The 223,828-nt window shown below is 66.7% G+C and carries 224 protein-coding genes, 11 tRNA genes, 1 other RNA gene, 1 pseudogene and 1 riboswitch (2 of these 238 cut by a window edge); of the genes and pseudogenes, 97 read left to right on the top strand and 140 right to left on the bottom strand.

Features of this window, described 5'->3' with window-relative positions; genetic code table 11:
* The 8 genes from mltG to AB8808_RS07570 all read right to left on the bottom strand — a co-directional run.
* Positions 1-327, bottom strand: the beginning of a protein-coding gene (gene mltG / locus AB8808_RS07605; protein ID WP_369928147.1) for an endolytic transglycosylase MltG. It extends 699 nt beyond the left edge of the window; 327 of the gene's 1,026 nt are visible here — the first part of the coding sequence; the start codon lies at positions 325-327; its stop codon lies off the left edge, out of view.
* Positions 327-1,616, bottom strand: a complete 1,290-nt coding sequence (gene fabF / locus AB8808_RS07600; protein ID WP_369928144.1) for a beta-ketoacyl-ACP synthase II — start codon at positions 1,614-1,616, stop codon at positions 327-329. Before fabF ends, mltG begins: the two co-directional genes overlap by 1 nt.
* A gap of 160 nt (positions 1,617-1,776) precedes the next feature.
* A complete protein-coding gene (gene acpP / locus AB8808_RS07595; protein ID WP_369928142.1) occupies positions 1,777-2,022 on the bottom strand; it encodes an acyl carrier protein in 246 nt (81 codons plus the stop codon).
* Between the two features lie 169 nt (positions 2,023-2,191).
* Positions 2,192-2,935, bottom strand: a complete 744-nt coding sequence (gene fabG / locus AB8808_RS07590; RefSeq protein WP_369928140.1) for a 3-oxoacyl-ACP reductase FabG — start codon at positions 2,933-2,935, stop codon at positions 2,192-2,194.
* A gap of 42 nt (positions 2,936-2,977) precedes the next feature.
* The gene (gene fabD / locus AB8808_RS07585; protein ID WP_369928138.1) at positions 2,978-3,928 is read right to left on the bottom strand and encodes an ACP S-malonyltransferase; all 951 of its coding nucleotides are present in this window, start codon (positions 3,926-3,928) and stop codon (positions 2,978-2,980) included.
* Between the two features lie 91 nt (positions 3,929-4,019).
* On the bottom strand, positions 4,020-4,988 hold the full coding sequence (locus tag AB8808_RS07580) for a beta-ketoacyl-ACP synthase III (protein WP_369931345.1): 969 nt from the start codon (positions 4,986-4,988) through the stop codon (positions 4,020-4,022).
* 91 nt (positions 4,989-5,079) lie between these two features.
* Entirely contained in the window at positions 5,080-5,274 is a 195-nt protein-coding gene (gene rpmF / locus AB8808_RS07575) for a 50S ribosomal protein L32 (RefSeq protein WP_036112167.1), read from the bottom strand.
* Between the two features lie 18 nt (positions 5,275-5,292).
* Entirely contained in the window at positions 5,293-5,730 is a 438-nt protein-coding gene (locus AB8808_RS07570; RefSeq protein WP_345782875.1) for a YceD family protein, read from the bottom strand.
* 351 nt (positions 5,731-6,081) lie between these two features.
* On the opposite strand from AB8808_RS07570, the gene AB8808_RS07565 reads away from it, so the two are divergent.
* Complete coding sequence (locus tag AB8808_RS07565; RefSeq protein WP_506193246.1) at positions 6,082-6,411, top strand: hypothetical protein; 330 nt, start codon at positions 6,082-6,084, stop codon at positions 6,409-6,411.
* A 1-nt stretch (position 6,412) separates the two neighbouring features.
* Positions 6,413-6,994: a Maf family protein gene (locus AB8808_RS07560; RefSeq protein ID WP_369928132.1), complete on the top strand. Its 582-nt coding sequence runs from the start codon at positions 6,413-6,415 to the stop codon at positions 6,992-6,994.
* A gap of 17 nt (positions 6,995-7,011) precedes the next feature.
* On the opposite strand, the gene AB8808_RS07555 is transcribed toward AB8808_RS07560, so the two are convergent.
* Positions 7,012-8,619, bottom strand: a complete 1,608-nt coding sequence (locus tag AB8808_RS07555; protein WP_369928130.1) for an ArnT family glycosyltransferase — start codon at positions 8,617-8,619, stop codon at positions 7,012-7,014.
* A gap of 5 nt (positions 8,620-8,624) precedes the next feature.
* Between AB8808_RS07555 and AB8808_RS07550 the strand changes: the two genes are divergently transcribed.
* The 7 genes from AB8808_RS07550 to AB8808_RS07520 all read left to right on the top strand — a co-directional run bounded on the left by AB8808_RS07550 (position 8,625) and on the right by AB8808_RS07520 (position 14,699).
* Positions 8,625-9,566: an AAA family ATPase gene (locus AB8808_RS07550; protein ID WP_036142486.1), complete on the top strand. Its 942-nt coding sequence runs from the start codon at positions 8,625-8,627 to the stop codon at positions 9,564-9,566.
* The gene (locus tag AB8808_RS07545) at positions 9,566-10,522 is read left to right on the top strand and encodes a DUF58 domain-containing protein (RefSeq protein ID WP_369928127.1); all 957 of its coding nucleotides are present in this window, start codon (positions 9,566-9,568) and stop codon (positions 10,520-10,522) included. Before AB8808_RS07550 ends, AB8808_RS07545 begins: the two co-directional genes overlap by 1 nt.
* Positions 10,519-12,510 carry a transglutaminase TgpA family protein gene (locus AB8808_RS07540; protein ID WP_369928124.1) on the top strand — a complete coding sequence of 664 codons (1,992 nt, stop codon included), beginning with the start codon at positions 10,519-10,521 and terminating at the stop codon, positions 12,508-12,510. Before AB8808_RS07545 ends, AB8808_RS07540 begins: the two co-directional genes overlap by 4 nt.
* A 42-nt stretch (positions 12,511-12,552) precedes the next feature.
* Positions 12,553-13,143, top strand: coding sequence for a Slp family lipoprotein (locus tag AB8808_RS07535; protein ID WP_369928122.1), 591 nt, complete (start codon positions 12,553-12,555; stop codon positions 13,141-13,143).
* Between the two features lie 182 nt (positions 13,144-13,325).
* Positions 13,326-13,754, top strand: a complete 429-nt coding sequence (locus tag AB8808_RS07530) for a GFA family protein (protein ID WP_369928120.1) — start codon at positions 13,326-13,328, stop codon at positions 13,752-13,754.
* Between the two features lie 146 nt (positions 13,755-13,900).
* On the top strand, positions 13,901-14,299 hold the full coding sequence (locus AB8808_RS07525) for a DUF2335 domain-containing protein (RefSeq protein WP_369928117.1): 399 nt from the start codon (positions 13,901-13,903) through the stop codon (positions 14,297-14,299).
* A 55-nt stretch (positions 14,300-14,354) separates the two neighbouring features.
* Positions 14,355-14,699 (top strand): histidine triad nucleotide-binding protein, encoded by a 345-nt coding sequence (locus tag AB8808_RS07520; RefSeq protein ID WP_369928115.1) that lies wholly within the window; start codon positions 14,355-14,357, stop codon positions 14,697-14,699.
* A 1-nt stretch (position 14,700) separates the two neighbouring features.
* Here AB8808_RS07520 and recR read toward each other — a convergent pair whose 3' ends face one another.
* From recR to AB8808_RS07485, 7 genes are all read right to left on the bottom strand, one after another.
* On the bottom strand, positions 14,701-15,303 hold the full coding sequence (gene recR, locus AB8808_RS07515) for a recombination mediator RecR (RefSeq protein WP_036142506.1): 603 nt from the start codon (positions 15,301-15,303) through the stop codon (positions 14,701-14,703).
* Between the two features lie 13 nt (positions 15,304-15,316).
* Positions 15,317-15,640, bottom strand: coding sequence for a YbaB/EbfC family nucleoid-associated protein (locus AB8808_RS07510; protein WP_036142510.1), 324 nt, complete (start codon positions 15,638-15,640; stop codon positions 15,317-15,319).
* Positions 15,637-17,430, bottom strand: coding sequence for a DNA polymerase III subunit gamma/tau (gene dnaX, locus AB8808_RS07505; RefSeq protein WP_369928111.1), 1,794 nt, complete (start codon positions 17,428-17,430; stop codon positions 15,637-15,639). Before dnaX ends, AB8808_RS07510 begins: the two co-directional genes overlap by 4 nt.
* Before the next feature lie 76 nt (positions 17,431-17,506).
* Positions 17,507-17,603, bottom strand: an RNA gene (ffs, locus tag AB8808_RS07500) — signal recognition particle sRNA small type.
* A 22-nt stretch (positions 17,604-17,625) separates the two neighbouring features.
* Positions 17,626-17,716, bottom strand: a tRNA-Ser gene (locus AB8808_RS07495).
* Between the two features lie 80 nt (positions 17,717-17,796).
* Positions 17,797-18,555 carry an MBL fold metallo-hydrolase gene (locus AB8808_RS07490; protein ID WP_369928108.1) on the bottom strand — a complete coding sequence of 253 codons (759 nt, stop codon included), beginning with the start codon at positions 18,553-18,555 and terminating at the stop codon, positions 17,797-17,799.
* Positions 18,552-19,280, bottom strand: a complete 729-nt coding sequence (locus tag AB8808_RS07485) for a 3-deoxy-D-manno-octulosonic acid kinase (protein ID WP_369928106.1) — start codon at positions 19,278-19,280, stop codon at positions 18,552-18,554. Before AB8808_RS07485 ends, AB8808_RS07490 begins: the two co-directional genes overlap by 4 nt.
* A gap of 44 nt (positions 19,281-19,324) precedes the next feature.
* On the opposite strand from AB8808_RS07485, the gene AB8808_RS07480 reads away from it, so the two are divergent.
* Positions 19,325-20,401 (top strand): glycosyltransferase family 9 protein, encoded by a 1,077-nt coding sequence (locus AB8808_RS07480; RefSeq protein ID WP_369928104.1) that lies wholly within the window; start codon positions 19,325-19,327, stop codon positions 20,399-20,401.
* Here AB8808_RS07480 and AB8808_RS07475 read toward each other — a convergent pair.
* Together AB8808_RS07475 and AB8808_RS07470 are read right to left on the bottom strand one after the other, a co-directional pair.
* Positions 20,398-20,808: a DUF6165 family protein gene (locus AB8808_RS07475; RefSeq protein ID WP_369928102.1), complete on the bottom strand. Its 411-nt coding sequence runs from the start codon at positions 20,806-20,808 to the stop codon at positions 20,398-20,400. The two genes, AB8808_RS07480 and AB8808_RS07475, sit on opposite strands and share 4 nt — an antisense overlap.
* Positions 20,809-20,849: 41 nt before the next feature.
* Positions 20,850-21,749 (bottom strand): LysR family transcriptional regulator, encoded by a 900-nt coding sequence (locus tag AB8808_RS07470; protein ID WP_369928100.1) that lies wholly within the window; start codon positions 21,747-21,749, stop codon positions 20,850-20,852.
* A gap of 89 nt (positions 21,750-21,838) precedes the next feature.
* Here AB8808_RS07470 and AB8808_RS07465 point away from each other — a divergent pair, with 89 nt between their 5' ends.
* On the top strand, positions 21,839-22,807 hold the full coding sequence (locus tag AB8808_RS07465; protein WP_369928098.1) for an NAD-dependent epimerase/dehydratase family protein: 969 nt from the start codon (positions 21,839-21,841) through the stop codon (positions 22,805-22,807).
* On the opposite strand, the gene AB8808_RS07460 is transcribed toward AB8808_RS07465, so the two are convergent.
* Both AB8808_RS07460 and AB8808_RS07455 read right to left on the bottom strand, forming a co-directional pair.
* Positions 22,797-24,080: an Nramp family divalent metal transporter gene (locus tag AB8808_RS07460; RefSeq protein ID WP_369928096.1), complete on the bottom strand. Its 1,284-nt coding sequence runs from the start codon at positions 24,078-24,080 to the stop codon at positions 22,797-22,799. The genes AB8808_RS07465 and AB8808_RS07460 overlap by 11 nt on opposite strands.
* 31 nt (positions 24,081-24,111) lie before the next feature.
* Positions 24,112-25,143 (bottom strand): YihY/virulence factor BrkB family protein, encoded by a 1,032-nt coding sequence (locus tag AB8808_RS07455; protein WP_369928094.1) that lies wholly within the window; start codon positions 25,141-25,143, stop codon positions 24,112-24,114.
* Between the two features lie 94 nt (positions 25,144-25,237).
* Between AB8808_RS07455 and AB8808_RS07450 the strand changes: the two genes are divergently transcribed.
* Positions 25,238-25,891, top strand: a complete 654-nt coding sequence (locus AB8808_RS07450; protein WP_369928091.1) for a response regulator — start codon at positions 25,238-25,240, stop codon at positions 25,889-25,891.
* On the opposite strand, the gene AB8808_RS07445 is transcribed toward AB8808_RS07450, so the two are convergent.
* A complete protein-coding gene (locus AB8808_RS07445; protein WP_369931344.1) occupies positions 25,888-28,530 on the bottom strand; it encodes a hybrid sensor histidine kinase/response regulator in 2,643 nt (880 codons plus the stop codon). The genes AB8808_RS07450 and AB8808_RS07445 overlap by 4 nt on opposite strands.
* A gap of 107 nt (positions 28,531-28,637) precedes the next feature.
* On the opposite strand from AB8808_RS07445, the gene AB8808_RS07440 reads away from it, so the two are divergent.
* The 5 genes from AB8808_RS07440 (at position 28,638) to AB8808_RS07420 (ending at position 33,945) form a co-directional block, all read left to right on the top strand.
* Positions 28,638-29,957 (top strand): dicarboxylate/amino acid:cation symporter, encoded by a 1,320-nt coding sequence (locus AB8808_RS07440; RefSeq protein WP_369928089.1) that lies wholly within the window; start codon positions 28,638-28,640, stop codon positions 29,955-29,957.
* Positions 29,958-30,157: 200 nt separating this feature from the next.
* A complete protein-coding gene (locus AB8808_RS07435) occupies positions 30,158-30,400 on the top strand; it encodes a hypothetical protein (RefSeq protein WP_369928087.1) in 243 nt (80 codons plus the stop codon).
* Positions 30,401-30,517: 117 nt separating this feature from the next.
* The gene (locus AB8808_RS07430) at positions 30,518-32,068 is read left to right on the top strand and encodes a PAS domain-containing hybrid sensor histidine kinase/response regulator family protein (protein WP_369928085.1); all 1,551 of its coding nucleotides are present in this window, start codon (positions 30,518-30,520) and stop codon (positions 32,066-32,068) included.
* Between the two features lie 38 nt (positions 32,069-32,106).
* A complete protein-coding gene (locus AB8808_RS07425) occupies positions 32,107-32,493 on the top strand; it encodes a nuclear transport factor 2 family protein (RefSeq protein ID WP_369928083.1) in 387 nt (128 codons plus the stop codon).
* A 420-nt stretch (positions 32,494-32,913) separates the two neighbouring features.
* The gene (locus AB8808_RS07420) at positions 32,914-33,945 is read left to right on the top strand and encodes an alpha/beta fold hydrolase (RefSeq protein ID WP_369928080.1); all 1,032 of its coding nucleotides are present in this window, start codon (positions 32,914-32,916) and stop codon (positions 33,943-33,945) included.
* Between the two features lie 273 nt (positions 33,946-34,218).
* Here AB8808_RS07420 and AB8808_RS07415 read toward each other — a convergent pair whose 3' ends face one another.
* Positions 34,219-34,452, bottom strand: a complete 234-nt coding sequence (locus AB8808_RS07415) for a hypothetical protein (protein ID WP_369928078.1) — start codon at positions 34,450-34,452, stop codon at positions 34,219-34,221.
* Between the two features lie 59 nt (positions 34,453-34,511).
* Positions 34,512-35,012 (bottom strand): YciE/YciF ferroxidase family protein, encoded by a 501-nt coding sequence (locus AB8808_RS07410; RefSeq protein ID WP_369928076.1) that lies wholly within the window; start codon positions 35,010-35,012, stop codon positions 34,512-34,514.
* A gap of 146 nt (positions 35,013-35,158) precedes the next feature.
* Between AB8808_RS07410 and AB8808_RS07405 the strand changes: the two genes are divergently transcribed.
* Positions 35,159-35,446, top strand: coding sequence for a hypothetical protein (locus tag AB8808_RS07405; protein ID WP_369928074.1), 288 nt, complete (start codon positions 35,159-35,161; stop codon positions 35,444-35,446).
* 26 nt (positions 35,447-35,472) lie between these two features.
* On the opposite strand, the gene AB8808_RS07400 is transcribed toward AB8808_RS07405, so the two are convergent.
* The 4 genes from AB8808_RS07400 to AB8808_RS07385 form a co-directional block, all read right to left on the bottom strand.
* Positions 35,473-36,873, bottom strand: coding sequence for a PepSY-associated TM helix domain-containing protein (locus AB8808_RS07400; RefSeq protein WP_369928072.1), 1,401 nt, complete (start codon positions 36,871-36,873; stop codon positions 35,473-35,475).
* Positions 36,874-36,893: 20 nt separating this feature from the next.
* Complete coding sequence (locus tag AB8808_RS07395) at positions 36,894-37,784, bottom strand: hypothetical protein (RefSeq protein ID WP_369928070.1); 891 nt, start codon at positions 37,782-37,784, stop codon at positions 36,894-36,896.
* Between the two features lie 122 nt (positions 37,785-37,906).
* On the bottom strand, positions 37,907-38,278 hold the full coding sequence (locus tag AB8808_RS07390) for a DUF2946 domain-containing protein (protein ID WP_369928068.1): 372 nt from the start codon (positions 38,276-38,278) through the stop codon (positions 37,907-37,909).
* A 114-nt stretch (positions 38,279-38,392) separates the two neighbouring features.
* Positions 38,393-39,709 (bottom strand): voltage-gated chloride channel family protein, encoded by a 1,317-nt coding sequence (locus tag AB8808_RS07385; RefSeq protein WP_369928066.1) that lies wholly within the window; start codon positions 39,707-39,709, stop codon positions 38,393-38,395.
* A gap of 71 nt (positions 39,710-39,780) precedes the next feature.
* A riboswitch (Fluoride riboswitch) is annotated at positions 39,781-39,846 on the bottom strand.
* 133 nt (positions 39,847-39,979) lie between these two features.
* Here AB8808_RS07385 and AB8808_RS07380 point away from each other — a divergent pair.
* Positions 39,980-40,819: an AraC family transcriptional regulator gene (locus AB8808_RS07380; RefSeq protein WP_369928063.1), complete on the top strand. Its 840-nt coding sequence runs from the start codon at positions 39,980-39,982 to the stop codon at positions 40,817-40,819.
* Entirely contained in the window at positions 40,813-41,886 is a 1,074-nt protein-coding gene (locus tag AB8808_RS07375) for an alpha/beta hydrolase family protein (RefSeq protein WP_369928061.1), read from the top strand. The genes AB8808_RS07380 and AB8808_RS07375 overlap by 7 nt, the downstream gene beginning before the upstream one ends.
* A gap of 33 nt (positions 41,887-41,919) precedes the next feature.
* On the opposite strand, the gene AB8808_RS07370 is transcribed toward AB8808_RS07375, so the two are convergent.
* Positions 41,920-42,927: a hypothetical protein gene (locus tag AB8808_RS07370; protein ID WP_369928059.1), complete on the bottom strand. Its 1,008-nt coding sequence runs from the start codon at positions 42,925-42,927 to the stop codon at positions 41,920-41,922.
* Positions 42,928-43,003: 76 nt separating this feature from the next.
* On the opposite strand from AB8808_RS07370, the gene AB8808_RS07365 reads away from it, so the two are divergent.
* Complete coding sequence (locus AB8808_RS07365) at positions 43,004-44,959, top strand: WD40 repeat domain-containing protein (RefSeq protein ID WP_369928057.1); 1,956 nt, start codon at positions 43,004-43,006, stop codon at positions 44,957-44,959.
* 53 nt (positions 44,960-45,012) lie between these two features.
* Here the strand turns inward: AB8808_RS07365 and AB8808_RS07360 are convergent, their stop codons facing one another.
* The gene (locus tag AB8808_RS07360) at positions 45,013-45,651 is read right to left on the bottom strand and encodes a hypothetical protein (protein WP_369928055.1); all 639 of its coding nucleotides are present in this window, start codon (positions 45,649-45,651) and stop codon (positions 45,013-45,015) included.
* A gap of 258 nt (positions 45,652-45,909) precedes the next feature.
* Positions 45,910-46,458: a hypothetical protein gene (locus AB8808_RS07355; RefSeq protein ID WP_369928053.1), complete on the bottom strand. Its 549-nt coding sequence runs from the start codon at positions 46,456-46,458 to the stop codon at positions 45,910-45,912.
* 325 nt (positions 46,459-46,783) lie between these two features.
* Between AB8808_RS07355 and AB8808_RS07350 the strand changes: the two genes are divergently transcribed.
* Positions 46,784-48,169: an MFS transporter gene (locus tag AB8808_RS07350; protein WP_369928051.1), complete on the top strand. Its 1,386-nt coding sequence runs from the start codon at positions 46,784-46,786 to the stop codon at positions 48,167-48,169.
* 91 nt (positions 48,170-48,260) lie between these two features.
* On the opposite strand, the gene AB8808_RS07345 is transcribed toward AB8808_RS07350, so the two are convergent.
* A tRNA-Ser gene (locus AB8808_RS07345) sits at positions 48,261-48,350 on the bottom strand.
* Between the two features lie 144 nt (positions 48,351-48,494).
* Here AB8808_RS07345 and AB8808_RS07340 point away from each other — a divergent pair.
* Complete coding sequence (locus tag AB8808_RS07340) at positions 48,495-49,199, top strand: PP2C family protein-serine/threonine phosphatase (RefSeq protein WP_285400981.1); 705 nt, start codon at positions 48,495-48,497, stop codon at positions 49,197-49,199.
* 24 nt (positions 49,200-49,223) lie between these two features.
* Here AB8808_RS07340 and dnaQ read toward each other — a convergent pair whose 3' ends face one another.
* Genes dnaQ through AB8808_RS07325 form a run of 3 tightly spaced genes read right to left on the bottom strand, consistent with a single transcriptional unit; the run spans position 49,224 to position 51,114 of the window.
* Complete coding sequence (gene dnaQ, locus AB8808_RS07335; protein WP_354516446.1) at positions 49,224-49,949, bottom strand: DNA polymerase III subunit epsilon; 726 nt, start codon at positions 49,947-49,949, stop codon at positions 49,224-49,226.
* On the bottom strand, positions 49,946-50,416 hold the full coding sequence (gene rnhA / locus AB8808_RS07330; RefSeq protein ID WP_285400985.1) for a ribonuclease HI: 471 nt from the start codon (positions 50,414-50,416) through the stop codon (positions 49,946-49,948). Before rnhA ends, dnaQ begins: the two co-directional genes overlap by 4 nt.
* Before the next feature lie 5 nt (positions 50,417-50,421).
* Positions 50,422-51,114 (bottom strand): methyltransferase domain-containing protein, encoded by a 693-nt coding sequence (locus tag AB8808_RS07325; RefSeq protein WP_369928047.1) that lies wholly within the window; start codon positions 51,112-51,114, stop codon positions 50,422-50,424.
* Positions 51,115-51,276: 162 nt separating this feature from the next.
* On the opposite strand from AB8808_RS07325, the gene gloB reads away from it, so the two are divergent.
* The gene (gene gloB / locus AB8808_RS07320; RefSeq protein ID WP_369928045.1) at positions 51,277-52,044 is read left to right on the top strand and encodes a hydroxyacylglutathione hydrolase; all 768 of its coding nucleotides are present in this window, start codon (positions 51,277-51,279) and stop codon (positions 52,042-52,044) included.
* Positions 52,041-53,279 (top strand): transglycosylase SLT domain-containing protein, encoded by a 1,239-nt coding sequence (locus AB8808_RS07315; protein ID WP_369928042.1) that lies wholly within the window; start codon positions 52,041-52,043, stop codon positions 53,277-53,279. The genes gloB and AB8808_RS07315 overlap by 4 nt, the downstream gene beginning before the upstream one ends.
* A gap of 48 nt (positions 53,280-53,327) precedes the next feature.
* Here AB8808_RS07315 and fabV read toward each other — a convergent pair whose 3' ends face one another.
* The 10 genes from fabV to soxR form a co-directional block, all read right to left on the bottom strand.
* A complete protein-coding gene (gene fabV / locus AB8808_RS07310; protein ID WP_369928040.1) occupies positions 53,328-54,533 on the bottom strand; it encodes an enoyl-ACP reductase FabV in 1,206 nt (401 codons plus the stop codon).
* Positions 54,534-54,585: 52 nt separating this feature from the next.
* Positions 54,586-56,496, bottom strand: a complete 1,911-nt coding sequence (locus AB8808_RS07305) for a SurA N-terminal domain-containing protein (protein ID WP_369928038.1) — start codon at positions 56,494-56,496, stop codon at positions 54,586-54,588.
* Between the two features lie 86 nt (positions 56,497-56,582).
* Positions 56,583-56,659 (bottom strand) — tRNA-Asp (locus AB8808_RS07300).
* 9 nt (positions 56,660-56,668) lie between these two features.
* A tRNA-Val gene (locus AB8808_RS07295) sits at positions 56,669-56,743 on the bottom strand.
* A gap of 16 nt (positions 56,744-56,759) precedes the next feature.
* Positions 56,760-57,032 carry a non-specific DNA-binding protein Hbs gene (gene hbs / locus AB8808_RS07290; RefSeq protein WP_036112061.1) on the bottom strand — a complete coding sequence of 91 codons (273 nt, stop codon included), beginning with the start codon at positions 57,030-57,032 and terminating at the stop codon, positions 56,760-56,762.
* Between the two features lie 331 nt (positions 57,033-57,363).
* Positions 57,364-59,871: an endopeptidase La gene (gene lon, locus AB8808_RS07285; protein WP_369928035.1), complete on the bottom strand. Its 2,508-nt coding sequence runs from the start codon at positions 59,869-59,871 to the stop codon at positions 57,364-57,366.
* A 171-nt stretch (positions 59,872-60,042) separates the two neighbouring features.
* Positions 60,043-61,338 carry an ATP-dependent Clp protease ATP-binding subunit ClpX gene (gene clpX / locus AB8808_RS07280; RefSeq protein ID WP_369928033.1) on the bottom strand — a complete coding sequence of 432 codons (1,296 nt, stop codon included), beginning with the start codon at positions 61,336-61,338 and terminating at the stop codon, positions 60,043-60,045.
* A gap of 105 nt (positions 61,339-61,443) precedes the next feature.
* The gene (clpP, locus tag AB8808_RS07275) at positions 61,444-62,070 is read right to left on the bottom strand and encodes an ATP-dependent Clp endopeptidase proteolytic subunit ClpP (protein WP_369931343.1); all 627 of its coding nucleotides are present in this window, start codon (positions 62,068-62,070) and stop codon (positions 61,444-61,446) included.
* Between the two features lie 54 nt (positions 62,071-62,124).
* Positions 62,125-63,417 (bottom strand): trigger factor, encoded by a 1,293-nt coding sequence (gene tig / locus AB8808_RS07270; RefSeq protein WP_369928030.1) that lies wholly within the window; start codon positions 63,415-63,417, stop codon positions 62,125-62,127.
* Between the two features lie 180 nt (positions 63,418-63,597).
* The gene (soxR, locus tag AB8808_RS07265) at positions 63,598-64,032 is read right to left on the bottom strand and encodes a redox-sensitive transcriptional activator SoxR (protein WP_369928028.1); all 435 of its coding nucleotides are present in this window, start codon (positions 64,030-64,032) and stop codon (positions 63,598-63,600) included.
* A 92-nt stretch (positions 64,033-64,124) separates the two neighbouring features.
* Here soxR and AB8808_RS07260 point away from each other — a divergent pair, with 92 nt between their 5' ends.
* From AB8808_RS07260 to AB8808_RS07245, 4 genes are all read left to right on the top strand, one after another.
* Positions 64,125-65,510, top strand: coding sequence for an MFS transporter (locus tag AB8808_RS07260; RefSeq protein WP_369928026.1), 1,386 nt, complete (start codon positions 64,125-64,127; stop codon positions 65,508-65,510).
* Between the two features lie 115 nt (positions 65,511-65,625).
* Positions 65,626-65,787 (top strand): hypothetical protein, encoded by a 162-nt coding sequence (locus AB8808_RS07255; RefSeq protein ID WP_369928024.1) that lies wholly within the window; start codon positions 65,626-65,628, stop codon positions 65,785-65,787.
* 118 nt (positions 65,788-65,905) lie between these two features.
* Positions 65,906-66,232, top strand: a complete 327-nt coding sequence (locus tag AB8808_RS07250; RefSeq protein ID WP_369928022.1) for a lipid-A-disaccharide synthase N-terminal domain-containing protein — start codon at positions 65,906-65,908, stop codon at positions 66,230-66,232.
* Between the two features lie 469 nt (positions 66,233-66,701).
* A complete protein-coding gene (locus tag AB8808_RS07245) occupies positions 66,702-67,370 on the top strand; it encodes a hypothetical protein (RefSeq protein ID WP_369928020.1) in 669 nt (222 codons plus the stop codon).
* Between the two features lie 15 nt (positions 67,371-67,385).
* Here the strand turns inward: AB8808_RS07245 and AB8808_RS07240 are convergent.
* From AB8808_RS07240 to rlmE, 10 genes are all read right to left on the bottom strand, one after another.
* A tRNA-Leu gene (locus AB8808_RS07240) sits at positions 67,386-67,470 on the bottom strand.
* A 97-nt stretch (positions 67,471-67,567) separates the two neighbouring features.
* Positions 67,568-68,419 carry an alpha/beta hydrolase gene (locus AB8808_RS07235; protein WP_369931342.1) on the bottom strand — a complete coding sequence of 284 codons (852 nt, stop codon included), beginning with the start codon at positions 68,417-68,419 and terminating at the stop codon, positions 67,568-67,570.
* Positions 68,420-68,655: 236 nt separating this feature from the next.
* Positions 68,656-70,305, bottom strand: a complete 1,650-nt coding sequence (locus AB8808_RS07230; RefSeq protein WP_369928018.1) for a phosphoethanolamine transferase — start codon at positions 70,303-70,305, stop codon at positions 68,656-68,658.
* Between the two features lie 94 nt (positions 70,306-70,399).
* A tRNA-Lys gene (locus AB8808_RS07225) sits at positions 70,400-70,475 on the bottom strand.
* A 28-nt stretch (positions 70,476-70,503) separates the two neighbouring features.
* Positions 70,504-70,580 (bottom strand) — tRNA-His (locus AB8808_RS07220).
* A 14-nt stretch (positions 70,581-70,594) separates the two neighbouring features.
* Positions 70,595-70,671, bottom strand: a tRNA-Arg gene (locus AB8808_RS07215).
* A gap of 23 nt (positions 70,672-70,694) precedes the next feature.
* A tRNA-Pro gene (locus tag AB8808_RS07210) sits at positions 70,695-70,771 on the bottom strand.
* 142 nt (positions 70,772-70,913) lie between these two features.
* Positions 70,914-70,990, bottom strand: a tRNA-Arg gene (locus AB8808_RS07205).
* A gap of 232 nt (positions 70,991-71,222) precedes the next feature.
* On the bottom strand, positions 71,223-73,157 hold the full coding sequence (ftsH, locus tag AB8808_RS07200) for an ATP-dependent zinc metalloprotease FtsH (protein WP_369928016.1): 1,935 nt from the start codon (positions 73,155-73,157) through the stop codon (positions 71,223-71,225).
* Positions 73,154-73,804: a 23S rRNA (uridine(2552)-2'-O)-methyltransferase RlmE gene (gene rlmE / locus AB8808_RS07195; protein WP_369928014.1), complete on the bottom strand. Its 651-nt coding sequence runs from the start codon at positions 73,802-73,804 to the stop codon at positions 73,154-73,156. Before rlmE ends, ftsH begins: the two co-directional genes overlap by 4 nt.
* 85 nt (positions 73,805-73,889) lie before the next feature.
* Between rlmE and AB8808_RS07190 the strand changes: the two genes are divergently transcribed.
* Genes AB8808_RS07190 through panE form a run of 3 tightly spaced genes read left to right on the top strand, consistent with a single transcriptional unit; the run spans position 73,890 to position 75,516 of the window.
* Positions 73,890-74,186, top strand: a complete 297-nt coding sequence (locus tag AB8808_RS07190) for a YhbY family RNA-binding protein (protein ID WP_036112039.1) — start codon at positions 73,890-73,892, stop codon at positions 74,184-74,186.
* 5 nt (positions 74,187-74,191) lie between these two features.
* Positions 74,192-74,569, top strand: a complete 378-nt coding sequence (locus AB8808_RS07185; protein ID WP_369928011.1) for an Mth938-like domain-containing protein — start codon at positions 74,192-74,194, stop codon at positions 74,567-74,569.
* 5 nt (positions 74,570-74,574) lie between these two features.
* The gene (gene panE / locus AB8808_RS07180) at positions 74,575-75,516 is read left to right on the top strand and encodes a 2-dehydropantoate 2-reductase (protein ID WP_369928009.1); all 942 of its coding nucleotides are present in this window, start codon (positions 74,575-74,577) and stop codon (positions 75,514-75,516) included.
* Positions 75,517-75,621: 105 nt separating this feature from the next.
* Here the strand turns inward: panE and AB8808_RS07175 are convergent, their stop codons facing one another.
* The 4 genes from AB8808_RS07175 to surE are packed head-to-tail and all read right to left on the bottom strand — an operon-like array spanning position 75,622 to position 78,800.
* The gene (locus AB8808_RS07175) at positions 75,622-76,671 is read right to left on the bottom strand and encodes a peptidoglycan DD-metalloendopeptidase family protein (RefSeq protein WP_369928007.1); all 1,050 of its coding nucleotides are present in this window, start codon (positions 76,669-76,671) and stop codon (positions 75,622-75,624) included.
* A gap of 23 nt (positions 76,672-76,694) precedes the next feature.
* On the bottom strand, positions 76,695-77,303 hold the full coding sequence (locus AB8808_RS07170; RefSeq protein WP_369928005.1) for a YqaA family protein: 609 nt from the start codon (positions 77,301-77,303) through the stop codon (positions 76,695-76,697).
* A gap of 29 nt (positions 77,304-77,332) precedes the next feature.
* A complete protein-coding gene (locus AB8808_RS07165; RefSeq protein WP_369928003.1) occupies positions 77,333-77,968 on the bottom strand; it encodes a protein-L-isoaspartate(D-aspartate) O-methyltransferase in 636 nt (211 codons plus the stop codon).
* 49 nt (positions 77,969-78,017) lie between these two features.
* Positions 78,018-78,800, bottom strand: a complete 783-nt coding sequence (gene surE / locus AB8808_RS07160; protein WP_369928001.1) for a 5'/3'-nucleotidase SurE — start codon at positions 78,798-78,800, stop codon at positions 78,018-78,020.
* 117 nt (positions 78,801-78,917) lie between these two features.
* On the opposite strand from surE, the gene AB8808_RS07155 reads away from it, so the two are divergent.
* The gene (locus tag AB8808_RS07155; protein WP_369927999.1) at positions 78,918-79,460 is read left to right on the top strand and encodes a Smr/MutS family protein; all 543 of its coding nucleotides are present in this window, start codon (positions 78,918-78,920) and stop codon (positions 79,458-79,460) included.
* A gap of 3 nt (positions 79,461-79,463) precedes the next feature.
* Here AB8808_RS07155 and truD read toward each other — a convergent pair whose 3' ends face one another.
* The 8 genes from truD to pyrG form a co-directional block, all read right to left on the bottom strand.
* On the bottom strand, positions 79,464-80,495 hold the full coding sequence (gene truD / locus AB8808_RS07150; protein ID WP_369927997.1) for a tRNA pseudouridine(13) synthase TruD: 1,032 nt from the start codon (positions 80,493-80,495) through the stop codon (positions 79,464-79,466).
* A gap of 9 nt (positions 80,496-80,504) precedes the next feature.
* A complete protein-coding gene (gene mgtE, locus AB8808_RS07145) occupies positions 80,505-81,932 on the bottom strand; it encodes a magnesium transporter (RefSeq protein WP_354516481.1) in 1,428 nt (475 codons plus the stop codon).
* The gene (ispF, locus tag AB8808_RS07140; protein WP_369931341.1) at positions 81,929-82,402 is read right to left on the bottom strand and encodes a 2-C-methyl-D-erythritol 2,4-cyclodiphosphate synthase; all 474 of its coding nucleotides are present in this window, start codon (positions 82,400-82,402) and stop codon (positions 81,929-81,931) included. The genes mgtE and ispF overlap by 4 nt, the downstream gene beginning before the upstream one ends.
* Entirely contained in the window at positions 82,402-83,091 is a 690-nt protein-coding gene (gene ispD / locus AB8808_RS07135; RefSeq protein WP_369927994.1) for a 2-C-methyl-D-erythritol 4-phosphate cytidylyltransferase, read from the bottom strand. The genes ispF and ispD overlap by 1 nt, the downstream gene beginning before the upstream one ends.
* Complete coding sequence (gene ftsB / locus AB8808_RS07130) at positions 83,091-83,423, bottom strand: cell division protein FtsB (protein WP_036144740.1); 333 nt, start codon at positions 83,421-83,423, stop codon at positions 83,091-83,093. The genes ispD and ftsB overlap by 1 nt, the downstream gene beginning before the upstream one ends.
* A 22-nt stretch (positions 83,424-83,445) precedes the next feature.
* A complete protein-coding gene (gene eno, locus AB8808_RS07125; protein WP_369927992.1) occupies positions 83,446-84,744 on the bottom strand; it encodes a phosphopyruvate hydratase in 1,299 nt (432 codons plus the stop codon).
* 116 nt (positions 84,745-84,860) lie between these two features.
* Complete coding sequence (gene kdsA / locus AB8808_RS07120; RefSeq protein WP_285401160.1) at positions 84,861-85,691, bottom strand: 3-deoxy-8-phosphooctulonate synthase; 831 nt, start codon at positions 85,689-85,691, stop codon at positions 84,861-84,863.
* The gene (gene pyrG / locus AB8808_RS07115; protein WP_369927989.1) at positions 85,688-87,367 is read right to left on the bottom strand and encodes a CTP synthase; all 1,680 of its coding nucleotides are present in this window, start codon (positions 87,365-87,367) and stop codon (positions 85,688-85,690) included. The genes kdsA and pyrG overlap by 4 nt, the downstream gene beginning before the upstream one ends.
* 104 nt (positions 87,368-87,471) lie before the next feature.
* On the opposite strand from pyrG, the gene AB8808_RS07110 reads away from it, so the two are divergent.
* Together AB8808_RS07110 and parE are read left to right on the top strand one after the other, a co-directional pair.
* Positions 87,472-89,271 carry a M24 family metallopeptidase gene (locus tag AB8808_RS07110; RefSeq protein WP_369927987.1) on the top strand — a complete coding sequence of 600 codons (1,800 nt, stop codon included), beginning with the start codon at positions 87,472-87,474 and terminating at the stop codon, positions 89,269-89,271.
* Positions 89,272-89,441: 170 nt separating this feature from the next.
* Positions 89,442-91,331 carry a DNA topoisomerase IV subunit B gene (gene parE, locus AB8808_RS07105; protein WP_369927984.1) on the top strand — a complete coding sequence of 630 codons (1,890 nt, stop codon included), beginning with the start codon at positions 89,442-89,444 and terminating at the stop codon, positions 91,329-91,331.
* Positions 91,332-91,420: 89 nt separating this feature from the next.
* On the opposite strand, the gene pgi is transcribed toward parE, so the two are convergent.
* The 6 genes from pgi to pcnB form a co-directional block, all read right to left on the bottom strand.
* The gene (gene pgi, locus AB8808_RS07100) at positions 91,421-93,055 is read right to left on the bottom strand and encodes a glucose-6-phosphate isomerase (protein ID WP_369927982.1); all 1,635 of its coding nucleotides are present in this window, start codon (positions 93,053-93,055) and stop codon (positions 91,421-91,423) included.
* 118 nt (positions 93,056-93,173) lie between these two features.
* On the bottom strand, positions 93,174-93,554 hold the full coding sequence (gene panD / locus AB8808_RS07095) for an aspartate 1-decarboxylase (protein WP_036142722.1): 381 nt from the start codon (positions 93,552-93,554) through the stop codon (positions 93,174-93,176).
* A gap of 138 nt (positions 93,555-93,692) precedes the next feature.
* Positions 93,693-94,538 (bottom strand): pantoate--beta-alanine ligase, encoded by an 846-nt coding sequence (gene panC / locus AB8808_RS07090; protein ID WP_036142725.1) that lies wholly within the window; start codon positions 94,536-94,538, stop codon positions 93,693-93,695.
* Positions 94,539-94,547: 9 nt separating this feature from the next.
* Positions 94,548-95,312, bottom strand: a complete 765-nt coding sequence (gene panB / locus AB8808_RS07085) for a 3-methyl-2-oxobutanoate hydroxymethyltransferase (RefSeq protein WP_506193268.1) — start codon at positions 95,310-95,312, stop codon at positions 94,548-94,550.
* A gap of 118 nt (positions 95,313-95,430) precedes the next feature.
* Positions 95,431-95,928 carry a 2-amino-4-hydroxy-6-hydroxymethyldihydropteridine diphosphokinase gene (gene folK, locus AB8808_RS07080; RefSeq protein ID WP_369927975.1) on the bottom strand — a complete coding sequence of 166 codons (498 nt, stop codon included), beginning with the start codon at positions 95,926-95,928 and terminating at the stop codon, positions 95,431-95,433.
* On the bottom strand, positions 95,925-97,259 hold the full coding sequence (pcnB, locus tag AB8808_RS07075; RefSeq protein ID WP_369927973.1) for a polynucleotide adenylyltransferase PcnB: 1,335 nt from the start codon (positions 97,257-97,259) through the stop codon (positions 95,925-95,927). The genes folK and pcnB overlap by 4 nt, the downstream gene beginning before the upstream one ends.
* A gap of 210 nt (positions 97,260-97,469) precedes the next feature.
* Here pcnB and AB8808_RS07070 point away from each other — a divergent pair.
* A tRNA-Glu gene (locus AB8808_RS07070) sits at positions 97,470-97,545 on the top strand.
* 31 nt (positions 97,546-97,576) lie between these two features.
* Positions 97,577-97,900 (top strand): ferredoxin FdxA, encoded by a 324-nt coding sequence (gene fdxA / locus AB8808_RS07065; protein WP_036144742.1) that lies wholly within the window; start codon positions 97,577-97,579, stop codon positions 97,898-97,900.
* Between the two features lie 107 nt (positions 97,901-98,007).
* On the opposite strand, the gene AB8808_RS07060 is transcribed toward fdxA, so the two are convergent.
* Both AB8808_RS07060 and dapA read right to left on the bottom strand, forming a co-directional pair.
* A complete protein-coding gene (locus AB8808_RS07060) occupies positions 98,008-98,592 on the bottom strand; it encodes a hypothetical protein (protein WP_369927971.1) in 585 nt (194 codons plus the stop codon).
* 28 nt (positions 98,593-98,620) lie between these two features.
* Positions 98,621-99,514 (bottom strand): 4-hydroxy-tetrahydrodipicolinate synthase, encoded by an 894-nt coding sequence (dapA, locus tag AB8808_RS07055; protein WP_036142738.1) that lies wholly within the window; start codon positions 99,512-99,514, stop codon positions 98,621-98,623.
* Positions 99,515-99,651: 137 nt separating this feature from the next.
* Here dapA and AB8808_RS07050 point away from each other — a divergent pair, with 137 nt between their 5' ends.
* The 6 genes from AB8808_RS07050 to AB8808_RS07025 all read left to right on the top strand — a co-directional run bounded on the left by AB8808_RS07050 (position 99,652) and on the right by AB8808_RS07025 (position 105,217).
* Positions 99,652-100,254, top strand: a complete 603-nt coding sequence (locus tag AB8808_RS07050; protein WP_036142741.1) for a glycine cleavage system transcriptional repressor — start codon at positions 99,652-99,654, stop codon at positions 100,252-100,254.
* A gap of 22 nt (positions 100,255-100,276) precedes the next feature.
* Positions 100,277-100,738, top strand: a complete 462-nt coding sequence (locus AB8808_RS07045) for a peroxiredoxin (RefSeq protein WP_036142744.1) — start codon at positions 100,277-100,279, stop codon at positions 100,736-100,738.
* An 82-nt stretch (positions 100,739-100,820) separates the two neighbouring features.
* On the top strand, positions 100,821-102,209 hold the full coding sequence (locus AB8808_RS07040) for a PhoH family protein (RefSeq protein ID WP_036142747.1): 1,389 nt from the start codon (positions 100,821-100,823) through the stop codon (positions 102,207-102,209).
* 160 nt (positions 102,210-102,369) lie between these two features.
* Complete coding sequence (gene thiD / locus AB8808_RS07035; protein WP_369927966.1) at positions 102,370-103,155, top strand: bifunctional hydroxymethylpyrimidine kinase/phosphomethylpyrimidine kinase; 786 nt, start codon at positions 102,370-102,372, stop codon at positions 103,153-103,155.
* A gap of 76 nt (positions 103,156-103,231) precedes the next feature.
* Positions 103,232-104,182, top strand: coding sequence for an aspartyl/asparaginyl beta-hydroxylase domain-containing protein (locus tag AB8808_RS07030; RefSeq protein ID WP_369927963.1), 951 nt, complete (start codon positions 103,232-103,234; stop codon positions 104,180-104,182).
* A gap of 483 nt (positions 104,183-104,665) precedes the next feature.
* Positions 104,666-105,217, top strand: coding sequence for a hypothetical protein (locus tag AB8808_RS07025; protein WP_369927961.1), 552 nt, complete (start codon positions 104,666-104,668; stop codon positions 105,215-105,217).
* Positions 105,218-105,323: 106 nt separating this feature from the next.
* Here the strand turns inward: AB8808_RS07025 and AB8808_RS07020 are convergent.
* The 4 genes from AB8808_RS07020 to grxC all read right to left on the bottom strand — a co-directional run bounded on the left by AB8808_RS07020 (position 105,324) and on the right by grxC (position 108,687).
* Positions 105,324-106,462 (bottom strand): IS3 family transposase gene (locus AB8808_RS07020; RefSeq protein WP_369927958.1). Its coding sequence is split into 2 segments (ribosomal slippage): positions 105,324-106,216 and positions 106,216-106,462, totalling 1,140 coding nucleotides; the frame shifts between segments, so codons are not numbered across the junction.
* Positions 106,463-106,876: 414 nt separating this feature from the next.
* The gene (locus AB8808_RS07015) at positions 106,877-107,899 is read right to left on the bottom strand and encodes an isocitrate dehydrogenase (protein ID WP_369927956.1); all 1,023 of its coding nucleotides are present in this window, start codon (positions 107,897-107,899) and stop codon (positions 106,877-106,879) included.
* Positions 107,900-108,028: 129 nt separating this feature from the next.
* A complete protein-coding gene (locus AB8808_RS07010; protein ID WP_369927954.1) occupies positions 108,029-108,418 on the bottom strand; it encodes a carboxymuconolactone decarboxylase family protein in 390 nt (129 codons plus the stop codon).
* A complete protein-coding gene (grxC, locus tag AB8808_RS07005) occupies positions 108,418-108,687 on the bottom strand; it encodes a glutaredoxin 3 (protein WP_369927952.1) in 270 nt (89 codons plus the stop codon). Before grxC ends, AB8808_RS07010 begins: the two co-directional genes overlap by 1 nt.
* 103 nt (positions 108,688-108,790) lie before the next feature.
* On the opposite strand from grxC, the gene AB8808_RS07000 reads away from it, so the two are divergent.
* From AB8808_RS07000 to AB8808_RS06960, 9 genes are all read left to right on the top strand, one after another.
* Positions 108,791-110,443, top strand: coding sequence for a M48 family metalloprotease (locus AB8808_RS07000; RefSeq protein ID WP_369927950.1), 1,653 nt, complete (start codon positions 108,791-108,793; stop codon positions 110,441-110,443).
* A 68-nt stretch (positions 110,444-110,511) separates the two neighbouring features.
* Entirely contained in the window at positions 110,512-111,201 is a 690-nt protein-coding gene (gene phoB / locus AB8808_RS06995; protein ID WP_036142766.1) for a phosphate regulon transcriptional regulator PhoB, read from the top strand.
* Between the two features lie 60 nt (positions 111,202-111,261).
* On the top strand, positions 111,262-112,539 hold the full coding sequence (phoR, locus tag AB8808_RS06990) for a phosphate regulon sensor histidine kinase PhoR (RefSeq protein ID WP_369927947.1): 1,278 nt from the start codon (positions 111,262-111,264) through the stop codon (positions 112,537-112,539).
* A 78-nt stretch (positions 112,540-112,617) separates the two neighbouring features.
* Positions 112,618-114,714: a polyphosphate kinase 1 gene (gene ppk1 / locus AB8808_RS06985; RefSeq protein WP_369927945.1), complete on the top strand. Its 2,097-nt coding sequence runs from the start codon at positions 112,618-112,620 to the stop codon at positions 114,712-114,714.
* Entirely contained in the window at positions 114,711-115,856 is a 1,146-nt protein-coding gene (locus AB8808_RS06980) for an MGDG synthase family glycosyltransferase (protein WP_369927943.1), read from the top strand. The genes ppk1 and AB8808_RS06980 overlap by 4 nt, the downstream gene beginning before the upstream one ends.
* Positions 115,853-116,359 carry a hypothetical protein gene (locus AB8808_RS06975; RefSeq protein WP_369927941.1) on the top strand — a complete coding sequence of 169 codons (507 nt, stop codon included), beginning with the start codon at positions 115,853-115,855 and terminating at the stop codon, positions 116,357-116,359. The genes AB8808_RS06980 and AB8808_RS06975 overlap by 4 nt, the downstream gene beginning before the upstream one ends.
* Positions 116,360-116,404: 45 nt before the next feature.
* The gene (locus tag AB8808_RS06970; protein ID WP_369927939.1) at positions 116,405-117,925 is read left to right on the top strand and encodes a Ppx/GppA phosphatase family protein; all 1,521 of its coding nucleotides are present in this window, start codon (positions 116,405-116,407) and stop codon (positions 117,923-117,925) included.
* Between the two features lie 83 nt (positions 117,926-118,008).
* Positions 118,009-118,749, top strand: a complete 741-nt coding sequence (locus tag AB8808_RS06965) for a peptidylprolyl isomerase (protein ID WP_369927937.1) — start codon at positions 118,009-118,011, stop codon at positions 118,747-118,749.
* The gene (locus AB8808_RS06960; protein ID WP_369927935.1) at positions 118,746-119,480 is read left to right on the top strand and encodes a UDP-2,3-diacylglucosamine diphosphatase; all 735 of its coding nucleotides are present in this window, start codon (positions 118,746-118,748) and stop codon (positions 119,478-119,480) included. The genes AB8808_RS06965 and AB8808_RS06960 overlap by 4 nt, the downstream gene beginning before the upstream one ends.
* Before the next feature lie 158 nt (positions 119,481-119,638).
* Here the strand turns inward: AB8808_RS06960 and AB8808_RS06955 are convergent, their stop codons facing one another.
* From AB8808_RS06955 to folC, 5 genes are all read right to left on the bottom strand, one after another.
* Positions 119,639-120,463 (bottom strand): ferritin-like domain-containing protein, encoded by an 825-nt coding sequence (locus AB8808_RS06955; RefSeq protein ID WP_369927933.1) that lies wholly within the window; start codon positions 120,461-120,463, stop codon positions 119,639-119,641.
* Between the two features lie 35 nt (positions 120,464-120,498).
* Positions 120,499-121,977 carry an amidophosphoribosyltransferase gene (gene purF, locus AB8808_RS06950; RefSeq protein WP_369927931.1) on the bottom strand — a complete coding sequence of 493 codons (1,479 nt, stop codon included), beginning with the start codon at positions 121,975-121,977 and terminating at the stop codon, positions 120,499-120,501.
* Positions 121,978-121,988: 11 nt separating this feature from the next.
* Positions 121,989-122,600 (bottom strand): CvpA family protein, encoded by a 612-nt coding sequence (locus AB8808_RS06945; protein WP_506193245.1) that lies wholly within the window; start codon positions 122,598-122,600, stop codon positions 121,989-121,991.
* A 57-nt stretch (positions 122,601-122,657) separates the two neighbouring features.
* Positions 122,658-123,737 carry an SPOR domain-containing protein gene (locus tag AB8808_RS06940; protein WP_369927929.1) on the bottom strand — a complete coding sequence of 360 codons (1,080 nt, stop codon included), beginning with the start codon at positions 123,735-123,737 and terminating at the stop codon, positions 122,658-122,660.
* A gap of 87 nt (positions 123,738-123,824) precedes the next feature.
* On the bottom strand, positions 123,825-125,102 hold the full coding sequence (gene folC, locus AB8808_RS06935) for a bifunctional tetrahydrofolate synthase/dihydrofolate synthase (protein ID WP_369927927.1): 1,278 nt from the start codon (positions 125,100-125,102) through the stop codon (positions 123,825-123,827).
* Positions 125,103-125,215: 113 nt separating this feature from the next.
* On the opposite strand from folC, the gene AB8808_RS06930 reads away from it, so the two are divergent.
* Complete coding sequence (locus AB8808_RS06930) at positions 125,216-126,274, top strand: sterol desaturase family protein (protein WP_369931339.1); 1,059 nt, start codon at positions 125,216-125,218, stop codon at positions 126,272-126,274.
* A gap of 74 nt (positions 126,275-126,348) precedes the next feature.
* Here the strand turns inward: AB8808_RS06930 and AB8808_RS06925 are convergent, their stop codons facing one another.
* From AB8808_RS06925 to miaA, 6 genes are all read right to left on the bottom strand, one after another.
* Entirely contained in the window at positions 126,349-127,656 is a 1,308-nt protein-coding gene (locus AB8808_RS06925; protein WP_369927925.1) for an adenylosuccinate synthase, read from the bottom strand.
* Positions 127,657-127,707: 51 nt separating this feature from the next.
* Positions 127,708-128,577 carry a protease modulator HflC gene (hflC, locus tag AB8808_RS06920; protein WP_369927923.1) on the bottom strand — a complete coding sequence of 290 codons (870 nt, stop codon included), beginning with the start codon at positions 128,575-128,577 and terminating at the stop codon, positions 127,708-127,710.
* A complete protein-coding gene (gene hflK / locus AB8808_RS06915; RefSeq protein ID WP_369927921.1) occupies positions 128,574-129,713 on the bottom strand; it encodes a protease modulator HflK in 1,140 nt (379 codons plus the stop codon). The genes hflC and hflK overlap by 4 nt, the downstream gene beginning before the upstream one ends.
* 111 nt (positions 129,714-129,824) lie before the next feature.
* Complete coding sequence (hflX, locus tag AB8808_RS06910; protein ID WP_036142801.1) at positions 129,825-131,132, bottom strand: ribosome rescue GTPase HflX; 1,308 nt, start codon at positions 131,130-131,132, stop codon at positions 129,825-129,827.
* 95 nt (positions 131,133-131,227) lie between these two features.
* A complete protein-coding gene (gene hfq / locus AB8808_RS06905) occupies positions 131,228-131,485 on the bottom strand; it encodes an RNA chaperone Hfq (RefSeq protein ID WP_369927918.1) in 258 nt (85 codons plus the stop codon).
* 117 nt (positions 131,486-131,602) lie between these two features.
* The gene (gene miaA / locus AB8808_RS06900; protein WP_369927916.1) at positions 131,603-132,556 is read right to left on the bottom strand and encodes a tRNA (adenosine(37)-N6)-dimethylallyltransferase MiaA; all 954 of its coding nucleotides are present in this window, start codon (positions 132,554-132,556) and stop codon (positions 131,603-131,605) included.
* Positions 132,557-132,834: 278 nt separating this feature from the next.
* Between miaA and AB8808_RS06895 the strand changes: the two genes are divergently transcribed.
* On the top strand, positions 132,835-133,107 hold the full coding sequence (locus AB8808_RS06895) for a hypothetical protein (RefSeq protein ID WP_369927914.1): 273 nt from the start codon (positions 132,835-132,837) through the stop codon (positions 133,105-133,107).
* 112 nt (positions 133,108-133,219) lie between these two features.
* Here the strand turns inward: AB8808_RS06895 and AB8808_RS06890 are convergent, their stop codons facing one another.
* Together AB8808_RS06890 and AB8808_RS06885 are read right to left on the bottom strand one after the other, a co-directional pair.
* Positions 133,220-134,221 carry a hypothetical protein gene (locus tag AB8808_RS06890; RefSeq protein ID WP_369927912.1) on the bottom strand — a complete coding sequence of 334 codons (1,002 nt, stop codon included), beginning with the start codon at positions 134,219-134,221 and terminating at the stop codon, positions 133,220-133,222.
* A gap of 76 nt (positions 134,222-134,297) precedes the next feature.
* A complete protein-coding gene (locus AB8808_RS06885) occupies positions 134,298-134,693 on the bottom strand; it encodes a VOC family protein (protein ID WP_036142812.1) in 396 nt (131 codons plus the stop codon).
* 132 nt (positions 134,694-134,825) lie between these two features.
* Here AB8808_RS06885 and AB8808_RS06880 point away from each other — a divergent pair, with 132 nt between their 5' ends.
* Positions 134,826-135,029 carry a hypothetical protein gene (locus AB8808_RS06880; RefSeq protein WP_369927909.1) on the top strand — a complete coding sequence of 68 codons (204 nt, stop codon included), beginning with the start codon at positions 134,826-134,828 and terminating at the stop codon, positions 135,027-135,029.
* 339 nt (positions 135,030-135,368) lie between these two features.
* Here AB8808_RS06880 and AB8808_RS06875 read toward each other — a convergent pair whose 3' ends face one another.
* Positions 135,369-137,531, bottom strand: a complete 2,163-nt coding sequence (locus AB8808_RS06875) for a S46 family peptidase (RefSeq protein ID WP_369927907.1) — start codon at positions 137,529-137,531, stop codon at positions 135,369-135,371.
* 70 nt (positions 137,532-137,601) lie between these two features.
* Positions 137,602-139,773: a S46 family peptidase gene (locus AB8808_RS06870; RefSeq protein ID WP_369931338.1), complete on the bottom strand. Its 2,172-nt coding sequence runs from the start codon at positions 139,771-139,773 to the stop codon at positions 137,602-137,604.
* A gap of 174 nt (positions 139,774-139,947) precedes the next feature.
* Here AB8808_RS06870 and tdh point away from each other — a divergent pair, with 174 nt between their 5' ends.
* Both tdh and kbl read left to right on the top strand, forming a co-directional pair.
* The gene (gene tdh, locus AB8808_RS06865; protein ID WP_369931337.1) at positions 139,948-140,970 is read left to right on the top strand and encodes an L-threonine 3-dehydrogenase; all 1,023 of its coding nucleotides are present in this window, start codon (positions 139,948-139,950) and stop codon (positions 140,968-140,970) included.
* Complete coding sequence (gene kbl, locus AB8808_RS06860) at positions 140,967-142,166, top strand: glycine C-acetyltransferase (RefSeq protein WP_369931336.1); 1,200 nt, start codon at positions 140,967-140,969, stop codon at positions 142,164-142,166. The genes tdh and kbl overlap by 4 nt, the downstream gene beginning before the upstream one ends.
* 7 nt (positions 142,167-142,173) lie before the next feature.
* Here kbl and AB8808_RS06855 read toward each other — a convergent pair whose 3' ends face one another.
* Positions 142,174-142,941, bottom strand: a complete 768-nt coding sequence (locus tag AB8808_RS06855; protein ID WP_369927905.1) for a pseudouridine synthase — start codon at positions 142,939-142,941, stop codon at positions 142,174-142,176.
* 164 nt (positions 142,942-143,105) lie between these two features.
* Here AB8808_RS06855 and AB8808_RS06850 point away from each other — a divergent pair, with 164 nt between their 5' ends.
* The gene (locus AB8808_RS06850; protein ID WP_369927903.1) at positions 143,106-143,615 is read left to right on the top strand and encodes a hypothetical protein; all 510 of its coding nucleotides are present in this window, start codon (positions 143,106-143,108) and stop codon (positions 143,613-143,615) included.
* A gap of 268 nt (positions 143,616-143,883) precedes the next feature.
* Here AB8808_RS06850 and AB8808_RS06845 read toward each other — a convergent pair whose 3' ends face one another.
* From AB8808_RS06845 to AB8808_RS06835, 3 genes are all read right to left on the bottom strand, one after another.
* Positions 143,884-144,549 carry a C40 family peptidase gene (locus tag AB8808_RS06845; RefSeq protein ID WP_369927901.1) on the bottom strand — a complete coding sequence of 222 codons (666 nt, stop codon included), beginning with the start codon at positions 144,547-144,549 and terminating at the stop codon, positions 143,884-143,886.
* A 321-nt stretch (positions 144,550-144,870) separates the two neighbouring features.
* Complete coding sequence (locus AB8808_RS06840) at positions 144,871-145,575, bottom strand: YggS family pyridoxal phosphate-dependent enzyme (protein WP_369927899.1); 705 nt, start codon at positions 145,573-145,575, stop codon at positions 144,871-144,873.
* Positions 145,572-147,014, bottom strand: coding sequence for a M20 family metallopeptidase (locus tag AB8808_RS06835; RefSeq protein ID WP_369927897.1), 1,443 nt, complete (start codon positions 147,012-147,014; stop codon positions 145,572-145,574). The genes AB8808_RS06840 and AB8808_RS06835 overlap by 4 nt, the downstream gene beginning before the upstream one ends.
* A 193-nt stretch (positions 147,015-147,207) precedes the next feature.
* Here AB8808_RS06835 and AB8808_RS06830 point away from each other — a divergent pair, with 193 nt between their 5' ends.
* The 3 genes from AB8808_RS06830 (at position 147,208) to AB8808_RS06820 (ending at position 148,651) form a co-directional block, all read left to right on the top strand.
* Positions 147,208-147,534, top strand: coding sequence for a ComEA family DNA-binding protein (locus tag AB8808_RS06830; protein WP_369927894.1), 327 nt, complete (start codon positions 147,208-147,210; stop codon positions 147,532-147,534).
* Between the two features lie 95 nt (positions 147,535-147,629).
* A complete protein-coding gene (locus AB8808_RS06825; RefSeq protein ID WP_369927892.1) occupies positions 147,630-148,091 on the top strand; it encodes an SET domain-containing protein-lysine N-methyltransferase in 462 nt (153 codons plus the stop codon).
* A 17-nt stretch (positions 148,092-148,108) separates the two neighbouring features.
* Positions 148,109-148,651, top strand: coding sequence for a GNAT family N-acetyltransferase (locus tag AB8808_RS06820; RefSeq protein ID WP_369927890.1), 543 nt, complete (start codon positions 148,109-148,111; stop codon positions 148,649-148,651).
* Here the strand turns inward: AB8808_RS06820 and AB8808_RS06815 are convergent.
* The 4 genes from AB8808_RS06815 to AB8808_RS06800 form a co-directional block, all read right to left on the bottom strand.
* Positions 148,648-149,553, bottom strand: a complete 906-nt coding sequence (locus AB8808_RS06815) for a hypothetical protein (RefSeq protein ID WP_369927888.1) — start codon at positions 149,551-149,553, stop codon at positions 148,648-148,650. The genes AB8808_RS06820 and AB8808_RS06815 overlap by 4 nt on opposite strands.
* Positions 149,550-151,796 (bottom strand): M1 family metallopeptidase, encoded by a 2,247-nt coding sequence (locus AB8808_RS06810; protein WP_369927886.1) that lies wholly within the window; start codon positions 151,794-151,796, stop codon positions 149,550-149,552. Before AB8808_RS06810 ends, AB8808_RS06815 begins: the two co-directional genes overlap by 4 nt.
* Positions 151,797-151,884: 88 nt before the next feature.
* Positions 151,885-152,742, bottom strand: coding sequence for a 2OG-Fe(II) oxygenase (locus AB8808_RS06805; protein ID WP_369927883.1), 858 nt, complete (start codon positions 152,740-152,742; stop codon positions 151,885-151,887).
* Between the two features lie 88 nt (positions 152,743-152,830).
* A complete protein-coding gene (locus AB8808_RS06800; RefSeq protein WP_369927881.1) occupies positions 152,831-153,112 on the bottom strand; it encodes a GIY-YIG nuclease family protein in 282 nt (93 codons plus the stop codon).
* A 15-nt stretch (positions 153,113-153,127) separates the two neighbouring features.
* Here AB8808_RS06800 and AB8808_RS06795 point away from each other — a divergent pair, with 15 nt between their 5' ends.
* Entirely contained in the window at positions 153,128-154,201 is a 1,074-nt protein-coding gene (locus AB8808_RS06795; RefSeq protein ID WP_369927879.1) for an aminotransferase-like domain-containing protein, read from the top strand.
* 72 nt (positions 154,202-154,273) lie between these two features.
* Here AB8808_RS06795 and AB8808_RS06790 read toward each other — a convergent pair whose 3' ends face one another.
* Entirely contained in the window at positions 154,274-155,053 is a 780-nt protein-coding gene (locus AB8808_RS06790) for a tRNA threonylcarbamoyladenosine dehydratase (RefSeq protein ID WP_369927877.1), read from the bottom strand.
* Between the two features lie 95 nt (positions 155,054-155,148).
* Between AB8808_RS06790 and AB8808_RS06785 the strand changes: the two genes are divergently transcribed.
* From AB8808_RS06785 to cqsA, 4 genes are all read left to right on the top strand, one after another.
* Positions 155,149-155,538, top strand: a complete 390-nt coding sequence (locus AB8808_RS06785; RefSeq protein WP_369927875.1) for a cytochrome C — start codon at positions 155,149-155,151, stop codon at positions 155,536-155,538.
* Between the two features lie 2 nt (positions 155,539-155,540).
* Positions 155,541-156,938 carry a sensor histidine kinase gene (locus tag AB8808_RS06780; RefSeq protein WP_369927872.1) on the top strand — a complete coding sequence of 466 codons (1,398 nt, stop codon included), beginning with the start codon at positions 155,541-155,543 and terminating at the stop codon, positions 156,936-156,938.
* Positions 156,935-157,975: a response regulator gene (locus AB8808_RS06775; RefSeq protein WP_369927870.1), complete on the top strand. Its 1,041-nt coding sequence runs from the start codon at positions 156,935-156,937 to the stop codon at positions 157,973-157,975. The genes AB8808_RS06780 and AB8808_RS06775 overlap by 4 nt, the downstream gene beginning before the upstream one ends.
* Before the next feature lie 163 nt (positions 157,976-158,138).
* The gene (gene cqsA / locus AB8808_RS06770; RefSeq protein ID WP_369927868.1) at positions 158,139-159,404 is read left to right on the top strand and encodes an alpha-hydroxyketone-type quorum-sensing autoinducer synthase; all 1,266 of its coding nucleotides are present in this window, start codon (positions 158,139-158,141) and stop codon (positions 159,402-159,404) included.
* A gap of 8 nt (positions 159,405-159,412) precedes the next feature.
* Here cqsA and AB8808_RS06765 read toward each other — a convergent pair whose 3' ends face one another.
* The 5 genes from AB8808_RS06765 to AB8808_RS06745 all read right to left on the bottom strand — a co-directional run bounded on the left by AB8808_RS06765 (position 159,413) and on the right by AB8808_RS06745 (position 163,670).
* Positions 159,413-160,267 carry an alpha/beta hydrolase family protein gene (locus tag AB8808_RS06765; RefSeq protein WP_369927865.1) on the bottom strand — a complete coding sequence of 285 codons (855 nt, stop codon included), beginning with the start codon at positions 160,265-160,267 and terminating at the stop codon, positions 159,413-159,415.
* Between the two features lie 79 nt (positions 160,268-160,346).
* A complete protein-coding gene (gene cspE / locus AB8808_RS06760) occupies positions 160,347-160,550 on the bottom strand; it encodes a transcription antiterminator/RNA stability regulator CspE (RefSeq protein WP_369927863.1) in 204 nt (67 codons plus the stop codon).
* 729 nt (positions 160,551-161,279) lie between these two features.
* Positions 161,280-162,224 carry an IS110 family RNA-guided transposase gene (locus AB8808_RS06755; protein WP_369925716.1) on the bottom strand — a complete coding sequence of 315 codons (945 nt, stop codon included), beginning with the start codon at positions 162,222-162,224 and terminating at the stop codon, positions 161,280-161,282.
* Between the two features lie 687 nt (positions 162,225-162,911).
* Positions 162,912-163,121, bottom strand: a complete 210-nt coding sequence (locus AB8808_RS06750; RefSeq protein ID WP_036111834.1) for a cold-shock protein — start codon at positions 163,119-163,121, stop codon at positions 162,912-162,914.
* Positions 163,122-163,517: 396 nt separating this feature from the next.
* Positions 163,518-163,670, bottom strand: coding sequence for a hypothetical protein (locus AB8808_RS06745; RefSeq protein WP_369927860.1), 153 nt, complete (start codon positions 163,668-163,670; stop codon positions 163,518-163,520).
* Between AB8808_RS06745 and AB8808_RS06740 the strand changes: the two genes are divergently transcribed.
* The 3 genes from AB8808_RS06740 (at position 163,660) to AB8808_RS06730 (ending at position 165,901) form a co-directional block, all read left to right on the top strand.
* Positions 163,660-163,941: a hypothetical protein gene (locus AB8808_RS06740; protein WP_369927858.1), complete on the top strand. Its 282-nt coding sequence runs from the start codon at positions 163,660-163,662 to the stop codon at positions 163,939-163,941. The two genes, AB8808_RS06745 and AB8808_RS06740, sit on opposite strands and share 11 nt — an antisense overlap.
* Positions 163,942-164,116: 175 nt before the next feature.
* The gene (locus AB8808_RS06735) at positions 164,117-164,689 is read left to right on the top strand and encodes an EF-hand domain-containing protein (RefSeq protein ID WP_369927856.1); all 573 of its coding nucleotides are present in this window, start codon (positions 164,117-164,119) and stop codon (positions 164,687-164,689) included.
* 141 nt (positions 164,690-164,830) lie between these two features.
* Positions 164,831-165,901, top strand: a complete 1,071-nt coding sequence (locus AB8808_RS06730; protein ID WP_369927854.1) for a phospholipase A — start codon at positions 164,831-164,833, stop codon at positions 165,899-165,901.
* 229 nt (positions 165,902-166,130) lie between these two features.
* Here AB8808_RS06730 and AB8808_RS06725 read toward each other — a convergent pair whose 3' ends face one another.
* Complete coding sequence (locus AB8808_RS06725) at positions 166,131-166,613, bottom strand: FKBP-type peptidyl-prolyl cis-trans isomerase (protein WP_369931335.1); 483 nt, start codon at positions 166,611-166,613, stop codon at positions 166,131-166,133.
* Positions 166,614-166,801: 188 nt separating this feature from the next.
* On the opposite strand from AB8808_RS06725, the gene AB8808_RS06720 reads away from it, so the two are divergent.
* From AB8808_RS06720 to AB8808_RS06665, 12 genes and pseudogenes are all read left to right on the top strand, one after another.
* Positions 166,802-168,796, top strand: a complete 1,995-nt coding sequence (locus tag AB8808_RS06720; RefSeq protein ID WP_369927852.1) for an acetyl/propionyl/methylcrotonyl-CoA carboxylase subunit alpha — start codon at positions 166,802-166,804, stop codon at positions 168,794-168,796.
* A 13-nt stretch (positions 168,797-168,809) separates the two neighbouring features.
* Positions 168,810-169,709 carry a hydroxymethylglutaryl-CoA lyase gene (locus tag AB8808_RS06715; RefSeq protein WP_369927850.1) on the top strand — a complete coding sequence of 300 codons (900 nt, stop codon included), beginning with the start codon at positions 168,810-168,812 and terminating at the stop codon, positions 169,707-169,709.
* A gap of 63 nt (positions 169,710-169,772) precedes the next feature.
* Positions 169,773-170,258: pseudogene (locus tag AB8808_RS06710) on the top strand (GNAT family N-acetyltransferase); the annotation flags it as partial.
* A gap of 183 nt (positions 170,259-170,441) precedes the next feature.
* Positions 170,442-170,744 carry a GNAT family N-acetyltransferase gene (locus tag AB8808_RS06705; RefSeq protein ID WP_240003987.1) on the top strand — a complete coding sequence of 101 codons (303 nt, stop codon included), beginning with the start codon at positions 170,442-170,444 and terminating at the stop codon, positions 170,742-170,744.
* A complete protein-coding gene (locus AB8808_RS06700) occupies positions 170,741-171,310 on the top strand; it encodes a GNAT family N-acetyltransferase (RefSeq protein ID WP_369927848.1) in 570 nt (189 codons plus the stop codon). The genes AB8808_RS06705 and AB8808_RS06700 overlap by 4 nt, the downstream gene beginning before the upstream one ends.
* A 96-nt stretch (positions 171,311-171,406) precedes the next feature.
* Positions 171,407-172,174 (top strand): SDR family oxidoreductase, encoded by a 768-nt coding sequence (locus tag AB8808_RS06695; protein ID WP_369927846.1) that lies wholly within the window; start codon positions 171,407-171,409, stop codon positions 172,172-172,174.
* Between the two features lie 37 nt (positions 172,175-172,211).
* A complete protein-coding gene (gene efpL / locus AB8808_RS06690) occupies positions 172,212-172,775 on the top strand; it encodes an elongation factor P-like protein EfpL (RefSeq protein ID WP_369927844.1) in 564 nt (187 codons plus the stop codon).
* 22 nt (positions 172,776-172,797) lie between these two features.
* Complete coding sequence (locus AB8808_RS06685; RefSeq protein WP_369927842.1) at positions 172,798-174,867, top strand: FUSC family protein; 2,070 nt, start codon at positions 172,798-172,800, stop codon at positions 174,865-174,867.
* 62 nt (positions 174,868-174,929) lie between these two features.
* Positions 174,930-175,955, top strand: coding sequence for an amidohydrolase family protein (locus tag AB8808_RS06680; RefSeq protein WP_369927839.1), 1,026 nt, complete (start codon positions 174,930-174,932; stop codon positions 175,953-175,955).
* Positions 175,956-176,024: 69 nt separating this feature from the next.
* Complete coding sequence (locus AB8808_RS06675; protein WP_369927837.1) at positions 176,025-176,522, top strand: hypothetical protein; 498 nt, start codon at positions 176,025-176,027, stop codon at positions 176,520-176,522.
* Positions 176,523-176,541: 19 nt separating this feature from the next.
* Entirely contained in the window at positions 176,542-177,825 is a 1,284-nt protein-coding gene (kynU, locus tag AB8808_RS06670) for a kynureninase (RefSeq protein WP_369927835.1), read from the top strand.
* A complete protein-coding gene (locus AB8808_RS06665; protein ID WP_369927833.1) occupies positions 177,822-178,523 on the top strand; it encodes a hypothetical protein in 702 nt (233 codons plus the stop codon). Before kynU ends, AB8808_RS06665 begins: the two co-directional genes overlap by 4 nt.
* A gap of 16 nt (positions 178,524-178,539) precedes the next feature.
* On the opposite strand, the gene AB8808_RS06660 is transcribed toward AB8808_RS06665, so the two are convergent.
* Positions 178,540-179,808 carry a glutamate-5-semialdehyde dehydrogenase gene (locus AB8808_RS06660; RefSeq protein ID WP_369927831.1) on the bottom strand — a complete coding sequence of 423 codons (1,269 nt, stop codon included), beginning with the start codon at positions 179,806-179,808 and terminating at the stop codon, positions 178,540-178,542.
* 11 nt (positions 179,809-179,819) lie between these two features.
* Positions 179,820-180,941: a glutamate 5-kinase gene (gene proB / locus AB8808_RS06655; protein WP_369927829.1), complete on the bottom strand. Its 1,122-nt coding sequence runs from the start codon at positions 180,939-180,941 to the stop codon at positions 179,820-179,822.
* Between the two features lie 41 nt (positions 180,942-180,982).
* Between proB and AB8808_RS06650 the strand changes: the two genes are divergently transcribed.
* The gene (locus tag AB8808_RS06650) at positions 180,983-181,135 is read left to right on the top strand and encodes a hypothetical protein (RefSeq protein ID WP_369927826.1); all 153 of its coding nucleotides are present in this window, start codon (positions 180,983-180,985) and stop codon (positions 181,133-181,135) included.
* A 67-nt stretch (positions 181,136-181,202) separates the two neighbouring features.
* On the opposite strand, the gene AB8808_RS06645 is transcribed toward AB8808_RS06650, so the two are convergent.
* Genes AB8808_RS06645 through AB8808_RS06620 form a run of 6 tightly spaced genes read right to left on the bottom strand, consistent with a single transcriptional unit; the run spans position 181,203 to position 188,186 of the window.
* Positions 181,203-182,519 carry an argininosuccinate lyase gene (locus tag AB8808_RS06645; protein ID WP_369927824.1) on the bottom strand — a complete coding sequence of 439 codons (1,317 nt, stop codon included), beginning with the start codon at positions 182,517-182,519 and terminating at the stop codon, positions 181,203-181,205.
* Positions 182,520-182,529: 10 nt separating this feature from the next.
* Positions 182,530-183,477 carry an N-acetyl-gamma-glutamyl-phosphate reductase gene (argC, locus tag AB8808_RS06640; protein ID WP_369927822.1) on the bottom strand — a complete coding sequence of 316 codons (948 nt, stop codon included), beginning with the start codon at positions 183,475-183,477 and terminating at the stop codon, positions 182,530-182,532.
* Positions 183,478-183,483: 6 nt separating this feature from the next.
* Positions 183,484-184,830 carry an acetylglutamate kinase gene (locus AB8808_RS06635; RefSeq protein WP_369927820.1) on the bottom strand — a complete coding sequence of 449 codons (1,347 nt, stop codon included), beginning with the start codon at positions 184,828-184,830 and terminating at the stop codon, positions 183,484-183,486.
* The gene (locus tag AB8808_RS06630) at positions 184,790-185,887 is read right to left on the bottom strand and encodes an acetylornithine deacetylase (RefSeq protein WP_369927818.1); all 1,098 of its coding nucleotides are present in this window, start codon (positions 185,885-185,887) and stop codon (positions 184,790-184,792) included. The genes AB8808_RS06635 and AB8808_RS06630 overlap by 41 nt, the downstream gene beginning before the upstream one ends.
* 9 nt (positions 185,888-185,896) lie before the next feature.
* Positions 185,897-187,102, bottom strand: a complete 1,206-nt coding sequence (locus tag AB8808_RS06625; protein ID WP_369927815.1) for an argininosuccinate synthase — start codon at positions 187,100-187,102, stop codon at positions 185,897-185,899.
* Between the two features lie 49 nt (positions 187,103-187,151).
* Positions 187,152-188,186 carry an N-acetylornithine carbamoyltransferase gene (locus AB8808_RS06620; RefSeq protein ID WP_369927813.1) on the bottom strand — a complete coding sequence of 345 codons (1,035 nt, stop codon included), beginning with the start codon at positions 188,184-188,186 and terminating at the stop codon, positions 187,152-187,154.
* Between the two features lie 36 nt (positions 188,187-188,222).
* Between AB8808_RS06620 and AB8808_RS06615 the strand changes: the two genes are divergently transcribed.
* Positions 188,223-188,396 (top strand): hypothetical protein, encoded by a 174-nt coding sequence (locus tag AB8808_RS06615; RefSeq protein WP_369927811.1) that lies wholly within the window; start codon positions 188,223-188,225, stop codon positions 188,394-188,396.
* A 1,135-nt stretch (positions 188,397-189,531) separates the two neighbouring features.
* On the opposite strand, the gene AB8808_RS06610 is transcribed toward AB8808_RS06615, so the two are convergent.
* Positions 189,532-190,089 carry a glycine zipper 2TM domain-containing protein gene (locus tag AB8808_RS06610; RefSeq protein ID WP_369927809.1) on the bottom strand — a complete coding sequence of 186 codons (558 nt, stop codon included), beginning with the start codon at positions 190,087-190,089 and terminating at the stop codon, positions 189,532-189,534.
* A gap of 205 nt (positions 190,090-190,294) precedes the next feature.
* On the opposite strand from AB8808_RS06610, the gene cysS reads away from it, so the two are divergent.
* Positions 190,295-191,674 (top strand): cysteine--tRNA ligase, encoded by a 1,380-nt coding sequence (cysS, locus tag AB8808_RS06605; protein WP_369927807.1) that lies wholly within the window; start codon positions 190,295-190,297, stop codon positions 191,672-191,674.
* Positions 191,671-192,105, top strand: a complete 435-nt coding sequence (locus AB8808_RS06600; protein WP_369927805.1) for a SufE family protein — start codon at positions 191,671-191,673, stop codon at positions 192,103-192,105. Before cysS ends, AB8808_RS06600 begins: the two co-directional genes overlap by 4 nt.
* A 12-nt stretch (positions 192,106-192,117) precedes the next feature.
* Here AB8808_RS06600 and AB8808_RS06595 read toward each other — a convergent pair whose 3' ends face one another.
* Entirely contained in the window at positions 192,118-193,290 is a 1,173-nt protein-coding gene (locus AB8808_RS06595; RefSeq protein ID WP_369927803.1) for an MFS transporter, read from the bottom strand.
* On the opposite strand from AB8808_RS06595, the gene AB8808_RS06590 reads away from it, so the two are divergent.
* Entirely contained in the window at positions 193,274-193,468 is a 195-nt protein-coding gene (locus AB8808_RS06590) for a hypothetical protein (protein WP_369927801.1), read from the top strand. The genes AB8808_RS06595 and AB8808_RS06590 overlap by 17 nt on opposite strands.
* 17 nt (positions 193,469-193,485) lie before the next feature.
* Complete coding sequence (locus tag AB8808_RS06585; protein ID WP_369927799.1) at positions 193,486-194,445, top strand: LysR substrate-binding domain-containing protein; 960 nt, start codon at positions 193,486-193,488, stop codon at positions 194,443-194,445.
* A 58-nt stretch (positions 194,446-194,503) separates the two neighbouring features.
* Here the strand turns inward: AB8808_RS06585 and dksA are convergent, their stop codons facing one another.
* Positions 194,504-195,568 carry an RNA polymerase-binding protein DksA gene (gene dksA / locus AB8808_RS06580; protein WP_369927797.1) on the bottom strand — a complete coding sequence of 355 codons (1,065 nt, stop codon included), beginning with the start codon at positions 195,566-195,568 and terminating at the stop codon, positions 194,504-194,506.
* 115 nt (positions 195,569-195,683) lie between these two features.
* Here dksA and yidD point away from each other — a divergent pair, with 115 nt between their 5' ends.
* Genes yidD through AB8808_RS06565 form a run of 3 tightly spaced genes read left to right on the top strand, consistent with a single transcriptional unit; the run spans position 195,684 to position 198,065 of the window.
* Positions 195,684-195,944, top strand: a complete 261-nt coding sequence (gene yidD, locus AB8808_RS06575; protein ID WP_369927795.1) for a membrane protein insertion efficiency factor YidD — start codon at positions 195,684-195,686, stop codon at positions 195,942-195,944.
* On the top strand, positions 195,937-197,277 hold the full coding sequence (locus AB8808_RS06570; protein ID WP_369927792.1) for a dihydroorotase: 1,341 nt from the start codon (positions 195,937-195,939) through the stop codon (positions 197,275-197,277). Before yidD ends, AB8808_RS06570 begins: the two co-directional genes overlap by 8 nt.
* Positions 197,274-198,065 carry a M23 family metallopeptidase gene (locus tag AB8808_RS06565; RefSeq protein ID WP_369927790.1) on the top strand — a complete coding sequence of 264 codons (792 nt, stop codon included), beginning with the start codon at positions 197,274-197,276 and terminating at the stop codon, positions 198,063-198,065. The genes AB8808_RS06570 and AB8808_RS06565 overlap by 4 nt, the downstream gene beginning before the upstream one ends.
* 24 nt (positions 198,066-198,089) lie before the next feature.
* Here AB8808_RS06565 and folE2 read toward each other — a convergent pair whose 3' ends face one another.
* From folE2 to efp, 6 genes are all read right to left on the bottom strand, one after another.
* On the bottom strand, positions 198,090-199,013 hold the full coding sequence (folE2, locus tag AB8808_RS06560) for a GTP cyclohydrolase FolE2 (protein WP_369927788.1): 924 nt from the start codon (positions 199,011-199,013) through the stop codon (positions 198,090-198,092).
* 95 nt (positions 199,014-199,108) lie between these two features.
* The gene (locus AB8808_RS06555; RefSeq protein ID WP_369927786.1) at positions 199,109-199,945 is read right to left on the bottom strand and encodes a squalene/phytoene synthase family protein; all 837 of its coding nucleotides are present in this window, start codon (positions 199,943-199,945) and stop codon (positions 199,109-199,111) included.
* On the bottom strand, positions 199,942-200,622 hold the full coding sequence (locus AB8808_RS06550) for an HAD family hydrolase (protein WP_369927783.1): 681 nt from the start codon (positions 200,620-200,622) through the stop codon (positions 199,942-199,944). The genes AB8808_RS06555 and AB8808_RS06550 overlap by 4 nt, the downstream gene beginning before the upstream one ends.
* Positions 200,619-201,332, bottom strand: a complete 714-nt coding sequence (gene ubiG, locus AB8808_RS06545; RefSeq protein WP_369927781.1) for a bifunctional 2-polyprenyl-6-hydroxyphenol methylase/3-demethylubiquinol 3-O-methyltransferase UbiG — start codon at positions 201,330-201,332, stop codon at positions 200,619-200,621. The genes AB8808_RS06550 and ubiG overlap by 4 nt, the downstream gene beginning before the upstream one ends.
* A 67-nt stretch (positions 201,333-201,399) precedes the next feature.
* Positions 201,400-202,746, bottom strand: a complete 1,347-nt coding sequence (locus AB8808_RS06540; protein ID WP_369927779.1) for a TRZ/ATZ family hydrolase — start codon at positions 202,744-202,746, stop codon at positions 201,400-201,402.
* Positions 202,747-202,842: 96 nt separating this feature from the next.
* A complete protein-coding gene (efp, locus tag AB8808_RS06535; RefSeq protein WP_369927777.1) occupies positions 202,843-203,421 on the bottom strand; it encodes an elongation factor P in 579 nt (192 codons plus the stop codon).
* Positions 203,422-203,508: 87 nt separating this feature from the next.
* Between efp and epmB the strand changes: the two genes are divergently transcribed.
* Together epmB and AB8808_RS06525 are read left to right on the top strand one after the other, a co-directional pair.
* Positions 203,509-204,534 (top strand): EF-P beta-lysylation protein EpmB, encoded by a 1,026-nt coding sequence (gene epmB / locus AB8808_RS06530; protein ID WP_369927775.1) that lies wholly within the window; start codon positions 203,509-203,511, stop codon positions 204,532-204,534.
* Between the two features lie 98 nt (positions 204,535-204,632).
* Entirely contained in the window at positions 204,633-206,696 is a 2,064-nt protein-coding gene (locus tag AB8808_RS06525) for an EAL domain-containing response regulator (protein WP_369927773.1), read from the top strand.
* A gap of 239 nt (positions 206,697-206,935) precedes the next feature.
* Here the strand turns inward: AB8808_RS06525 and rplS are convergent, their stop codons facing one another.
* From rplS to ffh, 5 genes are all read right to left on the bottom strand, one after another.
* Positions 206,936-207,349 carry a 50S ribosomal protein L19 gene (gene rplS / locus AB8808_RS06520; protein ID WP_036142965.1) on the bottom strand — a complete coding sequence of 138 codons (414 nt, stop codon included), beginning with the start codon at positions 207,347-207,349 and terminating at the stop codon, positions 206,936-206,938.
* Between the two features lie 10 nt (positions 207,350-207,359).
* A complete protein-coding gene (gene trmD / locus AB8808_RS06515; RefSeq protein WP_369927771.1) occupies positions 207,360-208,142 on the bottom strand; it encodes a tRNA (guanosine(37)-N1)-methyltransferase TrmD in 783 nt (260 codons plus the stop codon).
* 16 nt (positions 208,143-208,158) lie between these two features.
* Positions 208,159-208,668 carry a ribosome maturation factor RimM gene (gene rimM, locus AB8808_RS06510; RefSeq protein WP_369931334.1) on the bottom strand — a complete coding sequence of 170 codons (510 nt, stop codon included), beginning with the start codon at positions 208,666-208,668 and terminating at the stop codon, positions 208,159-208,161.
* A gap of 5 nt (positions 208,669-208,673) precedes the next feature.
* A complete protein-coding gene (gene rpsP / locus AB8808_RS06505) occupies positions 208,674-208,925 on the bottom strand; it encodes a 30S ribosomal protein S16 (RefSeq protein ID WP_029213716.1) in 252 nt (83 codons plus the stop codon).
* A gap of 108 nt (positions 208,926-209,033) precedes the next feature.
* The gene (gene ffh / locus AB8808_RS06500; RefSeq protein ID WP_369927768.1) at positions 209,034-210,425 is read right to left on the bottom strand and encodes a signal recognition particle protein; all 1,392 of its coding nucleotides are present in this window, start codon (positions 210,423-210,425) and stop codon (positions 209,034-209,036) included.
* Between the two features lie 129 nt (positions 210,426-210,554).
* On the opposite strand from ffh, the gene AB8808_RS06495 reads away from it, so the two are divergent.
* Positions 210,555-211,352 carry a cytochrome C assembly family protein gene (locus AB8808_RS06495; protein ID WP_369927765.1) on the top strand — a complete coding sequence of 266 codons (798 nt, stop codon included), beginning with the start codon at positions 210,555-210,557 and terminating at the stop codon, positions 211,350-211,352.
* Between the two features lie 165 nt (positions 211,353-211,517).
* Here AB8808_RS06495 and radA read toward each other — a convergent pair whose 3' ends face one another.
* The 10 genes from radA to AB8808_RS06445 all read right to left on the bottom strand — a co-directional run bounded on the left by radA (position 211,518) and on the right by AB8808_RS06445 (position 221,054).
* Positions 211,518-212,909 carry a DNA repair protein RadA gene (radA, locus tag AB8808_RS06490; RefSeq protein WP_369927763.1) on the bottom strand — a complete coding sequence of 464 codons (1,392 nt, stop codon included), beginning with the start codon at positions 212,907-212,909 and terminating at the stop codon, positions 211,518-211,520.
* A gap of 82 nt (positions 212,910-212,991) precedes the next feature.
* Positions 212,992-214,080 (bottom strand): alanine racemase, encoded by a 1,089-nt coding sequence (alr, locus tag AB8808_RS06485; protein ID WP_369927761.1) that lies wholly within the window; start codon positions 214,078-214,080, stop codon positions 212,992-212,994.
* A gap of 109 nt (positions 214,081-214,189) precedes the next feature.
* On the bottom strand, positions 214,190-215,068 hold the full coding sequence (locus tag AB8808_RS06480; RefSeq protein WP_369927758.1) for a CsgG/HfaB family protein: 879 nt from the start codon (positions 215,066-215,068) through the stop codon (positions 214,190-214,192).
* 391 nt (positions 215,069-215,459) lie between these two features.
* Positions 215,460-216,266 (bottom strand): SGNH/GDSL hydrolase family protein, encoded by an 807-nt coding sequence (locus AB8808_RS06475; RefSeq protein ID WP_369927756.1) that lies wholly within the window; start codon positions 216,264-216,266, stop codon positions 215,460-215,462.
* Entirely contained in the window at positions 216,247-217,668 is a 1,422-nt protein-coding gene (locus AB8808_RS06470) for a replicative DNA helicase (protein ID WP_369927754.1), read from the bottom strand. Before AB8808_RS06470 ends, AB8808_RS06475 begins: the two co-directional genes overlap by 20 nt.
* Before the next feature lie 119 nt (positions 217,669-217,787).
* Positions 217,788-219,008 carry an alginate export family protein gene (locus tag AB8808_RS06465; protein ID WP_369927752.1) on the bottom strand — a complete coding sequence of 407 codons (1,221 nt, stop codon included), beginning with the start codon at positions 219,006-219,008 and terminating at the stop codon, positions 217,788-217,790.
* Between the two features lie 277 nt (positions 219,009-219,285).
* A complete protein-coding gene (gene rplI / locus AB8808_RS06460; RefSeq protein ID WP_369927750.1) occupies positions 219,286-219,732 on the bottom strand; it encodes a 50S ribosomal protein L9 in 447 nt (148 codons plus the stop codon).
* 115 nt (positions 219,733-219,847) lie between these two features.
* On the bottom strand, positions 219,848-220,078 hold the full coding sequence (gene rpsR / locus AB8808_RS06455; RefSeq protein ID WP_029214018.1) for a 30S ribosomal protein S18: 231 nt from the start codon (positions 220,076-220,078) through the stop codon (positions 219,848-219,850).
* A 15-nt stretch (positions 220,079-220,093) separates the two neighbouring features.
* Positions 220,094-220,516, bottom strand: a complete 423-nt coding sequence (gene rpsF, locus AB8808_RS06450; RefSeq protein WP_036142999.1) for a 30S ribosomal protein S6 — start codon at positions 220,514-220,516, stop codon at positions 220,094-220,096.
* A gap of 211 nt (positions 220,517-220,727) precedes the next feature.
* On the bottom strand, positions 220,728-221,054 hold the full coding sequence (locus AB8808_RS06445) for a HesB/IscA family protein (protein WP_036143001.1): 327 nt from the start codon (positions 221,052-221,054) through the stop codon (positions 220,728-220,730).
* A 123-nt stretch (positions 221,055-221,177) separates the two neighbouring features.
* On the opposite strand from AB8808_RS06445, the gene asnS reads away from it, so the two are divergent.
* The 4 genes in view from asnS to AB8808_RS06425 are tightly spaced (at most 29 nt apart) and all read left to right on the top strand, a layout consistent with a single transcriptional unit that may run on beyond the window.
* Positions 221,178-222,581, top strand: coding sequence for an asparagine--tRNA ligase (gene asnS / locus AB8808_RS06440; RefSeq protein WP_369927745.1), 1,404 nt, complete (start codon positions 221,178-221,180; stop codon positions 222,579-222,581).
* A 19-nt stretch (positions 222,582-222,600) separates the two neighbouring features.
* Entirely contained in the window at positions 222,601-223,413 is an 813-nt protein-coding gene (locus AB8808_RS06435; protein ID WP_369927743.1) for a MalM family protein, read from the top strand.
* A 7-nt stretch (positions 223,414-223,420) separates the two neighbouring features.
* On the top strand, positions 223,421-223,753 hold the full coding sequence (locus tag AB8808_RS06430; RefSeq protein WP_369927741.1) for a hypothetical protein: 333 nt from the start codon (positions 223,421-223,423) through the stop codon (positions 223,751-223,753).
* Positions 223,754-223,782: 29 nt separating this feature from the next.
* Positions 223,783-223,828, top strand: the start of a protein-coding gene (locus tag AB8808_RS06425) for an SDR family oxidoreductase (RefSeq protein WP_369927739.1). The gene runs 743 nt beyond the window's last position; only the first 46 of its 789 coding nucleotides appear in the window; the start codon lies at positions 223,783-223,785; the stop codon falls past the right edge of the window.

Raw genomic sequence — 223,828 nt, 5'->3', positions numbered from 1 at the left:
GTTGGCCATGTCGCCCAGCAGGTCACGCGGCGTCATGCCCGGACGCAGGGCGAACTCGCCGGCATGGAGCCTGCCGGCCACGCGCATCTCCATGGCCAGCAGCCGCCAGTAGAACGGCGAAGCGCGGGTGGCGCCGCGCGAACGCAGGTCGCGCACGATGTCCCGGAACGACGCGCCGCGCGCCACGTCGATGCTCTGCCCGGTGGAGGCGACGGCCAACGGCTTACGGGCGAAGCGCGCCCAGTCGAACCATAGCCAGCCGCCCGCAAAGATACCTCCCAGCAATACGAGCAGGAGGACGACACGCCACCGGGCGAAGCCGCGCATCAGAGGCGACGGAATACGAGCGTGCCGTTCGTGCCGCCGAAGCCGAACGAGTTGGATACGACGACGTCGATATCCGCCTTCTCCGCCTGGTTGGGCACGAGGTCCATGCCGAGGGCAGCGACCTCCGGGTCCACCGTTTCAAGGTTCATCGTCGGCGGCATGATGCCGTCGCGGATGGCCATGATCGAGAAGATGGCTTCCACGCCGCCCGCGGCACCCAGCAGGTGACCGGTGACCGACTTGGTCGAGCTGACCGAGAAGGCACCCTTCTTCGTGGCGTGCTCGCCGAATACGTTGCGGATGGCCTTGGCTTCGCCCAGATCGCCCACCGGCGTGGAGGTGCCGTGCGCGTTGACGTAGCGGACATCCTCGGCCTTCAGACCGGCGTCGTGCAGCGCGTTGCGCATGGCCAGTTCCGCACCGTCGCCGCTGGGCGAGGTGATGTGGAAGGCGTCGCCGCTCATGCCGAAGCCCACCAGTTCCGCGAGGATGGTGGCACCCCGCGCCTTGGCGAACTCGTATTCCTCGAGCATCAGCATGCCCGCGCCGTTGGACAGCAGGAAGCCGTCACGCCCCGTGTCCCACGGACGGCTGGCGTGCACCGGGTCGTCGTTGCGCGTGGACATGGCCTTGGCCGAGCAGAAACCCGCCATGGCCGTGGGCGTGGTGGCGAACTCCGCACCGCCGGCGATCATGGCATCCGCATCGCCGTACTGGATCAGGCGCATGGCCATGCCGATGTTGTGCGCGGCCGTGGTGCACGCCGATACCAGGGCGATGTTCGGGCCCTTCAGGCCGTGGTAGATCGACAGGTTGCCGGCCACCATGTTGATGATCGAGCTGGGCACGTAGAACGGCGAAACCTTGCGCGGACCCTTCTCGGCCAGCTCCAGCGCCGTGCCCTCGATGGTGTGCAGGCCACCGATACCGGCACCGGCCGCGACGCCGATGCGGCCCGCGTTCTCGGCCGTGACGACCAGGCCCGACTGACGGAAGGCATGCGTGCCGGCGACGATGCCGTAATGAATGAACGGATCCATCCGCTTGAAGTCCTTCGCCACGGAGCGCCGCTCGTCGTCGGGCATGTCGGTGCCGACGAAGAAGGCATCCACGGGGTCGAAGCCCTTGACCTCACCCGCGATGCGGGTGGAGTAGGCGGTGGCATCGAATTCGGACACCGGACCGATGCCGCTGTTGCCTTCGACCACGTTCTTCCAGGCGGTGGCCACGTCGTTACCGACCGGCGAAATGATGCCCATGCCGGTTACTACCACACGTCGCTTACTCATGCGTTCTCATCCTCAACTGTTTCCGCACACGGACCATACGCGGGCGCAGGTTGTGTTTGCCGCAAACGAAAACTGCGCCGTTAGGCGCAGCTTCCATGTCGCTCGGAGATCGACGGGAGGCGGACCTCCGATCGACACACCGCCGCCGGGTCGGGACTTATCAGGCCTTGCCGGGAGCGTGGGCCGTAACGTAGTCGATAGCCTGCTGGACGGTCGTGATCTTCTCGGCTTCTTCGTCCGGGATCTCGCACTCGAACTCTTCTTCGAGGGCCATCACGAGCTCGACGGTGTCGAGGGAATCGGCGCCGAGATCGTCAACGAACGAAGCGTTGTTGGTGACTTCTTCTTCCTTAACGCCAAGCTGCTCTACGACGATCTTCTTGACACGCTCTTCGATGGTGCTCATGTTGCCTTTACCTCCCGAGGGAAAAATTCGGCGGCATTGTAGTCGCTAAGGCGGGAGCCCGCCAATACAACGCCACCACGTAGATAACGCCTGGCTTTTCTGGGCCAGGCGCGAAACGGCGATTGTCTCTCAAAAACGTGCCGGTGGCGACTGCCACCGGCAACGAACGTCAAGGCATGTACATGCCACCGTTGACATGCAGCGTCTCACCGGTGATATAGCGGGCCGCCGGCGAGGCCAGGAAGGCCACCGCCTGGGCGATATCGTCGGCATCGCCCAGATGACCCAGGGCGATCCCGGCCAGCAGACCGGCGCGCTGCTCATCCGGCAGGGCGCGCGTCATGTCCGTATCGATGAAGCCCGGGGCCACGACATTGACGGTGATGCCGCGCGACCCGATCTCGCGGGCCAGCGACTTGGAAAACGCGATGATGCCGGCCTTGGCGGCGGCGTAGTTGGTCTGCCCGGGGTTGCCCGTCAGGCCCACCACGGAGGCGATGCTGATGATGCGGCCCTTGCGCGCCTTCATCATGCCGCGCATCACCGCCTTGGAGGTGCGGAACACCGAGGTGAGGTTGGTATCCATGATCGCGCTCCAGTCCTCTTCCTTCATGCGCATGAGGAGCTGGTCACGGGTGATGCCGGCATTGTTCACCAGGACGGACACGGTGCCGGACTCCTTGCCGATGGCCTCGACCAGCGCCTCGATGGCCGCCGGATCGGTGACGTCCAGCACGCGGCCATGGCCGCCGTGGGGCTGCAGGCGCTGCCCGATGGCGTGCGCACCCGCTTCGCCGGTCGCCGTGCCGAACACGGTGGCGCCCTGGGCCGCGAGAAGGTCGGCAATGGCCGCACCGATACCCCGGCTGGCGCCGGTGACGAGGGCGACTTCGCCCTTGAGGGTCTGGGTCATGGGAATATCCTGTCGTACCTGGGAAGGGAGGGGGTAACGCGGTCAGGCCTGCACGGCGGCGAGCGCGGCATCGAGGTCGGCCGACGTGCCGAGCGGCCTGGCATCCACCGCCTTGTCGATACGCTTGATCAGGCCGGCAAGCACCTTGCCCGGCCCGCATTCCAGCGCCTGGGTGACGCCCGCGGCCGCCAGGGCCTGGACGCACCCGGTCCAGCGGACGGGAAGGTAGAGCTGGCGCATGAGGGCACCGCGAATATCCTCGACGGACGTGTGCACGGTGGCGTCGGCATTCTGCACCACCGGGATCGCGGGCATGCGCCAGGCCATATCGGCCATCCGCTCACCCAGGCGATCCGCCGCGTCGCGCATCAGCATGCAATGCGAGGGGACCGAGACGGCCAGCTTGACGGCCTTCTTCACGCCCAGCTCGGCCAGCCGCGCCAGCGCACGATCCACCGCCTCGGCGTGGCCCGCGATGACCAGCTGCCCGGGCGAGTTGAAATTGGCCGGGGCCACCACCTGGCCCTGGGCCACTTCTTCGCAGACCTGGGCGATCTGGGCATCGTCGCCGCCCAGGATGGCCGCCATGGCACCGACCCCAGCGGGCACGGCCGCCTGCATCAGCCGACCCCGCTCCGCGACCAGCGCGGCGGCATCGGTGAGCGACACGGCACCCGCGGCAACCAGCGCGCTGTACTCGCCCAGGCTGTGGCCCGACAGCAGGGCCGGCGTGGCACCGCCCTGCTTCACCCATACGCGCCAGACGGCGACACTGGCGGCCAGCAGCGCGGGCTGGGTGTTCTCGGTGCGGTTGAGACTTTCTTCCGGCCCGTCCTGACTGATCTGCCAGAGATCCACCCCCGCGCCGGCCGACGCCTCCTCGAACGTGGCGCGGACGTCGGGATGGGCGGCGGCGAGATCGGCGAGCATCCCGATCGACTGCGATCCCTGACCGGGGAAGACAAAGGCAAGCGAGGCACGGGGTGCGGTCATCGATGGGGCTTCCGGAGCGTCAAACCGCGAATGGTGCCAGCAACCCGGGGAGGAATGCACCATTCGCGGGCGTGTGGTGACGCCCTATCCCTCAGTAGCGCAGCAGCGCCGACGCCCAGGTGAAGCCGCCGCCGAAGGCCTCCAGCAGCAGGTTCTGCCCCCGCTTCACCTTGCCGGAGCGGATGGCGTAGTCGAGTGCGAGCGGCACCGAGCCCGACGAGGTGTTGGCATGCTTGTCGACGGTCACGATGACCCGGTCCATCGACATGTTCAGGCGCTTGGCCGTCGCCTCGATGATGCGCAGGTTGGCCTGGTGGGGAATCAGCCAGTCCACTTCGTCTTCGGTCATGCCGGCGTCGGCCAGCGTCTCGCCGACCAGGGCATCCAGCGTCTTGACGGCCACCTTGAAGACCTCGCGGCCCAGCATGGTGATGCGCACGCCGTGGTTGGGGCCGTCGGTGAAGCCGGCGGACACGCCCACGGGATTGAACAGCAGGTGCTTGAACCCGCCGTCGGCGCGCATGCGCGTGGTGTAGATACCCGGTTCGTCGGAGGCGTCGAGCACCACGGCACCCGCGCCGTCACCGAACAGGACGCAGCTTTCGCGCTCGGTCCAGTCGACCATGCGGGTGAGCGTTTCGGCACCGATCACCAGGGCCTTCTTCGCCTGGCCGCTGCGGATGAACGCATTGGCCACGCCCAGCGCGTAGACGAAGCCCGAGCATGCCGCGTTGACGTCGAACGCGGCGCAGCCGTTCGCGCCCAGCCGATGCTGGACCAGGCAGGCGGTGGACGGAAAGATGAGGTCGGGCGTGGTGGTGCCGAGCACGATCAGGTCGATGTCCGCGGCCTTGACGCCGGCGGCCTCGAGCGCACGTTGCGCGGCGAGGAAGGCCAGGTCGCCGGTGGTTTCACCGTCGGCGGCAATGTGGCGCTCGGTGATACCCGTGCGGGTGCGAATCCATTCGTCGCTCGTCTCGACGATCTTTTCGAGATCGGCATTGGTCAGCACTTTCTCGGGAAGCGCACTGCCGGTACCGATGATGCGGGCGTATTTCAGATCCGTATCCCCATCGTTATCTATGTCCTGAAACGCAAAACGGCGCGTTGCCGCGCCGCCTGCGTTCCGATCGCCCCCAGAGGGGAGCGGATCAGTCTTCGACTTCGACCGCACCGCGGGTGTCGATGACCTTCTTGCCGCGGTAGAAGCCATCCTTGGTCACGTGGTGACGCAGGTGGACTTCACCGCTGGTCGGATCGGTCGACAGCTGCACGGTCGTGAGCGCGTCGTGCGAACGACGCATGCCGCGGGTGGAAGGGGTCTTGCGGCTCTTGGCAACGGCCATGGCTAATCTCCAGCGAAATTACTTGATGAGTCCGCGGAGTGCCGCGAACGGGTTATCGGTTTTATCCTGCGAGGGTTCTTCTTCCTCGCCGGCTCCAAGCATGTCGTCGGGCAACTCGTAGTCCGGATTGACCGGAACCAGGGGCAGCACCAACAGCAGTTCATCTTCGATCGTGGCACGAGGATCGAGCTTGCCGTCTTCTTCGACCAGCAAGGCCTCATACCCCGGAGGAAGCCCGGCTTCCTCGTTCTCATGCACGATCAGCCCGAGACGTGTATCGACTTCGACCGTCAGCACGAACGGTTCGAGCGAGCGCTGACAGATGAGGGTCAACGGCGCTGTCGCACGCACGGCTACGTATTTGCTGCCGAAGTCGTCGGTGCCGAAGTCCAGTTCATAGGTTACGTCACCCTCGGTGGACGCAATGACCTCGCCGAGGCGGGTGAACGCCGACACGGGAAGCTGACCCTGGAACGAACGCCGCGCACGAACTTCGCGCCAGGCGTCCACGGACGATGGCAAAGTCACGGACATAATCGGGAAATGGTAGGCATCAACACTCTTGAAGTCAACCGGTTAGATGACGCGGCACGCGGTGAGCCCGGTTTTGCGCCGACGCACGGCTTTCGTGCAGACTTCCCGCTGGCCGCCCCAGGCGGCGCGGATGCCCGACAGGGCGAAAGAGGCTGCGTGTTTTCCTTTGCTTATTATGCACTTGCTGCTGTCGTGGCGCTAGCCGTCGGCGGTTGCGCCTGGGTGGTGCGGCATCAGCGCGTCCGGCGCCGGCATGGTGCCCTGCAAAGCCTGATGGACAACGCCGACCGGCTGGAAGTCGACCTCAAGGACTGCCGCGACCGGCTCCAGCGCGCGCATGCCGTCATGTCGGTCAGCCCGGACGTGCCCGCCGCGGGCGAGGTCGAGGCCCAGCAGGCGGTGGATTCGGGCCTGCGCGCCCTGCTCCAGCAGCGCCTGTGGATTCGCGACCGTGGCGGCGATGCCAGCCAGCGGGAGCTGGACGATGCCGTCGCGGCGCTGGTCCGCGCCAGGCACCAACTGGAACCGCGCCTGCGCGCGCTGGACGACGCCCAGGCGGCGCTGGACACGGCGGTCCGCGACCACATCCACAAGGACTTCTGACATGCCCTCCCCACTCGTCGTGCTCGCCTCCACCTCGCGCTATCGCGCGGCGATGCTGAGCCGGCTACTCGATCACTTCGACCAGGCGGCGCCCGGCACCGACGAAGCGGCGCACCCCGGCGAAGCCCCCGCGACACGCGCGGCACGGCTGGCCGAGGCCAAGGCACGCGCCGTGGCCGGCCAGCGCCCCGGCGCCGTCGTGATCGGGTCGGACCAGGTCGCCGACCTGGACGGCACCGTGCTGGACAAACCCGGAGGTGCCGACGAGGCCCGGCGACAGCTGGCGGCCAGCTCCGGCCGCGAGGTGGTGTTTCATACCGCCGTCTGCGTGATCGACGCCGCGGGCAAGGCACTCACCCACATCGACGAGACCCGGGTCACGTTCCGCACGCTGACCGCCGACACCATCGAACGCTACGTGGCTCGCGAGCAACCGCTCGACTGCGCGGGCAGTTTCAAGTGCGAGGGCCTGGGCATCGCGCTGTTCGAGCGCATCGCCAACCACGATCCGACCGCGCTCGTGGGCCTGCCCCTGATCGCCACGGCGCGGATGCTGCGCGCGGCGGGTATCGCCCTGCCCTGACGGCGCTGCCGCCGCCATCAACCGCCGGCACGGATCGCGGCCTGCCACACGGCGCAGGCGTCGGTATCGACCGGTCCGTGCGCCGGGATGGTCGCCCGATACAGCGCGAACCGGCGGCGCCCGTCGAACAGGTCACGCCGCGCGACCGTGTCGCCGACCGCGACGCGCGTGCACAGTGAGCCGAGCCACGCGCGCCGTTCCCGCTCGCGCAGGGCGGTTTCGTCCACGACCAGCAGCAGCGGCGCGCCGGCATGCGCGGCCAGCCCCCTTTCGTCCAGGCCCCAGTCGGATAGTTGCGGTGCACGACCGTGCTTGGTGTTGAGCGGACTGTCCAGGCTGTAGACGGTGCGGTCCCCACCGAGCGCGAAACGCAGCTCCGCCGCCAGCATGAAATTGTCCGCCACCAGCAGGGTGTCGGGGTGGTCGCGCAGGAACGGCGCCACGGCCGCGGACGATTCCCGCCAGCCGGTGAAATTGGACGGAAACGCCTTCACGCCGGAGAGCACACGGGCGCCCGAAGGCGACGCGGCCAGCGCCAGGTAACCGAGGCCGATCGCCAGACCCAAGGCGGCCAGACCGAAGGCGGCGAAGGTAAATCGTCGGCCACCCCGCGACGCATCCCGCAGCAACAGCGGCAGGCCGGCACACAGCAGCGCGTAGGCCGGCAGCGGCCAGTGCGCACGGAAGCGCACGTCGTCGGCGAACAGGCCCAGCCCGAAGTAGCCGAGCACGAAGCTTCCCGCCAGCACCGCAATCAGGTCGAACGGCGCGTCGTCGCGACGACACCATGCACGCCACAGCGCCCACATCGCCGCGGCCCAGGCCAGTGGCGTGCAGGCCACCGCCTGCTCCAGCGGCTGCACCAGGGCATCGGCATGGAACTGCCAGGGATTGCGCTCGACCAGTTGGAACGCCAGGCCCGCGCCGTGCGATGCCAAGTTGTAGAACAGCAGCGGCAGCAGGCCGATCGCCGCGATCGTCATCGCCAGCCACAACCCCGGCCGCCGCCACTGCTGCCGGCCACGGGGTGTCACCAGCAGGAACAGCAGCCCGCCGAGCATCGGCATCGCCGCGCGGTAGTGGGTCGCCCAGGCGATGCCCAGGCCGACGCCGAGCACGACCCAGTCGCGAATACGATTTTCCTCAAGCGCCGCGACCAGGCCCTGGGTGGCGAGCACGATAGCGAAGGTCAGCGGCACATCCGGCAGCGCCAGCACACCCAGCGAGCCGATCAACGGCAGGCACAGGGCGAACGTTGCCGCCTGCCAGCGCGCGTGCTCGCCACCGTAGCGTCGCGCGATTGCGCCAACCTGCCAGGGCAGCAGCGCGCCGATGAGCAGGAACGGCAGGCGCAGCGGCAGAAGGCCATGGCCGAAGCAGGCCTCCGACACGGCGATCAGCCACGCGGTCAGCGGCGGAAGATCGCTGTAGCCCCAGGCGGGCGCCAGGCTTTCCTGCCAGTAGAAGGCTTCGTCACCAAAGGGCGACAGGGTGCATGCGATGACGAGCTTGCCCAGGCAGACGACGGCGAAGAGGACCAGGAAGGCGCCTCGCCACGATCGCGCGGGCGCCGCTACACTGAATCCATCCTGCTTCGACAGGGCCCGCCCGGGGAGCTTACGCATCGATCATGTCCGCCACGCATCCGCTCAACGATGAAATGCTTCGCCACCGGCTCGACGCCGCGCTGGCCCAGGTCAATGGCGTGCTGCTGGGCAAGCCGCGCCAGGTCAAGCTGGCCTTCACCTGCCTTGTAGCCGGCGGGCACCTGCTGCTGGAAGACGTGCCGGGCGTGGGCAAGACCACGCTGGCGCACGCACTGGCCGCCACGTTCGATCTCGAATTCCAGCGCATCCAGTTCACCAGCGACCTCCTGCCTTCGGACATTATCGGGGTCAGCGTGTACGAGCGCGAGACCGGCGAATTCCGCTTCCATCCCGGCCCCATCTTCACCAGCCTGCTGCTGGCCGACGAGATCAACCGGGCCACGCCCAAGTCGCAGAGCGCGCTGCTCGAAGCCATGGCCGAAGGACAGGTCACCGTCGATGGCGTGACCCACGCACTGCCACGGCCGTTCTTCGTGGTCGCCACGCAGAACCCGATCGACCTGGCGGGTACCTTCCCCCTGCCCGATTCGCAGCTGGACCGCTTCATGCTGCGGCTCAGCCTCGATTACCCCGACCCGGCCGCGGAACGCGCGCTGCTCACCGGCGAAGATCGCCGCGACATGATGGCCACGCTGCGTCCGCGCCTGGACATCGCCGCCATCGACCAGCTGCATGCCGCCGCGCAGGCGATCAAGGTCACCGGCACCCTGCTCGACTATCTGCAGGCGCTGCTCGCCGCCAGCCGCAAGCATGGCGACGTGCGGGTCGGCCTGTCGCCACGCGCGGGCCTGGCGCTGCTCGCCGCCGCCCGTGCCTGGGCGATGCTGAGCGGCCGCGACTACGTCATTCCCGAAGACGTGCAGGCGGTGTTCGTGCCCATCGCGGCGCATCGCCTGGTGCCGGGTCGCGGCGGCCAGCGCGAGGCGATCGCCCGCAGCATCCTGGCCGACACCGCGGTGCCCTGATGCCGGACGCGGTGCAGCGACTCACCGCCTGGGCGGAGCGCCGCCTGCCTTCGCTCACGCGGCTACGCCCCCGTGAGTCGCTGCCGATCCAGTTGCACCGTCGTCGTATCTACATCCTGCCCACGGGGTTCGGCCTCGCGTTCGCCGTGCTGCTGGGCGTGATGTTGATCGGTGCACTGAACTACGCCAACAATGCCGCGCTCCTGCTCACCTGCCTGGTGGGATCGGTGAGCGCGGGAAGCATGCTGGTGGCTTTCCGGGTACTCAACGGGCTGACCATCGGCGGGCTGCGCGCCGGCTCCGCGCGCGCCGGCGAAACCCTGCGCGTGTTCCTCGACATCGGCGCTTCGCAGCGCGAACGCATGGCGGTGCGCCTGGATGTCGAAGGCCGCGAGCATGTCGTCGTCGTGCCGGCCGGCGGCAGCGTCACCGTCGAGTTCGACCTGCCGACCGCCTTCCGCGGATGGCAGGCCGTGCCGCGCATGCGACTGCACAGCCGCTGGCCGCTGGGCATGTTCCGCGTCTGGAGCTGGCTACACCCTGATCGCGCCCTGCTGGTCTACCCGCGCGCCGAAGGCATGGGCCCGGCACCGTTCGAACCGCAGGGCGATGCCGATCGCGGACGACCGCGACCCGGCGACGAGCTGGCGTCGCTGCGCGACTACCGTGCGGGCGACCCACGCCGCCTGATCGCCTGGAAGCCGAGTGCGCGACACCACTCGCTGTTGGTGAAGGACATGGAGCAACCCGCGCCACAGGAAGACTGGCGCCTGGACTGGGACAGCATGCACGGGCTGGACGACGAGACGCGCATCTCCCGACTGGCCCGCTGGGTGGACGAAGCACACGCCTCGGGCCGGCGCTGGAGCCTCAGGCTTCCGGACGGCTATTTCGACATCGCCCAGGGTGACGAGCACTACCATCGCTGCATGACGGCGCTGGCGTTGCGCCCATGAGCCGCTTCCGCCTGTCGCTGCGCCAGCGCCCCTCCAGCGAGCCGTCACTGACACCGCGGTCGTTCGACCTGCTGTGCCTCACCATGGCCTTCGTGCTCGGCGTGCATGCGCCGCACCTGCCCTGGTGGCTGACGGTCGGCCTGGCCGTGGTGCTGGGCGCACGCTGGCAACAACGCCGCCGCGGCGGTCGCCACGCGCCGATCTGGATCAAGCTGCCCCTGATCGGCCTGCTGCTGGCGCTGGTGATCCTCACCTACGGCAGCCTGTTCGGCCGCGAGCCGGGCAGCGCGTTCGCGGTGGGCCTGCTGGTGCTCAAGCTGCTGGAAAGCGACCACCTGCGCGATGCGCGCGTCGGCGTGGCGTTCGCCGCGTTCGCCCTCATGAGCGCCCTGTTGTTCGACCAGGGCATCGTCGCCACGGCGATCGTGGCGGCCGGTGTCGTGCCCGCGATGATGACGCTGCGTGCGCTGGAAACGGCCGGGCCGCGCTCGCCTTCCTGGCGTGTCGAACTCACCCCGGTACTGCTCGCGCTGCTGGTGTCGGTGCCGCTGGCGCTGTTCGCGTTCCTGTTCATTCCCCGCCTCAGCTCGCCCCTGTGGGGCGCACCGACGATGGACCGCGCCACCACGGGGCTGTCCGACCGCATGGCGCCGGGCGACATGGCCGAGGTGCTCACCGACGACACGCCCGCCATGCGGGTGACCTTCGACGGCCCCACGCCGATCGCGTCGTCGCGTTACTTCCGGGCCTTCACCATGACCCGGTTCGACGGCCAGGCCTGGAGCCCCGGCTTCGGCGGCCGCGACATCGGCTCGCTGGAGGGCCAACCGCGTTTCCGCTACCGGGTCACCCTGGAGCCGACCCGGGAGCGCGTACTGCCCCTGCTCGACATGCCCGTGGACGCGCCCACGGACGCCACGCTGCGCGGCGATCGCACGGCCGTGGCCAACCAGCGCCTGGAGAAGACCTACAACTACGAGGCGAGTGCCGTTGCCGACTACCGTCTCGATGCCGCGCTGGATCCGCGGATGCGTCGCGCCACGTTGCAGCTGCCCGACCGCGTCGGCCCCCGTGCGCGCGCCCAGGCCGCCGCGTGGGTGGCCCAATACGGCAGCGATGCCCCGGCGATCGCCCGCGCGGCGCTGGCAATGTTCCACGATGGCGGCTTCCGCTACACGCTGGCCGCCGCGCCGCTGGGCCGCGATCGCATCGACGATTTCCTGTTCGGCACCCGCGAAGGCTACTGCGAGCACTACGCCTCGACGTTCACCTTCCTCATGCGCGCGGCGGGTATTCCGGCGCGTGTCGTCACCGGATACCAGGGCGGTTACTGGAATTCGCTCGGCCACTATCTGCTCGTCCGCCGCGCCGATGCGCATGCCTGGACCGAACTGTGGATCGAGGGCCGCGGCTGGGTCCGCTTCGACCCCACGGGGGCCGTGCGCCCCGAGCGCGTCACCCTGGGCGCCGCGGCGGCTGCCGCAGGTGACGGCGGCGGTGGCAGCCTGTTCGACGCCGCCTGGTGGCGCAACACACGCGATCGCTGGGATGTGGTCAACCAATGGTGGAACCAGGCCGTTAACGGTTTCGATTCGCTTCGCCAGCAAGGTCTGCTGCAACCGTTCGGCATCCGCCGTGCGGATGTGGGAGACCTCGCCCTGGTCCTCGCGGTCGGTTTTGCGGTGCTGGTGGCGGGTGCCCTGGGCTGGGCACTGTTCCAGCGTCGTGAAGGCGATGTGCTGGATGCGTCGATGCAGCGGCTGCGGCGCAAGCTGGCCAGGGCTGGTGTCACCCGACGCGCGGGCGAAGGACCCAGGCATTTCCTTGCCCGTGCCGCCCGCGCGCTGCCGGAACACCGAAATGCCTTGGAAAGGTTGAGCGAGGTCTACTTGCGCTCGCGTTACGCCCATGACAAACCGCCGCCTGAACTGGTCACCGAATTCAGGCGCGGGGTGGACGAATTAAAGACGCGCCGCGTGGTCAAATAGGTCATGGTGTCGGCTGTGTCCGGCACCCCTGGGAGATGTTTCATGTCCATGTTCAAACCGCTGGCCGTCGCGGCCGCGACCCTGGCCCTGGGCGCCTGCGCCACGGTGCCCCAGCCGCTGCAGGGCCAGTTCAACGATGTGTCCACCTCCGGCGCCCAGCAGGGCGGCGCACCCGGCGCCAAGGTGCGATGGGGCGGCGAGATCATCAAGACCGAGCCGGGCCCGCAGCAGACCTGCTTCTTCGTGCTGTCGGAGCCGCTCGATGCCGAGGCGCGTCCCACGGCCACCAAATCGGACAGCCAGGGTCGCTTCGTCGCCTGCCGCGACGGTTTCTACGATCCGGAAGTCTTCACCCGCGGTCGCGAGATCACCGTCACCGGCACCCTGCACGGTGCCGTCTCGCAGAAGGTCGGCGATTTCGACTACGCCTACCCGCGCGTGGAAGCCGATGTGGTCTACCTCTGGCCCAAGCGCATCCCGATCAACCGCGCCTACGGCCCCGGCTTCTACGACCCGTTCTGGGGCCCGGGCTTCGGCCCCGGTTTCGGTCCCTACGGCTACGGCCCCTGGGGCGACCCGTTCTACTATCGCCCGCGCACCATCATCGTGCGCCCGCCGCCCCGCGTCCGCTAATTCCGGCCGGCGGCAAACGAACCCGGTGCCGCAAGGCGCCGGGTTTTTTTATGCAACGCCCCACGCCACGCCACGCCGTAGGAGCGGACGATGTCCGCGATCCCCTCGACCCGACCACCGCGCACGACGCCATGCGCGCTATCGGAACCGACACGATATTCCCAAACCCGATGAGGCTTCCCATGCTCCCCGACATCACCGAATCCCGCGCCGCCTGCCATTGCGGCACCGTCCGCTTCACGGTGAAACTCAGCGACGGCCTGCGCACCGCGCGCCGCTGCAACTGTTCCTACTGCCGCATGCGCGGCGCCGTGGTCGTCTCCGCCAACCTCGACGGCATCACCATCCACCAGGGCGAGGACGCGTTGGGCGTCTACCAGTTCAACACCGGCACGGCCAAGCATTTCTTCTGTTCCAGGTGCGGCATCTACACCTTCCACCAGCGCCGGTCGAACACCAGCCAGTACGGCATCAACGTGGCCTGCCTGGAAGGCATCAGCCCCTTCGACTTCGAGGATGTCCCCGTGCTGGACGGCGTCAACCACCCCGCCGACCAGGGCCGGAAAACCGGCGAGCCCATCGCCCACCTCCGCTACATCCCCTCCCCGTAACACCGCCCTGCCTACCCCACCCTGTAGGAGCGGACGATGTCCGCGATCGGCGCCCCGCCCCGGTCCATCAACACCATGACCTCTGTCGGTTGAGCCATCCTCCGCCGCATCCTAAAGTGAAAGACCACACCGTCAGGAGGACAGCGATGAACGATGCGACGCCGACACGTCTAGCCACACCGTCTAGCGTGAACCATGATTTCCACCGACTTGGCGGATTGCCAAGTCCGGGCGAACTGGCCGATTACGAACGCGCAGTGCCAGGTTCAGGTGAACGTATCCTTGCCTTGGCGGAGAAATCCATCGAACAGGGTGCCGTCATCGCCGCCTCTGAAGGCCTTCGGCTGGACACGGCGCAAAAACGTGAGCACCTCACTCGCCGGCTGACACAAGGCTTCGTCGCCATCATCAGTATCACCGCCGTCGTCATGGGAGGAGGCATCCTCTTTCTGTCGGGAAACTGGGAGGCATCGTTGATCGCAGTCGGTGTACCCGCATGCGCGCTCACCGCCATGGCTGTGGTCACGCGTCCAACGCGCGAATAACCTGAATAAGCATGCAAAGCTGAAGAATCCACGTCTACAACGACCAGGACATTCGATGACCGAAACGATCTTCTCGAAAATCATCCGCCGCGAGATCCCCGCTGACATCGTCTACGAAGACGACGACGTGCTGGCCTTCCGCGACCTCAATCCACAGGCACCGGTGCATGTGCTCTTCATCCCGAAGCGCGCCATCGCCACGCTGGACGACGCGACACCCGACGACGCGACCGTCCTCGGCAAGCTGCTGCTGGCCGCCGCGGCCTACGCACGCGAACAAGGCTTCGAAAAGGACGGCTACCGTACGGTAATCAACACGAACGGCCACGGCGGGCAGACGGTATTCCACATCCACGTGCACCTGCTGGCGGGCCGCCAGATGCACTGGCCGCCGGGTTGAATCAGCCGACGGACTGCCGACTGCCGAACGCGTGCGCCAGAGTGCCGCGATCGACGAACTCCAGTTCGCCGCCCAACGGCACGCCGTGGGCGAGACGCGTGGCACGGATGCCCGCCGCACGGGCCAGTTGACCGATGTAGTGCGCGGTCGCCTCGCCTTCCACGGTGGGGTTGGTGGCGATGATCATTTCCTCGATCTCGCCCTCGCCCAGGCGCTCCACCAGCAACGGCAGGCCCAGTTCGTCCGGGCCCAGGCCGTCGAGGGGCGAAAGCCGGCCCAGCAACACGAAGTAATGGCCCCGGAAGCCGGTCGCCTGTTCGATGGCGGCAAGATCGGACGGCGATTCGACGATGCACAGCACGTGCTTGTCGCGTGTAGGGCTGGCGCACACCGAGCACACCGGCGTCTCGCTGAAGTTGCGGCAGCGCGTGCAGTTGCCCACATCGCGCATGGCCGATTCCAACGCCGAGGCCAGGCGCAGACCTCCCTGCCGCTCGCGTTCGAGCAGATGGAAGGCCATGCGCTGGGCGCTCTTGGCGCCGACGCCCGGCAGGCAACGCAGGGCGTCGATCAGTTCGCCCAGCAGGCGGGAGCCGTTACTCATCGACGAAGGCCGATCAGAACGGCATCTTGAAGCCGGGGGGCAGGTTCAGCCCCGCGGTGACCCCGCCCAGCCGGTTGCGGCTGAGTTCGGCGATCTTGTTGACCGCGTCGTTGATGGCCGCGGCCACCAGGTCTTCGGCCATTTCCGGATCGTCGGCGAACGACTGCCGATCGATGTGCACCGCGCGCACCTCGTGGCCGCCGCTCATGGTGACCGTGACCAACCCACCGCCGGCGGAACCGGTGACTTCCGTCTTGGCGAGTTCATCCTGCGCACGCTTCATTTCATCCTGCATGCGCTGGGCTTGCTGCATCAGCTGACCGATTTGACCTTTCACGTTCCTGGCTCCACGGGTTTGATCGATTGGGGAATGACGCGCGCGTCGAAGTCGCGCTTGAGCGCCTGTACGAAGGGATCGGATTCCATCGAGGCTTCGGCGCGGGCCTGGGCATCGGTGGCGGCCTGCGCCCGGCGCTCCGCCGGGGTGCCGAGGTTGCCGCGATCGGCCACGAAGCGGAAGCGAATGCGCCGGCCCAAGGCCTGCGAGACCTTTTCTTCCATCTGGCTGGTCAACGGTTCCACCGCCAGGTGCATATGCTGCGGCTGCAACGCGAGGACCATGCTCTCGCCGTCCACCTCGCGCAGCGAACAGTTCTGTGCCAGCTGCCCGATGGGACCGCGCAGGTGCGCGCGCTCCACTACTTCGTGCCAGTCCGGCAGGCCATCCGCACCGAGGGTGATGGGTCGCGGCGGCGCGGCCGGCTCGGGCTCGGGCGCAGGCGCAGCATGCTCGGCGGCGCGGGCAGGCGGAGGTACGGCGGGCGCGGCGGCACGCGAGGCTGGCGGAGCCGGAGCCGGAGCCGCCGGTGCCGATGCAGGACGCGCCGACGGGGCCGCGTTCGAGGTCGTGGCAGAGCGCGACGGAGCCGACGCCTGCGGCGGAGCCGCAGCGGCCTGCGGTGCGTGACCGGCAGCGGGAACAGGCGCCCGCGGCGCGGCGGCGCCTGCGGCAGTACGCGCCGGCGAACCCGTCACAGGCTGCCCACCCTCGGCGGGCCGGAACGCGAACATGCGCAGCAGCGCCATCTCGAAACCGATGCGCGCATCCGGTGCCATCGGCAATTCGCGACGGCTGGTGGTGGCGATCTGGTAGTAGAGCTGGACATCCTCGGGAGCGATGCGCGCGGCGAGGTCGGCCAGGCCGGCGTCGCTTTCTTCCTCGCGGTAACCGGGCACCAGCTGGATCAGCTGGATACGGTGCAGCACCGTGGCGAAGTCGTCGAGCACGCCGGCGAAGTCCGGCGAGAACGAGGCGATGCGCTCGGCTTCACCCATCAGGGCGGCACCGTCACCGGCGGCCAGCGCCTCGAGCACGCCCAGCACCTGTCCACGCTCCACGCTGCCGAGCATGGCGCGTACGTCGTCGGCGCGCACCACGCCCCCGCCATAGGCGATGGCCTGGTCGAGCAACGAGAGCCCGTCGCGCAGCGAACCGTCCGCGCCGTGCGCGAGTTCGACGATCGCGTCTTCGTCGTATTCGATGCCTTCGGCGCCGAGGATGTGACGCATCTGCCCGGAGATCTGGTCCGGCAGCAGCCGCTTGAGGTTGAACTTCAGGCAGCGCGACAGCACGGTGACCGGCAGCTTCTGCGGGTCGGTGGTGGCAAGCAGGAACTTCACGTGCGGCGGCGGTTCTTCCAGCGTCTTCAGCAGCGCGTTGAACGCCGGCTTGGAGAGCATGTGCACCTCATCCACCAGGTACACCTTGAAGCGGCCACGCGAGGGGGCGTACTGCGCGTTCTCGATCACCTCGCGCACGTCGTCCACGCCGGTGTTGCTGGCGGCATCGATTTCCAGCAGGTCGACGAAGCGGCCGGCATCCACCGCGGTGCAGACCGAGCAGACGCCGCAGGGATCGGCCGACTCGCCGCGTTCGCAGTTGAGCGACTTGGCGAAGATGCGGGCAATGGTGGTCTTGCCGACGCCGCGGGTGCCGGTGAAGAGGTAGGCATGGTGCATGCGACCGGAGTCGAGCGCGTTGGTCAGCGCCCGGACCACATGCTCCTGGCCCACGAGTTCAGCGAACTTGCGGGGGCGCCACTTGCGTGCGAGGACCTGATAGGACATGCGTAGTACCTTGGGGCGACAGTGGATTGTGCCAAGGACACGCGTCGGGCGCACCCCAGCCCCGAAAAGGCGATGACCCTGCCAGCCACACCCCGGCGCCCGAGTCATCCGCTACCGTTGCTTCCTTCCGGACCTGGCGGAGTTTACGGACTATCGTCGCGGGGGGACCGACAGGGTCACCATAAGACTTACATCTGGCGGAGAGAGCGGGATTCGAACCCGCGATACCTTATTAGGGTATACACACTTTCCAGGCGTGCTCCTTCAACCACTCGGACACCTCTCCACACCGGTACATCCTCTTCCCCGGCGTCCTGTCCGGCAAAGAAGCGGAAGGATAACGTTCCCGCTGCGGCGGGGCAAGTCTCAGCCCGCCGTGGGGTGGGGTGGCTCGGGCTGCGGCAGGGGAAGGCGCTCGCCGGGATGGGCGATACGGTAGCCCCGAGCGACCAGTACATCCCCGTCGGCGGCGCTGCCGTAGTGATAGAGCGCCATGCGCGAGCGGGCTTCGTCGGGGTATTCGCGCTCAAGGTCGTCCACGCCGGTGTGCGAGGGGTTGCCGACGACGCCGCAGTCGTGGGCGATCAGCTCGCCGCGCATGCCGTGCAGCGCGATCGCCTCGGGTACCGGCCGGGTATCCCCGGTGTAGACCAGGCTGCCGCGCAGGGCCAGGCCGTACGAGGTGCCCTGCACGTGGTGGCGCGTGGGAAACACATCGAACCAGTGGCCTTCGTGCCAGAAGCCACGGGTGCACGGGATGAGGTGGAACGCCTCCCAGTAGTTGACGCCGCCTTCGGCCAGGGCGCCCGGATAGTCGGCCACCCTGCCCTGCAGCCAGGGCAACAGGGCGGCATGCAGGTAGACCCTGGTGCGGCCGCGCAGGGCCTCATCGAACCACAGGCGGAAGAACAGCCGCTCCATGCCGGCCACGTGGTCCATGTGCACATGGGTGATGTACAGGGCGGCCGGCGGTGCGCCATAGGCCGCCATGTAGCGATCGAGCGTATCGGGGCCGCAATCGACCAGCAGCAGCGGCGCGCCGTCGCGCTCGACGACCACGGCGGATGAGCCCAGCTCGACCGCATGGGCGGCACCGGTGCCGAGGAAATGCAGGTCCCATGTCATGCGCCCAGGCTCCGTTCGTAGTGATCCATCAACGCCGGCCAGAGCACGGTGTCGAAGGTGTCTGACGCCAGGTCGCGCGCGCCCAGCTTGAGCAGCGATCGTTTCAGGCGGTCCAGGTTGGCGTGGCGCCAGCGGCGGGACACGCCGCGCAGCCGGCCCCGGTCGAAATCGATGAGGTAGAGGCCATCGGCCCCGACGAGGATGTTGTGCGCGTTGAGGTCGGCGTGCCAGGCGCCCTCGCGGTGGAAGCGCGCGATCAACGCGCCCACCTGGCCGGCCAGCGCCGGGGTGAAGGCGCCTTGCTGCAGCTGCTGGGCCAGCGTGGACGCCCGCGGGATGCGCAGGGTCATCAGGTCGGCCGAATAACGCAGGCCCTGGCGCACGTAACGGGCCGCCAGCGGCGGCGACACGGGCAACCCGCGGCGCTGCAGTTCCACCAGCAGGCGGAACTCACGGTCGCTGCGCGTGCGTCGGCGTCCGGTAAAAAGGTAGCGGTCGCCGAGCAGACGGGCCACCATACCGCCGCGCCGGTAATGCCGCAGCACGGCTTCACCGGCGGGCGTATCGACCACCGACACGCCGCCACGACCGCCGGATTGCGTGCGCAGGGCACCGCGCTCGCGCCAGTATTCGGGCGAGAACCAGCGCGCGTCGACTTGAGGTGCACGGGTCGCGTCGAACAGAATCGTACCGTCCGCGCCCTCCTCCACTCGTTGCTCTGTCATTTCATCGGCCGCCCTTGCGCAGCCACTCATCCGGTGCTCCGATCGTGTCCAGTCTACCAAGCCGTCCGCTCCCGTCGGGAGATTCCAGCCTCTGCATCCTGCGCACTTCCGCCATCGGCGATGTCACGCACGTGGTGCCGCTGGTCCGCACCCTGCAGGAAAAGGCACCGTCCACGCGTCTGACCTGGCTGGTGGGCAAGCTGGAGCGACGCCTGGTGGGCGACCTGCCGGGCGTGGAATTCATCACCTTCGACAAGGGCAAGGGCCGCGAGGGCCTGCGCGAGGTGCGGCAGGCGCTGGCCGGGCGTCGCTTCGACGCGCTGCTGCACATGCAGGTGGCGCTGCGTTCCAACCTGCTCAGCCTGGCGGTACGGGCCGACCGGCGGATCGGCTACGACCGCGCACGCGCGAAAGACCTGCACGGACTGTTCGTCCGCGAGCGCATCCCGGCGCGCACGGGGCAGCACGTGCTGGATGCGATCGGCAGTTTCGTCGAGCCGCTGGGCCTGACGCAGACCCGGGTGCGCTGGGATATCCCCGTGCCGGACGACGCGAGGGCCTGGGCCGCGGAACAGCTTCCGGGCGACACACCGACACTGCTGGTCAGCCCCATGTCCAGCCATGCGCTGCGCAACTGGCGCGTGGACCGCTACGCGGCATTGATCGACCACGCCATGGCGCGAGGCCTGCGCGTGGCACTGGTCGGCGGCCCGTCCGAGGGCGAACGGTCGCTGGCGGATCGGATCCTCGCGGCCACCGTATCGGCGCCACTGGACCTGACCGGCAAGGACACCCTGAAGCGCTTCATGGCCTTGCTGGAGCGCTCGGCCATGATCCTCACGCCGGACTCCGGCCCGATGCACATGGCCAACGCGGCCGGTGTGAAGGTGCTGGGGCTGCATGCCGCCAGCAATCCCCACCGCTCCGGCCCCTATTCCGACCGCCGCTGGTGCGTCGACCGCTACGATGCGGCCGCGCGCCGTTTCCTGGGCAAGCCGGCCGCCGAGCTGGCCTGGGGCACCAAGATCGAGAAGCCCGGCGTCATGGACCTCATCGAGGTGGACGACATGCGCGAACGCTTCGAAGCCTGCGTCGCCTTCCTGCAACTGCCGCTGCGTTAAACGGCGTTCTGCGGCGCGCGGTAGTCCTGGTAGGACTTCTCTTCGACCAGCGTGGAACCCAGCTTCACGTTGATCTCGCGCTTGATCGCCGCGCGCTCGTCGTTCTCGATGTACACGGAGCGCGCCAGGCGGATGAACTCGTCGTCGAACGCCTGGGCACGCTCCTTCAGGCGGATGTCGTCCTCGATCTTCCAAAGACGCTGGTTGACGGCAAGAAGGCGCGACTGCTCGTCGGTGATGTCGGTCTCGGAGGCCTTGTCGTTTTTCCACGTCGCATCGAGCAGTTCGAGCTCGTTGCGCACGTTGGCCAGCTTGGCGTCGTCCTGGATTTCCATGAGCTTGATCTGCAGGATCGTGATCTTGTCGATCAGCTCGCCGTAAGAGACGGGGGTGTGGATCAGGCTCATGGGTCGATCTCCGGTCGGTCAGGCGCCGGAGGTTAGCAGTTTTATGCGTTGCCGGACGCCCCGTACGCGGCCAGACCTTCCGCCAGGTGGTCGTAGACGGCGCGCACGCGACGGCTGCGCCGCTGGTCTTCGTGCATCACCACCCACAGCCGCAGCGGCACCTCCAGCGTCTTCGGGAACAGGCGGATCAACCCGCTGCGTCGCGCCAGCGGCACCTGGCAGAACCCGAGGCCGAAACCGGCGCGAATGGCCGCCAGTGCCGCCAGGTCGTTGTCCGTGCGCAGCGCGAAGTGCTCGCGTGCATAAGGCACATCGGCGGGACGCAACGCCCGGATATACGGTTTTTCCTCGTCGTAGCCGATCAGCGCGTGGCTGGCGATGTCCGCGACGCGACGCGGGCGTCCCGCCAGGGCCAGATAGTCCGCATGACCGTAGAGCCCGATGGGGATGTCGGCGACGTGCCGTGCCACCAGGGCGTCCTGTTGGGGCACGGCGCTGCGCACGGCGATGTCGGCATCGCGACGCAGCAGGTTTTCCGTGCGGTTGGTGGTCGACAGCTCGATGACGATGCGCGGATGCGCACGCCGGAAACCGGCCAGCATCGCCGGCAGCACTTCCACCCCGATCACCTCGCTGGCGGTGATGCGGACCACGCCCTGCAGGGTGTCGCGGCTGGCGGAGGCCGCGCGCCGCACGGACGCCGCCGCGGACGCCATGGCTTCCGCGTGCGGCAGCAGTTCCAGCGCGGCATCGGCGGGAAGCAGACCGTGCGGCACGCGCGAGAACAGGTCCACGCCCAGGGCGCTTTCCAGCTCGCGGATGTGCCGGCCCAGACTGGGCTGGGTCATACCCAGCGAACGCGCGGCCGCGGAAAGGCTTCCTTCGCGCATCACGGCGAGGAAAGAACGGAAAAGATCCCAGGCGGGTTCGCGGCTAGCCATACGTAAATGTATGGCACCCATGCGTCCTTATGCAATTTACGAATACCACGACAGCACCGAGACTCGGTCTACCCCCTGGAGATACCGCCATGACCCGATCCCATCGCACTGCCCTCGTCCTCGGCGCCACCGGCGGCATCGGCGGGGAAACCGCCCGCGCGCTGGTTGCCGCCGGCTGGACCGTCAAGGCGCTGACCCGCCACGCCGGCAAGGTCGACGACGGCGCGCTCCACTGGATCCACGGCGACGCCATGAACGCGGACGACGTGCGCCGCGCCGCGCAGGGCACGCAGGCCATCGTGCATGCCGTCAATCCGCCGGGCTACAAGGACTGGGAGCGCGTGGTGCTGCCGATGATCGATCACACGATCGCCGCCGCGCGCGCCGTGGGCGCGCGGATCGTGTTGCCGGGCTCGGTCTACAACTACGGTCCCGACACGTACCCACTGATCGCCGAGGACGCGCCCCAGCATCCACCCTCACGCAAGGGCGAGATCCGGGTGGCCGTGGAGGAACGCCTGGAGGCCGCTGCGCACGAAGGGGTACGCAGCCTGGTCCTGCGCTGCGGCGATTTCTACGGGCCGCGTAGCGGCAACAACTGGCTGGCCCAGGGCATCCTCACGCCCGGCAAGCCGCTGCGCGACATCCGCTACCCCGGCGCACCGTCACTACGCCACACCTGGGCCTACCTGCCGGACGTCGCCGCCACGCTGGTGGCGTTGCTGGAACGCGATGCGGAGCTGGATACCTTCGCGCGTTTCCATTTCGGCGGGCACGTGCTCACGGGGTACGCGCTGGCCGATACGCTGCGGCACGCCTCGGGGCGAAGCGACCTGCCCCTGCACCGTTTTCCCTGGTGGATGGCAACGCTGGTCGCACCCTTCATGGAGACCATGCGCGAGGTACGCAGGATGCGCTACCTGTGGAACGAAGAGATCCTGATGAACGATGCGCGCCTGCGGGCCTTCCTCGGAGACGTTCCGTGCACGGCGCCGGAAGCGGCCCTGCGCACGACGTTGCAGGGCATGGGCCTGGTGGGCCCACCGGTCACAGCGTGACCAGCCCGAACGCATCCAGCAGCAGAAGCACGTTCAGGCCCAGCACGATCAGCGCGGCCAGCGCCGACAGGGCCACCACCAGGCGGCCATTGCGGAACGCGCCCATCACGTCGCCCCGGCTGGTGAACCAGACCAGGGCGATCATGGGAAACGGCAGCGCGATGCTCAACGCCACCTGACTGAGCACCAGCGCGCGGGTCGCGTCCACGCCGGCCAGCACCACCGCGAAGCTGGGCAGCATGGTGATCGCGCGCCGCAGCCAGATCGGGATGCGGAAATCGACGAAGCCCTGCATGATCATCTGCCCCGCCATGGTGCCCACCACGGAACTGGAAAACCCCGAGGCGATAAGGGACACCAGGAAGATGGTGGCGGCGGCGCCACCGAGCAGCGGAATCAGCGTCTGGTAGGCGGTCTCGATCTTCGCCACATCGGGGTGGCTGCCGTGGAACGCGCCGGCCGCCATCACCACCATGGCCAGGTTGATCAGGCCCGCCAGGGTCAGTGCCAGGATCACTTCCAGGTTGGACAACCGGATGATCCGCGTCCGCTCCGCATCGTTCCTTGCCTGCACGCGGCGCTCGGTCAGGCCCGAATGCAGGAACAGGGCATGCGGCATCACGGTGGCGCCGATAAGGCCCACCGCGATGGCGATGGCCGCGCTGTCGGGCAGGTTCGGCACGAAGATCTGCTGCCCCAGCGCTTTCCAGCCCACCGGCGCGATGAACAGTTCCACCAGGTAAGACAATCCCACCACGCCCACCAGCGCGCCGATGGTCAGCTCGAGGCGACGGTAGCCCTTGCCCTCCAGCAGCAGCAACGCGTACGTGACGACGGCGGTGATGCCCATGCCGACCAGCAACGGCATGTGGAACAACAGGCTGAGGCCGATCGCGCCGCCCAGGAACTCGGCCAGGTCGGTGGCCATGGCGGCCAGCTCGCTCACCACCCACATGACGTAGACCAGCGGCTTGGGCAGGCGGTCGCGGCACAACTCGGCGAGGTTGCGACCGGTCACGATGCCCAGCTTGGCCGACAGGCTCTGGAACAGCATGGCCACCAGGTTCGCCAGCAGCACCACCCACAACAGGGCGTACCCGTAGCGCGCGCCCGCCTGGATATTGGTCGCGAAGTTGCCCGGGTCGATATACGCCACCGAGACGACCATGGCGGGCCCGGCGAACGGCAGCAATGCGGAGAGCCCGCGGCGGCGCCCCGACAGCACATCGACCATGGCCGGGTCGCGTGGCGGTGTTTTTACCTGGTCGAGCATGGCGTCGATCGATCCGGATGTCCCATGGTCGTTATACGCCGCGGCCCGGACGGCGGCGACGCGCGCCTGGTCCCAGCACGGCGCCCAGCACCACGCCGGCGGCGAACAACGATCCCGCCACGGCCACCGGGGACACGCGGCCACGCTGGCCATGCGTGGCCCGGGCCACGGCCGCACGCCGCGAGTCCTGCGGCTTGACCTCCGCAGGCGCGGACTCGATCTCCACGGCGTGGGGGCTGGGGCGGATCGGCTTGCCGCGCGCATCGGCGACACCGCGGGTCAGCTCCGCACCCAGCAGCACGATGATCGACGAGTAGTAGGTCCACGTCAGCAACACGACGAAGGCACCCGCCGGGCCATACGCGCCACCGATGTCGGAATACTGGATGTACAGGCCGATGACGTACTTGCCCGCCAGGAACAGCGCCGTGGTCAGCACCGCGCCGATCAGTGCCTCGCTCCAGTCGATCACCGCGTCCGGCAGCACCTTGTACATCGCGCCGAAGGCGGCAACGAAGACGACCACGGAGATCAGGTATTCCATGGCGTTCCATGCCATGGAATCGCCACGGATCACGGTCTGGATGATGGCGCTGACGATGAACGAGACGATCATCATGAACGCCACGCCGCCCAGCAGCGCGAAGGCCCTGCCGCGCGCGCGCAGCCAGGCGCCGACGGCCTCGCCCGGCCGGGCCTTCACCCGCCACACCCGGTCCAGCGTGCCCTGCAACTGCGCGAACACTGCGGAGGCGGCGAACAAGGTCACGCCCAGGCCGACGATGCCGGCGATGTCACTCAGGCGCGGATGCGCCTTCGCGCTGGTGATCACGCTGTCGATCGCGCCGGCGGCACGGCTGCCGACCACGGAGGACAGGGTCTGGGTCAGCTGGTCGCGCCATTCCGGGTGCAGCACCGAGATCACCCACACCAGCAGGAGCAGCAGGGGTGCGAAGGACAGCGCAGCGTAGAACGCCAGCGCCGCCGCGCGTGTCATCAACTCATCGTCGCTGAAGCCGTCCACCGCTGAAACGATGGTGCGCTTGAGAGCCCCGCCGGTCATGCCCTGTCTCCTGCTCGATCCAATCGCCTTGATACAGCGTGGAACATGGAGCGCACGTGATGTGAAGATCGCCGGCTGCCCGTAGAATCGCCGCATGCCGCTCAGCCTGCTGATTGCCGACGATCACCCGATGTTCCGTGGCGCCCTGCTGCACGCGCTGGCCGAGCCCCTGCGCGGCGGTCGCGCGCTGGAGGCGGCCAGCCACAGCGCGATGGAAGCGGTGCTTGCCGCTGGCGAGCCGGTCGACCTGGTGCTGCTGGACCTGACCATGCCGGGGGCCATGGGCTTCTCGTCGCTGCTGTGGCTACGCGGTGAGCATCCGGAGGTGCCGGTACTGGTGGTGTCCTCCAACGACCATCCGCGCAACGTGCGCCGCGCACAGCAGTTCGGCGCGGCGGGTTTCGTCTCCAAGTCCGCGCCGGCCGAGGTGTTGCGTGCGGCGGTCGCGGAGGTGATGCAGGGCGGCACCGCCTTCGTAGGCGCGCGTGCCGATCGCAGCGACGACGATGCCCGCCTGGCCGCGCGACTGGCCCGGCTCACGCCGGCACAGTTCCGCGTGCTGATGCTGATGGCCGAGGGCCTGCTCAACAAGCAGATCGCCGCCGAACTGGGCCTGGCGGAAAACACGGTGAAGATCCACGTGACCGCCGTGCTGTCGAAGCTGGAATGCCGCTCGCGCACGCAGGCCGCGGTCCTGGTGCGATCGCTGGATATCGACGACGGCGTCGACGGCTCGCATCCCGGCTAGCCGGACACCATCAGCATGCGGCTCATGATCGCGCGCAGGCGCGCCGGGGCGAGCGGCCGCGTGAGGTAACGCACACCGACCGTGGCGCCTTGCCCGACCTCAGCGGCCGACGGCTCCGCCACGATCAAAAGCGTGGGCGGCATGCGGCCCCAGCGTGCGCCGAGGGCCAGGCGCAGCGCCTCACCCGTCATGCCGTCGATCGGATCCTCCAGCAGGAGGATGGCGGGCACCTCGTCGGTTTCCGCATGGCGCATCGCCTCACTGGCGCTGGCCACGGCCACCACGGCGCAGCCCCAGGACGCCAGCAATCGCGTCGTGGCCTGCCGCGTCACGCCATCGGCATCCAGCAGCAGGACCCGTGCCCGGGCGAACGGCGATTCGTCCTCGACACCGGCGGCCGTCGATGTCACCTCGGACGGCCCCTGCCACAGCGGTACGGTGATCGAGAACACACTGCCCCTGCCCGGGCGCGAGCGTACGCCCACCGGGGCGCCCAGCAGCCGCCCGATCCGGTCGACGATCGAAAGCCCCAGCCCGGCACTGCGCCGTTCACGATCCACGCCGTTGTCCAGGCGCAGGAACTCGTCGAAGATCGCCCGGGTCTTCGCTTCCGGAATGCCCAACCCCGTGTCCCATACCTCGATGCGCACCGCGTCGCCTTGCCGGCGTGCGCCGATCAGCACACCGCCGCGCGGCGTGTAGTGGATCGCGTTGGACAGGAAATTCTGCAATACGCGGCGCAGCAGCAAGGCGTCGCTGCGCACGGTGGCATGGCCGGTGACGCAACGCAGCCGCAGACCGTGCGACGCCGCCAGCACGCCGAACTGCTTCGCCAGGTCGGCCAGTAGCGGTTCCAGCGGCACGGCGGCGAAGCGCGGCTCGACCGCGCCCCCTTCCAGGCGCGACACGTCCAGCAGGCTGGCCAGCAGTTCGTCCTGCGTGTCCAGCGCGCTGCGCACGCGCTCCACCAGCTCGCGCTCCGCGGCGTCCAGGCGACCCGCCGCCAGCGCGCCGACGAACAGCCGTGCCGCGTTGAGCGGCTGCAGCAGGTCGTGGACGGCAGCGGCCACGAAGCGGGTCTTGGAGCGATTGGCACGCTCCGCTTCCGCCTTGGCATCGTGCAGGTCGCGCGTGCGCTCGTCCACCCGGTGCTCCAGGCTGGTCGCCAGCGAGCGCAACTCGCGCGCGGCCGCCTTGTACGCCGTGATGTCGGCATAGCTGGTGACGAAGCCACCGCCCGGTAGCGGATTGCCACGTATCTCCAGCGTGGTGCCGTCGGGGCGCTCGCGCTCGTACATGTGCGGGCTGCCGGCGCGCAGGTAGTCCAGCCGCCGCCGGATCGCCTCGTCCGGATCTCCCGGACCCAGCAAGCCGCGACGCGCGTTGAAACGGAACAGGTCCTCGATGGGACGCCCCACGCGCATGTACTCGTCGGGAAACCCGAAGATCTCGCGGTAGCGCGTGTTCCACGCGACCAGCCGAAGCGACGCGTCGATCACGCTCACGCCCTGCGGCAGGTGTTCCAGGTTACCGTCGGCCCCTTGGGTGGCTTCGTGCGCCGCCGCCACCACGCTGTCCTGCGCCGAACGCAGCGCCGCGGCGTGATGCGCCACCATGCGCTCCAGTTCCTCGCGGCTGCGCTGGCGCAGCCGGGCCAGGCGCAGCCGCTGTTGCAGGAACAGTCCGAACAGGATGACCGGAAGCCACACCGCCAGCACGACCAGCACGGCATCGCGCGCGGCCGTCATGGCCGGGCGCGCGTCGGTCAGCAGGTGCAGGGTCCAGCCCTGGTGCGGCAGGGACAGGCTGGCCCAGACCATCTCGCCGTCGAGCGACGGCGAGATCACCCGGACGCGTCGCGCAGTCGTGCCTGCGTCGCCCAGGGTAACGGTGCGCACCGGCACGAGCGCGCGATCGCCGTACTGGCGCGTGGCGCGGATCGCTGCCGCATCCCCAGGGGAGAGTGCCTGCAACGGCCGATACAACCACGACGCATCGCGGTTGGTCAGGAAAACCACGCCATAGCGGTCGGCCAGCAGCACGGTATCGTCGTCGCGGGCCCAGTCGTGGCGCACATTGTCCAGGGTGATCTTCACCACGATCACGCCGACATGCCTGCCCTGCTCGTCGTCGACGGCACGCGCGATGAAATAGCCGGCCACGCCCGTGGACACGCCCATCGCATAAAACGTGGCGTGCCCGTCGCGCATCGCCTCCTGGAAATACGGCCGGAACCGATAGTCCAGGCCGACGTTGCTTGTGGGGGTATCCCAGTTGTTGGCGGCCACGGCCCGGCCACGCCGGTCCAGCAACGTGAGCGTCGAGGCATGCACCGCGCCGTTGGCCTGGGCGAGCTTGCGATTGAGCGCCAGGGTCGGCAGGGGCTCGCCGGTGTCCGACAGCGCCGCGCGCAAGGCCGGATCCAGCGCCAGCACATCCGGCAGCACGGTGAACCGGTCGACCAGGCGTTGCACCGCCAGCGCGTGCAACGTCAGACGATCCGCCGACTGCGTAGCGGTAACCGCCAGCGCGCGATGCCACGCCCACCACCCGCCCACGGCCGCGGTGCCGGCGATGACCAGCAACAGCGCACACACGGACAACAGGCGGACGATACGCACTCGGGACATGCCCGCGATGGTCGCACAGGCACCGGGACCCTAGCCGGAATGTGCTATGGGCCGATCGGCGTGCGGAGGCTAAAAGGGTACATCCGCCCCTCCCGGGCAGCCTCCGGTGTCGCGTCATGTCCCTGCAGCAGCCCGTATCCGTCGCCGCTCCCCGGCCCTGGTATCGCCAGACCTATGCGCAGGTGCTGATCGCCATCGCCCTCGGTGCCCTGCTGGGTCACTACTGGCCGGCCTTCGCCGAATCGCTCAAGCCGCTGGGCGACGCCTTCATCAAGCTGGTGAAGATGATCATCGCACCGGTGATCTTCCTCACCGTGGTCACCGGCATCGCCGGCATGCCCCACCTCAACGCGGTGGGCCGCGTGGTGCTGAAGGCGATGCTCTACTTCCTCTTCTTCTCCACCCTGGCGCTCATCGTCGGCATGGTCGTGGCCAACGTGGTGCAACCGGGCGCGGGCCTGAACATCGATCCCGCCACCCTGTCCACGAAGGAGATTGCCACCTACGCCACCAAGGCCCACGACATCTCGCTGACCGGTTTCCTGCTGGACATCATTCCGGACACGGTGGTGGGCGCGTTCACCTCGGGGAACATCCTGCAGGTGCTGCTGTTCGCCGTGCTGTTCGGCATCTCGCTGACACTGACCGGCGAGCGCGGCAAGCCGGTGGTGGCCTTCTTCGAGGCCCTGACCGCGCCCGTGTTCACGCTGGTGCACCTGCTCATGAAAGCCGCGCCCATCGGCGCCTTCGGCGCGATCGCCTTCACCATCGGCCGCTACGGCATCGAGTCGCTGTCCAACCTGCTGTTCCTGGTCGCCACCTTCTACGGCACGGCCATCCTGTTCGTGGTGGTGGTGCTGGGCACCGTGGCGAAGTTCGCGGGGTTCTCCATCTTCCGCCTCATACGCTACCTGAAGGCGGAACTGCTGCTGGTGCTGGGCACCTCGTCCTCGGAAGCCGCCCTGCCCTCGCTGATGGAGAAAATGGAGCGCGCGGGCTGCGACAAGTCGGTGGTCGGCCTGGTGGTGCCCACCGGCTACTCGTTCAACCTGGACGGCACCAACATCTACATGACGCTGGCCGCACTGTTCATCGCGCAGGCGACCAACACACCGCTCACCCTCGGCGAACAGGTCGCGCTGCTGCTGGTGGCCATGGTCAGTTCCAAGGGCGCGGCGGGAGTCACCGGCGCCGGCTTCGTCACCCTGGCAGCCACGCTCTCCGTGGTGCCCTCGCTGCCCGTGGCGGGCATGGCGCTGATCCTGGGCGTGGACCGCTTCATGAGCGAATGCCGCTCGCTGACCAACTTCATCGGCAACGCGGTGGCCACGGTGGTCGTCGCCCGCTGGGAGGGCGCACTGGACCGGGAGGCGCTGGAGGCGGCGCTGTCGCCGGAAGCGTCGAACTACGTCACCCGGACCGACCCGATCGGGTGACATAGTCGCCGATCACTTGAAGGTGCAGGCTCCCCGCGTCGGCTGGGGACAGATTGCCTGCCATGCGTAAACGGGCAACGATTTATTCGGCCACATATGAACGGCTCCGTAGCCCGGGAAGCGCGTCACGCCTCCGCGCACTCAAGACATGGCCTGGGCCGCCGATGTCTTGACCAACGCCCTGAGGCCATCTGCCTGTCATGCCCGTTCAGCACGCCCGCCACACCAACCTGCGCGCCGTCCTCGCCCAACTGGACCGGGAAGGCATTACCGGTTACGTCGACCAGGCCGAATACCTTGGTAGTGTCACCTCCGGACACCTCGCCGCCATGGTGGACGGCGACCCGATCGAGACGCTGTTTTCCGAACATGTGGAGTGGGCGCTACACCGCCGACACGGCTGGATGGACGAGCTGCACGACGACGACCCGCTCGATTCCTGAGCCGCTCGCCGGCACGCAGGACGACAGCGGCACCCCAGGATTCAGTTTCGCCCGGACGTATCACCGTGGCTTCACGCGCCGGTGGCAACCCTCGCGTCCTCAGAGTCGAGGTCCCCCATGGAAAGCTTCCCACCGGAGCTGCTGCACCTCGCCTTGCAGAGCGCCGACCTGGGCATCTGGCAGCTCGATCTGCGATCGGACGAGGAAACGCTGCGCTCGCTGCGACACGACCAGATGTTCGGCTACGAGGTACTCCAGCCGCGCTGGAGCCTGGCGATCGCGCTGGAGCACGTGCTCGAGGACGATCGGGAATTGTTCGCCGCCGCCTTCCGCAGCGCCCTCGTCGAGGGCACCCTGAGTTGCGAGGTCCGCGTAAAGTGGCCCGACGGGTCCATCCACTGGATCGCGCCACTGGGCCGCACCGAGTTCGGTGCCGAGGGCGAGCCGCTGCGGATATGCGGCGTGGTGGCCGATGTCACCACGCGCCGCCAACTGGAAGCCCAGGCGCTGCAAAAGAACAAGATGGTCGCCATCGGCGAGCTGACCGCCGGCATCGCGCACGATTTCAACAACGTCCTGCAAGGGCTGGCCGGTTCGTTCGACTTGCTCAACGTGTTCATCGCCAAGGGCAGGCTGGAGGAATGTGGACGCCTGGCCGTCCGTGGCGGCGAGCTCGTCGACCGCGCCGCCCGCATGACGCACCGGCTGCTCGCCTTCTCGCGACGCGCGCCGCTCAATCCGCGGCCGGTCGACCTCGGGCGACGCCTGCCCGCCATCGCCGCGCTGTTGCGTCCCGCCCCGGGCCAGGAGAGCCATGTGGAGGTGTCGGTCGAGCCGGCCTTGCCCGACGTGCACGTGGATGACGCCCAACTCGAAGTCGCCCTGTTGAACCTGCTGTTCAACGCGCGCGACGCCTCGCACGTCAACGGTCGTATCCAACTGCGCGCGCGACGCACCGTCGCTCCGGGCGACCTGCATGAAAGCCTGCCCTTGTCCGGTCAGCACGGCTTCGCGCTGATCGAGGTCACCGACTCGGGCGTAGGCATTCCCCAGGACAGCCTGGAACGCATCTTCGAACCGTTCTTCACGACCAAGCCGCAAGGCGCCGGTACCGGGCTGGGGCTGTCGCAGGTGCACGGCTACGTACACCAGTCCGGTGGCGCGATCGACGTCGCCAGCGTGATCGGCGTCGGCACGCGCGTGCGCGTCTGGCTGCCCCTGGCGTCCGACGAAAACGCCGCCGTCGTCATGTCATGCCACACCGAAACCGCACTACGCCCTTCCCGTCGGGCTGTGGTCCTCCTGGTGGACGACGAGGCGCACGTGCGCGAGCCCCTGGCGGAACTGCTTCGCGAAGCGGGCCACGACGTGACGTCCGTGGCGGACGCGCAAACCGCAATGGACACGCTGGCCACGCGCATGGACTGGGATCTGGTGGTGAGCGACATCGGCCTGGAAGGCCCGACCGACGGCTGCGAACTGGCACGACAGTGCCACGATCGCCTGCCCGGCATGCCGGTGCTGCTCATCACCGGCTACGCCGGCGACGACCTGGACACGCGATTACCTGGCGACACCGCCGTCCTGGTCAAGCCCTTTACGGCAGCGTACTTCATGCGCGCCATCGACACGTGCCTCGGCTCGACGGCCGATGAAAGACCGAGGTAAAGTCGTGTCGTTCCGTGACACGCATTGAGAACACCCCCATGGATTCCCTCGCATTGCTTGATCGCCTGACGGCCCTGGAAACCGAGTTGCATGGCTCGTCCACCCGTGGCGACGTAGCGCGGCTACGAGTGTTGCTTCACGAAGACTTCGAGGAAGTGGGTCGGTCAGGCGTTCATTATCGGCGTGACGACGTGTTGGTATCGCTGCCCGCTGAGACCGATGACACGACGCTGCAGGCTGATGCATTCCGCATCGTCGTGCTGTCCGAGGTATTGGCGTTGCTGACCTATCGCTCCGTACGTGTCGACGCCGATGGCAACGCCACGGCACACACGCTCAGAAGTTCGCTGTGGCAGATGATGGACGGCCAGTGGCGTATGCGCTTCCATCAAGGCACACCGACCACACCGTTCAGGACGACATAAAGCTTGCCACGCGAGCGACGAACGATGCGACGAGACAAGCCACGGCGGCCATGCCGACGGTGCGTGACGTACGGTCGCTGATGTAGGTGCCGTCGCGATATCCTCTAGCTACGTCACGGAGCGGGGTGCGTAGCGAAGGCGAGGGATAATACGCTTCGCGCCATGCGAACAGGAGAAACGCGCCCATCGCCAGGCCATTTGCGAGTGATGGCGTGGAAACCATGGGCCATACACCCAAGGCGACGAGCGATAGCGCCCAGAGGCGTTGCCTGATGGAAACCTTTATCGTCTCGGGCATAATCGTCGCTCCGCTCGATGGGTTAGCGCAGCTTAACCAAAACATGTCCCCGCCTTTCCGTATTTTTTGCGCCCGGATATATCGCCGTCATGAGAACTCGTTGGATCGTTGTCGCGTTATCCATGCTTTCCATCCCGGTGAACGCGGCTGTTGCATCCGAACAAGGCCTTATTCCGCTGAGCGCGTATACGCAGGCGCACTTGCGTATCGAAGTGGAGCCGGGTCGTCGACTCAACGTGTTCTGCCTAGGCAAGGGCGATCCGGTGGTCATTTTCGAAGCCGGCGGCGGAGATGACAGCGCAAGCTTTCGCGCGGTACAAGCACGCGTTGCATTGCGAACACGCGCGTGCTCCTACGATCGTGCAGGCATCGGTTTCAGCGATCCCGCGGCTTGGCCTTCGACCGCCGCGAATACCGTAGCGGACTTGCACCGGCTGATAACGGTGATGAGTCCTGGCAAGCCGGTCGTACTGGTCGGGCATTCCGCCGGTGGGCTCTACGTGCCACTTTACGCGGCAACCTATCCGGGCGATGTCACAGGCATGGTGCTGATCGATCCCTTCACGGTCGGTGCGGACGAGATAGCTGCCGCCTTACTGACGCCCCGCCAGCGAGCTCACTGGTACGCATCCGACAATAAGGACATCGCGCATGCCCGGGCATGCGTCGAACTTGCAGACAAGCGGCTACTCGTGCGGCCGGACCATCAGATGTCTACATGCCTGGACAATCCATCGAGTGCCGATCCGGCACGACACCGCGAACTCAACCGGCAACTGGCCCAGTCTAGCGAGCAAAAAGCCTTGCTATCGGCTTTGATCGATACCTATCCGGCACCCGATCAAGGCATGTCCGCAGCCGAGCTTGCGCTGCAAAACGCCCACCCGGACTTCGGCGATACGCCGCTCATCGTCTTGACCGCTGGCGAGGACGAACAGACGGATTTGCCCCAGAAAACGCGCCTGGCTATTGCCGCAGCCTGGCGAAAGAATAATGACCTGCTGGCCGCGCGTTCGCGCGAGGGCCGCAACATCATCGTGCCGAAAAGCCACCATGACATCCAGAAGGAACAACCCGCCGCGGTTATAGACGCCGTGAGCAAGGTAGTGGACGCGGCGCGCAAAAAGTCGGGGCTACCAGCCACCTTACCGTGAGCGATGTACTCAACGCTCCGCTTCGAGAACCGCTACGGCACTACGGCCAATCGCCCAAACCTGCTCCAGCGCTTGCTGCATGCGTGGATACACGGTGTCGTCCCTTCCCACCTGGACGGTATCGCCGCGATTGTCGACAACCTCGAACGAGCCCACGTAGCCGGGCCCCTGGGGCGCCGGCTCGGTGTGGAGTATGCAGCGGTAATTGCTGTACATCGTACAAATGTACACCATCCGGACGTACTTTGCATCCCGGAATCACGCATGTGACCTCTATGTCCGAAACGTTTCCCAACTCCCGTCCGCACGCTCGATCTTGACGATGGCGACCCCGCCCGCGTTTTCGATCATCCGTGCGTGTTCGGCAGCGAATGCCACCGCCGCATGCTCGCTCTCGACTTCCTTTTCGGGGCGGCCATCCGATCGCACCCGCCAGCGTCCCCGGACCGTTACCGGCGGCGCAATATAGATGATCACCTCACTCGAGGTGCTCACATGTTCGCTCATGGCGCGCTCCGTATGTCGTGCAGAAGCGGGCGCCGCCTGGGGCGCCCGCGCGGTGCGTGTCACGCTGTCTTTTCGGCCTTTGCCTGCGTCGAAAGACGCTCGCTCAGTATGGTCAGCTTCTCGTCGGCCGCTTTCTCTTCCGCGAGTGTTTCCAGGAGCAGCGGGACGGCGTCTTTGTAGCCCAGCTGCTTCGCCATTGCGGCCAACGTGCCGTACGACGCGATTTCGTAATGCTCGACCTTGTTGCCGCCACCGATCAGCGCCGCATCGCGAAGCGGGCCTGCCTCGACGCCGTCGATGACTTCCTTGCCCTCTTCCACCAGACCTTCCATGGCGGCACATTTGATGCGCTTAAGACGAATATCGAGTAATTCGACGATCTGGTCGATGCGCTCGACCTGCCCCTGGGTCTCTTCCAGGTGCGACGTGAAAGCTTCCTTGAGTTCGGGCGCCGTCGCGGCACGAGCCAGGCGCGGCAGGGCCTTGGTCAGCTGCTTTTCGGCGCTGTAGATGTCGGACAGTTCGTGAACGAAAAGTTCTTCGATGGTCTTGATCGTCATGGGGGCTCTCCCGTTGGGGTGAGCCTCCAAGCTACTCCGCAAGTTGTCACGAAGGACTCGGTTCGCGGTGAAGAAAAAAGTTAGAGGTTGTTGGTTGGGTAGCTGGGAAACCGACAGCCTCACGAAATGATTTACAGGGAGGTACGATGGACAGCATGACTGAGTTCCGACTCACCTACGACGCCGCCGCGCTCGAGCGCCACGAGATGGATCCGCGCGAGGACAAGGAGTTCCTGCACGCGGTCAACAATGACCTCGAGTCCTTTTCAAAAGGCGACTCACTCATATGCGAGGTTCACGTCCGTCAGTGGCAAACAGCCACCGGCACCCGCACGGAGTACGAAGTCGTGAAGGTAAAAGGACATTTGCGCGCAGCCAGGCAGATCCAGTTACCGTGGGATATCGCAGACGCTGATGTGCCTGCCAGGCTCTAAACGCCGGAATAACGGTGCGTGTCGGATCAGCGTCGTCCCACGGGTGGCCCGGACAGGCCCAGCAGGTGCCGCGTAGACGGAAAGCGCCGAAGCAGCCAACGCTCGATCAGCAGCACGAGCACCATCGTAACGCCCAGCAGGGGCAGCAGCATTCCCAGGACGACGAGCAGCGCGACGATCAACACGGGATACCGCACGCCTGCGTGTGCCGGCGGCGCACCCAGCGTGCCTGCGGGTCGACGCCGCCACCACAGCACGACGGCACTGATGGACAACATAAGCAGGCCCAGCGCCGTCACCACGCCGAGTATCTGGTTGAGCGGCGCGAACAGTTGTCCCTCGTGGATCGCCACGCCATAGCCGATCAGCCGATCAAGCAACGGGCGATCGGCAAAGGCGGCGCGACTGGTGACCGCGCCAGTCACGGCATCCAGGCCGACATCCACACGCTGCGGACGGTTCTGCGTGTCGGACCGGGCGGTCCAGGTCGGCTTGAGCTTCGAGGGTGGCGCGATCAGCACCGGCGGCGGCAGGGCCAGGGCAGCCACGGTCGGCACGAGTCGATCGATCGCCGCATAGTCGGGACCCTCACCCATCGGCGTGTTCATCGCCATCCCGTGGTCCATCGCCATGCCGTGATGCATCGCATGTTCATCGGCGATCGGCGTGTTGGCGGCGCGATTGGTCGCCCGCTCGGCGGCGCTGCCGATCGTCCAGTCGGGCGCCGCGGCCGAAGCGGCGTAGGTCTGTCGCACGGTTTGCAACAGACCACCCCAGGACTTGCTCCAGGGAAGGCCTGACACGAGCAGGAACAACGCCATCAGCGAGATCCAGAATCCCGTGACCGCATGGAGGTCACGCCAGAACACGCGGCCACCGGCATTCAGGCGTGGCACCAGCGTGCCCATGAGGCGACCGCCGCGCGGCCACCACAGATAGAGGCCGGACAGCAACATCAATATCGTCCACGAGGCCGCCAGCTCCACCAGCATCGAGCCTTTCGTCCCCAGTAGCAGCTCGCCGTGCAGGTAGAAGATCACCCGCATGAACCGATCGTCCTCACCGACCACGCCCAGCACTTTCGCGCTGGACGGGTCGACGAATACACGTGTGACATGCGCGCCCTTCCCCACCAGCACCCGGGTCGCGGCCGTGGGTCTGGACGGCAGTTCATAGGCATTGAGCACCGTGCCGGGCACCGCGGCGAGTGCGGCAGCCACTTGCACCGAGGCCGGTCGGGCCGGTCCCTCGGTGACATGCGCGTACTGCCTTTCCAGAAACGGTTCGATCTGTGGCTTGAACAGGTAGATCATGCCGGTGGTCGCCAGCCAGACAATGAAGGGCAGGCAGAACAGCCCGGCATAGAAGTGCCAGCGCCAGATGAGGCGGTACGTGGCGCGGGACGATGATGTCGCTGCGTGGGTCATGGGAGAGTTCGGATGACGGATCAGAAGTTGATGCTGGCCAGCAGCTTGCCCTGCCAATGCGGCACCAGCTGGTTGCCGTTGACGTGCTGGAAGACGGGCCGTTCGACATCCGCGTAGAGGCGGAACGCGTGGACTTTCAACTCCACCGCGGGAGAAACGAGCACGCGCTCGTAGCCGCTGTCGCCCGGCGCGGCGTTGACGCCATGGTCCTTGGCACGCAGGGACACCAGCGCCTGGACGATCGGCGTGACCTGCGCGCCGCCAGCAAGCGTCCACCCCGTGGGGTAGATACCGAACGCACTGTCCAGCTCCGTGCCGGGACGATAGCCTGCCCGCGTGTTCATTGCCTGGTCCAGCTGCGTCTGTGCAAACCCGCCCCAGGAGCCGGTACCGAAGTAGGTCTGGCGATAGCCGCCCAGAAGGATATCCGTCGTGCCCGTGCCGATGGAGGTATCCCGATCGAATCCCTTGTAACGCCAGTCGCCGGTGGCGAGCTTGAGACCGAAGACCAGCCCCGAGGACATGTCGCCCGAAAAGCCCGTATACATCCCCATGATGCGGATGTCGCCCAGCGCGGCATGGTCGTGGCTGCCCACCACACCCGTGTCATCGTCCGTGGTTGTGAAGTGCCGTGCCGTATAAGGCACTTCGACCTGCAAGCCCCATGCCCGGTTGAACATGTGCTGCCATCCGGCCAGGTAGAACTCGCTGCGGATGTGCTTGTCGTCGTTCTGCGCCGCGGGTGCTGACGAGCTGCCGGCCCAGTTCCGCGGCTGGTCCAGGTAACTGTATTGAAGGGAGAGGGTGTTCCTGGCGCCGTTGGGCAGCAAGCCCCCGGTGCCGACATCGAAAATACCGCAGCCGCATGCACAGGCATGTGCGGAGAGCGAACCCAGCGAAAGGGAAACCACGAGCGCAGCCGAAAGCGCGCGCGTCAGGCGAGATCTGTACATAACCGGATACCCCAGCAAGGCGCAGGCGCGCCTGGAGCGAAAACGAGGAAGACGCCGTGTAGCGACGGCGGGCCGAATCGTCAACCGCGGATGCCTGGGGGACCTCGGGGTAGCGTGGCGCCGGGAGGCAGCGCGTGCGCCCACGCCATCGTCGGAAGGCTGCGGGTCGCTGTGGTGGTCACCACGGGGACAGACAGCACTACCGAAGCTGTCGGGACCAGCGGCTGCTGCGCGACGAGTGCGCAATAACCGCAGGCCTCACCGTGATGCAGCGGACCGGGCTTATCCGGGTGCGGATTGCTCGGCCCCTGACCGGTGCACCAGGCACCCAGGTCGAGCCAGGATGCCTCGGCGGTGAGGGCCCGGGACACGGACGGCGCCACGAGGTTCAGGCACAGCGCGGCGAATGCCAGCCATGCGAACCACCTGCGCTGCGATGCCCGTGAAAACACCTCGAAACTCCCGAACCCTGGACCTATGTCCAGATGATGGCATAGTTTGCCGGCCAGGCGTTTGCGCGGGATGCGCTGGCGCTTCGCGCTTGGCATGGGATCAGCACGCGCTTCTCATGATTCGGGCACGTCATGGGATGACTCCTCCCGTTGGCGCCGCCGATAGGCCGCCCATTCCCCCAGGCGAAGGTCTTCGGGCACGTGACGCACATGCTTGGCGCGGCCCAGGCGCTGTGCGTGATAGATACCCGCATGCCCCGAGAACAGGTAGCTCGCCACGCAGGCGATGGCTGCAAACGGTGCGATCTGCGGACCAAATAGTTCCATGGCCATCACCGTGGTGGCCAACGGGGTGTTGGCCGCGCCTGCGAACACGGCGACGAAGCCCAGGCCGGCCAGCATGGCGAACGGAAGATGCAGCAGCGGTGCCAGGCTGTTGCCCAACGTGGCACCGATGAAGAACAGCGGCGTGACTTCACCGCCTTTGAATCCCGACCCCAGCGAGGCCACCGTATATCCGAACTTGCCCACGCTGTCCCACCACGGCAGGGGGTGATCGAACGCCGCGACGATCGTCGGAATACCCAGGCCGATATAAGCCTGCGTATGAAGCACGTAGACCGATCCGGCAATCACCGCGCCACCCACGAAGGGTCGCAACGGTGGGTAACCGACCAGCCGTTTCATCAGCGCCCCCATCGCATGGGTAGCCTTGGCGAACAGCAGGCCGACAAGGCCGAAGACGATGCCGGCGACGATCACCGCAGCCACGGTCCAGGCAGTCAGCGGGGCGACGCTGCCCACGACATACACGGTGTGATGAACGCCCCAGGCCAGGCACACATGGTCCGCCACGATCGCCGCGATAACGCACGGAAACAGCGCGTCATAGCGCAGGCGGCCGATCGCCAGGACTTCCAACCCGAACAGTGCTCCGGCCAGCGGCGTACCGAAGACAGCGGCAAAACCGGCGCTCATGCCAGCCATCAGCAGCAACCGGCGATCGTCCGGCCGCAGTCGGCACAGCACCGTGACCTGGTCCGCCAGCGCGCCCCCCATCTGCACGGCGGTGCCCTCGCGCCCCACCGACGCCCCGAACAGGTGCGACACCACCGTGCCGATGAAAACCAGCGGCACCATACGGCGCGGGATAACCTTCCGCGGATCGTGGATCTCGTCGATGATCAGGTTGTTGCCGGCCTCCACGGGCTTACCCAGCCGGTAGTAGAACCAGCCGACGACGAAGCCGGCGACAGGCAGCAGCGCCATGATCCAGGGCGAGGCGTCACGCGTCCGCGTGGCCCAGTCCAGACTGAGCAGGAACCCGGCCGACGCGGTGCCGGCCAGCACGGCAGCGGCACAGGCGAGCAGCAGCCATTTGCCGATGTAAGGGAAGAGTTCCCATTGTTCGAGGGAGCGAAAGGCGCGCATCGGGCGTCCAGGTCGGAGGAAACCACCTGGGCGGGGCTGCGGCACGCGTGCCTACATCCCCGGGAAACCCAGGACATGTAGGCATCATCAGCCCCCGAGGGGGCGGTTCGCGGAGGCATGCCATCTCCGTGGTGGGGAGCGTAAGTCGCGCCTGCGGCGGCGTCAACCGTGGGTGCCGGGGCCACGCAAGGACGCCTGGCCCCGGCAAGAACCATCAAGTGGCGCGCCGGCATCCCCCGTATGATTCGACGACACCACGGGGAAAGGGACATGGCCGCCGTCCAACGCGCCGTCTGGTACATCGAAAGTCATTCCGGCGACGAACTCTCGCTGGGTGATGTGGCGGACGCCGCAGGCGTGTCGGCCTTTCATCTGGCGCGCCTGTTCCGTGCCGCCACGGGCTGGTCCGTCGCCCGCTATATCCGCGTGCGTCGACTGAGCCAGGCCGCCGCCGATCTTGCCGCAGGTGCACCGAACATCCTTCCTGTCGCCTTGTCATCGGGCTACGGCTCGCATGAGGCGTTCACCCGCGCCTTCCGCGATGCATTCGGACTGCCGCCGGAGGACGTGCGCAAACGCGGTCACCTGGAGGGGCTGGCGACACTCGCCCCGATCCGTGTGATGGAAGAACCGGTGGGCCCGGCGCCGATGCTGCGCACGGAAGAGGTCGGCCCGTTGCTGCTGACCGGCATCGAGGCGTCTTACGTGTCGAGCGACACAGCGGGCATTCCATCGCAATGGCAGCGCCTGCACACCGAGCAATCGCTGGATAAATGTACGCACACCTACGGCGTATGCAGCGCGACGGATGAGGAAGGCCATATGGATTATCTGGCCGGCTACGAGGTCGATAGCCTCAGCCAGGCACCCAGCGGATATCGGCGACTGCGCCTGCCCCGCCAGCGGTACGTCGTTGCCCGGCATGCAGGTCACATCGGCTCCATCCCCCGTACCTGGCATGCCTTGCTGAGCGACTGGCTCCCCGCCGCGGGCTTCATCCCGATCGATGCCCCCGACTTCGAACGCTATGACGACGCGTTCGATCCCGCGACCGGTTACGGCGGCGTCGATATCTGTATCCCCGTAGAAGGAGTGAGTCGCACATGCTGAAAGCGAGCTCGATACGCAGCGTCGCCGCACTGGTCCTTTCGATCCTGGCGGGACAAGCCATGGCCGCCGTGGGCGAAACGCACCGATCCACGACCACACCCACCGCTACGTTGCGCCATGCCGACGGATCCTCGGACGTGGCCATCACGGTGTGGTATCCGGCCGATGAGGGTGCCCACGAAACGCCGCTGGTGATCGGGCCGGCCGACGCCCCGTTGTTCATAACAGGACGCGCTGCCACGGAGGCACCGCCGGCGAAGGGCCGCTACCCGGTGGTGCTGCTCTCGCACGGCTTCGGCGGCACGGCCCGCATGATGGCCTGGTTCGGCACGGCCCTCGCCCGCGCAGGCTTCGTCGTCATCGCCGTGGACCATCCCGGAAGCAACGGCCGCGAGCCGATCACGGCGAATGGCGCCGCATGGTGGTGGGAGCGCACGGAGGATCTCAAGGCCACCTGGAACACGATCAAGGCGGACCCCGCGCTGTCACCCCACATCGATGCCACGCGCCTTGGCGTCGCGGGCTTCTCGGCGGGTGGATTCGCTGCGCTCGTCGCGGGTGGCGCGCGCGTGGATGTTCGACACTTCGCCGACTTCTGCCAGAAGCATCCCGACGATGGCGTCTGCGCACCCCAGCTCGAGGCACCCGACCTGACCGCTCGCGACATCGGCAGCTGGTTGAAGGACCCCGACATGCAGCCACGCTTCAAGGATGCCGCCGCTGACCATGCCGTGCCGGGAGTGCGCGCCGTGTTCGTCATGGCCCCTGCGATCGTGCAGGCCCTGGGCACGGACTCACTTCGTCGCATGCAGGTGCCCGTGTCGATCCTCGTGGGTACAGCGGACACGGTTGCGCCTGCGGCAACCAATGCCGATGTGGTGGCCACGTTGGTTCCCGGCGCGAAAGAGCGACGGCTGGAGGGTGTGACCCACTACGACTTCCTGGGCCACTGCCAGCCTGCCGCGACGAAGGCCGTGCCGCAGTGTGCAAAGGCCACGCATCAGGACCATGCGCACGATGCGGCGATAGCTCAGGCGATCGAGGTGTTTCGGGAGAGGCTTCGTTAGGTTTGAGGTGCTTGCGGCAACTGCGTCGCACGGTCAATCGGGGACCACGAGTTCGTCTGGCACCAAGAGCTCGTCGGCGTTACGTATACCCACCTCGTGGTTTGGACGCACGCCCAGCACCTCCCCCGCTACACTCTGCTCCACCGAATGGTCATGCTCTATCGGCGTCTTGGTACGCCTGTCGATAGCCGGCATGTCCGGCCGCGGGATAAAGAGCAGATGCCCCTGATAACTGCGTACCTCGATGCCCGCGGCATAGTGGATAGGCCCGAAGTCGGAGGTATGGTCGAGTACACCCGACCAGTTCACCGCTTCGCCGTGAGGACTCTTCAACCGCATACTCAACTGCCGCAGTTCAAGGCCCAGAAGCCGGACAGGTGCATCGTCAGACGTCGCCTCCCATTCATCGTCCTTGGTGGAAAACACCTTGACAGGTCCCGGCCAGACGATGCCACCGAGGGTACTGCCCGGTGCCAGCATGCAGCTTTCCAGGCGCCACTTTGACAAGGTGAAGTGGGCACCGGAGGGAAAACGGAACTCGACCTTGCCTGGCTCGCATCGCCAGCCTTGCACGTCCGCCGCAGCCATCGTCTCCACCGTCGCATTGCCGTGGCCTTGCCACAACGCCAGACGCCGCACGCGCATCCCCATGACGTTTCCCGGCGCGCGATCGAACTCGGCGAGCTTGAGGCTTTGCATGCCATAGGGGATGGGATCGCCGCTCAGGTCGTCGAAGGGTTTCAGGTATTCGAGATAGACCTGCGTGCCCGCCGGTAGCACCAGCTCGCCCAGCACTTCCTCGTGGTCCAGACGCGGATGGTGTGCGCGCTCATCAAGCCACGCGTCAGCCACGATGGTGACGAAGGGCGCGCTGACCACTGCCAGGCCGACGGCCAGCACGCCGAACCGCCGACGCCGTGCCAGCATGTAGCGCCTGAAACGCGGAATCAGGAAAGCCAGCAGGCAGAGGATCAACAGCCCAAACGAAACCAGGGACACCATGAAGATCATGGAGCCGATCAGCATGGCCTGCATATTCATGGGGATCATGGATGTTGTTGTAGACCTCACGACAGAAAGCGCAGGATAATTCACGCATGGGAAATACGCGGAACACATGAAATCCTCAGGTCTGCGGAAATACGCGATATGGATCGCCGCAGTCGGCTATAGCGGTGTCAGCAACGCCACCACGCTGCCGCAGGGCTGGGCCATCGTGCCAAGCGCTACCGAGGACATCGACGGCGGGCTACCCAAAGCGCTGCGGTCGCCGCAACTGGCGAAGGACGGGCAACGGCTCGACGAAGTGGACATCATCGTCGCCCTGCCGTTTGACCAGGTCCTGCCGGTGGTGGTCGCCGCACTGAAGCCCCTGGGCCCCTTGCATGAGGAAGCCGGACGGAACCCGTTATCCAGGATGGATGACGCATGGGGCGATGTGCTGTTGACGCGGCGCCCCGATCTCGTGCAAGACCTGGTGCGCCGATTCGACCTGCCCAAACTGCAACAGGACGTTAGCGATGGCGCGCTGGCGGCGTCGGAGATTCCCGATCGTATAACCCGGATGGAGCGAACCATACGCTTTCGATCGGACAGTGAGCGCATGGCGCCGTTGACCGAACCGTTCGCGTACTGGAGCGGCAGCGCAGAACGTACGCACGGTGCCCTGGGCCGCAGCACCAGTATCGCCATCGCCAACGTGACGCAGCTCGACGCTGTGCTCGGCCACCCCGCCACGGCGGTTCATCTGACGCGGAATGACGACTACCCGAATCCCGGGGGCGGTGTCATAGGCCAGATGCGCAATGCGGCCGGTCTGAACATTTTCAGTCCGGGCCCGCCGAAGCGCCTGCACCGCAGCAGCGTGCCGGAGGACCTGTTCAGCCCGGTCTTCGACGCGTTGAGCACGCTGCCCCACGCCGACGTGGAACTCGGCTTGAACGCAGAACACTGGCGTGCCCCCTCCCCGCCCGGCCCTGCGCCGACCGAACCGAAGCTCACGCCGCCGGACACCCACGCCAAGGTGCTCGAAGCGCAAGCGATCGTGTCGTTCAAGGCCATGGACGACTTCGCGGTGCTCGCCGACGGCAGCGTCTTGCTCGTTCGCCGCTATCCGCAAGCGCTGCTGCACTGGTCGCCTCATGCCAGCGGCGAGCCGCGGGAGCTGTGGACCCCGTCGACATTTTTCACCAAGTGGCTGTTGTCGCGCGACGCTAACGGGCAAGCCGCTTATATGACGGCCGATGGGCTCGTCATGCGTTTTGACGCGACGACCGGGTCGCTGGTCAAGCATCCCATGGCGTTCGACACAGCGATCGAGCCGGATGACGGCTACATGAGCTACTTCCCTGACGGCCACGGCGTGCCGTTGACGTACCGCCACGACTATCGCGCAGGCCGCGATACGCTCGATGTGTGGCAAGCGGTCGCGCCACCGGTCGCCGAGGGTACGCGCTGGCAGTACACGAGGCGCTTTGCCTCACCCCGCCAGGACATGATGAAAGGTTCCATGCGCGGTAATGGCCAGATCAAGCCGGTGCGCTGGGACGGCGCGATGGCCGATACATGGGTCGAAGACGTCTACGGGCTAACCGAACTCGAGGTCACGACGGGCCGCGTGCGGCGCGTCGTGACCTTGCCGCGACGCTTCGGCGAGGTGGACCCTACCGACGATACTGGCATGGCGCAGTGGACACCGGAGCCCTTCGGCTCCGTCAAGGGCGGCTGGATCGCGGTCGGCTTCGTGCTGATGGAAGGGAAGACGCGCCATCCCGGCGTGCATGTCGTCGACGTCGCCAGTGGCAAGCTGCGCTACTCGCTGACCTTGCCCGGGCAGGATTCACTGGGAACAGCGGTCGGATCACCCGACGGTCACCGGCTGGCCCTTGGCCCCGGTGCCGGCAAGACCGTTGCGGTGCTATGGAACCTGGATAGCGGCCGCTCGCTCACGCTGCAAGTGGACGCTGCGGGATGCCGGGGGCTTACGCAACTCCAGTGGAGCCCGTCCGGGCAGCGTCTGTGGGGACGCTGCGAGAACGGACTTGTCGCCTGGGACGTGCCTTCCGACGGGTGAAGGCACCTCGCGTCACGTTCAGGGACGTGTCGCCCGACTCTCGGTTTATCGCGTCAGAAACTCGGCTTGCTGGCATGCGACGCTTCGATAAATTGTATGCGTGCATCGGACCAGGCCGGGTCGGTTAGCGTCATGTGGACCTGGCTGAGCGTGAGCACGGCCTGAGGGGTCACGCTGCATCCCATGCCCGCATTGCGACTGGGATTAACACACCATTGCATCGGCAACTTATTGGGTGCGTTGGACTGCACACCATATTTCTCCAAGGCCGCGTTAGCCATGGCCTGAGAGTTCTGCGTGGACCAGGGCAGCTCGTAATCGATCTGCGAGACGACAAGAGGGCGTGCCTTATCGACCGGTACCCGGCCCTCAAAATGAACCGTCACCTTGGCCCCGTCTTTCTCGTAGGACAGGTAACTGGGCAGCTTTGTATGAGTGACCGGATTTTCACCCGGATAGGGATCTTGCTTGATATCGGAAGATGCAGCATGAAAATGCGCAATCAGCGCCGCGCGTGCTTCGTTGAAATCCATGCCGGTTTTAACGCCCGCCACGTCCAGCGTGCGCGCATCGACTGACCGATGCGCATCGGCGGCGTGAGCGGCCGACAGCGAGGCACCGCCTGCCGCACAAAGGCAAAACATAGCTACATGCTTCAACATCTTTTTCCATTCCCTCTTGTACCAGACCATTAAATTTTTCAGCCCGAACGACTTGCCATGGACGTCCCGGACGTATGTCCCATGACATCTATCGCGCGAAGTACGTCGTCGCAACGTCATCAGATCGAGCCCGCAAGAATAGCCATAACGGCTTGGCGATGTCTTGGTAAAACTAGCACTCCCATTGCGGGTAAGCCGATGCGCGTGTGCGATCTGTTACGCGCCGAGGGCTTCACCGCCTCGATCACGCTACCGCATGACGGCTGCCAGACGGCCGGTCTTGAAGGGCTAACTGCCGATCAGCACGGCCGCATCCGGGCTTCTCGCACGCGCCGCATCCGTCATCCGCGACATGGCCTCGGCAATAAATCTCTGTTCGGCTTCGGAGGTTGGGAAAAGGCGGCGAGGAAGGACCATGGCGCTGCTCTGGACCAGAAACACCCAGTATTTGCGGGTTTGAAAGAGATCCGTGACGCAACGCCAATGGGCGGTCATCTTCAGGTCGCCCAAATCATAGACTAGCGCCTCAGGGGTTAAGCGAAGCGTGAGCGGCTGCTCGTATGCCTGACCTCGCGTAGCAAGAGCCTTCCGCATGGAAGAGCTGGCCAGTCTTTGGATTATCAGCAAGCCCACCCAAGCGCCAATGAAGGCGAACTCGACCGACATCGCGGCCGCGGTCCATGATCCCGACACCCATCCCCCGACAGGGATGCCGATCACCAACATACAGATCAACAGGACCAGTTTCATCTGCCGTGGTGATACGCCTCTTCGACCCTTGATATAGGCCATGGCGCTAATGGATTCACCGGCCGTCATATCTCCTGTTACTTCCATTCTTGGTTCCTTCAAGCAGCTTGGGGCGCCACTGGCGTGACCGCGCTTGAGCGGTCGTTAGGACGCAGTGCGAGTGAAATGCACGCAGCACCGAGTAACAACCGAAGACGAGATCATACGACGCAGGTGAATATAGGAGAAATTGATTGGACTTGCATTTACAAGAGCGTGAGCCTATCGATTTACCGGCCTTTCGTGCCGAAACCGGGCGTACCCGATGCCTTTGTTGGTTGGGGCGTCTTCGGTTGTAACCGAGCCGTGGCATGCTTGGCGTTTATTTGATCATCGGTCGGGTCGTGCTCATGGGTCTGCCTAGGAAAACATCATGACGCCGTCCGCCATCGATCCCGGCACGATTTCCGCGCGGCTCGATCGCCTGCCGGCCACGCGGTCGATCTGGAAGCTGGTGGTGCTGTTGAGCCTGGGTTTCTTTTTCGAGCTGTACGACCTTCTCTACACCGGGTATGTCGCGCCGGGACTGGTCAAAGGCGGCCTGCTGACATCGACGACGCAAGGCCTGTTCGGCACCACGGGTGTAGCGAGTTTCATTGCCGCACTGTTTGCCGGGCTGTTCGTCGGTACCCTTGCGTGCGGTTTCCTCGCCGACCGTTTCGGGCGGCGCGCGATCTTCACCTATTCGTTGCTGTGGTACACGCTGGCGAATGTCGTGATGGCGTTCCAGCACACCGCCTACGGCCTCAATCTCTGGCGGTTCATCGCGGGCGTGGGAATCGGCGTCGAGCTGGTCACGATCGGCACCTATATCTGCGAACTGGTGCCGAAGCACGTTCGCGGCCGCGCGTTCGCCTGCGAGCAAGCCATCGGCTTCACTGCGGTACCTGTGGTCGCCTTCCTGTCGTACCTGCTGGTGCCGCGTGCCCCGTTCGGAATCGACGGCTGGCGTTGGGTCGTGCTGATCGGCGCGCATGGTGCGCTGTTCGTCTGGTGGATTCGCCGGGCCTTACCGGAGAGCCCCCGATGGCTCGCGCAGCAAGGGCGATTCGACGAAGCAGACCGTGTCATGCGCACGCTCGAAGCAAAGGTCGAAGCGGAGGCAGGGTATCCCTTGCCTCCGCCCGCACCCGCCTTGCCGGTACGTGCGCAGGGGCGTTTCGCCGATCTGTGGGTCACGCCGTACCGGCGTCGCACGCTGATGCTGGCGACCTTCAACGTGTTCCAGACCATCGGGTTCTATGGCTTCGCCAACTGGGTGCCGACGCTGCTGGTCAAACAGGGCATCACCGTCACGACGAGCCTGATGTACTCGACGCTGATCGCGCTCGCCGCGCCGGTCGGACCGTTGATCGGTCTGTTCGTCGCCGACCGTTTCGAACGAAAAACGGTCATCGTGCTGATGGCCGCGGCAAGCATCGTCTGCGGCCTGTGGTTCAGCCAGGCGGCCGGGGCGGTGCTGCTCGTGAGCCTCGGTATCTGCCTGACGCTCGCCAACAACATCATGTCGTACAGCTATCACGCGTATCAGTCCGAGCTTTTCCCGACGAGCATCCGCGCGCGCGCCGTCGGCTTCGTATATTCGTGGAGCCGCTTCTCGGGGATTTTCACGGCTTTCCTGATCGCCGCGGTCCTTGGGCAATTCGGCACGGTCGGCGTGTTCGTGCTTATCGCGGGCGCGATGGCGGTCGTGATCCTGGTTATCGGCCTGATGGGACGACGCACCCTTGGCATCCCGCTCGAAGCGATTTCCCAGTAGCTATTGTCGCTGTCGACATCCCGATTTGTGACCCGAGGCTCTTTTTCTCCGCCCACAAAAAAACCCGCTTTTGGCGGGCTTTTCTGTGAACTGGCGGAGAGGGTGGGATTCGAACCCACGGTTGGCTTTCACCAACGCCTGATTTCGAGTCAGGTACATTCGACCACTCTGCCACCTCTCCGTGAACGGTCGACGGCAGGGCTTTCGCTCTGCCGGGCCCTCAATGATAGTGGCTCTTTCTTGCCGTGACAACCGCCTTTTCATGCGGCATCCTGCTCGGGAAACCGGGGCCTGGCGCCCTCTCCTTTCGCTCACCAAGGCACCCATGATCGAGTTCGGACACGGCACGCATACCGGGTTGCGCCGTACGCGCAACGAGGACACCTATTACGCCGACGCCGGGCTGGGCCTGTTCCTGGTCGTGGACGGCATGGGCGGCCATCGGCATGGCGAGGTGGCTTCGGCTACGGCCCGCGACGGCGTGGTGGCCCAGGTGTCGGCCGGGCAGTCGCTGGTGGATGCCGTGCAGCGGGTCAACGAGGCGCTGATCGCCCGTTCCGTCGGCCTGCCGGAGTCGCGTCCCATGGGCACCACCATCGCCGCCGTGCGGATCATCGGGCGTGCTTACGAGGCAGCCTGGGTGGGCGACAGTCGCATCTACCGCTGGGATGGGGCGCTGGAGCGCCTGTCGCACGACCACTCCATCGTGGAGGCCTTGGTCGAGGCCGGCGAACTGACCGAAGCGCAGGCGCGGGCACATCCCCAGCGCAACGTGCTCACCCAGGCGCTGGGCATTACCGCGCCCGACCAGTTGCATATCGGCCTGGCCAAGGGCCAGCTCACCTCGGGTGCGCGGCTGTTGCTGTGCACCGACGGGCTCACCGACGAGGTGGCGGACGCGCGCATCGGCGAGATCGTGGCACGCACGGATATCGCCGCCCAGGAGGCCGTGGACCATCTGCTGCTCGAGGCCGTCTCCGGCACCGGCCGCGACAACATCACCGCCATCCTGCTGCGCGCCGCGAGCTAGCCCGACGGGCTCAGTGGATCGGCTTCAGTGGATCGTGCTGTCGGCTTCGACGGCGCGCCAGACGCTCTTCCCGCCGGCGGCCTTGTCCAAGGCATCCAGACGCGCCGTGTGCAGGGCCAGTTCTTCATCCGTGGCACGCCGCACCACGGGACGACGGGTGATGACGATCTCCCCCAGCACGTCGGTGCGCTCGTGGTCTTTCGACGCATCGAATGCGAGGTCGAGCACGACCTGGCCCGACGTCATGCCGATATAGACCTCGGCCAGCAGTTGGGCATCCAGCAGGCCGCCGTGGAGGTCGCGCTTGGTGTTGTCCACGCCCAGCCGCTTGCACAACGCATCCAGGCTGTTGCGCTGGCCGGGGTACATCGCGCGCGCCATGGCCAGCGTATCCAGCACACTGGCGTGGTCGGTGGTCTTGCCGTACTCCGGCCCCAGGCGCTTCAGCTCGGCATCGATGAAGCCGACGTCGAACGCCGCGTTGTGGATGATCAGTTCGGCGCCACGGATGAAGGCCAGGAACTCGTCCACCTTGTCGCGGAACAGCGGCTGGTCGACCAGGTCCTCGTCCTTGATGCCGGTGACCTTGCTCGCTTCCTCGTCGATGGCGCGCTCGGGATTGAGGTAGGTGTGGAAGTTCCGGCCCGTGGGACGGCGGCCGATCATCTCGACGGCGCCGATTTCCACCAGGCGATGGCCGAGATGGGCTTCCAGGCCCGTGGTTTCGGTATCGAGAACGATCTGCCTCATGCCACCTTGCCCTCCTTGTAGAGAATGGCCTGGTCGCGCGCGGCCACGTCCACGCGCTCGTTTTCCACGTGGCCATTGTGGCCCTTCACCCATTCCCAGGTGACGGTGTGCGCGGCGGCGGCGGCATCGAGGCGAATCCACAGGTCCTGGTTCTTCACCGGTTTCTTGTCGGCGGTTTTCCAGCCGTTGCGGCGCCACTTGGGCACCCACTCCTGCACGCCCTGCATGACGTATTTCGAATCGGTCATGAGGTGCACCTTGCAGCGACGGGTCAGCGCCTCCAGTGCGGAGATGGCACCCATCATCTCCATGCGGTTGTTCGTGGTGTCGCGTTCGCCGCCGGCGAGCATCTTCTCGATGCCCTTGGCGCGCAGCAGCGCCGCCCAGCCACCCGGGCCGGGATTGCCCAGGCAGGCGCCATCGGTGAAGACTTCGACGGTATCGGTATCTGTAGAGGTATCGGTCATGCGGCTCAGCTTAGGGGTTCACGGGCGTTACGGCGGGCACCGGAGGCCAGCGTGCCGGGGATCGGCGCCGGCACGGCCACCATGTGGGGGCGCAAGGGTACCGCCGACGGACGCTTTTTGCGCGCCACGAGGAAATAACCGCCGCCCACCAGGGATCCCGGGCCGGACGCGCCGCCCACCCGGGGCCACGCACTGCCGACGCGGCGCGGCATCGACAGCTCGAATTCGTCGCGGACCAGGCGCTGGCTCCACCACCACGGCCAGGTGAGACGTGGCCGCGGCGCCCGACTCTGGCGGGCCACCCATGGCGACCACAGGCCGAAGGGATGGATGCCGGTGATCGCCAGCATGCCGCCCGGCGCCAGGACGCGGATGGCCTCGTCCAGCAGGTTGTCCTGCCGCGCGGTGGTCTCCAGGGCGTGCCGCAACAGCACCACCCCGAATGCCTCATCGGCGAACGGCAGGGCCTCCAGGCCACTGGCGCGGATGTCGCCGCCCAGGGTGGCCCCGGCGACACGAACGGTGGCCCAGTGGCCCAGCAAGGGGATGGCCGGGGGCTCGGCCTGGGCGGATGTGGTCAGGTGCAGGCCGTGGTCGCCCGTGCAGCGCGCGAGCAGCGGCGCGAGCACCGCCGCCTCGTCCGCCAGCAGCTTGCGGACCTGGGGCGTCACGTAGATATCGGGGGCGAAAGCGGCCATGGGATGAAGTGTAACGGCTGCTGGCGCGGCGCAGGAGTTAACGAACGGCTAACGAGCAGGTACGAGACGGCTGATATATTCCGGCGTCCCCGCCCCGCGCCCCAGGCGCAAAGCGGCCATTCCTGGGTGTTCGCGCCCGATCCACGTCACGGAGTTCGCCCGATGCATTGGGTTGCCGTCGCGGCTTTGAGCGACAACTACATCTGGCTGGTCGCCGACGACGAGGGCCAGGCTTTCGTCGTGGATCCCGGTGAAGCCGCCCCCGTCGAAGCCGCGCTTCGCGAGCATGGCTGGCAGCTGCGGGCCATCCTGCTGACGCACCACCACAACGACCACATCGGCGGTGTGTCCGACCTCGTGCGCGATCACGACGTCGAGGTCTACGCCACGGCCGATCCGCGCATCCAGCCGAAAAACCATTTCGTCGAAGACGGCGACGTCATCACGCTGGAGGCGCCGCGCGCCACCTTCAAGGTGATGGCCGTGCCGGGCCACACGCGCACGCACGTGGCCTACTTCGGCGAAGGCTTCCTGTTCTGCGGCGACACGCTTTTCAGCATCGGCTGCGGCCGCCTGTTCGAAGGCACGCCGGAGCAGATGCTGGCCTCGCTGGATACCTTCGCCGACCTGCCGCCCGAGACCCTGGTCTGTTGCGCGCACGAATACACCGCGTCGAACATCCGCTTCGCCCTCACGGTGGACCCGGACAACCACGCCCTGCGCCTCCGTCGTGACGAGGTGGCGCGCTTGCGCGAGGAGGGCCGGCCCAGCGTGCCGAGCCGCCTCGCCGACGAGTACGCCGCCAACCCTTTCCTGCGTGTGGACAGCGAGGCCGTAGCCCGCTGGGCCCAGGCGCAAGGCGAGGCCCACGCCACGCGGACGGAGCGGTTCGCCGCGCTGCGCCGAGCCAAGGACAGCTTCAGCGCATGACCACACTCCGCCGGCGGTTGTTACCTTCCCTCCTACCGTTCCTGCTGACCGCCTGCGCCACCGGCATGACGCCGCGCGTGCCCACGGCGCCCGTGGCGGTCCCGCCGCAGACGGCGCCCGTGGAGGACGTGACGATGGCGCCGAAGCTGCTGCGTCCGGCGCCACCCGCCGATTTCTGGGCGAGCATGCGCGACAGCTTCGCCATGCCCGGCTGCGAAGCGGACCCCCAGGTCATGGCCTGGGCGCGCACCTACACGAAGATGCCGAACCGTTTCGAGCAGCAGGTCAACGAGGTGTTGCCGCTGATCGTCTATGCACACAAGTCCGCCATGCAGCACAGCGTGGCCGGCGAGTTCGCCCTGCTGCCCTGGGTAGAAAGCCAATACCGCCATGTGCCCGGCGCGAAGAACCGCCCCGCAGGCATGTGGCAGATCATGCCGCAGACGGCGCATACGCTCGGCCTGCGCGTGGACAAGAACTACGACGAGCGCCTGGACATCACCAAGTCCACGGATTCGGTGATGACGATGATGCGCCGCTACTACGACGACCTGGGCGACTGGCGCCTGGTGGACGTGGCCTACAACGCGGGCGAGTTCGGCCTGAAGAAAACCATCGACAGGCACGGCGGTCCGTCCGACGACCAGGGCCTGCCGGACGTGCCGATGAAGGCCAACACGAAGGAACACCTGGTCAAGCTGATGGCGATCGCGTGCATCGTGCGCGACCCGGCGCGCTTCAACGTGCAGTTACCGAAGCAGGATCACCAGGACGCGTTGCAGGTGGTGCAGGTAGCCAATCCGCAGTCGCTGTCGCAGGCGGCGAAGCAGTCGGGCCTGTCGATGACCGACCTGCGCGACCTCAATCCGGCCTACCGCACCACGAAGGGCACGGTGTCCGCGACGCTGCTGCTGCCGAAGTCGGCAGCCGATCAATATCGACTGGGACCGGTCGCCACGCTGGCCGATGTGACTGACGCCCCGGCGTCGGATGACACCGACGACAACGACACCTCGTCGGCGGCGGTGGCCAAGGGCAAGGCCGGCAGCCACGACAAGGCAAAGAAGAAAAAGACCGCGAAAACCGACGTGGCGATCCACAAGGTGGATAGCGGCGAGTCGTTATGGACGATCGCCCGTCGCCACCAGGTCAGCGTGGAGCAGCTGATGAAGTGGAACGACCTGCGGACGCAGGCCGTAAAACCCGGTCAGTTGCTGCGCCTCACGGCGCGCTGAGCGACATCACGGGCGCCACCCTTCGAGGTGAGGTGGCGCCCGGCTCTATCAGACCTGCACCACATCCCACTGCACATCCGGCGCGACGTCGGCGGCGTAATCCACGCCCTCCGCCTCGAAACCGAACAGCTTGATGAAGTCGTGCTTGTAGCCGGCGTAGTCGGTGACCTCGCGCAGGTTTTCCGTGGTGACGTTCGGCCACAGCGCCTTGCACTCGTTCTGCACGTCCTCGCGCAGCTCCCAGTCGTCCAGGCGCACGCGGCCCTCGGCGTCCGTGGCCGGCGCCTGGCCGTCCGCACGATACAGCCGCTCGTGGAAGAGCCGGTTGATCTGCTCGATGGTGCCTTCGTGGATGCCCTTGGTCTTCATGATCTTGAAGACCATGGACACGTAGAGCGGAATCACGGGAATGGCCGAGCTGGCCTGGGTGACCACCGATTTCATCACGCCGACGTAAGCACGCAGGCCACGGGATGCGTAACGGCTGGTCAGGTCCTTCGCGGTGCGATCAAGGTGCTGCTTGGCCTGGCCGAGCGTGCCGTGCCAGTAGATCGGCCAGGTGATTTCCGTGCCGACGTAGCTGTACGCGATGGTGGTGGCATGCTCGGCGAGCACGCCGGCCTCGCTCAGTGCTTCGATCCACAGTGACCAATCTTCACCGCCCATGACGGTCACGGTGTCCTGGATTTCCTGCTCCGTGGCCGGCTCGACGGATGCCTGGATCACGGCATCCTTGTTGGTATCCACGGACGATGCGGTGAACGTCTCGCCGATGGTCTTCAGTGCGGAGCGCACCACTTCGCCGGTCTTGGGCAGCTTGCGCACGGGCGAGGCCAGCGAATACACGACCAGATCGATCGTGCCGCCCATCTCCGCCTTGATCAGTTCGATGACCTTGGCGCGGGTCTCGTCGGCGAAGGCATCGCCGTTGACCGAGCGGCTGTACAGCCCGGCCTGGCGTGCGAGCGTGTCGAAGGCGGCGGAGTTGTACCAGCCGGCGGTGCCGGTCTTGCTCTCGCTGGACGGCTTTTCGAAGAACACGCCCAGCGTGGCCGCACCCTGCCCGAACGCGGCGGTGATGCGCGATGCCAGGCCGTAGCCGGTGGAGGCGCCGATCACCAGCACCCGCTTCGGACCTTCTGCGAAGACACCGCTGGCACGGGTGATGGCGATTTGTTCTTCCACGTTCTTCGCGCAGCCGACCGGATGAGCGGTGGTGCAGATGAAGCCACGAACCTTGGGTTGGATGATCACGGGTGGTTCCTTCGACGCGACAAGGCCACCATTGTAATACGCGAGATAGCGATCAGAGCCGGTCGTTGGCGACCTTGATCTCGCCACGAGCCTTGAGCGCCTGGATGTACTCGAGGGTGGCGGCCTGCGCCATCGCATCGATCATCTGGCCGCGCAGCGCAACGCGCTGGGCTTTCTCTACCTTGGCCGGATCGCCGTCGGTCACCTTGTCCACGGTGACCAGCGCATACGTGCCGTTGCCGACAGGCAAGGCGCTCCAGTTACCCTTGCCATCCACCGGATGCGGCAGCGAGAACGCACGCTGCAACACGGCGGGCGGCGCATCCTTGACGCCGGCGAGCTTGCTGCGCTCCACGCCCGTCAGCGTCTGCACCGGCGCCTTGACCAGCGCGGCCACGTCGCCGCCCTTGCTCAGCTGCGCGGCGAGGTCGTCGGACTGCTTCTTCGCGGCGGCGTCCACGCGCTCGTCGAGAATACGCTGGCGAATCGCCGGCGTGACATCGGCCAGGGCCTTGGGTGCCGCAGCGGCATGCTTGTCCAGGTGCATGACGACGGCATCGCCCTTCTGCACCTGCACCAGCGAGGAGTTGTTGCCCTGGTTCACCACGTCGTCGCTGAACGCCGCGGCGACGAACTTCGGATCGGCGGCAACGCCTTCGCCGCCGTTGCGACCGAACATCGGCGTGGTCTTGATCTCGATGCCCAGTTCCTTCGCGGCGGGCTCGAGCGAGCCGGGATTGCGCTCGGCCAGGTCGGCCAGCTGACCGGCACGCTCGTTGTAGAGGCGCTCGTCCTCGCCCTTGGACCAGTCGGCGGCCAGCTGTGCACGCACGTCGGCAAACGGCTTGGCATCGCCCTCGCGCGCATCGCGCACCCAGATGATGTGATAGCCCTCTTCCGGCGACAGCACGGGCTCCCTGGTGATCTCGCCCTTCTTCAGGCCGAACATGGCCGTATCGAACGCGGCATTGGCCACGCCCTTCTCCAGCCAGCCCAGGTCGCCACCGCTGCGCTTGGAACCCATATCGTCCGAGTTCTCGGCGGCCAGCTTGGCGAAGTTGTCCGGCGTGGCTTCGGCGGCGAGCTTCTTCGCCTTGTCGAGCGCGGCCTTCTGCTGCTCGGGGGTGGCGTTCTTGGGCACGTTGATGAGGATGTGCGACGCCTCGCGCTGCTCGGGCTGCGCGTAACGCTGCTTGTTCTTGTCGTAGTACTCGTGCAGCTGCGCATCGGTGGGCGCGCCGGGCTTGAGGTCGGCCTGCTTCACTTCGAGGTACTGCACCGAAACCTGTTCCGGCGTGGTGTAGTCGGCGATGTGCGACTTGTAGAAGGCATCGATATCGGTATCGGACACGTTGGTGTCGGTCAGCGACGGACGCGGCAGCACGGCGTAGCGCAGGTCGCGCTGCTGCCCGTGCAGGCGGAAGAAATTGTCGACGTCGGCGTCGGTGACCAGCGTGGTCGCGGAGATCGCTTCCGGGATCATCTGGGTGGCGAGCGAGGTGCGGATCTTGGCCTCGTACATCGCCGGGCTCATGCCCTGCATGGAGAGAATGGCGCGGTAGGCCTCGGGGCTGAACTGACCGTTGACCTGGAAACCGGGATCGGTACCGATGGCGCTGCGCACGGCGGCGTCCGACACGGTGAGGCCCAGCTCGGTGTTGGCCTGCTGCAGCAGCGCCTGGCTGATCATGCCGTCCAGCACCTTCTGCTTGAGCTCGGGTTTTTCGAGGTCGGCGGCGGTGAAGGGGGAATTCGGGTCCTGCGCGGCCTGCTGGCGCAGCGCGTTCAGGCGATCCTGCCACTCCTGCTGCGAGATCTCGTGGTCACCGACCTTCGCGACATACGTGTCCACGCGCGACACGAAGTACGACTCGATACCGAAGAAGGCGACGGCGAACACGCAGACGCCGAGGACGACGACGGCGGGCCAGCCGTGGATCTTGTTACGCAGGGCTTGCAGCATGATGCGACTCGCACGGTATGCGCCGGGCCAATCCTGACCGGCGTGTAGATAAAACAAAGGCGCCACACGGGCGCCTCTGCAGACAATGGCGGAGTGGACGGGACTCGAACCCGCGACCTCCGGCGTGACAGGCCAGCATTCTAACCGACTGAACTACCACTCCACTTCCCGATGGTGGGTGCTGAGGGGATCGAACCCCCGACCAGCGCCGTGTAAAGGCGACGCTCTACCGCTGAGCTAAGCACCCCCTCCGGTAAGACCACTTAGTTTACGTGATCCTTGAGCGCCTTGCCAGCCGTGAAGGCAGGAACCTTCGACGCCGGAATCTTGATTTCTTCGTTGGTGCGCGGGTTACGGCCCGTGCGAGCGGCGCGGCTGCGCAGCTTGAAGGTGCCGAAGCCAACGAGGGCCACGTCCTCACCCTTCTTCAGGGTGTCCTTGACCGCTTCGATCAGGCCCTCGAGCGCCTTGCCGGCGTCGGCCTTCGACAGTTCAGCCTTTTCGGCAATAGCGGCGATCAGGTCGGTTTTATTCATCAGGTAACTCCTTTCAAAGGTAATTCGAACCGCCGGACGGCGATCCTTGGTGAGAAGACGTCAGGTTCCGAATCTCACCGTGTGGCATGACTCAGCAACCCCGCGATACATGGCGCCCTTGCGGCGCGGACGATGGCGGAGCGGACTTTATACCAGTGCCCTCCCCCCACCGCAATACGAGCAATACCAACGCTTTCAGCGCATATGCATGCTATCCGGAGACTTGCGCGTCGCAACGAAAACGATTATCGCGAGTCGATCGTGACAGGACGACGAAAACGAAAGGGGCGCGGTGACCCGCGCCCCCGGAGGTTCGACGACGTTGAACGGCTCAGTGCGTCAGCGCGGGCGAGCCCTTGCCTTTGCCCTTGCGACCGGTGGCGGGCGGCAGATCCACACCGGCATCGCCGTCGCCCTTCTTGCTCGGCCCGATCGGCCGTTCCAGCGCGAGGTCGAGCACTTGGTCGATCCATTTGACCGCATGGATGTCGAGCGAGCTGGTGATGTTCTCCGGCAGATCGACCAGGTCTTTCTTGTTCTCTTCCGGAATGATGACCGTCTTGATGCCGCCGCGATGTGCCGCGAGCAGCTTCTCCTTCAGGCCACCGATGGGCAGCACGCGACCCCGCAGGGTGATCTCGCCGGTCATGGCCACGTCGGAACGCACGGGCACCTTGGTGAGTGCCGAGACCAGCGCCGTACCCATCGCGATACCCGCGCTGGGGCCGTCCTTCGGCGTGGCGCCTTCGGGCACGTGGATATGGATGTCCAGCTTCTCGTGGAAGTCCGGCTCGATGCCCAGTCCGGCCACGCGGGCACGCACCACGCTCAGCGCCGCCTGGATCGATTCCTTCATCACGTCGCCCAGCTGACCGGTGTGGACCAGGCGGCCCTTGCCGGGCACCACGGATGCCTCGATGCTGAGCAGGTCGCCGCCGACCTGCGTCCACGCCAGGCCCGTGACCAGACCCACTTCGTTCTGCTGCTCCGCGCGACCGAAATCGAACCGGCGCACGCCAAGGTAATGGTCGAGGTTGTCACCGTCCACGCGGACCAGATCGGGTGCGAGCACCTTGCCCTTCGCCGCCTTGCCCGCTGCCTTGACCTTGGCCTTGGCTTTGGCCGGCACGGTGCCCAGGGCGATTTCCTTGACCACCTTGCGGCAGATCTTGGAGATCTCGCGCTCGAGGTTACGCACGCCGGACTCACGCGTGTAATAGCGCACGATGTCACGCAGGGCGCTTTCGTCGATGCCCAGTTCCTCGACCTTCAGGCCGTTGGCCTTCAGCTGCTTGGGCAGCAGGTACTTCTGCGCGATGTTGAGCTTCTCGTCCTCGGTGTAACCCGGGATACGGATGACTTCCATGCGGTCGAGCAGCGGGCCGGGGATGTTCAGCGAATTGGCCGTGGCGATCCACATCACCTCGGAGAGGTCGAGATCGACTTCCAGGTAATGGTCGTTGAAGGCGTTGTTCTGCTCCGGGTCCAGTACTTCCAGCAAGGCGGACGACGGATCGCCGCGGAAATCCATCGACATCTTGTCGATCTCGTCCAGGACGAACAGCGGGTTCTTCGTGCCAACCTTGTTGAGGTTCTGCACGATGCGGCCCGGCATCGAACCGATGTAGGTGCGGCGATGACCACGAATCTCGGCCTCGTCGCGCACGCCACCCAGGCTCATGCGCACGAACTTTCGGTTGGTGGCCTTGGCGATGGACTGGCCGAGCGAGGTCTTGCCCACGCCGGGCGGACCGACCAGGCACAGGATCGGGCCCTTCATCGTGTTGACGCGCTGCTGCACCGCGAGGTACTCGAGGATGCGCTCCTTTACCTTCTCCAGGCCGAAGTGGTCGGCGTCGAGGGTTTCCTGCGCGAGCGCCAGGTCCTTGAGCACCTTGCTGCGCTTCTTCCACGGCACGCCCACCACCCAGTCGAGGTAGTTGCGCACCACGGTGGCCTCGGCGGACATCGGCGACATCTGCTTGAGCTTGTTGAACTCCTGACGCGCCTTGGCGAGCACGGCCTTGGGCATGCCGGCGGCGTCGATCTTCTTTTGCAGCTCCTCGATCTCGTTGGTGCCCTCTTCGCCCTCGCCCAGTTCCTTCTGGATGGCCTTCATCTGTTCGTTGAGGTAGTACTCGCGCTGGCTCTTCTCCATCTGCGACTTCACGCGGCCGCGGATGCGTTTTTCCACCTGCTGCAGGTCCATCTCGCCGTCCACGAGACCGATGAGCAGTTCCAGCCGCTCACCTACGTCGGACGTTTCGAGCACGCGCTGCTTGTCGCCCATGCGCACGGAGAGGTGCGCGGCGATGGAGTCGGCCAGGCGCGACGGATCGTCGATGCCCGAGAGCGTAGCCAGGATCTCCGGCGGCAGCTTGCGGCTCTGCTTCACCAGTTGTTCGAACAGCGACACCAGCGAACGCGAGACGACGTCGAGTTCCCGTTCGTTCTTGCTGTACACCGGCTCGATGACGCGCGAGCGGCCGCTCATCATGCCGGCCTCGTCCTCGAACGCCTCGATCTGCACACGCGACTGGCCTTCGACCAGCACCTTGACGGTGCCATCGGGCAGTTTCAGCAGCTGCAGGACGCCCGCCAGCGTGCCGACCTGGTGCAGGTCGTCGATCGACGGGTCGTCGATGTCGGGGCTCTTCTGGGCGACCAGCAGGATCTGCCGCTCGCCTTCCATCGCCCGCTCCAGCGCACGCATGGACTTGTCGCGCCCCACGAACAGCGGGATGACCATGTGCGGATAGACGACGACGTCACGCAGGGGCAGGACCGGCAGTAGGTCCAGCTCGGATCCGCTCGTGGTCTGGTTGCGATTCTTCGCCATGTGCTTGGGTTTTCCCTCAGGGTTTTTGGGCTCGCCCCGACACTGCGCCGGAGCCGCCATACACGTCAAGTGGTGGTTCGCGAAGGAACGATCAAGAGCGGAACCACGAAAGAAAACGGCCCCGACGTCATGGACGCCGGGGCCGCGGTAGCGCTCGCGATGCCGGTGAGATCAGGCCGCGTCGCCGCCCTCGCCCGCGATCCGCTGCTGTTGCAGGTTGCCGCGGTAGATCAGGTAGGGCTCCGCCTGTCCGTCGATCACGGCGTCGTCGACCACCACCTTGCTGACATGCTCCAGCGAGGGGATCTCGAACATCGTGTCGAGCAGCACCTGTTCGAGAATGGTTCTCAGCCCGCGTGCGCCTGTCTTGCGCTTGAGCGCGCGACGGGCGATGGCGACCAGGGCCTCCGGGCGGAATTCCAGCTCGGCGCCTTCCATGTCGAACAGCTTGCGGAACTGCTTGGTGACCGCGTTCTTCGGCTCGGTGAGGATCTGCACCAGGGCAGCCTCGTCGAGCTCGTCCAGCGTGGCCACGACCGGCAGGCGCCCGACGAACTCGGGAATCAGGCCGAAACGGACCAGATCGGCCGGCTCGACTTCCGACAGCGTCTTGCCGACGTTTTCCGTGCGCTCCTTGGAGCGGACCTCGGCCTTGAAGCCGATGCCCGTGGTCTCGGAACGCTGCTGGATCACCTTGTCCAGCCCCGCGAACGCGCCGCCGCAGATGAACAGGATGTTGCGCGTATCGACCTGCAGGAATTCCTGCTGCGGATGCTTGCGGCCACCCTGCGGCGGCACCGAGGCGAGCGTGCCCTCGATCAGCTTGAGCAGCGCCTGCTGCACGCCTTCGCCGGAGACGTCGCGGGTAATCGACGGGTTCTCGCTCTTGCGCGAGATCTTGTCGATTTCGTCGATGTAGACGATGCCGCTCTGCGCCTTCTCGACGTCGTAATCGCACTTCTGCAGCAACTTCTGGATGATGTTCTCGACATCCTCACCCACGTAACCGGCTTCGGTCAGCGTGGTGGCATCCGCGATGGTGAACGGCACGTTGAGCAGGCGCGCCAGCGTTTCAGCCAGCAGCGTCTTGCCCGAACCGGTCGGACCGATCAACAGGATATTGGACTTGCTCAGTTCGACATCGTCGTTCTTCTGGCGCGATTCGATGCGCTTGTAGTGGTTGTATACCGCCACCGACAAGGCTTTCTTGGCGCGCGTCTGCCCGACCACGTACTGGTCGAGCGCTTCCATGATCTCGCGCGGCTTGGGAAGTTGGGTACGGCCAGAGGCCGCCTTCTCTTCGAGTTCCTCGCGAATGATGTCGTTGCACAGCTCAACGCATTCGTCGCAGATGAACACGCTGGGGCCGGCGATCAACTTGCGCACTTCATGCTGGCTCTTGCCGCAGAAGGAGCAATAAAGAATCTTTCCGCCGTCGTTGGAACGGCTTTGCCGCTCGTCGCTCATGCTTTGGGCCCTACTGATAATCCAGGTGCGCTTTGAGAATAGCACAGCGCTCCGCCCCTTGAATCAGGGGCGAAGTGCCGGTTTTCACAAGCGTGTACGTTCAAATCAAGCCGAGCGGACGGTGTCGACCGCGCGCTTGTCGGGCACCGAGTCGATCAGGCCATACGCCTGGGCCTCGGCGCCGCTCATGAAGCGGTCGCGCTCGGTATCCCGGGCGATTTCCTCGACCGTCTTGCCACTGTGGTGGGCAAGGATGGCGTTCAGGCGCTCGCGCATGGTCAGGATTTCACGGGCGTGAATCTCGATGTCCGTGGCCTGGCCCGAGATACCACCGGCCCAGGGCTGGTGGATCATGATGCGCGAGTGCGGCAGCGAATACCGCTTGCCCGCCGCACCGGCGGCCAGCAGCAAGGCGCCCATGGAGGCGGCCTGGCCGATGCACATGGTGCTGACGTCCGGCTTCACGAACTGCATCGTGTCGTAGATCGCCATGCCCGCGGTGACCGAGCCGCCGGGGCTGTTGATGTACAGGTTGATGTCCTTGTCCGGGTTTTCGGATTCCAGGAACAGCAACTGGGCGACGATCACATTGGCCATGTAATCGTCGACCGGGCCGACCGCGAAGATGATGCGCTCCTTGAGGAGACGCGAGTAGATGTCGTACGAACGCTCGCCGCGCGAGGTTTGCTCGACGACAATGGGCACCAGGTTGAGGTTCTGGATCGGAGCCATGGACATGCGGTCTCTCCTAGGTGTGGGGCCCGGCTGTTGCAAGAGGATCGGTGCTTACGCGCCGATCGGTCGCATCACCTCGTCGAAGCTCAGCTCCTGGTCGGTGGATTTGGCGTTGTCCGCCACCCATTCCGCCACCTGATCTTCCATCACGCGGTTCTGCAGTCCCGACATCAGTTGGGGATCGCTGTTATACAGTTCAATGACCTTTTCCGGTTCTTCATAGGTAGAGGCGATCGCGGTCAGCATCTCGGCCATGCGCTTGCGGTCCAGGCGCAGCTCGTTCTTGCGGGCGATCTCACCCATCAGCAGCGCGGCGGCGACGCGCTTGCGCGCGAACGGAGCGGCCTCGGCCACCATCTGCGGGCTGGGCTCCTGGCCACGCGGCAGGTTGCCGGACGCCAGGCTGCGGGCCTCGGCGTCGACCATCAGCTCGGGCACTTCCAGTTCCGGGTAGGCGGCGGCCAGCTTCTCGGCCACTTCCGACTTCAGGCGGGCCATCACGGTGGCTTTCAGCTCACGCTCGAGGTTGGCGCGGACTTCCTTGCGGAAGGTTTCCAGGTCGCCGTCGACCACGCCGAACAGCTTGACGAACTCGGCATCCACGGCCGGCAGGTTGGGCTCCTGCACCTTCACGATCTTGAAGGTGACCTTGGCGGTCTTGCCGGCGAGCTCGGGGTTGCGGAAATCGTCCGGGAAAGCGACGTCCTGGACCAGGTCCTCACCCGCGGTGCGGCCGGTCAGGGCCTCGTCCAGCGCCTTGAACAGGGTGCCGGAGCCGAGCACGCTACCCGCGCGCTCAAGGCCTTCGGCCGGGAAGCGATAGTCGCCGGCTTCGGCGGCGTATTCGAACATGACGAAGTCGCCGTCCTTGGAGGCGCGCGTTACTTCGTCGAAGCTGCGGCGCTGGGTGCGCAGCGTCTCGATCATCTTGTCGATGTCGGCGTCCTTCACCTCGGCCTTGGGCCGGGCGATCTCGAGCGCGGCGACGTCGATCGCCGGGAACTCCGGCATGATCTCGAACGTGGCGGTGTAGGCGATCTCGCCCGCTTCCGCGTTGCCCGTGGTGTCCACCGACGGGTTGGCGATCGGCTGCAGTTTCTCCTGCTCGACGGCCTCGCGCAGGGTGCTGCCGATCAGCTCGGACAAGGCCTCGCCACGGACCTGCGCGCCGAAGCGCTGCTTGATCACGGTGGTGGGCACCTTGCCCGGACGGAAGCCCTTCAGGCGGACCGTGCGACCCATTTCCGCGATGCGCGCGTTCACCTGCGACTCCAGGCGCTCCGCCGGGAACTTCACCGTGAGCTTGCGCCCGAGCTTGCCGACATTCTCAACCGAAACCTGCATGACCTCTCCTGAAACCGCCACGTGACGTGGCGCGATGGCGAGCTTCCGTCGCCGTAACCAGAACAATGGGACCCACCGCGAATGTCGGACGCGTCGCCGCGACTTTCGTCTCCGGCGGCGAAAAAACCCCGCAAATGACTGCCCATTCTACGTTTTGCCCTCCCAATGCCGCAACCTGCCTTATCCGGGAGCCCAGCGCCTGGGACCACCACCGTCCGCTGCCAGCGAATCTCCCGGATTGGCCAGGGCGCAGGCTGTCAACGAGAGGCAGCCGCAGCCGATGCAGTCCGCCAGTTTATCTTTTAGATTAAGTAGTTGCGCAATACGCTGATCCATTTCCTCCCTCCATGCCGCTGACATCCTCGCCCAGTCCTCCCGGGTCGGTGTGCGCGAGTCCGGCAGGGTCGCCAGCGCCTGCCGGATCGCCTCCAGCGGCATGCCGACCCGCTGCGCTACCCGGATGACCGCGATCCGGCGCAGCACGTCGGCGGAAAAGCGACGCTGGTTGCCCGACGTTCGCAGGCTGTGGATCAGCCCCTTCCGCTCGTAGAAGTGCAGTGCCGACACAGCCACGCCCGCACGCCGGGCCACCTCACCCACGCTCAGTTCCCGCATCTGTTGACCTGAATATTGGTTGAGGTCTCATGCTGCGCCTTTCCGGTCGCCGCAGGCAAGCGTGCGACACTCCCCGCCCCAAGGACACCAGCATGCACGTGGGAACCCCCGAACCCGATCGCCTTTCCGATACCGCCACACCCGCCGACGAGGGCATCCTCGGCCCGCGCTACCGGGCGGCCACCCTCGGGATGGCCAGCCTCATCTCGCTGATCGCCTTCGAGGCGCTGGCGGTCACCACTGCCATGCCGACGGTCGCGCGGGAGCTGGACGGCCTGCGCGCGTACGCCCTGGCCTTCGGCGGCGTGCTGGCCACCAGCATCATCGGCATGACGGTGTCCGGCCGCTGGACCGATCGCCGCGGGCCCGCCCCGGCCATGTGGACCGGCCTGGCCGGTTTCGTCACCGGCCTGCTCGTGGCCGGCTTCGCACAGAACATGCCGATGCTGCTGGCGGGCCGCCTGGTCCAGGGGCTCGGCGCCGGCTGTCTCTCGCCGGCGCTTTACGTGATCGTCGGGCGGCTCTATCCGGCTCCCCTGCGACCGAAGGTCTTCGCCTCGTTCTCCGCCGGGTGGGTCGTGCCCGCCCTGATCGGCCCGGCCGTCAGCGGCGCCATCGTGGAGCACGTCGGCTGGCGCTGGGTCTTTCTCGCCGTGCCCGTGCTGGCCCTGCCCGCCGCGCTCGGCCTGCGGGGTGCGCTGCGCTCCCTGCCCGCACCTTCGGACAACGCGTCGGACGCCGGCACCCGACTTCCCGACGCCATCGGCGCCTCGCTCGGCGTTTGCCTGTTGTTCGCCGCAGGCCAGGAACGCGGGGTCGTTGCCGCCTCGCTCCTGCTGCCGTCACTCGCCCTGCTGATCTTCTGCGGCCGCCGCCTTCTACCCGCCGGCACGCTCCGCGCCGCCAGTGGCCTGCCCGCGGTCATCGCCCTGCGCGGTATCGCGGCCTCCGCCTTCTTCGGCGCCGAGGCCTTCCTTCCGCTGGTCTTCACCCAGCAGCACGGGCTGTCGCCGACATGGTCGGGCCTGGCGATCAGCGTGGGCGCGATCGGCTGGTTCTCCGGCTCGTGGTACCAGGGCCATTACGCGACGATCTCCCGCCTGCAATTGCTCACGCGCGGCACCGCCCTGATGGTGCTCGGCGTGGGCATCGTCACCTGCGCCGTGTTCGCCTGGATGCCCGTGCCGGCGGCGGTCGCGGGTTGGCTGCTCACGGGGCTAGGCATGGGCATGCTCTACGGCACGCTGTCTGTCCTGGCGCTGTCGATGTCGGCCACGCACGAGCAAGGCCGCAACAGCTCGGCGCTACAACTGTGCGAATCGTTGATGGTGGCCACGACACTCGCCATCGGCGGGACATTGTTCGCCGCGTTGCTCGATGTGTCGCATACGGCCGCTTTCATGGCGAACTTCGCCATCACGCTGGTGCTCGCGGTGCTGGCGACGATCGTGGCGCGGCGGACTCGGGCGGACGGGTGATAGCCCACCGTCGATGACGGCTATTTTTCAGATTGATCGTATGGATCGGTCGTGGGTTTTACGCGAGCATGGGGGTTCAACTTCATTCGAACACCAGACACCCGAGCTATTGCGCATGACACCCGACGACCTGGAAAAAATCCGCGCGGAGATCGGCAAGCTCATGGCGGAGACGTCGAAGATCAACGCCGAGGCGCGCTGGTATCCCTTCGTTGCTACGGCAGGGCTTTTTGCGGCGGCGCTGGGATTTCTCAAACTCGTGGGCATGCTTAGTTAGAGTCCGTCATAGCCCACGTCATCCGTCGGTAACAACGAAGCCTTCTTTTCGGAGGAACCGTATGGATTGCACATAACGGCCACGCCAACATGACCGCTTGAATCTTCGAGGCAGCAAGGTGAACGAAGCGATTTTTACGACGCTCGGCGTGACATTGACGCCCTGGAAAACTGTCGGCTACGCCGGAACCTTACTTTTTTCCCTGCGATGGTTGATTCAGGCCCATGCCAGCAGAAAGGCCGGCTCGATTCGTATTCCCGCATCCTTCTGGTGGTTATCGCTTGGTGGAAGCTTCCTTACCTTGCTGTACTTCGTATTTGGAAAGAACGACTCCGTCGGCATCATCTCCAGCATCTTTCCCTTGATATCGGCTGCTTACAGCCTTCAACTCCATCGTCGCCGGCCAACAGAAGCAATACACGCGAGCTCAAGCAAGCAGGTCTGAATCGGCACAGCATCCGTACGAACGAAGCACCGACTCAGAAGCTTGCGACTTAGAGGCCGGTGCCCGGACGAGGTGTGAGCAAGTCAACGATCCAGACCACGATGCCGTGGGTTTGAACACGCTGACTTTCGAGATTCATCGAATCGATTTTCATCGGAACTCCTTTCTGAGAGTGACGCCGCGCCTCGTGCGGCGACACAATCCTCCGCTTCCGCAAGGTGGAGGCATGTAGGCTTTCGACGCATCCCATGGTTATCGTCAGCCGATGACGCAGGCCAAGCTTCGCTACGGTCCTGGCATCGCACTTGGTAGATCGCGACTGACGCCTTGACTGAGGTCTCGGCCATCAACGCGCAAATCGCCAGATTGGCGAATACCAGTCCGCTGACATCGATTTTTCGGAATGCTCTTATGGAGATGACGGGCGAACAACGCGACGCTGGAACCTCGAATCGAACGAGGACAGACCATGCGTCTCATGTTGATCACAGGCATCCTTACCTTTCCGATCGTTGCCACAGCCCAGGTCGTATCGCAGCACGCATCCGTTTCTGCCAACAGCGAGACAACCGTGGTTCGCCACGTCATGCTTAAAGACGAGCATGGTGTCGACGTACTCGTCGAGCAGAAGCTTATCGAATTGCAAAACGGCGACTATGTGTACCTGCACGATTCGCAACCCCAGGCCACGAGAGATCTGGATGAGCGCATCTGTGCAAGCACAGGCTCCAGCGCATCGCATAGCGCGGTTTCGCGCTGGAGTCCTGAGACACTCGGCGGCGGCGTATGTCGTGACGAGCATCCGGTGGAGCCCGCAGATAGGGCAACGCGTAACGCAGAGGCTATATTCATTCAGGCGATCGCGCCTGGTCCTTACGTCGTACCGGCCGGCCAGAACTCAGCGCACCGGGGAAGCGCGAACTACAGCCTGGACTCGGCCGGCACCATCACCGGCGAACTCGTGGTGGATAGCCGTTGCCGTAGCTCATTGTCGGACTACGTGCGTGGCCCTGGTCAAGGCAGCACATGGGCCTACGTGAACTGCTTCATGCCGGCGGCTGGCAATTTCCCCACGCAAATGAATGCATGCGCAGGCGCCCGGTGCTCGTCAGACAGGAACAGCATTACTGCGTTCTGATCCATCGAGGAAGGATGGTGCGAGAGGCGGGACTCGAACCCGCACGGGTTACCCCGTCAGAACCTAAATCTGGTGCGTCTACCAATTCCGCCACTCTCGCCCGCGGCGCCATTCTAGGACGCCGCCGGGCCGAGGTCCACCAGAGGCCTGGTGACACGACATCGTCCGGCCGCCTGGACCCCATACCCCACGCGAGGTCACTCCCGTGAAGCCGGAAGCATCCCGATGCTTTGCATCCACGTGTCGACCAGGGCCGGCCACCGTGTAATCGGCTCGGCCGTCGGTCGCAGCCCGAACGCATGACCACCGTGCGGGTAGACATGCAGCTCCGCCTGCACACCTGCCTCCTTGAGCGCCCGGTAATACACCAGCACCTGATCCACGCCGTCCACGTGGTCGTCCTCCGCCTGCAGCAGGAACGTCGGCGGGGCATCCTTCGGTACGCGTACGGTGGGATTAAGCGTTGCCCGGTCGGCGGTCAGGTGCCCCGGATAGATGCCCACGGCAAAATCCGGTCGCGCGCTCACCGTATCCACATCATCGACAGGACGATAGACGCGGCGCCTGAAATTCGTACTTGCCTCGGCGACGAGAAAACCACCCGCCGAAAACCCCAGTACGCCGACCTTGCCTGCGTCGACATGCCAGGCCGCGGCGTGGGAACGGATCAGTCGCATGGCACGCTGCGTGTCCTGGTAGGACGGCACGGACAGCGCGAAGTTGTGCGGGCGGCAGTCGCAGGTCCAGTCGTAGGGCGCACTGGGGATACGGTATTTCAGCAGCACGCAGGTCACGCCTCGCTGCACCAGCCAGTCGCATACCTCGGTACCTTCCAGGTCCATCGCCAGGATCGAGAACCCGCCGCCGGGAATGACCAGTACAGCCGTGCCGTTGCCTGGTGCCGAGGGTGGATAGACCGTGATCGTCGGTATCGAGACGTTATGGATCGCCGTGACCGTCTTGCCACCGATGCGGTCGCTGCCCGTAGATACGTATTCCGGACCCGGGGGCGCAGGCGATGACGGTGGTGCGTCGGGCCACAGCGGCATCTGCGAGAGACCCCGCGCGGGTTGCCAGACCGGCTCGGCCGCTGGCGTCACCGCCGGCAGGAGCGACAGAAGAAAAACCACGATCCAACGCTTCATGCATACCCCCTGATGGTGAAGCCCGACCGCATCCGCTCGCACCCCGTGCGACCTGACGGTCAACGTGGTCCGAATCATGGACGGGCGACAGGGCCTGGCGGTGTCACGAAGATGGCGTGAATCGGGCCCATCGGCACGGGTCAGCCGCGGCAGCCGGCCAGCAGGTCGAGCGCCGGGACATAGACACTCGTACGCGTGTCGAAGAAACCCAGCAGCGTATGGAACAGGTTGTCCTGGCTCGACGGCTGCACGCGGCGCTGGTCCAGGCATGCCATGCGGACACCGGCATCGCGCACCCACCCCGGCGAGAACCACATCAGCATCGGGATATGCTTCTGCTGACTGGGTGCGGTGTCCCAATCGGCCCCGTGCAGGTAGACGTCGTTCTCGCCCAGCGACTCCCCGTGATCGGACAGGTACATCATGACGCTGTCGACCTCGGGCGCCGCCTTCAATGCTTCCACCACGCGACCCAGGGTGTGGTCGGTGTAGAGGATGGTGTTGTCGTAGCTGGCCACTGCCTGCGCATAGGTGCATGTCTGCACCTCCGCGGTATCGCATCCGGGCTTGAACACGTTGAACGCGGCAGGATAGCGCTGGAAGTACGCCGGCCCGTGACTGCCCTTGATGTGCAGCACCAGCAGCGCGGGCGAGCGCATGCGTGCCAGGCGTGCCGGCAGGTCGGCCAGCAGCACCTCGTCGAGGCAACCGTCGGCGTTGCACAGCCCAGCCACCTTGTCGTTGGTGACATCGTCATTGGGCACCCGCAGGCACACGTCCTTGCAACCTTCGTCGTTGTCTCGCCAGAACACGTCCACGCCGGCGTGCTGCAGCACATCGAGCACGTTCCAGCGCGCCTTGGCCACGGGCTTGTCGAACTTCTCCCGCGTCATGTTCGAGAACATGCAGGGCACCGACACCGTGGTGGCCGTGCCGCATGACCGTGCATCGGTGAAGTAGGTCACACCCGCGCGCGTCATCTCGGGATTGGTGTCGCGTGCGTAACCCTGCAACGACTGGTTCTCTGCGCGCGCGGTCTCCCCCACCACCAGCACGACGATCCGCTTGCGCGCCGCCATCGCGGCGTTCGGTGCCAACGTGGCGTCGGTGCCGATCGGCGTCATGGTGGTCTTCCGGCGGAACACGTCACGCTGCAGGTAGTGAAACGTGCCGCTGAGCGCGGCGTACGGGTTGAACACCTCGTACAGGGTGCGGTGGTTGCGCTCAAAGTAGACGTACGTGCGACCGACCAGCAGGGGTGGCACGAGCATCAGCGCGGCAGCGACGCACACAACGATGGCTCGCCAGCCGAGATCTCGCTGCCAGCGGGCGAAGCGCAATGGCACGACGAGGACGAGCACTGCCGGCAGCACGCCGAACAGGGCGATCCAGCCCACCGAGCCAGGGGTGATCATCGCCATGGCTTCGGCGCGCTGCGTCTCGAAGATGCTCTGGATGATTTCTTCGTTGAGACGCACGCCGAAGGCCTGCGCGTAATACGCACTGGCGGCGGAGATAAGGATCAGCAGTGCCAGCAGCGGCTTACCGATGCGCGGCCAGGTCACCAGCGCGATGGTCAGGGCAAGATTGCCGATCAGGCGGCAATAGACGGCCACCCCCAGCGCGCCGAACCCGACCGCGCCTCGCGATACGGCCAGCGCCTCATGCACTTCCGCCCAGAGACTGCGGTTGAGCACCAGCAGGATGTAGAGGGCGACGACAACGGCCAGCAGCCAGGCGGGCAACGCAAAGCGAGAACGGTTTGACGAGAATCGTTGGAACACGGACATCGGGCATCCTGTCTGGCCCGGAGATTCGCGAGCGACTGATGAAGCAAGACCATAAAAAAAGGCACCTAGATTGCTCTAAGTGCCTGATTCAAATTGGTGGGCCGTGTAAGATTCGAACTTACGACCAATTGATTAAGAGTCAACTGCTCTACCAACTGAGCTAACGGCCCGTTTTAAACTCGCAAACCACGTTGTAAGTGGGGTGGACGATGGGACTCGAACCCACGACATCCGGAATCACAATCCGGTACTCTAACCAGCTGAGCTACGCCCACCATAAAACACGTTCTGGCGCGCCCGACAGGAATCGAACCTGCAACCGTCGGCTTAGAAGGCCGATGCTCTATCCGGTTGAGCTACAGGCGCAGGCACTGTACGTAGAACGCCATTGGTCGGGGCAGAGGGATTCGAACCCCCGACATCCAGCTCCCAAAGCTGGCGCTCTACCAGACTGAGCTATACCCCGAACTTCTAAGCGACAGCCCCATCTACCGGGTTGAAGCCTTCAAATGTTACGGGTCTAACTCAAGCCCGTCAATCCGTATGAACACACCACACTTTCAACTATCGCTACCGTCGCGCTGACGCGTCGGCTTTCTGCTTAAAGATGGTGCGCCCGGAGAGATTCGAACTCCCGACCACCAAGTTCGTAGCCTGGTACTCTATCCAACTGAGCTACGGGCGCACACTTTGAAACGTTGACCCCGGCGATAACGTTGGGAGCCGTTAGCGCCGTGCCGAGAAGCGGAATTATTCAGATATCGAGGCTGTGCGTCAACACTTTTCTGAAACTATTTTCGTAACCGGATAACGCAACGTTCAATTAGCCGTCCGAATGGGCCTTCGCACGCATGCGAAACCTGGCCGCCGGCCCGACCTTCGATACGCGAAGGCGGCCCGGAGGCCGCCTTCTTCGATCAGATCTGCGTGGCCGGATTGCCGACCTTGTCCGGCGCCGCACCGGCGTCACCGCGCGGCGGAGGCGGCGGGGGCGTGGAGCCCGGCTTCTGCCAGTCGGCCGGAGGACCCGGCTCGCGACCGTTCATGATGTCGTCGATCTGCCGTGCATCGATGGTTTCGTACAACAACAGGGCCTCGGCCATGATGTGCAGCTTGTCGATGTTGCTCGTCAGCAGCTCCTTGCTGCGCGCGTAGGCGCGATCGAGGATGGTGCGCACCACCTCGTCGATCTTGCGCGCGGTCTCGTTGGAGACGCTCTTGTGCTGCGTCACCGAGCGACCGATGAAGACCTCGTCCTCTTCCTCGCCGTACATGACCGGACCCAGTTCGTCCGAAAGGCCCCACTTGGTCGCCATGTTGCGCGCCATCTTCGTGGCCCGCTCGATGTCGTTGGACGCGCCCGTCGTGATCTTGTCATGGCCGAAGATCACTTCCTCCGCCACCCGACCGCCATACAGCGAACACAGCTGCGATTCGATCGCCACCTTGTTGAGGCTGTACCGATCGCCCTCGGGCAGGTACATGGTGACGCCGAGCGCACGGCCGCGCGGGATGATGGTGACCTTGTAGACGGGATCGTGCTCGGGCACCAGGCGACCGATGATGGCGTGGCCGGCCTCGTGATAGGCGGTGAGCTTCTTTTCCTCGTCGTTCATGGCCATGGAGCGGCGCTCCGCACCCATGAGGATCTTGTCGCGGGCACGATCCAGGTGGCTCATGCGCACTTCGCGGGCGTTCTCCCGGGCGGCGAACAACGCGGCCTCGTTGACGAGGTTGGCAAGGTCAGCGCCGGAGAAACCGGGCGTACCGCGCGCGATGACCATGGCCTCGACGTCGGTGGCCGTGGGCACCTTGCGCATGTGCACCTTGAGGATCTGCTCGCGACCCTTGACGTCGGGCAGGCCGACGACCACCTGGCGGTCGAAGCGACCCGGACGCAGCAGCGCGGGATCGAGCACGTCCGGACGGTTGGTGGCGGCGATGACGATGATGCCTTCGGTACCCTCGAAGCCGTCCATCTCGACCAGCAGCTGGTTGAGGGTCTGCTCGCGCTCGTCGTGACCGCCACCCATGCCGGCGCCACGATGGCGGCCGACGGCGTCGATCTCGTCGATGAAGATGATGCAGGGGGCGTGCTTCTTGGCCTGCTCGAACATGTCACGGACACGGCTGGCGCCGACACCGACGAACATTTCGACGAAGTCCGAACCGGAGATCGAGAAGAACGGCACCTTGGCTTCGCCGGCGATGGCCTTGGCCAGCAGCGTCTTGCCGGTACCCGGAGGACCGACCATCAGCACGCCGCGGGGGATCTTGCCGCCGAGCTTCTGGAACTTGCCGGGATCACGCAGGAACTCGACCAGTTCGCCGACTTCCTCCTTCGCCTCGTCGCAGCCCGCGACGTCGCTGAAGTTGACCTTGACCTGGTCTTCGCCCTGCAGCTTGGCGCGCGAACGCCCGAAGCTCATGGCGCCGCGACCGCCGGAGCCGGCCTGCATCTGGCGCATGAACCAGATCAGCACGGCCACGAAGATGATGATGGGCAGCCAGTTGAAGACCAGGCCGAGCAGCGAGAAGCCGTTGTCGGCGGGCTCCTGGCGAAGCTCGACACCCTTGTCGCGCATCTGCTTGACCAGATCGCTGGAGGAAAGGCCGACCACGGGGACCACCGTGCGGTACGCCCCACCGTCTTTCAGCTTGCCCGTGATGGTGGGCGGTGCCGTGGAGGTGATGGTGCCGCTGGCGACGTTCCCGTTATCCACCTGCTGGGCGAACGTCGTGTAGGACATGTCCTGCGACGAACCGCTGTGCGGGTTGAAGGTCTGGAACACGGTCAGGAGGACCACCGCGATGATCAGCCAGAGCAACAGATTTTTTGCCATCTCATTCATGCGCGGTTCTCGCCTGGTTGCCGGGACGCGGATTTGAGCCCGGTCGCCAGTGCATACACCTCCGGCGAACGTGCGCGGGAGGCTTTCGGTTTACGCATCGTCACGCGACTGAAGTCAGCGCGCAAGGTCTTGAGGTACTCGTCGAATCCCACGCCCTGGAACAGCTTCACCAGGAACGACCCTCCCGGCTTGAGCCAGTCGAGACTGAACTGCCGGGCCAGGTCGCAAAGGTCCATCGCGCGGATCTGGTCGGCCAGTGCCACACCGGACATATTGGGGGCCATGTCCGAGAGGACAAGATCGACCTTGCGGCCTTCGAGCATGGTTTCCAGCTCGCGAAGCACCGTTTCCTCGCGGAAATCGCCCTGCATGAAGTCCACGCCGGCCAGGCTGGCCATGGGCAGGATGTCCAGGGCGATGACCGTGCCGGTGTCGCCCATGCGCTGGCGGGCCAGCTGTGACCAGCCGCCGGGAGCGGCCCCGAGGTCGACCACGGTCATGCCGGGCTTGATCAGGCGGTCGCGCTCGATCAGTTCCTCCAGCTTGTAGATGGCGCGCGAACGGGCACCCTCGGCCTGAGCCTTCTTGACGTAGGGATCGTCGAAGTGCTCTTTCAGCCAACGGGAGCTGGTCTTGCTGCGTGCCATGGGCTTTTGACCGGATACTTAATAAGGAGCAGGCCTTGCATGATACCCTTTGCCACCTGTCCGCCGCACATCGAACCTGAACGCAATGTCGCTTTCCCCTACACAGCGCCGCTACCTCCGCAGCCTCGCCCACGATCTCCGACCGGTCATCCTGCTCGGTAACAAGGGCGCGACCGAGGCCGTGGCGAAGGAACTGGCCCAGGCCCTTGATATCCACGAGCTGGTCAAGGTCAAGCTTTCCGGCGGCGACAAGGACGAGCGCCAGGCCCAGATCGCCTTCCTGTCCGGCCAGACCGGTGCCGAGAACGTCCAGGAAATCGGCCACATCGTCGTCCTGTTCCGTCGAAACGAGCAGGATCCGAAGCTCGCCCTGCCCCGGTAACCACCATGGACCTGTCGTTCGAACACCCGGGTGAGTACCTCTTCGTCCGCCGCGTGGGCGCCGATACGGTCACCATCGTCGATCGCGATTTCCATCGCAGCCTGCTGCTCACACCGGAACAGGTGGTCGAGGACTGGGCCGTCACCGATGCCGGCCAGCTGTCGGCCGACGATGTGGCGACGTTCGTGGCCCTGGCGCCGGAACTGGTGCTGCTGGGTACCGGCGAGCGCCAGGTGTTCCCGCCGGCCGCCTTCATGGCCGGCCTGCTGAAGAAGGGCATCGGCGTGGAGGCCATGACCAACGGCTCCGCCGCGCGCACCTACAGCCTGCTGGCCGGTGAGGGTCGCAAGGTCCTGGCCGCCTTCATCCTGCCCGCGGGCTGATTGCCATGCGCTGGCTCGTCCTCGGTGCGGGCGGGACCGGCGGCTACTTCGGGGGCCGGCTGGCCGAGTCCGGTGCGGACGTCACCTTCCTGGTCCGCCCCGAGCGGGAAGCCGCGCTGGCCGCTCGCGGTCTCACCATTCGCAGTCCTTTCGGCGACGCCACGCTGCCCGTGCGAACCACCACGGCGGCGACCGTCGGCGACGCCGGCGCCTTCGACGTCGTGCTGCTGTCCTGCAAGGCCTACGACCTGCACTCGGCGATCGAAGCCATCGATCCTGCGGTGGGCGAACGGACGGTCATCCTGCCGATCCTCAACGGGCTGGCGCATTACCCCGCGCTGGAGAGCCGCTTCGGGCCGGACCAGGTGCTGGGCGGCCTGTGCTTCATCAGCGCGACCAAAGGCCCCGAGGGCGAGATCCTCCACCTGGGCAGCGGCGCTTCGGTGACCTTTGGCGAACGCGACGGCCACCCGCACGACGGCCGTTGTGTGGCCATCGCCCAGGCCTTCGCCGCGGCGGGCGTCGATCATGCCCACGCGAGCGATATCCAGCGCGCCCTCTGGGCCAAGTTCACCTTCATCACCACCCTCGCCGGCGCCACTTGCCTGTTTCGCGCCGCCGTCGGCGACATCCTCGCCACGAACGACGGCGGCGAGTTGATGGGCCGCCTGTACGAGGAATGCCTGGCGGTAGCGCGCGCCGCCGGCCAGCCGGTGCCCGACGCGGCACGCTCGGTGGCGTGGAAAACCTTCACGCAGGAAGGGTCGCCGGTCACCGCCTCCATGCTGCGCGATCTCGAATCGGGCCAACGCGTCGAGGCGGATCATCTGGTCGGCGACATGCTGCGGCGGGCACGCGAGGCGGGTGTGGCCGCGCCGATGCTCGAGGTGGCGTACGCCCACCTCCAGGCCTTCGAAGCCCGCACCCTAAAACACCACGCCTCCTAACGCCGCGCGGCCGCCCGCGTTGCTCCAACACCCCGGCACACCCTGATCGCGCACATCGTGCGCTCCTACAACCGCCATTGGATCCGGGCGCGCGTGGCGCGGGGATTATTTCTGCGGCAGGTATTGCAGGGGGTCGACGGGGTTGCCGTCGCGGCGGATCTGGAATTGCAGCTCGTCGCGGGTGGCGCCGGAGGAACCCATCTCGGCCACCGACTGACCGGCTTTCACCTTCTCGCCTTCCTTGACCAGTCGCTTGCGGTTGTGGCCGTAGGCGGAGAGGAAGCTGTCGCTGTGCTTGATGATGACCAGCTCGCCGTAGCCGACCAGCCCGTTGCCGCTGTAGACAACCACGCCATCCGCGGCGGCGCGCACGGGGTCGCCGGCCTTGCCGGCGACTTCGATGCCGGGAATGGCGTCGCCCGAGGCGAACTTCTTGATCAGCGTGCCATCCGCCGGCCAGCGCCAGTTGATGCCGCCGGCGCTGCGGGTGGCGCCGCTGGCGACGATGGGCGTGGCGGCCGGCGGGTTTTCCACCGGCGCCGGCGCGGTGGCCGGGGCGGTCGGCGGTGGCACGACCGATTCGGCCGGCTTGCCGGCGACGACGACCGGGGTGTTGGTGGTGGTCGCGGGGGCCGGCACGGAAGACGCGGCCGTGGCGGCGGCGGCACCCACCGGCGGCAGGGGTGGCGCGGTAGCGGGCGACACCGTACCGGGAGGCACCGCGGCAGGCGGCGCGGAGGCCACCGGCATACCGGCGGACGGCGCTACATGAGCCGGATGACCGGCGGGCGGCGGTACTGCGGCGATCACCGGTGCCGTGGCATGGGCCGGTGCCGGCTTGGCGCCGTCATGGCCCGGCGGCGACAGGCGCAGGTCCTGCCCGGGCCAGATGGTGAACGGCGAGGCGATGTTGTTCCAGCCGGCCAGGTCGCGGAAATCGACCTTGTTGCGGAAGGCGATGCTGTAGAGCGTGTCGCCCTTCACCACCCGGTAGCTGCCGCCGGGTGGGGGCGGCGGCGACGGCGCGTTCGACGACGACGAGGTATAGCTGCCCGGCGCGCGCGTCACCACGACGGAACTGGTGGGCGTGCAGGCGGAAAGGACCACGGCCATGCCGAGCACGACGGCCGGGGCCAGCGGACGGATCATGGACATCGCGGATTTCCTTTCTCGGTCGTTCATCGCAACAGGAACCACCACAAGGCCAGGAGGACGACGGCCACGATAACAGCCCAGCCTATCCACTCGATGTGTTTACGGAGCATCTTTTCGGCACGCTCGCCGAAGATACGGATGAGCAGGGCCAGCAGCCACACGCGCTTGCCGCGTCCGACCAGCATGCAGACCAGGAACGGCAGCAGCGGCACGCCGACGATGCCCGACGCCCAGGTGACGAACTTCATCGGCACCACGGGCTGCAGCGCCGCCATCGCCAGCACGATGTAGAGCCCGAACGAATGCGAGGCCATGTCCTTCTGCAGGTTTTCCACGCCGCGCATGATCGGCGCCAGCAGGTGCATGGAATCGAGCATCGGCTTCAGCGCCTCGAAGGCGAAGTGGCCCAGCATGTAGCCGACCAGCGACCCGAGCAGCGAGAACAGCAGGCTCCAGTTCGCGTAACGAAACGCCTTGCGCGGCTCGGCCAGCATCATCGGCGCCAGCATCACCTCGGGCATCACCGGGAAGATGAAGGCCTCGACGAAGGACAGCCCCGCCAGGTAGCGAACGGCGTGACGATGACGCGCCCAGACGATGGCGCGTTCGTAAAGCGACGAAAACATCCGCATTCAGCGGTTTCCCTTATGGTGTGACGGCATCAGCCGATGCCGCCGAGCAGCGGCACGAAACTCACGGGCCCCAGTTCCTCGCGGACCACCGTGCCGTCGTCGCCCTTGCGCAGCCGCACCAGCAACTGCTGGCTCGGGCCGCCCACGGGGGCCACCAGCACGCCGCCCGGCCGCAGCTGGTCGAGCAGTTTGGTCGGCACGCGGTCGCCCGCGGCGGTCAGGATGATGGCGTCGAACGGTGCGTCGGATGCCCAGCCCAGCTTGCCGTCGTCGTGACGGGAACGGAGGTTCTCGATGCCCAGCTGGCGGAAACGGCGGCGCGCCTGGCGCAGCAATTCCTCGATGCGCTCCACGGTGTACACCGTGGGCACGATGCCCGCGAGTACGGCGGCCTGGTAGCCGGAGCCGGTACCGATCTCGAGGACGCGCTCGGGCACCTCGCGCTCGATCAGTGCTTCGGTCATGCGTGCGACGATCCACGGCTGCGAGATGGTCTGCCCGTGGCCGATCGGCAGCGCGGTGTTTTCGTAGGCGCGCGAATGCAGCGCCTGGTCGATGAAATGATGGCGCGGCAACTGACGGATGACCTCCAGCACGCGATCGTCGCGAATGCCCTCCTCGACCAGCTTGGTCACGAGGCGATCCCGTGCGCGCTGGGAAGTCATGCCTTCGCCGCGCAGGGCCGAGGCTGGAAGAGCGTGCAGGTTCACCACGTCAGGCGGCCTCCTCGCTGTCCATCGCCGAGGAAAGCGCCAGCATCCAGCTGCTGACTTTTTCCAGCGCCTGGAAGCGCGTGAGGTCGGTGTGGATCGGCGTGACCGACACATAGCCACGGCGCACCGCGTCGAAATCCGTGCCGGGGCCGGCGTCGTCGATCTCGCCCGGCGGGCCGATCCACCACAGGGGGCGACCGCGCGGGTCCTCGGTGCGGATGGCCGGCGCGGCGCGATGACGACGCCCCAGGCGGGTGACCTCGAAACCGCGGATCGCCTCCCATGGGAGGTCGGGCACGTTGACGTTGAGGATGGTGTCGGCCGGCAGGGGATCGACGATCAGGCGCTGCATCAGCATGAGCACGGCGCTGGCGGCCGAGTCGAAATGACGGCCCGTGCCCTCGCCCGTGACCAGCGAGACCGCAATGGCCGGCAGACCGAGGAACCGGCCTTCCATCGCCGCCGACACCGTGCCGGAATAGATGACGTCGTCGCCCAGGTTGGCGACGTTGTTGATGCCGGACACGACGATGTCGGTGGTGTGCTCTAGCAGGCCGGACAAGGCGAGATGCACGCAGTCGGTGGGCGTGCCGGCCACGCGATGGAAGCCGTTATCCATGCGCTGCGCACGGATGGGCGCATCGAGGGTGAGCGAGTTGCTCGCCCCCGACCGGTCGCGGTCCGGGGCCACCACCGTGACCGTGCCGAACTCGCCCAGACGCTCGGCGAGAATCCGGATACCCGGAGCCTCCACGCCGTCGTCGTTGCTCACCAGAACTTGCATGCTGATCCAGATCGAAAAACGGGTGTGGCGACCCCACCCGTGGTGGCGATCGCCCGACCCGGTAAGTCTACCGGACCGGGCAGCGGGATTCACGAAAGGCCAGCTAGGATGTCGGACATGAAGCGACGCGCGCCTACGGTCAATGACGACGACAGCCTGCTGTTTCGCCAGGCGATCGGCGACGTTCGGCCCATGGCGCCCGTGGAAACCCGACCGGAGCGCCCGCGGCCGGCACCCCACCCGCACATGCGCGACGCCGACGAAGCCGCCGTCCCGGCGGATTCCCTGCTGTTCGACTACGACCCGGCCGAGCTGGAGGTGGGCGAAGAGCTGTTCTACCTGCGCGACGGCTATCCGCCCAAGCTGCTGAAGCAGCTCAAGCGCGGTCAGTTCAGCATCCAGGCCGAGGTGGACCTGCACCAGATGAACGTCGCCGCCGCGCAACTGAGCATCGCCGACTTCCTCGCCGAATGCCGGCACGACGGCCTGCGCTGCGTTCGGATCATCCACGGCAAGGGCCTGCGCTCGAAAGCCGCCGGCCCCGTCCTGAAAGGGCTGACCGACCGGCTGCTGCGTCGTCGCGACGACGTGGTCGCGTTCGCCTCCGCCCGGCCGATGCAGGGCGGCACCGGCGCGGTGGTGGTCCTGCTCAAGGGCTGACGCTCAGCGGGCCAGTTCGCGCAGCACCGTGGTGGCGTAGGCACCGGCCGGCAGGCCGAACGAGACTTCCAGCGCACGGCCTTCGGCGCCGCCGTCGTCATCCAGCCAGCGCCATGCCAGGTCGCGCGGCAACAGGCGCAGCGCGCGCCGCTCTTGGTCCATGCGTACACCGGAAAGGCCCTTGGCCAGGTCTGCGTCGCGCGCGGCCACCGATCGCTCCAGTTCGCCCGCCGCTTCGGCGGCCGGCGTGTCGCCATCGCCCCACAACGGACCGGATGGATGGATGTCGAAACGGCCCAGGCGTTCGGCCAGCGTGTCGTTGAACGGCTCGGGCCCGAACCAGGAACGTGAGCCTTCCAGCGACCAGATCTCGCCGTCCAGCGGTGTGTCCCACTGCCCGCTACGCACGCGTTCGGCCAGCACGCCGTTGTAGATGTGCGAGCGCGCGGCGGAAAGGAGGATGGAGCGTTTGTCGCGATCCACGCGGCGGCCGGCGAACATCGCCCGGGCCTGATCCACGTTGTTGCCGCCCAGGCCGAAACGTTGCTCGCCGAAGTAGTTGGGCACGCCGCGTGCCGCGATGGCGTGCAGGCGTTCCTCGGCGGCGTCACGCTCGCCTTCCACCTCACGCAGCACGATCACGAAGCGGTTGCCTCGCAGTGCGCCCCGCTTGATCTTGCGCGAATGGCGCGCGGCGGAAACGATGGTCACGTCCTCCCCCGGAAACGCCGACCAGTCCGGATCGGCCTTGCCCGGCAGGTGCGCGGTAAACACCTGGCGTGTGACCGCGTGGCGGTCCTTCATCCCGGCGTAGCCGACGTTCATCGCCTGGATGCCGGCGAACCTGGCCAGCTCACGCGCTACCCATTCGGTGTTCTGGCCGCGTTTTTCCACCAGCAGGAACGCGTGTTCGCCCGCGCCGTCGGCTTCGTAACCGAGGATTTCCTCGACGAAGAAGTCCTCGGCACGGGAACGCAGGCGTCCACGCAGGGGCGGTTCGCCGAAGGCGAAGGGAAGTTCGTTGGAGTCGTTCATATCGGGCCTTCAGAGCAGGAAAATCGTCGCCAGCCCCAGGAAAATGAAAAAACCGCCGCTGTCGGTCACGGCCGTGATCAGCACGCTGGAGCCCAGCGCGGGATCGCGACCCATACGGGTCATGAGCATCGGAATGCCCACACCCATGAAAGCGGCAAGAAGAAGGTTGAGCGTCATCGCGGAGGTCATCACCAGCCCCAGCGACACGCTGCCGTAGAGCAACCAGGCCACCACGCCGATGCAGCCACCCCAGACCAGGCCGTTGATCAGGGACACGCCCAGTTCCTTGCGCCACAGGCGCTTGGCCTGCGAGGGCCCTACCTGTTCCAGCGCCATGGCGCGAACGATCATGGTGATGGTCTGGTTGCCGGAGTTGCCGCCGATGCCGGCCACGATGGGCATCAGCGCCGCCAGCGCGACCAGCTTCTCGATGGAGTGCTCGAAAAGGCCGATGACCCGCGACGCGATGAACGCGGTGACGAGGTTCACGGCCAGCCACGCCCAGCGGTTGCGTACCGATTTCCACACCGAGGCGAAGATGTCCTCTTCCTCGCGCAGGCCGCCGCGCGACAGTGCCTCGGTTTCGCTTTCCTCGCGGAGGAAGTCGAGCATGGCGTCCACCGCGATGCGACCGATCAGCCGCTGCTGGTGATCGATCACCGGCGCGGTGACCAGATCGTAGCGTTCGAAGGCCTGGGCGACGTCGTAGGCGTCGTCTTCCGGGCGGAACGTATTGACGTCGGGCGCCATGATCTCGTGGACCATGCGGTCCGGCGAATTCACCAACAGCCAGTGCAGCGGCAGCACGCCGGTCAGCACGTTGCCTGCGTTGACCACGAACAGCTTGTCGGTCTGCGCGGGCAGTTCGTCGAAACGCCGCAGGTAGCGCAGCACCACCTCGAGGCTGATGTCCTCGCGGATGGTGACCATGTCGAAATCCATCAGCGCGCCGACCTGGTCGTCCTCGTAGGACATGGCGGCCTGCACGCGCTCGCGCTCCTGCGCGTCCAGGCTGGCCATCAGCTCGGGTAGCACTTCGGTCGGCAGGTCGTCGACCAGGTCGGCCAGTTCGTCCGCGTCCAGCGGCTCGACCGCCGCGAGGATCTCGCTGTCGTCCATGTCCGCGATCAGCGTTTCGCGCACCGAATCGGAGACTTCCAACAGGATCTCGCCGTCGCGGTCCGAACGGACGCGCTGCCAGACCGCCAGGCGATCTTCCAGCGGCAGCGATTCCAGCACGTCGGCCAGGTCGGCCGGATGCAGCTCGTCCAGGCGCGCCTGGAGTTCCGCGTCGGCGGTCCCGATGGCGGCACCGTCATCGTCCGGTGCCGCGCCCGCGTGCGCGAGCAGGTCTTCGCGCCGCCGCAGCAACCCCGTGATCGCCTCCAGCCGGTCGTGCAGGCGGGGCGTCGAGGTGCGCGACTCGGTCTCGCTCACGTAGGCAGCACCAGCACGGTGGCCAGTGCCGCAATGCCCTCACGCCGACCGGTGAAGCCCAGCGTCTCGGTGGTGGTGGCCTTGATGCTGATGCGGTCGATATCCACGCCCAGGTCGTCGGCGATCGTGTCGCGCATGGCCTGTGCATGGGGCCCCACCTTGGGCGACTCGCAGATCACCGTCAGGTCGGCATTGCCGAGCCGGTAGCCACGTTCGGCGAGCATGTCGCGCACCGCACGGACGAAGCTGCGGCTGTCGGCCCCACGCCAGCGCTCGTCCGATGGTGGAAAATGCTTGCCGATGTCGCCCAGCGCCAGGGCGCCGAGCAGTGCGTCGCACAGGGCGTGCAGCACCACGTCGCCGTCCGAGTGCGCCAGCACGCCCTGCCCGTGCGGCACGCGCACGCCACCCAGCATCACGTGGTCGCCATCGCCGAACGCGTGGACGTCGAAACCCTGGCCGATCCGCATCATCGAGTCCTCTGCAGCAGGAATTCCGCAAGCGCGAAGTCGGCCGGCGTCGTCACCTTGATATTGTCTTCCGCACCTTCGACCAGCCGTGGCGATACGCCCACGCGCTCCATGGCCATCGCTTCGTCGCTGACCACGATACCCGCGTCGGCGGCAAGGCGAAGTGCATGGGCCAGCGCGCCGCGACGGAACATCTGCGGCGTGAAGGCGCGCCAGCGGCCCTCCCGTGGTTCGGTGCCCGCGCTGTGGCCGGTGGCATCCGCCCGTTTCAGCGTGTCGCGCAGCGGCGCCCCGAGCAGACCGCCCTCACCTTCTGCGGCCAGATCGATCAGCCGTGTGATGTCGGCGGCACGCACGCACGGCCGCGCCGCGTCGTGCACCAGTACGAAGTCGTCGCCACCCACCGAGGCGGGCAGGGCCATGAGCCCGGCCAGCACGGAATCGCTACGCTCACCGCCGCCCGTGGTCACCACCAGCGGCTTGCCGCCCACGGTGTCCACGGAAGCGAAGTGCCGATCGTCCGCGGCGATGACCACCACCAGACCGGCGATGCGGGGATGCGCGGCCAGCCTCTCCAGCGTGTGATCCAGCAGCGGCCGCCCCGCGATGGACTGGTATTGCTTGGGACGATCGCCGCCGGCCCGGACGCCCTTGCCGGCGGCGGGAAGCACGCACCACAACGCGTCCATCACTGCCCGCCGGGCGGGGCGACGGGCGGCGGGGGCGGGGGTGCGCTGACCGCGGCCCCCGGTTCCACCACCTGGTAGAAGGTTTCACCCGGCTTGACCAGGCCCAGTTCCTGGCGCGCGCGCGCCTCGGTGGCCTGTTCGCCGTGTTTCAGGTCTTCCACGTCCGCGGCCAGGGCCTGGTTGCGCTTTTGCAGGGCGGCGTTGTCTGCCGTCTGCTGGGCCACCGAGGCGCGCAATGAATCGACCTCGGCCATGCCCCCACCGCCGACCCACAGCTTCAGCTGCAGCGCGATGAGGATGATGACGAGGATCAGGCCGATCCAGCGCAGGATTGCCGCGTTGCTCAAGCCCGGGTCAGCCCGGCAGCTTGGAGAGGCTGGGGAATGCGTTGCGGCCGGCGTAGCTGGCCTTGGCGCCCAGGGCTTCCTCGATGCGCAGCAGCTGGTTGTACTTGGCCACGCGATCGGTGCGGCAGAGCGAGCCGGTCTTGATCTGCGTCGCGGTGGTGGCCACGGCGATGTCGGAGATCGTGGTGTCTTCGGTTTCGCCCGAGCGGTGCGACACGATGGCGGCGTACTTCGCACGATGGGCCATGTCGATGGCTTCGAGCGTCTCGGACAGCGTGCCGATCTGGTTGACCTTGATCAGGATGGCGTTGGCGATCTTCTTGTCGATGCCTTCCTGGAAGATCTTCGGGTTGGTCACGAAGAGATCGTCGCCGACCAGCTGGATACCTTCGCCGATGGCCTGGGTGAGGTGCGCCCAGCCGGTCCAGTCGCCTTCGCCCATGCCGTCCTCGATGGTGACGATGGGGTACTGCTTCGACCACGAGGCCAGCGTGTCGACCCATTGTTCCGGCGTGAACACCTTGCCCTCGCCTTCCAGGTCGTACTTGCCGTCCTTGAAGAACTCCGAGCTGGCCACGTCCAGGCCGAGCAGGATCTCGCTGCCCACCTTGAAGCCCGTTTTGTTCACCGCCTCGAGGATGGTGTCCAGCGCCTCGACGTTGGACTTGAGGTTGGGCGCGAAGCCGCCCTCGTCACCCACCGACGTGTTGAGCCCGCGACCCTTCAGCACCGATTTCAGCGCGTGGAAGATCTCGGCGCCGTAGCGCAGGGCCTCGGCGAAGCTGGGCGCGCCCACGGGCAGCACCATGAACTCCTGCACGTCGACGTTGTTGTCCGCATGCGCGCCGCCGTTGATGATGTTCATCATCGGCACCGGCAGCGTGCCGCCACCGTCCACCATCAGGTACTGCCACAGCGCCTGCTTCTTCGAGGTGGCCGCGGCGTGCGCAGCGGCCATGGAAACACCCAGCAGCGCGTTGGCGCCGAGCTTGCCCTTGTTGTCGGTGCCGTCCAGCGCGATCAGCCTGGCGTCCAGGCCCTTCTGGTCGAGCGCGTCGTAGCCGGCCAGCGCCTTGGCGATCTCGCCGTTGACGTTGTCCACGGCCTTGCGCACGCCCTTGCCGCCGTAACGGCTCTTGTCGCCGTCGCGCAGTTCCACGGCCTCACGCGTGCCGGTGGAGGCACCGCTGGGTACCGCCGCACGGCCGAACGAGCCGTCGGCCAGGGTGACTTCGGCTTCGAGGGTCGGGTTGCCGCGGGAATCGAGGATTTCGCGGGCGTGGATCGTGGTGATCGAAGTGCTCATGCTGTTCCCGTTACGAGGTGAATGACTTCAGGACGATAACGGACAGCATAAGGCCAGCCGTATCGATCAGGACGAATGCGTTGCGTCGGCGCCGGGGATACCCCGGCGCATGCGCATCAGGCGTGGTTGGCGAAACCGCGGCGCTTGACGGCGCCGTCCAGTTCCATGAGCGTCTCGAGCAGTTCTTCCATCTGGTCGAGCGGCCACGCGTTGGGACCGTCGCTCAGCGCCTTGGACGGATCCGGGTGGGTTTCCGCGAACAGGCCGGCCACGCCGACGGCGACGGCGGCACGCGCCAGCACGGGCACGAACTCGCGCTGACCGCCCGACGTGGTGCCCTGCCCGCCCGGCAACTGCACCGAATGCGTGGCGTCGAACACCACCGGGCAGTTCGTCTCGCGCATGACCGCGAGCGAGCGCATGTCGGACACCAGGTTGTTGTAGCCGAAGCTGGCGCCGCGCTCGCACACCAGGATGTCGTGGTTGCCCACGTCGAACGCCTTCTGTACGACGTTTTTCATGTCCCAGGGGGCGAGGAACTGGCCCTTCTTGATGTTGACCGGCTTGCCGGCTTTCGCGACGTTCTGGATGAAGTCGGTCTGGCGGCAGAGGAAGGCCGGGGTTTGCAGCACGTCGACCACGGCGGCCACCTCGTTCATCGGGGTGTACTCGTGCACGTCTGTGATGACCGGCACGCCGATCTGGCGCTTCACGGCCTCCAGCACCTTGAGGCCTTCTTCCACGCCGGGGCCGCGGAAGCTGCCGCCGGACGAGCGGTTGGCCTTGTCGAAACTGGACTTGAAGATGAAGTTGATGCCGAGACGCCCCGTGATCTCCTTGAGCTTGCCGGCGACATCCAGCTGGAGTTGCATCGACTCGATGACACAGGGGCCGGCGATCAGGAACAGCGGCTGGTCGAGGCCAGCATCGAAACCACAAAGCTTCATGCGGCGGACTCCTCGGAACGGGTGGCAAGCCTTTCGCCTTCGCGCACGGCCTTGTATTCGCGGGCGGCGCGGACGAAGCCGATGAACAGCGGATGGCCTTCGCGCGGGGTGGAGGTGAATTCCGGATGCGCCTGGCAGCCCAGGAACCACGGATGCACATGGCGCGGCAGCTCGATGATCTCGACCAGCAGGTCGTCCATGGACTTGCCCGAGATCACCATGCCCAGGTCTTCGAACGACTGGCGATAGCGGTTGTTGAACTCGTAACGGTGGCGATGGCGCTCGCGCACCACGTCTTCGCCGTACAGCTCGCGGGCCAGCGTGCCGGCCTTGAGGCGGCATTCCTGTGCACCCAGGCGCATGGTGCCGCCGAGGTCGGAGCGCTCGCTGCGGGTTTCCGTCTCGCCGGTGGCGGTCGTCCACTCGGTGATCAGCCCGATCACCGGATCGGGCGTGTTGCGGTCGTTCTCGCTCGAGTCGGCCTGCGTAAGTCCCGCCGTGTTGCGGGCGAATTCGACCACGGCGGCATGCATGCCGTAGCAGATGCCGAAGTACGGCACGCCCGTCTCGCGGGCGAACTGCGCGGCGAGGATCTTGCCCTCGAAACCGCGCTTGCCGAAGCCGCCGGGCACCAGGATGGCATCCGCGTCGCCCAGAACCGTGCGCGCGCCGCGGGCCTCGACATCTTCGGAATCCACCCAGTTGAGGTTGACCCGCGTGGTCTGGTTGATGCCGCCATGACGCAGCGCCTCGGCCAGCGACTTGTAGGCGTCCTTGTGCTCGACGTACTTGCCGACGATGGCGACGTTGATCTCGTCGCGCGGGTGTTCAACCGCTTCCACCGTGCGCACCCAGCTGGAGAGGTCGGCCGGGCCGGCATCCAGCCCGAGCCGCTTGATGACCAGGTCGTCCAGGCCCTGTTCGTGCAGCCACATGGGCAGCTTGTAGATGACGTCGACATCGATGGTGCTGATGACGGCGTTCTTGGGCACGTTGGTGAACAGCGCGATCTTGTGGCGCTCCGCGTCCGGAAGGGGTTCTTCGCAACGGCACAGCAGCACGTCGGCCTGGATGCCGATGGAGCGCAGTTCCTTCACCGAATGCTGGGTGGGCTTGGTCTTGATCTCGCCGGCGGCCTTGATATACGGCACGAGGGTGAGGTGCACGAACATGCACTTCTCCGCGCCGTGCTCGATGCGCAGCTGGCGGATGGCCTCGAGGAAGGGCAGCGATTCGATGTCGCCCACGGTGCCGCCCACCTCGACCAGCGCCACGTCGTAGCCGCGGGTGGCCTCGTGGATGGAGTGCTTGATCTCGTCGGTGATGTGCGGGATGACCTGCACGGTGGCACCGAGGTAGTCGCCGCGGCGCTCCTTGCGGATCACCGATTCGTAGATCTTGCCGGCGGTGATGGAGTTCTTGCCGGTGAGACGGGTGCGGACGAAGCGCTCGTAGTGGCCCAGGTCGAGGTCGGTCTCGGCACCGTCGTCGGTGACGTAGACCTCGCCGTGCTGGAAGGGACTCATGGTGCCCGGGTCCACGTTGATGTACGGGTCGAGCTTCATCATGGTGACGGAGAGACCCCGCGCCTCGAGAATGGACGCGAGCGACGCCGCTGCGATGCCCTTCCCGAGGGAAGACACCACACCGCCGGTGACGAAAATCAGGGGAGTCATGCGAGCAGCCAGTGCTGGAAACCGGTATTTTACCCAAGTGCGCCCCCACTCGCGAGGGGCACGATGAACGTGCCGTGCAGCCGCCTTGGCTTTACCATGGCGAAATGACCGACACGCCCATCCCCGCCCGTCTCCAGGCCCTGCGCGCCGCCATGGCCCGCGCAGGCATCGCCGCCGTCGTCGTGCCCACGGCCGACCCCCACCTGTCCGAGTACCTACCCCCGCGCTGGCAGGCCCGGGAGTGGTTTTCCGGCTTCACCGGGTCGTCCGGCACCCTGGTGGTCACCGCCAGCGGTGGCGGCGTATGGACCGATTCCCGGTATTTCTCCCAGGCGGAGGCCGAACTGGCCGGCAGCGGCCTGCCCCTGATGAAACTGAACGTGGCGCACACGCCTGAGCATGTCGGCTGGCTGGCCGGGCAGGTCGGCGAAGGCGATACCGTGGCCGTGGCGGGTGACAGCCTGTCGCTGGCGGGCGCCGAAGGGCTGGCCAAGCGGCTGGCGGCGGTCGGTGCCACCCTGCGCACCGACCTCGACCTGCCTGCCGCCGCCTGGCCGGACCGCCCAAGCCGGCCCGACGCGCCGGTTTTCGCCCACCTGGCCCCGTTCGCCGCCGTCGACCGCGCCGACAAGTTCCGCCATGTGCGCACGGCCATGCGTCGTGCGGGTGCCACGCATCACTTCGTCTCCAGCCTGGACGACATCGCCTGGCTAACCAACCTGCGTGGCGCCGACGTCGACTACAACCCGGTGTTCCTGGCCCACCTGCTGGTGGCGGACGACCGGGCCACGCTGTTCGTCGACGCGGCCAAGGTGCCTGCGGATGCCAGGGCGGCGCTGGCCGCCGACGGCATCGTCCTCGCCGATTACGCCACCGCCGCGTCCGCGCTGGCCGCCCTCCCCGAAGACGCCGTGCTGCTGATCGATCCGGCCAGGGTGGTCGTCGCGCTGCTGGAAGGCCTGCCCTCGTCCGTCAGGCAGGTGCGTGCCGCCGCGCCCTCCACGGCGCAGAAGGCCCGCAAGACACCGGAGGAGCTGGACCACATCCGCGACGTCATGCGCCGCGACGGGGCCGCCCTGGCCCGTGCCTTCCGCCGCATCGAAACCGGCCTGCTGGCCGGCGAGCCGCTCACGGAGCTGGACGTCGACACGATCGTGGGGGACGCGCGGGCGGCACAAACCGGATTCGTCGGCGAAAGCTTCTCTACCATCGCCGGCTACCAGGCCAACGGCGCTCTCCCCCACTACCGCGCCACCGAAGCGCAGTTCAGTCCGCTGGCGGCGAAAGGCCTGCTGCTGATCGATTCCGGCGGCCAGTACCTGGGCGGCACCACGGACATCACCCGCGTACTGGCGCTGGGCCCGGTCACCGACGAGCAGCGCCGGGACTCGACCCTGGTACTCAAGGGCATGATCGGCCTGTCCCGCGCCCGCTTCCCCAAGGGCGCCAGCGGCCCGCAGCTGGACGCGCTGGCCCGGGCGCCGCTGTGGGCGGCCGGCATGGACTTCGGCCACGGCACCGGCCACGGCGTGGGCTATTTCCTCAACGTGCACGAGGGGCCGCACGGTATCCGCCCACCGGTGGCCGGCGGCGCGCTGGTGCCGCTGGAAACCGGGATGATCACCTCGATCGAGCCCGGCCTCTACAAACCCGGCCGTTATGGCATCCGCCACGAGAACCTGGCCGTGGTGACCCAGGCCGACAGCACGGAGTTCGGTGATTTCTTCGCCTTCGAGACGCTGACCCTGTGCCCGTTCGATCGTCGGGCGCTGGAGCCGCGCCTGCTGGAGCCCTCCGAGCGCGCCTGGCTGGACGACTATCACGCCACCGTACGGGCGGCGCTGTCACCGTTGCTGGAGGGTGAGGATCGGGCGTGGCTGGAGTGGCATTGCGCGCCGGTTTGATCGAACCGGGAACGCGCAACGCCCTCCGTAGGAGCGCACGATGTGCGCGATGGTGGTACCGCGGGATGACGGCTTCGCCGCTCCGTTGGCTTTTCGCGCACATCGTGCGCTCCTACCTTGACCGTGTAGCGGGGCTATTCCATGCTGGGCGGCTACTAAGGTGATACCTGATGAATACTCGTTATAACGCCTCCGACATCGAAGTCCTCAGCGGTCTTGACCCGGTCAAGCGCCGTCCGGGCATGTATACGGACACCTCCCGGCCGAACCACCTGGCGCAGGAGGTGATCGACAACTCGGTGGACGAGGCCCTGGCGGGCCATGCGAAGTCCATCGAGGTGACCGTCTTCAACGACGGCTCGGTAGAAGTCACCGACGACGGCCGCGGCATGCCGGTGGATATCCACCCGGAAGAAAAGGTCCCCGGTATCGAGCTGATCCTCACGCGGCTCCATGCGGGCGGCAAGTTCTCCAACAAGAACTATGCTTTCTCGGGCGGCCTGCACGGCGTGGGCGTCTCCGTGGTCAACGCCCTTTCCCATCGCGTGGATGTCACCATCCGCCGGGACGGCCAGGAATACCGCATGAGCTTCGCCGACGGCGACCGGGCCAGCGAACTGGAAGTCATCGGCACGGTGCCGAAGAAGAAGACCGGCACCACGCTGCGTTTCTGGCCGGACGCGAAGTACTTCGATACGCCGAAGATCCTGGTCTCCAAGCTCAAGCACCTGCTGCGCGCGAAGGCCGTGCTTTGCGCCGGCCTCACCGTGCGCCTGCACGACGAGGCCTCCGGCGAAACCACCGAGTGGTACTTCGAGGACGGCCTGCCCGATTACCTGCGCGGCGAGTTGCAGGGCGCCGAGGCGCTGCCCCCGCAGCTGTTCGTCAAGCATTTCTCGCGCGAGACCGATGCGCTGGACGTCGCCCTGGCCTGGCTGCCGGAAGGCGACCTGGTGCAGGAAAGCTACGTCAACCTCATTCCCACCGCCCAGGGCGGCACGCACGTCAACGGCCTGCGCTCGGGCCTGACCAACGCCATCCGCGAGTTCTGCGACCTGCGCAACCTGCTGCCGCGTGGCGTGAAGCTGGCGCCGGAAGACGTGTGGGAGCGCCTGGCCTTCGTGCTCAGCGTGAAGCTGCAGGACGCCCAGTTCGCCGGCCAGACCAAGGAGCGTCTGTCGTCGCGCGCTGCCGCCGGCATCGTCGAGGGTGTGGTGCACGACGCTTTCAGCCTGTGGCTGAACCAGCACGTGGACCTGGGCGAGAAGATCGCCCAGCTCGCCATCGAACGTGCCAGCGCGCGCCTCAAGGCAGCCAAGCAGGTGGTCCGCAAGAAGATCACATCCGGCCCCGCCCTGCCCGGCAAGCTGGCCGACTGCGCGTCCACCGACCTCACCCGTACCGAGATCTTCCTGGTCGAGGGCGACTCGGCCGGCGGCTCGGCCAAGCAGGCGCGCGACAAGGACTTCCAGGCGATCCTGCCGCTGCGCGGCAAGATCCTCAACACCTGGGAAGTCGAGTCCACCGCCGTGCTCGCCTCGCAGGAAGTGCACGACCTGGCCGTGGCCATCGGTTGCGACCCCGGCAAGGACGACCTCTCCGGCCTGCGCTACGGCAAGGTGGTGATCCTGGCCGATGCGGACTCCGACGGCCTGCACATCGCCACCCTGCTTTCCGCGCTGTTCCTGCGTCACTTCCCCAGCCTGGTCATCGAGGGCCACGTGTTCGTCGCCATGCCGCCGCTGTTCCGCGTCGACGTGGGCAAGCAGGTGTTCTACTGCCTCGACGAGGAAGAAAAGCGCCTGATGCTGGAAAAGGTCGAACGCGAGAAGATGAAGGGGGCCGTCAGCGTCACGCGCTTCAAGGGCCTTGGCGAGATGAACCCGGCGCAGTTGCGCGAGTCCACCGTGCATCCGGACACCCGCCGCCTCGTCCAGCTGACCATCGACGCCGACGACGGCACCGCCAAGCTGATGGACATGCTGCTGGCCAAGAAGCGCTCGGGCGATCGCAAGCAGTGGCTGGAAGAAAAGGGCGACCTGGCGACGCTGGAAGTCTGATCGCCGCCAGGTCGCCGCATAAACTGGATTGACAACGAAAAACCCGGCGAATCGCCGGGTTTTTCGTTACACATGCCCCGACGCGTCGCTCAGCGGCGGTCGCGGATGGCCGTGATCAACGCACGGGTCGCTCCATCGAACTGCGACAGATCACCGGCATCCTTGTCGTTGCTCAGCGAGGGATAAATCTGCTTGGCGATGACCTTGCCCAGCTCGACGCCCCACTGGTCGAATGCGTTGATCCCCCACAGGTGACCAAGCAGGAAAACCTTGTGCTCGTACAGCGCGATCAGCGCACCCAGCGAGTGCGGCGTGAGCGAGTCGAGCATGAACACGGTGCTGGGGCGATCGCCCTTGAAGGTGCGCTGTGCCGCAAGGGCGCGACGCTCGTCCTCGGTGCCGGTGTTCGCTTCGGCCAGGGCTTCTTCGAACGTCTTGCCCAGGGACAACGCGGCGGCCTGCGCCAGCAGGTTGGCGGTCAGCACGTCCTGGTTTTCGCGCAGCGGATGCGCCGGCTTGACCAGTCCGATGAATTCCAGCGGGACCACATCCGTGCCCTGGTGCAATGCCTGGAAATAGGCATGCTGCGCATTCGTGCCAATGCTGCCCCAGACGACCGGGACGGTCTTGCCCGCCACTTCGCTGCCGTCGGACGGATGCACGTGCTTGCCGAGGCTTTCCATCTCCAGCTGCTGGAGGTAGGACGGAAGGTCGGCGAGCGAGTCCACGTAAGGGATCACGGCGCGACTGGTGGTACCGAGGACGTTACGATTCCATACCTCGGCGATGGCCAGCAGGACCGGAAGGTTGTCCTTCCATTCCGCCGTGCGGAAGTGATCGTCCGCTTCCGCGGCACCGGCCAGGAGGTCACGGAAACCGTTCATGCCGATGGCGAACGCGATCGACGCGCCCACCGCCGACCACAACGAGTAGCGGCCGCCCACGTAATCCCACATCGGCAGCACCTGCGAGGCGCCCCACTTGTGCACGGCCTCGTCGTTGGAACTCACGGCGACGAAGTGCTTCGACGTCTTCGCCTCGTCGCCGCCGTTGGCCTTGAGTATCCACTGGCGGAACACGCCGCCGTTCAGCAGGGTCTCCTGCGTGTTGAAGCTCTTGGAAACCAGGATCACCAGCGTGTGGGCAGGATCGAGCTTCTTCATCAGGTCGTAGGCGGCCTGCCCGTCGACGTTGGTGAGGAAGTGGCTGCGGATACCGTCGACATGGAACTGCTCGAGGGCGTGCACGGCCAGGCGCGGACCGAGATCCGAACCACCGATACCGATGTTGACCACGTCGGTGACGCCGTGGATCAGGCCGACCGACTCGCCTTCGCCCTTGTGCACGGCGTTGACCAGCTTCTCCATCTTGTCCAGTGCGTCGGCGACCTCCTTGCGGACATCGGCCGGTGCCGCGGGGTGACGCGAGGCACCGCCACGCAGGGCCGTATGCAGCACCGCGCGGTCTTCGGACGTGTTGATGTGCTTGCCTTCGAACATCGCGTCGCGCGCGGCTTTCCAGCCGGTGCTTTCGATGTATTCGCCGACGGCGTCCAGCGCCGCCACGTCGAGCTTCTGGCGGGAGGCGTCGAGGAGAATGGGGCCCATGCGCCGACGCAGGCGCTCACCGCGGGTATCGTCCTGGACGAGTTCGCGTAGCGTGGTCTTGGCGAGGCGGGAGGCGTGCTCCTCGAACGAGGGCAGGCGGGATTGCTTTGAGTCCATGGCTTCCACTTGGCTGCAACGGAAAGGGGGAACCCCGATCTTACCGCAGTGCAGCGTGGGCGGATTGTGTGGATGTGTTACAGGCGCCGCCGCAGGATCGTGCGACGACGCCCAGGCTTCACGCGGCCTGCTTGGGGATCGAGTGGTTGGTGTGCGTGATGCGGTTGTGCGCATCGACGTAGACCAGGTCGGGCTTGTACTTGGCCATTTCGGCCTCGGACAGGCTGGCGAACGCGGCGACGATCACCAGGTCGCCCACGGAGACGCGACGCGCGGCGCTACCGTTGACCGACAGGATGCCCGAGCCCTCGTCCGCGCGCAGCGCGTAGGTGACGAAGCGCTCGCCGTTGCTGATGTTCCAGGCATGGATCTGCTCGTACTCGCGGATACCCGCGGCGTCGAGCAGGTTGCCGTCGATGGCGATCGAACCTTCGTAGTTCAGCTCGGCGTGAGTCACCGTGGCGCGGTGGATCTTGCACTTGAGCATGTTGAGCTGCATGGCGGTCTCTGGGGGGATGAGTGGCTGCAAAACGCCCATTCTAACGGAGGGTGACCCATCCGTCGCGTGGGCTTCCTCTGTCGGAGCGCTTTATGGGGGACCGCGCGCGGAAACGCAAGTCCCCGTTTGTGAAAGGAATCAGTCGAGGGCGAGGTTATCGATCAGGCGCGTGCCGCCCAGGCGGGCGGCGACCAGGGCGACCAGGCCCTCGCGTTGCTCCGGCGCCGGCTCGGCCAGGTCGTCGGCGCGCCGGATGGCCACGTAGTCGGGCACGAAGCCGGCCCGTTCCAGACGCGCACTGGCGGCCTGCTCCAGCGCCTGCCAGCTGTGCCCCTGGGCGAACAGGTCCTTCATCTGGACCAGGGTGGCGTGGATCTGCGGGGCCCGTGCCCGCTCCTGCGGCGACAGGTACTGGTTGCGCGAACTCAAGGCCAGGCCATCGTCGTCGCGCAGCGTGGGTGCGGCCATGACCTTCACCGACAACGAGAGGTCGGCGACCATGCGCTCGATCACCTTCAGCTGCTGGAAATCCTTCTGGCCGAACACCGCCAGGTCGGGCTGGACCAGGCTGAACAGCTTGGCCACCACCGTCGCCACGCCGTCGAAATGCCCTGGGCGATGCGCACCTTCCAGCGTATCGGTGATGACCGGCACATGGATGCTCACGCTGGCGCCCGCACCGAACGGATAGAGCGTCGATACATCCGGCGCGAACAGCACATCGCAGCCCGCCTCGGCCAGGCCGGCCTGGTCCTGGGCGAGCGTGCGCGGATAGCGCTCGAAATCCTCGCCCGGTCCGAACTGGGTCGGGTTGACGAACACGCTGGCGACGACGCGGTCGGCACGGGCGCGCGCCAGCTTCAGCAGCGAGTGATGGCCCGCGTGGAGATTGCCCATGGTGGGCACGAAGCCGACGTTCTGGCCGGCGGAGCGCCAGCCGCGTACGGTGGCGCGGAGCGCGGCGGCATCGGTAACGGTCTGCATCGGGTGTCCTCAGGTAAAGCTGTGTTCGGCGCCGGGAAAGCGCCCTTCGCGCACGTCGGCGACGTAGGCGGCGATGGCTCCCTGGATGGAATCGCGTCCGGCAAGAAAATCCTTGGAAAACTTGGGCCGTTTGCCTGGCGTGAGGCCGAGCAGGTCGTACACCACCAGCACCTGGCCGTCGCAATCCACCCCCGCACCGATGCCGATAACCGGAATAGTCAGCGCCTCGGTGATCCGCTTCGCCAGCGCCGACGGTACGCATTCCAGCACCAGCAGGTCGGCACCGGCGGCTTCCACCGCCTGCGCGTCGGCCAGCAGCTTGTCGGCGGCTTCCCGGGTCTTGCCCTGCACCTTGTAGCCACCGAAGCGGTTGACCGACTGGGGCGTGAGGCCGAGATGGCTGCACACGGGGATATCGCGTTCCGCCAGTGCCGAGATGATGGCACAGACCCTACCGGCCCCTTCGATCTTGACCATGGCCGCACCGCCCTGCCCGACCAGCCGCGTGGCGGCATCCATCGCGGTGTCGATGTCGCGATCGCTCATGAAGGGAAGGTCGGCGACCAGCAGCGTCGCAGCCAGTCCGCGGGCAGCGGCGGCCGTGTGGTAAACCATCTCGTCGACGGTCACCGGCAGCGTGCTGGAGCGCCCCTGCACCACCATGCCCAGCGAATCGCCCACGAGGGCCACATCCACCCCGGCGCTTTCAAGCTGCGCGGCGAAGCTGGCATCGTAGGCGGTGAGCATCACAATCTTCCGACCTTCGGCTTTCATCGCGTTCAGGCCCGGCACGGTCACCGGCTTGCGTGCCGGCGCACTCGTTTTTTCGACGTACACGCTGTTCTCGTCTTGCCGCGGGAAAGGGGGGATTGTCCGCCCAGGCGGGGCGAAGTCAAGGAACCGCCCGTGGAAGGGCGCGACACCCCGAGGCATCGACGGCCTCGAGCAAATCGGACACGCGGCCCAGCCCGGGCAGTACGGACTCGGATGCGATATCCGCCAGCGGCAGCAGGACGAAGGCCCGCTCCGCCATGCGTGGGTGGGGCACGGTCAGTCGATCGTCGGCGATCGTGGCATCACCGAACGCCAGCAGGTCCAGATCCAGGGTGCGCGGGCCCCATCGCTCGCCCTGGCGCACGCGGCCGAAGGCCTCTTCGACCGAAAGCAGCGTGTCCAGCAAGGCATGGGGCGTGAGCGTCGTCGAGACGGAGATCGCCGCGTTGATGAAGTGCGGCTGGTCCAGTTGTCCCCACGGCGGCGTGCTGAACAACCGCGATCGCCCGGTGACGCGCAGGCCAGGCGCCGCGTCCAGTGCAGCGATGGCGGCGTGCAGCCGGGTGCGGACGTCGCCGAGGTTGCCGCCCAGGCCGATGAAGGCCGTGGCGCTCACGCGTCGCCCGAGCCACCCTTGCCGCGCCCGGTGGGCTTGCGCCGCCGACGACGCTTGCGGGCCGGTGCGCCCGACGACGCGGCGGGTTCGTGCGCCGGCACGCCACCGCCACCCAGGGCCGCGGCGAGCATTTCCGGCGGAAGTTGCTGGGCGTGCGCCCACCACTCACCGAGTTCGCGCATGCCCTCGGATTCATAGGCACGCAGGAGCAGGAAATCGAAGGCCGCACGGAAGCGCGGATGCGACATCAGGCGGAACACCCGCTTGCGATGGATCTGCTCGAAACGCGGCTGCAACGACCAGATTTCTTCCATGGTGAGCGTAAAACGACGCGGGATGGCCACGCGCTGGCATTGCTCGCCGACCACGCGCACGGCGGCATGCTGCCAGGCTTCGTTGGCGTCGTAGCCCTGCGCGATCCAGCCATGGGCCTGGTCGCGCACCTCGCCCCACAACAGCACGGCATAAAGGAAGGCGGGGGTAACCGATTTTCCCTCGGCGATGCGGGCGTCGGTATTGGCCAGCCCCTGCTCGACCAGCGAACGCAAGGCGTTGTCGCCCCGCTCCAGCGCGCGCGCCGTGGCCGGGAACAGGAACTTCAGCAGACCGCAGCCCTCGAGCATCTTGAAGCTCTTCAGGCCGTGGCCGCCCAGGAACATCTTCAGCGATTCGTCGAACAGGCGCGCCGGCGCGGCTTCGGTCAGCAGGTTGCCCAGCGTGGCGAATGGCGCGGCGGCGGCGGCGTCGATGGTGAAGTCGAGTTTGGCCGCCAGGCGGGCGGCCCGCAGCATGCGGACCGGATCCTCCCGGTAGCGCAACTCGGGGTCGCCGATCAGGCGCATGCTGCGATCGTCCAGGTCCTGCATGCCGCCGACGAAATCGCGCACGCTGAAATCGGCGATGTCGTAATACAGCGCATTGACCCGGAAATCGCGCCGGATGGCGTCTTCCTCGATCGTGCCCCAGATGTTGTCGCGAACGATCCGGCCGTCGACGATATGACGATCGCCCTCGCCGCCCTCCTCGCCCGTACCGCGGAACGTGGCTACCTCGATGATCTCGGGGCCGAACACGACATGGGCCAGGCGGAAGCGTCGGCCGATCAGGCGGCAGTTGCGAAACAGCCCCTTGACCTCGTCGGGCGTGGCGTCGGTGGCCACGTCGAAGTCCTTGGGGTGGCCGCCCAGCAGCAGGTCGCGCACGGCGCCGCCGACCAGGAACGCCGCGAAGCCCGCGTCGTGGAGTCGGTAAAGCACGCGCAGGGCGGCCTTGCTGATGTTCTTGCGGGAAATGGCGTGCTGGTCGCGCGGAATGACGCGAAGCTTCGGCACGACCTCATTCCTGGTTTCGGGATTCAAGCGGTCTTGGTCCTGGCGAACGCGTCCGCGTCCGAGCAAGTGGCTGCCCCCACCGGCAACCGGTGTCGGGATGAATGGGTCAAATGTAACGAATTAGACCCCGTCCGACGAGCGGGCTAGAAAATCGTTGCCGACAGCCGGAATTTGGCTATACTAGCGCGCTTCGTACCCCGAGTACGACCCGCTCCCTTCGTCTAGTGGTCTAGGACACGGCCCTCTCAAGGCTGGAACACGAGTTCGAACCTCGTAGGGAGCACCACTTTTCCTTTTTCGGTGCTCAACCCGTCCGCATGACCTTTGTCGTTACCGACAACTGCATCAAGTGCAAGTACACGGACTGCGTCGAAGTGTGCCCGGTGGATGCGTTCCACGAGGGCCCGAACTTCCTGGTCATCAATCCGGACGAGTGCATCGACTGCACCCTCTGCGAGCCGGAATGCCCGATCAACGCCATCTATCCCGAGGACGATGTCCCCGCGGGCCAGGAGGCGTTCGTCAAGCTCAATGCCGAACTCGCGAAAGAGTGGAAGGTGATCACCGAGCGCAAGGACGGCCTCCCCGACGCGAAGGACTGGGAAGGCAAGCCGGGCAAGATCGATCTTATCGAGCGCTGAGCCTTCCCGTTGCGGACGATCAACGCGTTGTGCTCGTGGAACGACGCGACTCCTGAATGAAAAACGCCGCCTCGAGGGCGGCGTTTTCGTTGGCGCGCAGCGTGCGGTTACTTGCTGCCCATCCGCGACTTCAGCGAGTCGACCACACGGCGAACGCCACCGGCATCGCCCTGTGCACGTACTTCGCTGCCCGAACCACTGGGCGTGACCGCCAGCACGACGGTGTGGACACCGCCCTGTGCCGAGGCCGGGGCATCCTGCCCGTCGGCCTGTTTGCCACCGCCGAACATCCGCTTGAACAGGCCCGGGCGGTTTTCCGGGGCGCTGGTGGTGGCGGCGATCTGGTAGGTGTGGCTGGCGTCGTCGTGACCGACCACCTTGCCCAGGTCGCCCACGCTCAGCAGCTCGCCGATGCGACGGTAGGCGGCGTCCGGTGCATCCGTGAGGATGAAGCCGTCCGATACCGGGGCATTGATGGCCGCGGCCTTGGCATCGGCTGCACCCGAGCCGACGTCCGGCACGACCAGCGCCGCGCTCGTCGACGGCGTATCCAGGCCCGGCGGGATTTCAAGCGGGGCCTCCTGCTGGGCTTTCTGCCATTCCTTGGTGGAGCGGAACGCGCCGCAACCGGACACGAGCAGGGCGGACAGGAGCAGTGCCGGGACGACCAGCGCGTACGAGGTTTTCTTCATGAACTAAGGTTCCGTTGAATGGGATGCTTCAGGCGGCAGACGCCAATGGTGCCAGAGCGGAGAGTGTTTCGCGCAGCTTTGCCCGATCCGGGCCGGATTCGAGCTCGACCAGCGGCAACCGGAGCGCCGCGGAACCGAGCCCCAGCGCGCTCAGCCCCGCCTTGACCGGGATGGGATTCGGCGCGCAGTTCAGCGCGTCGATGAGCGGCGCCAGGCGGGCGACTTCGCGTGCGGTGCGGGTGGCATCGCCCGAGCGGGCGGCGTCGCAGAACGCGCGGAAAGCCTCCGGCACCAGGTTGGCCACGACCGAGATCGTCCCCGCGGCACCCGCCAGCATGGCCTGATGGGCCGAACCGTCGTCGCCGCTGAGGTAGACGAAATCCGCGCGGATAAGTTCCGCCAGCGCCTTGATGCGCTGCGTATCGCCCACGGCTTCTTTGATGCCGACGATGCCGGGGTGGTCGCGCAGTTGCGCCACGGTCTCCGGCGCGATGTCGCAGCCGGTACGGGACGGCACGTTGTAGAGGATGACGGGAAGGCCGCCTTCGTCGGCCACCGCAAGGAAATGCCGACGGAGGCCTTCCTGGGTGGGACGCACGTAGAACGGCGCCACGACCAGCGCGGCGTCCGCGCCCAGCGCCTTCGCCCGACGCGTGGTGGCGACGGTGCGGGCGGTGCCGGCCTCGCCCGTGCCGGCGATGACCGGGATGCGATGGTCCACGTGCTTCACGGCGAACGCCAGCAGGCGCTCGAACTCGTCGTGCTCGAGGAAATGCGCCTCACCCGTGGAGCCCGCCACCACCACGCCCTGCGTGCCACCGGCGATCTGCTGGTCCAGCAGGCGGCCGAAGGCATCCAGATCGAGGGAACCGTCCGCGGCGAAGGGGGTGGCCAGCGCGGTGATGCTTCCAGAGATATCCAAGGTGGAACCCGTTGAGTAATCAGCCGTTCCCATGTTACCGGGGCGTTTCCGGGTAGTCCATTCGGCCGATCGGGCGGCGATCCCGCGCGGGTGTCTTGCTAGCGTGCGACGGGGGCAAGTAAGCTGGCGCCGAAGCGATGGTCCCGCCCCCGCGGGACGCGCCATGGGTACCCAAGCCTTTGAATCGTTCCGCAGCACGCACCACCACTACCGACAACCAGCTTCTCATCTCGACGCTGTCGCCGGCGCACCGCGCGCCGATCCTCGCGCTGGCCAAGCGCATCGCGGATTCCGGCTGCAACCTGGCCGACGCCCGCGTCTCCACCATCGGCAACGACACCTCGGTCATGCTGCTGGCATCGGGCGCCTGGGATGCCGTGGCCAAGCTGGAAACCTCGCTCGGCAAGCTGGCCCGCGACGAAGAACTGCAGATCGTCCACTACCGCACCACGCCGCGCGAGCCCACGTCGCACCTGCTTCCCTACCTGGTCGAGGTGATCGCCGCCGATCGTCCGGGCATCCTGGTCAAGATCATCGAATTCTTCTCCCGGCGCGACATCAGCGTCGAGCAGCTGTCGTCCATGCGCTACCAGGCCATGCAGACGGGCGCGGAGATGTTCCAGGCCCAGATCACCATCGGCATTCCGTCCGAAACCCACATCGCCGCCTTGCGCGACGATTTCCTCGAGTTGTGCGATGGCCTCAACCTCGACGCCATCATGGACCCCGTGAAGTTCTGAGCCCAAGGATCGCCCCCCGCGCATGACCGGAAAGACCACGAAGCTTCCGAAACTCGAAGGTACCCTCGGCGACGGCTCCTCGCTGTCACTGGCCGCGCTGAAGGGAAAATGGGTGGTGGTGTTCTTCTATCCCAAGGACAGCACCCCGGGCTGCACCACCGAGGCGAAGGATTTCCGCGACCTCTACGCGCAGTTCCAGGAGCGCAACGCCGAGGTCGTCGGCGTGTCGCGCGATTCCGTGCGCTCGCACGCCAACTTCGCCGCCAAGCAGTCCCTGCCCTTCCCGCTCGTCTCCGATCCCGACGAAACCTGGTGCCAGGCGTTCGACGTCATCCACGAGAAAGTGCTCTACGGCAAGCGCTACCTGGGCGTGGTGCGCAGCACTTTCCTGATCGATCCCCACGGCAAGGTCGCCGCCGAGTGGCGCGGGGTGAAGGTCCCCGGCCATGCGCAGGCCGTGCTAGAGCGTGTTCCCACCGCGTGACGGATTCCGCGTCATGCGGCTCCCACCCCCGGCCGTCGCCGTGCGGCCGGTCTTCGCAACCTCCACATGAGGTGACTTCCGTATGACCGGAAGCAAGCGCATCTACGCCCTCGACACCAACGTGCTGTTGCACGATCCGACCTCGCTGTTCCGCTTCGAGGAACACGACGTCTTCATACCGATGACGGTGCTGGAGGAACTGGACGAAAAGAAGAAAGGCGGCTCCGAGGTCTCGCGCAACGGCCGGCAGGTCAGCCGGTTCATCAACGAGCTGATCGAGCGCGGTGGCGGCGAAGGCATCCGCGGCGGCATCGAGTTGACCAACCCGCAGGGCGTCAAGCTGAAACGCGGCGCGGTGGGCAGGCTGTTCTTCCAGCAGCGTGCCGGCCACGGCAACGGCAAGGCGGACAACCAGATCCTGGCGGCGGTGATCGACCTGCGCGACCAGTACCCCGACCGACAGGTCATCCTGGTCAGCAAGGACATCAACCTCCGGATCAAGGCGTCGATCTACGGCATCGATGCGGAAGACTACGAGAACGACCGCGCGCTGGACGATTTCGCCCTGCTGTTCACCGGCTCCGATGCACTTCCCGAGGATTTCTGGAGCCGGCATCCGGAACTGCGCTCGTGGAACGAGCGGGGCCGCACGTTCTACGAGGTGAGCGTACGCGAGGACGAGCCCTGGTACGCCAACGAATGCCTCTACATGCCGGGCGAGAACGATGTCGAGCTGCGCGTGCTCGAGATCACCGGCGACGAGGAGGATCGCAAGGCCAAGCTGGTGCTGCTGGACGACCACACCCACGCCGCGCACGGCGTGTGGGGCATCGCGGCACGCAACCGCGAGCAGAACTTCGCGCTCAACCTGCTGATGGACCCGGACGTCGACTTCGTCACGCTGCTGGGCACCGCCGGCACGGGCAAGACGTTGCTTGCGCTTGCCGCCGGCCTGGCCCAGGTGATGGACCAGCAGCGTTACCGCGAGATCATCATGACCCGCGCCACGGTATCGGTCGGCGAGGACATCGGTTTCCTGCCCGGCACGGAAGAAGAAAAGATGACGCCGTGGATGGGCGCGCTCACCGACAACCTCGAAGTGCTCGCCAATCCCGAGGAAGGCGGCTCGTGGGGACGCCAGGCCACCAACGACCTGCTGGCCTCCCGCGTGAAGATCCGCTCGCTCAACTTCATGCGCGGCCGTACCTTCCTCAGCCGCTACCTCATCATCGACGAGGCGCAGAACCTCACGCCGAAGCAGATGAAGACGCTGATCACCCGTGCCGGCCCCGGCACCAAGATCGTCTGCCTGGGCAACGTGGAGCAGATCGACACGCCCTACCTCACCGAAACCACCTCCGGCCTCACCTACGCCGTGGACCGTTTCAAGATGTGGGCCCATTCCGGGCACATCACCCTGAAACGCGGCGAGCGCTCCAGACTCGCCGACTTCGCCTCCGAGGCTTTATAGGGAACTCATAAGGAAATGTAGGAGCGAGCCTGCTCGCGATCCTGTAGGAGCGAGCCTGCTCGCGAAGCAACCTGGCCCCGGTCCCTCCAAGACCGGGCCGGGCACCTCCCTATGGAAACCGCTTCCGGATACGTTCCCCAGCCCGGCTATCATCAGCCCCATGCCCCCCCGCCCCACCCTCCGCCCCAACACCCTCACCATCGCCGGCTCCGATGCCGGCGGCGGCGCCGGCCTCCAGGCCGACCTGAAAACCTTCCACGCGCGCGGCACGCACGGGCTCACCGCGGTCACCGCCGTCACCTCGCAGAACACGCGCGGCGTCACCGCCGTGCACACGGTGCCCGTGGCCCATGTGCGCAGCCAGCTGGATGCACTGTTCGACGACTTCCCCATCGCCGCGGTCAAGACCGGCATGCTCGGTAGCGCCGCGATCACCCGACTCGTGGCGACGCAAATGCAGCGCCGGCAACCTGCGTGGCTGGTGGTCGATCCGGTGATGCTGGCCACCAGCGGACGGCGCCTGCTGGACGAGGATGCGCTCGAGGCCCTGGTCACCCGCCTGGTCCCACTGGCCGACGTGCTCACGCCGAACCTTCCCGAGGCCGAGGTACTGCTCGGCCGACCACTGGGACGCGACCTGGACACCGCCGGTGCCGACCTGCTCGCCCTCGGCACGCGTGGCGTGCTGCTCAAGGGTGGCCACGGCAAGGGCCGCACACTGGTCGATCGCTACTACGACGCCCGTGGCGTCATCGAGCTGCGCCATCCGCGCCTGCCGATCGAAGGCCACGGCAGCGGATGCACCCTGGCCGCCGCCGTCACGGCCGCACTGGCCCGGGGCAAATCGCCGCGCACCGCCGTCCGCGAGGCCATCGCATGGACGAACGGGGCGTTCCGGCGCGCCTGGAAACCCGCAAACGGCGAGGTCCACGTGCTCGGCCATTGACGGGGGAGTATCCTAGACGCGTTGATACGGGCCGCCTCGGCCGCATGTATCGCTCGTCCACGTCGAGTCGCCACACATGAATTTCCTCGGACCCCGCTTCATCGTCCTGTATGTCCTGATCCTGTTCACCCTGTGCGTGCTGCGGGTGCACCTGCGCGGTCGTTCGCGCCTGCGCTTCGATCGCCAGCTGGTCGACCACTCGGCCATTTTCGCCCCGTATAACCTGCTGATGTACGCCTTCTCCGCCGTACCGGCCCGCCCCATCCTGGATCGCAGCGGCTTCCCGCAACTCGACCTGTTGCAGACCAACTGGCAGGCGATCCGCGCCGAGGCGATGCACCTGTTCGACGAAGGTTTCATCCGCTCGGCGGAGAAACACAACGATGCCTCGTTCAACTCCTTCTTCAAACAGGGCTGGAAGCGCTTCTACCTCAAGTGGTACGGCGAGCCGCTCACCTCCGCCGAAACGCTCTGCCCCGAGACGGTGAAACTGCTCAACGCCATCCCCAGCGTGAAGGCCGCGATGTTCGCCCTGCTCCCACCCGGCAGCAAGCTCAACCCGCATCGCGATCCCTTCGCCGGTTCGCTGCGCTATCACCTCGGCCTGATCACGCCCAACTCCGACGAGTGCCGCATCTTCGTCGACGGCGAGATGCACGCCTGGCGCGACGGCAAAGACGTCGTCTTCGACGAAACCTACGTGCACTGGGCCGAGAACCGCACCGACCAGACCCGCGTCATCCTGTTCGCCGATGTCGAGCGCCCCCTGAAAAGCAGCATGATGACGGCGATCAACAAACGCGTCGGCGCCTTCATGGGCTCCATCACCGCCTCGCCCAACAGCGACGACGGCAACGAACAGGTCGGCTTCGTCAACCGCATGTTCGCCCTCAACAAGCGCGGTCGCGAACGCACCCGCCGTTTCAAGAAGGCCAACCCCAAGCTGTTCCGACTGGTCAAGTACGTCGGCATCGTGCTGGCGATCTGGCTTATCTTCCTGGCGCCCTACCCGTTCTATCGCGGCTGATCCGTCGCTGACGGCGGACCCTCTTTGACATCGGGCCACATCGGCGACGGCCGCCGCCTCCCCGAACAATCCATCTCGGTCCGCCGCGTCGGCTCACGCGATCGCCAGTCACAACCGTGGTACGTCCACGACGGCCTGGAATTCGTACTCAAGGTCATCACCGGCCGCGCTTTCGGCCCACAGAACGGCCACCTGCTACCCAGCCAGCGCGCACGAAATACGCGAAAGTGGCAGACATGGTGCGTCGAACAGTATTCGGCGCAGGCGAGCGTTTGCCGTGGTGAAACGAATGAGTCGCCACACTTGCGCCAGTCGCTCTAAGCGTGCCACCCACGTCGAAGTGCTCATCGCGCATCGCCCCTGCGTAATGAATAAGAGAACGTAGAATAAATCTGAAAAAATGCACTTTTTTTCTAAACTCGCTGCATTCTTCGGTCGTGTAGAGCAATCTCATGCGCACGCTTTTGAAGAAGGAGCTTCTCCATGGAAAGTCGCAAGGCTTTTCGCCGGATTGCCGTATTCGCTGCTTTAGTCATCGTACTGCCTGCCCTCGCGCATGATGGGGCAACCCTCCAGGTCCACATTGATGGCCAAGCGCCACAAGGGTCCGTATCGTCGAACCAGTTGACCGTGACGATCCGTAACGTGAGCGACCACGCGGTTTACCTACCTCGTCACCGCACGCCCTTGTTCACGCCTGATGGTCACCTGATGGGCAACGTCTTCGAGGTCACGGATCAGGAAGGACGTCCCGCAACGTTCATTGGCCGATACGTTCGCGTATCACCGATAAATCCCTCCCATTTCTTTGTTCGCGTCGATCCCGGCCAGACGCTGTCGCATCTTCTGGACCTGGCAGCGGACTACAACCTGACGGCGGGAGAACATTACCGGGTTCGCTACAGCCAGGATTTTGTCCGGACAGTAGAAATCGACGCTTCGGGAGAAATAGCCAACAGCTCGGACGCTGAAGAAGTGAGCAACACCAAACAGATCGTCGCCGATAAACGCACGACACTTCTCAAGCAGAACTAATCGCCGGCCATTTGCGCAACCGCGCTCTCCTACCCCACGCCTTACCGGTGGGGAGAGCCGGCGGGTGCCTGTCGTGGTCAAGTATTTCTGGACACCCGATAGGGCGTTATTTTCGGGCCGCCATCATCTCGTAAATGGCTGGCGGCACCTGCCCGTTGGCCGCATGTAGGCGCCGGTAGTTGTAGTACGACGTCAAGAAAACAGTGATGTCGCTTTGGGCTTCATCGCGGTTGCTGTAAGTCGATGTCACCCATTCGGTTTTCAACGTGGCGAAGACGCGCTCGGCAACCGCGTTATCCCAACAGTTGCCGCGCCTGCTCATACTTTGGGTAATCCCCAGGGCCTTGAGGCGTCCGAGAAAGTCAAAACTGTTGTACTGCGCACCTTGATCGGAGTGGAACATGAGATTCCCCGACGGTTTCCTCTCTCTGATTGCCATGTCCAGGGCGGCAACGGCCAGCTGTGCATTCGGCCGGGTTGAAAAGGCCCAGCCCACGATCCGGCGTGCATAAAGATCCACGACAACGGCCAGATAGAGCCAACCCTGTCGGGTAGGCACAAAGGTAATGTCACCGACCCAAACCTGGTCGGGCCGGGCGACGTTGAATTGCCGTTCGAGGCGATTGGGGGCCGGCACAGCCGCCTTGCTCGCCGTCCGGTACACGTGACGACGCACCCGCTCGGCCCATAGACCGGCCTGCCTCATCAACGTGCGCGCCCGATATCGCCCTGTCGGCATGCCTTGGCGACCCAACTCAGCCGCCATGCGACGGGTGCCGTAACTGCCTCGGCTCTGGCGATGAATCTGCTTGACCCTTGCTACTAGCGCCGGATCGGCAACCGCCGGCTGTACCTCGTCTGCCCGCTTGGCGTAATAGCTGCTACGGGGGTATTCCATCGCCTCGCACAGCCGCGATACCGGGTAGGCCTCCTTCAGCTCGTCGATCACCGCCGTGGGCGATCGCTCTCCCGAACGAAGAAGGCGATGGATTTTTTTAAAAGTTCGCGCTCCTCCTTTAGCTGAAGTACCTGCGACTCAAGCTCGACGATACGCCGCCGATCATCCGCCGCCGTGGGGGCATGAACCCCGGTCGACTTAGCCTCTTCATGTATCGCCAGCCAGCGCCTCAACGCTGTCGGGCCTACATCCATCAGCTGGCATACCTGTCGTACCGTATGCCCCTCGGCCACCACCAGATGTACGGCGTCGTCTCGCTGCGATTGCGATATCTCTTTACGTCCCATAGCTCACCTCCTTCTGCCTGTGAATCCTATCGGACTGTCCAGAAAGATTAGACCACCTCAGACACCCTCGGGGCCGGTAGCCGCAGGCGAGGGCTTCGAACGGACAAGGCCGCGTAGCGGGGCCGGCCAGGACGGCCGGCCATTTTCGCGAGACAGGATGTCGAGTCGGAAATCCCCGTTCGAAGCCCGACCCGGGCCCGAAGGGCAATCAATACACGGCCGCGGACGCGGCCCTTCATTGACGGGTCGCCGCAGGCGTGGCCCCGAGGGTGGCACCCGCCGGCTCTTGCTCCACGCCCCAAGGCTCCAAAGCTCGAAGGCCCAGCGCGATGCCGAAGGCGAGCCCTACACGCCCAAAAAAGTCAAAAAAAAGACCTCGCGAATCTCGCGAGGTCTTTCAAGAACGATCAAACCTCACGCCGTAGCGCGAATACGCTCCACGATCGCATCACCGAAGGTATCCGTCGTACCCGTACCACCCACATCCGGCGTCGTGCGATCACGAGCATCCATCACATCGCGGATGGCGCTGCGCAGACGCGTAGCCTTGGCAACCATGTCCAGGTGATCCAGCATGTCCGCCGCGGCAAGCAGCAACGCACACGGGTTGGCCTTCTTCTGCCCCGCGATGTCCGGCGCCGAACCGTGAACCGCCTCGAAGATGGCCGCGTCCTTGCCGATGTTCGCGCCCGGCGCGAGGCCCAGGCCACCGACCAGACCGGCACACAGGTCGGACAGGATGTCACCGAAAAGATTGGTGGTGACGATCACGTCGAACTGGTACGGATTCATCACCAGCTGCATGCACGCGTTGTCCACGATCATCTCGTTGAACTCGATGTCCGTGTAATCCTTGGCCACTTCACGCGCCACCGTCAGGAACAGGCCCGACGAGGTCTTCATGATGTTGGCCTTGTGCACCGCCGTGACCTTCTTGCGGCCCTTCTGGCGAGCCATCTCGAACGCATAGCGGCAGATGCGCTGCATGCCCGGACGGGTGTTGCGGATCATCGACACGGCCACTTCGTTGTCGCCTTCGCCCGTCTGCGTCTGGCCTTCGGCGAGGTATGCGCCTTCGGTGTTCTCGCGCACGGTGATGATGTCGATGTTCTCGAAGCGCGCCTTGGTGCCCGGGAAGCTGATCGCCGGACGCACGTTGGCGTAGAGGTCGAACTTGCGCCGCAGGGTGACGTTGATCGAGGTGAAGCCGCCGCCGATCGGGGTGGTCAGCGGACCCTTCAGGGCCACCTTGTGCCTGGCGATGGTGTCGATCGTGGCCTGCGGCAGCAGGTCGCCGTGCTTTTCGAGCGCGACCACGCCGGCGTCCACATACTCGTAGGACAGGCCACAGTCGAGGGCGTCGAGGACACGGATGGTCGCGTCCATGATCTCGGGGCCGATGCCGTCGCCGGGAATCACGGCAATCGTCTTGCTCATGGGAGTACTCCTGAAGGTGTGTCGCATGACACGTGCCGAAGCGCACGCGTGGGGAGAAAAATCGCCCAATTATCGGCGATCCTGCCCTCTTCCTTCAAGGATGGCGCCCCGGAAGGGCGCCATGGTCGATCAGGCGGCGGGATGGTCCGCGCAGGCGGCGGCATCCGTGGCCGGTTCGCCCTCGAGCGAGTCGAGGAAATCCACGGCGCGACGCAGGTGGGGAATGACGATCGAGCCGCCCACCACCAGGCCCACGCTGAACACCTCGAAGAACTCGTCGCGGTTCACCCCCGCCTCCTTGCACTGGGCCACGTGGTAGCTGATGCAGTCGTCGCAACGCAGCACCATGGAAGCGACCAGGCCAAGCATTTCCTTGGTCTTGACGTCCAGCGCGCCCGCCCGGTAGGTCTGGGTGTCCAGGGCGAAGAAGCGGCGCACCACCTGGTTGTCCTCGCCGAGGATGCGCTCGTTCATCCGCTGGCGGAACGCCGTGAAGTCCTCGACGCGCTTATCGGCCATCAGTTCGCCGCCTCGAGGATCTCGGCCAGCCGGCCGCTGCGGTCGGCCGCGGCCAGGTCGTCGAAACCGCCCACATGGGTGCCGTTGATGAAGATCTGCGGCACCGTGCGACGGCCGCCGCTCTTCTCCAGCATGAGGTCGCGCTGGGCCGGATCCGTGTCGATGCGCACCTCGTTCCATGCAAGGCCCTTGGCCTTGAGCAGGTTCTTGGCGGCCACGCAGTAGGGACATACGGCGGTGGAATAGATGGTGATGTCGGGGGTGGACACGGGAGGGGAACTCCAAGCCGGGATGAGGGTGAAAAATGGCGATCCGGCGGCTATTTTACAAGGCAATCGTTCGCCACCGGGTGATGGTATCGTCCTCCCACCTATGCGTATCCCACGTCTTCGCCTGCCCCTGATCGCCGCCGCCGCGCTCGCCACCTTCGCCGCCGGCGCCCAGGACAACGTCCGCCTGCCCGACCTGGGCAGCTCGGCCAATGCGCTGATCAGCCCGCGGGAGGCCGACGAATACGGGGCGATGATGCTGCGCCAGATGCATGCACTCGACCTGACGCTGGACGATGCCCTGCTGGACCAGTACATCAACGACCTGGGCTATCGCCTGGTGGCGGCGAGCGACCGGCCCAAGGACCACTTCCAGTTCTTCATCGTCCGCGACACCCAGATCAACGCCTTCGCCGCGCCCGGGGGCTACATCGGCGTCAATGCCGGCCTGATCAACATCACGCAGAACGAGAGTGAGCTGGCCGGCGTCATGGCCCACGAGATCGGCCACATCACGCAGAACCACCTCTACCGCGCCTTCGAGGACTCCAAGAAGAACGCGCCGTTGATGGCCCTGGTGCTGCTGGGCGCCATCGCGGCCGGCGCCGGCGGCGGCCTGGGCGATGCCGCGCCGGCCGTGCTGATGGGCGGCCAGGGCCTGCTGATGCAGCGGCAGATCAACTTCACCCGCAAGGACGAAGTGGAAGCCGACCGCGTGGGTATCCAGACCCTCTCCCGAGCCGGCTACGATCCCGAGGCGATGGGCGCCTTCTTCGGCCGCATGCAGGACACGCTGCGGGTGGGCCAGGGCGAGGAAGCCCTGCCGGCGCTCCTGCAGACCCACCCGGTGACCCTGGCACGCATCAGCGAAGCCAAGGCGCGCGCCCGCACGCTGGAGGAAGCCCAGGCCAACCGGCCGCGCCAGCCGACGCTGGACAAGGCCACCTGGGAAAAGAGCACGGCCCCGATGCTCTTCGTCAAAGACCCGACCACGCTGATCTCCCCCTCGGGGAAGGTGGCCAGGGACGGCGTCGACGACACCTACGCGCTGATGCGCGAGCGCGTGCGCGTGCTCTCGGGCGACGCACGCCAGCTGGCGCCGTATTACGCCACCAACCTGAAGCGGAAGGATTTCGACACCGCGGCCAACCGCTACGGCTATGCCCTCTGCCTGCTGCGCATCGGCCAGGGCGCCCAGGCCGCCGCCGAGTTGCAGCCCCTGCTGGCCAGGGCGCCGTCCAGCGTCGTGCTGCGCCTGGCCCTGGCCGACGCCTACGAGAACGCGGGCCGCCACGGCGACGGCATGGCGATCTACAAGGCCCTGCATGACAACTCTCCGCGTAACCGCGCGGTGGCCCTGGGTTACGCCCGCGCCCTCACCGGTACCGGACGGGTCGAGGACGCCCGCATCGCCACCGCCATGCTCCGGCCGATGCTGGACGACAGTGAAGACCCGGACATCTACCGCACCTTCGCACGGGCCAGCGAGCTGTCCGGCGACGGCGTCCGGGCCGCGGAGGCGTATGCGGACAGCGCCTACCTCTCCGGCCGGCCGTTCGACGCCATGGAGCAGCTGAAACGGCTACTGGGCCGGAACGACCTGGATTATTACCAGCGATCGCGCGTCCAGGCGCGCATCGCCGACCTCACCCCGCTGCTGCTGGAGCTGCGCAAACGGCGGATTACCACCGATGACAACCCCGACGGCCGCAGCCAGTGGGCCGGGTCTCGGACCACGCTGAGAAACGGAATGTGACCGTTGTCATTCCCGTGTAACACTGCAAGGCTGCAATATGACGGTCACAGCCACCGAGCGGCCCACGCGTGCATAAGCGCATTCTCATCGTAGAAGACGAAGCTTCGATCCGCGACATGGTCGCGTTCGCACTTCGCAAGGCGGGTATGGACGCGGCTCACGCCGCGGACGCCCGCGCCGCACAGATGGCCATTTCCGAGCGCGTTCCGGACCTGATCCTGCTCGACTGGATGCTTCCCGGCACCAGCGGACTGGAACTGGCCCGGCGCCTGCGACGGGAAGAACTGTCACGGGAAATCCCGATCATCATGCTCACCGCCCGCGGCGAGGAGATGGATCGCGTCAACGGCCTGGAAGCCGGGGTGGACGACTATGTCATCAAGCCCTTCTCCACCCGCGAACTCATCGCCCGCATCAAGGCGGTCCTGCGCCGCAGCCAGGGCGACGACGGGTCGGGCGTGGTCGAACTGGGCGGCCTGCGTATCGATGGGCCCGCCCACCGCGTGTTCGCCGGCGAGGAAGCCGTGCCCATCGGCCCGACCGAGTACCGGCTGCTGTTCTTCTTCATGACCCATCCGGAGCGGGTCTACTCCCGTGCCCAGTTGCTGGACCATGTCTGGGGCGGCAGCGTCTACGTCGAGGAACGCACCGTGGATGTGCATATCCGGCGCCTGCGCAAGACGCTGGAGCCGTGGAAGCTCGACGACATGGTGCAGACGGTGCGCGGCGCGGGCTATCGCTTCTCCGCCAGCACCTAGGTTTGCGCGGGCGGGCACGCTATGGTCCGAGCATCTGAACGACCACCGGCCGTACCCGTCATGTCACACCGTTTCCTTTATTCCTGGCGCCTTCCCGCCGGTTGCGCGGCCCTACTCGTACTGGGCGGCGTGGCCGGCTGGCTGGTGCACGCGCCCCTGGTCGGTGTGACCGTGGTCGCGCTGGGGCAAATCGTCGTGCTGCTGTCTCTGTTCCGTCACAACACACGGCCAATGTTGCCTTCGACCGCCACGCATGCCCCCGAGTATGACCGTCTCATGACCCGCACCCGCCGAATCGCCTCCCGCCTGCGTGACCTGCGCAGCGCCGCGGGAACCCTGCCCGATGCCGTGGTCCTGTTGGACCACTCGCACCACGTGCGCTGGTTCAACCATGCGGCGGAGGAACTGCTCGGGCTGAAACAGGCGCGCGACCGTGGCCGGGTGCTGGCCGACCTGATGCGCAACACCGACCTGTCCGAATGGCTGGCCGACGGCGCGCGCGAACCGCTCAACGACGTGACCGCCCCCGGGCATCCGAACCGGCACGTGACCGCCACGCTGCTGCCCTTCGGCAGCCGCCAGCGGCTGTTGCTGGCACGCGACACCAGCCACCTCACCCGGCTGGAGCAGATCCGGCGGGATTTCGTGGCCAACGTGTCGCATGAGCTGCGCACCCCGCTGACGGTCATCCACGGCTACCTGGAACTGCTCGACCCCGAGGACGTGCCGGAGCTTGCCCCGGTCCTGGACGAGATGCGCGCGCAGTCCAAGCGGATGGGCCAGATCGTGGAAGACCTGCTCACGCTGTCACGGCTGGAAACCCAGGAACACGTCGCCGACGAACCCGTGGCGATGGCACCCCTGCTGGCCAGCCTGCGCAAGGAGGCCGAGGCGCTGAGCCAGGGCCGCCATACCGTGTCGCTGGACGTGGCCACGGGACACGACCTGATGGGCTCGCCGAAGGACCTGCACAGCGCGTTTTCCAACCTGGTCAGCAACGCGGTGCGTTACACCCCCACGGGCGGCAAGATCGTCATCCGCTGGGCCGCGATCGAGGAAGGGGCGCGGTTCTCGGTGCAGGATTCCGGTTTCGGCATTCCCGCCTCGCATATCGCGCGGCTGACCGAGCGGTTCTATCGCGTATCGTCCAGCCGCTCGCGCGATTCCGGCGGCACCGGCCTGGGCCTGTCCATCGTCAAGCACGTGCTGAACCTGCACCAGGCACGGCTGGTGATCGAGAGCGAACCCGGCAAGGGCTCCACCTTCGCCTGTGTGTTCGGCAGCGAACGCCTGGCCGATGCGGCCCGGCTCCACGAAGCCGCCGGCCTGCACGGCTGATTCGTGGCCGGCACGCGACGGCGGGTTGCTGCGACGCCGCTTTCCGGCATGATCGTCCATGCGCCACCATCGGACGTCATGAAAGGACCAGCGGAACGAATGAGCGAACCCGTCGACCTCGGTCACCCCGACCTCTACATCAACCGTGAACTGGCGGCGCTGGAATTCAACTTCCGTGTGCTGGCGCAGGCCCGCGATCCCGATGTCCCGGCGCTGGAGCGCCTGCGCTACCTGACCATCGTCAGCAACAACCTCGACGAGTACTTCGAGGTGCGCGTGGCCGTGCTCAAGCACAAGCATGCCCTGGGCGCGGCGTTGCCGGGAGCCGACGGGCTGTCTTCGGCGGAGGTCCTCAGCCGTATCCGCCAGCGCACGCTGGAACTGGTCGGCGAGCTGTACGCCATCTGGCACGAGGAACTGCTGCCCACGCTGGAAAGCGAGGGCATCCGCTTCCTGACCCGCGAAGCATGGAGCGATCGCCAGCGCCGCTGGCTGCAGGGCTATTTCCAGAACGAGATCATGCCGGTGCTGTCGCCGCTGGGCCTCGATCCGGCCCACCCTTTCCCGCGCATCCTCAACAAGACGCTCAACCTCGCCGTGGTGCTCGAAGGCCGCGACGCGTTCGGTCGCGAGGGCCACATGGCGCTGGTCCGCGCGCCGCGCTCGCTGCCACGCATCATCCATGTGCCCGGCGAAGTGGACGGCAACGACGGCGACTTCGTGTTCCTGGCCGAAGTGCTGCAGGCGTTCGCGGACGAGATCTTCCCCGGCTTCCGCGTCTGCGCGGCCTACCAGTTCCGCGTTACCCGCAACAGCGAGCTGGTGGTGGAGGAGGCCGAGGTGGAGAACCTCGCCCGCGCGTTGAGCGAGGAACTGGTCGGCCGCGGCTACGCGCGCCCGGTACGACTGGAAGTGGGTGCGGACTGCCCGCGCGCGATCACCGAGATGCTGGTGGCCAACTTCCAGCTGGAAGACGCCGACGTCTACCGCTGCGACGGCCCGGTCAACATCATCCGCTCGGGCCTGATCTACGACCAGGTGGATCGCCCGGACCTGAAATTCCCGCGGTTCACGCCACGCCTTTCCCCGGCGTTCGGCAAGGGCGTCAACGAGTTCGACGTGCTGGGCGCGCGCGACGTGCTGCTGCACCACCCGTACGAATCCTTCGTCTCCGTGATCGAACTGCTGCGCCGCGCGTCGACGGATCCGGGCGTGCTGGCGATCAAGCAGACCCTCTACCGCGCCGGCAAGGATTCGCCGCTGGTCGATCTGCTGGTAGAGGCGGCGCGCAACGGCAAGGACGTCACGGTGGTGATCGAGTTGCGCGCCCGCTTCGACGAGGAGGCCAACATCGGCCTGGCCACGCGCCTGCAGGAAGCCGGCGTGCAGGTGGTCTACGGCGTGGTCGGCTACAAGACCCACGCCAAGATGCTGCTGATCGTGCGACGCGAAACTGGCGGGCTGCGCCGCTACGTGCACCTGTCCACGGGCAACTACCACCAGGGCAACAGCCGCGGCTACACCGACATCGGCCTGATGACCTCCAACGCGGACATCGGCGAGGACATCCACAAGGTGTTCCAGCAGCTGTCCGGCCTGGGCCCGATGATCCAGCTGAAGCGCTTGCTGCATTCGCCGTTCACCCTTTACAGCAGCGTGATGGGCAAGATCGAGCGCGAGATCGAGCACGCACGCAACGGCCGGCCCGCGCGCATCGTCGCCAAGCTCAATGCGCTCAACGAGGCGCACGTGGTGGAAGCCCTCTACCGCGCCTCCATGGCCGGCGTCGGCATCGACCTGATCATCCGTGGCGCCTGCACCCTGCGCCCGGGCATTCCCGGCGTGTCGGACAACATCCGCGTGCGCTCGATCATCGGCCGTTTCCTCGAGCACAGCCGCGTCTACTGGTTCGGCAACGACGGCGCGCCGGAGCTCTACTGCGCCAGCGCCGACTGGATGGAGCGCAACCTGATGCGCCGCATCGAGGTGGCCGTGCCGATCCTCGATACGGAACTGGCTGCCCGGGTCTACGGCGAAACCCTGGAAAACTACCTGCGCGACAACACGCAGGCATGGCTGCTGGGCGCGGATGGCCGCTACACGCGCAACCAGCCCGCCATGGGCGAGGCACCGCACAGTGCGCAGCAGGCGCTGCTCTCGGCGTATTGCGGGTGACCCGGCGCGTCCTGTTCCTGTCGGTTTCCGCCGGCGCCGGGCATGTGCGCGCCGCCGAGGCGCTGGAAGCGTCGGTGGCGGCGCTGGCCGCCGAAGGCCACGACGTGGAGGCGAAGCACCTGGACGTGATGCATTACGTGCCCGCCACGTTCCGGCGCATCTACGCCGACTTCTACCTCAGCCTGATCACCCGCTATCCGCGGCTGTGGGGCATGCTCTACCGCATCACCGACGACACCCATCCGGATGCCGTGACCGCGCGCATGCGCCGCACCATCGAGCGCCTGAACACGCGACGCCTGCGCACGGCGATCGCCGCGTTTGCGCCGGACGCCATCGTCTGCACGCATTTCCTGCCGGCCGAGATGCTGGCCCGGCAGATCCGCAAGGGCCGCATCGATACCCCGGTGTGGCTGCAGGTCACCGACTTCGACCTGCACCGCCTGTGGGTGGTGCAGGGCATGGCCGGTTACTTCGCGGCCAGTCCCGAGATCGCCCATCGCATGCGCGCGGTGGGTCTGCCGGCCGACCGCATCCATACCACCGGCATACCGCTGATGCCGGCCTTCGCCGGTCCACACGATCGCCAGGCACTGGCCGCCGGCTTCGGCCTGGACCCGTCGCGCCCCACCTTCCTGGTGATGGGCGGGGGCGCCGGGGTGGGCGAACTGGACCGGCTGGCCGACACGCTGCTGGCCGCCGGCGGCACCTTCCAGCTGGTGGTGCTCGCCGGACGCAATGCCGCCATGCTTGAACGCCTGCGCGCCCTGGCCGCGACCCGGCATGCGGGGCGCCTGTTCCCCCTGGGCTTCACGCGTCGCGTCGATGAAGTGATGGCCTGCTGCGACCTGGCCATCACCAAGCCGGGCGGCCTGACCGCCTCCGAGTGCCTGGCGATGGGCCTGCCCATGATCGTCAACGCCCCCATCCCCGGCCAGGAAGAACGTAATGCCGACTACCTCCTGGAACAGGGCGCGGCGTGGAAGGCGATCGACGCCGTAGCCCTGGCCTGGCGCGTCGACGTGCTGCGCGACGCACCCGACCTGCTTGCCACGATGGCCTCCCGCGCCCGTGCCATCGGACGGCCCCATGCGGCACGCGACGTGATCGCCCGGGTGCTCGACCTGCGGGGCACGGCATGATCCATTCCCCGGGACGACGCGCGCTGTCGGTGCTCGCCACCGCGGCCTTCACCCTGCTGCTGGCCTTCCTGTTCGCGCATGTGGAGATCGAGATCGAAGGCGCGCACGGCTGGGCCACCAGCCTGCCCACCTGGCGGATCGAACACCACTGGCTGCTCGACTTGTTCTGGGGCGGCCGCGCCATGACCGGCTACCACGCCTACGTGTTTCCGTTCATCGCACTGTTCTTCCATTTCCCGATGGTGTTCCAGGGCTACTGGAGCTGGCGCGCGCAGGTACGCGCGATCGCCTGCATCATGCTGTTCTGGGTCGTGGAAGATGGCCTCTGGTTCGTGCTGAACCCCGCGTTCGGACTGGCGCGTTTCGACCCCGTCGACGTGCCCTGGCATCGCCACTGGTGGGGCCCGGCGCCGGCCGATTACTGGGTGTTCGGCTTCCTCTGCGTCGTGCTGTTCGTGCTGTCCGCGCTGCCCAAACCGCGGCGCGCGCCTACCCCACCCTGACGGACCGTGCCAGAATCCGTCGATACGTTGCTGCGGACATCCCTTTTGGCATCTACAGGCAAATCGCAGATCAACGACGGTGAATTCCTCGCCGCGGTCGATCTGGGCTCCAACAGCTTCCACATGGTGGTGGCGCGCTACGAGCACGGCGAGCCGCGCGTGATCGACCGCCTGCGCGATTCGGTGCGCATGGCGATCGGCCTGCGGCCGGACGGCACGCTGGACGCCGGCCACCGCGCCGCCGCGCTGGCCAGCCTGGCGCGGTTCGGCCAGCGCATCGCCGGTATTCCCGCCCTGCACGTCCGCGCGGTGGCGACCAACACCGTGCGCCGGCTGGCCTCCCCGCACGCCTTCCTGTCCGCGGCGGAAGCGGCGCTGGGTCACCCGGTCGAGATCGTCTCAGGCCGCGAGGAAGGTCGCCTGATCTTCCTCGGTGCCGCGCACGACCTGCCGGCCTCGCGGGACCACCGCCTGGTGATCGACATCGGCGGCGGCAGCACGGAGTTCATCATCGGCCGCGGCACGTCGCCGTTGCTGACGGAAAGCGTGCAGGTGGGCTGTATCGCCAGCACCCTGCGGTTTTTCCCCGGCGGCAAGATCACCCGCAAGCGCTGGCTGCGTGCCCGCCGCGAGATCGGCGTATTGCTGCAGCAGTTCTCCGAGGATTACCGGGAAGCCGGCTGGGCGGATGCCTACGGTTCCTCGGGCACCTCCAAGGCCATCGGCGCCGTGGTCCGCGCGATGAAGCTCTCCGACGACGGCATTACCCCGGAAGCGTTGGCCGCGCTGCGCGAGGCCCTGATCGAGCAGGGTGCGTCCGGCGGCGCGCTCAAGCTGCCGGGACTGCCCGAGGATCGCGCCGAAGTCTTCGCCGGCGGCGTCGCCATCTACGAGGCGGCCTTCGAGGCGCTGGGCATCGAACGCCTGCGCGTGTCGGAAAGCTCGATGCGCGAAGGCCTGCTGTGGGACCTGATCGGCCGCTCGGCAGGCACCGACCCGCGCATGGCCAGCATCGACGCGCTGGCCGCGCGCTACGGCGTGGACCGCGCGCAGTCACGGCGCGTCGAGACCACGGCGCTGGGTCTGTTCGACCAGTTGGCCAAGGTGTGGAAACTGGACGACGACAGCCGCGAATGGCTGTCGTGGGCCGCCCGCGTGCACGAGTTGGGCCTTGCCATCGCGCACAGCCAGCACCAGCGGCACGGCGCCTACATCCTGCGCCACGCGGACCTGGCGGGCTTCTCGCGCCAGGAGCAACAGCTGCTGGCGGCGATCGTCGAATCGCACCGCCGCAAGCCGGAAAAATCCGTCATCGCCGCGCTTCCCGTGCGTTACCGCATGCTGGCCCGGCATATCACCGCCATCCTGCGCCTGGGCGTGCTGTTCCGCCGTGCGCGCCGTGCCGAGTCGCTGCCACGCATCCGTGCCGTCGCCACGCGCCAGCGCCTGCGCCTCACCCTGCCCGCGGACTGGCTGGACCAGCACCCGCTGACCGAGGCCGACCTCGACCAGGAGCGAGAACCGCTGGCGGAACTGGGCCTGGAGCTGGAAATCGTGACCGAATGAGCGCGATCGCCCGGGCGTGCGCGAACGGTTTCACGAAGGGGCGTATCATCGGTGACCTGTTCCGCCGCCGCGATCGGTCACCCATGTTCAAAGCCGTCCTTGCCAGCGTCCTGCTCGCCCTGCCTCTCGGCGCCCTGGCCCAGCAACCCGCGAAACCCACGGCCCCGGCCACCGGTGCCGCGGAACATCCCAGGGTGCTGATGCACACCACGCAGGGCGACTTCACCCTGGAGCTGTACCCGGAAAAGGCTCCCAAGAGCGTCGCCAACTTCCTGCAGTACGTGCGTGACGGTTTCTACGACGGCACGGTGTTCCATCGCGTGGTCGACGGCTACCTGGTGCAGGGCGGCCTCTACAGCCGCGACCTGACCCAGCGGCGCACGCGCGCCGCCATTCCCAGCGAGGCGGACAACGGTTTGTCCAACCTGCGTGGCACGGTGGCCGTGGCCCGCGGCGCCGACGCCAACTCAGGCACGTCGCAGTTCTTCGTCAACCTGGTCGACAACCGCCGGCTGGATTACGTCAGCAACCAGAGCGGCCTCACCTGGGGCTTTGCCGTGTTCGGCAAGATCGTCTCGGGCATGGATGTGGTGGACAAGATCGCCGCCCTGCCCACACGCGCGCAGGGGCCGTTCGTCGGCGATGTTCCCAACCCGCTGGTGATCATCGATTCGGCCAGCGTGGTCGGCGAGGAAAAGGCCGCCCCGGCCCACGCGTCCTCCGCGGCCGCCGCGACGCCGGCCGCCACCAGGAGCAGCTCGGCTCCGGCCAAACCGGCCACGAAGAAGGCCGACAAGAAGGCCGCGGCGCCGAAGGCCGCATGAGCACGCTGTTCATCGCGGACCTGCATCTGGACGATGCACGGCCCGCCATCACCACGCTGTTCGAGCAGTTCCTGGCCTCCAATGAAGCGCGCACCGCCTCGGCGCTCTACATCCTGGGCGACCTGGTCGAAGCGTGGATCGGCGATGACGACGACGCCGAACTACCGACCCGCATCGCCACCGCCACGCGCCGCCTTAGCGACGCCGGCGTGCCGGTGTTCTTCATGGCCGGCAACCGCGACTTCCTGCTGGGCGACGCCTTTGCCGAACGCGCCGGCCTGACTCTGCTCGACGACGGCACGGTGCACGACATCGAAGGCGTGCCCACGCTACTGATGCACGGCGACCTGCTGTGCACCGACGACGTGGAATACCAGACCGTGCGCGCCCAGGTCCGCACGCCTGCCTGGGCGGCACAGATCCTCTCCATGCCGCTGGAAGCACGCCGCGCCTTCGCCGCCAAGGCACGCAGCGACAGCAAGTCGCGTACCGGACGCATCGACGAGACCATCATGGACGTGAACCAGGCCGCCGTCGAAACCGCTATGCGCAACGCCGGCGTGCAACGCCTGGTGCACGGGCATACCCACCGCCCCGCCATCCACACCTTCGACCTCGACGGCCGCCCGGCCCAGCGAATCGTGCTGGGCGACTGGTACGACCAGGGCTCGGTACTGACCATCGACAGGGGCGACACGCAGCTCCGCGGATTCGACAACGAGCACATGTAAACGCGCGTGTGTGAACGCGCACGTGGCGCGCCACGTGGCGCGCATGTAGGAGCGCACGATGTGCGCGACAGATGTTGAGGCCTTACGCCCGGATTCACGCGCCAGCCCCCACGTCATCGCGAGAAGATGTCGCGCACGAACGTGCGCTCCTACCGGGATCAGCCGGCGGGGCGGTTGTCGAGGGTGGCGAGCCAGCTGAGTTCGGTTTCGGAGAAGCCGGCGGCGCGGCGGGCGTCGAGGTTGAACGGGCCACGCAGCGAGCCGTTCATGTAGTCGTCCAACAAACGGGCGAAGGTGGCTTCGGGGTCGATGCCGTCGCGCTCGCAGCACCAGTGGAACCAGCGCGTGCCGGCGGCCACATGGGCCACCTCCTCACGCAGGATAACGTCCAGGATGGCCACCGTGCGATCGTCCTGCTGGCGGCGCAGGCGCTCCATCATGCCCGGCGTGACATCCAACCCACGCGCCTCGAGCACGCGCGGCACCAGCGCCATCCGCGCCGTGTCGCTGTGTGCGGTCTTCTCGGCCATCTCCCACAGGCCGTTGTGGGCGTCGAAATCACCGTAGGCATGACCGAGTTCGGCCAGACGTCCCGACAGCATCGTGAAATGCCGCGCCTCGTCGTTGGCGCACGCGGCCCAGTCCCGGTAATACGCGTCGGGCTTGCCGCGGAAACGATAGATGGCGTCCCAGGCCAGGTCGATCGCGTTGAATTCGATATGCGCGATGGCGTGGATCAGCGCGGCGCGGCCCTCCGGCGAACCGAGCCCGCGTTGCGACAACGCGCGCGGCGACACCAGCCGTGGGCGATCGGGTCGTCCCGGCAGCCCGATAGGCAGCGGCGGTGGTGAGGTCGGGTCGGGTCGAAGATCGCCATTTTCCAGCGCGGCGAAGGTCGCGAAGCTCAGGCGGACCTTCTCGGCGGGATCGGTGGCGGCGAGGCAGCGCCCCGCCGCCGCGTGGAGATCGTGCGCGTCGGACATGACGTCAGCCGGCGGGAATCGAGCGCCGCCGGCGATCAGGCGCTGCGGCGTTCGTGCTTCGCGGAGTCCGAACGCATCGCTTCCTGCTGTTCCAGGAAGCCGGCGTCCACGCCCGTGACGTACTCACCCGAGAAGCACGAGGTATCGAAATGCTTGAGGTCCTCGTTGCCGTCGTTGACCGCCCAGATCAGGTCTTCCAGATCCTGGTAGATCAGCCAGTCGGCACCCAGCGCTTTCTCCACTTCCTCCACCGTGCGACCGGCGGCAATCAGTTCGGAGGCGGCAGGCATGTCGATCCCGTAGATATTCGGGTAACGCACCGGCGGCGCGGCGGAGGCGAAATACACGTTCCTTGCGCCGGCGTCGCGGGCCATCTGGATGATCTGGCGCGAGGTGGTGCCACGAACGATGGAGTCGTCCACCAGCAACACGTTCTTCTTGCGGAATTCCAGCTCGACGGTGTTGAGCTTGCGGCGGACCGATTTCACGCGCTCGCCCTGCCCCGGCATGATGAACGTGCGACCGATGTAGTGGTTCTTGACCAGGCCTTCGCGCATGGGCACGCCCAGCGCCTGCGCCAGCGAACTGGCGGCGGTGCGCGAGGTGTCGGGAATGGGGATGACCGCGTCGATGCCGTGATCCGGGCCGCGCTCGCGGAGGATCTTTTCGGCAAGCTTCTCGCCCATGCGCAGGCGGGCCTTGTACACCGACACGTCCTCGATCATGGAATCCGGTCGAGCCAGGTACACGTATTCGAAGATGCACGGCGCGTGCACCGCGTTCTCGGCGCAGCGACGGGCATGCAGCTCGCCACCCTCGGTGATGATGACCGCCTCGCCCGGTTCGATGTCGCGCACGCGCTTGAAGCCGAGCACGTCCAACGCCACCGATTCGGAGGCCACGGCGTATTCACGGCCCTCGGGCGACACACGCTCGCCGAGCACCAGCGGGCGGATGCCGTTCGGGTCGCGGAAGGCGATCAGCCCGTAGCCCAGCACCAGCGCGATGCACGCATATCCGCCCCGCGCACGCGCATGGACGTTGCCGATCGCCTTGAACACGTGCTCCGGCGTGAGCGCCCCACGATCGTCCACCTGCAACTCGTGGGCGAGGACGTTCAGCAGCACCTCGGAATCGGAGTCGGTGTCGATATGGCGACGATCGTCCTCGAACATCTCCTTGCGCAGCGCCTCGGTGTTGACCAGGTTGCCGTTGTGCGCAAAGGCGATGCCATAGGGCGAGTTGACGTAGAACGGCTGGGCTTCTTCCGTGCCCTCCGAGCCTGCCGTGGGGTAACGGCAATGGCCGATGCCGATGCGGCCGCGCAGGCGGCTGACGCCGGCCGAGTTGAAGACGTCGCGGACCAGGCCGTTACCCTTGTGCAGGCGCAGCCGTGCACCATCCACGGTGGCGATGCCGGCGGCATCCTGACCGCGATGTTGCAGGACGGTCAGGCCGTCATACAGGGCCGATGCCACTTCCGTGGTACCGACGATGCCGATGATTCCGCACATGGTGTTGCCTTCTACTGATGGGCCGACGTGGTCGCGGCGGCAGGGTGAGCATTATCGCTCTTCGGCGCCTGCCCTGGCATGGTGAGGTCGCGAAGTTTCATCAGGTCGGCCCCGCTGGGCAACGACATGTTGGGCATTTTCATCTCCTGCAGCGCCGCGGGCGGGTGCAGGTACTGGCGCACATTGCCTGGTACCTGCTGGCCCAGCCAGGCGGCTGGCGCAGCGAACTGCGGCAGCAAGGCGGATTCACGCCAGATCGGCTCGTTGGGCAACGGCGTGAAGCCCATCGCGAACACCACCAGACTGACGATGAGAATGCCTCGCAGCGCGCCAAAGGCCATGCCGAAGAGGCGATCCGGCCCGCCAACGCCCGTGCTGGCCACCAGGCGGGAGATCATGAAGCGGAACAGGCCGCCGATCAGCAGCACACCCATGAAGCAGACGCCATAGCCGATGCCGATGCGCGCCATGGGCAGCGAAATGCTGCCCTCCAGCCGCTGCGCGATCAACGGACCGAACGTCCAGGCGGCCCAGAAGGCGCAGACCCACACCACCACCGACAACACTTCCGAAATGAGGCCGCGCACCAGGCCGATCAAGGCCGAGATGAACAGCACGCCCATGATGACGTAGTCCACCCAGCTCACGAAGCATCCCCTGGTGTCGTGGTCATGCGGGCGTTACGGGGCCGACACCACAACGCCGTCGAGGCCGACCTTGGCCTTGATCTGGTCTTTCAGGCGCGTCGCGTCGTCGCGCTGGGTCTGCGGACCGGCGCGCACGCGCCATAGCTTGGCGCCCGAGGACGCGACCACGGTGTCGACGTAGCCGGCGATGCCCGCGCCACGCAGTTTATCGCGCAGTCGCGTGGCTTCCGCTTCGCTGCTGACCGCGGCCACCTGGACGGCGAAGCCACCGGCGCGCGGCGAAGCGGCGGGAACGGCAGCGGCCGTCGGCGCGGCGGCCGCTGCCGGCGTGGGCGCCGCCCGCGCCGGCGGAGGCGCATCGGCGGTCTGGGTCTCCGGCCGGGACGACAGCGAGGCGGGCGCGCCTGGCGCCGCGGCGGTGATCTTCAACCGTGCGGCTTCCGCGGCGGCCCGGGTCTCGAACGGACCGGCGGTGACGCGGGTGAGCGACTTGCCCGCCTGGTTGGTCGCGGCGGTGCTGACGGGATAGCCGAGGGCCTTCACCTTCTGCACGAGGGCATCGGCCTTGCTGCGGTCGGCGTAGGCGCTCAGGTTGATGCTGTAGCTGCCGCGTCCGGCGGTACCGGCGGGCAGGGCCTGCGCGGCGGCGGCCTTGGGCTCGGCCACGGGCGCGGGCACGGCGACCGCCTTGGGCGGCTTGGCCGTGGCGACGGCAGCCGCCGGCGTGACGGCCTTGGGCGGCGCCGGCGCATTGGCGAAATCTTCCGGCAGGGCGTCGGCCGGCTTGCGCGAGGCGATGTCCACCGAGGCGAGCTTGCTGCCACCACCCGGGGTGACCGTGGCCGGCGACGCCACGGGCGCCTGGACCGGCTGCACACCGCCGTTGGCGGGCGGCGTACCGGCTGCCTGTGTTGCACCGCTGGCCGCGGCGGGCGAACCGCCGGGGGCCACATCGAGCGTGCGGGTTTGCAGTTCGCGATCGGGCGCGGGCGGAATCTCCAGGCTGACCGTCTGATCGGCGTCCGATTTCGGCGGCGCGCTGGAGAACATCATGGGCACGAACAGGACCAGCAACGCGATCAGTACCGCGGCACCCAGCAAGCGTGTTTTCAAGGAAGGCTCCATACGACCGGCGCAAAGCGAATCGAGCCGATTATAGCCGGCAAAGGGGTGGCCCCGACGCCCCGGGTGCCGGGGCGTTCACGTCGTGGCGGCCAGTGCCGCGCTGGCGACGAAGAAGGAGCCGAACAGCAGCACGGTGTCGCCCTCCCCGGCCGCGGACCGCGCGCCGGCCCAGGCACTGGCCACGTCGTCGAACACCGCATGCGCGGCATGCGGCAGGACCGCCGCGAGGTTGTCCGCCAGCGCCGGCCCGGTAAGGCCCCGGGGGGTATCCCCGTCCAGGCCGGCGAGGTACCAGTAATCGACCCGATCGCCCAGGGCAGCCATCACGCCCTTCGTGTCCTTGTCGGACAAGGCGCCATACACGGCCAGCAGGCGTCCATCGCGGTGCTCCGCATCGATCCAGGCTGCCAGGGAGCGCGCCGCCTGGGGGTTATGGCCCACGTCCACCACGGTCGTCGGATGCGCGCCGATCCGTTGCAGGCGGCCCGGCACCCGGACTGCGGTCAGCGCATGGCGTAGCGCGTCGGTCGGCACCACCACTCGCGGAGCCAGCGCATGAACAGCGGCGATGGCGGTGGCCGCATTGTCGAGTTGCACGGGCGCATCCAGGGCTGGCAACGGCAACGCGTGCCGCGTGCCGTCGGCGTGCACCCAGGTCCACGCATTGCCGCGCCCGGTACCTGTCGGCTCGACCTGGTAGTCGATGCCGGCGCGGGCCATGTGGGCACCGCATGCCGCCAGCGCCGTGAGCAGGCCGTCCGGCGGCTGCCGCTCGCCGACGATCGCCGGACGGCCGGACCGTGCAATGCCGGCCTTCTCGCGACCGATGCTGTCGCGATCGCTGCCCAGCCATTCCTGGTGATCGAGGTCGATCGTAGTGATGACGGCCACATCGGCGTCCACGATGTTCACCGCATCCAGCCGGCCACCCAGGCCCACTTCGAGGATGGCCACGTCCAGCGACGCGCGGGACATGAGGTCGATCCCTGCCAGCGTGCTGAATTCAAAGTAAGTCTGCGCGATATCGCCACGCGCCTGCTCGATCCGCTCGAACGACGCCACCAGTGCGTCGTCGTCGGCATCGCGACCGTCGAGACGGACGCGCTCGTTGTAGCGCACCAGGTGCGGCGAGGTGTAGCAGCCGACACGGTAGCCGGCGGCACGCAGCATCCCCTCGATCAGCGCGACGGTGGAGCCCTTGCCGTTGGTGCCGCCCACCGTGACCACGAGCGGTGCCGGACGCGGCGCGCCCATGGCCGTCCAGACGGCACGGACGCGATCCAGTCCGAGTGCGATATCGCTCTTGTGCGTACGCTGTTGGTAGGTCAGCCAGTCGGACAGCGTGCGCGTCATGGGGAAAACCAGGGTGACATGGCGTGGAAAGCCCGATGAAAGAGGCGTGCAGCTTAATGCGCCTGACGGCCGCGCGCACCCTCGCGGCCCTGGCACACGCGAAGGTAGGCGGCATGTTCGCGCTCTGGTCTGCACTGGTCGAAGGGACACGCGCCCATGCGATCGTTCCCCTCCTGGCCTTCCTCCACCTGGACGGACTGGCCGGCGACCCGCGGGAGATCGCCGAGGCGATCCTCATCTCGCTGCTGCAGGTAGCGATCATCGGTTTCCTGTTCCGCCCGCTGGAGTCGATGATTCCCGCGGAACGCTGGCCGGACCGCCGCCTCACGCGGGTAGACCGCCAATACACGCTGATGATGCTGCTGGGCATCTTTCCCATGTTCAGCTATCTCGTGCTCACCCCGATAAGCAACTACTTCGGCGGTGCGGACACCGGGGCGGGCAGCGACGATTCGCTGCTGGGCATCACGCACTGGATTCCCGCGCTGGCCGGCCATCCGCTGGCGCTGTTCATCCTCTACTACCTGATCTACGACCTGGTGTACTACTGGATGCACCGCCTGCAGCATGCCCTGCCCTGGTGGTGGGCGCTGCATAGCATGCACCACAGCACCCGGCAGATGAGTTGCTGGACCAACGATCGCGGCAGCCTGGTGGACGGTTTCCTGCAGTCGATGGTGCTCGCCGGCGTGGGACTGGTCATCGGCGTCGAGCCCACCGACTTCGCGTGGCTGATGCTGATCGGCGAACTGGTGCAGAACTTCTCCCACGCCAACGTCCGCGTGCGCTTCGGGCCCGTCCTCGATCGGCTGCTCGTCTCACCGGTATTCCATCGCCTGCACCACATGCGGGTGGACCCGGACCGTCCGACCCTGCACAACTGCAACTTCGGCCAGGTGTTCTCGATCTGGGACGTGGTGTTCGGCACTGCCCTGTACGGCGAGCCCATCCGCCCCACGGGCGTGGGCGATCCGATGGTGGACGCCGACAACGACAAGGGCCTGGTCGGCCTGCACTGGAACGCCTTCCGCCGCTTCTGGGGCGCCGTCCGCTGCCGCGCCGGCTGGCGCCTGGGCGACGTGGCCTTCGACGAGGACTACCGCCCCATACCCGTCAAGGACCTCGACCTCCATGCCCTGGAAGCAACCCCTCGCGAAACCCACCCCCGGTAGGAGCGCACGATGTGCGCGAAAAAAAACGCCAGCTGCAAGGCTGGCGTTTTTCACCTCATCTCACCGAAGCAAGATCAGCAACCCGCCTCGCCCCCGAACGGATCGTCCAGGATGATCGTATCGTCACGATCCGCACCGGTCGCCACCAGCGCCAGCTTGCAGCCGGAGAGTTCCTCGACCGCACGCAGGTACGCGCGCGCGGCGGGCGGAAGCTTGTTCCAGTCGCGGATGCCGGCGGTGGATTCTTCCCAGCCCGGGAACTCCAGGTACACCGGCTTGCACTCGTCCCAACCGTCGGCGTCCAGCGGAGCCAGTTCGCGACGCTTGCCGCGGTATTCGTACGCGATGCAGACCTTGATGCTTTCCAGGCCGTCGAGCACATCGAGCTTGGTGATCGCCAGGCCGTCGATACCGTTGATCTGCACGGCGCGCTTCAGCGCGACCAGGTCGATCCAGCCGCAGCGGCGCGGACGGCCGGTGCTGGCACCGAACTCGTTGCCCTTCTTGCGCAGCAGCTCGCCCATGTCGTCGTTGAGTTCCGTCGGGAACGGACCGCCGCCGACGCGCGTGGCGTAGGCCTTGCAGATGCCCAGCACGTAGTCGATGTCACGCGCGCCGACACCGGTGCCGGCCAGTGCGCCGCCGACGGTGGTGTTGGACGAGGTGACGTACGGATAGGTGCCGTGGTCGATGTCGAGCAGCGCGCCCTGCGCACCTTCGAACAGGATGTTGCCGCCGTCGCGGCGCACGTCGTGCAGGATGGTGGCGACGTCGTCGACCATCGGGCGCAGGTACTCGCCCCAGGTCAGCGCTTCGTCGAGCACGGTCTGGTAATCGACCGGCTCGGCCTTCAGCCACTGGGTCAGCACGAAGTTGTGGTATTCCACCGCTGCCTGCACTTTTTCCGGCAGCTCGTGCGGGTACATCAGGTCGGCGACGCGGATGGAACGACGGGCGACCTTGTCCTCGTAGGCCGGACCGATGCCGCGGCCGGTGGTGCCGATGGCCTTGGCGCCGGACGCCACTTCGCGCGCCTTATCGACGGCGATGTGGTACGGCATGATCAGCGGCGTGGCCGGCGAGATCTTCAGGCGCGGACGCACGTCGACGCCCTGGGCTTCCAGCTCGGCGATCTCGCTCATCAGCGCGGCCGGCGACAGCACCACGCCGTTGCCGATCAGGCAGAGTGCGTCGTCGCGCAGGATGCCCGAGGGAATGAGGTGCAGGACGGTTTTCTTGCCCTTGATAACCAGCGTATGACCGGCGTTATGGCCACCCTGGAAACGTGCGACGGCACCGACGCGCTCGGTAAGAAGATCGACGATCTTGCCCTTGCCCTCGTCGCCCCATTGCGCGCCCAGAATTACGACTGACTTACCCATGTTGACGGTTCTCTTTGGTGGCGTTGCCCGAACGGGCGATGTGGATAGGGATCAGCGCTGACGACCGGGGCCGTCGTTGAGATAGCGCAGGAATTCGGAATCGGGCTTGAGGACGAGTACACCCTTGCCGTCGGCGAACGACTTGCGATATGCCGCCATGCTGCGATAGAAGGCGAAGAACTCCGGGTCCTGGCTGTAGGCCTGGGCGTAGATGGCGGCCGCCTGGGCATCGCCGTCGCCCTTGACCTTGGTGGCGTCGCGCTCCGCGTCCGCCAGCAGCACGGACTTCTGCCGATCCGCATCGGCGCGGATCTTGGCCGCGCTTTCCTGGCCGGTATAGCGCAGTTCGTTGGCCAGCTGCAGGCGCTCGGCGCGCATACGCTTGTAGACCGAACCGCTGACTTCGTCGGGCAGGTCGATACGCTTGATGCGTACGTCGACCACGGCGATGCCGAGGTTCTTGCGGGCGGCGGCGTCGGTGTCCTTGCGAACCTGGCCGGTGATGTCCTCACGGCCTCCGGCGATCAGGTCTTCCAGCTTGCGCGAGTTGAACTCGTGCCGCAGGGCGTCCTTCACGATGGGCGTCAGGCGCTGGATGGCCTGGGTGTCCTCACCCGACGTGGCGCGGTAGAAGGCCGCGTTGTCGGCGATGCGCCACTTCACGTAGAAATCGACGTTGACGCTCTTCTTCTCGAGCGTGAAATAGCGCTCGGGCTGGGCGTCGAGGCCGAGGATACGGTTGTCGAAACGCATCACCTGCTGCACGACCGGAATCTTGAAGTGCAGCCCGGGCTGGTAGTCGGCACGGACGATGCGGCCGAACTGCAGCAGCAGGGCGTTCTCGCCTTCCTTGACCACGAAGACACTGTTGAGACCGAGCAGGACGACGACGAGGACGATGAGGCCGGAAACGATCTTCACTGGGCGCTCCCCTGCGGCGGGTTCGTGGTCGGGGTGGCATCCGTCGTGGCCGACTGGACCACGGTGCCGACGCCGGGCACGTTACGGACGGCGCTATCGGGCGAGCCGACCGGCAGCTGGATGATGTTCTTGCCGTTGGTGCCGTCGACGATCTTCGGGTTGTCCGCCATCACTTCCTCGACCGTTTCCAGCCACAGCCGGCGCCGGGTGACCTCGGGCGCGGCGCGGTATTCCTTGAGCAGCAGGTCGAAGCGCTCGGCCTCGCCGTTGGCGCGGGCGATGCGCTCGACACGATCACCCTCGGCCACCGCGGCGATCCGACCGGCGTCGCCACGGGCCAGCGGCACCACGCGGCTCTCGTAAGCGCGGGCGTTGTTTTCTTCGCTCTGCTTGTCTTCGCGCGCGGCGTTGACGTCGTCGAAGGCGTCCTTCACTTCCTTGGGCGGCGAGACGTTCTGGAAGCTGACGCCGGTGACCATGATGCCCGCGTCGTACTTGTCGAGCGTGGCCTGGAGGATGTCGCGGGTCTGCTGCTGCAGGGTTTCCTTCGCGGCGGGCGCGACGCCGGCCACCGGCGCCTGGTCCGGCGCGGGCGTGTCCACGCCCGGCGTGGTCAGGATGTTGTCCATGATGTTGGCGCCCACCACCGATCGCACGGCCGCCTCGGCCGCGTTGTGGATGGTGTTCTCTTCACGGTCGGCATTGGAATAGAGGAACTTGCGTGCGTCCGACACCTGGTACTGCACGTTGAAATCGATGGCGATGATGTTCTCGTCGCGGGTGAGCATGGACACGTTGTCGGACACGGAGCGAACCTGGGTGGTCTCGACCTTGGTCACCGTCTCGATGGGGCTGGGCGCCTTGAGGTGGAAGCCCGGCGGCAGGATGCGCGAGAACTGCCCGAAGCGCAGCACCACGCCCACCTGGCGGGCGTCGATCACCGTATAGCTGCTGACCAGCAACCAGGCCACGATGAAGACCAGCACGATGGCGGTGACGCCACCACTGCCGGCACCGAACCTGCCGAAGCGCGCCCGCAGGTTCTTGAGCGCACCGTCGAGGTCAGGTTTGCGCCCACCCGACCGGTTGCGGTTCCAGGGGTCCTTCTGGCCGTTGCCGGGTTCGTTCCAAGCCATGGGCGGCAGTCTCCTTGGGGGACCGTGGTGGGGGCTGCGAGGCCTTCAGCGCGCCCCGGTAGAGGCACGCAAACGCCGTGAATTCTATCAGATGCTTCCGACCGGGTGCGGTTAGAACGCCGGATGGGGCGGATCGATCAGGTCGCGCAGGGCACGCGCATGCTCGTCGTCACCCAGCAGCGGCGCCAGCACGGAGCGTGGTGCGTCGATATCCAGGTGCCAGCCGTGCTCGTCGATGGACTCCCCGGCGATGGCGCCTGCCGCTTTCAGCCGCGCATGCAGGCGGCCCGCCGTGAGCGGAAGCTCAAGGCCCGAGCGGATGCGGTCGCCACCAAGCAACTCGCCCAACGCCTCGCGCAAGCCCTCGACGCCCTGCCCCGTCGCCGCCGACAGCCATACCTGGCGCGGCTTGCCGTCGTCGCCGCGGTCGATGCGCGGCTCGACGTCGATCAGGTCGACCTTGTTCATGACCGACAGCTGCGGGACATCGCCGGCGCCGATCTCGTCGAGCACCTCGTCGACGACTCGCCGCAGCAGGTCGCGCTCCTCGTCGGCGGCATCGCTCAGGTGGATCAACAGGTCCGCGTCGCGGGCCTCGGCCAGCGTGGCGCGGAACGCGGCCACCAGGTCATGCGGGAGCTCGCGGATGAAGCCGACGGTATCGGCGACCACCGCAGGCCCGCAGGACAGCCCGTCGATCTTGCGCACCGTGGGATCCAGCGTGGCGAACAACTGGTCGGCGGCGTAGACCCCGCCGGTGGTGAGCGCATTGAACAGCGTGGACTTGCCGGCGTTGGTGTAGCCGACCAGGGCCACCCGCGGCACGGTGTTGCGCAGGCGGGAGCGCCGCTGCTGGTCACGCTGCACGCCGACCTTCTCCAGCCGCTTGCTGAGCATCTTCACCCGCTCGGCCAGCAGCCGGCGGTCGGTCTCCAGCTGGGTTTCACCCGGGCCGCGGTTGCCGATGGCACCACCGCGCTGGGCATCCAGATGGGTCCAGCCGCGCACCAGGCGCGTCGAAAGATGCTTGAGCTGGGCCAGCTCGACTTCCAGCTTGCCTTCATGGGAGCGGGCACGCTGGGCGAAGATATCCAGGATCAGCCCGGCGCGATCGACCACGCGCGTCTTGAGCTGCTTCTCCAGGTTGCGCTCCTGCACCGGGGTCAGCTCGTGGTCGACCAGCACCACGTCGGCCTCGAGCGCACGCACGGCCTCGGCCACTTCGTCGGCCTTGCCGGTACCGATATAGAAACGGGGGTTGGGTTTCTCGACGCGTGCCGAAATGGTCGCGAGGACCTCGGCGCCTGCGGAGGATACGAGCTCGGCGAACTCTTCGCCGCGCCGGATGGCATCGCCTTCGCCGCGCGAATGCGGCAGCACGAGCACGGCCCGGTCGCCTTTCTTTTGCCTGTCGAACACTTAGGGGGATGACCTCGTCGGAAAGGAAGGAGCACGCGCACCCCTAAGGATACGCGCACCCGCCCTTTCCCATATGGGTTGCCGCCGGGGTTCCCTCAACCCTCGACGTCGCCCGAGCCTCCGTCCGCATGGTCGTGGCCGCCGACGCGCACGTTGCGGCTGGGCACCACGGTGGAGATGGCATGCTTGTAGACCATCTGGCTCACCTGGTTGCGCAACAGCACCACGAACTGGTCGAACGACTCGATCGTGCCCTGCAACTTGATGCCGTTCACCAGGTAAATGGCGACCGGCACGCGCTCGCGCCGCAGCGCATTGAGAAACGGATCCTGCAACGATTGCCCTTTGGACATTTCTTCTTCTCCCCTACGCCTTCGTACGGGACCGGGCAAAAAGAACGCCTTTCGACGCCCCGGTCCAAGTGTCTTGAATCTTAACCGCTTTTAAACGCTGGCTGGAAGCGCCGTACGTCACCGTATCGACTTTTCCAGGAACCCTGCCAGCGCCACGTCCGACGCCGGCAGCGGATCCTGCCTGTCGGGGTCGAAAGTGCGTGCGTCGAGCTCGCTGCGCAACCAGGTGATCTGCCGCTTGGCGAGTTGCCGCGTGGCATAGATACCACGGTCGCGGAAGTTCGTGGCGGTTCCCTGCCCGTCGAGGTATTCCCACGCCTGCCGGTAGCCGACGGCCCGGATCGCCGGAAGGTCGGCGTGCAGGTCCCCCCGCGCCCGCAGGCGCTGCACCTCGTCGAGGAGCCCGGCCGCGATCATGGCGTCGAAGCGTTGCGCGATGCGGGCGTGGAGCAAAGTGCGATCGGCCGGAATGAGGGCCAGCTTGAGCACCCGCCAGGGGAACCGCTCACGCAGGCCCTGCCCTTGCAGTTCGGTCAGGGTACGACCGGTCAGCGTCATGACTTCCAGGGCGCGCTGAATCCGCTGGGCGTCGCCAGGCCGGATTCGTGCACCGGCTGCGGGATCCAGCGTCGCCATCCGCGCGTGCAACGCATCCCAGCCGATGCGCCCCGCCTCGGCGCCGATGCGCTCGCGCAGCGCCGGATCGGCCTCGGGCAGGTCGGAAAGGCCCCGCTGCAAGGCCCGGAAATACAGCCCGGTGCCTCCGACCAGCAAGGGCACCCTGCCCGCGTCGTGCTGCCGGGCCATCGCCGCCAGTGCATCCGAGCGGAAATCGGCGGCCGAGTAAGGGTGTGCGGGATCGCGTATGTCCACCAACTCGTGGGGGTAGCGCGACAGCGTGGCGGCATCGGGCTTGGCCGAACCGATGTCCAGTCCGCGATACACCAGCGCGGAATCCACGCTGATCAGGCCCAGCGGGTAACGGTCGGCCAGCGCGCAGGCAAGCGCGGTCTTGCCCGAGGCCGTGGGGCCCATCAGGAAGATGGCGAGGGGACGGGTATCCAGGGTCATGCGCGCGTCGGTCGATCAAACGACCGCAAGGGTAGCGCAGGCGGACATGCCGATGGCGTCCGCCGTCACCCAGGCAGACATTCCGCCATGAGATACGGGAACAACCTGCATGACCTCGCGGAGGGTGTCGGGTAACCTCATCGCTCACCGCCGTGATCAAAAAGTACGCAGCGCAATGTAAGTCGTTGAGCGGCCAGCGCACATGCGACTTATCCACACGGTTATGCAACCTGTAGCCACATCGGCTGTGGATAACCAACACGACCACGGAAGACACCATGCAAGCAGCGGACGCATCGACGCCAGGCCACGAGCAAACCACCCACGTCGAGTTCGAAAAGCTCTGCTTCGAAGCCATGCGCACTCAGTTCGAAGCCATGCGTACGCAGGCGGAAGTCGCAAAAGTATGGGCGGAGCACTCGCGCACGCAGGCGGAGACCATCAAGGCACAGTCCCAGGTGAAGTGGTATCCCTACGTAGCCATCGCCTCGCTAGCCGCCGCGTGCATGGGTGCCGGTGCCGCCGTGTACAAACTCCTGACCATGTTCTGAGTCGCTGGTCAGCGAATGACCAGCGTGACGCAAGTAGGCGTCACACGGTGCAAATTCCTACTTGTCCACAGGCTTATGCAGTACGTATCCACATTGGGTGTGGATAACCGCTTCAGCGACAGCCTCGCACGCAGCGGAAATACGCCGACTCGCGCGCGTAGTCGAGAGTCATGGCGAAGTGCTGGAAGATGTTGCCGCCCGCCGCGCCTTCGGTCGGCCTATCCATGAACTGCGCCATGAACACGTGGAAGGCCCGATCGGGTTGTTCCGTGAACCATACGGGTCCGACCGTCCATCCAGCGATTTCGACCTTCGGCACCTCGATAATGCGTTCGAGTGGCTTGGCCGCCACCTTGTCGTCCGCATGCTCCACCACACGCCACTCCGGATGCGCGGCGTGCCAGCGCTCGAAGATCGTCGTGGTGATGTAGCTGGTCACGCCTTCGCCGTGAACCGTGGGCGTACCACTGACCTTCACGGAGGAAGCTGTGGGATAGGACGACGCGCCGGTATCCAGCAGCATGTCCAAGGGCTGGCCGTCGACCCGGATGCTCAGGCGCGGGAACCCGGAAGCCCGATGCCCATCCTCGTCATGAGGAAACCCGAGTGCCACCTTGTGCGCCGCAGGGGCCGGCTGCCAACCTTTTCCTTGGAGCGTCAGGCGCTGCGCGGGGTAGTCGAACGTCCAGGTACCCTGGGGAAGATAGCCGGCACCCCATTGGCCGTCATCGGTGTCAGGAGCGCCTGCCACCACCATCAGCGCTGCGCCACAGGGGCCGCTGCCCAGAAGAGGCAGCCCACGCCCGGCCTTGAAGCGCGGCAACGGCGCCACGAGCGCTTTTTCGTCGCCCAACGCACACGTCCGAGTAGTCAGTTGCAGCCGCTGAGCCGCAGCCTGGCTGATCCAGTACATGCCGCCACCGCCACCGCCGCCGGTGTCCACCAGCAAGCGCAGGCGCTGGCCATCGGCGGTTTCAGGCACGGCAAAGAAATGCCCCGCCTCGTAGACGGTAGGGATTACCTGTGCCTTGTCGCGATCCGACGATTCGGCGTGTACGCCGCATACGAACGACGCGGCAGCAAGGAACGACGCAATGCGGAAGTCTCGTGCCACGGCGGCTCGCTCACGAAAAAAGGACGACGCGGCATAGTGGCCCGCGCCGTCCCCCCGCTTCAAGCCACCGCGCCGATTAGGCCGCCGGACGGAAGATCGCGCAGAGCTTGTTGCCGTCCGGATCGCGAACGTAGGCGAGATACACCTCGCCCGCGCCGGTCTGGCGCGGACCCGGCGGCTCTTCGATCGAGACCCCGCCGGCCGCGACTGCCGCGTCGTGGAACTGCGCGACCTGCTCGGGCGAGTCGCAGCGAAAACCGACCGTGGTGCCATTGCCGGCCTGGGGCGGCAGGTCGTTGATCGGCTGCGTCACGCAGAACGAACTGCCGTCGTGCCGGTAGAACAGCCGGACATGGCCGCTGCCCGACACGTTCCTTACGGGCTCACCGGCACCCACGACGCCGAGTACGGCGTCGTAGAACCGCTTGGAGCGTTCGATATCGCTGGAACCGACCATGACGTGACTGAGCATGCAAACTCCGTTGGGGCTTCAAGGGTTTCCGGATTGTAATGGCTTACGTCGCCAGCGAAAGCTCGTACACGTCGTCGCGAGCAAGGCAGCAGCTGATACCGCAACACCAGCTGATATTCTTGGGGGGAATACATGGACGAGGCCGGAACCGTGCAAGACGCAGAACTCGAACAACTCCGCGCAAACATCAACAAAACCATGGCGGAGACCATGAAAATCGGTGCCGAAACCGCGAAGGTCATCGCGGAGCAGCGGTACTACCCGATGATCGCCCTTGGAGCGATCATCGTCAGCGCCCTGAGTGCCGTCGCGGTGCTGATCGCCAAGCTTCTCTAGCGATCCTCACGACCTCGGAACCCTACTGACGGACACGCCGTACTCGCGGTTTTTTTCAGGCGCCCCTCCGCGGAGATGCCGCATCGAACAACGCCGCGAGCGTCGCTTTCCTCTCGGGCACCTCAGTCGCCAGCGAGGTGTCGGGTGATCATCCTCTGAGCGAGTTCGGCCGCTTGCGGCCGCTGCCCGAGCGCAGAGGGTGCTCACCCGACGCCTCCTCCCGTTATCGCACGAGCCTCGCGCTTCTCTCCCGGCACTGCGCGAAGATCCATAAGAAAGGCTCGCCGGTAACGGCGAGCCTTTCTCAGTCATGTACGAAGAACGTTTGCCCCGCGACGATTACTTCGCGGGCACACCCATTTCCTTCAGCAGGTTGTCCGCGTGATCGAGGTGGTGCATCACCCACAACATGTAGCGCACATCCACCTGAATCGACCGGTTGAGCTTCGGGTTGAACAGCCAGTCGCCGCTCACCGACTCCCAGTTGCCGTCGAAGGCCAGACCTACGAGGCGACCCTCGGCGTCCAGTGCCGGCGAGCCGGAGTTGCCGCCGGTAATGTCGAGGTCGGCAAGGAAGTCCACCGGCAGCGTGCCAAGCTTCTTCGAGGCGTAGCCGTCGAAGGCCTTCGCCTTGATCGCATCGATCTCGGCCTTGGGTGCATCGAACGGGTCTTCACCGGTGTTCTTCTCCACGATGCCCTCGGCCGTGGTGAAGGCCGAGTAGCTCACGCCATCGCGCGGCGCCACGCCCTTCACGTTGCCGAAGGTCACGCGCAGCGAGCTGTTCGCATCCGGGTAGACAGGCAGGCCCTGTGACTCCTTCCACGCGATGATCGCCTGCATGTAGCGCGGGCGCAGCTTGGCCAGTTCGCCCTCGCGGGCATCGTCCTGCTGGTCGATCATCTTCAGTTCCGGCAGCAGTGCACGGGCCAGCTTGAGCATGCTGTCGTTGCTGGCGGCCAGTGTCTTCGCGTCGGCCTTGAACCACTTCATGCGCTCGGCGGTGTCGCCCAGCTTGCTGCCCTTGTACAGGGCGGCCACCTTCGCCTGGATCGCGGGACGCGTGGACGCGCCACCCAGCCAGGTGTCCAGCCCGGGCAGGCGCTGATCCTTCGGCAGGGATACATAACGCACCAGGGCGTTGGTCAGCAGTTCCTGGTCGGTCTGCGCGTCGTAGCGACGCTCCATCTGCTTCAGGCCGCCTTCGATGCGCGGTTCGTCGCGCTCCTGGTAGCCCGACTCGCGGTCCATGTCCGGCTTGGCGCGCTCGTCGGCCAGCTTCGCCAGGCGCACGCCCGCGGAGAACAGCTGCGTGCGCTGGATGAGCATCAGGTCCAGGTCGCGTTCGCGCGTGGCCTGATACTCGGTCAGCTTCGCCTTCAGCTGGGCGATGTCGGCGGCCAGCGCCTGGTTCTCGGCGCCGCCCTGCTTGGCCAGCCAGGCGTTGAGGTCGGCCTCCTGCTTCTGCTTGACCGCGACGGCATCCGCGCGACGCAGGCCCTCGAGCTGGCCGCCGAAATTCTTCAGGTAGTTGTTGAGGCCGGCGACGAGGCTGGCGTACTTCACGGTGACGTTGGGATCGCGCTTGCCGTTGGCGGCGATGGTGTCGAGCTGCTGCTGGTACAGCTTGATCTGCGTCGGGTAGATCCAGTCGATGGCGCTGCTGACTTCCTGGGCCAGGCGGTACCGGTTGGTGCGGCCGGGGTAACCCACCACCATCACGTAGTCGCCTTCGTCCACGCCCTGCGCATTGACCTTGATGACATGCTTGGGATGGTACGGCACGTTGTCCCTGGAGTAAGCGGCGGACTTGCCGTCCTTGGCGACATACGCGCGCAGGTAGCTGAAGTCGCCGGTGTGACGCGGCCACATCCAGTTGTCGATGTCGCCACCGAACTTGCCGATGGACTCGGGCGGGGCGTACACCAGGCGCACGTCCTTGATCTCCAGCTGCTTGATCAGCTGGTAGCTGTAGCCACCGTGGAACGTGTAGACATCGCAGCGATAGCCGTCGGTCTCGCAGGCCTTGACCAGCGACTTCTTCGCCCGGTCGATCGCGTCGTAGCGCTGCTGCCCGGTCATCGACGCGGTGAGCTTGCCGGTGACGTCGGCCGTGACGTCACGGATTTCCTCGGTGACGAAGACCCGCATGTCGGGCGAGCCCGGCAGTTCCTCGGCCGGCGTCTTCGCGAGGAAGCCCTGCTCGATGAGGTTCTTGTCCTTGGTCGAGTTGTACTGCAGCGCGCCGTAGCCGCAATGGTGGTTGGTGACCACCAGGCCGTCCGGCGACACGAACGACGCCGTGCACCCGCCCAGGCTGACGATCGCGCCCATCGGGTACGCCGTGAGGTCGGTGAGCGATGCGGGATCGAGCTTGAGGCCATGCTGCTTCAGCGTGGCGGCGATCTTCGGCAGCTGGGCCGGCTGCCACATGCCTTCCACGGCGTGGGCAACGGGAACGAACGCGGCCGCGAGGGCGGCGGCAAGGGCAAGTCGGCGCATGGGGTGATACTCCCTGAGTGTTATAAGGTAACAATGCGGCACGGGCCCGCGAGGGGCTATGTGCCGGAGGTCATGGGTGCGCCGGCGCATGGGCCGCGGGAACCCCCAGTTCCTCCAGCAATGCCGGCGACGGGTACACCTTGTCCATCAGCCAGCGCATGTAGCGCATGTCGACATGGATGGCGCGCTTGTAGCGCGGGTCGTACATCCAGCTGGCGCTGACGGCCTCCCAGTTGCTGTCGAAGTTCAGCCCGACCAGTTCGCCCTTCGCGTTCACCACGGGCGAGCCCGAGTTGCCACCGGTGGTGTCGAGGTTGCTGAGGAAGTCGACCGGCATGGCGCCTGTACGTGGATCGGCATAGCCCGCGAAGTCGGCCTTGCGGATCGCGTCGATGAGCGGCTTGGGCGCATCGAACGGGAACCGTCCGGTGTTCTTCTCGACAATACCCTGCACGGTGGTGACCGGCGCGTAGCTCACGGCATCGCGCGCCGCCAGCGGCGTCACCTTGCCGTAGCTGACCCGCAGGGTGGAGTTGGCATCGGGATAGACCGCCTTGCCCTGGCTCTGGCGATACGCCACCAGCGCCTGCATGTACGCCGGCCGCAGGCGCATGAGGTCACCCTCTCGCGCCTTCTTCTCATCCTCCATGCGCAACAACGCGGGGCGAAGTGCGCGAGCGACGACCAGCAGGGCGTCGTCGTCATGCTCGATCGTATCCGGTGTGGCGGCGAACAGGCGTTCGCGCTGGGCATCGTCGCCCAGGCGGGTAGCCGCGTAGAGGCGGTCCAGCGCCCGGGTCAGTTCGGCAGGCGTGCGGCCGAACACGGTGTCCAGCTCGTGCAGGCGCTGCGCGTCGGGCAGCTGCTGATAGCGTGTCATCAACGTGCCGACCAGCGCCTTTTCCACGGCGGGATCGTAGCGGCGCTGGATCTGCCGCAGCTGGCTGTGGATCATCTCCTCGTCGCGCTTCTGGTAGCCGGATTCGCGCGCCGCGTCATCCTTGCGCCGTTCCACCGACAGTCGATCGATCGACAGCGCGCCACGCATCAACTGGGTCTGCGCCGACAACAGGCCGACCAGCAGGTCGCGCTCGCGCACGTCCTTGCCCTGCGCGATCAACGCCATGACCTGATCGATCGAGGGCCGCAACGCCTTCGCGTCCGGCTGGGTAGCCAGCCACGCCAGCGTGGCTGCTTCGTCCTCGCCACGCACGGCCACCGCGTCGCTCCGCTCAAGGCCTTCGCGCTCGCCGCTGAAACGCTTGATGCTGTTCTTCAACGACTGCAACTGCGACGCATAGCGGATGCCCGCGTCCTTGTCAGTCTTGCCCTGCGCTTCGATCACGTCCTGCAAGGCCTTGAGCACGGTCACCGCGGTGGGCAGCCGCCACTGCACCTGATCGGCGAACTCGGCCGCGGTGCGATGGCGGTACGTGGTGCCCGGATAGCCGGCCAACATGACGAAGTCGCCCTCCGCCACGCCCTCGGTAGCTATCTGCAGATGGGAGGGCGGGTGGTAGGGCACGTTGTCCGGCGAGAAATCGGCCGGCTTGCCGTCCTTGCCCACGTAGGCGCGCAGCACCGTGAAGTCGCCCGCATGGCGCGGCCAGACGAAGTTGTCGATCTCGTCGCCGTAGTTGCCGATGGCGCGCGGCGGGGCGTACACCAGCCGGATATCGCGCAGTTCCAGCTGGCGCACGAGGTAGAAGTCGCGGCCGTAGAACATCGTCGAGACGCTGCAGCGGATGCCGGCCTCCGCTTCGCACTCGGCGACGAGCGACTTGCTGGCGGCATCCACGGCGTCGTAGTACGCCCTGCCCGTGGTACCGCGCGCGGCGGCCAGGATGCGGTCGGTGACCTTGTCGAAGCCGACGGTCACGCGGAGACGGTAATCGGGGTTGGCCGGCAGTTCGCCCGCACGGTCGGGCGTCACGAAGCCGTCGGTGATCAGGTCGCGGTCCGCCCGCGTGTTGTACTGGATCACCCCGAAGGCCACATGGTGGTTGGTCAGCACCAGGCCGTCGGACGAGACGAACGCCCCGGTGCCGCCGCCGATCCGGACCACCGCGTTCAACGGCGCGCGGGTGAGATCGGCGAGATCGTTCGGGTTGCCGCGGAAGCCGGCCTCCTTGAGGTTCTTCGCAAGCGAGGGCAGCTGCGATGGCAGCCACATGCCTTCGTCGGCCTTCGCATCCAGGCCCAGCGCCATGGCCGCGCCCAGCATCATCGTTCGCATTCCCATCATCGGTGCCCCTGTCGGTCTTGCCCAAAGCGGACCCGACCATAGAGGCGGCGGGGCGGTCGTGGCAATGGCGCGGCGCACCACGACCGGATCGATGGCGGCCTTATAATCGCGGTTTGGGTCCGCCCCCGGACCTTCCCCGCACGGAACCCTGTGAAGCCCATGCAGCAGACGATGAAGGCGCTGGTCAAGCGCAAGCCCGAACAAGGCATCTGGATGGAAGAAGTGCCGGTGCCGCAGCCCGGCCCGAACGAAGTCCTGATCAAGATCGAGAAAACCGCCATCTGCGGTACCGACCTGCACATCTACAAATGGGATGAATGGTCCCAGCGCACGATCACCCCGGGGCTGACCATCGGCCACGAGTTCGTCGGCCGCGTGGCCGAGATCGGCCCCGGCGTCACCGGCTACGCCATCGGCGACCGTGTCTCCGCCGAGGGGCACATCGTCTGCGGCCACTGCCGCAACTGCCGTGCCGGCCGCCAGCACCTGTGCCCGAACACCACCGGCATCGGCGTGAACCGCAACGGCGCCTTCGCCGAATACATGACCATGCCCGCCTCGAACCTCTGGCCGATCCCGGACCAGGTGCCCTCCGAGCTGGCCGCCTTCTTCGACCCGTACGGCAACGCCGCGCACTGCGCGCTGGAATTCGACCTGATCGGCGAAGACGTGCTGATAACCGGCGCCGGCCCCATCGGCATCATCGCCGCGGGTATCGCCAAGCACGTGGGCGCGCGCAACGTGGTGGTCACCGACGTGAACGACTACCGGCTCAAGCTGGCCGCCGACATGGGGGCCACGCGCGTGGTCAACGTGTCGAAGCAGTCGCTGAAGGACACCGTGAAGGACCTGCACATCGAAGGCTTCGACGTGGGCCTGGAGATGAGCGGCAACCCGCGCGCCTTCGGCGACATGCTCGACTGCATGTACCACGGCGGCAAGATCGCCATGCTGGGCATCATGCCGCGCGGCGCCGGCATCGACTGGGACAAGGTGATCTTCAAGGGCCTCACCCTGCAGGGCATCTACGGCCGGAAGATGTACGAGACCTGGTACAAGATGACCCAGATGGTACTCACCGGCTTCCCGCTGCAGAAGGTGCTGACCCATCAGATCGCCATCGACGATTTCCAGCGCGGCTTCGACCTGATGGACGCGGGTCACTGCGGCAAGGTGGTGTGCTCATGGACATGACCTACCCGGGCCAGACACGTTTCGCCAGCGAACTCGACGCCATCCGCGAGCAGGGACTGTTCAAGCGCGAGCGCATCATCGTCTCGCCGCAGTCGGCGCGGATCACCCTCGAGGACGGCCGTTCCGTCCTCAACTTCTGCGCCAACAACTACCTGGGCCTGGCCGACCACCCCGAGGTGATCCAGGCCGCCAAGGATGCGCTGGACACCCATGGCTTCGGCATGGCCAGCGTGCGCTTCATCTGCGGCACGCAAGACCTGCACAAGGAACTGGAGTCGAAGATCGCCACGTTCTTCGGCAAGGAGGACACCATCCTCTACGCCGCCTGTTTCGACGCCAACGGCGGGCTGTTCGAACCGCTGCTGGGCGAGGAAGACGCGGTCATCTCCGACGCTCTCAACCATGCGTCGATCATCGACGGCATCCGGCTGTGCAAAGCCAAGCGGTTCCGCTACGCCAACTGCGACATGGCCGATCTGGAAGCCCAGTTGCAGGCGGCCGACGCGGCCGGCGCGCGGACCAAGCTGATCACTACCGACGGCGCGTTCTCGATGGACGGCTTCGTGGCCCCGCTGGCCGAGATCACCGCGCTGGCGGCGAAGTACGGCGCCCTCGTGCACATCGACGAATGCCATTGCACCGGATTTCTTGGCGACACCGGCCGCGGCTCGGCCGAGGTACATGGCGTGCTCGACAGGATCGACATCATCACCGGCACGCTGGGCAAGGCCCTGGGTGGCGCGCTGGGCGGTTTCACCACCGGCCGCCGCGAGGTGATCGAACTGCTGCGCCAGCGCTCGCGGCCGTACCTGTTCTCCAATTCACTGCCACCGCATGTGGTGGCGGCGGGTACCAAGGTCTTCGACATGCTGGACGCCGCGGGCGACCTGCGCGAGAAGGTGAAGGAGAACACGCGCTATTTCCGCGAGAAGATGACCGAAGCGGGTTTCGACATCCGTCCCGGCCAGCATCCCATCGTGCCGGTGATGATCTACGACGCCAAGCAGGCCCAGGCCATGGCGGCCGACCTGCTCGACGAGGGCATCTATGTCACGGGGTTCTTCTTCCCGGTGGTGCCGCAGGGCAAGGCGCGCATCCGCACCCAGATGAGCGCGGCGCACACGCGCGAGCACCTGGATCACGCCATCGCGGCGTTCACCCGGGTAGCCAGGAAGCTGGGCATCCTGGCAGCCTGAGAAAACCCTACGGAAGTCGCCGCAATGCGGCGACTTCCGTCGCGGTGAGGTGTCGCCACGCGCCCTTGGCCAGGTCGCCGAGTTCGAGCGTACCGATCGCGACCCGGACCAGGCGCTGCACATCGAAACCCAGGGCACTCACCAGACGGCGGATATGCCGGTTGCGCCCTTCGTCCAGTGTCACTTCCAGCCATGCCGTGCGCTCGCCCTGGCGAAGTAACGAAACGGCGACCGCGCGCAATCGCTCGCCGCCGTCGTCGACGCCGTCCCGCATCGCCGCGAGGGTCGGCGCATCCGGCTGCCCGCGCACCTGCACGTGATAGGTCTTCGCCACATGCGTGGCCGGCTCCGTGATTCCGGCGGCCCATACGGTGTCGTTGCTGAGCAGGAGCAGACCCTCGCTGGCCTTGTCCAGGCGCCCCACCGGTCCCAGCCACGGCAGGCCGGCCCCCTCAAACAATGAATACACCGTGTCGCGTCCGCGCTCGTCGGCGGCGGAGACGACGATGCCGCGCGGCTTGTTCAGTACCAGGTAGACCTTCTCCGCGGCATCGGCCCCGATCCCATCGAAGGCGATCTGCTCGTGCCCGGCGATCGGCCACTCCGGATCGCGTACGACGTTGCCATCGACGCGTACCCGCCCTTCCCGCACGGCTTTTTCAGCCTGACTGCGCGAACATACACCGCGTTTGGACAGCACGCGGGCAAGGCCATAGCGCGGCGATGACGATGAGCCGCGGGATCGGAGCGGGATGTGACCGGGATAGCCTGCCATATCCAAAAGGATAGCGCCGATCGCGCCGGATTTGCCCCTGATTCCCTTACGACGCCCGATATATGGCCGGACCGGCGACCGGCGCGGACAATGCGAACGGCAACATGACGTTGCACAGCTCTGCAGCCGGCTGCATGGAGTGGCTGCCATGAAAGGAGAGGGACATGGGATTCATCAATCCGCGCCGCGCGCGCGGCGGCAAGTCGGTCAACAACACACAGTCCACCCTGGTCGAGGACTTCGATACCCTGGCCGCCGGCACCTGGATCGTGCCTGACCATCCTGTGATCACCGGCTGGTTGACCATCGAGGCCGTGGAAGGCCACGCCGTCGTCACACCGATCACCGAGCGGGACGGGAACCAGCTGACCATGGTCCAGGCAGGGGGAAATGCAGATCCGTTTTGCGGCCTGTCATTTACGTCGCGACGCGCCTCAGCCGTCATCCTGGATGTTTTCTCGCCTGCGGCGGGTCAGCTCTACATCCAGCTTTACGATCATCTTGTCGATAACCCGGAAGACGCGACCTTCTCTGAAAAATGGATCTCGCTGACCAAAGGACGAAACCTTATCCAGGAGTCGCACCCGGAAGGCCTTCGCATCGAGGCCGTGGCGCTATCCCCGGACTACATGGATATCCTCGTCGTCGACAACCTGACCCTGGTCGGCGTCTAGATTCCGACAAAAAAAGTCTCATCGCGGATTACCGGGGATGGGTCGCCTTCGGCTTCGCAGTTGCTTTTTTGCGGCGTGCGGTGTGGCGCGAAGAGCCGGCGGGTAGCCCCCTCGGTGCCACGCCTGGGTGGCACCCGCCGGCTCTTGCTCCGAGACGCCAAGGCTAAACGCGGTGCCGAAGGCGAGCCCACCACTGCAATCCGCGATGAGCCAAAAAAAACGGCATGCCGGAGCATACCGTTTCGGAAAATACGTTGAAGGGTACCCGTCAGATCTTGGCGATACCTTCGGGGCGCTTGGCGCCGGCGAAGTGCTTGGACCAGTAGGCCTCGTTGAGGCTGTCCACGCGAACCGTCTTGCCCGCCGACGGGGAGTGGATGAACTGGCCGTTGGCGATGTACATGCCGACGTGCGAGATGGCCTTGCCGCGGGTGCGGAAGAACACCAGGTCGCCCGTCTTCATTTCGTTGCGCTTGACCTTGAGGCCGGCGAGGAACTGGCTGGCCGAGTTGGTCGGCAGGTCGAGGCCGATGCTGTGGGCGAAGACGTAGCGGACGAAACCGCTGCAATCGAAGCCGGTGGACGGAGCGCGGCCACCACGGTGGTAGCGGATATCGCGCAGTTTCATCGCGAAAGAAAGCAGGGCCTCGCGGGCATGGCCATCGACGTGGCCGGCGAGCTTGGCGGAGGCGGCGGCAACGACGCTGTCGTCGTCTTCGTCGTCGGCCAGGGAATCGTCGTCGGAGGACGTGGTGTCAGCGACCGCGGCGGTGGATTTCGGGGCGGTGAGCGACGCCTTCGGGGCGGTGAGCGAAGCGATGTCCGGAATGGCCGACTGGGCCAGGGCGTTCGCCGGTGCGAACACGGGAAGATCGGTGAGGAGCAGCGTTGCGGACTGGTCAAGACCCTGTGGAGCGGCGACGGTGTCGGCCATGACGGGTGTGACGGAAGCGATGCAGCAGGAGGCTAACGCGAGAGCGGTCAGTCGCTTTAAATGCATGAGCGATAAGGCCTATTCATCGTGAAGTTAAGCCGCCGTGAAGGTGAGACGACCGTGAACGAGTGGTGAAGTTACCAAACGACGACGGCCTTGTTGTTGGCATAAAGTTAAAAGCGGCTTGTCCTAGGAAACATTCATGCAAGTCGCACAAAAATGCGGGCTGCGAGACGGAAACCTGAACACATAGAAGTACTTGGCTTCACATATGTGAGCACGAAATCACGCGAATAGCCCTTTAGCGGGCTCCGTAAGCCGTCACTGGGCGTAGGTGCGTGCCCCGAAAAGGGCGCTGCCGACGCGTACTTCCGTACTGCCTTCCGCGATCGCCAGAGCAAAATCGCCACTCATGCCCATGGAAAGCCGGTCGAGTGCATGGCCCGCCTGACGGCCCGTCTCGCGGCACATGTGCAACGTGCGGAAACAGTGCCTGACCACCGCCTCATCGTCGGACGCTTCCGCCAGGGTCATCAGACCACGGACGCGCAACGAGTCGAAGGCACGCAACTGTTCCAGGAACGCGGGCAGCGCCTCGGGGGCCAGTCCGAACTTGCTCTCTTCCCGGGAGGTCTTGACCTGCACCAGGATGTCGATCGCCCTGCCCTGCGCCTGCAACGCCTTGTCGAGCGCCACGGCCAGGTCGAGGCGGTCCAGCGACTGCACCTCGCTCACCAGGCGCGCCACCGGCTTGGCCTTGTTGGTCTGCAGGTGGCCGATGACGACCCAGTCGAGGGCCTCGGCGGCCAGCTCGGCCGCTTTCGCCTGGATCTCCTGGACCTTGTTTTCGCCGAACCGGCGCAGGCCGAGGGCGACGGCCTCGCGCACCACGTCGGCACCGAACGTCTTGCTGACCGGCAGCAGGGTGACCTCCGCCGGATTGCGTCCCACCGCCGCGCATGCGGCGGCCATGGCACCACGCACGCCCGCGAGGCGATCGGCGAAGGTGCCCGTACCGTCGGTCATGCCTTCGAGGCTTCCTGGAAGTGGCGCGCGACGACATCGGCCACGACCATGCTCACCCTCTTGCCCGTGGGGATATGCAGGAATTCGTTCGGACCGTGGGCGTTGGAGTGCGGCCCCAGCACACCGGTGATGAGGAACTGCGCCTGCGGGAACTTGTCGCCGAGCATCCCCATGAACGGGATGCTGCCGCCTTCGCCCATGTACGCGGCGGGCGCGCCGAAGTAATGCTGCGAAGCCTGCGCCACGGCATCCTCGAGCCAGGGTGAGAGGGCGGGCGCGTTCCAGCCGCTGCCATCCTTCTCCAGATCGAAGCTGACCCGGGCGCCGTAGGGCGGATCCTTCTCAAGCAGCTGCTTGAGGAATGCGCCGGCCTCCGCTCCCGAGAGGGTCGGCGGCACGCGCAGGCTCAGCTTCACCGAGGTCTTCGGGCGCAGCACGTTGCCGGCGCTGTCCAGCGGGGGCATGCCACCCACGCCGGTCACCGCCAGCTGCGGCCGCCAGGTGCGATTGAGCACCAGTTCGCTCAGGTCGACGGTGGCCGGTTGCATGCCTTCGACGAAGGGAAACTTGTCGTAGATGGCAGTGCCCAGGACCTCGGCCGAACGGCGGGCCTGCTCGATACGCTGGGCCGGGATCTCGACATACAGCTCGCGCGGCACGATCTCGCCGGTCTGCGGGTTCTCCAGGCGGCTGAGCAGGTCGCGCAGGATGCGGAAGCTCGACGGCACCACGCCCGATGCGTCGCCGGAATGGACGCCTTCCTCGAGGACCTGCACGGTCAGGTTGCCGCCGGTCATGCCGCGCAGCGACGTGGTCAGCCACAGCTGATCGTAGTTGCCGCAGCCGGAGTCGAGGCAGACCACCAGGGCCGGGTTGCCGATGCGGCCGGCCAGGTGATCGACGTAATGCGGCAGGTCGTAGCTGCCCGATTCCTCGCAGGCCTCGATCAGGATGATGCAGCGGGCATGCGGCACGCCCTGTTCGCGCAGCGCCAGCAGGGCGGCGAGCGAGCCGAAAATGGCGTAGCCGTCGTCCGCGCCGCCACGACCGTAGAGCTTGTCGCCCTTGATCACGGGCTGCCACGGGCCGAGATCCTCGGCCCAGCCCGTCATCTCCGGCTGTTTGTCGAGGTGGCCGTAGAGCACGACGGTTTCGTCGGTGGCCTTGCCGGTCACGCCCTGGGCGGGCACGTCGATATAGATCAGCGGCGTGCGGCCTTCCAGGCGCACTACCTCGAGCGTGGCACCTTCGAAGGCCGGCAGCTTCGCACGCGCCCAGCGCTCCATCAGGTCCACCGCCTGGTCCATGTAACCGTGTTCCCGCCACTGCGCGTCGAACATCGGCGACTTGTTGGGAATGCGGATGTACTCGACCAGCTGCGGGACGATTTCCGCATTCCAGAGGGCACTGACGAAGGAGGTGATGCGCGAGGTATCCATGGCGGGCGGCTTCAGGTGGACAAGCGGCGATTGTAACAGCGCCGACGGAACGGCCCTTCGCGCCGTCGGCGCGGGCGGCGGGCGGGCGCTGCGAAGGCGCACGCCACGGCGCCGCCCGCGCCGGTTCGCGCGTGCGCAGGCGCACCGCACAGTGCCCGGGCGTCATGCGACGCGCCATCGAAGGAAGCACACCGTGAATCGTCTCATCCTCGCCCTCGCGGGCCTCATGATCTCTTCGTCCACCCTCGCCTCCACGCCGGTGAACGTGAACACGGCCGACGCGCCCGTCCTCGCCCAGTCGCTGGACGGCGTCGGGCTGGCCAAGGCCCAGGCCATCGTGGCCTGGCGGGAAGCCCATGGCCCCTTCGAATCCGCCGACCAGCTCACCGAGGTCAAGGGCATCGGCCAGGCGCTGGTCGACCGCAACCGCGAGGCCATCCAGGTGGACGACGGCAAACCGGGCAAGAAGTCCCGGCCGGCCCGGGCCGCCCGCGCCAAGGGTGCCGACGCCGACGACTGAGCCCGACCCTTACGCCGCCGGCGGAACGCGCTACACTCGCGCCCCATGCCGGCGGCGCTTCAGCCCTGCCGGCGGACCTGGGGCCAGATGATCCGATGATCGTGCCGCGTTACCGCATCGCCGCCTCCGCCATTCCCGGCGCCGGCAAGGGTCTTTTTCTCGACGAAGACGTTCCCGCCGGGCGCATCGTCACCGCGCCCGACGCCATCGACCGTACCCACCGTTGGGACGAGATCATGGCCTCCGCGTCCCTGTCGGCCGACCTCCACGCCGCCGCGCGCTGGTTCGAGGACCACTACACCGTCTCTCCCGAGTGGCCCGACGAGTGCTACGTCAACCACAGCTTCGAGCCTACCGGGCTATGGCACCTGGGGTTCATCTTCGCCGCGAGGGATCTGGTCCAAGGCGATGAAATCACGGTGGATTACCGCCACCTGCTCGCGCCCGGCCAGGAAGAAAGCTTTAACGACGCGGCAAGTGGTGAGAAAATAACCGGCTTGTCCTGGCAGGAAAGCCTCACACGCTCGACGCGTGCCCTGGCCGCCCTGCTCGGCTGACTCCCTTGGTCACCTTCATGCCCCTATCCGATATCCCCGTCCTGGAAACGCCGCGCCTGCGGCTCACCGCCCTGACCGAACAGCATTTCGACGATTACGCGCGCATGCTCGCGGACGCCGAAAGCACCCGGTGGATCGGTGACGGCCAGCCCCTGGACCGCATGAACGCCTGGCGTTCCATGGCCATGCTGCTGGGCCACTGGGCCCTGCGCGGCTGCGGCATGTGGGCCATGGAGCTGAAGGACACCAGCGAGTTCATCGGCCGCGCCGGCCTGATGAAACCCGAAGGCTGGCCCGACCTGGAACTGGGCTGGATGCTGAAACCCGAGCACCGCCACCATGGCTACGCGACGGAAGCGGGCGAAGCCATCCTCGCCTTCGCCTGGAACCAGATGCACGCCCAGCGCGTCATCAGTCTGGTGCGCATCGGCAACGAGGCCTCCGACCACGTGGCCGAGCGGCTCGGCGGCGAGCATATCGACAACATCGATTTCCTCGGCGGCGCCACCCACCTGTTCGCCTACTACCCGCCCCATCGCGAACTGCGTCGCGCCGGCTAGACGCGCGCAGCGAAATCGGTACGGCGGCGCTGTGGGTGGGTGCCGACCAGACCGGCCAGCGCCAGCAGGCGTGCGGTGCGCATCCAGGCGATCGCCACCACGCCCAGTTGCACGATAAGAAACGCGACGAACCACGCCCCGCCCACGGCCACCGTATGCCCGCGCCACGCGGCGATGAGAACGGCCACCCCCGCGCATGGCAGGGTAATCGCCAGGTACACCGACAGGCTGGCGAACGGCCGTCGCGCGAACTGTGCGATACCACGGAAGAAGGCGAGCAGCGACGAACGCAACGCGGTATCGGCGATGAACTGGGCCCGCGCCGATTCGACCAGGACCTGCGCGACCACGAAACCGAGCACGGTCAGGGCAAGAGCCCCGTTCTGGTAAAGGTCGGCCGTCGACGGCAGCGACGACGCCTCGACGCGCTCGTCCGCGAATGACGTCACACCCTGCGACAGCAGCACTACCAGTCCATAGGGAAACAGCGAGAGCGGCAGCAGGCGCAGCATGCGCCCGTACTCCGCGGCGCCACCCTGCAACAGCCCCCCGAAGCCCAGCGTACGACCGGCCCGGCCGCCAGCGACCACCATCCCCGTCAGGAACGGGGAAAAGACCAGCGTGAGGATCACGCCGGCGGCGAAGGCGGAACCGGTCCAGGTACTGCGCTGCACCGTGGCCAAGGCATCGGCGAAGAACAGGCCATCGAAATGACGCGCCCAGGCACCCGCATGCACCGAATGTCCGGTCATGTCGTCGAGAACGCTCCACAGCGGCAACGCCACCACCAGCGTCGGCAGCAGCGTGATCGCCACCCAGAGCAGCATCAGCCGCCATTGCAGGCCGCCAATCAAGCCACTACCCAGGGCCGCGGCGGTCGATCGCTTGGTACGGGCGTTCATAGGGTCACCAGCAAGGCGTAGAACCCTTGCAGGAGTGCCGCGACGTCGGCACTCCAGCGATGGGAAGCGGCGTGGTCGGCCTCGACGGTACGGCTGTCGTTGAGCTTGTTGGCATCGAGGTAAAGGATGCGGGCAGGGTCCAGTTCGGCCGAGACACCCTTGGCCGGCCGGATGAAGACGAAGCGTGCCCAGCGCCGCGTGTCGTCCCAGTGCGCGGTTTCCACGCTGCCGTCGGCAAAGGTGACCTTGAGTGTCTGCGGTACCGGAGCACCATCCCGCCAGAGGGTCACCGTGGTTTTCCACGGGAACGGGCCCAGTCCCTTCGCCGCACCGGGGTGGGCTTTTTTCCAGGCGTCGCGTTGGCGCTCGACAGCCGCGTCGTTGTCGTCGCCGCTGGTTTCCACGCGCTTGCCGCCGATCATGGCGGTGCCCGCCAGCGGCAGCACTTCCTCGCTGGCGATGTCGCTGACGCGGTCGTCGATACGGTCGGTGCCGTACACGTACTGGTCGAACACCTGCGCCACCACGGCCGGTTGCCCGGTGGAGGCCGCCAGGGACGCCTGCAGATCGCCGATCGACGGGTGGCGGAAGCGCCAGGTCGCGTAGTAATCCCTGAAGGCCTTCTCCGTCGCCGGCTTGCCCAGCCGTTCCTCCAGGTCGTGCAGGGCCGTGGCGGTACGCGAATACACCGTACCGTACGTCGCACTGGACAGGCGGTCCCACGAGTTCGCGCCCAGCGCGTCGGCCGGCCGCGACAGCATCGCCGCCATGCGCTCGAGCATGAAAACCGGCAGCGCCGGCTCGATGCCGAAAAACCGCCAAAACGGCGTGGTCACATAGACCGGCTGGTTGCGCGCGCGCAGCATGCGCTCGTCCCAGTATTCGTTGAGGCCCTCGTCGAGCATCGGCTCCTCGAACTCGTTCGAGGCGATCAGGCCGTAGAAATAGCCGTGGCCGAACTCGTGCACGGTGACGAAATCCAGCATGTACTCGTCGATCGTCTTCGCCGGCACGCGGGTGTAACTGTCCGCGGTGAAGAAGGTGGGGTATTCCATGCCGCCCGCTTCCGAGGCGTTGAACGGCGGCACCACCGCAGTCACGGTCTTGTATGGGTAAGGGCCCAGCGTGGACGAAAACCAGCCGAGCGCGTCGATGGTGGCCTTCAGCACCGGCTTCGCGGTGGCCGCGTATTCGGGTGGGTAGATCACGCGCACCTTCACCGTCGGGCTGCCCGGGCCGCGCCATTCGCCGTCCATCGTCCGGTAGCCGGGCGCGGCCATCCAGGCGAAGTCGTGCACGTCGGCCTGGATGAAGTGCCAGGTGAGCGCGTCGCCTTCCGGCACCGGCTCGCCCTGCTGTTCGCCGGTGGCACCGACCACGTAGCCCTTGGGCACGGTCATGTGGACGTCGTACTCGCCGAAGTCGGCGTAGAACTCGCTGTTGAAATGGAACGCGTGCACATTCCAGCGCGGCGCCGTCGCGCCGCGCTCCCCGGCCAGTTCGAGCACGCCGATCTTGGGAAACCACTGCCCCACCAGGTGGAACGAGCCGACATAGCCGGTGCGCTCGATCACCCGGGGCAGCTGGCTGTGGAACGACATGTCGAGCGTGACGCTGGCACCCGGCGCCACCGGCCGGGCCAGGTCGACCCGCACCACGGTGTGGTCCGTCGTGGGGCCCCCATCCGGGTGCACGTAGCGCCACGACAGTGCGGCACCGTCCTGCTCCAACCTGCCCAGATCGATGTAGCCCCATTCGCCCTTCTTCACTTCGGCCGCGCCGCGCGAACCGCCGGCACCGGCGAGCACGTTGCGCTCGGTGAAGAACAGGCTGCCCTCGCCTTCAAAGGCATTGAGATACAAATGCAGGAACACCGACGACACCGGACGATCGCTGCGATTGCGCCACGTCAGCTGCTGCTGGCCGTCCACCGTGTGTTTGACCGGATCGAGCCGCGCCTGGATGCGGTAGGACACGACGCGGTCGGACAGCGTGGCCTCGTCGCCCTTGCGGGCACCGCCCCACGCCTCGGGCGCGCTGGGCGTGCGGACGAAGCCGGCATGTGGCGATGCGAAGGGAATCTCGGCGGGAAGCTGCGGCGCCGCGGCAACGGTGCTGGCGGAGGCCGGCACGGGCGGAGCGACGGGAGCTACAGGAACGACATCCTGCGCCCATGCGCCGGCAATGCCGAGCAGCGCCACCGCCGCGACGAAACGAACCACCCTGGCTGCCTTGCGGCGCATCGACCACCCTCCCCTGCAATCCGGAAAGATTGCGGGCTGGGCCCTTCATGCCGATATAGGCCAGAGGTCACGGTTCACGCCCGTTCGATCAACCGGGGAACGGGCGCTCGCGCATCCACTTGGTGACGATCCATTTCTCGCCACGGATCACCGGTGCGCCGCCGTGCAGCGACAGCACATCGAGTGCCCCGTCGGCGTCGGTGTACTCGAAATACAACGCCTGCCCCTTGCGCGGCACGTAGCTGAAGTCGATGCGCGGGAAGATGGTTTCCCCGCCCGCTTCGACATCCGCCAGGTACATGATCAGCGTGGACACCCGCTGGCCGCCTTGCCGCAGCGGAACCTCGCTGCCCTTTTCCTCCGGCGGGAAATAATCGTAGTGGGGAACGTATTCACCACCGATGCCGTAACGCATCACCTGCAGGCCTTCACCGTGCTCCTCGCTCAGGCCCATGATGGCCGCGGCCCGTGCATCGATGCGCTGGATCAGCGGATTCTCCGAACGCTGGAAGAACGCGCCTTCGCTCGTGCGGATATCCATGACGGTGTTGGCCCCGGATTCCGGCGAGACCACGGCGGAGCGTTCCAGGCGAACCTGCGCCATGTGCATCAGCTGGTCGCACTCCGCATCGTCGAGCACGCCGTCGAGCAACGCGACCACGGGCCGTGCGATACGCAACAGCACGCGGATATCGCGGTCGGGGGCGTGCAGGATGTGGCCCTGGGCGAGTCGCGAGACGTGGGGCGTGGCCGCCACCGACGGTTCGCCGCCCGGCCCGGCCGCGCCGAACAAGGCATCGCTGATGGCACTGCGCGCGATGCCGGTATCGAACTGGTGGTCGCGCATCGTGGCCAGGATATCGGCCGGCGCGTTGCCCGCGGCGAGCGACTCGGCGATCCAGCGGTACCAATCGGGCGTAACCCTGGTGTGCTTGCGCGTCTCCATGTGCGTGGAGCTCCCTGGCGAATGATCGTGAACAGTGTGCCTTTCCGGCGCCGAAAGTGCATCGTACGCAGCGTGAAGACCCCTGCGCTCAGCCGGCCGGATCGGGCGGCGATGCGTCCAGCCATGCCAGCTTCTTCGCCCGCGGCAGCCGTTTCACCGCCCACTCGGCCCGTGAGGCCTCGGCCCGGTCGGCGAACGGCCGCGAGCCCAGCAGGCGCACGGGCGGATTGGCCCGGGTATAGCGCGCGCCCTTGCCGGCCACATGCGCCGCATAGCGGGCGTCGAGATCGTTGGTGATCCCCGCGTACCAGGCGCCGTTGCGGCATTCGATGAGATAGACGCACCACATGCCGCGTAGCGTAACCGGCATGCCTACAATCGGGCCATGCATCCGTCCTACGACCTGGCCGTGAACTACCCCCTGCGAACCCCGGTGGCCGCCCGGTTGGCCGAGGCACTGGCCCCCGCGACCGTGGGTCCCGACACGCTGGCCTATCCCGATCCGCAGGGTGCGGCGCCGACGCGCCAGGCGATCGCGCAGTGGATGACCCGTATCGGCGGACACGCCGCCGCCGATCCCGACCACCTCGTGCTCACCCTGGGCGCGCGCCACGCGCTGTGGCTGGCGCTGGCGTGCCTTGTCGCCGAGGGGGAGGCGTCGACGGTGATGGTCGATACCCTTACGTACCACGGCTTCCGCGACCTCGCGTCGGGCATGGGAACCCGATGTGTCGATGTAGCCATGGACGAGCACGGCATGCTGCCGGATTCACTCGACGCCGTGGCGGCACGTTCGCACAGCCGCGTCGTGTACGTGCAGCCGACCCTGCACAACCCGACCACCCTCACGCTGCCCCTGCAGCGGCGCCTGGACCTCGCTGAGGTGGTAGAGCGACGGGGGCTCTGGATCATCGAGGGCGACGTGTACAGCCATCTGGTGCACGGCACCGACGAGGCGCTGCCGCCGTTCGCCACCCTGGTGCCCCACCGCACCCTGCATGCGGGCGGTGTCGGCAAGCTGCTTGGGCCGGGCCTGCGCGTCGGCTGGCTGCAACTACCGAACCCGGCGCTCCTTGCGGCCTGCGTGGAACCGCTCCGCCGCGCCACCGACGGCTTGCCGGGCTGGCTGCCGGCCGTGGTCGCCGGCTGGATGCGGGATGGCACCGCCCTGGCGCTGAACCAGGCCCTGCAATCGGCGATGCGGGAGCGTGCGGCCCTTGCCCGCCAGGTCGTGGGGCCGGACCTGGTGACCTCCGGCGCCAGCCTGCATGCGTGGCTGCCATGCGCCGATGCGGAGGCCTTCGCGGAGCGCCTTCTGGCACGGGGGGTCAGGGTCGGTAACCCGGCCGGCTATGGCGATCCTTCGACGCACGGGATGGGCGTGCGGCTGTGCCTGGGGGCTGAGGAGGATATCGGGCGGCTGGGGGTGGCGTTGGGGGTCGTTGGGGGGTGCCGGTAGGCGGGGTTCGCGCACATCGTGCGCTCCTACCCCGTGCGCCGGCGGGCGGGCTGGGCGCGGGTGGCGGCGGGATCAGGGGGTGGTCAGCTTTTCGAGGGCTTTGCCCACGGCGGCGAAGGCGAAGGCGCCGGTGACGTGCGTGGCGGCGCCCAGGCCACCGCCGCAATCGAGCTTCACCGCGTCGCTGCCGGAGGGTCGCACGCCGCAGACGCTGCCATCGGGCTGTGGGTAGCGCACGTTCTGCAAGGAATACACCGCGGATACGCCGAAAAAGCGATCGGGGTTGCGCGGGAAGCCGTGCTCCTGGCGGAGCTTCTTCCGGATCATGCTGAGCATGGCGTCGTGCTCGGTGCGCGACAGGTCGCGCACGCGCACCTGCGTGGGGTCGGTGCGGCCACCCGCCGCGCCCACCGTCACCAGGGGCAGCTTGCGACGGCGGCACCAGACGATGGTCTCCAGCTTCACCTTGAGGGCGTCGCAGGCATCGATCACCACGTCGTAGTTGCGGTCCAGCAGCTCGTCCAGGCTGGATGGCGTGAGGAAACGCTCCATGGCCTCCAGCCGGATCGTCGGGCTGATCGCATGGGCACGTTCGGCGATGACACCCACCTTGGGCCGGCCGTACTGGCCGTCCAGCGCGTGCAGTTGGCGATTGGTGTTGGACAGGCAGACATCGTCGCCATCGATCAGCGTCAACCGGCCGATGCCGCTACGCGCCAGGGCTTCCGCCGCCCACGAGCCCACGCCGCCCACGCCGATGACGCATACATGCGCCTGGGCGAGGCGGTCGAGGCTGCCGCGCCCGTACAGGCGCTCGATGCCGGCGAAGCGTTCCGCCTGTGCGGTACCCACATGATTTCCAGGGAAAAGGACTGTGCTCATGGTCTCATATTGAAAGAACGGAGCCGTCAGCTATGCTGACGACCGTGCCAGGCCAGGGATCCCCCATGCGTGCGTTGCTCCTCGTCATCCTCGGCCTCGTGGTCGGCGCGATGGGCGCGACCTTCGCGCTGTCCGCCCTCCACCAGGGGACACCGTTCCACGACGGCGTCATGGCCGTGATGCAACATCGCATGGGAGTACTGCGAGCCAACGTGCGGGCAAGGCGGTGCGATGCCAAGGTGTCGGCCGGGCAACTGGCCGCCCTGCGCGTCTCCGCCGGCGATATCCGCGACGCCTTTCCCGACATGGATGCCCCCTTCTTCACCGCCGGCGACACCCTGGGCCGGGCCGTGGATGCCGCGCGCATCGCCGCACCGGCCAGTTGCGATGCCCTGGCCACCGTCCTCAAGCCGATCGGCGATGCCTGCCAGGCCTGCCACCGGCAGTACCGCTGACCATGACCGACGCCGGACCCACCATGGCCACGCCTACCGACAAACCCAGCGGGCCGCAGGGCTTCCTGCGCATGCGCTGGTGGCTGCTGGTACGGGCCATGGCACGTTTCGAAACCACCATGTTCCTGCGCACGCGCTACTCGCAGCCGAAGATGGTGGCGATCGGCGTCGTCGGCAGTTTCTGCCTGGCGGTGTATTACCCGGTCTGGGCCTACCTGTTTCCCCAGCCCTACGAAAACCTGCCCATGCGGCTGATCTGCAGCGCCACCTTCATTCCGCTGGCGCTGCTGCCGTGGTGGCCACGGCGCCTGCGCACGCACCTGCCGACCTACTGGTACTTCGCGATGACGGTGTCCATGCCGTTCTTCGTGGGCTACATGACCCTGCGCAACGCGACCCCGGCATGGCTGATGACCCACCTCGCGTGCGTCATGCTGCTGATGATGCTGTTCGACCTGGTCAGCTTCCTGCTGGTGTTCTCGCTGGGCAGCGTGCTGGCGGGGCTGGTCTTCGTGCTGTCGCCGGAAGCCCACCTGCATACGCGGACCATGCTGGAGTACATCCCGCTGCTGCTGTTCGGCATGGTCGGCGGCGCCACGTGCACCGTGTCGTCCAACATGGCGGAGCAATCGCGTATCGACGCCCTCACCGCCGCATCCAACAACATCGCGCATGAGCTGCGCACGCCGCTGGGCTCGCTGCGCATCGCCGCGCGAGCCGTGGCTCGCTACATGCCGGACCTGATCCGCAGCCACCGGCTTGCCGAGGGCGAAGGCCTGGCCGTACCCGAAGTGCGTGCGCAGAACCTGCATGCGCTGGAACGAAGCATCGGCGTGATGGAGCGTGAGGTCACCTACGCCAACACCATCATCGACATGCTGCTGCTGTCGGCAAGGCCGATCGGCGAAGTGCCCCTGTCGCGCCTGCAGGCGCGCGAGTGCGTGGAGCAGGCCCTGCGGCGTTTTCCGTACGGATCGCGCTCCGAGCGCGATCGCATCACCCTGTCGCCCCTGGGCGATTTCCCCCTGTACGGCGAAGAAAGCCTGGTGGTCCACGTGCTGTTCAACCTGCTGCGCAATGCACTTTTTCATACCGATCGCGCGGGCAAGGGCGAGATCCGTGTGTTCATCGAACCCGCCGAGGGCGTCAACCGCATCCGCGTGCACGACACCGGCCCGGGCATCCCCGCGGACGTGCTTCCCCGTGTTTTCAACCGGTTTTATTCCTATTCCAGCGACAGCGCCGGCACCGGCGCCATCACGGGCCTTGGAATAGGACTCGCTTTTTGCCGCGCGGCGATGGAGCATATGGGCGGTGGCATCGCATGCCGTACCGAACTGGGTGAGTTCACCGAATTCACCCTGACCTTCCCGCATTCGGAACCCGGGGACCGGCAGTGACGACGTTGAACGCACAGGGCGACATCCAGCCTTTCCATTTCCCGACGACCACCCTGCTCGTCGACGACCACGAGGAATACCTCGATGTGGTCCCGCTCCTGCTCGACCCCATGTTCCGGGTGCGCACCTTCAGTTCGCCGCGCAGCGCGCTGGCCACGCTGGGAAACAACGGCAGCCGCCCCGTCCCCGGCGGCGGCTGGCTGTACCGCTGGAAAGACCGCCCCTCGGAAACCCAAGAGCTGGTGGCGCTGGACATCGACTCGATCCATCGCGTGGTCTACGACCCGGAACGGTTCGCCGAGATATCGGTGGTGGTGGTGGACCAGGCCATGCCCGAGATGGACGGCATCACCTTCTGCAAGCGCCTGCCCAACCCGCACATCGGCAAGATCCTCCTCACCGGTCGTGCCGACGACGCCACGGCGATCGACGCCTTCAACTCGGGCGTGATCGACCGGTTCATCCGCAAGAACGATCCCCTGGCGATCGAAAAACTGCAGACCGCCATCGTCGAGCTGCAGCGCCGCTACTTCGACCGCGCCAGCGCGTTCGTGGCCGAGACCCTCGCCCTGGGCAATTTCCGCTTCCTGCGCGACCCCGCGTTCCGCGAGGTATTGCAGAGCGTCACGGCCACGTTCCAGCCGGTGGAGTGCTACGTGCACTGCAACCCGACCGGGCTGCTGCTGGTGGACGCCTGGGGTATCGGGCGTTTCCTGCTGGTGCAGACCGACGAGGACCTGCGAACGCACTATGAAATTGCGGCAGATCTGGGCGCGCCCGGCGCCGTGCTGGACGCCCTGCGCAGCGGCGAGGCCCTGCCCTGGTTCAACTCCCGCGACGGGTTCTACCACAAGGATGTGGAGCACCCGGAAAACCACATGTATGCGGCCACCGCGGTGTCCGGCGAGCAGTGGTACTACTACGCCCTGATCGACGAGGTGGAGCGTTTCCGCCTGCAGCACGTCAAGTCGTACCGCACCTGGCTCCGCGAGCAGGACCTGAGCCTCGCGGCCGACAGCCGGCCCCGATTCATCTAATCGCGTTACCGTCCCCGGTCTCTCTGGCATTGCCGGAGACCGGAGGACTCCCCTCCTTTGGTCTCTCTCGTATTCGCGCCCGCCTGGGCGAGGCTGGCGCGCGCGCGTCGTTCGCGGTGAACGGCGACGCGTTCATCGCCCATGACATCACAGAGAGATGACCATGGAAAACGTTTCCGTTCTGCACCGTGTTACCCGGGCGCCCGCGCTTCCCGCTTTCGTCGCCACGCGGGTCGATCGATTTCACAACGAACGCGTCGCCATCGACTGGGGCGGCCGTCACATTTTACGAGGCCGCCGCCCCGAAGCGGGCGACCTGATCCTCCAGAGCAACGATTACCTCGCCATCGCGGGCCATCCCGCGATCGTCGAGGCGCAGCGCGACGCCCTGGCTACCGGTGGCCTGGGCATGATGATGTCCGCCCTGTTCCAGCAGGACGCCGATCAGCCGTTGCATCGCGTGGAGGCGGAACTGGCCCGGGCGGTGGGCAGCGAGGACGGCATCCTCGCCCAATCGGGCTTCGCCGCCAATGTCGGCTTGCTGCAATCCATCGCGGGCGAACGGGTGCCGGTGTACGTGGACATGCTGGCACACGCGTCCTTGTGGGAAGGTATCCGCAGCGCGGGGGCGAAGGCGGTGCCGGTGCTGCACAACGACGTGGGCCACCTCGAGCGCCAGGTGCTGCGGCATGGGCCAGGCGTGGTCGTGGTGGACGCCGTATACAGCACCAACGGCAGCATCGCGCCGCTGGAGGCGATCGCCAACCTCTCGCAGGCGCACGGCTGCGTGCTGGTGGTCGACGAATCGCATTCGCTGGGCACCCATGGCAGCCGCGGCGAGGGGCTGGTGGCCAGCCTGGGGCTCAACGACCGCGTGCACTTCATCACCGCCAGCCTGGCCAAGGCGTACTGCTCGCGTGCGGGCTTCGTCGCCTGTACCTCGCGCTTCAAGGACTACTTCGGGTGCGAGGCGTTGCCGGCCATCTTCAGTTCCTCGTTGCTTCCCCACGAACTGGCCGGCCTGTCCGCGGCCCATCGGGTGATCCAGACCGAGGGCTGGCGACGCCAGCGCTTGCGGCAGATCACCCGACACGTCCGCGCGGAACTGACCGAACTGGGTTACCCGATCGCCGACGGCACCGAGCAGATCGTGGCGTTCGAAGCGGGACAGGAATTGCTGACCGGCAAGGTGCGCGACGTCATGGAGCGCCACGGAGTGTTCGGCTCGGTCTTCAGCGCACCGGCCACCACGGTCAACCGGTCGCTGCTGCGTCTTACCCTCAATGCCGGCATGAGCGACGACGACGTGACGCGGCTGATCGAGGTGTGCCGCGTCGCCCGGGATGCCATGGACGTGCCGGCATGGAGCGCGTCACGCCGCGCACGACGTGACGGCGAGCGGGAGATGGCCACCTCCGAAGTGGCCTGACGGCAGGTTCATAACCCATCGGCGATCCGACGCGCGATCGCGTCGGGCGCCTTCATCCAGGTGAAATGATCCGCCGCCTGCCCGTCCAGGTCCGCCGGGGACATGAGGTGGACCTGGCTTGGCGCATCCGGCATCTTGCCGAGCAGGAAATCCAGTGACGCCGCGGGGGCCAGCCAGTCGTCCTGGAGTCGCAGGGCCAGCACGGGTGACCTCTGGCCCCGTAGCGCGCCTTCCAGGTCGAGGCGAAGACCGCGTGCCGAATACGTGCCTTTACGCCCGCTGCGCGCCCAGTCGGCGATGACCCCGCGCGCCTCGTTGCCGCCGAAGCCGATCCGCCGACCCGGCAGTCGCCCGACCAGGTTCGCGAGCGCGGGCGCCGCCATGTAGGCAAGCGCGACCCAGGGTTTGAAGCGTCGCCAGTATGGCGCTCCGCTGCCGACCAGGATCACGCCCGCTAGCGGCAGGGGGGACGTAGCCGCCAGGAGGCAAGCCAGTTGCCCGCCAAGGCTGTGCCCGCCGATGTGGACGGGCACCTCCGGTATCGCTCGTCGCAGGGCGGCCAGGCTGGCCGGCAGGTCGTCGCCCAGCAATTCGCGGTAACCCCAGTTTGCACGGCGCGATGCACGTCGGTCGCTGGAGCCCAGGCCGCGCCACTCGTGCAGGGCGACGGCCACCCCACGCGCCGCCAGCGCACGGGCAAGGAGATCGTAGTGGCGCGCGCCGACACCCATGGCGGGCAGCCAGAGCAGCGCGGCACGCGGCGGGGCCGCGGCCGGCCGGTAGATCAGGAGGTCAGCCGAGGCGCCGTCCGTCATGCGGAGGGGCTGCGCCGAGGTAACGATGTCGGGTGTGCTGTCGGTCATATAAAAAACCCTCCCGGCGCAGAGCACCGGGAGGGTCAAAGTCATGCAGGAGCGGGCGGCGCAAGGCAGCCCGAAGGCATTACTTCGGATTGACGTTGTCAGCCTGCGGGCCCTTCTGGCCCTGGGTCACGGTGTATTCCACCTTCTGACCCTCGGCAAGCGACTTGAAGCCGTTGCCCTGGATGGAACGGAAATGCACGAACACGTCCGGACCACCCTCATCCTGAGTGATGAAGCCAAAGCCTTTGGCGTCGTTGAACCACTTCACAGTACCAGTTGCCATCACACACACCTCTATCCAACACACTTAAAAACCCGACTCGGCGAGCCGGCGACTTACTGGGCATGCTGGACCGGGTGAGGCGATGGGCGTCGATTACGCGCTTACATCGGGTCACTCGCGTAACCGCGCAGACTCAGTGGGGTCGATCATAACCGTATTTTCGCGAAGTTCTGTAGGGGAACCCCTACATGGGACGAATTTTTGACGTCTATCACGTGATTAGGGTTGAAATCATGGGGAAAAATGACTTTGTGAAGGACTTTTTTGGGGGGGCTCGCCTTCGGCGTCGTGTTGGGCCTTGGAGCCTTGGGCGTTGGAGCAAGAGCCGGCGGGTAGCCCCCTCGTGGCCACGCCTGCGGCGACCCGCTAAGGAAAGGCCGCTGGCGCGGCCGCTTATCTATTGCCCTTCGGTCCGGGTCGGGCTTCGAACGGAGGTTTCCGATTCGACATCCTGTCTCAGCGGAAACGGCCGGCCGTCCTGGCCGGCCCCCTGCGGGCTTTTTCCGTTCGAAGCCCTCGCCTGCGGCTACCGGCCACGAGGGGGCTACCCGCCGGCTCTTTCCACAACTGAGGTGGGTTGTGACGCGAGCGGTCGCAGAGGTGCGGGGTATGGCGTCAGCGCTTCGTTGGCTTTTCGCCCACGTCGTGGGCTCCTACCCCAGGGGTAGGGCAGGTTGTGGCATATCCAACGCGTGATCTGCCGGCTTGGGGTAGGAGCAACTGTCTTTTTCAGGCCTCTACCGTGCCGTGCCATTGAGTCTGATCGCGGGCCATGGCGTTGAGGGTGATGAGCAGTTTGCGCATGCAGGCCACGATGGCCACCTTCGGAGGCTTGCCTCGCGCTTTAAGGGCCTGATAGTGGGCTCTCAGAGGTGACTGGGTGCTGCGGATGGCGGCGAGTGCGGCCATGTAAAGGATGCGCCGCACGAAGGGCCGGCCGGCCATGATCTGGCGGGGGCCGTCCCGCCGCCCGCTCTGCTTGGTGTACGGCGCGACGCCGACCAGCGCGCTGATCTGCCGATTGCCGCGTTGGCCCAGCTCCGGTAGGAAGGCCAGCAGCGTGGCGACGGCGATCTTGCCCAGGCCAGGCACCTGGAGCAGTTGCTCAGCAAGCGGCGCATCGGCGGCTTTGGCGGCTTCCGCCATGAGCCCTTCGAGTGCCTTGATCTCCGCGGTCAGCAGGGCGCCTACCCGCTCTAGCGCCCCTTGGACGACCATCGACTCGCACCGTTTGATCCGGCGGCGGTTGTCGTCGCGCTGCCGGATCAACTGATCCCGGCCCTTCACCAGGCCGCGCAGATGGCGTTGCGCCGGCGTTGGCGGCTTATAGGGCTGCGGCGTGATGGTCTGGGCCATGTGGGCCAAGGCCCTGGCGTCGGCCTTGTCGGTCTTGGCAAACTTGCCCAGGCTACGCACGAAAGCGGTGCCACGATGCGAGGCAATCCGGGTCACCGTATAGATCTGGGCGATGGCATCCAGAATCAGGTTCTCGTAGCCACCGGTGGCCTCCAGGACCACGTGTTGCACGTCCAGCCTGGCCATGACGCGAAGCAGTTTCTTCGCACCGGCTGGGCTGTTGTCGAACTGCTCACAGGCGCCGGTTTGTTCACCGGCACGGAAGAAAGCCACGTCAAGCGTCTTGCTGCTGACGTCGATACCGAGGTAAAAAGTCATCGTCTCGTTCCAGCTAGGGCGGGATAGAGAGCACTTTCCACGGGCCCACGCTTGTGATGTTCGAGCCGTTAACTCGGGCAACTGTTCGGGCTTGGTGGAAAGAAGGGAGTGTGGCGGCCCGGGCTCCTACACGTGCTCAAGGCACCGCGCACAATCGGCCTGCCACACTCCGCTCTCGACTTCGAATCTACCCCATCGAAAAGACACAAGCGCACGCATGTGCGCGAATCCTCAACCTACCTAAGGCGACCGATGCCATAAGCAACAGGCAGGCGAGCGTTCCAAGCAACGAAGCGAAACCTGGCTCTTCGCTCTTCCCACACGCAACCTCAGCGCTGGAAAGAGCCGGCGGGTGCCACCCTCGTGGCCGGTAGCCGCAGGCGAGGGATTCGAACGGACAAGGCCCGAAGGGGGCCGGCCAGGACGGCCGGCCGTTTTCGCGAGACAGGATGTCGAGTCGAAAACCCCCGTTCGAAGCCCGACCCGGCCCGAAGGGCAATCAATAAACGGCCGCGCCAGCGGCCCTTCACTAGCGGGTCGCCGCAGGCGTGGCCACGAGGGTGGCACCCGCCGGCTCTTGCTCAAAAGCCCAGGCCCAACGCGACGCCGAAGGCGAGCCACCCGCCCACAAAAAAAGGCCGGGCGTCGCCGCCCGGCCTTTCTTATGCAGCTCGGATATCCGAAGGCTTAGGCCTTCTGGACTTCCTCAGCCTGCAGACCCTTCTGGCCGTTGACGACCTTGAAGGAGACCTTCTCGCCTTCGGCGAGGGACTTGAAGCCGTTGCCCTGGATGGCGCGGAAGTGCACGAACACGTCCGGGCCGTTCTCACGGGAGATAAAGCCGAAGCCCTTGGCGTCGTTGAACCACTTGACGGTGCCGATTTCACGATCCGACATAGAAACACTCCAAATACAATTTTTACGAATAAAACCAGCAACTTGAATAGCTGCCGCCTAACTGGTGTGCAAGGAAACGCGAGGAGCGAAGCGATGTTGCGGATACGTGATCAGCTGCATCGGGTCAAACTAACTCTATGACCCCGGCAAACACAGTCCAGCGACTATACAGGGCCATGTCACAAATAGCGATGCCGCTCAGGGGGCGTTCGTGGGCGACCCGATAACGTAACTTTCACGGTATCGGCGCACATGCTTGCGGGTGGTCGCAAAAGCACAGCGATCTCACCTACCATCCGCTCACGTTCTAACCAAGGGGGACCGCTCCATGAACCACTCCAGCATCCGACTCGTTCCGCTTCTCATTGGCGCCCTGGCCCTGGCGGCGTGCGCGGATCACAACGCAAGGACGACGTCGGGCAGCACCCGCACGACGGTCTCCTCCACGCCTGCGAGCGGCTCCGCCAGCAAGTCGCGCGTCGCCACGGCCAGCACCACGACCGGCGGATCGACGTCGTCCCGGACGACCAGCCGCACGGTGTCGGCCAAGGACGCTCCCCTGCCCGACAGCACGGGTATCGCCGCCTGTGATGAATACCTGGCCAGCTACAAGAGCTGCCACCTCGCCGCGGGTATCTTCGCGCGCGACCAGATCGACAGCCGCTACGACATGATGCGTACCAGCCTGCTGCGCCAGTCGCAGGACCCGGACATGCGCGGTCAGCTGGGTGCCCGCTGCGCATCGCTGGCCAGCCAGTTGAAGGATGCGCTGCACGGTAAGTCGTGCGCCGACACGCCGGCTCCGGCCTCAACGCGCTAACCCTTGCAAGGGTGATCCACGCGTCCCGTGCACGTGCTGTGGGATAGGCGTGACGGCGCGGTGCAGGCGCTTTCGTAATTGTGCCGCCGTTAAATCTCTCCTTGGTAGCGTCGGGAACGATGTCGCGGATCGACGATCCGCGGCAATCCGACCACCGTTGACTAAGGAGGCTTATATGAAGACGCATATTCGCGCTGCCGCACTGGGCGCTTCGTTGTTGCTGGCCGGTGCCGCTTTTGCACAGGACGTTCCGCCGCCCGGCCGGGTGCCGCCTCCGCCGGCCGGTGAGGCTACGCCTCCACCGCCGCCGCCGTCCGATACCGCACCGGGCACGATGCAGCAGCAGGATCCGGCCATGCCGCCGCCCGCCGCCAATGCGCCGCCTCCGCCGCCCCCGGGCGACATGCCGCCGCCGCGCCCCGGTGACGCTCCGCCGCCGCCCCGTCCGGGCGATGCCCCGCCGCCGCCGCCGGGTGGCGACGCCGGTGCGATGGGTCGCCCCATGCCCCCGCCGCAAGGCGCTGGCCAGGTTGTCGTGAATAGCAGTCCCGCACCGGCCAAACCGTCGGGTCCGGCACCGGATTTCGCCACGCTCTCGGGCGGCAAGGGTTCGATCAGCCCGACGCAGGCTTCGGCATTCCCGCTGCTGGCTAACGACTTCCAGTACGCCGACGCCAACCGCGACGGCCGCGTCTCGAAGGCCGAGTACCAGAAGTGGGTGACCAAGTCGGGCGCCAGCGGTCAGTAAGTACGCTGTACCACGCGCGTAGGAAACGGCCCGCATGTCGGGCCGTTTCCTTGAGTATTCGCGCACATGCACGCTTTTCACATTTGTCACGGATACACTTCCGCCTGCCGGGCAGTCACCGGCTCAGGGAGTCTCCGTACGATGAAACGAATCCACGCCGCCGCCGGCGCCTTCGGCGCTTACGCCTGTCTGCAGGCGGGCCTCGCCTTGGCGCAGAATCCGAGCCCGATGGACATTCGTGCCTGCTCGGGTATCGAAACCGACTCGCAGCGCCTGCTCTGCTACGACAAGGCGGTGGGCCGGCCGAACATGACCACGGCGGCGAAGAAGGAAGACCCCAAGGGTGAATCCATGAGCGTCGACCTGGCCACGCGCAACTCGGGTGACGTGCCGCGGCCGCTCTCGCTGCTGGACAGTCGCTGGGAACTGTCGCCCGAGAGCAAGCTGGGCACGTTCAACCTGCGCGGTTACAAGCCGACCTACGTCCTGCCGTTCTTCGGTACGAACAAGCAGAACACGACCCCGCACACGCCCGCGCCGGACCATACCGTCACGACGCCGCAGAACCTCGACAACGTCGAGGCGAAGTTCCAGATCAGCATGAAGACGAAGGTGGCCGAGAACCTGTTCGGCGACAACGGCGACGTGTGGGTGGGTTACACGCAGTCGTCCCGCTGGCAGGTGTACAACAAGGACAACTCGCGTCCGTTCCGCGAAACCAACTACGAGCCGGAAGCGTTGCTGGTGTTCAACACCAACTACAACCTCTTCGGCTGGAACGGCCGCCTGGCCAGCATAGGCATCAACCACCAGTCCAACGGACGCGCCGATCCGCTGTCGCGCAGCTGGAACCGGGTGGTGGCCGACATCGGCCTAGAACGTGAGGGCTGGGCCATCATGCTGCGGCCGTGGTGGCGCATTCCGGAGGCGCGCAAGGATGACGACAACCCGGATATCAAGGACTACATGGGCCGCGGCGAAATCACCGTCGTGCACGAGGTGGGTCGCCAGGAGTTCTCGCTGACCGGCCGCCACTCCTTCCGCACCGGCGATCGCTCACACGGCTCGCTGCGCGGCACCTGGAGCTTCCCGGTGGTGAACAACCTGCGTGGCTACGTGGAAGTGTTCAACGGGTATGGCGAAAGCATGATCGACTACAACCACCGCGCGACGTATCTGGGCGTGGGTGTGTCGTTGCTCGACTGGTATTGAGTCTGAGGGTGGCTGATTCGCGCACATCGTGCGCTCCTACCAAGCGTCGCGGGTAGGAGCGCACGATGTGCGCGATCAAATCCGCGCCACATTCGGTGTAGGAGCGCACGACGTGCGCGATCAACCCCACAACACGTTGGGCCGTAGGAGCGCACGATGTGCGCGATCCCGACGCACGCGACCAATCACGCCGAGGCGCGCGACAGACGCACGCCCCGCCCCATCACCCTCAGTGCTGGTGACCGCCCGCGCCATGGACGTGGCCGTGGGCCAGTTCGTCCTCGGTGGCGTCGCGCACGTCGGTGATCTCGACGGCGAAGTGCAGCGTCTGGCCGGCGAGCGGGTGGTTGCCGTCGACGGTGACGTTGTCGCCTTCGATCTTGCTGACCGTGACGTTGATGCTGCCCTGGTCGTTGCGGCCCTGGAACTGCATGCCGGGCTGGAGGTCTTCCACGCCCTGGAACGCCGCGCGCGGCACGACCTGGATCAGTTCCTCGTGACGCGGGCCGTAGCCTTCCTCGGGAACGACGTCGACCTTGAACTGGTCGCCGACCGAACGGCCTTCCAGCGCTTTCTCGAGGCCGGGCACGATGTGGCCCTCGCCATGGATATAGGCCAGCGGCTCGCGACCGTCCGAGCTGTCGACGACGTTGCCCTGGTCGTCGGTCAGCGTGTAATGGAAGGAAACGGCGTGGCGGTTGGCGATCTGCATGAAATTCTCTCGCTGGGAGGGGGAAAGGGAAGACATGAAGGCGCCTTCCCGAACCCTCAAGGCTAGGCGACCCGTCGCCCGCGTGCAAATCCACGGAATCGGAGCATGCTGCGCCGCAACCCTTCGCCGCACCGCGATCTGCTAATTTTTCCGCTTTTCCCCACCCTGTCCAGCTCGCCGGGAGCCGCATGTTCGAGTGCATTCTGATCGCCAACCGCGGAGAGATCGCCTGCCGCGTGATCCGGACCTGTCGCCGCCTCGGCATCCGTACGGTCGCGGTGTATTCCAGCGCCGACGCGGATGCCCAGCACGTGCGGCTGGCCGACGAGGCCTGGCCGATCGGTGGACCGCGGCCGGCCGAGTCCTATCTGCGTGGCGACGCGATCATCGAGGTAGCCCGGCGCAGCGGCGCCCAGGCCATCCATCCCGGCTACGGCTTCCTGTCCGAAAACACCGATTTCGCGCGTGCGTGCGCCGCGGCGGGCATCGTGTTCATCGGTCCGCGCCCGGAAAGCATCGACGCCATGGGTTCCAAGGCGGCCGCCAAGGCGCTGATGGAACGTCACGCGGTGCCGCTGGTGCCCGGCTACCACGGTGCGGACCAGGCTCCCGACCATCTCGCCGACGAGGCGGCACGCACGGGCTTCCCGCTGATGATCAAGGCCGCCTCGGGCGGCGGCGGCAAGGGCATGCGCATCGTGCACGATGCCGCCGGTTTCGCCGAGGCACTGGCGTCCGCGCAGCGCGAGGCCGCCAACGCGTTCGGCGATACGCGGGTGATCCTGGAACGCTACGTCGAACATCCGCGGCATATCGAATTCCAGGTATTCGGCGACACCCACGGCAACATCGTCCACCTCAACGAGCGTGAGTGTTCCGCGCAGCGGCGCTACCAGAAGGTGCTGGAAGAAACACCGTCGCCCTTCCTCGACGAGGCCCGCCGTGCACGCATGGGTGCTGCCGCCGTGGCCGCTGCGCGTGCAGTGGACTACGTGGGCGCGGGCACCGTGGAATTCATCGTGGGCCAGGACGGAGAGTTCTTCTTCATGGAGATGAACACTCGCCTGCAGGTGGAACATCCGGTCACCGAGGAAACCCTGGGGCTGGACCTGGTGGAATGGCAGCTGCGAGTGGCCGCGGGCGAGCCTCTGCCGCTGGCCCAGCAGGACATCCGGGCCGAAGGCCACGCCATCGAGGTGCGGCTGTACGCGGAAGACCCCGAGGCCGGCTTCCTGCCCGGCTCGGGCAAGCTGCTTTCGCTGACCCTGCCGCAGGCGTCGCGACACGTTCGCCTCGACGGCGGCGTGATCGCAGGCGACACCGTGACCATCTTCTACGACCCGATGATCGCCAAGCTGATCGTCCACGACCGTACCCGCGCGCAGGCGCTGGAGCGGCTGCGCGAGGCACTGGCGGCCACGGACATCGTCGGCCCCAAGTCGAACGTCGCCTTCCTCGAACGCCTAGTGCGCCATCCCGTGGTGGTGGAAGGGCGGATCGACACCGGTTACCTCGACCGCCACCTCGACCAGTTCCTCGTCGGTGACGACCAGCCGGCCGACATCGAACGGTTCGCCGCCGCCACCGCGGTGCTGCTGGCCGACGAAGCCGGCGTCGCCGGGGCCGCCGGCGATCCCCACTCGCCCTGGGCAAAGGCCGACGCCTGGCGCCTCGGGCATCACGGCAAGCGCGTCGTCGCGCTCATGCAGGGCGACGTACGCCACGAGATCGAGGCGCACGGCCACGACGGCGCCTACGTGCTGCGCGAAGGCGAGGCGTCATGCACGGTCGCCGGCGCACGGCGGGACCACGGCGTGTTGTCGGCCCGTTTCGACGGCGAGAGCCGTCGCGTACCCCTGGCGGTCGACGGCGATCGCGTCCGCCTGCACGACGGACAGGGCCGCCGCTGGACGTTCAGCCGCGCGCCAGCTTATGCCTGGGCCGGCGCCGCATCGGCCGGTGCGCGCCACCTCGCGGCACCGATGCCGGGCCGCGTGGTGCTGGTGCGTGTGGCTGCGGGCGACGTGGTGGAGGAAGGCCAGGAACTGATGGTGATGGAGGCGATGAAGATGGAACTCGCCTTGAAGGCGCCGCGTGCCGGCACCATCGAAAGCGTCTCGGCGGTGCAAGGCGATTTCGTCGACGCCGATGCCGTGCTCGTCCGCTTCGCCGAACCCGCCTGACGGAAGCCTTTCCATGACCGCATCCAACCACGTCCGCATCGTCGAGGTCGGGCCACGCGACGGCCTGCAGAACGAAAAAGCCATGCTGGCCGCCGAGGTGAAGATCGCGCTGATCGATCGCCTCTCGGCGACCGGACTGGTCACCATCGAAGCCACCAGCTTCGTCAGCCCGCGCTGGGTACGCCAGCTGGCGGATGCCGCCGAGGTGTTCCAGGGCATCCGCAAGGCGCCCGGCGTGGTCTACCCCGTGCTGGTGCCCAACCTGCAGGGATACGAGCGGGCGCGCGATGTCGGCGCCACGGAAGTCGCGGTGTTCACCGCCGCGTCGGAAGCGTTCAACCAGAAGAACATCAACGCCTCCATCGATGCGTCGATCGATCGCTTCGTACCGGTGATGGAGCGGGCCCGCGCGGACGGCGTGGCCGTGCGCGGCTACGTATCCACCGTGCTCGGCTGCCCCTACCAGGGCGAGGTGCCGGTGGCCGACGTGGTCCGCGTCGCGCGTCGCCTGCACGAGCTGGGCTGCCACGAGGTGTCGCTGGGCGACACCATCGGCGTCGGCACGCCCGTGAAGGCGCGCGCGATGCTTCGCGCCGTGGCGGCGGAGGTGCCCATGGCGTCGCTCGCCGTGCATTTCCACGATACCTACGGGCAGGCGCTGGCCAATATCCTCGCCTGCCTCGAGGAAGGCGTGCGCGTGGTGGACAGCGCAGTCTCGGGCACCGGCGGCTGCCCCTATGCGCGCGGCGCCACCGGCAACGTGGCCAGCGAGGACGTGATCTACATGCTGCACGGCATGGGCATGACCACGGGCGTGGACCTGGACCGCCTGGTCGAGACCGGCGCCTGGCTGGCCGGCCAGCTGGGCAAGGAAACCGCCAGCCGCGTGACCCGGGCCCGCACCGCGGTCTGATGGCCCCGGCACCTGCCCACCACACGGTTGGCGCTTCCGCCGCCGTTCGGGCAGCATCGGGGGATGCCTGCCGACTACCTCATCCGCCCCATCGAGCCCCGCGACGATGCCGACATCGCCGCGGTCATCCGCCATGTCATGCCGGAGTTCGGTGCCGACGGGCCGGGCTTCGCCATCCACGACGCCGAGGTGGACGCGATGACCGCCGCCTACGCGCGGCCACGTGCGGCGTACTTCGTGGTGGACAAGGGCGGTCGCGCCATCGGCGGCGCCGGCATCGCGCCGCTGGAGGGCGGTGACGACGAAACCTGCGAACTGCGCAAGATGTATTTCCTGCCCGAGGCGCGCGGCATCGGTGCCGCGTCCAACGTCATGCGCGCCTGCCTGGATGCCGCGCGGCGCGCCGGCTTCTCGCGCTGCTACCTGGAAACACTGACCGGCATGGATGCCGCGCAGGCCGTGTATTTCCGGCACGGCTTTACGCGCATCGACGCTCCCATGGGCGGCACGGGGCATTTCAGTTGCGACCGCTTCTTCCTGCGCAGCCTCAACGACGGCGACCTGATCGTGGCGCCGAAGCCGCCGTCGCTGGTGTTCGGCATCGACGATCCGGGCAAGGACGACGTGCTGCCCCTGATCGAACAGCTGCACGGCTACCTGTCCGACCTCTATCGCCATCCGCTGCCCCAGGCGGTTGGCGTGGAAAACCTCCGCCGGCCCGACACCACCTTCATGACGGCGCGCGTGGACGGCCAGCCGCTGGCCTGCGGCGCCTGCGTGGACCAGGGCAGCTATGTCGAACTGAAATACATGTACGTGGTACCGGCCTGCCGCGGCATGGGCCTGGGCAAGCAGATGCTGGAAGCGCTGGAGCGCCAGGTGCGCGCCGGCGGCGGTACGCGGGTGAAACTTGAAACCGGCGTGGCACAGACCGAATCGATCGAGCTCTACGAGCGTTCGGGCTACCGTCGCTGCCCGCCGTTCGGCGATCATCACGCCAACCCGTCCAGCATATTCATGGAAAAGCCCCTGTGATACGTATCGCCCGAGAGGCCGACGCCGCCGCCTGTCATGCCATCTACGCGCCCGTGATCGAAGGCAGCGCGATCACCTTCGAGACCGAACTGCCCGGTGTCGAGGCCATGCGCGGCCGCATCGCCACCCGCATGACCAGCCACCCGTGGCTGGTGTGGGAAGAAGACGGCGCGGTGCTGGCCTACGCCTATGCGGGACGCTTCCGCGAACGCGCCGCGTACGACTGGGTCGCGGAAACCTCGATCTACGTGCACGAGGACGCGCGCCGCCGTGGCATCGCCCGGCGCCTGTACGGTGCACTGCTGGACGCGATGCGCCTGCAGGGCATCAACCAGGCGGTGGGCGTGATCACGCTGCCGGGCGACACCAGCGTGGCCATGCACGCGTCGATGGGCTTCACGCCCGCCGGCGTCTGGCCGAGCGCCGGGTACAAACTCGGCCGATGGTGGAACGTCGGCGTGTGGAGCCTCTTCCTCAGTGCGCCGGAAAACCCGCCGTCACCCGTCGTCCCGTTCGCCGCCCTGGTGGCGTCGGGACGCATGCAGGCGTTCCTCGCCGAACGTTGATCGCTCGCGCCGTGTGCCGTGTGCTCCCGCACAACGCCAAGCCGCGATGCCTCGGCTAAGATGGGCCTCTTTGCCAGTCGCTTCCGCGGAGTTTCCATGCAGCTCGAACAGGTCAGGGCCGTCATCACCGGCGGCGCATCCGGTCTCGGCCACGCCGTTGCCAAGCGTCTCGTCGACGCCGGCGCGAAGGTCACGCTTTTCGACGTCAACGAGGAAAAGGGCCAGGCCGCCGCCGCAGCGCTGGGATCGCAGGCATCGTTCCGCCGCACCGACGTCACCTCGGAAGACGGCGTGGTCGCCAACATCGCCGCCGCCAGCGAAACGATGGGCGGCCTCAACGCGGTGATCAACTGCGCGGGCATCCTGGGCGCGGGCCGCGTGCTCGGCAAGGAAGGCCCGATGCCGCTGTCGACCTTCAGCACCACCGTCATGGTCAACCTGGTCGGCAGCTTCAACGTGGCCAAGGCGGCCGCGCAGCTGATGCAGGCCAATTCGCCCGGTGACGACGGCGAGCGCGGCGTCATCATCCACACCGCCTCGGTGGCGGCTTATGAAGGCCAGATCGGCCAGGCCGCGTATTCCGCCTCCAAGGGTGGCGTGGTCGGCATGACGCTGCCTATGGCGCGCGAGCTGGCCCGGTTCGGTATCCGCGTGAACACCATCGCGCCCGGCATCTTCTGGACGCCGATGGTCGACGGCATGCCGCCGCAGGTGCAGGAGTCGCTTTCCGCGTCGATCCCGTTCCCGTCGCGTCTGGGCAAGCCGGAGGAGTTCGCCGACACGGTGGCCTTCATCCTCGCCAGCCGTTACCTCAACGGCGAAACGATCCGGCTCGACGGCGGCGTCCGCCTCGCTCCGAAGTAATCCTTCCTTCCATTCCACGACATCGAAGTCGAACGCCATGAAAGCATCCGAAGTCAAAAAGGGTAACGTCGTCGAGAACGACGGCACCGTCTACCAGGTCCGCGACATCGAGCGCAGTGCGCCGTCCGCGCGCGGCGGCAACGTCACGTATCGCTTCACGCTGTATTCCATCCCGGGCAACCGCAAGTTCGACCTGAGCGTACGCGCCGACGACGAACTGAAGGAAGTGGCGCTGGAGCGCCGCCAGGCCAGGTTCTCCTACATGGACGGCGACGCGTTCGTCTTCATGGACGACGAGGACTACACCCAGTACACGCTGGACGCCGCCGTGGTCGGCGACAACGCCGGCTATGTCGTGGAAGACCTGGAGGGCTACTACATCCAGGTGATCGACGATGCGCCGGTGGGCCTGCAGGTGCCGACCTCGGTGGTGCTGACGGTAACCGACACCGCGCCCGAGATGAAGGGCGCCAGCGCCACCAAGCGATCCAAGCCCGCCACGCTGCAAACCGGTGTCGAGATCCAGGTGCCCGAGTACATCACCACCGGCGAGAAGGTCACGGTCAACACGCTGACCGGCGAATTCGCCGGCCGCGCGTAAGGGTCGTCGACGCGCCCATGCCATGAACGGCCGCTATTCGTTTCGTGCCAGTGTCATCGATACGCTGATCCGGACGAAGCGGCCCGACGTGCCCGTGCGCGTGGCCTTGCGCAACACCGCGGCCGTGGTGTTGCCCATGGCCCTGGGCATCCTGCTGGGGTATCCGGAGATCGGCCTGGGCGTGGCCGCCGGCGCGCTCGACACGATGTTCTCCGACCAGCCGGGCCCCTACCAGCAACGGCTCAGCCGGTTGTTCCTCGCGGCGCTGGCCGCGGGCGCGGCCTCGCTGGTCGGTTTCCTCATCGGCGACTGGGTGGGGCCGATGTGCCTGGCCTGCCTGGTCTGCGGCTTCCTCGGCGGCATGCTGGTGGTCTTTGGCCCGGACATCGCCCGCGTGGGCATGACCAGCATGCTGCTGCTGGTCATCACCGCGGCGACGCCGAAGGACCTGATCGGCGCGCTCAGCGGCGGCGGCCTGATCTTCACCGGCGGCATGCTGCTGGCCGCATTCTCCGTCGCCGCCTGGCCGCTACAACGCTATCGTCCCGAGCGACTGGCCCTGGCCGTGGTGTATCGCGGACTGGCCGACCTGGCCCGCAAACCGCAGAAGGACGGCGAGGCGCCGGCCCTGGCCGATGCCATGAACACGCTGCAGACCACGCTGCTGGGCCGTCACCATGCGCACGGTCGCGCCATGGAGGCCTTCCGCGTGTTGCTGGAACTGGCCGAACGCATCCGTCTCGAACTGATCGCCATGGCCGAGCTGGACGCCCGCCGCGACGGCATGGGCGACATGTTCCGTGCCGATGCCGCGCGGGTGCTGGACGCCGCGGCGGACGCCCTGGACGCGGCCGAGCCGCCGCAGCGCGCCGAGCGTGCCCTGGCCACGCTGCAGGCCAGCGAGCGCGCCCTGCTCGCCGGCTCGACCGGCACGGGGCTGGGCGGGCATATCCGGGCCTTGTCCGGCCAGCTGGCGGCCGCAGTGCGTAACACCAACTGGGCCGGTTCGCGCGGTGAGGAACGCGCGCAACGCGCGGAGACCGCGCTGCCGGAAACCCTGCGCAGCGGTTCGGCGCTGGCCATCCTGCGCGCCAACCTCACGCCCGGCTCCGTCGCCTTCCGCCACTCGGTGCGCTGCGCGGTGGTGCTCACCCTGGCCTTCGCCGTGTCGCGCCACTTCGCCCTGCCCCACGGCTATTGGCTGCCGATGACCGCCGCCATCGTGCTGCGCCCGGATTTTGCCGCCACCTTCAGCTTCGGGCTGCTGCGCGTGGTCGGCACGATCCTGGGCCTGCTGCTGACCACGTTCGTGCTGCGCCTGACCCCGGACGTGCCGTGGGCACACCTGGCCGTGATGGGCGTGCTGTGCGTCGGCTTCCGTTACCTCGCCGTCGCGCACTACGGCATCGCGGTGGCCGCCCTCACCGGCACCGTGGTGGTGCTGTTGTCGTTCGAGGGCGTGGACCCCAACGCGGCCATGGCCGACCGCGTGCTCAATACCGTGCTGGGTAGCGGGCTGGCGCTGCTGGCCTACCTGCTGTGGCCATCCTGGGAGCGCCACCAGGCACGCACGTCGCTGTCGACCATGCTCCGCGCCTACGCCGATTACCTCGATGCCCTCGTGGCCCCGGCCAATCGGGGTGCACGCCACGAAGTGCGCACCGCCACGCGTACGGCCCGCACCAATGCCCAGGCGTCGGTCGACCGCATGCGTGCCGAGCCCGGTACGCCGGCCGTGCTGCTGGAACTGGCGGAAACGCTGTTCGCCAACGGCAACCGCCTGGCGCGTACCGCGATGGCGCTGGAATCCCTGATCGACGGGGACGAGGTGCCGGAAGCCTGGACGCACGTGGGACCGTTCGTGCACGAGGCCGCCGTCGCGCTGCGCGCGCAGGCCGAGGCGCTGACCCGCACGGAGGGCGTCGCCGTGACGCCCCTGCTGCGCGAGCACCAGCGCCACCTGATGGCCTCACTGGGGCGCGCCACCGATCGCGAGCTGGCGGGCGCGCTGGAGCGCCTGACCGACCGCCTCACCGACAACGTCGACACCATCGCGCACGTGGTTACCCGGCGGTCGGTCACCCCGGCCTGAGCCGACGCGGGATTGCTGCACCGCCAGAGGCCTTGTCCGCGGGCCGGCGCTACACTCCGGCCATGCTCAAGATCGACACACATGCGCATATCCTGCCTCGTGACTGGCCCGATCTGGCAGCCCGATACGGCGACGACCGCTTTCCCGTGATGACCCATGCGAGCGGCCACCATCGCATCTACAAGGACGGCAAGTTCTTCCGCGAGGTGTGGGAGACGGCCTTCGATGCCGAGGTGCGCATCGCCGATTACGCGCGCTTCGGTGTCGACGTCCAGGTCGTCTCGACCGTGCCGGTGATGTTTTCCTACTGGGCCCGCGGCCATCACGCGCTGGAGCTGCACCGCCACCTCAACGATGCCATGGCCGAGGTCTGCCAGGCCCATCCCAGGCATTACGCCGGTATCGGCACGGTGCCGTTGCAGGCACCCGAGCTGGCGATTCGCGAGCTGGAGCGCTGCATCGGCGAACTCGGCCTGCAGGGCGTGCAGATCGGTTCGCACTGCAACGCCTGGAACCTGGACGCGCCGGAGCTGTTTCCCTTCTTCGAGGCCGCCGCCGACCTCGGCGCCGCCGTGCTGGTCCACCCGTGGGACATGATGGGCAGCGAGAGCATGCCCAAGTACTGGCTGCCCTGGCTGGTGGGCATGCCGGCCGAACAGGCGCGTGCCGCGTGTGCGCTGATCTTCGGTGGCGTGCTGGAACGCCTGCCCGCGCTGCGCGTCATGCTGGCCCACGGCGGCGGCAGTTTTCCGTATTCCATCGGGCGCATCGAACACGGCTTCCGCATGCGCCCCGACCTGGTCGCCACCGACAACCCGCGCAACCCGCGCGAGTACCTCACGCGCCTGTTCTTCGATTCCTGCGTGCACGACGCGGCCGCATTGCGCTACCTGCTGACCACCGCCGGCACCGATCGCGTCATGCTCGGCACGGACTACCCGTTCCCGCTGGGCGAGCAGGAACCCGGCAGCGGCATCGACGCGCTGGGCCTGGACGACACCGACCGGGCCAGCCTGTTCCACGGCACCGCGCTGGCATGGCTGGGGGTGCCGCTTTCACGCTTCCAGACGGACCACTTACCCGCGTGACGTGACGTGGTGCTGTGCAAGAATGCGTGCATCGCGCGGCACCGCCGCTGGACCTGGGGAATCCGTACCGTGAACCGCTCCGTGCCTGCCCTCCTGCTCGGCCTGTTGCTGGCCAGTCCCGCCATCGGCGCCGCCGAGGTTTCGATGGCCGAGGGCGCCATCCGTTTCAGCGTGCCCGACAGCTGGATCCCGATCATGCAGTCGCAGGGCGAGACCGAGACGCAGATATTCCAGGTACCCGGTGCCAATGCGGCCGACGCCACGGTCGCCCGTGTCTCGGTAACGCTGCAGAAGGTGCCCAACCTCAACGGGTTCCAGCAGTTCTCGGGCAACATGCGCAGCCGTGCGTCCGGCCTGAAGGACTACGCGGCGGGCAAACCCGCCGGCCCCACCGAAAACGTCTACAAGGCCCGCGAAGGCACGGTGACACTCGAGTACTACGAGCGTTATTTCTACAGCGGCGGCTATGCCATCCAGCTGCGCTGCGCACGCCCCGGCGGCGACGCGAAATGGAGCGCCGCCTTCGACAAGGGCTGTGCCGAACTCGCCGCCCGCATGCCCTCCTGATGTACCCGAGGCTTTTCGTATGAACGGTTTCGAAGCGACCCGCGCGTGGGCCGATGCCCAGGATGCGAACGACCCGCTGCGTGCGTACCGCAACGCGTTCCACATCCCGCCGCATGCCGGCGGGGACAGCCTGTATTTCTGCGGCAACTCGCTCGGCCTGCAACCCAAGAGCGTGCGCACGGCCATCGAGGCCGAACTGGCCGACTGGGCCGACCTCGCCGTGGAAGCCCATTTCCGTGGCCGCTCGCCATGGATGCACTACCACGAGTACGTGCGCGACGCGATGGCGCTGGTGGTGGGCGCACAACCGCACGAAGTGGTGGCGATGAACACGCTCGGCGTGAACCTGCACCTGATGATGGTGAGCTTCTACCGGCCGACCGCCGAGCGCCCCGCCATCCTGATGGAGGCCGGCGCCTTTCCGACGGATCGCTATGCGCTGGAATCGCAGGTCCGCTTCCACGGTTTCGATCCCGCCACCGACCTGATCGAGCTCACGCCCGACGGCCCGGGCGGCACCTTGTCGGCCGAGGCGATCGAACGCGCCATCGCCGAGCACGGCCACCGCGTCGCCCTCATCATGTTGCCCGGGGTGCAGTACCGCACCGGCCAGGTGTTCGACCTGGCCACCATCGTCCGCCTGGGCCATGCCCAGGGTTGCAAGGTAGGCTTCGACTTGGCGCATGCCGTCGGCAACCTGCCACTGGCCCTGCATGACAGCGGCGCGGACTTCGCCGTCTGGTGCACGTACAAATACCTCAACGCCGGCCCGGGCGCGGTTGCCGGTTGCTTCGTGCACGAGCGCCACGCCCACGCCGACGTGCCGCGCTTCGCCGGCTGGTGGGGCCACGACAAGGGCACGCGTTTCCAGATGGGCCCGCAGTTCGTACCGACACCGGGTGCCGATGGCTGGCAGCTGTCCAACCCGCCGATCCTGGCACTGGCGCCGCTGCGTGCGTCACTGGATATCTTCACCCAGGCCGGCGGCATGCCGAAGCTGGTGGAAAAGAGCCGTCGCCTCACCGGTTATCTCGAGTGGCTGATCCGCACACGCGTGGACGACATGCTGGACGTGGTGACGCCGGCCGATCCGTTGCAGCGGGGTGCGCAGTTGTCCGTGCGCGTGCGTGCCGGCCGCGATGCCGGTCGCGACCTGTTCGGTTACCTCGAACAGCACGGCGTCATCGGCGACTGGCGCGAGCCCGACGTCATCCGCCTCTCGCCCACGCCGTTGTATAACCGCTTCGCCGACTGCCTCGGTGCGGTGGAAGCCATCGAAGCCTGGCGCGGCACACAGGCATGAGCGAGCAGGAACTGTTCCCGGCACCGTACAGCGAACGCGGCGACGGGTTTGCCGTACAGGCGGTGACCCATTGGTTGCGGACGGCGCCTGGGCGGGTGATGTTCGGGCTTCGCGCGGGCGGTCTTCCGGTGCCCCTGCCCGATCGTCCGGCCACCGTCTCGCATCGTGGCGTCGAGGCACGCGTGAACGGCCACATCACGGCGATCGAAGACGTCAGCAGTGTGTGGCTGCGTGAACATCCGGAGGCGACGACACGCTATGTGGATGCCTTGCGTCGTGTGCTGATGGACAAGCGCACCCGTCTCGATGGGTATGCCACGCAGGCGATCTTCGTCGGCAGCGTGGAACTGTATGCCGGTTCGGCCATGGACAGCATCGATATCGAGCTGGACGAGGACGACGGCTCCTACGCGCGCGCGATCGACCTGCTGCGTCGCGCCCCCCACGACGGTCGAACCGCTTTCGCGATGCCGCCCGAACCCGGCACGGGCAGCTTCGACGATCCACTTTTCCTGGCCGGCGACCAGGCGTGGATCGACGGTCGACGCGTGCTGATCGAATACATGCCCGACGAGGGCAGCCGCGCCGAGACGGTCGCCCTGGATCGCGAGGCGCTTGCCGACGCCCTGGAGCGCGCCTGGTCGGCCATGTGCGATGTATCGGAGCGCATTCGCGCGGAACTGGGTCGGCTGGTCTGAGCGTCTAGCTCCCGACTCAGCCCGCCGTGCTTTCCGCATGGCGGACCTGCCCCGCCCCGCGCACCACGAACCGCTCCACCGTCAACGACTCCGCGCCCATCGGGCCATAAGCATGCAGGCGCGTGGTCGAGATGCCTATTTCCGTGCCCAGTCCCAACGCACCGCCGTCGCTGAAGCGCGACGACGCATTGACCATGACCACCGCCGAGCGGATGGCACGAATGAATTGCGCGGCCGCCGCATCGTCGCGCGTGGCGATCACTTCGGTGTGGTCGGAACCATAGCGGCGGATGTGTGCGATGGCGTCGTCGATCGTCGGGACGACCCGCACGGCGATGACGAGGTCCAGGAACTCGGCGGCGTAGTCGTCCTCCGAAGCGGACACCACACCCTCTGCCAGTGCGCGCGTCGCATCGTCGCCGCGCACCTGCACGCCCAGCTCGCGCAGGCGCGAGATCGCGCGTGGCAGGAATGCGGCGGCGGCATCCTGGTGGACCAGCAATGTCTCCAGCGCATTGCACACGCCGGGACGGCTCGTCTTGCCGTCGACCAGCAGGCGCAGGGCCAGGTCGTGATCGACGTCGCGATCGACGTAGAGATGGCAGACGCCCTTGTAGTGCTTGATGACCGGCACGCGCGCATGCTCCGTCACGAAGCGGATCAGGCCCTCGCCGCCACGCGGAATCGCCAGGTCGACGATGTCCACCAACTGCAGCAGTTCGATCATCGTTTCGCGGCGCGGATCGTCGATCAGCGTGAGCGCGGCCTCCGGCAGGCCCGCATCGCGCAGGGCGCCGCGCAGCACGTCGGCAATGGCGATGTTGGACTGCATGGCGTCGGAGCCGCCACGCAGGATCACCGCATTGCCAGCCATCAGGCAGAGTGCGGCCGCATCGGCGGTGACGTTGGGCCGCGCCTCGTAGATCATCGCGATGACGCCGAGGGGGATGCGCACGCGCTGCACCTCGATACCGTTGGGCCGTGTTTCGCGACGGGTGACCAGGCCGACCGGGTCCGGTAGCGCGGCCACGTCACGCATGGCCCGCGCGATGGCGAGCACCCGTTCGTCGTCCAGACGCAGGCGGTCGAGCATGGCCGTGGCATTGCCGCTCGCGCGCGCCGCGGCCATATCGATCGCATTGGCCGCGAGGACGGCGGGAGCGGCCGCTTCGAGCGCCTTCGCCATGACAGTCAGCACGTGTCGCTTGGCCGCCGTGTCGAGGGACGCGAGGGCGGATGCCGCATCGCGACAGTCGAGCGCGCGCTCGCGCAGGGTAAGCGTCATGGTGGCCTCGTTCATGCGGGAAGGACGACCAGGTCGTCACGGTGGACGACGTTCTCGCCGTAACTGTAGCCGAGCGATACCTCGATATCGCGCGTATGGCGGCGCGCGATACGCCGGATATCGACGGCGGCATACTGTGCGATGCCGCGGGCGAAAACAGTGTCGTCCTCGGCAATCTCGACCACGTCGCCACGCGCGAAATCGCCGGTCGCGGCGGACACGCCACCGGGCAGCAGCGAGGCGCCACGCTCGCGCACCGCTCGCGCGGCGCCTTCGTCGACCACGATGCGGCCTGCCGTAGGCGCGTGACGCAGCCAGTACTTGCGCGCTGCGAGCGGCATACCGGGGGCGTGCAGCCGCGTGCCGGTGAGCAGGCCATCGGACAGCCGTGCGACGCAGACGGCGTCGCGGCCGTTGAACAGCACGGTCTCGATGCCTGCCGCCGCGGCCTTGCCGGCGGCTTCCAGCTTGGTCCGCATGCCACCCGTGCCGGCTGCCGTACCCGCGCCGCCCGCGCTGGCGAGATGCGCCGGCGTGACCGCCGCGACGCTGTCGATGGACTGCGCGTCGGCATCGGTGCGCGGGTCGGCCGTGTACAGGCCGCCGATGTCCGACGCGATGAACAGCACGTCGGCATCGACCAGCGCCGCCACGATGGCGGCGAGGTTGTCGTTGTCGCCCAGTTTCAGCTCGTCCACCGCCACCGTGTCATTTTCATTGATAACGGGGATGGCGCCGAGCGCGAGTAGCTCGCGCAGGGTGGAACGCGCGTTGACGTAGCGGCGGCGGTTGCGCAGGTCGTCGTGGGTGAGCAACACCTGTGCCACCGGCGCATCGAAAAAACCCTGCCACAATGCGATCAGCCTTGTCTGGCCCAGCGCGGCCAGCGCCTGGCGACCGGTCAGCCCCGCGGCGCGCTCCGGCGCGGCAAAACCCCGCCCGGCCGCGACCGCACCCGACGACACGATGACCACCTCGCGACCGGCGCTACGGCTGGCGCGTACGAAGGCGGCCAGGCCTTCCGCATGCTCGCCGCTGAGCCCGCCTGCTGGCGTCGTCAGCAGGCTGCTGCCCACCTTGAGCACGGCGCGTTGCCACGTCGGCAACGGTTGCTCGTTGAACCCGCCAGCCATGATGCCTCCCAGGTGATATGGACTGTGTAGGAGCGCACGATGTGCGCGATGGCGGCGCGTTGTTGGTGAAGGGTGCGTTGTTGGTGAAGGGTGCGTTGTTACGTGTAGGAGCGCACGATGTGCGCGATGAGATGGCGTTATTGCTTGAGGTTGCGTTGTCGTTCGGGATAGGGGACGTGCTCAACCGCCTTTGATTTTTAGATTTACGGCCTCATTCGCGAGATGCAGCATGAGGGTTCGCGCACATCGTGCGCTCCTACATCAGGGTGACGAGTCGCGAGGTGGTGAGTCGAGGGTGGCGAGTCGTTGGTGGAGGGTGGTCAGCATCAGGTCGTGGCCGGCGCCGGGGGAGGTGCGGGCGGCGAGGCTGGATTCGGGCGTGCGGCCTTCGCCGGCCGAGGCGGCGGTTTCGGCGGCGGCACGGTACGCATCGCGGAATGGCACACCGGCCACGGCCTGCTCGATCGCGACATCGGTGGCGTACATCGCCGGCTCGATCGCGGCCCGCATCTTGTCCGCTTTCCACTCGAAACGCGCAAGCATGTCCGGCAGCAGGTCGAGGGCACCCAGGCCCATCGAGAAACCGTGGAACAGGGAACCCTTCGAGAATTGCAGGTCACGCTGGTAGCCCGAAGGCAACGACAGCAGCTGCTCGATCTCGGTGCGCGCGGCGGCCACGCTGGCATAGCTGGCGCGCAGTAGTTCCACCACATCGGGGTTGCGCTTGTTCGGCATGATCGACGAACCCGTGGTGTACTCGGGCGGCAGCGCCACGAAGTCGAACTCCGCCGTGGTGAACAGCGACAGGTCCCAGGCCAGGCGGCGCGTGTCGAGCAACGCCGTACCCACCGCGTCCAGCGCGGCCATCTCGAACTTGCCGCGCGAGAGTTGCGCGTAGATCGGCGAGACCTGCATGCGGGCGAAGCCAAGGGCCGCCGTGGTATGGGCGCGATCCAGCGGCACATTGACACCGTAGCCCGCGGCGGTGCCCAGTGGGTTGGCGTCGATCAGCGCCAGCGCCTGCTTCGCGCGCAGGGTGTTGTCGATGAACGCCTCGGCGAACGCCGCGAACCACATGCCGGTGGACGACACCACCGCCCGTTGGATATGCGTGTACCCGGGCATCGGCAGCGCATCGCCCGCTGCGCGCTCCAGGCAGACCTCGGCGATACGGCGGCACAGCGCTTCCAGCGTCGAGAGTTTTTCTTTCAACCACAGGCGTGTCGCCACCAGCACCTGGTCGTTGCGACTGCGCCCCGTATGCACACGGCGGCCGGCATCGCCCAGGCGTTCGGTCAGGCGTGCCTCGATGGCGGAGTGACCGTCCTCGAAACGGTCGTCGAGCACGAACGTGCCGGCCGAGAAGTCGGCCGCCAGCGTGTCCAGTTCACGCAGCAGGGCATCGCGCTCGTCGTGCGACACCACGCCGATATTGGCCAGGCCCTCGACGTGCGCCTTGCTCGCGGTGATGTCGTGCAGGAAGAACTCACGATCGAGCACCACGTCGTTGCCGGCGAGGAAACGCATGATCTTCGCGTCCACCTGGATGCCGGATTTCTGCCAGAGCGGCTGGGTCATCGTAGGGTCCTTAAAGCGGGATGGCGGTGAGCTCGTCGAAGCCGAGCGCACGGTTGACGTTCTGCAGGGCCTGCGTGGCCGCGCCCTTGAGGAGGTTGTCCAGCGTGGCGACGACCACCACGCGACGGCCGTCCACGGACAGCGCGAAACCACCCACGTCGAGATGATGCCGGTTGGCGACCTGGCTGACCCACGGCGCCTCGTCGACGACATGGATGAGCTTTTCCTTCTCGTAGCGCGCCTCGAAGCGACGGACGATATCCTCCCGTTTGGCCTGCTTGGCCAGGTAGAGGTTGGTCGTTACCGTCAGGCCACGGAAATGCGGGGCGACGTGCGGCATGAATTCCACCGGCATGCCGAGGTGGCGGCTGGCTTCCTTCTCGTGCATGTGCCCGGTGAGCGCGTACGGCATGAGGTTGTCGCGCAGCTTTTCCGGATCGTTGCGGTCCGAGGGCGTGGTGCCCGCGCCGGAATAGCCGGATACGCCGAACGACACCGGGGGCGCCGCCAGCAGGTCCTTGATCGGTGCGATGGACACCTGGATCGCGGTGGCATAGCAACCCGGGTTGCTGATGCGTTTCTCGCCGCGCCAGCGGTCGCGGTAGAGCTCGGGCAAGCCGTAGTACCAGCGCTCGTCGAAGCGGTAGTCCGCCGACAGGTCGACGATCACCGTAGAGCCACCGGCCTTGTCGATCGCCTCCACATAAGGTGCCGCCTTGCCGTTGGGCAAGGCCAGGATCACCACGTCCACCCCCTGCTCCGCCACCGCGGCGGGATCGAGGTTGCCGAAGGCCAGGGCTCCCTTGTAAGCCTCGTTGTGGTCGGCGAGCGGCTGCCCTGCCAGTTCGCGCGACGAGACGAAGGCCAGCTCGAGGCCGGGATGGTTCGCGACGAGTGTGATCAGCTCGGCGCCCGTGTGGCCGCGCGCGCCGACGATGCCGATGGTCTTGCTTGCCATGACCGCTCAGTCCTGAAGGGTGGGGACGCGCGTGGCGCAATGCGCGACGCAACGTTCGATGTCCGCGAAGTTGTCCAGGCCGTACCAGAACACCTTCCAGCGCGACTGCTTGAAGCAGCCGTCGGACTCCGCGTAATAGAAATGATTGATGACGTTGCCGTGGCGCGAGCGCCAGAACAACTTCGGGTTCTCGTCGCGCATCACCTGCCACACGGCACGCCCCAGGCCTTCGCCCTGCGCGTCGTCCAGCACCGCGAACTTGTCGAGGTACGCGAAGCCTTCGTCCTGGGTCAGCACCATCGCCGCGCGATAGTTCTCGGACACATAGAGTCGATACAGGTCGGTGCGCTCGAAGTAATCCGGCACCACCTTGCGACCGAAGCTGGATTCGATCAGCTCGCGCAGCCGGGCCTTGTCCACGCCCTCCCACGACTCGAAACGCAACACGCGCTCGCCACGGCGTACCAGGGTGCCCGAGCCCTTGTGGGTGAACAGTTCCTTGGCCAGCTCGGCCGGGCGCGTGATGGACACCGACGAGGTGAGCGGCAGATCGTCCAGCAGGTCCTTGATCTGCTCGATCTTCAGGCGCATGCCCGAGTGCAGCCAGGGCTGCTTGAGCAACTGGTCGTATTCGGTCGACAGGTTGATCGAATCGATCACCGTGCCCTCGCCGTCCAGCAGGCCACCGGTGCCCGTCAGGAACACGATCTTATAGGGCTGCAACACGCGCACCAGTTCGTTGGCGGCGAAGTCGGCGTTGATGTTGAGTATCTGCCCCGCGTCGGTTTCACCCAGGCTGGCGATCACCGGGATGGACCCGGCACGCAGGCTGGCCTCGATCGGCGCGAGGTTGATCTCGCGCACACGCCCCACCAGGCCAAAGGTGGCCTGGTCGAGGAACTCGGCGGCGAACACGCCCGACGGCACCGAGGTGGCGCGCGTATCGGCTTCCTGCAGCGACTCGACCAGGCGCAGGTTCTGCGCCTGGAACACGCGGCGCACGATGGCCAGCGCCTCCGGCGAGGTCACCCGCAAGCCGTTCACCGTCTTTTTCTCGATCCCGGCGGCGGCCAGTTCCTCGTCCAGCTGCGGGCCCGCGCCGTGCAGCACGATGGGCGTCAGGCCCACCTGCTGCAGGAAGGACAGCGAGGACGTCAGTGCCGGCAGGTCATCGCGCAGCACCGCGCCGCCCACCTTGACCACGGCGAAACGCGCGGCGTCCAGCTGGGAGAAACGCTTGAGGTATTGCTGGATCTCACGCGCGCTGCCCATGGAGGACAGCAGGCGCACGATGGTCTTGCGGGTATGTTGGTTAGATTCCACTGTCGACGATCCGATGGATGGTCCTGGCATAGGCAGCCAGTTGTTCGAGGAGGACCCACTCGTCGGCCGTGTGCGCCTGGGCGATATCGCCCGGGCCGTAGACGAAGGTGGTGTAGCCGGCCCTGGAGAACAGCGCCGCTTCCGTCCAGAAGTCCACGGCGTTGCCCACCGGGATGCCCAGCTCATCGGCGACATCGCGCGCCGCCAGACGGCGAGTCTCGGCCGTGGCGATGTCGCCCGCCGGCAACGAATCGCCGCGGAAGGTTTCGCCGTATTCCACGGGTACCGGATCGACCAGCGTACGGAAGGTCTCCAGCAGGGCGTCGGCATCCATCGAGGGCAACGGCCGGAAGCCGAAACGCACGTCCGCCGTGGGGGCGATGACGTTCGCCTTGATGCCGCCCTCGATCTTGCCGATGTTGAAGCGCAGACCGGTCAGGCCACCGAAGCGTTCGTGCGACAGCGCCTGCACGTGGTCCAGCGCGGCGGCGCCCCAGCGGGTAGCCTGGTGCAATGCGCTGTCGGACGGCTTCTGGTCGCCCGAGGCATGCCCTGCCCGGCCCTGGAAACGCATCTGCACCGAGAGGATGCCCCGGTGCGCCAGCACCGCTTCACCCTGGGTCGGCTCGGCGACGATGATCGCCTCGTAGTCGCGCGGCGTCTTCAGGAAGCCGTCGATGCAGCGCGCATCGTTGGCTTCCTCGTCCGTGGACAGCAACAGGGCCATGTCGCCCTGCGTGGCGTTGGCCACGGCGACCAGCGCCGCCGCGGCGCCCTTGATGTCGCACGCACCCAGGCCGATCGCGCGGTCCCCGGTCACCCGGAGCTCGTGCGGGCTCGCCGTCCAGTGCGGCGAATCCGGCACGGTATCCAGGTGCACGTTGAACAGGTACTTCGGCGTGCCGCGCACGGCGTAAAGGTTGACCGCGCCGGCACCGAAGTCGGTGACCTGCACATCGAACCCGGGAAGGTTGGCGCGCAGGTAGTCGAAGATGCCGTCGGTGCCGATCTCACGCGGCGGGTTGCGCGTGTCGAAACCGACCAGCGCACGCAGATGGGTCAGGGTGTCGTCGAGTAGCTTGTCCATGGTCGTGGATCAGTTCCCGTTGGCGCGGTCGACTTCCGCCCAGATCGTCGAGCTCATGCCGTAGAGCTTGATGAAGCCCTCGGCCTCGGCCACGCCCCAGTCGGCCGCCTGTGCATAGGTCGCCTTGGACGAGTGCAGCAGGTTCTTCGACTCGACCTTCACCGCGTAGATGGAACCGCCGCGGGTCTCGACGATGACCTTGCCATCGACCTTGCGCTGCGTGGACACCAGGTAGGCTTCCAGGTCGGCCTTGATCGGATCGTTGAAGAAGCCCTCATAGGCCACTTCCGTCCACTTGCGGCCGATTTCCGGCTTGAAGCGGTTCTGCTGCTTGGAGAGCACGGTTTCTTCCAGCGCGCGGTGCGCGGTCAGTAGCGCGGTCAGTGCCGGCGCCTCGAACACGATACGGCCCTTCAGGCCGATGTTGGTGTCGCCTGTGTACAGGCTGCGACCCACGCCGTACTTCGCCAGTTCGCGGTTGAGGAAAGCGAGGATCTGCGGACCCGTCGCCGCCTTGCCATCGAGTGAGACGGCCACGCCCTGCTCGAAGCCCAGCTCGATACGCAGCGGTTCGGACGGCCATTCGGCGCGCGGCGCGCACCAGCCGACCGCGCCCTCGCCCGGGATTTCCCATGCGTCGATCTCGCCACCGGAGATGGTCACGCCCAGCACGTTCTCGTTGATCGTGTAGTGCTTGGTCTTGGCGCGGACTTCGAAGCCCTTTTCTTCGAGGTAGGCCTGCTCGTAGGCACGCACCTGCGTGTGCTCGCGCTGAATCTCGCGGATCGGCGCCACGATGGTGTAATCGCCCAGCGCACGCACGGTCAGGTCGAAGCGCACCTGGTCGTTGCCCATACCGGTGCAGCCGTGCGCGAACAGCTTGGTGCCCAGTTCATCGCAACGCTCCAGCGATGCCTTCACGATGAGGTAGCGATCCGACACCAGCAGCGGATACTGGCCCTGGTAGAACTCGCCCGCCCAGATCAGCGGCGTGACGAAGCTGTCCCAGATCGCCTGCGACGCGTCGACGGTGCGATGCGAGGCCGCACCCAGTTCGGTCGCGCGCTGCTCGATGTATTCGCGCTCTTCCGCCGACACGCCGCCGGTGTCGACGAACACGGTGTGCACGGCGTAGCCGCGCTCCATCAGGTAAGGGACGCAGAAGCTGGTGTCGAGGCCGCCCGAGAAGGCGAGGACGATATCTTTACTGGACATGCTGGCTCCGGGAAAAGGGAAAAGGGATAAGGAAAAGAGGAAGGACGAATCAGAAACCGAGGCCGGACCTGGCGCCCGACGCGTGCGAAATGAGCGAGGCCATGACGGCCTTCTGGACGTGCAGACGGTTTTCCGCCTCGTCGATGGCGATGCAGGCGGGCGAATCCATCACCGCGTCGGTCGCCTTGATGTTCCGGCGCAACGGGAGGCAGTGACTGAACAGCCCACGGTCGGTGAGCGCCATTTTGGCCTCGTCGACGATGAAATGCTTGTTCGCCTCGCGGATGGCCTTCTCTTCATCCCAGCGGCCGAAGTACGGAATGGCACCCCAGCTCTTGGCGTAGATCACGTGCGCCCCGCTGTATGCCGATTCGATATCGTGCGACACCTGCAGCGACCCACCGTTCTCGGCGGCATTCTGCCTGGCGAAGTCCATGTAGCGCTGGTCGAGGATGTACTCGGGCGTGGGACACAGCAGGGTCACGTCCATGCCCATCTTCGTCGCGATCATCAGCGCCGAATTCGCCACCGCCGTGTTGAGCGGCTTCGGATGGTAGGTCCAGGTCAGCACGTATTTCTTGTTCTGCAGGTCGCCCAGGTGCTCTTTCAGGGCCATGGCATGGGCCAGCTCCTGGCAGGGATGGGTGATCGTCTCCATGTTGATCACCGGCACGGTGGCGTAGCGGGCGAACGCCTTCAGCACGATGTCCTGGCGATCCACCTGCCAGTCGACGAACTTCGGGAAGGCGCGCACGGCGATGATGTCGGCATAGCGCGACAGCACCTGGGCCACCTCGGCGATGTGCTCCTCCGTATCGCCGTCCATCACCGTACCGACCTCGAACTCGATCGGCCACGCGTCCTTGCCCGGCGCCAGCACCACCGCGTGCCCGCCCAACTGGAAGGCACCCAGTTCGAAGCTGGTGCGCGTGCGCATGGACGGGTTGAAGAACAGCAGCGCGATCGACTTGCCAGCCAGCTGCTGGCCCTGCGGCGACCGCTTGAACTCGGCGGCCTGCGTGAGCAGGGCGTCGATCTCGGCGCGGCTGTAATCCTGGGTGTTGAGGAAATGGCGAACGGTCATGGCAATCCAGATCGGTCGGTGGCCCGGGGGCCGTGGGTGGAATGGCAGGAATTGGAAACGAAAAAACCCGGCACGGGGCCGGGTTTTTTAGTCGATGCAGATGAAATGCGCGCGACAGCCTACCCGGCCGAATGTCCGATGTACGGTCGACGAGCACGCGAGGTCATTCCTGCGGCCATGCGGGCGCTGGTAAAGACGACGGCGGTGTAGACGGTATGGGACACGGCAGGGTCACGAAACATGGAAGTCCGATCATGCCGGGATTTGTTGCGTCGCGCAACTTGGGTTGGCTCGCCTTCGGCCTCGCGCTGGGTCTTGGGCTGTGGAGCAAGAGCCGGCGGGTGCCACCCTCGTGGCCACGCCTGCGGCGACCCGTCAATGAAGGGCCGCGTCCGCGGCCGTTTATTGATTGCCCTTCGGGCCGGGTCGGGCTTCGAACGGGGGTTTTCGACTCGACTTCCTGTCTCGCGAAAACGGCCGGCCGTCCTGGCCGGCCCCGCTTCGCGGCCTTTTCCGTTCGAACCCCTCGCCTGCGGCTACCGGCCACGAGGGTGGCACCCGCCGGCTCTTCCATGCACTGAGGCTACGTGTGGCAAGAGCGAAGAGCCTGGTTTCGCTTCGTGGCTGGGAACGCTCGCTTGCCTGCTTTACATGGCATCGGTCGCCTTAGATACGTTGAGGGTTCGCGCACGTGCGTGCGCTCCTACCCCCCCCCCACCCGCCGATCATCCGCGACAGATGCGCCGTGCGTGGAATCAACGCACAACCCACATGTAGGAGCCCACGATGTGGGCGAAAAGCCAATAACGCGGTGACGCCGTACCCTCGCATCCACTCACTACCACCGCGCGCTGCTCGCCCAACACCCCACCTCAGTCTGGGAAAGAGCCGGCGGGTAGCCCCCTCGGTGCCGGTAGCCGCAGGCGAGGGATTCGCACAGATCAGGCCCGAAGGGGGCCGGCCAGGACGGCCGGCCGTTTCCGCTGAGACAGGATGTCGAATCGTCCGTTCGAAGCCCGCCCCGGGCCCGAAGGGCAATAGACAAACGGCCGCGGGTAGGAGCGCACGATGTGCGCGAATCAAAGACACGGCCGCGCTAGCGGCTTTCCACGACGGGTCGCCGTAGGCGTGGCACCGAGGGGGCTACCCGCCGGCTCTTGCTCGAGCGGTACAGCTTCACCGCTTTGTTGGCTTTTCGCGCACATCGTGCGCTCCTACGTGGTTACGGATGGCGCGAATGGCGTAGAAGGCGCGGATGGCGCGGATGGCGGAAACGGGCGCATGGTGGCAACAAAAAGGCCACGATCGCTCGTGGCCTTTTCGTCGCTGCCGTGCACTAGGCCGGTCAGTCTGCCGGCGCCACGCTCACCCGTACCCGCAGGCGCTCGCCTGGGTCGTAGTTGAGGCGCGACACATAGACCTCGCCACGGTAGCGGTACTCGACATCGTAGCCCGCGATGCGACGCTGCTCCGAGACCGAGCTGACGTCGCGGCAACGGGTTTCCGTGCCTTCGTAGGTGCGGTCGCCGTTGCGGGCGATGCCGTTGCCGACCGCGCCGCCGGCGACCGCGCCGACGACCGTGGCGGCCTTGCGGCCGTCACCGTGGCCGACCGTGTTACCCAGCACGCCACCGACCACGGCGCCCAGGATGGTGCCGGCGGTGCTGTTACCGCTGGATTCGCGACGCACGACCGGCTGGTCGTAGCATTCCTGACGCGGCGTTTCGACCCGCGCCACGCCGTAGACCGGGTCCACACGCAGGACATCGGCCCAGCCGAAATGGGTGTTGTCGTCCGGGCCGGCCGGACCCGGAGGGGGCGGAGGCGCATAGCGCCCATCCTGGGCGCTGACGCCAGAGGCGAAAACGGCGAGGATAAGGGCAGGGATAAGCAGGCGAGACATGTAGGAAAACCTCCAGCCAGGCGCACAGGCGCGCCTACTGGTGTGTATTTCAACAAGTTAACGCTGAATCCACGCTTAGAACCTTGGGCCCGCGTCGTCACATTTGCTGTCAACCGAACGCGCCAACGTGCGTGTGCCCGCCCGGGCGCTCGCCTTGCTAGTATTCACGGCCGGTCGCCCACCGCGCACGTTCATGGATTCCCGCATGCCGATCTCGCTCTACAACACCCTGACGCGCCGCACGGAAGCGTTCACCCCACTCGATCCGGACCGGGTGACCATGTATGTATGCGGGCCGACCGTGTACAGCTACATCCATATCGGCAATGCCCGGCCGCCGGTGGTGTTCGACGTCCTGGCACGTTTGATCCGCCGCCATTATCCGACGCTGGTGTACGCGCGGAACATCACCGACGTGGACGACAAGATCAACGCCGCCGCGGGCGCGGCGGGCGTGCCCATCGGCCAGATCACCGCGCGTTACACCGAGGCGTTCCGTCAGGACATCGCCCGCCTGGGCGTGGCGCCGCCGGATATCGAGCCCCATGCCACGGATCACATCCCGCAGATCGTCAGGATGATCGAGCGGCTGGTGGCGTCCGGGCACGCCTACGCCGCCGAAGGCCATGTGCTCTTTCATGTGGAGTCGTATGCCGAGTATGGCGCGCTCTCCGGTCGCGACCCGGACGAACTGATCGCCGGCGCCCGGGTCGAGGTGGCCCCGTACAAGAAGAGCCCCGGCGACTTCGTCCTGTGGAAGCCTTCCGACGCCACCCTCCCCGGCTGGGACAGCCCCTGGGGTCGTGGCCGTCCCGGCTGGCACATCGAGTGCTCGGCCATGATCGAGACGCACCTGGGCGAGACCATCGATATCCATGCCGGCGGCGTGGATCTCACCTTCCCGCACCATGAGAACGAGATCGCCCAGAGCGTCTGCGCCCATGGCGGCAAGACCTACGCCCGCTACTGGCTGCACAACGGCATGCTGACGTTCGACGGCCGGAAGATGTCCAAGTCGATCGGCAATGTCCTGCAACTGCACGAACTGCTGGCGCGGCACCCCGGCGAGGCCCTCCGCCTCATGCTGCTGCGCGGCCACTATCGCCAGCCGCTGGACTGGTCCGACAGCGCGCTGACGCAGTCGGTGCGCACGCTGGACGGCTGGTATGGCGCGCTGCGCGACATGGCCGACGTGGATGCCGGGGAGCCGGTGGTGCCAGCCACCGTCGAGGCGGCGCTGTGCGACGACCTCAACACGCCGCAGGCCCTGGCCGAGATATCCCAGCTGGTGGACACGGCGCGGCGCGCCAGCGGTGCGGAGCGAGGCCCGGCCAAGGCGGCCCTGCTCGGCGGCGCGGCCTTGCTCGGCCTGCTCCAGGACGATCCGGAAGCCTGGTTCCGCCAGGGCAACCCGGGCGATGCCGTGGACGAGGTAGCCATCGAGGCCCTGCTGGAAGAGCGCCGGGCCGCACGAGCGGCGAAGGATTTTGCGCGATCGGACGCCATCCGCGACCAACTCAAGGCGCGGGGCATCGCCATCGAGGACGGCGCGCAGGGCACGCGCTGGAGCGTGGTGAAGGCATGAGCACACCGATCGAAGCCACGGCCGCGGAGGCCCAGACCGCCATTGCGGAGGAATTCGCGTTCTTCAGCGACTGGACCGAACGCTACCAGTACCTCATCGATCTCGGCCGTCAGCTGGCGGCGTTTCCCGACGAGTGGAAGACGGAAGAGCACCGGGTGCACGGCTGCCAGTCGATGGTCTGGCTGATTCCGTCGGGCGACGCCTCACGCATGCACTTCGACGCCGCCAGCGATTCCGCCATCGTGTCGGGGCTGATCGCACTGGTGCTGCGCGTGTATTCCGACCGCTCCGCACGGGAGATCGTGGAGACCGAGCCCACCTTCATCCAGGACATCGGCCTGGCCAAGCATCTTTCGCCCACCCGCTCCAACGGCCTGGCCGCCATGCTGGTGAAGCTCAAGGCCCAGGCCGCCCAGGCGCTGGGGACGTAAAAACGGTTTCTCTCACGCATGGCCGGGAAGGCGTTCGGCACGCGGCACCAGCAATGGCATCGCTACCAGCGCACAGGCGCTAGCGGCGAGCCACACCATCGACCAGCCCTGAAATGCGAGCAGGTGCGGGATCGAGAAGGGCGTGACAAAGCACACCAGGAACACGCTGGTGTTCGCCATGCCCAGCGCGGTTCCCGCACGCGACGCACCGGCCAGCGTGGCGAGCTCGGTGTACGCGACGCCGTGCCATGCTGAAACGCAAACACCGCTCAAGCCCAACAACACAACCAGCCCGACACGCAGCGCCGATGAGTCGTCGGCATGCGTGCCCGCCACCATCACCAGCACCGCAAGTCCCGCGAACAGCAGCACGCTGAGTACGCTGCAGGCCCGCAGGTAGGCGGGTCGGTTGCGACGACGGTCGGTCCAACGGCCGCTCCACACGCGCATCACCATCGCGCCTACCTGCGTGAACACCATGGTGGCGGTAACCGTCGCAAGACCTGCATGGCCGAAGTCGTGCAGAAAGACGGTGCCGAAGGACAGCACGGCGAACTGTGGCGCACAGAGGCTGCCGATGCCCAGCACGATGCGCCACACGCGCGGATCTCGCAGCGGGCCTTTTTTCGATGCGCTCGACGCGAAGGCCGCGTCGGCCGCGCTCGCCCTGGTGCCCGGCACGATGGGCGGCTCATGCACCCAGGCCAAGCTCATCACCGCGCCCAGCCCGCAGAGCACGGCCAGCAGGCCGTAGAGCGCGGCAAAGCTGAAGTGCAGCGCCACATACGGCAGCACCAGCGCGCCGATGCCGCCGCCCAGCGGCACGGCGGTCTGGCGGATGCTCATCGCGAGCCCGCGCTCGCTGGCGTCGAACCAGGTCATCACCGCACGGCCGCTCGCACCGTTCACGCTGCCGCCCAGCAGGCCGACCAGCAACAGCCCCGCCCCCAGCACGCCGAGGCCGGGAATGTGCCGCGCAGTCGGCGCGGCCCAGAGCGCCATCGCCACGAGTGCGAGCGCGGTACTGGCCAGGCCGGTCAGCAGCACGGGCCTGTCTCCCCAGCGGTCGGTCAACAGGCCCCACGGCAGTTCGCTCACCGCAATCCCCAGGCCCATGAGGCCGAGCACCAGGCCGAGGGTGGCGTTGTCGAGTCGGTAGCCAGTGCGCATGAGCACCGCTGTCATGGGAATACCGCTGAAGGCCACGGAAAACGCCGCGTTGGCGGCCACCCCAGCGGCCAACACCTTCCAGCGATGGCGCGGTGGGTACGTCGAAGAACACGTCGATAAGGTCATGATGCGACGCAGTCTCCGCCGCTTCAAAGGTTTTGAAAATCAGAAAATAATGCGATATTCGTCCTGAAAAACAGGACGATAAAAATGACTCTGCCTACGGGCCAGGTGATGCTCGATCTCGACGTGCTGCGCACGTTCTCCACCGGCATCGCTCTTGGCAGCTACGCGCGCGCGGCCGACAAGCTGGGGCGTTCGACCTCTGCCGTGAGCGCGCAGCTGAAGAAGCTGGAGTCACAGGCGGGCACGGTGCTGTTCCGCAAGAAGGGGCGTGGCCTGGCACTGACAGACGCCGGCGAGACACTACTGGCCTACGCGCACCGCATGCTTGAACTCAACGACGAAGCCGGCGCCGCCATGCGCGGCGCCGACTTGCAGGGCTGGGTGCGGCTGGGCTTGCAGGAAGACTTCGGCGAGACGTTGCTACCAGCCGTGCTGGGGCGCTTCGCGCGCGCGCACCCCAAGGTGCGCATCGAAGCCTGCGTGGCGCGCAGCGGCGAGTTGCGCGAGCGCCTCGAACTGGGGCAACTCGACCTGGCGCTGGCGTGGGACGCGGGCGACCAGCCCCTATCTCCGTACGCCGAGCGCGTGGCGCGGCTCCCCTTGTTATGGATCGGCCCGACGGCGGCTGAGCGGGTCGATGCCCCCTGGTGGACGGAACGCGAGCACGGCGGCGCCGGCCCGCGCCGACCCAAGAGCAAGGAGCCGTTACCCCTGATCATGCTCGACGCGCCGTGCCCGTTGCGCGAGATCGTCATCACCGCGCTCGACCGTGCCGGCCTGCCCTGGCGCCGGGCCTTCGGCAGCGCCAGCCTGGCCGCACTGTGGGCCGCCACGTCGGCAGGGCTCGGCCTCACGGTGCGCACGCCGTTCGGGCTGCCCTCCCATGTGCGCGCGCTCGACCGCGCCGTGCTGTCGTTGCCGGCGCTGCCGAAGATCTCACTGGTGCTGTATCGCGCGCAGGCGCACTCCGAGGCCCCGGCGAGCCGCCTGGCCACGCTGTTGCTGGAGGCGGTGCGCCAGCAGGTGCAGCCCATGGCTGAGTGACATGAAAAACCCGCGATCGCTCGCGGGTTTTTTCATGCCGAAGCGGAACGGATGACGGTCAGTCGCCCATCTGCTTCTGCAGGTGCTCGCGGCGCTCCTGCGCATCGAGGGTGAGCGTGGCGATCGGGCGGGCGTCGAGACGCTCCACGCCGATTTCCTCGTCGGTCTCCTCGCAGAAGCCGTAACGGCCTTCCTCGATCCGGCGCAGGGCCTTGTCGATCTTGGAGATCAGCTTGCGGTAGCGGTCGCGGGTGCGCAGCTCGAGCGAGTTCTCGGTTTCACGCGTGGCGCGCTCGGCCTCGTCGCCCACGTCGCGGACTTCCTCACGGAGGTTGTCCATGGTCTGGCGGGATTCTTCGACCAGCTGGTCGCGCCAGTCCTTCAGCTTGTTACGGAAATAAGCCAGGTGACGAGGATTCATGTACTCCTCGTCCGGGCCGGGCTTGTAGCCCTTGGGCAGGTCGATGAGAGTCGAAGCCGGCAGTGCGTAACGGCCGTCCTCGCGCGTGATGCCATTGTCGGCGGATTGGGAAGCGGTGCTGTTCATGCTGGGGTGCGTGGACTTCTCGTTACTGGATGAGTTGGCGCTGCCCACCGCGGAGGCGGTCCTGCCCTTCACGGGCGCCGGAGCCTGGTAGGCCGGGGCGGAAGGTTTCGCCGCCGGGGGGGAAGCGGATGCGGGGCCGGCCTTGGCCGGCGCCTTGGTTTTCGTGGCGGCTGCCGTGACGGCCGGCTTGGCGGCGGCGACCGACTTCGACGGCGCCTTGGCGGCGGACGGAGCCGACTTGCCGGCGGCGGGCTTGCCGGCGGTAGCCTGGGTGGTGGTCTTGGCGGGCGCCGACTTGGTGGCTGCCGCCTTCTCCGGAGCCTTCGCGGCGGCAGCCTTGGTGCCGGCGTCCTTGGTCGCAGCGGCCTTGGTGGCTACCTTGGCGGTGGATGCGGTCTTGCCCACGGACTTCACGGCCGGCGCGGGCGCAGCCTTCTTCGCCGCGGGCGCGGATTTCTTCGGTGCGGCCTTGGCCACCGCCTTGCTGGCCGGCGTCCTGGCCGACGTCACATCGCCTGGCCCGCCCTTCTTGGCGGCGCCCTTGGCGGCTGCGGAACTGCTAGCGTTTTTCGCCATATCCTTCACCTCGGTGGCCGTGGCGGCGGGGTGTTATAGCCCAGATGCGTTACCCCAGCAACCTCTCTTCTGGGATACTGTGCCCTGGCTTACGCCGGTAGGCACCGGACTCATTGTGACCCGCCTTCTCCTGATACTGCTTTCCTTCTACAAACGGTGGCTCAGTCCCCTGCTCGGGGCCCGGTGCCGCTTCCATCCATCCTGTTCCGATTACACCCGCGTCGCCATCGCCCGGTTCGGGCCACTGCGCGGCTCGATCCTGGGACTATGGCGCATCCTGCGCTGCCAGCCGCTGTGTGAAGGCGGCCACGACCCCGTCCCTGAACAATTCGTCCTGCGCCGCTGCGGCGCCCAAGGAGCTCACACCCATGACTGATGCCTGGCTCATCAAGAACGCCGAACTGATCAACGAAGGCCGCCGGTTCAAGGCGGACGTGCGCGTGCGTGGCGGAAAAATCGCGACCATTGCGCAGCACCTGGCAACGGAGCGTGACGAACAGGTCATCGACGCCACCGGTCTGTGGCTGCTGCCCGGCATGATCGACGACCAGGTGCACTTCCGCGAGCCGGGGCTCACCCAGAAGGCCGATCTGGCCAGCGAATCCCGTGCCTGCGCCGCCGGTGGCATCACCAGTTTCATGGAGATGCCCAACACCAAGCCGCCCGCACTGGATCGCGACTCGCTGGAGCACAAATACGACCTGGCCGCCAAATCGTCGGTGGTCAACTACGCCTTCTACATGGGGGCGAGCAACGATAACCTCGAGGCCATCCGTGCGCTGGACCCCAAGGCCGCGCCGGGCATCAAGGTGTTCATGGGCGCGTCCACCGGCAACATGCTGGTCGACAACCCGGAAACCCTCGACCACATCTTCCGCGACGCACCCACGCCGATCATCACCCACTGCGAGGACACGCCGATGATCGACGTGAACCTCGCCAAGGCCCACGAGAAGTACGGCGACGACATCCCGATGTGGGAACACCCGCACATCCGTTCGCGCGAGGCGTGCATCAAGTCCACGCGGCTGGCCATATCGCTGGCGAAGAAGCACAACACCCGCCTGCACGTGCTGCACATCTCCACCGCCGACGAGCTGGCCCTGTTCGAGCCCGGTCCGATCGAAGGCAAGCGGATCACCGCGGAAACCTGCGTGCACTTCCTGCATTTCGGCGGCAAGGCCGACTATGAGGCAAAGGGCTCGTTCATCAAGTGCAACCCGGCGATCAAGGACGAGTCCGACCGCGAGGCCATCATCAAGGCGTTGGCCGAAGGCCGCCTGGACGTGCTCGCCACCGACCACGCCCCGCACCTGCTGGAAGAAAAGGAACAGAAGTACGACAAGGCCCCATCCGGCCTGCCGCTGGTCCAGTTCGCCCTGCAGGCGGCGCTCCAGCGCGTGACCGAAGGCAAGCTGACCCTGGAGCGAGTGGTCGAGGCCGTATGTCACGCACCCGCCAAACTGTTCGACGTGGAGAACCGCGGCTTCCTGCGCGAGGGCTACGCGGCCGACCTGGTCCTCGTCGACCCGAACAAGCCGCACACGGTCACCCGCGAGGAAGTGCTTTCCAAGTGCGGCTGGTCGCCGTTCGAAGGCGAAACCTTCTCCAGCAGCATCGTCTCGACCTTCGTCAACGGCCAGCGCGTGTGGGACGGCAAGACCGTCGACGGCGATATCCGTGGCCAGCGCCTGACCTTCGACCGATGAGAAGGATCGCAAGCACCGCCCTCGCCCTGCTCGCGGTCACGGTGGCATCGGCCGCCGTGACCGACCTGCCCGCCAGCGTGTCGCAGGGCGGCCTGGTGATCGCCCACGCACCCCCGGGCGCGCGGGTCACCGTCGCCGGCAAACCGGTGCACGTGGGCGACGACGGCGTGTTCGTGTTCGGTGCCGGGCGCGACGAGAAGGGCCCGCTGGTCGTGGTCGTGGACGGGACGAAGCGCCAGGTTGGTGTCACGCCGCGCGACTGGCCGATCGAGCGCGTGGAGGGCGTGCCGCCGGCCACCGTGAATCCGCCACCGGAGATCGCCGCGCGGATCGAGCGCGAGCAGGCCGAGGTGGTCGCCGCACGCAATCGCGACGATGCCCGCGAGGACTTCACCCACGGCTTCATCTGGCCCGTGAAGGGAAGGATCAGTGGCCGCTTCGGCAACCAGCGTATCTACAACGGCGATCCCAAGGCCCCGCATTCGGGCATGGATATCGCCGTCCCCGAGGGCACGCCGGTCAAGGCACCGGCGGATGGCGTCATCACCTTCGCCAAGCCCGACCTGTACCTCACCGGCGGCACGGTGCTGCTCGACCATGGCTTCGGACTGTCGTCCAACTTCCTGCACCTGTCGCGCATCGACGTGACCGCGGGCGAGCACGTGAAGCAGGGCCAGGTGATCGGCGCGGCCGGCAAGACAGGCCGCGCCACCGGGCCGCACGTGCACTGGGGCTTCAACTGGTTCGGCACGCGGCTCGATCCGTTGTTGCTGCCGGGGATTCGTTGAGGGGTGCGGCGCCGCAAGGGCGCCTTACCGCGCCTTGCGGGCGAACGCGACGGCGTCGTGGGGGTGCAGGCTTTCGTGGTGGGCGACGCGGATGTGGAAGTCGGCCAGGTCGGGGGCGGCTTCCAGGGTCTTCTGGATGCGCCGGGCGGCGTCTTCGCAGAACATCAGGTTCTGTCCGTTGGCCAGAGCGAAGGCCTGTTCGTCGGCGCGCTTGACCGCCGTCTGCACGGGCGTGCCCAGGGCGTTCTCGACCTGGTCGATAAGGCCGATCAGGGGGAACACGCCCTCACCGACGGGGCACAGACGCAGGGTGGCGGTGCTGCGCTGCGCGTGCGGCGTGGCCAGCACGCCTTTCTCCGTACCCAGCCAGGCGAGCACGGTGTCGCGGTCCAGCGGCTGGCCGGCCGAGAACGTGCTGGCGAAGTTGTCCTGGATCAGCTGGCGGGACAGGGCCGCGGAGGCCGGGCATGTCGAGGAATACACCACGTCGGTGGTGATCTCCAGGCGGAACGTGCCCTCGCTCAGCGTGGCGTCGATGGTGACCGGATACGCGCGCCAGCCGCTGTTCTCGCTGCGCAGGGCCGGCCGCCGCACCAGGTGTTCGAAGCCGATGGTGATACGCGCATGGTCCGACAGACCCTCGTGCGAAGCCAGGAAAGCCTCCAGCAGCGTCCGGACACCGGCGATCGTCAGCGGGCCGGCGCCCAGCGCCTCGGAGACCAGCAGGTACAGCCGCGACATGTGGATGCCACGAGCCTCGGCCTTGACCAGGTTGACGAAGGCACCCACGCGGGCCCTCGTGGAGCGGACATCACCGTCGCCCGCATCGAAAGCCACCGGCATTTCCATGCCATCCATGCCCACCCATTCGAGCGTGCCGAGGGCGAGGGCATGGTCCTGCGACGCGACGTCGGGCAGCAGGCGGGTGGGAGACTCGTGGATGTACATCGTGGATATCCTGGGGGCCGGGGTGTCCGGCCTGACCGTGCCGAAATGGGGGCCCTGCGCTTGGGCTCAATGGTGAGTGCCGGGAAACGGTGTGTTCAGCCCAATCGACCGGCGCGACGTGCGGCCAGCCAGGCGCGGATCGCCGTGGCCGGGCCCGTGCGCGACTGCCGCCGATGCAACTCGGCGAACGGTTCGCGGGCCCGCGCGGCGCCACGCGCGGTGGCCAGCGCGGTGCGGCCCTCCAGACCACGGAACGTGCTCAGCGGGGCGTCGAGCGCCAGCGCGGCGCGCAGGCCGGTGGCCAGTTCCTGCAACTGGGCACGAATGGCGTCGCGGCGCGCTGGCGCATCCGTTTTCAACTGGCCGCGCGACAACCCGTGACGCGCCAGTCGCGACATGGGCAAGGGCAGCCGTTCGCGCTCGGCGTCCAGTTCCAGCCGCGACAGCGCGAAGACCAGGTGCGACAGGGTTGCCACGCGGGTCGCGGCCTCGGCGGACGCCTCGGGGCCGAACCACCATGCGGTTTCGAGCGCGGCCAGCGCGCCGTGCAGCCCGCGTGCCGCCGCGAACTGGGCCGCGAAGTCGGACGAGGTGCCCTGCTCCAGCTGCGCCATGGCGGCCAGCACCGGCGCCAGCCACAGCGCCGCCGGGACCCGGCGCGCCCGCTCGCTGGCGAACAGCTGTTTGGTCAGCGGATGCCGGCCGCCACTGGCCGCCGCGCCGGATAGTTCTTCCGCCCACCATTGCAGCTTGGCGGCGGCCACCTGCGGCTCACGGATACCGTAGGCCGAGGCGATCAGTTCCTGCTCGAAGGCGGCAAGCGCCACATGCTCGTCGCGCACGGCCGGATCGACGAAACCCAGCGCGATCCGCTGCTGCGGCTGCACCGCCAGCCACTTGTCGATGTAGCTCTGGGTTGCGCCGTCGCTCACGCCACCGCCTCCCCTACGCCCAGCAAGGCAGCGAGGTCGCTTACGCGATCGACGACCATGTCGGCCTCCCAGGTGTCCGGGTCGCCGCCGTCGAGGTAGCCCCAGCGCACGGCGACGGTGTAGCACCCCGCGGCGGCGCCGGCGGCGATATCGCGGCGATCGTCGCCGACGAACACGGCGCGGGACGGCGCGCAGCCGGCCAGGGCGCAGGCATGCACCACGGGCGCCGGATCGGGCTTCTTCACCGGCAACGTGTCGCCGGAGACCACGGCGGCGGGCTTCCAGTGCGGCACGGCCTGCGGCAGCAGCGCGTCGGTGAGGAAACCGGGCTTGTTGGTCACCACGCCCCAACGCATGCCGGCGGCCTCGATGCCGGCCAGCAGCGACTCGATGCCCTCGAAGGGCACCGTGTGGCGGGCCAGGCCGCTTTCGTAGATCTCCAGGTAACGAGGCACGAGCGCCAGGATCGCCTCCGCATCGAGTCCCGGCATGGCCGCCGCGATGATCGCGCGCGATCCGCGCGACACCACCGGCCGTACCGCGTCGTACGACGGGGGCATGACACCCTGTTCGGCGCAGAGATCGACCACGGCCGCATGCAGGTCGAGGGCGCTGTCCAGCAGCGTGCCGTCGAGGTCGAAGAAGACGCCTTCCGGCTTGAACGACAGCACGCTCACGCGACCTTCCGGGCCGCCAGCACGTAGTTCACCGACGTGTTGGACGACAGCGCGGCATTGCGCGTCAGCGGGTTGTAGGCGAGCCCGCGGAGGTCTTCGATCTCGAGATCGAAACGGCGCAGCATGCCGGCCACTTCCGAGGGCTTGAGGAACTGCGCGTAGTGGTGCGTGCCGCGCGGCAGCAGGCGCATGAGGTATTCCGCACCCACGATGGCCGCCCCGAACGCGAGTGGCGTGCGGTTGAGCGTGGAAAGGAACAGCTGGCCACCCGGCTTGAGCATGGCCGCCAGGTCGCGGATCAGCACCAGCGGATCGGGTACGTGCTCGATCATTTCCATGCAGCACACCACATCGAACGACGCGGGCTCGGCAGCGGCCAATGCGTCCGACGACTGCACGCGGTAATCCACCTGCAGGTTGGACTCGAACAGGTGCAGCTTCGCGATCTCGATCAGCTTGGCGCCGAGGTCGATCGCCGTCACCTGTGCGCCGGCACGGGCCAGTGCCTCGCTGAGCAGGCCGCCGCCGCAACCGACATCGACCACCCTGGCGCCACGCAGGCTGGCGCGCGCGCCCACGTAGGCGGCGCGCACGGGGTTCAGGTCGTGCAGCGGACGCGATTCACCGTCCGGGTCCCACCAGCGCGCGGCGAGCTTTTCGAAGCGGGCGATCTCGTCGGGGCTGACGTTCGATGGGTTCTGGGTTTGCATGGTTCAGGCCTCCGGGGCGCTGCGGGCGCGCCACGCTTGGGCGGCAGGAAAATGACGAGGGTTCGGATCACGCATGGGTGGCATCGTCGCCGGCCGCGATGCGCTGGCGCCAGCCGCGTGCCTTCTCGCGGATGCCGGCGACATCGACATCGACCAGCTCGCCGCCGGACAGCTTGCGCTGGCCGTCGATCCACACATCGCTGACCTGGTGCCGACCAGCGGCATACACCAGCTGCGACGCGACATGGTAAAGCGGCTGGGTTTCGAGCGCGTCCAGGCGTACGGCGGCGAAGTCGGCGCGCTTGCCCGGCTCGATGGAACCGACGCGATCGCCCAGGCCGATGGCCTTCGCGCCGTTGAGCGTGGCGGCGCGCAGCGCATAGGCCGCGTCGAACGCGGCGGCATCCTGCGCCACGGCCTTCGCCAACAGGGCGGCCGTGCGCATCTCGCTGAACATGTCCAGGTCGTTGTTGGAGGCGCAGCCGTCGGTGCCGATGCAGACGTTGACGCCCGCGGCGCGCAGCTTCTCGGCGGGACAGAAGCCGGAAGCCAGCTTGAGGTTGGATTCCGGGCAATGCGCCACCGACACGCCGGCGGCGGCACAGGCCGCGATCTCGCCATCGGTCAGCTGGGTCATGTGCACGGCGAGCAGGCGCTCGTTGACGATGCCGAGCTTCTGCAGGCGCGCGAACGGACGCATGCCGTCCTTCGCCACGGCCTCTTCCACTTCCTGCGCGGTCTCGTGGGTATGCAGGTGCACGGGAATGTCGAGCTGGTCGGAGAGCACGCGGATGCGCTCGAAGTTCTCATCGGAGACGGTATATGGGGCGTGCGGCACGAACGCCGTGGTCAGCAGCGGCTCGCCCTGGAGCGATTCGTGCACTTCCAGCGCGCGGCTGAAGTATTCGTCGGAGGTCTTCGCCCAGGGGGTGGGGAAGTCGATCACCGGCAGGCCGATGACGGCGCGAAAACCCATCTTGCGATAGGTGGCCGCGATGACATCGGGGAAGAAGTAGTTCTCGTTGGCGCAGGTGGTGCCGCCACGGATCATCTCCGCCACCGCCAGTTCCACACCGTCACGGATGAAGTCGTGGCCCATCACCCGGGCCTCGGCCGGCCAGATGTGCTCCTGCAGCCAGGTCATCAACGGCAGGTCGTCCGCCAGCCCCCGCAGCAGCGTCATGGGGTTGTGCGTATGGGCGTTGATCAACCCGGGGATCAGCGCGTGCTCGTCGAGGATCACGCGCTCCTTCGGCGCGTAGGCGGCGCGTGCCTGGTCCGCGGGCAGGATGGCGAGGATCTCGCCGCCGTGCACGGCCACCGCGTGGTCGTCCAGGACCACCGCGTGGGGCTCGACGGGTACGACCCAGCGCGCCTCGATCAGCAGGTCGATCTCAATGGGGCTGTTGCTCATGCGGGGGCCTCGATGGGGAAACGGGAGCCTTGAAACGAAAGCGGCACGGTGCCCAGGAGGCCACCGTGCCGATCGGCCGAACGGGGATGGACGGCCTTACTTGACGCGGCTGTCGTACTCGCCGGTGCGGGTATCGACCTTGATGAGTTCATCCTGGTTGACGAACAGCGGCACGCGCACCACGGCGCCGGTTTCCAGCGTGGCCGGCTTGCCGCCGCCGCCCGAGGTGTCGCCACGGACGCCGGGGTCGGTCTCGACGATCTTCAGTTCGACGAACTTCGGTGCCTGCACGGCGATGATGTTGCCGTTGAACAGGGTGATGACGCATTCCTCGTCACCCTTGAGCCACTTCCACGCGTCGCCCATGGCGGCAAGGCTGGCACGGTGCTGGTCGTAGGTCTCGCTCTGCATGAAGATCCACTCGCGGTCGTTGCCGGTGCCCTCGACGTACGAGAAGCTGGCGTCGGTATCGACGGCATCGGCTTCTTCGTACGAATCGCTGGACTTCAGCGTCTGCTCGGTGGTGCGGCCATCCTTGAGGTTGCGGATGCGGATACGGGTGAACGCCTGGCCCTTGCCCGGCTTGACGAAGTCCGCTTCGGTGATGATCCAGGGATCGCCGTTGTGGATGATCTTCTTGCCCGTTTTGACGTCGTTGAGGCCAAGCATGCCCATCTGTATCTGCTCCGGAGTGATATCCGCCCCACTGGGCGGTTAAAATGGGGTCTGTGATGGGCTGCAAGGCCCGACCCAAGGTCCGCAATGATAACCGCAAGCCCCATGTCACGCCTATCGCCGCCCGCCAGGGCCTGGCGCGAGCTATGGCGCGAAGCCATCACCGACGCGGGCGAACTCCTCGCCGCGGTGGGCCTCGCCGGCCGGCCGGACCTTCTACCGCCCGACGACGCGGGCTTTCCCCTGCGGGTGCCCCGCGGCTTCGTGGCCCGCATGCGACCCGGCGATCCGAACGATCCCCTGCTGCTGCAGGTGCTCCCCCGCCGCGCCGAGCACGACACCGCCGAGGGATTCACCGTCGACGCCGTGGGCGACATGGCGGCAAAGGCCGGGCATGGCCTCCTGCACAAGTACGACGGACGGGCGCTGCTGATCGCCAGCGGCAGCTGCGCGGTCAACTGCCGCTACTGCTTCCGCCGCCATTTCCCCTATGGCGAGGAAATCGCCGCCGCCGCGCAGTGGCGCGACGCCCTCGCCCACGTCCGGGCGGATACCTCCATCCGTGAAATCATCCTGTCCGGGGGCGATCCGCTGGCGCTGGCCACGCACAAGCTGGCGGAGCTGACCCGGGGCCTGGCCGACCTGCCCCACGTCATCCGGCTGCGCATCCACACCCGCCTGCCGGTGGTCCTGCCCGAGCGCGTGGATGCCGAGTTCACCGACTGGCTGGCCCACCTGCCCCTGCAGAAGGTGGTGGTGCTGCACGCCAACCACGCCAACGAGTTCGACGACACCGTGGATGCCGCCTGCGCACGCCTGCGCGACGCGGGGGCCACCCTGCTCAACCAGTCCGTGCTGCTGCACGGCGTGAACGACGACGCCGACGCGCTGGTCAGCCTGAGCGAGCGCTCATTCGCCGCCGGAGTGCTGCCCTATTACCTGCACCAGCTCGACAAGGTGGCCGGCGCCGCCCACTTCGAGGTTGACGACGCCCACGCCCTGCGCCTCATCGACAGCCTGCGCGGGCGGTTGCCGGGCTACCTCGTTCCCAAGCTGGTCCGCGAACTGCCCGGCGATCCCGCCAAGCGCCCTATTGCCGATTTCGCGCGCTAGTATGTCTCCTACCCGGCACTGAAAACGCCGGGCCGCGACAAGGGGGGAGCGGGCCGGGGCATGGGCTCGTCGGGTAGGCCAGCGGCAACCGGAACGGCATGAAACACGACAACGTCATCAGGGTTCTCTTCATCGAAGATTCGGTGGAAGACGCCGAGCTTTTGATCAACGTGCTGCGCAATGGCGGCGTGGCGGTCCGGCCGGCCCGGGCGACCGACGCCGAGAGTATCCAGGCGTCCCTCGATGAGCTTGTCCCCGACCTGGTGCTGATGAATCCCGACACCGCGGGCATCGAGCCGACGGCGGTCATGCGCCAGCTGGATGCCAGTGGCCGCGACCTCGCCCTGATCGCCATCGTGGACACCCTGCGCGACGACGCCGTGGCCGAGCTGATCGCCGCCGGCTGCCGCGGCGTAGCCCCCCGTGGGCGCCCGGACCAGATCCTGGCGATCACCGAGCGCGAGTTCGAATCCCTGTCCACGCGCCGCCAGGTGCGCCGACTGGAAACCTCGCTGCGCGAGACGGAGCGCCGTTGCGACTCGCTGCTGGATTCCTCGCGCGACGCCATCGCCTACGTGCACGAGGGCATGCACGTCCGCGTCAACCAGGCCTACCTGGAAGCTTTCGGCTTTGCCGAGTTCGACGACATCCTGGGCCTGCCCATCCTCGACCTGATCGCCGGCACCCATGCCGACGCCTTCAAGGCCACGCTGCGCAGCCTGTCCAAGGGTGACAAGTCGCCGCCCCCGGTCGAACTGCTGGCCCGTCGCGACGATGGCAGCACGTTCACTTCCCTGGTCGAGTTCGCCCACGCCACGTTCGAGGGCGAGACCTGCCTGCAGATCGTCTTCCGCCAGCAGGTGGTCGACGCCGCCCTGGTCGCGCAGCTGCAGCGCGACCCGGTCACCGGCCTGTTCAATCGTGCACGCACGCTTGAGCACGTCGACGAGGCCGTGGCCGCCGCCGCGACCGGTCGCGATGGCCAGGCCGTGCTGCTGATCGAGCCCGATAACTGGAAGGACATCGTCACCAGCGCCGGCATCGGCAATGCCGACCCCCTGCTGGCCGCGATCGCCGCGCGCATCGCCGAGTCCATCGACGAGGACGACGTGGCCGGCGTACTCGGCGACCACACGCTGGGACTGGTGCTGTCCCCGCGCGGCGACCTGGAACACGCCGCGCTGACCGAGCGGCTGCGCACCGCCATTTCCGAACACATCTTCGACGCCGGCTCGCGCTCGCTGACCGTCACGATCACCATCGGCGGCACCCTGCTGGCCGAGAAGAACGCCAACAGCGACACGGTGCTGCACCAGGCCAGCGCGGCGCTGCGCAACGCACAGAACCAGGGCGGCAACCGCGTCGAGTTGCACGACCCGAGCGCCCGCGAGAAAGCGGACGCGGAGCGCGAGCAATACTGGCTCGACCTCGTGCGCGACGCGTTGTCCAAGGATGGCCTGCGCCTCTACCACCAGCAGATCATCAGCCTGCAGGATGCCGCGGGCGAGTTCTACGAGATCCTGGTCCGCATGCGCGGGCCCAAGGGCGACGTGCTGCCGTCCTATTTCTTCGCGGTAGCCGAGCGCAACGGCCTGCTGCCGGCGATCGACCGCTGGGTGCTCGGCCACGCCATCGACGCGCTGATGCACCGCGAGAACGACGGCATGACCACCACGTATTTCGTGAAGATGACCCAGCAGTCGCTGGAAGACCGCGACCTGCTGCCCTGGCTGGTTCGTCGCCTCGAGGCCGCCCAACTGAGACGGAGCACCCTGGTCATCGAGATGCCGGAATCGAAGGTGCTGACCCGCCTGCGCCCCACGCAGGAATTCGTCTCGGGATGGCGCAAGGCCGGCGGCAAGTTCGGCATCGAGCAGTTCGGTTCAGGCCTCAATTCGTTCCAGATCCTCAGCCACATCGAAGCCGATTACCTGAAGATCGACCGCAACTTCATGACCGACCTTCCGCAGCATCCGGAAAACCAGAAGAAAATCGCCGAGATCTGCAAGGAAGGCCACGCCTCGGGCAAGCAGACGATTGCCGAGTGGGTGGAAGACGCCGTCAGCACGTCGCTGCTGTTCGCCTGCGGCGTCGACTTCGTGCAGGGCAACTTCCTGCAGGAACCGGCCAAGGTGCTGGCCGAGGAATATATGCCGGTGTAAATCACGGCACATGGCGACACGGCATGGGTAGGAGCGCACGATGTGCGCGCATGTTTTGTGGCCGTGACATGGAGCTGGCGCGCCAGCACGATGGTTTTCGCGAAAAGATGTCGCGCACAGCGTGCGCTCCTACACCAGACACGTAGGGCGCGGCCCAGGCACGCAGGGCACCGTGCCCCGGCCAAAGCAAAAAGCCCGCGATCGCTCGCGGGCTTTTCGTTGCGCCTTGCAGCAGCCGATTACTCGGCGGCGGCAGCGGCGGCGGACGCTGCGGCGGCCTTCTTGGCGACCTTGGCAGCGGCGGCGGCGGCGATGTCTTCCTTGATGCGGGCAGCCTTGCCTTCCAGACCACGCAGGTAGTACAGCTTGGCGCCGCGAACCTTGCCCTTACGCTTGACTTCAACCGAGTCGATGGCGCGGCTGTGCGACTGGAACACGCGCTCGACGCCGGTGCCGTGCGAAATCTTGCGCACGGTGAAAGCGGAGTGCAGGCCGCGGCTGCGCTTGGCGATGACGATACCTTCGAACGCCTGGACGCGCTCGCGGTTACCTTCCTTCACCTTGACGTTGACGATCACGGTGTCGCCAGGACCGAAATCCGGCAGCTGGCGGGTGATCTGCTCGGCTTCGAACTGTTGGAGGAGTTTGTTCATGGCACACCTGTCAATTTTTATTACGGCGGTCGTTTCCGGCCGCACCGTTTGGCCGTGCGTATTCACGGCGGAATTCATCCAGCAATGCCCTCGATTCATCATCGAGCGCACGCTGCGTTAGCAGATCCGGCCGGCGCAGCCAGGTACGACCCAGCGACTGTTTCCGACGCCAGCGGCGAATAGCCGCGTGATCGCCGGAAAGCAGCACCTCCGGCACGCCACCCCAGGCATCGTGATGCTCGGGACGGGTGTAATGCGGGCAATCCAGCAGACCATCCGAGAAGGAGTCCTGCTGGGCGGATTGCGCGTCGTTCAACGCGCCCTCCTGAAGACGACCCACCGCATCGATGACGACTGCTGCGGCAAGCTCCCCACCGGACAGCACATAATCGCCGATCGAGAGCTCCTCGTCGACCTCGTGCTCCAGCAGGCGTTCGTCCACGCCCTCGTAACGTCCGCAGACCAAGGCGATTCGCGGCAGGCTCGCCAGCGCTTCGGTCCTCTTCTGCGTCAGCCGCGCACCTTGCGGGCTGAGGTAAATCACATGCACCGGCTCCGGTGCGGCCTGGCGAACCGCGGCAAGCGCCGCCCGCAAGGGATCGATCAACATGACCATGCCCGGTCCACCGCCAAAAGGGCGACCGTCCACGGTGCGATGCCTGTCAGGAGCGAAATCGCGGGGGTTCCAGGTTTCCACCTGTAACAACTCGCGCTGTTGCGCCCTGCCGACCACCCCGACCGCCGCCGACTGGCGGATGAAGTCGGGAAACAACGAGACCACATCGATGCGCATGATCCGGTGTCGCTGCCTAGAACTCGGGGTCCCAGTCCACCACGATGCGCCCGGCGTCGAAATCGACCGAATGCACGTAGGGGCCCTGGACGAATGGAATCAACCGCTCCCTCTCACCGTCCTTCACCACCATGACATCGTTGGCACCGGTGGCGAAAAGATGGTTGACCCGACCCAGCACGACGTTTTCCGTGGTGACGACCTCGAGGCCTTCGAGATCGGTCCAGTAGAACTCGCCAGGAGCGGGAGGCGGCAGCGCATCGCGCGAGACCGTGATCTCACACCCGATGAGCGCTGTTGCCTGGTCGCGATCCTCGATACCCGGCAGGGTGGCCACGAGGCCTTTGCCCTGCGCACGTCCGCGGATGCCGTCGATCTCCTTTTCCACGCCCGGCGCGGTCAGCAGCCATGGCTGGTAACGGAAGATCTGGATGCGGGGATCGGTCCAGCTTTCGAGCTTGACCTGACCCTGCACGCCGTAGAGTCCGACAATGCGCCCGAGACGGACGCGCTTACCGGACTCCATCGACATCAGGCAGCCAGCTTGCCGGCTTCCTTCACGAGCGCACGGACCTTGTCGGTCAGCTGTGCGCCCTTGGCCACCCAGGCCTGGACCTTGGCGACGTCCAGCTCGAGGCGCTTGTCGGCGCCCGAAGCGACCGGGTTGTAATAGCCGACACGCTCGATGTTGCGACCGTCGCGCGGGCTGCGCTGGTCGGTCACGACGACGTGATAAAACGGACGGCCCTTGGCGCCACCGCGCGAAAGACGAATCTTAACCATATTACGAGCTCCAGAATGCCGTATGCCGGCAAGGCGCGCGCGAGAAGCGGGCGCGGTAAACCCGGCATTTTAGCGAAAGTTACGAAAAAGGGAAGGGCTTTAGTGCGATCAGCGCATCGGCGGCATGCCGCCGCCCATGCCACCCATACCGCCCATGCCCTTCATGGCGCCGCGCATCTGGCGCATGAGGCCCTTGCTGCCGCCCTTGGACAGCTTGGACATCATCTTCTCCATCTGCATGAACTGCTTCAGCAGACGGTTGACGTCGGCCGGCTGCGTGCCCGAGCCGCGCGCTACGCGTGCCTTGCGCGATCCGTTGAGCAGATCGGGGTGGCGGCGTTCTTTCCTGGTCATGGAGCCGATGATGGCCACCATGCGCTTGAGTTCGTTGTCGTTGACCTTGGACTTGACGCTGTCGGGCAGGTTGCCCATGCCAGGTAGCTTGTCCATCAGGCCGGCCAGGCCGCCCATGTTGGACATCTGCTCGAGCTGGTCGCGCATGTCGTTGAGATCGAAGCGCTTGCCCTTCATGACCTTTTCGGCCAGTTTCTGGGCTTTCTCCTGGTCGACCTTGCGCTCGACTTCCTCGACCAGCGACAGCACGTCGCCCATGCCGAGGATGCGCTGCGCCAGGCGGTCCGGATGGAACGGCTCGAGCGCGTCGGATTTTTCGCCGGCGCCCAGGAACTTGATCGGACGGCCGGTGATGTAGCGCACCGACAGCGCGGCACCGCCGCGGGCGTCGCCGTCCGTCTTGGTCAGCACCACGCCGGTGAGCGGAAGCGCATCCGCGAAGGCCTTGGCCACGTTGGCGGCATCCTGGCCGGTCATCGAGTCGACGACGAACAGGGTTTCGATGGGATCGAGGGCACTATGCAGCGCCTTGATCTCGTCCATCATGGCTTCGTCGATGTGCAGGCGGCCCGCGGTATCGACCAGCAGCACGTCCATGACCTCGCGGCGGGCGGCCGCCACGGCGGCACGGGCGATATCGACGGGGTTTTGCCCGGCTTCCGACGGGAAGAAGGTGACTTCGACCTGCTCGGCCAGCGTGCGCAGCTGCTCGATGGCGGCGGGACGGTAGACGTCGCAGCTGACCACCATGACGCGCTTTTTCTTGCGCTCGCGCAGGAACCGCGCCAACTTGCCGACGGTGGTGGTCTTGCCCGCGCCCTGCAGGCCGGCCATGAGCACGACCGCCGGCGGGGTGGCCGCCAGGTTCAGCTCGGTGTTGGCCTGGCCCATGACGGCCGTGAGCTCGTCGCTGACCACCTTGACCAGCGCCTGGCCCGGCGACAGGCTTTTGAGAACTTCCTGGCCGACCGCGCGCACCTTGACGCGTTCGATCAGCGCCTTGACCACCGGCAGCGCCACGTCGGCCTCGAGCAGCGCGATGCGCACCTCGCGCAACGTCTCGCGAATGTTTTCCTCGGTCAGCCGGCCGCGACCACGCAGGCGGTTGACGGTATCGGAGAGGCGATTGCTGAGCGATTCGAACATGGCGAGTCGTGCCGGAGATGCTGTAAACGACGGATTATAGCCCACTATGGGTACCGGACGCTCCGAACGCGCGCAAATGACAGCGTGTCGCATTCACGGCGCAAAGCGGCTATGCCACACTGCGTCGCCATGATCGTCACCACTTTCTCGCTGGTCGCCGTCGCCCTCTACCTGTTCGCCGCCGGTGCGCTCGCGCGGCCGCTGGTGACGGGCGGGCAGCCCCTTGCGCGCGTGGGAGCGTCGCTGGCCGGCGTGGCTGCCCTGGCCCATGGCGCGGTCCTGCTCAGCGCCCATCGCGGCACGCTGGACCTGCATTTCTTCGCCGCCCTGTCGCTGGTGGCCTGGATCGCCTCCGTGCTGACCTTGCTGGTCAACCTGTCACGGCCCGTCGCAGGGCTGGGCATCATCGTATTCCCGCTGGCGGCGATCTTCGTGGCCGTGGACGCGTTCCTCGCGCCGAAGACCGCGCCGGACAGCATGACCTGGCAGATCGAGCTGCACGTGACCATCGCCGTGCTGGCGTTCGGGCTGCTTTCGATCGCCGCCGCGCTGGCCATCCTGCTGGCGATCCAGGAACGGGCCCTGCGCCGGAGCCGGTTCGGGCACTGGCTGCGCGCCCTGCCCCCGCTCACCCTCACCGAGGTGCTGCTGTTCCGGTTGATCGCCGCGGGCTTCGTCCTGTTGACGCTCACCCTGGTGACCGGCGCGCTGTTTGTCGGCGACCTGTTCGGCCAGCACCTGGTCCACAAGACCGTGTTGTCGATCGTCGCCTGGGTGGTATTCGGCGTGCTGCTATGGGGACGCTGGCGGCACGGGTGGCGGGGTATCCGGGCCGTTTACCTGACGCTGGCAGGGATGGGAATCTTGCTGCTGGCGTTTTTTGGGACCAAGGCGGTGTTGGAGCTGGTGTTGCATCGGGTGGCTTGAGCGGGGCGAGGCTTTGTGGCTTGTTACCGCCCTGGCCAAGGTGCCGCGTCAACGCCTTGTTGGCTTGTTGCCGCTTTAGCGAAGGTGCCGCGTCAACGCCTTGTTGGCTTTTCGCGCACAGCGTGCGCTCCTACGCGTTCGTTGCGGTTGCGGCGGGCGTCGGGGCTAGTCGCGGCTGGCGTCCAGGGCCTGGGAGAGGCGCTCTACCGCGATGACCTCCATGTCGCCCACCCGGCCGCGCTTGGGGGCGTTGCCGGCGGGCACGACGGCGCGGCGGAAACCGTGGGTGGCGGCTTCCTTCAGGCGCTCCTCGCCATTGGGCACGGGGCGGATCTCGCCGGATAGCCCCACTTCGCCGAAGGCGATGGTCTTCTCGGGCAGCGGCCGATCACGCAGGCTGGACAGCACGGCCATGATCACTGGTACATCCGACGCCGTTTCCTGCACACGGATACCTCCGACCACGTTGACGAAGACGTCCTGGTCGTAGGCGGCCACGCCGCCGTGGCGATGCAGCACGGCCAGCAGCATCGCCAGTCGATTCTGCTCCAGACCCAGCACCACGCGACGCGGATTGCCCAGCGACGACTGGTCGACCAGGGCCTGCACCTCGACCAACAACGGGCGCGTGCCCTCGCGGGTGACCATGACCGCGCTACCCGGCGTGGGCCCGGCGTGGGAGGACAGGAAGATGGCCGACGGATTGGCGACCTCGCGCAGGCCTTTCTCGGACATGGCGAAAACGCCCAGTTCGTTGACCGCGCCGAAGCGATTCTTGAAGGCGCGCAGCACGCGGAAGCGGCTGCCGGACTCGCCCTCGAAATAGAGCACCGCGTCGACCATGTGCTCGAGCACGCGCGGGCCGGCGATACCGCCCTCCTTCGTCACGTGGCCGACGAGGAACACCGAGGTGCCGGTTTCCTTCGCGAAGCGGGTGAGCTTGGCCGCGGACTCGCGCACCTGGCTCACCGAACCCGGCGCCGCCGTAAGCATTTCCGTCCAGATGGTCTGGATCGAGTCGATGACCAGCACGCGCGGGCGCGCGGTGGCCACCTGCTCGAGAATCCGTTCGATGCAGGTCTCCGCCAGCGCGTGCAGCGGCGCCAGCGGAAGATCGAGACGCTGCGCGCGGCCGGCCACCTGGCTTAGCGATTCCTCGCCGGTGACGTAAAGGCTGGGCAGCACCGCGCCCAGGGTGCCGAGCATCTGCAGCAGCAGCGTGGACTTGCCGATACCCGGATCGCCACCGATCAGCACGACGGAGCCATCGACCAGGCCACCGCCGAGGACGCGGTCGAGTTCACCGATACCCGTGTGGGTGCGCGCCTCGGCGGTCAGCAGCACCTCGGCGAGCGCCGTGATGCGCGGCGCACCGGCCGCGTCGCCCGCGTAGCCGCCGCGGCGTGCGCCGGGCGACGATACGGCGGCGGGCTTGGCCGGCTGCACGACGAACTCCGTCAGCACGTTCCACTCGTTGCATTCGGCACACTGCCCTTGCCACTTGCTGTGCTCGGCGCCGCACTGGGTGCATACGTAGGCGGTCTTGGCCTTGGCCATGGTCGGGGGCATTCCGTAAAAGGTAGGGAGCTGTATCGCACAGACGCGTCGCAGGGATCGATACGCCGACGCGGGCGGCCCTTCAGGTCTCGTCTTCGACGAACAGCACGCGGCGCGTCATGCCGCAGGTGAGGTCGTAGGAAATCGTACCCGCCGCGGCCGCGACCGTTTCCACGGGCAGGCCATCGCCCCATAGCGTGACGCGATCGCCGGTGCGGGCCGTGGGCACGCCACGCAGGTCGATCGTGATGAGATCCATCGACACGCGCCCGACCAGCGGCGCCGTGCAGCCGTTGATCCGCACCGGCGTACCGGCCGCGGCACTGCGCGGGTAACCGTCGCCGTAGCCGACGGCCGCCACGCCGATGTCCATGTCTTCCGGGCAGGTGTAGGTACCGTTGTAACCGACCCGCTCGCCCTTGCCGACACGGTTGATGGCGACCAGCCGCGTGGCCAGCGTCATGACCGGCCGGAAGCCGAAGTCGTCACCCGTCTTGCCCTCGACGACGGACAGCCCGTAAAGCAGACCGCCGGTACGCACCCAGTCGCCACGCGCATCCGGCCAGCCCAGCACCGCCGCGGAATTGGACAGTGCCCGTGGTCCGGCCAGGCCTTCCGTGCTTTGCCTGAACAAGGCGATCTGCCGCGCGGTATCCTCGTCGTCGAACGCCTCCGACGAGGCGAAATGCGTCATCAGCCCCAGCTCCGGATCGATCGCCGGCATGGCGGACAGGGCCGCGTGAATATCCCTGATCCGTGCGGGGTCGAAACCGAGCCGGTGCATTCCCGTGTCGACCTTGATCCATACGCGCAGGGAGCCGCGTGCCGGATCGGCCCGGGCCAGCCAGGGCAGTTGCGCGTCGTGATGGATCAGCGCGTCGAGGCCCAGCCGCTGCATTTCGGCGATGTCGGAGGGCGTATCGGGACCGGACAGCACCACGATGCGTTGACGATGGCCGGCGGCGCGCAGCCTGAGGCCATCGGCGATGGCCGCCACGGCGAAGGCCTCGGCGTCGTCGCCCAGCGCACGGGCGACACGCTCCAGGCCGTGACCGTACGCATCGGCCTTGACCACGGCCATGACCCTTGCGCTGCCGGCCAGCGACCGGACACGTGCGAGGTTGTGGCGCAGCGCGCCCAGATGGATGGTGGCGACGGTGGTACGGCTCATGGCTCGACGGCGGCATGCCTGGCGGAAGTGACCGCCCAGTCTAGTCGCATCGACCGGGCAACCGTAGGGCACGGGGATGGCGACCCCGGGACAGGGCCGCCATCCGGCGTTACTTGGCCAGGTCGAAATGTTCCGACGAGACCCAGCCACGGTTGCCGTGCTCGTCCTCCACTTCCCATACCAGGCCGACCTTGTCGCCCGTCGGGTAGACCACCATGCCGGGATCGAGCGAGCGCACCGCCTTGCCCTTCATCGCGGACGTGGCGAACAGGCGCGTCGCGACACGCACCGTGCCGGACTGCCGCGCGCTGGCCGCCGACGCATTGCCCGGCATGCCGCCCATTTCGTTGACGAGCTTGGTGTACGCATCGAGGTAGGCCATGGTGATGACCTGACCGATGGTGGTGTTGGCATAACCGCCGATACCGGCACTGCCGAGGCTCTGGCTACCGAACAGCGAACCGCGGGCGCCAAGGCCGATGTCGTTCTTCTCGCCGTGGCCTTCGGTCATGGCGACCTGCTCGGACGAGCGGACATCCGTAACGGTGAGCACGACGTCAGATGTCTTGGAACTGATGTTGATCGCGCCGACCAGGCGACCGGTGCTGCCACCGATCAGACCGCTGGCTAACGCGCTGAGCGCGCTGCCGCCGGCATCGGCGTTGGCGGAGATGAGGTCGGGCACCATCACATAGTCCGCGGCCTTGACCTGCCCCTTGCCGACGTTGGCGCCGCCGCGCAGTTCGCCGCCCGCTGCAAGCGCCCGCTCGCGCATGGCCGCGCCCATGCCCATGCCGCGGTCGAGCAGCGTGAAGCAGCCGGACTTGTTGATGAACACCTTGATCAGCTTGGTGGGCGAAGGCAACTGCTGCTGGGTCCACCAGTGGACGTCGCCCTCCGGCTCGATCACCGAGATGGTGCCGAGCTTGCGAGCGCAATGGGGAATGGCGGCGACTTTTTCCTCGTGCTGCTTCTGCGTTTTTGCCACGAGCGGATTAGCCGCCGTGCACGCGGAAAGCGAAAGAGTAAGTCCAAGCGCAAGCGACGCCACGCCGGCGTGCCTGATCGAAATGTCCATAGGTGATCCTGTTTTATGCCGTCAAACCAGGGCACGATGCTAGAGAACCGACGGGACGCAGTAAGTCAGTCGATACCCAGAAACAAAGCAAGGTGCTGGCGCGTCTGATGTACGCATGCTTCGGAGGAAACGCGTCCGCATGCGACGGGATGAAACCTGTCACGGCACGGAAGCGATCGCCGATATTCCATCAGCGCGGCATACCCGAATCCATTGGGCGATGTCTTAAAACAACGTGTCAGGCCGCGAGCCACGCGCACCTTCGTTGAGGCGGCACGAATACCCGGAATCACGGAGCGGGCTACCGTCCGTCACGCACCCCGCTATCGGCCAGCGCCTTCTCGACAGCACGCTCCGCCAGCGGCGACATGACCGCGTATCCCTGTGCATTGGGATGCAGGCCGTCGTCGCTGAGTTCGCGACTGAGTGCGGCGTGGCCGTCGGTCATGGCCGGCGCGTAGTCGAGCAAAACGAGGTGCTGGCTGGCGCAGTACTGGCGAATCCACGCATTCAACGCACGGATGGTCGATGGCGGCCGGCGCAACGACTGATCCGTCACCACCGCATCGTGCACGGGAAGCAACGTCGACAGCACCACGCGGATACCGTGGGCGCGTGCCAGTTCGGTCATCGACGACAGGTTGTCTTCGATCATTCCCAGCGACGACGCACCGGTGTTGCCGGCGATGTCGTTGGTGCCGGCGAGGATGACCACCACCGCCGGCTTCAGAGCGATCACGTCCGCGCGAAAGCGCACCAGCATCTGCGGCGTGGTCTGCCCGCTGATACCGCGATTGATATAGCCGTGCCCGGGGAAGAATTCGCCCACCGGGCGCCCCCAGAAATCGGTGATGGAGTCGCCGAAGAAGACCACGCGCTTCTCGCCCGGCTTCGGTGGCGGGTAGGTCGCGTTGTCCCGGGCGAAACGCGCCAGCAACGGCCAGTCGTTGAGGCGCTGCTCGATGTCCGCGCGCTGGTCGACGGTGGGATGCTCGGGCAGTGCGATCTGTCCGGCGGCGGCCGACACGCCGGCATACAGGCACATCGACAGCCACGCCGCGGCCGCGATGGCCCGGCGTGGCGCCGGATCAGTCGAACGAGCCCACATACGCATCCGGCGCCCAGTTCTCGAACTTGGTGTAGTGCCCGAGGAAGGCCAGCTTGATCGTGTCCGTCGGACCGTTACGCTGCTTGCCGATGATGATCTCGGCCAGTCCCTTGTCGGGCGATTCCTTGTTGTAGTACTCGTCGCGGTAGATGAACATGATGACGTCGGCATCCTGCTCGATAGCACCGGACTCGCGCAGGTCGGACATCATCGGGCGCTTGTCGGCGCGCTGCTCCAGCGAGCGGTTCAACTGCGACAGCGCGATCACCGGCACGTTGAGCTCCTTCGCCAGCGCTTTCAGCCCGCGGGAGATTTCCGAGATTTCCGTGGCGCGGTTTTCGCTGTTGCCCGGTACCTGCATCAGCTGCAGGTAGTCGATGACGATCAGGCCCAGGCCATGCTCGCGCTGCAGGCGGCGCGAGCGCGAGCGCATTTCCACCGGCGACATGGCCGGCGTGTCGTCGATGAAGATCTTCGCATCCGACAGCATGGTGATGGCGGAGGTGACGCGCGGCCAGTCTTCCTCGGCCAGGTCGCCGTTACGCAGGTGCTGTGCGTGCACGCGGCCGAGCGACGAGATCAGACGGAAGGCCAGCTGCGACGCCGACATTTCCATCGAGAACACCGCCACCGCTTTCTTGCCGCGCAGGGCGGCGGCTTCGGCGAGGTTGAGCGCGAACGCCGTCTTGCCCATCGAGGGGCGCGCCGCGATGATCACCAGATCGGACGGCTGCAGGCCGGAGGTGAGTTCGTCCAGGTCGGTGAAGCCGGTGGAAAGACCGGTCAGCTGGCCGCGCTTCTCGTATCGCTCGGTCAGCATGCGGAAGGCCTCGCCCACGGCCTCGCGCACCGACACGATGTCCTTCTTGCCGCGCGCGCCGGATTCCGCGATGCGGAACACGCGCTGCTCGGCCAGCTCCATCACTTCCTGGACGCTCTTTCCCTCGGGGCGGAAGCCGTCCTCGGTGATCGACGTGCCGGCGTCGATCAGCATGCGCAGCACGGATTTCTCGCGCACGATGTCGCCATAGGCGCCGATGTTGGCCGCGCTGGGCGTGGAGTTGGCCAGTTCCATCAAATAACTGGCGCCGCCGACCATCTCGACCATGTCGTTGGCGGCGAACCAGTCGCCCAGCGTCACGGCGTCGCACGGCATGCCCTTGTTGGCCAGCTCGTTGATGGCGCGCCAGATCAGGCGGTGATCCTTGCGGTAGAAATCGTCGTCGGTGAGCTTGTCGGCCACCTTGTCCAGGGAATCCGGCGACAGCATCAGGCCGCCCAGCACGGCCTGCTCGGCCTCGATGGAGTTCGGCGGGATGCGCAGGGACTCGAACGCCGTGGGCTCGCGATCGCGGCGGCGCTTGCGATCGCCGCGATCGCCGCGTTCTGGATTGAAAGACATGGTTTACCTCGTCATGCGTCGGCGCGTGACCCGGGCCCGGGTCGCCGTTCCACCATGATACGCGCCCCGGTCCAGGGCGTTGAGGGGATAACTCTGTGGATAACCTGTGGGCGAATCCGTCAGCGCGGCGCTTCGCCGAAGCGGTACTGCCCGATCAGCCAGAGCTTGCGCTCGTCCACGCCATGGCCCGCGGCCCGGTAATCGCCGAACTGCACCTCCGCCGAGAAGCCGTGGCCCAGGTCGGTCAGCACGCCGGCATCCAGTTCGCGGCCCAGCGCCGCCCCGCCCTCGTCCGCGACGAAGTGCCGCGAAGTGACCTGCCAGCTGACCTTCCGGCCGGCATCGACGGAGCCCAGCAACCCGACGTAGCGCTCGCGCAGGCCACTGCGGGGGATGCGGAAAGCCACCACCCAGCCGTTGAAGGCACGTGCCGCGCCATAGGCGACGTTGATGGCATTGCGGCCGTTGCCGTCCAGCCGTTCCTCACCCACCCGCAGCGACAGCTCGGGCACGCCCCAGGTGGCGTCGACGAGGTGGTAGCCGAGACTGAACCGCGCGGGGTTGTTCGCATAGGCATGCTGCCGCGCCGCGTCCGCCGTCCAGCCCAGGGTGGCGCCTGCGGGCCCCACGGCCGCACTGCCCGTCCAGCGCACGCCGACCGTCCTCACCGACTGGGCGGCTACGGTGTCGTTGCGGATGAAGTAGCCGTAGGCGGAGAGCTTGCCGAGGGCCAAGGCCTGGTCGACGTGGAGCAGATGGGCGTCCAGCTTCCATCGGCGCTGGTCACGGTCGTGAAAATCGTAGCCGAGCGTGCGATTGACCCTGCCGAGCCAGTAATAACGAAACTCCGCGCCCTGCCAGGCCTTCCAGGTGACGCCGACGCCGTCGAACGACTGCAGGCTTTGCCGCCATGGGTTGTTGCTGACGAAGCGCCCGCCGTCCAGGCGGATGTACTGCCGGCCCGCGCGTACGGACACATCGTCGTTGCGCCAGGACACCCAGGCGTTGCTGATACCGGTGGAGGACGGGTCCGCCTCGGCCGGATAGGGCGTGCGGCGCCCGGAGCCGTCGTCGTACTGCTGGCCGAACAACGACCAGGTGCGACTGGCTTCGCCGTAGGCGCTCCATCCGTTGCCGATCCGCCAGTGATAACCGACCCGCGTGCGCAGGGTATTGGCATGGCCGCGCTTCGGCGCCCCGTCGGAATGCAGGTTGCTGTAGCGATACCGCGCGTCGAGATAGAACGGGCTTTCGACCGGCGCATCCGCGGCCCACGCCGACGCCCCACCCATCCAGCTACCGGCCATGCCGAGGCACGACCGCCACCACCACTTACGCATCCGACGCCTTCCATCCACCCACGGGACACCCGACTCTAGGTGGCGGCACGAGACCGGCCAAGGCGGAGCGGACGGTTCACGCGCAAAACGGCGTCGCTACGCCGGTCGTCCTCGGCGAGCGGCCGCGACGGCGTGCGTCGGGGCGAGGCGGAAGCCTGAGACATTACGCAATGCCACACGCCGACGCCTGCCACGGCAAGCCGGGAAGACACGTCGCGCGGCACCAACGAAAACGGGCGCCACAAGGGCGCCCGTCGGGTATCGCGGTAACCGGTGCTTACGCGCCGATGACCTTGACCTTGACCATCTGCTGGACATCGGCGTGGAGGACGACAGTGACTTCGTACTCGCCGGTGTTGCGGAACGGGCCTTCGGCCTGGATCACTTCGCTCTTGTCGACTTCAAGACCCTTGGCGGCCAGGGCCTCGGCCACGTCACGCGGGGTGACCGAGCCGAACAGCTTGCCTTCCGGCGAAGCGTTGACTTCGATGGTGACCTCGGCGCCGTCGAGCTTGGCGGCACGACCCTCGGCACCGGACAGCTGGTCCTTGGCCTTGGCTTCGTACTCGGCACGACGTGCTTCGAACGCTTCGAGGTTGGCGGCGGTCGCGCGAGCGGCCTTGCCGGTCGGGAGGAGGAAGTTACGACCGTAACCCGGCTTGACGTTGACCTTGTCGCCGAGGTTGCCGAGGTTCTTCACCTTCTCGAGGAGAATGAGTTCCATGGGTATTTCCTATCGTTTCGTTAGCACGGGATGGGCCCCATGCAGCCAGGACGGTTGTCCGAAATAAAACGCGTGACGCCGGACGCCCTCCCCTGTTAAGGGAGGGCTACCGCGATCAGACGTCGTGGTTGTCGGTGTACGGCAGCAGCGAGAGGAAGCGAGCGCGCTTGATCGCGGTCGCCAGCTGGCGCTGGTAGCGTGCCTTCGTGCCGGTGATGCGGCTCGGGACGATCTTGCCGTTCTCGGTCACGTACTGGCGGAGGGTGTTGAGATCCTTGTAATCGATCTCTTTGACGCCTTCGGCGGTGAAACGGCAGAACTTGCGGCGGCGGAAGAACTTGGACATGGCTGTGATCCCCGATTAGTCGTCGCTGTCGCGATCGTTGTCGTTGTCGCGACCACCACGGCGGTCGTCGCCGTCGCTGTCGTCGTCACGGCGACGCGAACCCTTCTGTTCGTCCTTTTCCTTGCTCTTGAGGATGAAGGACGGCTCGGTATCGGCCTCGTCACGACGGACGACCAGGTGGCGCAGCACGGCATCGTTGAAACGGAAGCCCGTCTCGAGCTCGTTCAGGGCGTTCTGCGAAACCTCGATGTTCAGCATCACGTAGTGAGCCTTGGCGAGGTTTTCGATCGGGTAAGCCAGCTGGCGGCGGCCCCAGTCTTCGAGACGGTGGATCGTGCCGTTGTCGCCTTCGATCAGAGCCTTGTAACGCTCGATCATGGCGGGCACCTGTTCGCTCTGGTCCGGATGGACCAGGAACACGACTTCATAATGACGCATGGTGACTCCTTGTGGATGCACCCCTTCCGGGGATGGCAGCCTCCCGTTCGTACGGTGAGGCAAGAAGACCCCTCCTTGGGGAAGGGCCAGCCGCCTATTGTAGGGAGAAACCGGGGGGTGTCGCAACCAGGGGGGGGGGGGGGGGGGGGGGGGGGGCACGGGTACACCGTGACGCCTATCGCCGACATCGTCGGCTCCTACGGGGAGGGCTTCAGGCGACGGTGAACGACTCGCCGCAGCCGCATTCGCCGGTAGCGTTGGGGTTGTGGAACACGAAGGAGGCGTTCAGGCCCTGGCGCTGGAAGTCGATCAGGGTGCCGTCGACCAGCGGGAGGCTGGTGGGATCGACCACGACGCGGATGCCGTCGATATCGAGCACCTGGTCTTCGTCGGCGATGGCACCGGCCAGGTCGACCACGTAACCGAAGCCCGAGCAGCCCATCCGCTTGACGGAAAAGCGCACACCGGCGGCCTGCGGCGCCCGGGACAGGAAGCTGCGCATGCGTTCGGAGGCGGCGGGAGTGATCTGGATGCTCATGAGTTCGTTTTATTACCGTGGTATACCCGGGAACGGTGCCGTTCACCCGACCCTTACATTATCATGCAAGGTCGTGTCCTACGCGCCACCTTAAATGCGGCGCCTTTTCCGGAGTTTCAATCGATGACGGTGGTAAGCGTCAAGCAGGCCCTCGCCGGCGGCACGGCCGCAGGCGAACACGAGGTGACCGTCCGCGGCTGGGTGCGCACCCTGCGCGAGTCCAAGGGTGGCCTCTCCTTCGTCAACGTGAGCGACGGCTCCTGCTTCGCGCCCATCCAGGTGGTCGCCACGACCGATCTCGCCAACTACGAGACCGAGGTGAAGCACCTCTCCGCCGGTGCCGGCGTCATCGCCACCGGTCGGCTGGTGCCCTCGCAAGGCAAGGGCCAGGCCTTCGAGATCCAGGCCACGCGGATCGAGGTCACCGGTTTCGTCGAGAATCCGCTCACCTACCCCATCCAGCCCAAGCAGCACTCGATGGAGTTCCTGCGCGAGGTGGCCCACCTGCGCCCGCGCACCAACCTGTTCGGCGCGGTGACCCGCGTGCGCCACACCATGATGACGGCGATCCACCGGCTGCTGACCGAACAGGGCTTCTTCTGGATCAACACGCCGATCATCACCACGTCCGATGCCGAAGGCGCCGGCGACATGTTCCGCCTGTCCACCCTGGACCTGGCCAACCTGCCGCGCGACGACAAGGGCGGCATCGACTGGCGCAAGGATTTCTTCGGTCGCGAGGCCTTCCTGACCGTGTCCGGCCAGCTCAACGTCGAGGCCTACGCCCTGGCCATGAGCAAGGTCTACACCTTCGGGCCCACCTTCCGCGCCGAAAACTCGAACACCACCCGCCATCTGGCGGAGTTCTGGATGGTCGAGCCGGAGGTGGCCTTCGCCAACCTGGACGACAACGCCGACCTGGCCGAGCTGTTCCTCAAGGGCATTTTCAAGGCGGTGCTGGACGAGCGCCAGGACGACATGGCCTTCTTCGCCGAGCGCGTGCAGCCGGACGCCATCACCCGGCTGGAGGCGTTCATCGCCAAACCGTTCGAGCGCATCCAGTACACCGAGGCGGTCGAGATCCTGCAGAAGTGCGGCAAGAAGTTCGAGCACCCGGTGGCCTGGGGCATCGACCTGCAGACCGAGCACGAGCGTTACCTCGCCGAGGAACATATCGGCCGTCCCGTGGTCGTCATGAACTACCCCGAGGAAATCAAGGCGTTCTACATGCGGCTCAACGACGACGGCAGGACCGTGGCCGCCATGGACGTCCTTGCACCGGGCATCGGCGAGATCATCGGCGGCGCCCAGCGTGAAGAGCGCCTGGATTACCTCGACCGCCGCATGGACCAGTTCGGCCTCGATAAGGACGTCTACAACTGGTATCGCGACCTGCGCCGCTACGGCACGGTGCCGCACGCCGGCTTCGGCCTTGGTTTCGAGCGCCTGCTGGTGTACGTCTGCGGCCTGGCCAACATCCGCGATGCCATCCCCTATCCCCGTGCCGCAGGAAGCGCCGAGTTCTGACGAGCTTCCCATACAGACCATGCCCCCAAACGTCCTACGCCCCCTGCTGATCGCCGTGGCCCTCCTCGGCCTCGGCGCCTGCCACACGATGAGCGCCATCGTGCCGCCCAACTTCCGCCCGCCGGAGAAGACCACGGCGGCCATCGATGCGGCGCGCAAAACGCTGGACGCGGCGACACCCTGCTGCGGCAGCTTTGCCGACCTGTCCTACCAGGACATGCTGCCCTGGCAGCCGCAGCGGTTCGAACTGACCAAGGACAGCCCGGTCGCCAACCTCAATGGCGACCGCAGCTACTTCCTGGCGTTCCGCCTGCCCACGGGCGCGCAGTTGCCCTACACCATCGCCATGAAGTCGGAACTCAACGGCCGCTGGCTGAGTTCCAGCTACCTGTTCGCGCCCACGGTGGTACTGCTGGACGACGCCTTCCAGCCGCTGCACGCCGAGGACATCCAGCTGTGCGAATACATGGGCTGGACCAGCGAAACCACCGGCGCCTTCGGCAAGTTCAAGGTCGAGGACGAGAAAGCCCGCTACATGGTGGTGTATTCCTCGGCCAAGCAGCAGAAAGACCAGACCTACTGGGAGCAGTCACCCAGCAGCTTCTCGGCCGAGGCCCCGGTGAAGATGAGCTCGGCCGGCAGCTTCAAGATTCCGCACGGCCCCGACGGCGTGCTGTTCCTGGGCATGCAGAACGACACCTACAAGCGGGCGATCAACAATGCCGTCTGCTCCAAGGCGTCGCAGGGCAACGGTGTGATCTCCACCATCCGCAGCGTGGTCACCACCGACCTGCTCGGCAGCGACGCCAAGAAGAAAGACAAGGACAGCTGACCCCGCCATGCAGACCCCGGTGATCCTCTATCTCGCACTCCTGCTGGGTGCCATTGCCTTCTTCGTGCTGCACTTCGTCGCGCAGTGGCGCTTCACGACCATCCTCCGTGCGCGTTATCCGGACCAGTGGAAAACCATCACCGAAGCGGACACCGGCCGGCCCAACGGCATGGCCAACTGGCTGCGCATGCGCCGCGTACTGCGCTCGGATGCCCCGGCCCTGTTCAACGACGACGACCTGAACCGCTGGCAGGCCTGGTGGCGCCGCGCGCCCTGGCTGGCCTGGCCGTGCTGGCTGGCGGCGATGGCGTTACAGTGGTGGGCGACGAAGCAACGCTGATTGTCGCCATTTGCGCCGAGGGAGTTCGCATGGATCTTCGCCTCACCGGTCGCCACGCCCTGGTCTGCGGCGCTT

This window comes from Xanthomonas sp. NCPPB 2632 (assembly GCF_041228075.2).
In the GTDB taxonomy this organism is placed as follows: Bacteria; Pseudomonadota; Gammaproteobacteria; order Xanthomonadales; family Rhodanobacteraceae; genus Luteibacter.
This window is presented reverse-complemented; position numbering and strand designations above follow the sequence as displayed.

Bases quoted from the DNA above. Each gene is read 5' to 3' on its own strand.
- fabF (WP_369928144.1), bottom strand. From the start codon at position 1,616: ATGAGTAAGCGACGTGTGGTAGTAACCGGCATGGGCATCATTTCGCCG.
- acpP (WP_369928142.1), bottom strand. From the start codon at position 2,022: ATGAGCACCATCGAAGAGCGTGTCAAGAAGATCGTCGTAGAGCAGCTT.
- fabG (WP_369928140.1), bottom strand. From the start codon at position 2,935: ATGACCCAGACCCTCAAGGGCGAAGTCGCCCTCGTCACCGGCGCCAGC.
- fabD (WP_369928138.1), bottom strand. From the start codon at position 3,928: ATGACCGCACCCCGTGCCTCGCTTGCCTTTGTCTTCCCCGGTCAGGGA.
- rpmF (WP_036112167.1), bottom strand. From the start codon at position 5,274: ATGGCCGTTGCCAAGAGCCGCAAGACCCCTTCCACCCGCGGCATGCGT.
- AB8808_RS07565 (WP_506193246.1), top strand. From the start codon at position 6,082: ATGGACAACGCCGACCGGCTGGAAGTCGACCTCAAGGACTGCCGCGAC.
- AB8808_RS07560 (WP_369928132.1), top strand. From the start codon at position 6,413: ATGCCCTCCCCACTCGTCGTGCTCGCCTCCACCTCGCGCTATCGCGCG.
- AB8808_RS07555 (WP_369928130.1), bottom strand. From the start codon at position 8,619: ATGCGTAAGCTCCCCGGGCGGGCCCTGTCGAAGCAGGATGGATTCAGT.
- AB8808_RS07550 (WP_036142486.1), top strand. From the start codon at position 8,625: ATGTCCGCCACGCATCCGCTCAACGATGAAATGCTTCGCCACCGGCTC.
- AB8808_RS07545 (WP_369928127.1), top strand. From the start codon at position 9,566: ATGCCGGACGCGGTGCAGCGACTCACCGCCTGGGCGGAGCGCCGCCTG.
- AB8808_RS07540 (WP_369928124.1), top strand. From the start codon at position 10,519: ATGAGCCGCTTCCGCCTGTCGCTGCGCCAGCGCCCCTCCAGCGAGCCG.
- AB8808_RS07535 (WP_369928122.1), top strand. From the start codon at position 12,553: ATGTCCATGTTCAAACCGCTGGCCGTCGCGGCCGCGACCCTGGCCCTG.
- AB8808_RS07530 (WP_369928120.1), top strand. From the start codon at position 13,326: ATGCTCCCCGACATCACCGAATCCCGCGCCGCCTGCCATTGCGGCACC.
- AB8808_RS07525 (WP_369928117.1), top strand. From the start codon at position 13,901: ATGAACGATGCGACGCCGACACGTCTAGCCACACCGTCTAGCGTGAAC.
- AB8808_RS07520 (WP_369928115.1), top strand. From the start codon at position 14,355: ATGACCGAAACGATCTTCTCGAAAATCATCCGCCGCGAGATCCCCGCT.
- recR (WP_036142506.1), bottom strand. From the start codon at position 15,303: ATGAGTAACGGCTCCCGCCTGCTGGGCGAACTGATCGACGCCCTGCGT.
- dnaX (WP_369928111.1), bottom strand. From the start codon at position 17,430: ATGTCCTATCAGGTCCTCGCACGCAAGTGGCGCCCCCGCAAGTTCGCT.
- AB8808_RS07490 (WP_369928108.1), bottom strand. From the start codon at position 18,555: ATGACATGGGACCTGCATTTCCTCGGCACCGGTGCCGCCCATGCGGTC.
- AB8808_RS07485 (WP_369928106.1), bottom strand. From the start codon at position 19,280: ATGACAGAGCAACGAGTGGAGGAGGGCGCGGACGGTACGATTCTGTTC.
- AB8808_RS07475 (WP_369928102.1), bottom strand. From the start codon at position 20,808: ATGAGCCTGATCCACACCCCCGTCTCTTACGGCGAGCTGATCGACAAG.
- AB8808_RS07470 (WP_369928100.1), bottom strand. From the start codon at position 21,749: ATGGCTAGCCGCGAACCCGCCTGGGATCTTTTCCGTTCTTTCCTCGCC.
- AB8808_RS07465 (WP_369928098.1), top strand. From the start codon at position 21,839: ATGACCCGATCCCATCGCACTGCCCTCGTCCTCGGCGCCACCGGCGGC.
- AB8808_RS07460 (WP_369928096.1), bottom strand. From the start codon at position 24,080: ATGCTCGACCAGGTAAAAACACCGCCACGCGACCCGGCCATGGTCGAT.
- AB8808_RS07455 (WP_369928094.1), bottom strand. From the start codon at position 25,143: ATGACCGGCGGGGCTCTCAAGCGCACCATCGTTTCAGCGGTGGACGGC.
- AB8808_RS07450 (WP_369928091.1), top strand. From the start codon at position 25,238: ATGCCGCTCAGCCTGCTGATTGCCGACGATCACCCGATGTTCCGTGGC.
- AB8808_RS07440 (WP_369928089.1), top strand. From the start codon at position 28,638: ATGTCCCTGCAGCAGCCCGTATCCGTCGCCGCTCCCCGGCCCTGGTAT.
- AB8808_RS07435 (WP_369928087.1), top strand. From the start codon at position 30,158: ATGCCCGTTCAGCACGCCCGCCACACCAACCTGCGCGCCGTCCTCGCC.
- AB8808_RS07430 (WP_369928085.1), top strand. From the start codon at position 30,518: ATGGAAAGCTTCCCACCGGAGCTGCTGCACCTCGCCTTGCAGAGCGCC.
- AB8808_RS07425 (WP_369928083.1), top strand. From the start codon at position 32,107: ATGGATTCCCTCGCATTGCTTGATCGCCTGACGGCCCTGGAAACCGAG.
- AB8808_RS07420 (WP_369928080.1), top strand. From the start codon at position 32,914: ATGCTTTCCATCCCGGTGAACGCGGCTGTTGCATCCGAACAAGGCCTT.
- AB8808_RS07415 (WP_369928078.1), bottom strand. From the start codon at position 34,452: ATGAGCGAACATGTGAGCACCTCGAGTGAGGTGATCATCTATATTGCG.
- AB8808_RS07410 (WP_369928076.1), bottom strand. From the start codon at position 35,012: ATGACGATCAAGACCATCGAAGAACTTTTCGTTCACGAACTGTCCGAC.
- AB8808_RS07405 (WP_369928074.1), top strand. From the start codon at position 35,159: ATGGACAGCATGACTGAGTTCCGACTCACCTACGACGCCGCCGCGCTC.
- AB8808_RS07400 (WP_369928072.1), bottom strand. From the start codon at position 36,873: ATGACCCACGCAGCGACATCATCGTCCCGCGCCACGTACCGCCTCATC.
- AB8808_RS07385 (WP_369928066.1), bottom strand. From the start codon at position 39,709: ATGCGCGCCTTTCGCTCCCTCGAACAATGGGAACTCTTCCCTTACATC.
- AB8808_RS07380 (WP_369928063.1), top strand. From the start codon at position 39,980: ATGGCCGCCGTCCAACGCGCCGTCTGGTACATCGAAAGTCATTCCGGC.
- AB8808_RS07375 (WP_369928061.1), top strand. From the start codon at position 40,813: ATGCTGAAAGCGAGCTCGATACGCAGCGTCGCCGCACTGGTCCTTTCG.
- AB8808_RS07370 (WP_369928059.1), bottom strand. From the start codon at position 42,927: ATGAATATGCAGGCCATGCTGATCGGCTCCATGATCTTCATGGTGTCC.
- AB8808_RS07365 (WP_369928057.1), top strand. From the start codon at position 43,004: ATGAAATCCTCAGGTCTGCGGAAATACGCGATATGGATCGCCGCAGTC.
- AB8808_RS07360 (WP_369928055.1), bottom strand. From the start codon at position 45,651: ATGGTCTGGTACAAGAGGGAATGGAAAAAGATGTTGAAGCATGTAGCT.
- AB8808_RS07355 (WP_369928053.1), bottom strand. From the start codon at position 46,458: ATGGAAGTAACAGGAGATATGACGGCCGGTGAATCCATTAGCGCCATG.
- AB8808_RS07350 (WP_369928051.1), top strand. From the start codon at position 46,784: ATGACGCCGTCCGCCATCGATCCCGGCACGATTTCCGCGCGGCTCGAT.
- AB8808_RS07340 (WP_285400981.1), top strand. From the start codon at position 48,495: ATGATCGAGTTCGGACACGGCACGCATACCGGGTTGCGCCGTACGCGC.
- dnaQ (WP_354516446.1), bottom strand. From the start codon at position 49,949: ATGAGGCAGATCGTTCTCGATACCGAAACCACGGGCCTGGAAGCCCAT.
- rnhA (WP_285400985.1), bottom strand. From the start codon at position 50,416: ATGACCGATACCTCTACAGATACCGATACCGTCGAAGTCTTCACCGAT.
- AB8808_RS07325 (WP_369928047.1), bottom strand. From the start codon at position 51,114: ATGGCCGCTTTCGCCCCCGATATCTACGTGACGCCCCAGGTCCGCAAG.
- gloB (WP_369928045.1), top strand. From the start codon at position 51,277: ATGCATTGGGTTGCCGTCGCGGCTTTGAGCGACAACTACATCTGGCTG.
- AB8808_RS07315 (WP_369928042.1), top strand. From the start codon at position 52,041: ATGACCACACTCCGCCGGCGGTTGTTACCTTCCCTCCTACCGTTCCTG.
- AB8808_RS07305 (WP_369928038.1), bottom strand. From the start codon at position 56,496: ATGCTGCAAGCCCTGCGTAACAAGATCCACGGCTGGCCCGCCGTCGTC.
- hbs (WP_036112061.1), bottom strand. From the start codon at position 57,032: ATGAATAAAACCGACCTGATCGCCGCTATTGCCGAAAAGGCTGAACTG.
- lon (WP_369928035.1), bottom strand. From the start codon at position 59,871: ATGGCGAAGAATCGCAACCAGACCACGAGCGGATCCGAGCTGGACCTA.
- clpX (WP_369928033.1), bottom strand. From the start codon at position 61,338: ATGAGCGACGAGCGGCAAAGCCGTTCCAACGACGGCGGAAAGATTCTT.
- clpP (WP_369931343.1), bottom strand. From the start codon at position 62,070: ATGGCTCCGATCCAGAACCTCAACCTGGTGCCCATTGTCGTCGAGCAA.
- tig (WP_369928030.1), bottom strand. From the start codon at position 63,417: ATGCAGGTTTCGGTTGAGAATGTCGGCAAGCTCGGGCGCAAGCTCACG.
- soxR (WP_369928028.1), bottom strand. From the start codon at position 64,032: ATGCGGGAACTGAGCGTGGGTGAGGTGGCCCGGCGTGCGGGCGTGGCT.
- AB8808_RS07260 (WP_369928026.1), top strand. From the start codon at position 64,125: ATGCACGTGGGAACCCCCGAACCCGATCGCCTTTCCGATACCGCCACA.
- AB8808_RS07255 (WP_369928024.1), top strand. From the start codon at position 65,626: ATGACACCCGACGACCTGGAAAAAATCCGCGCGGAGATCGGCAAGCTC.
- AB8808_RS07245 (WP_369928020.1), top strand. From the start codon at position 66,702: ATGCGTCTCATGTTGATCACAGGCATCCTTACCTTTCCGATCGTTGCC.
- AB8808_RS07235 (WP_369931342.1), bottom strand. From the start codon at position 68,419: ATGCCGCTGTGGCCCGACGCACCACCGTCATCGCCTGCGCCCCCGGGT.
- AB8808_RS07230 (WP_369928018.1), bottom strand. From the start codon at position 70,305: ATGTCCGTGTTCCAACGATTCTCGTCAAACCGTTCTCGCTTTGCGTTG.
- ftsH (WP_369928016.1), bottom strand. From the start codon at position 73,157: ATGAATGAGATGGCAAAAAATCTGTTGCTCTGGCTGATCATCGCGGTG.
- rlmE (WP_369928014.1), bottom strand. From the start codon at position 73,804: ATGGCACGCAGCAAGACCAGCTCCCGTTGGCTGAAAGAGCACTTCGAC.
- AB8808_RS07190 (WP_036112039.1), top strand. From the start codon at position 73,890: ATGTCGCTTTCCCCTACACAGCGCCGCTACCTCCGCAGCCTCGCCCAC.
- AB8808_RS07185 (WP_369928011.1), top strand. From the start codon at position 74,192: ATGGACCTGTCGTTCGAACACCCGGGTGAGTACCTCTTCGTCCGCCGC.
- panE (WP_369928009.1), top strand. From the start codon at position 74,575: ATGCGCTGGCTCGTCCTCGGTGCGGGCGGGACCGGCGGCTACTTCGGG.
- AB8808_RS07175 (WP_369928007.1), bottom strand. From the start codon at position 76,671: ATGTCCATGATCCGTCCGCTGGCCCCGGCCGTCGTGCTCGGCATGGCC.
- AB8808_RS07170 (WP_369928005.1), bottom strand. From the start codon at position 77,303: ATGCGGATGTTTTCGTCGCTTTACGAACGCGCCATCGTCTGGGCGCGT.
- AB8808_RS07165 (WP_369928003.1), bottom strand. From the start codon at position 77,968: ATGACTTCCCAGCGCGCACGGGATCGCCTCGTGACCAAGCTGGTCGAG.
- surE (WP_369928001.1), bottom strand. From the start codon at position 78,800: ATGCAAGTTCTGGTGAGCAACGACGACGGCGTGGAGGCTCCGGGTATC.
- AB8808_RS07155 (WP_369927999.1), top strand. From the start codon at position 78,918: ATGAAGCGACGCGCGCCTACGGTCAATGACGACGACAGCCTGCTGTTT.
- truD (WP_369927997.1), bottom strand. From the start codon at position 80,495: ATGAACGACTCCAACGAACTTCCCTTCGCCTTCGGCGAACCGCCCCTG.
- ispF (WP_369931341.1), bottom strand. From the start codon at position 82,402: ATGCGGATCGGCCAGGGTTTCGACGTCCACGCGTTCGGCGATGGCGAC.
- ispD (WP_369927994.1), bottom strand. From the start codon at position 83,091: ATGGACGCGTTGTGGTGCGTGCTTCCCGCCGCCGGCAAGGGCGTCCGG.
- eno (WP_369927992.1), bottom strand. From the start codon at position 84,744: ATGAGCACTTCGATCACCACGATCCACGCCCGCGAAATCCTCGATTCC.
- kdsA (WP_285401160.1), bottom strand. From the start codon at position 85,691: ATGAAGCTTTGTGGTTTCGATGCTGGCCTCGACCAGCCGCTGTTCCTG.
- pyrG (WP_369927989.1), bottom strand. From the start codon at position 87,367: ATGACTCCCCTGATTTTCGTCACCGGCGGTGTGGTGTCTTCCCTCGGG.
- AB8808_RS07110 (WP_369927987.1), top strand. From the start codon at position 87,472: ATGACCGACACGCCCATCCCCGCCCGTCTCCAGGCCCTGCGCGCCGCC.
- parE (WP_369927984.1), top strand. From the start codon at position 89,442: ATGAATACTCGTTATAACGCCTCCGACATCGAAGTCCTCAGCGGTCTT.
- pgi (WP_369927982.1), bottom strand. From the start codon at position 93,055: ATGGACTCAAAGCAATCCCGCCTGCCCTCGTTCGAGGAGCACGCCTCC.
- panD (WP_036142722.1), bottom strand. From the start codon at position 93,554: ATGCAGCTCAACATGCTCAAGTGCAAGATCCACCGCGCCACGGTGACT.
- panC (WP_036142725.1), bottom strand. From the start codon at position 94,538: ATGCAGACCGTTACCGATGCCGCCGCGCTCCGCGCCACCGTACGCGGC.
- panB (WP_506193268.1), bottom strand. From the start codon at position 95,312: ATGAAAGCCGAAGGTCGGAAGATTGTGATGCTCACCGCCTACGATGCC.
- fdxA (WP_036144742.1), top strand. From the start codon at position 97,577: ATGACCTTTGTCGTTACCGACAACTGCATCAAGTGCAAGTACACGGAC.
- AB8808_RS07060 (WP_369927971.1), bottom strand. From the start codon at position 98,592: ATGAAGAAAACCTCGTACGCGCTGGTCGTCCCGGCACTGCTCCTGTCC.
- AB8808_RS07050 (WP_036142741.1), top strand. From the start codon at position 99,652: ATGGTCCCGCCCCCGCGGGACGCGCCATGGGTACCCAAGCCTTTGAAT.
- AB8808_RS07045 (WP_036142744.1), top strand. From the start codon at position 100,277: ATGACCGGAAAGACCACGAAGCTTCCGAAACTCGAAGGTACCCTCGGC.
- AB8808_RS07040 (WP_036142747.1), top strand. From the start codon at position 100,821: ATGACCGGAAGCAAGCGCATCTACGCCCTCGACACCAACGTGCTGTTG.
- thiD (WP_369927966.1), top strand. From the start codon at position 102,370: ATGCCCCCCCGCCCCACCCTCCGCCCCAACACCCTCACCATCGCCGGC.
- AB8808_RS07030 (WP_369927963.1), top strand. From the start codon at position 103,232: ATGAATTTCCTCGGACCCCGCTTCATCGTCCTGTATGTCCTGATCCTG.
- AB8808_RS07025 (WP_369927961.1), top strand. From the start codon at position 104,666: ATGGAAAGTCGCAAGGCTTTTCGCCGGATTGCCGTATTCGCTGCTTTA.
- AB8808_RS07015 (WP_369927956.1), bottom strand. From the start codon at position 107,899: ATGAGCAAGACGATTGCCGTGATTCCCGGCGACGGCATCGGCCCCGAG.
- AB8808_RS07010 (WP_369927954.1), bottom strand. From the start codon at position 108,418: ATGGCCGATAAGCGCGTCGAGGACTTCACGGCGTTCCGCCAGCGGATG.
- AB8808_RS07000 (WP_369927950.1), top strand. From the start codon at position 108,791: ATGCGTATCCCACGTCTTCGCCTGCCCCTGATCGCCGCCGCCGCGCTC.
- phoR (WP_369927947.1), top strand. From the start codon at position 111,262: ATGTCACACCGTTTCCTTTATTCCTGGCGCCTTCCCGCCGGTTGCGCG.
- ppk1 (WP_369927945.1), top strand. From the start codon at position 112,618: ATGAAAGGACCAGCGGAACGAATGAGCGAACCCGTCGACCTCGGTCAC.
- AB8808_RS06975 (WP_369927941.1), top strand. From the start codon at position 115,853: ATGATCCATTCCCCGGGACGACGCGCGCTGTCGGTGCTCGCCACCGCG.
- AB8808_RS06965 (WP_369927937.1), top strand. From the start codon at position 118,009: ATGTTCAAAGCCGTCCTTGCCAGCGTCCTGCTCGCCCTGCCTCTCGGC.
- AB8808_RS06960 (WP_369927935.1), top strand. From the start codon at position 118,746: ATGAGCACGCTGTTCATCGCGGACCTGCATCTGGACGATGCACGGCCC.
- AB8808_RS06955 (WP_369927933.1), bottom strand. From the start codon at position 120,463: ATGTCCGACGCGCACGATCTCCACGCGGCGGCGGGGCGCTGCCTCGCC.
- purF (WP_369927931.1), bottom strand. From the start codon at position 121,977: ATGTGCGGAATCATCGGCATCGTCGGTACCACGGAAGTGGCATCGGCC.
- AB8808_RS06945 (WP_506193245.1), bottom strand. From the start codon at position 122,600: ATGGGCGTGCTGTTCATCTCGGCCTTGATCGGCCTGGTGCGCGGCCTC.
- folC (WP_369927927.1), bottom strand. From the start codon at position 125,102: ATGACGCGCACGCTGTCCGACTGGCTGACCTACCAACAGCGTACGCAC.
- AB8808_RS06930 (WP_369931339.1), top strand. From the start codon at position 125,216: ATGTTCGCGCTCTGGTCTGCACTGGTCGAAGGGACACGCGCCCATGCG.
- AB8808_RS06925 (WP_369927925.1), bottom strand. From the start codon at position 127,656: ATGGGTAAGTCAGTCGTAATTCTGGGCGCGCAATGGGGCGACGAGGGC.
- hflK (WP_369927921.1), bottom strand. From the start codon at position 129,713: ATGGCTTGGAACGAACCCGGCAACGGCCAGAAGGACCCCTGGAACCGC.
- hfq (WP_369927918.1), bottom strand. From the start codon at position 131,485: ATGTCCAAAGGGCAATCGTTGCAGGATCCGTTTCTCAATGCGCTGCGG.
- miaA (WP_369927916.1), bottom strand. From the start codon at position 132,556: ATGACCCTGGATACCCGTCCCCTCGCCATCTTCCTGATGGGCCCCACG.
- AB8808_RS06895 (WP_369927914.1), top strand. From the start codon at position 132,835: ATGCAAGCAGCGGACGCATCGACGCCAGGCCACGAGCAAACCACCCAC.
- AB8808_RS06885 (WP_036142812.1), bottom strand. From the start codon at position 134,693: ATGCTCAGTCACGTCATGGTCGGTTCCAGCGATATCGAACGCTCCAAG.
- AB8808_RS06880 (WP_369927909.1), top strand. From the start codon at position 134,826: ATGGACGAGGCCGGAACCGTGCAAGACGCAGAACTCGAACAACTCCGC.
- AB8808_RS06875 (WP_369927907.1), bottom strand. From the start codon at position 137,531: ATGCGCCGACTTGCCCTTGCCGCCGCCCTCGCGGCCGCGTTCGTTCCC.
- AB8808_RS06870 (WP_369931338.1), bottom strand. From the start codon at position 139,773: ATGGGAATGCGAACGATGATGCTGGGCGCGGCCATGGCGCTGGGCCTG.
- tdh (WP_369931337.1), top strand. From the start codon at position 139,948: ATGAAGGCGCTGGTCAAGCGCAAGCCCGAACAAGGCATCTGGATGGAA.
- kbl (WP_369931336.1), top strand. From the start codon at position 140,967: ATGACCTACCCGGGCCAGACACGTTTCGCCAGCGAACTCGACGCCATC.
- AB8808_RS06855 (WP_369927905.1), bottom strand. From the start codon at position 142,941: ATGGCAGGCTATCCCGGTCACATCCCGCTCCGATCCCGCGGCTCATCG.
- AB8808_RS06850 (WP_369927903.1), top strand. From the start codon at position 143,106: ATGGGATTCATCAATCCGCGCCGCGCGCGCGGCGGCAAGTCGGTCAAC.
- AB8808_RS06845 (WP_369927901.1), bottom strand. From the start codon at position 144,549: ATGGCCGACACCGTCGCCGCTCCACAGGGTCTTGACCAGTCCGCAACG.
- AB8808_RS06840 (WP_369927899.1), bottom strand. From the start codon at position 145,575: ATGACCGACGGTACGGGCACCTTCGCCGATCGCCTCGCGGGCGTGCGT.
- AB8808_RS06835 (WP_369927897.1), bottom strand. From the start codon at position 147,014: ATGGATACCTCGCGCATCACCTCCTTCGTCAGTGCCCTCTGGAATGCG.
- AB8808_RS06825 (WP_369927892.1), top strand. From the start codon at position 147,630: ATGATCGTGCCGCGTTACCGCATCGCCGCCTCCGCCATTCCCGGCGCC.
- AB8808_RS06820 (WP_369927890.1), top strand. From the start codon at position 148,109: ATGCCCCTATCCGATATCCCCGTCCTGGAAACGCCGCGCCTGCGGCTC.
- AB8808_RS06815 (WP_369927888.1), bottom strand. From the start codon at position 149,553: ATGAACGCCCGTACCAAGCGATCGACCGCCGCGGCCCTGGGTAGTGGC.
- AB8808_RS06810 (WP_369927886.1), bottom strand. From the start codon at position 151,796: ATGCGCCGCAAGGCAGCCAGGGTGGTTCGTTTCGTCGCGGCGGTGGCG.
- AB8808_RS06805 (WP_369927883.1), bottom strand. From the start codon at position 152,742: ATGGAGACGCGCAAGCACACCAGGGTTACGCCCGATTGGTACCGCTGG.
- AB8808_RS06800 (WP_369927881.1), bottom strand. From the start codon at position 153,112: ATGCCGGTTACGCTACGCGGCATGTGGTGCGTCTATCTCATCGAATGC.
- AB8808_RS06795 (WP_369927879.1), top strand. From the start codon at position 153,128: ATGCATCCGTCCTACGACCTGGCCGTGAACTACCCCCTGCGAACCCCG.
- AB8808_RS06785 (WP_369927875.1), top strand. From the start codon at position 155,149: ATGCGTGCGTTGCTCCTCGTCATCCTCGGCCTCGTGGTCGGCGCGATG.
- AB8808_RS06780 (WP_369927872.1), top strand. From the start codon at position 155,541: ATGACCGACGCCGGACCCACCATGGCCACGCCTACCGACAAACCCAGC.
- cqsA (WP_369927868.1), top strand. From the start codon at position 158,139: ATGGAAAACGTTTCCGTTCTGCACCGTGTTACCCGGGCGCCCGCGCTT.
- AB8808_RS06765 (WP_369927865.1), bottom strand. From the start codon at position 160,267: ATGACCGACAGCACACCCGACATCGTTACCTCGGCGCAGCCCCTCCGC.
- cspE (WP_369927863.1), bottom strand. From the start codon at position 160,550: ATGGCAACTGGTACTGTGAAGTGGTTCAACGACGCCAAAGGCTTTGGC.
- AB8808_RS06755 (WP_369925716.1), bottom strand. From the start codon at position 162,224: ATGACTTTTTACCTCGGTATCGACGTCAGCAGCAAGACGCTTGACGTG.
- AB8808_RS06750 (WP_036111834.1), bottom strand. From the start codon at position 163,121: ATGTCGGATCGTGAAATCGGCACCGTCAAGTGGTTCAACGACGCCAAG.
- AB8808_RS06735 (WP_369927856.1), top strand. From the start codon at position 164,117: ATGAAGACGCATATTCGCGCTGCCGCACTGGGCGCTTCGTTGTTGCTG.
- AB8808_RS06730 (WP_369927854.1), top strand. From the start codon at position 164,831: ATGAAACGAATCCACGCCGCCGCCGGCGCCTTCGGCGCTTACGCCTGT.
- AB8808_RS06725 (WP_369931335.1), bottom strand. From the start codon at position 166,613: ATGCAGATCGCCAACCGCCACGCCGTTTCCTTCCATTACACGCTGACC.
- AB8808_RS06720 (WP_369927852.1), top strand. From the start codon at position 166,802: ATGTTCGAGTGCATTCTGATCGCCAACCGCGGAGAGATCGCCTGCCGC.
- AB8808_RS06715 (WP_369927850.1), top strand. From the start codon at position 168,810: ATGACCGCATCCAACCACGTCCGCATCGTCGAGGTCGGGCCACGCGAC.
- AB8808_RS06705 (WP_240003987.1), top strand. From the start codon at position 170,442: ATGACGGCGCGCGTGGACGGCCAGCCGCTGGCCTGCGGCGCCTGCGTG.
- AB8808_RS06695 (WP_369927846.1), top strand. From the start codon at position 171,407: ATGCAGCTCGAACAGGTCAGGGCCGTCATCACCGGCGGCGCATCCGGT.
- efpL (WP_369927844.1), top strand. From the start codon at position 172,212: ATGAAAGCATCCGAAGTCAAAAAGGGTAACGTCGTCGAGAACGACGGC.
- AB8808_RS06685 (WP_369927842.1), top strand. From the start codon at position 172,798: ATGAACGGCCGCTATTCGTTTCGTGCCAGTGTCATCGATACGCTGATC.
- AB8808_RS06680 (WP_369927839.1), top strand. From the start codon at position 174,930: ATGCTCAAGATCGACACACATGCGCATATCCTGCCTCGTGACTGGCCC.
- kynU (WP_369927835.1), top strand. From the start codon at position 176,542: ATGAACGGTTTCGAAGCGACCCGCGCGTGGGCCGATGCCCAGGATGCG.
- AB8808_RS06665 (WP_369927833.1), top strand. From the start codon at position 177,822: ATGAGCGAGCAGGAACTGTTCCCGGCACCGTACAGCGAACGCGGCGAC.
- AB8808_RS06660 (WP_369927831.1), bottom strand. From the start codon at position 179,808: ATGACGCTTACCCTGCGCGAGCGCGCGCTCGACTGTCGCGATGCGGCA.
- proB (WP_369927829.1), bottom strand. From the start codon at position 180,941: ATGGCTGGCGGGTTCAACGAGCAACCGTTGCCGACGTGGCAACGCGCC.
- AB8808_RS06645 (WP_369927824.1), bottom strand. From the start codon at position 182,519: ATGACCCAGCCGCTCTGGCAGAAATCCGGCATCCAGGTGGACGCGAAG.
- argC (WP_369927822.1), bottom strand. From the start codon at position 183,477: ATGGCAAGCAAGACCATCGGCATCGTCGGCGCGCGCGGCCACACGGGC.
- AB8808_RS06635 (WP_369927820.1), bottom strand. From the start codon at position 184,830: ATGCCAGGACCATCCATCGGATCGTCGACAGTGGAATCTAACCAACAT.
- AB8808_RS06630 (WP_369927818.1), bottom strand. From the start codon at position 185,887: ATGGACAAGCTACTCGACGACACCCTGACCCATCTGCGTGCGCTGGTC.
- AB8808_RS06625 (WP_369927815.1), bottom strand. From the start codon at position 187,102: ATGTCCAGTAAAGATATCGTCCTCGCCTTCTCGGGCGGCCTCGACACC.
- AB8808_RS06620 (WP_369927813.1), bottom strand. From the start codon at position 188,186: ATGACCGTTCGCCATTTCCTCAACACCCAGGATTACAGCCGCGCCGAG.
- AB8808_RS06610 (WP_369927809.1), bottom strand. From the start codon at position 190,089: ATGTCTCGCCTGCTTATCCCTGCCCTTATCCTCGCCGTTTTCGCCTCT.
- cysS (WP_369927807.1), top strand. From the start codon at position 190,295: ATGCCGATCTCGCTCTACAACACCCTGACGCGCCGCACGGAAGCGTTC.
- AB8808_RS06600 (WP_369927805.1), top strand. From the start codon at position 191,671: ATGAGCACACCGATCGAAGCCACGGCCGCGGAGGCCCAGACCGCCATT.
- AB8808_RS06590 (WP_369927801.1), top strand. From the start codon at position 193,274: ATGAGCACCGCTGTCATGGGAATACCGCTGAAGGCCACGGAAAACGCC.
- AB8808_RS06595 (WP_369927803.1), bottom strand. From the start codon at position 193,290: ATGACAGCGGTGCTCATGCGCACTGGCTACCGACTCGACAACGCCACC.
- AB8808_RS06585 (WP_369927799.1), top strand. From the start codon at position 193,486: ATGACTCTGCCTACGGGCCAGGTGATGCTCGATCTCGACGTGCTGCGC.
- dksA (WP_369927797.1), bottom strand. From the start codon at position 195,568: ATGGCGAAAAACGCTAGCAGTTCCGCAGCCGCCAAGGGCGCCGCCAAG.
- AB8808_RS06570 (WP_369927792.1), top strand. From the start codon at position 195,937: ATGACTGATGCCTGGCTCATCAAGAACGCCGAACTGATCAACGAAGGC.
- AB8808_RS06565 (WP_369927790.1), top strand. From the start codon at position 197,274: ATGAGAAGGATCGCAAGCACCGCCCTCGCCCTGCTCGCGGTCACGGTG.
- folE2 (WP_369927788.1), bottom strand. From the start codon at position 199,013: ATGTACATCCACGAGTCTCCCACCCGCCTGCTGCCCGACGTCGCGTCG.
- ubiG (WP_369927781.1), bottom strand. From the start codon at position 201,332: ATGCAAACCCAGAACCCATCGAACGTCAGCCCCGACGAGATCGCCCGC.
- AB8808_RS06540 (WP_369927779.1), bottom strand. From the start codon at position 202,746: ATGAGCAACAGCCCCATTGAGATCGACCTGCTGATCGAGGCGCGCTGG.
- efp (WP_369927777.1), bottom strand. From the start codon at position 203,421: ATGGGCATGCTTGGCCTCAACGACGTCAAAACGGGCAAGAAGATCATC.
- epmB (WP_369927775.1), top strand. From the start codon at position 203,509: ATGATAACCGCAAGCCCCATGTCACGCCTATCGCCGCCCGCCAGGGCC.
- AB8808_RS06525 (WP_369927773.1), top strand. From the start codon at position 204,633: ATGAAACACGACAACGTCATCAGGGTTCTCTTCATCGAAGATTCGGTG.
- rplS (WP_036142965.1), bottom strand. From the start codon at position 207,349: ATGAACAAACTCCTCCAACAGTTCGAAGCCGAGCAGATCACCCGCCAG.
- trmD (WP_369927771.1), bottom strand. From the start codon at position 208,142: ATGCGCATCGATGTGGTCTCGTTGTTTCCCGACTTCATCCGCCAGTCG.
- rimM (WP_369931334.1), bottom strand. From the start codon at position 208,668: ATGGAGTCCGGTAAGCGCGTCCGTCTCGGGCGCATTGTCGGACTCTAC.
- rpsP (WP_029213716.1), bottom strand. From the start codon at position 208,925: ATGGTTAAGATTCGTCTTTCGCGCGGTGGCGCCAAGGGCCGTCCGTTT.
- ffh (WP_369927768.1), bottom strand. From the start codon at position 210,425: ATGTTCGAATCGCTCAGCAATCGCCTCTCCGATACCGTCAACCGCCTG.
- AB8808_RS06495 (WP_369927765.1), top strand. From the start codon at position 210,555: ATGATCGTCACCACTTTCTCGCTGGTCGCCGTCGCCCTCTACCTGTTC.
- radA (WP_369927763.1), bottom strand. From the start codon at position 212,909: ATGGCCAAGGCCAAGACCGCCTACGTATGCACCCAGTGCGGCGCCGAG.
- alr (WP_369927761.1), bottom strand. From the start codon at position 214,080: ATGAGCCGTACCACCGTCGCCACCATCCATCTGGGCGCGCTGCGCCAC.
- AB8808_RS06475 (WP_369927756.1), bottom strand. From the start codon at position 216,266: ATGTGGGCTCGTTCGACTGATCCGGCGCCACGCCGGGCCATCGCGGCC.
- AB8808_RS06470 (WP_369927754.1), bottom strand. From the start codon at position 217,668: ATGTCTTTCAATCCAGAACGCGGCGATCGCGGCGATCGCAAGCGCCGC.
- AB8808_RS06465 (WP_369927752.1), bottom strand. From the start codon at position 219,008: ATGCGTAAGTGGTGGTGGCGGTCGTGCCTCGGCATGGCCGGTAGCTGG.
- rplI (WP_369927750.1), bottom strand. From the start codon at position 219,732: ATGGAACTCATTCTCCTCGAGAAGGTGAAGAACCTCGGCAACCTCGGC.
- rpsR (WP_029214018.1), bottom strand. From the start codon at position 220,078: ATGTCCAAGTTCTTCCGCCGCCGCAAGTTCTGCCGTTTCACCGCCGAA.
- rpsF (WP_036142999.1), bottom strand. From the start codon at position 220,516: ATGCGTCATTATGAAGTCGTGTTCCTGGTCCATCCGGACCAGAGCGAA.
- AB8808_RS06445 (WP_036143001.1), bottom strand. From the start codon at position 221,054: ATGAGCATCCAGATCACTCCCGCCGCCTCCGAACGCATGCGCAGCTTC.
- asnS (WP_369927745.1), top strand. From the start codon at position 221,178: ATGACGGTGGTAAGCGTCAAGCAGGCCCTCGCCGGCGGCACGGCCGCA.
- AB8808_RS06435 (WP_369927743.1), top strand. From the start codon at position 222,601: ATGCCCCCAAACGTCCTACGCCCCCTGCTGATCGCCGTGGCCCTCCTC.
- AB8808_RS06430 (WP_369927741.1), top strand. From the start codon at position 223,421: ATGCAGACCCCGGTGATCCTCTATCTCGCACTCCTGCTGGGTGCCATT.